Origin of the sequence: Curtobacterium sp. RIT-PI-V, from assembly GCF_025642935.1 — a bacterium.
GTDB lineage: Bacteria > Actinomycetota > Actinomycetes > Actinomycetales > Microbacteriaceae > Curtobacterium.
This window is the reverse complement of sequence record NZ_JANZKM010000002.1, coordinates 1-230,686: the sequence shown is the minus strand read 5'-3', so window position 1 is coordinate 230,686 and position 230,686 is coordinate 1. Positions and strand designations below refer to the sequence as shown.

General features: G+C 71.1%; 205 protein-coding genes, 3 tRNA genes and 2 riboswitches (1 of these 210 cut by a window edge). Of the genes, 127 read left to right on the top strand and 81 right to left on the bottom strand.

Going from position 1 to position 230,686, the window contains the following annotated elements:
• The 4 genes from OGL88_RS03195 to OGL88_RS03180 form a co-directional block, all read right to left on the bottom strand.
• Positions 1-464: the start of a long-chain-fatty-acid--CoA ligase gene (locus OGL88_RS03195; protein WP_263089520.1), read on the bottom strand. Its footprint begins 1,186 nt before the window's first position; the window shows 464 of its 1,650 coding nt (coding positions 1-464); it begins with the start codon at positions 462-464; its stop codon lies beyond the left edge, outside the window.
• 49 nt (positions 465-513) lie between these two features.
• Positions 514-1,110 carry a TetR/AcrR family transcriptional regulator gene (locus OGL88_RS03190; RefSeq protein ID WP_263089519.1) on the bottom strand — a complete coding sequence of 199 codons (597 nt, stop codon included), beginning with the start codon at positions 1,108-1,110 and terminating at the stop codon, positions 514-516.
• A 19-nt stretch (positions 1,111-1,129) separates the two neighbouring features.
• Positions 1,130-1,291, bottom strand: a complete 162-nt coding sequence (locus OGL88_RS03185) for a hypothetical protein (RefSeq protein WP_205464039.1) — start codon at positions 1,289-1,291, stop codon at positions 1,130-1,132.
• An 81-nt stretch (positions 1,292-1,372) separates the two neighbouring features.
• Positions 1,373-1,594 carry a hypothetical protein gene (locus OGL88_RS03180; RefSeq protein WP_205464040.1) on the bottom strand — a complete coding sequence of 74 codons (222 nt, stop codon included), beginning with the start codon at positions 1,592-1,594 and terminating at the stop codon, positions 1,373-1,375.
• A gap of 253 nt (positions 1,595-1,847) precedes the next feature.
• Between OGL88_RS03180 and OGL88_RS03175 the strand changes: the two genes are divergently transcribed.
• Together OGL88_RS03175 and OGL88_RS03170 are read left to right on the top strand one after the other, a co-directional pair.
• Positions 1,848-2,798 (top strand): AraC family transcriptional regulator, encoded by a 951-nt coding sequence (locus tag OGL88_RS03175; protein WP_263089518.1) that lies wholly within the window; start codon positions 1,848-1,850, stop codon positions 2,796-2,798.
• 87 nt (positions 2,799-2,885) lie between these two features.
• Positions 2,886-3,860 (top strand): endonuclease/exonuclease/phosphatase family protein, encoded by a 975-nt coding sequence (locus OGL88_RS03170; RefSeq protein ID WP_263089517.1) that lies wholly within the window; start codon positions 2,886-2,888, stop codon positions 3,858-3,860.
• Between the two features lie 67 nt (positions 3,861-3,927).
• Here OGL88_RS03170 and OGL88_RS03165 read toward each other — a convergent pair whose 3' ends face one another.
• Genes OGL88_RS03165 through xylA form a run of 3 tightly spaced genes read right to left on the bottom strand, consistent with a single transcriptional unit; the run spans position 3,928 to position 7,623 of the window.
• Complete coding sequence (locus tag OGL88_RS03165; RefSeq protein WP_263089516.1) at positions 3,928-4,938, bottom strand: acetylxylan esterase; 1,011 nt, start codon at positions 4,936-4,938, stop codon at positions 3,928-3,930.
• Positions 4,939-4,950: 12 nt separating this feature from the next.
• A complete protein-coding gene (locus OGL88_RS03160) occupies positions 4,951-6,420 on the bottom strand; it encodes a xylulokinase (protein WP_263089515.1) in 1,470 nt (489 codons plus the stop codon).
• A gap of 12 nt (positions 6,421-6,432) precedes the next feature.
• Positions 6,433-7,623 (bottom strand): xylose isomerase, encoded by a 1,191-nt coding sequence (gene xylA / locus OGL88_RS03155; protein WP_263089514.1) that lies wholly within the window; start codon positions 7,621-7,623, stop codon positions 6,433-6,435.
• A 97-nt stretch (positions 7,624-7,720) separates the two neighbouring features.
• Here xylA and OGL88_RS03150 point away from each other — a divergent pair, with 97 nt between their 5' ends.
• The 10 genes from OGL88_RS03150 (at position 7,721) to OGL88_RS03105 (ending at position 19,367) form a co-directional block, all read left to right on the top strand.
• Positions 7,721-8,902, top strand: a complete 1,182-nt coding sequence (locus tag OGL88_RS03150; RefSeq protein WP_263089512.1) for a Gfo/Idh/MocA family protein — start codon at positions 7,721-7,723, stop codon at positions 8,900-8,902.
• Positions 8,899-9,606, top strand: coding sequence for a ThuA domain-containing protein (locus OGL88_RS03145; RefSeq protein WP_263089511.1), 708 nt, complete (start codon positions 8,899-8,901; stop codon positions 9,604-9,606). Before OGL88_RS03150 ends, OGL88_RS03145 begins: the two co-directional genes overlap by 4 nt.
• On the top strand, positions 9,603-10,703 hold the full coding sequence (locus OGL88_RS03140; RefSeq protein WP_263089510.1) for a Gfo/Idh/MocA family protein: 1,101 nt from the start codon (positions 9,603-9,605) through the stop codon (positions 10,701-10,703). Before OGL88_RS03145 ends, OGL88_RS03140 begins: the two co-directional genes overlap by 4 nt.
• 70 nt (positions 10,704-10,773) lie before the next feature.
• Positions 10,774-11,826 (top strand): sugar phosphate isomerase/epimerase family protein, encoded by a 1,053-nt coding sequence (locus OGL88_RS03135; RefSeq protein ID WP_263089509.1) that lies wholly within the window; start codon positions 10,774-10,776, stop codon positions 11,824-11,826.
• Positions 11,827-11,973: 147 nt separating this feature from the next.
• Positions 11,974-13,287, top strand: a complete 1,314-nt coding sequence (locus OGL88_RS03130) for an ROK family transcriptional regulator (protein WP_263089508.1) — start codon at positions 11,974-11,976, stop codon at positions 13,285-13,287.
• A complete protein-coding gene (locus OGL88_RS03125) occupies positions 13,284-14,321 on the top strand; it encodes an NAD(P)-dependent alcohol dehydrogenase (protein ID WP_263089507.1) in 1,038 nt (345 codons plus the stop codon). Before OGL88_RS03130 ends, OGL88_RS03125 begins: the two co-directional genes overlap by 4 nt.
• A 145-nt stretch (positions 14,322-14,466) precedes the next feature.
• Positions 14,467-15,849, top strand: coding sequence for an MFS transporter (locus tag OGL88_RS03120; protein ID WP_263089506.1), 1,383 nt, complete (start codon positions 14,467-14,469; stop codon positions 15,847-15,849).
• A 197-nt stretch (positions 15,850-16,046) separates the two neighbouring features.
• Positions 16,047-17,474 carry a bifunctional UDP-N-acetylglucosamine diphosphorylase/glucosamine-1-phosphate N-acetyltransferase GlmU gene (glmU, locus tag OGL88_RS03115; protein ID WP_263089505.1) on the top strand — a complete coding sequence of 476 codons (1,428 nt, stop codon included), beginning with the start codon at positions 16,047-16,049 and terminating at the stop codon, positions 17,472-17,474.
• A gap of 61 nt (positions 17,475-17,535) precedes the next feature.
• Positions 17,536-18,513 carry a ribose-phosphate diphosphokinase gene (locus tag OGL88_RS03110; RefSeq protein ID WP_111084848.1) on the top strand — a complete coding sequence of 326 codons (978 nt, stop codon included), beginning with the start codon at positions 17,536-17,538 and terminating at the stop codon, positions 18,511-18,513.
• A gap of 74 nt (positions 18,514-18,587) precedes the next feature.
• The gene (locus OGL88_RS03105) at positions 18,588-19,367 is read left to right on the top strand and encodes a putative protein N(5)-glutamine methyltransferase (protein ID WP_263089502.1); all 780 of its coding nucleotides are present in this window, start codon (positions 18,588-18,590) and stop codon (positions 19,365-19,367) included.
• 171 nt (positions 19,368-19,538) lie between these two features.
• On the opposite strand, the gene OGL88_RS03100 is transcribed toward OGL88_RS03105, so the two are convergent.
• Positions 19,539-21,164, bottom strand: coding sequence for a molybdopterin-dependent oxidoreductase (locus OGL88_RS03100; RefSeq protein WP_263089501.1), 1,626 nt, complete (start codon positions 21,162-21,164; stop codon positions 19,539-19,541).
• A gap of 170 nt (positions 21,165-21,334) precedes the next feature.
• Here OGL88_RS03100 and OGL88_RS03095 point away from each other — a divergent pair, with 170 nt between their 5' ends.
• The gene (locus tag OGL88_RS03095; RefSeq protein ID WP_263089500.1) at positions 21,335-21,979 is read left to right on the top strand and encodes a hypothetical protein; all 645 of its coding nucleotides are present in this window, start codon (positions 21,335-21,337) and stop codon (positions 21,977-21,979) included.
• 78 nt (positions 21,980-22,057) lie between these two features.
• Here OGL88_RS03095 and gndA read toward each other — a convergent pair whose 3' ends face one another.
• Positions 22,058-23,515: an NADP-dependent phosphogluconate dehydrogenase gene (gndA, locus tag OGL88_RS03090; protein WP_263089499.1), complete on the bottom strand. Its 1,458-nt coding sequence runs from the start codon at positions 23,513-23,515 to the stop codon at positions 22,058-22,060.
• A gap of 112 nt (positions 23,516-23,627) precedes the next feature.
• On the opposite strand from gndA, the gene OGL88_RS03085 reads away from it, so the two are divergent.
• A complete protein-coding gene (locus tag OGL88_RS03085; RefSeq protein WP_263089498.1) occupies positions 23,628-24,167 on the top strand; it encodes a gluconokinase in 540 nt (179 codons plus the stop codon).
• A 172-nt stretch (positions 24,168-24,339) separates the two neighbouring features.
• Here the strand turns inward: OGL88_RS03085 and OGL88_RS03080 are convergent, their stop codons facing one another.
• The 3 genes from OGL88_RS03080 to OGL88_RS03070 form a co-directional block, all read right to left on the bottom strand.
• The gene (locus OGL88_RS03080; protein ID WP_263089497.1) at positions 24,340-24,939 is read right to left on the bottom strand and encodes a class I SAM-dependent methyltransferase; all 600 of its coding nucleotides are present in this window, start codon (positions 24,937-24,939) and stop codon (positions 24,340-24,342) included.
• Positions 24,940-24,996: 57 nt separating this feature from the next.
• Positions 24,997-26,430 (bottom strand): glucuronate isomerase, encoded by a 1,434-nt coding sequence (gene uxaC, locus OGL88_RS03075; RefSeq protein ID WP_263089496.1) that lies wholly within the window; start codon positions 26,428-26,430, stop codon positions 24,997-24,999.
• Positions 26,431-26,505: 75 nt separating this feature from the next.
• Positions 26,506-27,600, bottom strand: coding sequence for a LacI family DNA-binding transcriptional regulator (locus OGL88_RS03070; RefSeq protein WP_374114417.1), 1,095 nt, complete (start codon positions 27,598-27,600; stop codon positions 26,506-26,508).
• 122 nt (positions 27,601-27,722) lie between these two features.
• Here OGL88_RS03070 and OGL88_RS03065 point away from each other — a divergent pair, with 122 nt between their 5' ends.
• From OGL88_RS03065 to mfd, 13 genes are all read left to right on the top strand, one after another.
• A complete protein-coding gene (locus tag OGL88_RS03065) occupies positions 27,723-29,078 on the top strand; it encodes an ABC transporter substrate-binding protein (protein WP_263089495.1) in 1,356 nt (451 codons plus the stop codon).
• Positions 29,078-30,094, top strand: a complete 1,017-nt coding sequence (locus OGL88_RS03060) for a carbohydrate ABC transporter permease (RefSeq protein ID WP_263089494.1) — start codon at positions 29,078-29,080, stop codon at positions 30,092-30,094. The genes OGL88_RS03065 and OGL88_RS03060 overlap by 1 nt, the downstream gene beginning before the upstream one ends.
• A complete protein-coding gene (locus OGL88_RS03055; protein ID WP_205464057.1) occupies positions 30,091-31,050 on the top strand; it encodes a carbohydrate ABC transporter permease in 960 nt (319 codons plus the stop codon). The genes OGL88_RS03060 and OGL88_RS03055 overlap by 4 nt, the downstream gene beginning before the upstream one ends.
• 85 nt (positions 31,051-31,135) lie before the next feature.
• Positions 31,136-31,975 (top strand): sugar phosphate isomerase/epimerase family protein, encoded by an 840-nt coding sequence (locus OGL88_RS03050; RefSeq protein WP_263089493.1) that lies wholly within the window; start codon positions 31,136-31,138, stop codon positions 31,973-31,975.
• Complete coding sequence (locus OGL88_RS03045) at positions 31,972-33,156, top strand: Gfo/Idh/MocA family oxidoreductase (RefSeq protein WP_205464059.1); 1,185 nt, start codon at positions 31,972-31,974, stop codon at positions 33,154-33,156. Before OGL88_RS03050 ends, OGL88_RS03045 begins: the two co-directional genes overlap by 4 nt.
• Entirely contained in the window at positions 33,153-34,040 is an 888-nt protein-coding gene (locus OGL88_RS03040) for a sugar phosphate isomerase/epimerase family protein (protein WP_263089492.1), read from the top strand. The genes OGL88_RS03045 and OGL88_RS03040 overlap by 4 nt, the downstream gene beginning before the upstream one ends.
• Positions 34,037-35,326, top strand: a complete 1,290-nt coding sequence (locus OGL88_RS03035) for a mannitol dehydrogenase family protein (RefSeq protein ID WP_263089491.1) — start codon at positions 34,037-34,039, stop codon at positions 35,324-35,326. The genes OGL88_RS03040 and OGL88_RS03035 overlap by 4 nt, the downstream gene beginning before the upstream one ends.
• Entirely contained in the window at positions 35,323-36,675 is a 1,353-nt protein-coding gene (gene manD / locus OGL88_RS03030) for a D-mannonate dehydratase ManD (RefSeq protein WP_240347602.1), read from the top strand. Before OGL88_RS03035 ends, manD begins: the two co-directional genes overlap by 4 nt.
• A 16-nt stretch (positions 36,676-36,691) precedes the next feature.
• Positions 36,692-37,603, top strand: coding sequence for a hypothetical protein (locus tag OGL88_RS03025; RefSeq protein ID WP_263089490.1), 912 nt, complete (start codon positions 36,692-36,694; stop codon positions 37,601-37,603).
• A gap of 421 nt (positions 37,604-38,024) precedes the next feature.
• Complete coding sequence (locus OGL88_RS03020) at positions 38,025-39,392, top strand: RbtT/DalT/CsbX family MFS transporter (protein ID WP_263089489.1); 1,368 nt, start codon at positions 38,025-38,027, stop codon at positions 39,390-39,392.
• 199 nt (positions 39,393-39,591) lie between these two features.
• Positions 39,592-40,224, top strand: coding sequence for a 50S ribosomal protein L25/general stress protein Ctc (locus OGL88_RS03015; RefSeq protein WP_205464064.1), 633 nt, complete (start codon positions 39,592-39,594; stop codon positions 40,222-40,224).
• A 30-nt stretch (positions 40,225-40,254) separates the two neighbouring features.
• Positions 40,255-40,839, top strand: a complete 585-nt coding sequence (pth, locus tag OGL88_RS03010) for an aminoacyl-tRNA hydrolase (protein ID WP_263089488.1) — start codon at positions 40,255-40,257, stop codon at positions 40,837-40,839.
• A 70-nt stretch (positions 40,840-40,909) separates the two neighbouring features.
• Positions 40,910-44,518, top strand: coding sequence for a transcription-repair coupling factor (gene mfd / locus OGL88_RS03005; RefSeq protein ID WP_263089487.1), 3,609 nt, complete (start codon positions 40,910-40,912; stop codon positions 44,516-44,518).
• 179 nt (positions 44,519-44,697) lie between these two features.
• Here the strand turns inward: mfd and nhaA are convergent, their stop codons facing one another.
• On the bottom strand, positions 44,698-45,876 hold the full coding sequence (gene nhaA / locus OGL88_RS03000) for a Na+/H+ antiporter NhaA (protein ID WP_263089486.1): 1,179 nt from the start codon (positions 45,874-45,876) through the stop codon (positions 44,698-44,700).
• A gap of 90 nt (positions 45,877-45,966) precedes the next feature.
• Here nhaA and OGL88_RS02995 point away from each other — a divergent pair, with 90 nt between their 5' ends.
• The 10 genes from OGL88_RS02995 (at position 45,967) to OGL88_RS02950 (ending at position 56,809) form a co-directional block, all read left to right on the top strand.
• Complete coding sequence (locus tag OGL88_RS02995) at positions 45,967-46,722, top strand: MazG family protein (protein WP_263089485.1); 756 nt, start codon at positions 45,967-45,969, stop codon at positions 46,720-46,722.
• A gap of 349 nt (positions 46,723-47,071) precedes the next feature.
• Positions 47,072-48,316: a histidine--tRNA ligase gene (hisS, locus tag OGL88_RS02990; RefSeq protein WP_263089484.1), complete on the top strand. Its 1,245-nt coding sequence runs from the start codon at positions 47,072-47,074 to the stop codon at positions 48,314-48,316.
• Positions 48,317-48,412: 96 nt separating this feature from the next.
• Entirely contained in the window at positions 48,413-49,696 is a 1,284-nt protein-coding gene (eno, locus tag OGL88_RS02985; protein WP_131845281.1) for a phosphopyruvate hydratase, read from the top strand.
• Between the two features lie 369 nt (positions 49,697-50,065).
• A complete protein-coding gene (locus OGL88_RS02980; RefSeq protein ID WP_205464067.1) occupies positions 50,066-50,599 on the top strand; it encodes an FtsB family cell division protein in 534 nt (177 codons plus the stop codon).
• 67 nt (positions 50,600-50,666) lie between these two features.
• A complete protein-coding gene (locus OGL88_RS02975) occupies positions 50,667-51,215 on the top strand; it encodes a DUF501 domain-containing protein (RefSeq protein WP_111084823.1) in 549 nt (182 codons plus the stop codon).
• Positions 51,216-51,253: 38 nt separating this feature from the next.
• On the top strand, positions 51,254-52,729 hold the full coding sequence (locus tag OGL88_RS02970; RefSeq protein ID WP_263089483.1) for an NAD(P)/FAD-dependent oxidoreductase: 1,476 nt from the start codon (positions 51,254-51,256) through the stop codon (positions 52,727-52,729).
• Between the two features lie 76 nt (positions 52,730-52,805).
• Positions 52,806-52,882: transfer RNA gene (locus OGL88_RS02965), tRNA-Leu, on the top strand.
• A gap of 210 nt (positions 52,883-53,092) precedes the next feature.
• Positions 53,093-54,616: an HtaA domain-containing protein gene (locus OGL88_RS02960; protein WP_263089482.1), complete on the top strand. Its 1,524-nt coding sequence runs from the start codon at positions 53,093-53,095 to the stop codon at positions 54,614-54,616.
• Positions 54,617-54,789: 173 nt separating this feature from the next.
• Complete coding sequence (locus tag OGL88_RS02955) at positions 54,790-55,473, top strand: class F sortase (RefSeq protein ID WP_205464071.1); 684 nt, start codon at positions 54,790-54,792, stop codon at positions 55,471-55,473.
• A 10-nt stretch (positions 55,474-55,483) separates the two neighbouring features.
• The gene (locus tag OGL88_RS02950; RefSeq protein WP_263089481.1) at positions 55,484-56,809 is read left to right on the top strand and encodes a threonine/serine exporter family protein; all 1,326 of its coding nucleotides are present in this window, start codon (positions 55,484-55,486) and stop codon (positions 56,807-56,809) included.
• 180 nt (positions 56,810-56,989) lie between these two features.
• Here the strand turns inward: OGL88_RS02950 and OGL88_RS02945 are convergent, their stop codons facing one another.
• Both OGL88_RS02945 and OGL88_RS02940 read right to left on the bottom strand, forming a co-directional pair.
• Positions 56,990-58,708, bottom strand: coding sequence for a class I adenylate-forming enzyme family protein (locus tag OGL88_RS02945; protein WP_263089480.1), 1,719 nt, complete (start codon positions 58,706-58,708; stop codon positions 56,990-56,992).
• 92 nt (positions 58,709-58,800) lie between these two features.
• Positions 58,801-61,158, bottom strand: a complete 2,358-nt coding sequence (locus OGL88_RS02940) for an Ig-like domain-containing protein (protein ID WP_263089479.1) — start codon at positions 61,156-61,158, stop codon at positions 58,801-58,803.
• Between the two features lie 233 nt (positions 61,159-61,391).
• On the opposite strand from OGL88_RS02940, the gene OGL88_RS02935 reads away from it, so the two are divergent.
• A complete protein-coding gene (locus OGL88_RS02935; protein WP_111084820.1) occupies positions 61,392-61,973 on the top strand; it encodes a LemA family protein in 582 nt (193 codons plus the stop codon).
• Between the two features lie 19 nt (positions 61,974-61,992).
• On the top strand, positions 61,993-62,895 hold the full coding sequence (locus tag OGL88_RS02930; RefSeq protein WP_263089478.1) for a M48 family metalloprotease: 903 nt from the start codon (positions 61,993-61,995) through the stop codon (positions 62,893-62,895).
• A gap of 7 nt (positions 62,896-62,902) precedes the next feature.
• On the opposite strand, the gene OGL88_RS02925 is transcribed toward OGL88_RS02930, so the two are convergent.
• On the bottom strand, positions 62,903-64,174 hold the full coding sequence (locus OGL88_RS02925; protein WP_263089477.1) for a winged helix-turn-helix domain-containing protein: 1,272 nt from the start codon (positions 64,172-64,174) through the stop codon (positions 62,903-62,905).
• A gap of 92 nt (positions 64,175-64,266) precedes the next feature.
• Here OGL88_RS02925 and OGL88_RS02920 point away from each other — a divergent pair, with 92 nt between their 5' ends.
• On the top strand, positions 64,267-65,517 hold the full coding sequence (locus OGL88_RS02920; protein WP_263089476.1) for an AI-2E family transporter: 1,251 nt from the start codon (positions 64,267-64,269) through the stop codon (positions 65,515-65,517).
• 62 nt (positions 65,518-65,579) lie between these two features.
• Positions 65,580-66,839 (top strand): threonine ammonia-lyase, encoded by a 1,260-nt coding sequence (ilvA, locus tag OGL88_RS02915; protein WP_131845291.1) that lies wholly within the window; start codon positions 65,580-65,582, stop codon positions 66,837-66,839.
• 146 nt (positions 66,840-66,985) lie between these two features.
• Here the strand turns inward: ilvA and greA are convergent, their stop codons facing one another.
• The gene (greA, locus tag OGL88_RS02910) at positions 66,986-67,474 is read right to left on the bottom strand and encodes a transcription elongation factor GreA (protein WP_263089475.1); all 489 of its coding nucleotides are present in this window, start codon (positions 67,472-67,474) and stop codon (positions 66,986-66,988) included.
• A 70-nt stretch (positions 67,475-67,544) separates the two neighbouring features.
• Positions 67,545-68,045 (bottom strand): DUF4307 domain-containing protein, encoded by a 501-nt coding sequence (locus OGL88_RS02905; RefSeq protein ID WP_165918729.1) that lies wholly within the window; start codon positions 68,043-68,045, stop codon positions 67,545-67,547.
• Positions 68,046-68,068: 23 nt separating this feature from the next.
• On the opposite strand from OGL88_RS02905, the gene mca reads away from it, so the two are divergent.
• Both mca and OGL88_RS02895 read left to right on the top strand, forming a co-directional pair.
• A complete protein-coding gene (mca, locus tag OGL88_RS02900; RefSeq protein ID WP_263089474.1) occupies positions 68,069-68,959 on the top strand; it encodes a mycothiol conjugate amidase Mca in 891 nt (296 codons plus the stop codon).
• Complete coding sequence (locus tag OGL88_RS02895) at positions 68,956-69,261, top strand: hypothetical protein (RefSeq protein WP_263089473.1); 306 nt, start codon at positions 68,956-68,958, stop codon at positions 69,259-69,261. Before mca ends, OGL88_RS02895 begins: the two co-directional genes overlap by 4 nt.
• 132 nt (positions 69,262-69,393) lie before the next feature.
• On the opposite strand, the gene trhA is transcribed toward OGL88_RS02895, so the two are convergent.
• Positions 69,394-70,101 carry a PAQR family membrane homeostasis protein TrhA gene (gene trhA / locus OGL88_RS02890; protein WP_111084811.1) on the bottom strand — a complete coding sequence of 236 codons (708 nt, stop codon included), beginning with the start codon at positions 70,099-70,101 and terminating at the stop codon, positions 69,394-69,396.
• Between the two features lie 95 nt (positions 70,102-70,196).
• Between trhA and OGL88_RS02885 the strand changes: the two genes are divergently transcribed.
• The 3 genes from OGL88_RS02885 (at position 70,197) to OGL88_RS02875 (ending at position 74,095) form a co-directional block, all read left to right on the top strand.
• Complete coding sequence (locus tag OGL88_RS02885) at positions 70,197-70,982, top strand: isoprenyl transferase (RefSeq protein WP_173170760.1); 786 nt, start codon at positions 70,197-70,199, stop codon at positions 70,980-70,982.
• 161 nt (positions 70,983-71,143) lie between these two features.
• Entirely contained in the window at positions 71,144-72,253 is a 1,110-nt protein-coding gene (locus OGL88_RS02880) for an aminotransferase class V-fold PLP-dependent enzyme (RefSeq protein WP_263089472.1), read from the top strand.
• A gap of 480 nt (positions 72,254-72,733) precedes the next feature.
• Positions 72,734-74,095 (top strand): PhoH family protein, encoded by a 1,362-nt coding sequence (locus OGL88_RS02875; protein ID WP_181437469.1) that lies wholly within the window; start codon positions 72,734-72,736, stop codon positions 74,093-74,095.
• A gap of 92 nt (positions 74,096-74,187) precedes the next feature.
• Here the strand turns inward: OGL88_RS02875 and OGL88_RS02870 are convergent, their stop codons facing one another.
• From OGL88_RS02870 to OGL88_RS02855, 4 genes are all read right to left on the bottom strand, one after another.
• Positions 74,188-75,591, bottom strand: a complete 1,404-nt coding sequence (locus tag OGL88_RS02870) for a class II fumarate hydratase (RefSeq protein WP_123294166.1) — start codon at positions 75,589-75,591, stop codon at positions 74,188-74,190.
• Positions 75,592-75,753: 162 nt separating this feature from the next.
• A complete protein-coding gene (locus OGL88_RS02865; RefSeq protein WP_111084807.1) occupies positions 75,754-76,368 on the bottom strand; it encodes a carbonic anhydrase in 615 nt (204 codons plus the stop codon).
• A 76-nt stretch (positions 76,369-76,444) separates the two neighbouring features.
• On the bottom strand, positions 76,445-77,080 hold the full coding sequence (locus OGL88_RS02860; protein ID WP_205464082.1) for a DUF4245 domain-containing protein: 636 nt from the start codon (positions 77,078-77,080) through the stop codon (positions 76,445-76,447).
• Positions 77,077-77,322, bottom strand: coding sequence for an exodeoxyribonuclease VII small subunit (locus OGL88_RS02855; RefSeq protein ID WP_111084805.1), 246 nt, complete (start codon positions 77,320-77,322; stop codon positions 77,077-77,079). Before OGL88_RS02855 ends, OGL88_RS02860 begins: the two co-directional genes overlap by 4 nt.
• A gap of 81 nt (positions 77,323-77,403) precedes the next feature.
• Between OGL88_RS02855 and OGL88_RS02850 the strand changes: the two genes are divergently transcribed.
• Entirely contained in the window at positions 77,404-78,159 is a 756-nt protein-coding gene (locus tag OGL88_RS02850; RefSeq protein ID WP_263089471.1) for an alpha/beta hydrolase, read from the top strand.
• 25 nt (positions 78,160-78,184) lie between these two features.
• Here OGL88_RS02850 and xseA read toward each other — a convergent pair whose 3' ends face one another.
• Positions 78,185-79,492, bottom strand: coding sequence for an exodeoxyribonuclease VII large subunit (gene xseA, locus OGL88_RS02845; RefSeq protein WP_263089470.1), 1,308 nt, complete (start codon positions 79,490-79,492; stop codon positions 78,185-78,187).
• A gap of 125 nt (positions 79,493-79,617) precedes the next feature.
• On the opposite strand from xseA, the gene OGL88_RS02840 reads away from it, so the two are divergent.
• Together OGL88_RS02840 and OGL88_RS02835 are read left to right on the top strand one after the other, a co-directional pair.
• Positions 79,618-80,682, top strand: coding sequence for a 4-hydroxy-3-methylbut-2-enyl diphosphate reductase (locus tag OGL88_RS02840; RefSeq protein WP_374114416.1), 1,065 nt, complete (start codon positions 79,618-79,620; stop codon positions 80,680-80,682).
• The gene (locus tag OGL88_RS02835; RefSeq protein WP_263089469.1) at positions 80,679-81,443 is read left to right on the top strand and encodes a DUF6264 family protein; all 765 of its coding nucleotides are present in this window, start codon (positions 80,679-80,681) and stop codon (positions 81,441-81,443) included. Before OGL88_RS02840 ends, OGL88_RS02835 begins: the two co-directional genes overlap by 4 nt.
• 261 nt (positions 81,444-81,704) lie before the next feature.
• On the opposite strand, the gene OGL88_RS02830 is transcribed toward OGL88_RS02835, so the two are convergent.
• Together OGL88_RS02830 and fbaA are read right to left on the bottom strand one after the other, a co-directional pair.
• Positions 81,705-82,964: a M18 family aminopeptidase gene (locus tag OGL88_RS02830; RefSeq protein WP_263089468.1), complete on the bottom strand. Its 1,260-nt coding sequence runs from the start codon at positions 82,962-82,964 to the stop codon at positions 81,705-81,707.
• A 93-nt stretch (positions 82,965-83,057) separates the two neighbouring features.
• Positions 83,058-84,086, bottom strand: a complete 1,029-nt coding sequence (fbaA, locus tag OGL88_RS02825; protein ID WP_263089467.1) for a class II fructose-bisphosphate aldolase — start codon at positions 84,084-84,086, stop codon at positions 83,058-83,060.
• Positions 84,087-84,175: 89 nt separating this feature from the next.
• Here fbaA and glpX point away from each other — a divergent pair, with 89 nt between their 5' ends.
• Positions 84,176-85,165: a class II fructose-bisphosphatase gene (glpX, locus tag OGL88_RS02820; protein WP_123673052.1), complete on the top strand. Its 990-nt coding sequence runs from the start codon at positions 84,176-84,178 to the stop codon at positions 85,163-85,165.
• Positions 85,166-85,389: 224 nt separating this feature from the next.
• Here the strand turns inward: glpX and OGL88_RS02815 are convergent, their stop codons facing one another.
• Positions 85,390-86,661 carry a DNA recombination protein RmuC gene (locus OGL88_RS02815; RefSeq protein WP_214546860.1) on the bottom strand — a complete coding sequence of 424 codons (1,272 nt, stop codon included), beginning with the start codon at positions 86,659-86,661 and terminating at the stop codon, positions 85,390-85,392.
• A gap of 189 nt (positions 86,662-86,850) precedes the next feature.
• Here OGL88_RS02815 and iolC point away from each other — a divergent pair, with 189 nt between their 5' ends.
• The 11 genes from iolC to OGL88_RS02760 all read left to right on the top strand — a co-directional run bounded on the left by iolC (position 86,851) and on the right by OGL88_RS02760 (position 99,142).
• Positions 86,851-87,861: a 5-dehydro-2-deoxygluconokinase gene (gene iolC, locus OGL88_RS02810; RefSeq protein ID WP_263089466.1), complete on the top strand. Its 1,011-nt coding sequence runs from the start codon at positions 86,851-86,853 to the stop codon at positions 87,859-87,861.
• Positions 87,854-88,843 carry a class I fructose-bisphosphate aldolase gene (locus OGL88_RS02805; RefSeq protein ID WP_263089465.1) on the top strand — a complete coding sequence of 330 codons (990 nt, stop codon included), beginning with the start codon at positions 87,854-87,856 and terminating at the stop codon, positions 88,841-88,843. Before iolC ends, OGL88_RS02805 begins: the two co-directional genes overlap by 8 nt.
• On the top strand, positions 88,840-90,348 hold the full coding sequence (locus OGL88_RS02800) for a CoA-acylating methylmalonate-semialdehyde dehydrogenase (protein ID WP_263089464.1): 1,509 nt from the start codon (positions 88,840-88,842) through the stop codon (positions 90,346-90,348). Before OGL88_RS02805 ends, OGL88_RS02800 begins: the two co-directional genes overlap by 4 nt.
• An 8-nt stretch (positions 90,349-90,356) precedes the next feature.
• Entirely contained in the window at positions 90,357-91,289 is a 933-nt protein-coding gene (iolB, locus tag OGL88_RS02795) for a 5-deoxy-glucuronate isomerase (protein ID WP_263089463.1), read from the top strand.
• 35 nt (positions 91,290-91,324) lie between these two features.
• On the top strand, positions 91,325-93,232 hold the full coding sequence (gene iolD, locus OGL88_RS02790) for a 3D-(3,5/4)-trihydroxycyclohexane-1,2-dione acylhydrolase (decyclizing) (RefSeq protein ID WP_263089566.1): 1,908 nt from the start codon (positions 91,325-91,327) through the stop codon (positions 93,230-93,232).
• A 50-nt stretch (positions 93,233-93,282) separates the two neighbouring features.
• On the top strand, positions 93,283-94,209 hold the full coding sequence (locus OGL88_RS02785; RefSeq protein ID WP_205464089.1) for a sugar phosphate isomerase/epimerase family protein: 927 nt from the start codon (positions 93,283-93,285) through the stop codon (positions 94,207-94,209).
• 49 nt (positions 94,210-94,258) lie between these two features.
• The gene (locus OGL88_RS02780) at positions 94,259-95,290 is read left to right on the top strand and encodes a Gfo/Idh/MocA family protein (RefSeq protein ID WP_263089462.1); all 1,032 of its coding nucleotides are present in this window, start codon (positions 94,259-94,261) and stop codon (positions 95,288-95,290) included.
• A 3-nt stretch (positions 95,291-95,293) separates the two neighbouring features.
• Positions 95,294-96,163: a sugar phosphate isomerase/epimerase family protein gene (locus OGL88_RS02775; protein WP_111084937.1), complete on the top strand. Its 870-nt coding sequence runs from the start codon at positions 95,294-95,296 to the stop codon at positions 96,161-96,163.
• The gene (locus tag OGL88_RS02770) at positions 96,160-97,272 is read left to right on the top strand and encodes a transaldolase family protein (protein WP_263089461.1); all 1,113 of its coding nucleotides are present in this window, start codon (positions 96,160-96,162) and stop codon (positions 97,270-97,272) included. The genes OGL88_RS02775 and OGL88_RS02770 overlap by 4 nt, the downstream gene beginning before the upstream one ends.
• A gap of 146 nt (positions 97,273-97,418) precedes the next feature.
• The gene (locus OGL88_RS02765) at positions 97,419-98,612 is read left to right on the top strand and encodes a Gfo/Idh/MocA family protein (protein WP_263089460.1); all 1,194 of its coding nucleotides are present in this window, start codon (positions 97,419-97,421) and stop codon (positions 98,610-98,612) included.
• A 122-nt stretch (positions 98,613-98,734) separates the two neighbouring features.
• Positions 98,735-99,142, top strand: coding sequence for a tautomerase family protein (locus tag OGL88_RS02760; protein WP_123294142.1), 408 nt, complete (start codon positions 98,735-98,737; stop codon positions 99,140-99,142).
• A 148-nt stretch (positions 99,143-99,290) separates the two neighbouring features.
• On the opposite strand, the gene OGL88_RS02755 is transcribed toward OGL88_RS02760, so the two are convergent.
• Together OGL88_RS02755 and OGL88_RS02750 are read right to left on the bottom strand one after the other, a co-directional pair.
• Entirely contained in the window at positions 99,291-100,049 is a 759-nt protein-coding gene (locus OGL88_RS02755) for a GntR family transcriptional regulator (RefSeq protein WP_123294141.1), read from the bottom strand.
• A 105-nt stretch (positions 100,050-100,154) separates the two neighbouring features.
• Positions 100,155-100,793, bottom strand: coding sequence for an exonuclease domain-containing protein (locus OGL88_RS02750; RefSeq protein WP_263089459.1), 639 nt, complete (start codon positions 100,791-100,793; stop codon positions 100,155-100,157).
• Positions 100,794-100,867: 74 nt separating this feature from the next.
• On the opposite strand from OGL88_RS02750, the gene OGL88_RS02745 reads away from it, so the two are divergent.
• Genes OGL88_RS02745 through OGL88_RS02730 form a run of 4 tightly spaced genes read left to right on the top strand, consistent with a single transcriptional unit; the run spans position 100,868 to position 103,581 of the window.
• Entirely contained in the window at positions 100,868-101,425 is a 558-nt protein-coding gene (locus OGL88_RS02745; protein WP_263089458.1) for a hypothetical protein, read from the top strand.
• 9 nt (positions 101,426-101,434) lie between these two features.
• Positions 101,435-101,644, top strand: coding sequence for a hypothetical protein (locus OGL88_RS02740; protein WP_263089457.1), 210 nt, complete (start codon positions 101,435-101,437; stop codon positions 101,642-101,644).
• A gap of 59 nt (positions 101,645-101,703) precedes the next feature.
• Positions 101,704-102,777: a redox-regulated ATPase YchF gene (gene ychF / locus OGL88_RS02735; RefSeq protein ID WP_123313302.1), complete on the top strand. Its 1,074-nt coding sequence runs from the start codon at positions 101,704-101,706 to the stop codon at positions 102,775-102,777.
• A 6-nt stretch (positions 102,778-102,783) separates the two neighbouring features.
• Complete coding sequence (locus OGL88_RS02730; RefSeq protein ID WP_263089456.1) at positions 102,784-103,581, top strand: response regulator; 798 nt, start codon at positions 102,784-102,786, stop codon at positions 103,579-103,581.
• Between the two features lie 12 nt (positions 103,582-103,593).
• Here the strand turns inward: OGL88_RS02730 and OGL88_RS02725 are convergent, their stop codons facing one another.
• Together OGL88_RS02725 and OGL88_RS02720 are read right to left on the bottom strand one after the other, a co-directional pair.
• Positions 103,594-103,860: a HepT-like ribonuclease domain-containing protein gene (locus tag OGL88_RS02725; RefSeq protein ID WP_263089455.1), complete on the bottom strand. Its 267-nt coding sequence runs from the start codon at positions 103,858-103,860 to the stop codon at positions 103,594-103,596.
• Between the two features lie 116 nt (positions 103,861-103,976).
• Complete coding sequence (locus OGL88_RS02720; protein ID WP_263089454.1) at positions 103,977-104,441, bottom strand: helix-turn-helix domain-containing protein; 465 nt, start codon at positions 104,439-104,441, stop codon at positions 103,977-103,979.
• A gap of 101 nt (positions 104,442-104,542) precedes the next feature.
• On the opposite strand from OGL88_RS02720, the gene OGL88_RS02715 reads away from it, so the two are divergent.
• Positions 104,543-105,007 (top strand): phage tail protein, encoded by a 465-nt coding sequence (locus OGL88_RS02715; RefSeq protein ID WP_263089453.1) that lies wholly within the window; start codon positions 104,543-104,545, stop codon positions 105,005-105,007.
• Positions 105,008-105,307: 300 nt separating this feature from the next.
• On the opposite strand, the gene OGL88_RS02710 is transcribed toward OGL88_RS02715, so the two are convergent.
• The gene (locus OGL88_RS02710; RefSeq protein WP_111084949.1) at positions 105,308-105,595 is read right to left on the bottom strand and encodes a hypothetical protein; all 288 of its coding nucleotides are present in this window, start codon (positions 105,593-105,595) and stop codon (positions 105,308-105,310) included.
• Positions 105,596-105,866: 271 nt separating this feature from the next.
• Positions 105,867-106,478 (bottom strand): HD domain-containing protein, encoded by a 612-nt coding sequence (locus tag OGL88_RS02705; protein ID WP_263089452.1) that lies wholly within the window; start codon positions 106,476-106,478, stop codon positions 105,867-105,869.
• Positions 106,479-106,615: 137 nt separating this feature from the next.
• Here OGL88_RS02705 and OGL88_RS02700 point away from each other — a divergent pair, with 137 nt between their 5' ends.
• Positions 106,616-107,425 carry a cohesin domain-containing protein gene (locus tag OGL88_RS02700; RefSeq protein WP_263089451.1) on the top strand — a complete coding sequence of 270 codons (810 nt, stop codon included), beginning with the start codon at positions 106,616-106,618 and terminating at the stop codon, positions 107,423-107,425.
• Positions 107,422-109,350 (top strand): amidase family protein, encoded by a 1,929-nt coding sequence (locus OGL88_RS02695; RefSeq protein ID WP_263089450.1) that lies wholly within the window; start codon positions 107,422-107,424, stop codon positions 109,348-109,350. Before OGL88_RS02700 ends, OGL88_RS02695 begins: the two co-directional genes overlap by 4 nt.
• Before the next feature lie 84 nt (positions 109,351-109,434).
• Here OGL88_RS02695 and OGL88_RS02690 read toward each other — a convergent pair whose 3' ends face one another.
• The gene (locus OGL88_RS02690) at positions 109,435-110,211 is read right to left on the bottom strand and encodes an isocitrate lyase/PEP mutase family protein (RefSeq protein ID WP_263089449.1); all 777 of its coding nucleotides are present in this window, start codon (positions 110,209-110,211) and stop codon (positions 109,435-109,437) included.
• 110 nt (positions 110,212-110,321) lie between these two features.
• Between OGL88_RS02690 and OGL88_RS02685 the strand changes: the two genes are divergently transcribed.
• Positions 110,322-111,509 (top strand): MalY/PatB family protein, encoded by a 1,188-nt coding sequence (locus tag OGL88_RS02685; protein WP_263089448.1) that lies wholly within the window; start codon positions 110,322-110,324, stop codon positions 111,507-111,509.
• 9 nt (positions 111,510-111,518) lie between these two features.
• Here OGL88_RS02685 and OGL88_RS02680 read toward each other — a convergent pair whose 3' ends face one another.
• Positions 111,519-111,704, bottom strand: coding sequence for a hypothetical protein (locus OGL88_RS02680; protein WP_123313312.1), 186 nt, complete (start codon positions 111,702-111,704; stop codon positions 111,519-111,521).
• A gap of 29 nt (positions 111,705-111,733) precedes the next feature.
• The gene (locus tag OGL88_RS02675) at positions 111,734-112,222 is read right to left on the bottom strand and encodes a GNAT family N-acetyltransferase (RefSeq protein WP_263089447.1); all 489 of its coding nucleotides are present in this window, start codon (positions 112,220-112,222) and stop codon (positions 111,734-111,736) included.
• A gap of 68 nt (positions 112,223-112,290) precedes the next feature.
• Between OGL88_RS02675 and OGL88_RS02670 the strand changes: the two genes are divergently transcribed.
• Positions 112,291-113,175: a LysR substrate-binding domain-containing protein gene (locus tag OGL88_RS02670; RefSeq protein WP_263089446.1), complete on the top strand. Its 885-nt coding sequence runs from the start codon at positions 112,291-112,293 to the stop codon at positions 113,173-113,175.
• A gap of 26 nt (positions 113,176-113,201) precedes the next feature.
• On the opposite strand, the gene OGL88_RS02665 is transcribed toward OGL88_RS02670, so the two are convergent.
• The 4 genes from OGL88_RS02665 to OGL88_RS02650 are packed head-to-tail and all read right to left on the bottom strand — an operon-like array spanning position 113,202 to position 115,101.
• A complete protein-coding gene (locus tag OGL88_RS02665) occupies positions 113,202-113,456 on the bottom strand; it encodes a hypothetical protein (RefSeq protein ID WP_111084959.1) in 255 nt (84 codons plus the stop codon).
• Entirely contained in the window at positions 113,453-113,935 is a 483-nt protein-coding gene (locus tag OGL88_RS02660) for an FBP domain-containing protein (protein ID WP_123673093.1), read from the bottom strand. Before OGL88_RS02660 ends, OGL88_RS02665 begins: the two co-directional genes overlap by 4 nt.
• Positions 113,936-113,975: 40 nt before the next feature.
• Positions 113,976-114,713 carry a M48 family metalloprotease gene (locus OGL88_RS17975; RefSeq protein WP_205464118.1) on the bottom strand — a complete coding sequence of 246 codons (738 nt, stop codon included), beginning with the start codon at positions 114,711-114,713 and terminating at the stop codon, positions 113,976-113,978.
• A 13-nt stretch (positions 114,714-114,726) separates the two neighbouring features.
• Positions 114,727-115,101 (bottom strand): BlaI/MecI/CopY family transcriptional regulator, encoded by a 375-nt coding sequence (locus tag OGL88_RS02650; RefSeq protein WP_263089445.1) that lies wholly within the window; start codon positions 115,099-115,101, stop codon positions 114,727-114,729.
• Positions 115,102-115,197: 96 nt separating this feature from the next.
• Positions 115,198-115,368, top strand: a riboswitch (glycine riboswitch).
• Positions 115,369-115,470, top strand: a riboswitch (glycine riboswitch). It begins immediately after the preceding riboswitch.
• 49 nt (positions 115,471-115,519) lie between these two features.
• Between OGL88_RS02650 and gcvT the strand changes: the two genes are divergently transcribed.
• Genes gcvT through gcvP form a run of 3 tightly spaced genes read left to right on the top strand, consistent with a single transcriptional unit; the run spans position 115,520 to position 119,956 of the window.
• Positions 115,520-116,638, top strand: a complete 1,119-nt coding sequence (gene gcvT / locus OGL88_RS02645; protein ID WP_263089444.1) for a glycine cleavage system aminomethyltransferase GcvT — start codon at positions 115,520-115,522, stop codon at positions 116,636-116,638.
• A gap of 4 nt (positions 116,639-116,642) precedes the next feature.
• On the top strand, positions 116,643-117,020 hold the full coding sequence (gene gcvH, locus OGL88_RS02640; protein ID WP_123294121.1) for a glycine cleavage system protein GcvH: 378 nt from the start codon (positions 116,643-116,645) through the stop codon (positions 117,018-117,020).
• On the top strand, positions 117,017-119,956 hold the full coding sequence (gcvP, locus tag OGL88_RS02635) for an aminomethyl-transferring glycine dehydrogenase (protein WP_263089443.1): 2,940 nt from the start codon (positions 117,017-117,019) through the stop codon (positions 119,954-119,956). Before gcvH ends, gcvP begins: the two co-directional genes overlap by 4 nt.
• Before the next feature lie 84 nt (positions 119,957-120,040).
• Here the strand turns inward: gcvP and OGL88_RS17970 are convergent, their stop codons facing one another.
• Positions 120,041-122,029: a S9 family peptidase gene (locus OGL88_RS17970; protein ID WP_263089442.1), complete on the bottom strand. Its 1,989-nt coding sequence runs from the start codon at positions 122,027-122,029 to the stop codon at positions 120,041-120,043.
• Between the two features lie 306 nt (positions 122,030-122,335).
• Between OGL88_RS17970 and OGL88_RS02625 the strand changes: the two genes are divergently transcribed.
• From OGL88_RS02625 to OGL88_RS02605, 5 genes are all read left to right on the top strand, one after another.
• On the top strand, positions 122,336-123,961 hold the full coding sequence (locus OGL88_RS02625; RefSeq protein WP_263089441.1) for a peptide ABC transporter substrate-binding protein: 1,626 nt from the start codon (positions 122,336-122,338) through the stop codon (positions 123,959-123,961).
• A 228-nt stretch (positions 123,962-124,189) separates the two neighbouring features.
• Positions 124,190-125,119: an ABC transporter permease gene (locus OGL88_RS02620; protein ID WP_123313322.1), complete on the top strand. Its 930-nt coding sequence runs from the start codon at positions 124,190-124,192 to the stop codon at positions 125,117-125,119.
• Positions 125,109-126,059, top strand: a complete 951-nt coding sequence (locus OGL88_RS02615; protein ID WP_111084969.1) for an ABC transporter permease — start codon at positions 125,109-125,111, stop codon at positions 126,057-126,059. Before OGL88_RS02620 ends, OGL88_RS02615 begins: the two co-directional genes overlap by 11 nt.
• A complete protein-coding gene (locus tag OGL88_RS02610; protein ID WP_263089440.1) occupies positions 126,056-127,798 on the top strand; it encodes a dipeptide ABC transporter ATP-binding protein in 1,743 nt (580 codons plus the stop codon). The genes OGL88_RS02615 and OGL88_RS02610 overlap by 4 nt, the downstream gene beginning before the upstream one ends.
• A 62-nt stretch (positions 127,799-127,860) precedes the next feature.
• Positions 127,861-128,367 (top strand): PH domain-containing protein, encoded by a 507-nt coding sequence (locus OGL88_RS02605; protein WP_205464121.1) that lies wholly within the window; start codon positions 127,861-127,863, stop codon positions 128,365-128,367.
• A 105-nt stretch (positions 128,368-128,472) separates the two neighbouring features.
• Here OGL88_RS02605 and OGL88_RS02600 read toward each other — a convergent pair whose 3' ends face one another.
• From OGL88_RS02600 to OGL88_RS02590, 3 genes are read right to left on the bottom strand one after another with little or no spacing between them, the layout of a single operon-like run.
• Positions 128,473-130,617 (bottom strand): dipeptide ABC transporter ATP-binding protein, encoded by a 2,145-nt coding sequence (locus OGL88_RS02600; RefSeq protein ID WP_263089439.1) that lies wholly within the window; start codon positions 130,615-130,617, stop codon positions 128,473-128,475.
• The gene (locus tag OGL88_RS02595; protein ID WP_263089438.1) at positions 130,610-131,548 is read right to left on the bottom strand and encodes an ABC transporter permease; all 939 of its coding nucleotides are present in this window, start codon (positions 131,546-131,548) and stop codon (positions 130,610-130,612) included. Before OGL88_RS02595 ends, OGL88_RS02600 begins: the two co-directional genes overlap by 8 nt.
• Positions 131,549-131,551: 3 nt before the next feature.
• Positions 131,552-132,532 carry an ABC transporter permease gene (locus tag OGL88_RS02590; RefSeq protein WP_205464122.1) on the bottom strand — a complete coding sequence of 327 codons (981 nt, stop codon included), beginning with the start codon at positions 132,530-132,532 and terminating at the stop codon, positions 131,552-131,554.
• A 257-nt stretch (positions 132,533-132,789) separates the two neighbouring features.
• Here OGL88_RS02590 and OGL88_RS02585 point away from each other — a divergent pair, with 257 nt between their 5' ends.
• Positions 132,790-134,508, top strand: coding sequence for an ABC transporter family substrate-binding protein (locus OGL88_RS02585; RefSeq protein ID WP_205464123.1), 1,719 nt, complete (start codon positions 132,790-132,792; stop codon positions 134,506-134,508).
• 93 nt (positions 134,509-134,601) lie between these two features.
• Here OGL88_RS02585 and OGL88_RS02580 read toward each other — a convergent pair whose 3' ends face one another.
• The 3 genes from OGL88_RS02580 to OGL88_RS02570 all read right to left on the bottom strand — a co-directional run bounded on the left by OGL88_RS02580 (position 134,602) and on the right by OGL88_RS02570 (position 136,608).
• Positions 134,602-135,153: a PH domain-containing protein gene (locus OGL88_RS02580; protein WP_205464124.1), complete on the bottom strand. Its 552-nt coding sequence runs from the start codon at positions 135,151-135,153 to the stop codon at positions 134,602-134,604.
• 216 nt (positions 135,154-135,369) lie between these two features.
• A complete protein-coding gene (locus OGL88_RS02575; protein WP_263089437.1) occupies positions 135,370-135,849 on the bottom strand; it encodes a peroxiredoxin in 480 nt (159 codons plus the stop codon).
• Positions 135,850-135,858: 9 nt separating this feature from the next.
• Positions 135,859-136,608 carry a CPBP family intramembrane glutamic endopeptidase gene (locus OGL88_RS02570; RefSeq protein ID WP_263089436.1) on the bottom strand — a complete coding sequence of 250 codons (750 nt, stop codon included), beginning with the start codon at positions 136,606-136,608 and terminating at the stop codon, positions 135,859-135,861.
• A gap of 121 nt (positions 136,609-136,729) precedes the next feature.
• Between OGL88_RS02570 and typA the strand changes: the two genes are divergently transcribed.
• From typA to OGL88_RS02535, 7 genes are all read left to right on the top strand, one after another.
• A complete protein-coding gene (gene typA / locus OGL88_RS02565) occupies positions 136,730-138,652 on the top strand; it encodes a translational GTPase TypA (RefSeq protein WP_111084979.1) in 1,923 nt (640 codons plus the stop codon).
• Positions 138,653-138,718: 66 nt separating this feature from the next.
• Entirely contained in the window at positions 138,719-139,912 is a 1,194-nt protein-coding gene (locus tag OGL88_RS02560; protein ID WP_205464127.1) for an amidohydrolase, read from the top strand.
• Positions 139,913-140,119: 207 nt separating this feature from the next.
• Positions 140,120-140,662: a hypothetical protein gene (locus tag OGL88_RS02555; RefSeq protein ID WP_123673112.1), complete on the top strand. Its 543-nt coding sequence runs from the start codon at positions 140,120-140,122 to the stop codon at positions 140,660-140,662.
• Between the two features lie 19 nt (positions 140,663-140,681).
• Entirely contained in the window at positions 140,682-141,872 is a 1,191-nt protein-coding gene (locus tag OGL88_RS02550) for a PIG-L family deacetylase (protein WP_263089435.1), read from the top strand.
• 35 nt (positions 141,873-141,907) lie between these two features.
• Positions 141,908-142,225: a ferredoxin gene (gene fdxA / locus OGL88_RS02545; protein WP_069711637.1), complete on the top strand. Its 318-nt coding sequence runs from the start codon at positions 141,908-141,910 to the stop codon at positions 142,223-142,225.
• 13 nt (positions 142,226-142,238) lie between these two features.
• Positions 142,239-143,357, top strand: a complete 1,119-nt coding sequence (gene dapC, locus OGL88_RS02540; protein WP_263089434.1) for a succinyldiaminopimelate transaminase — start codon at positions 142,239-142,241, stop codon at positions 143,355-143,357.
• A 143-nt stretch (positions 143,358-143,500) separates the two neighbouring features.
• The gene (locus tag OGL88_RS02535; protein WP_123340789.1) at positions 143,501-144,799 is read left to right on the top strand and encodes a citrate synthase; all 1,299 of its coding nucleotides are present in this window, start codon (positions 143,501-143,503) and stop codon (positions 144,797-144,799) included.
• A gap of 36 nt (positions 144,800-144,835) precedes the next feature.
• Here the strand turns inward: OGL88_RS02535 and dapD are convergent, their stop codons facing one another.
• The gene (dapD, locus tag OGL88_RS02530; protein ID WP_263089433.1) at positions 144,836-145,822 is read right to left on the bottom strand and encodes a 2,3,4,5-tetrahydropyridine-2,6-dicarboxylate N-succinyltransferase; all 987 of its coding nucleotides are present in this window, start codon (positions 145,820-145,822) and stop codon (positions 144,836-144,838) included.
• A 131-nt stretch (positions 145,823-145,953) separates the two neighbouring features.
• Here dapD and dapE point away from each other — a divergent pair, with 131 nt between their 5' ends.
• Both dapE and OGL88_RS02520 read left to right on the top strand, forming a co-directional pair.
• Positions 145,954-147,036 carry a succinyl-diaminopimelate desuccinylase gene (gene dapE / locus OGL88_RS02525; RefSeq protein ID WP_111084984.1) on the top strand — a complete coding sequence of 361 codons (1,083 nt, stop codon included), beginning with the start codon at positions 145,954-145,956 and terminating at the stop codon, positions 147,034-147,036.
• Entirely contained in the window at positions 147,021-148,265 is a 1,245-nt protein-coding gene (locus tag OGL88_RS02520; protein WP_205464134.1) for a hypothetical protein, read from the top strand. Before dapE ends, OGL88_RS02520 begins: the two co-directional genes overlap by 16 nt.
• On the opposite strand, the gene OGL88_RS02515 is transcribed toward OGL88_RS02520, so the two are convergent.
• Positions 148,244-149,470 (bottom strand): AI-2E family transporter, encoded by a 1,227-nt coding sequence (locus OGL88_RS02515; RefSeq protein WP_263089432.1) that lies wholly within the window; start codon positions 149,468-149,470, stop codon positions 148,244-148,246. The genes OGL88_RS02520 and OGL88_RS02515 overlap by 22 nt on opposite strands.
• Before the next feature lie 127 nt (positions 149,471-149,597).
• Between OGL88_RS02515 and OGL88_RS02510 the strand changes: the two genes are divergently transcribed.
• Both OGL88_RS02510 and OGL88_RS02505 read left to right on the top strand, forming a co-directional pair.
• Positions 149,598-149,768, top strand: coding sequence for a DUF3117 domain-containing protein (locus OGL88_RS02510; protein ID WP_017887054.1), 171 nt, complete (start codon positions 149,598-149,600; stop codon positions 149,766-149,768).
• A gap of 127 nt (positions 149,769-149,895) precedes the next feature.
• Complete coding sequence (locus OGL88_RS02505; protein ID WP_263089431.1) at positions 149,896-150,624, top strand: AAA family ATPase; 729 nt, start codon at positions 149,896-149,898, stop codon at positions 150,622-150,624.
• A 16-nt stretch (positions 150,625-150,640) separates the two neighbouring features.
• Here OGL88_RS02505 and OGL88_RS02500 read toward each other — a convergent pair whose 3' ends face one another.
• Positions 150,641-151,273, bottom strand: a complete 633-nt coding sequence (locus tag OGL88_RS02500) for an O-methyltransferase (RefSeq protein ID WP_263089430.1) — start codon at positions 151,271-151,273, stop codon at positions 150,641-150,643.
• Between the two features lie 64 nt (positions 151,274-151,337).
• Here OGL88_RS02500 and OGL88_RS02495 point away from each other — a divergent pair, with 64 nt between their 5' ends.
• Positions 151,338-151,712: a twin-arginine translocase TatA/TatE family subunit gene (locus OGL88_RS02495; protein ID WP_205464136.1), complete on the top strand. Its 375-nt coding sequence runs from the start codon at positions 151,338-151,340 to the stop codon at positions 151,710-151,712.
• 80 nt (positions 151,713-151,792) lie between these two features.
• On the opposite strand, the gene OGL88_RS02490 is transcribed toward OGL88_RS02495, so the two are convergent.
• From OGL88_RS02490 to OGL88_RS02470, 5 genes are all read right to left on the bottom strand, one after another.
• Complete coding sequence (locus OGL88_RS02490) at positions 151,793-153,079, bottom strand: carbohydrate-binding protein (RefSeq protein ID WP_263089429.1); 1,287 nt, start codon at positions 153,077-153,079, stop codon at positions 151,793-151,795.
• A 168-nt stretch (positions 153,080-153,247) separates the two neighbouring features.
• Positions 153,248-154,096 carry a class I SAM-dependent methyltransferase gene (locus OGL88_RS02485; protein ID WP_263089428.1) on the bottom strand — a complete coding sequence of 283 codons (849 nt, stop codon included), beginning with the start codon at positions 154,094-154,096 and terminating at the stop codon, positions 153,248-153,250.
• A gap of 10 nt (positions 154,097-154,106) precedes the next feature.
• Positions 154,107-155,312, bottom strand: a complete 1,206-nt coding sequence (locus tag OGL88_RS02480) for an Mrp/NBP35 family ATP-binding protein (RefSeq protein ID WP_276582764.1) — start codon at positions 155,310-155,312, stop codon at positions 154,107-154,109.
• Positions 155,260-155,760, bottom strand: a complete 501-nt coding sequence (locus OGL88_RS02475) for a DUF1003 domain-containing protein (RefSeq protein ID WP_111085044.1) — start codon at positions 155,758-155,760, stop codon at positions 155,260-155,262. The genes OGL88_RS02480 and OGL88_RS02475 overlap by 53 nt, the downstream gene beginning before the upstream one ends.
• Before the next feature lie 52 nt (positions 155,761-155,812).
• Complete coding sequence (locus tag OGL88_RS02470) at positions 155,813-157,132, bottom strand: magnesium transporter MgtE N-terminal domain-containing protein (RefSeq protein WP_111084991.1); 1,320 nt, start codon at positions 157,130-157,132, stop codon at positions 155,813-155,815.
• 83 nt (positions 157,133-157,215) lie between these two features.
• Between OGL88_RS02470 and OGL88_RS02465 the strand changes: the two genes are divergently transcribed.
• The gene (locus OGL88_RS02465) at positions 157,216-158,133 is read left to right on the top strand and encodes a general stress protein (RefSeq protein ID WP_263089426.1); all 918 of its coding nucleotides are present in this window, start codon (positions 157,216-157,218) and stop codon (positions 158,131-158,133) included.
• A 31-nt stretch (positions 158,134-158,164) separates the two neighbouring features.
• Here OGL88_RS02465 and OGL88_RS02460 read toward each other — a convergent pair whose 3' ends face one another.
• Both OGL88_RS02460 and OGL88_RS02455 read right to left on the bottom strand, forming a co-directional pair.
• Positions 158,165-158,653: a GNAT family N-acetyltransferase gene (locus OGL88_RS02460; RefSeq protein ID WP_263089425.1), complete on the bottom strand. Its 489-nt coding sequence runs from the start codon at positions 158,651-158,653 to the stop codon at positions 158,165-158,167.
• Positions 158,654-158,662: 9 nt separating this feature from the next.
• Positions 158,663-160,147, bottom strand: a complete 1,485-nt coding sequence (locus tag OGL88_RS02455) for an aminopeptidase P family protein (RefSeq protein ID WP_263089424.1) — start codon at positions 160,145-160,147, stop codon at positions 158,663-158,665.
• A 69-nt stretch (positions 160,148-160,216) separates the two neighbouring features.
• Here OGL88_RS02455 and OGL88_RS02450 point away from each other — a divergent pair, with 69 nt between their 5' ends.
• The gene (locus OGL88_RS02450) at positions 160,217-161,089 is read left to right on the top strand and encodes a PHP domain-containing protein (protein WP_263089423.1); all 873 of its coding nucleotides are present in this window, start codon (positions 160,217-160,219) and stop codon (positions 161,087-161,089) included.
• Positions 161,090-161,237: 148 nt separating this feature from the next.
• On the opposite strand, the gene OGL88_RS02445 is transcribed toward OGL88_RS02450, so the two are convergent.
• Entirely contained in the window at positions 161,238-162,740 is a 1,503-nt protein-coding gene (locus OGL88_RS02445; RefSeq protein ID WP_263089422.1) for a DEAD/DEAH box helicase, read from the bottom strand.
• Positions 162,741-162,830: 90 nt separating this feature from the next.
• Between OGL88_RS02445 and OGL88_RS02440 the strand changes: the two genes are divergently transcribed.
• Positions 162,831-163,547 (top strand): ferritin-like fold-containing protein, encoded by a 717-nt coding sequence (locus OGL88_RS02440; protein ID WP_235035842.1) that lies wholly within the window; start codon positions 162,831-162,833, stop codon positions 163,545-163,547.
• Here the strand turns inward: OGL88_RS02440 and OGL88_RS02435 are convergent.
• On the bottom strand, positions 163,544-163,840 hold the full coding sequence (locus OGL88_RS02435; protein ID WP_263089421.1) for a hypothetical protein: 297 nt from the start codon (positions 163,838-163,840) through the stop codon (positions 163,544-163,546). The genes OGL88_RS02440 and OGL88_RS02435 overlap by 4 nt on opposite strands.
• Before the next feature lie 4 nt (positions 163,841-163,844).
• Positions 163,845-164,069 (bottom strand): DUF3107 domain-containing protein, encoded by a 225-nt coding sequence (locus tag OGL88_RS02430; RefSeq protein WP_205464140.1) that lies wholly within the window; start codon positions 164,067-164,069, stop codon positions 163,845-163,847.
• Positions 164,070-164,196: 127 nt separating this feature from the next.
• Here OGL88_RS02430 and OGL88_RS02425 point away from each other — a divergent pair, with 127 nt between their 5' ends.
• Both OGL88_RS02425 and OGL88_RS02420 read left to right on the top strand, forming a co-directional pair.
• A complete protein-coding gene (locus tag OGL88_RS02425) occupies positions 164,197-167,352 on the top strand; it encodes a UrvD/REP family ATP-dependent DNA helicase (RefSeq protein WP_263089420.1) in 3,156 nt (1,051 codons plus the stop codon).
• Complete coding sequence (locus OGL88_RS02420; RefSeq protein WP_263089419.1) at positions 167,349-170,675, top strand: ATP-dependent DNA helicase; 3,327 nt, start codon at positions 167,349-167,351, stop codon at positions 170,673-170,675. Before OGL88_RS02425 ends, OGL88_RS02420 begins: the two co-directional genes overlap by 4 nt.
• 216 nt (positions 170,676-170,891) lie before the next feature.
• Here OGL88_RS02420 and OGL88_RS02415 read toward each other — a convergent pair whose 3' ends face one another.
• Positions 170,892-171,890: a phosphotransferase gene (locus tag OGL88_RS02415; protein ID WP_263089418.1), complete on the bottom strand. Its 999-nt coding sequence runs from the start codon at positions 171,888-171,890 to the stop codon at positions 170,892-170,894.
• A gap of 117 nt (positions 171,891-172,007) precedes the next feature.
• On the opposite strand from OGL88_RS02415, the gene nudC reads away from it, so the two are divergent.
• The gene (nudC, locus tag OGL88_RS02410; RefSeq protein ID WP_263089417.1) at positions 172,008-172,943 is read left to right on the top strand and encodes an NAD(+) diphosphatase; all 936 of its coding nucleotides are present in this window, start codon (positions 172,008-172,010) and stop codon (positions 172,941-172,943) included.
• A complete protein-coding gene (locus OGL88_RS02405) occupies positions 172,940-174,736 on the top strand; it encodes an ATP-dependent helicase (protein WP_263089416.1) in 1,797 nt (598 codons plus the stop codon). Before nudC ends, OGL88_RS02405 begins: the two co-directional genes overlap by 4 nt.
• On the opposite strand, the gene OGL88_RS02400 is transcribed toward OGL88_RS02405, so the two are convergent.
• Positions 174,627-175,484, bottom strand: coding sequence for a hypothetical protein (locus tag OGL88_RS02400; RefSeq protein WP_263089415.1), 858 nt, complete (start codon positions 175,482-175,484; stop codon positions 174,627-174,629). The genes OGL88_RS02405 and OGL88_RS02400 overlap by 110 nt on opposite strands.
• Positions 175,485-175,559: 75 nt before the next feature.
• Positions 175,560-176,996, bottom strand: coding sequence for a zinc-dependent metalloprotease (locus OGL88_RS02395; RefSeq protein WP_263089414.1), 1,437 nt, complete (start codon positions 176,994-176,996; stop codon positions 175,560-175,562).
• Between the two features lie 152 nt (positions 176,997-177,148).
• Between OGL88_RS02395 and OGL88_RS17965 the strand changes: the two genes are divergently transcribed.
• The 4 genes from OGL88_RS17965 to OGL88_RS02375 all read left to right on the top strand — a co-directional run bounded on the left by OGL88_RS17965 (position 177,149) and on the right by OGL88_RS02375 (position 182,592).
• Positions 177,149-178,258: a YlbL family protein gene (locus OGL88_RS17965; protein WP_263089413.1), complete on the top strand. Its 1,110-nt coding sequence runs from the start codon at positions 177,149-177,151 to the stop codon at positions 178,256-178,258.
• A gap of 165 nt (positions 178,259-178,423) precedes the next feature.
• Complete coding sequence (locus OGL88_RS02385) at positions 178,424-181,390, top strand: UPF0182 family membrane protein (protein WP_263089412.1); 2,967 nt, start codon at positions 178,424-178,426, stop codon at positions 181,388-181,390.
• 63 nt (positions 181,391-181,453) lie between these two features.
• Positions 181,454-181,530, top strand: a tRNA-Met gene (locus OGL88_RS02380).
• 102 nt (positions 181,531-181,632) lie between these two features.
• Positions 181,633-182,592 carry a carbon-nitrogen hydrolase family protein gene (locus OGL88_RS02375; RefSeq protein WP_263089411.1) on the top strand — a complete coding sequence of 320 codons (960 nt, stop codon included), beginning with the start codon at positions 181,633-181,635 and terminating at the stop codon, positions 182,590-182,592.
• Positions 182,593-182,741: 149 nt separating this feature from the next.
• Here OGL88_RS02375 and OGL88_RS02370 read toward each other — a convergent pair whose 3' ends face one another.
• Positions 182,742-183,944 carry an aminotransferase class I/II-fold pyridoxal phosphate-dependent enzyme gene (locus OGL88_RS02370; RefSeq protein ID WP_263089410.1) on the bottom strand — a complete coding sequence of 401 codons (1,203 nt, stop codon included), beginning with the start codon at positions 183,942-183,944 and terminating at the stop codon, positions 182,742-182,744.
• A gap of 191 nt (positions 183,945-184,135) precedes the next feature.
• On the opposite strand from OGL88_RS02370, the gene OGL88_RS02365 reads away from it, so the two are divergent.
• The 5 genes from OGL88_RS02365 to OGL88_RS02345 all read left to right on the top strand — a co-directional run bounded on the left by OGL88_RS02365 (position 184,136) and on the right by OGL88_RS02345 (position 190,390).
• Positions 184,136-186,142, top strand: coding sequence for a S1C family serine protease (locus OGL88_RS02365; protein WP_263089409.1), 2,007 nt, complete (start codon positions 184,136-184,138; stop codon positions 186,140-186,142).
• Between the two features lie 183 nt (positions 186,143-186,325).
• Positions 186,326-187,369: a glycosyltransferase family 2 protein gene (locus OGL88_RS02360; RefSeq protein WP_123294079.1), complete on the top strand. Its 1,044-nt coding sequence runs from the start codon at positions 186,326-186,328 to the stop codon at positions 187,367-187,369.
• A 4-nt stretch (positions 187,370-187,373) separates the two neighbouring features.
• Positions 187,374-188,195 carry a CDP-alcohol phosphatidyltransferase family protein gene (locus tag OGL88_RS02355; protein WP_263089408.1) on the top strand — a complete coding sequence of 274 codons (822 nt, stop codon included), beginning with the start codon at positions 187,374-187,376 and terminating at the stop codon, positions 188,193-188,195.
• Entirely contained in the window at positions 188,192-189,115 is a 924-nt protein-coding gene (locus tag OGL88_RS02350; protein WP_263089407.1) for a glycosyltransferase family 2 protein, read from the top strand. Before OGL88_RS02355 ends, OGL88_RS02350 begins: the two co-directional genes overlap by 4 nt.
• A 42-nt stretch (positions 189,116-189,157) precedes the next feature.
• Positions 189,158-190,390: a CDP-glycerol glycerophosphotransferase family protein gene (locus OGL88_RS02345; RefSeq protein ID WP_263089406.1), complete on the top strand. Its 1,233-nt coding sequence runs from the start codon at positions 189,158-189,160 to the stop codon at positions 190,388-190,390.
• Positions 190,391-190,407: 17 nt separating this feature from the next.
• Here the strand turns inward: OGL88_RS02345 and OGL88_RS02340 are convergent, their stop codons facing one another.
• The 4 genes from OGL88_RS02340 to OGL88_RS02325 all read right to left on the bottom strand — a co-directional run bounded on the left by OGL88_RS02340 (position 190,408) and on the right by OGL88_RS02325 (position 193,161).
• Positions 190,408-190,710, bottom strand: a complete 303-nt coding sequence (locus OGL88_RS02340) for a hypothetical protein (RefSeq protein WP_111085009.1) — start codon at positions 190,708-190,710, stop codon at positions 190,408-190,410.
• 116 nt (positions 190,711-190,826) lie between these two features.
• On the bottom strand, positions 190,827-191,597 hold the full coding sequence (locus OGL88_RS02335) for an ABC transporter ATP-binding protein (RefSeq protein ID WP_205464143.1): 771 nt from the start codon (positions 191,595-191,597) through the stop codon (positions 190,827-190,829).
• Entirely contained in the window at positions 191,597-192,421 is an 825-nt protein-coding gene (locus tag OGL88_RS02330) for an ABC transporter permease (RefSeq protein WP_374114415.1), read from the bottom strand. The genes OGL88_RS02335 and OGL88_RS02330 overlap by 1 nt, the downstream gene beginning before the upstream one ends.
• Positions 192,422-192,465: 44 nt before the next feature.
• On the bottom strand, positions 192,466-193,161 hold the full coding sequence (locus OGL88_RS02325) for a phosphocholine cytidylyltransferase family protein (RefSeq protein WP_111085011.1): 696 nt from the start codon (positions 193,159-193,161) through the stop codon (positions 192,466-192,468).
• A 298-nt stretch (positions 193,162-193,459) separates the two neighbouring features.
• Here OGL88_RS02325 and OGL88_RS02320 point away from each other — a divergent pair, with 298 nt between their 5' ends.
• The 3 genes from OGL88_RS02320 to OGL88_RS02310 are packed head-to-tail and all read left to right on the top strand — an operon-like array spanning position 193,460 to position 196,640.
• Positions 193,460-194,785, top strand: coding sequence for an ABC transporter ATP-binding protein (locus OGL88_RS02320; RefSeq protein ID WP_263089405.1), 1,326 nt, complete (start codon positions 193,460-193,462; stop codon positions 194,783-194,785).
• A complete protein-coding gene (locus OGL88_RS02315) occupies positions 194,761-196,332 on the top strand; it encodes an ABC transporter permease (protein ID WP_263089404.1) in 1,572 nt (523 codons plus the stop codon). The genes OGL88_RS02320 and OGL88_RS02315 overlap by 25 nt, the downstream gene beginning before the upstream one ends.
• A gap of 47 nt (positions 196,333-196,379) precedes the next feature.
• Positions 196,380-196,640, top strand: a complete 261-nt coding sequence (locus OGL88_RS02310) for a DUF3039 domain-containing protein (protein WP_111033217.1) — start codon at positions 196,380-196,382, stop codon at positions 196,638-196,640.
• Positions 196,641-196,719: 79 nt separating this feature from the next.
• Here the strand turns inward: OGL88_RS02310 and OGL88_RS02305 are convergent, their stop codons facing one another.
• Entirely contained in the window at positions 196,720-197,970 is a 1,251-nt protein-coding gene (locus tag OGL88_RS02305; RefSeq protein WP_374114418.1) for a nicotinate phosphoribosyltransferase, read from the bottom strand.
• 78 nt (positions 197,971-198,048) lie between these two features.
• Here OGL88_RS02305 and murI point away from each other — a divergent pair, with 78 nt between their 5' ends.
• The 3 genes from murI to rdgB all read left to right on the top strand — a co-directional run bounded on the left by murI (position 198,049) and on the right by rdgB (position 200,281).
• Positions 198,049-198,888: a glutamate racemase gene (murI, locus tag OGL88_RS02300; protein WP_263089403.1), complete on the top strand. Its 840-nt coding sequence runs from the start codon at positions 198,049-198,051 to the stop codon at positions 198,886-198,888.
• Positions 198,889-198,962: 74 nt separating this feature from the next.
• The gene (rph, locus tag OGL88_RS02295; protein WP_111085013.1) at positions 198,963-199,694 is read left to right on the top strand and encodes a ribonuclease PH; all 732 of its coding nucleotides are present in this window, start codon (positions 198,963-198,965) and stop codon (positions 199,692-199,694) included.
• Complete coding sequence (gene rdgB, locus OGL88_RS02290) at positions 199,691-200,281, top strand: RdgB/HAM1 family non-canonical purine NTP pyrophosphatase (protein ID WP_123340733.1); 591 nt, start codon at positions 199,691-199,693, stop codon at positions 200,279-200,281. Before rph ends, rdgB begins: the two co-directional genes overlap by 4 nt.
• 76 nt (positions 200,282-200,357) lie before the next feature.
• Here rdgB and OGL88_RS02285 read toward each other — a convergent pair whose 3' ends face one another.
• The 3 genes from OGL88_RS02285 to OGL88_RS02275 form a co-directional block, all read right to left on the bottom strand.
• Positions 200,358-201,059 (bottom strand): DedA family protein, encoded by a 702-nt coding sequence (locus tag OGL88_RS02285; protein WP_205464149.1) that lies wholly within the window; start codon positions 201,057-201,059, stop codon positions 200,358-200,360.
• Between the two features lie 118 nt (positions 201,060-201,177).
• Positions 201,178-201,258: transfer RNA gene (locus OGL88_RS02280), tRNA-Leu, on the bottom strand.
• Positions 201,259-201,415: 157 nt separating this feature from the next.
• Entirely contained in the window at positions 201,416-202,708 is a 1,293-nt protein-coding gene (locus OGL88_RS02275; protein WP_263089402.1) for an MFS transporter, read from the bottom strand.
• Between the two features lie 56 nt (positions 202,709-202,764).
• On the opposite strand from OGL88_RS02275, the gene mnmA reads away from it, so the two are divergent.
• The 11 genes from mnmA to gap all read left to right on the top strand — a co-directional run bounded on the left by mnmA (position 202,765) and on the right by gap (position 217,856).
• Complete coding sequence (mnmA, locus tag OGL88_RS02270) at positions 202,765-203,871, top strand: tRNA 2-thiouridine(34) synthase MnmA (protein WP_263089401.1); 1,107 nt, start codon at positions 202,765-202,767, stop codon at positions 203,869-203,871.
• Between the two features lie 66 nt (positions 203,872-203,937).
• Complete coding sequence (gene ligA, locus OGL88_RS02265) at positions 203,938-206,271, top strand: NAD-dependent DNA ligase LigA (RefSeq protein WP_263089400.1); 2,334 nt, start codon at positions 203,938-203,940, stop codon at positions 206,269-206,271.
• A gap of 182 nt (positions 206,272-206,453) precedes the next feature.
• Positions 206,454-207,821, top strand: a complete 1,368-nt coding sequence (locus OGL88_RS02260) for an alpha/beta hydrolase family protein (RefSeq protein ID WP_263089399.1) — start codon at positions 206,454-206,456, stop codon at positions 207,819-207,821.
• A 201-nt stretch (positions 207,822-208,022) separates the two neighbouring features.
• On the top strand, positions 208,023-210,326 hold the full coding sequence (locus OGL88_RS02255) for a transglycosylase domain-containing protein (RefSeq protein WP_263089398.1): 2,304 nt from the start codon (positions 208,023-208,025) through the stop codon (positions 210,324-210,326).
• 144 nt (positions 210,327-210,470) lie between these two features.
• Positions 210,471-210,770 (top strand): Asp-tRNA(Asn)/Glu-tRNA(Gln) amidotransferase subunit GatC, encoded by a 300-nt coding sequence (gene gatC / locus OGL88_RS02250; protein ID WP_111085021.1) that lies wholly within the window; start codon positions 210,471-210,473, stop codon positions 210,768-210,770.
• The gene (gene gatA, locus OGL88_RS02245) at positions 210,767-212,311 is read left to right on the top strand and encodes an Asp-tRNA(Asn)/Glu-tRNA(Gln) amidotransferase subunit GatA (RefSeq protein ID WP_263089397.1); all 1,545 of its coding nucleotides are present in this window, start codon (positions 210,767-210,769) and stop codon (positions 212,309-212,311) included. Before gatC ends, gatA begins: the two co-directional genes overlap by 4 nt.
• Entirely contained in the window at positions 212,311-213,816 is a 1,506-nt protein-coding gene (gene gatB, locus OGL88_RS02240) for an Asp-tRNA(Asn)/Glu-tRNA(Gln) amidotransferase subunit GatB (protein WP_263089396.1), read from the top strand. Before gatA ends, gatB begins: the two co-directional genes overlap by 1 nt.
• Positions 213,817-213,939: 123 nt before the next feature.
• Positions 213,940-215,019 carry a type III polyketide synthase gene (locus OGL88_RS02235; RefSeq protein ID WP_263089395.1) on the top strand — a complete coding sequence of 360 codons (1,080 nt, stop codon included), beginning with the start codon at positions 213,940-213,942 and terminating at the stop codon, positions 215,017-215,019.
• Positions 215,016-215,738, top strand: coding sequence for a methyltransferase domain-containing protein (locus OGL88_RS02230; protein WP_205464155.1), 723 nt, complete (start codon positions 215,016-215,018; stop codon positions 215,736-215,738). Before OGL88_RS02235 ends, OGL88_RS02230 begins: the two co-directional genes overlap by 4 nt.
• A gap of 51 nt (positions 215,739-215,789) precedes the next feature.
• A complete protein-coding gene (locus tag OGL88_RS02225; protein ID WP_263089394.1) occupies positions 215,790-216,740 on the top strand; it encodes a GlxA family transcriptional regulator in 951 nt (316 codons plus the stop codon).
• A 111-nt stretch (positions 216,741-216,851) separates the two neighbouring features.
• Entirely contained in the window at positions 216,852-217,856 is a 1,005-nt protein-coding gene (gene gap / locus OGL88_RS02220; RefSeq protein ID WP_205464157.1) for a type I glyceraldehyde-3-phosphate dehydrogenase, read from the top strand.
• A gap of 118 nt (positions 217,857-217,974) precedes the next feature.
• Here the strand turns inward: gap and OGL88_RS02215 are convergent, their stop codons facing one another.
• From OGL88_RS02215 to OGL88_RS02185, 7 genes are all read right to left on the bottom strand, one after another.
• Complete coding sequence (locus OGL88_RS02215) at positions 217,975-219,063, bottom strand: N-acetylglucosamine kinase (RefSeq protein WP_263089393.1); 1,089 nt, start codon at positions 219,061-219,063, stop codon at positions 217,975-217,977.
• A complete protein-coding gene (locus OGL88_RS02210; RefSeq protein ID WP_263089392.1) occupies positions 219,051-220,358 on the bottom strand; it encodes a 6-phospho-beta-glucosidase in 1,308 nt (435 codons plus the stop codon). Before OGL88_RS02210 ends, OGL88_RS02215 begins: the two co-directional genes overlap by 13 nt.
• An 8-nt stretch (positions 220,359-220,366) precedes the next feature.
• Positions 220,367-221,257, bottom strand: a complete 891-nt coding sequence (locus tag OGL88_RS02205; RefSeq protein ID WP_263089391.1) for a carbohydrate ABC transporter permease — start codon at positions 221,255-221,257, stop codon at positions 220,367-220,369.
• Positions 221,257-222,297, bottom strand: a complete 1,041-nt coding sequence (locus OGL88_RS02200) for a carbohydrate ABC transporter permease (RefSeq protein ID WP_263089390.1) — start codon at positions 222,295-222,297, stop codon at positions 221,257-221,259. The genes OGL88_RS02205 and OGL88_RS02200 overlap by 1 nt, the downstream gene beginning before the upstream one ends.
• Positions 222,297-223,655, bottom strand: coding sequence for an extracellular solute-binding protein (locus OGL88_RS02195; protein WP_263089389.1), 1,359 nt, complete (start codon positions 223,653-223,655; stop codon positions 222,297-222,299). Before OGL88_RS02195 ends, OGL88_RS02200 begins: the two co-directional genes overlap by 1 nt.
• A 127-nt stretch (positions 223,656-223,782) precedes the next feature.
• Complete coding sequence (locus tag OGL88_RS02190; RefSeq protein ID WP_263089388.1) at positions 223,783-225,024, bottom strand: ROK family transcriptional regulator; 1,242 nt, start codon at positions 225,022-225,024, stop codon at positions 223,783-223,785.
• A 105-nt stretch (positions 225,025-225,129) separates the two neighbouring features.
• Positions 225,130-226,179, bottom strand: coding sequence for a zinc-binding dehydrogenase (locus OGL88_RS02185; RefSeq protein ID WP_263089387.1), 1,050 nt, complete (start codon positions 226,177-226,179; stop codon positions 225,130-225,132).
• 78 nt (positions 226,180-226,257) lie between these two features.
• On the opposite strand from OGL88_RS02185, the gene OGL88_RS02180 reads away from it, so the two are divergent.
• Both OGL88_RS02180 and OGL88_RS02175 read left to right on the top strand, forming a co-directional pair.
• Positions 226,258-227,202 (top strand): DUF3097 domain-containing protein, encoded by a 945-nt coding sequence (locus OGL88_RS02180; protein ID WP_263089386.1) that lies wholly within the window; start codon positions 226,258-226,260, stop codon positions 227,200-227,202.
• A gap of 71 nt (positions 227,203-227,273) precedes the next feature.
• Positions 227,274-227,927: a spermidine/putrescine ABC transporter substrate-binding protein gene (locus OGL88_RS02175; RefSeq protein ID WP_123294054.1), complete on the top strand. Its 654-nt coding sequence runs from the start codon at positions 227,274-227,276 to the stop codon at positions 227,925-227,927.
• Between the two features lie 87 nt (positions 227,928-228,014).
• Here the strand turns inward: OGL88_RS02175 and OGL88_RS02170 are convergent, their stop codons facing one another.
• Positions 228,015-229,028, bottom strand: a complete 1,014-nt coding sequence (locus tag OGL88_RS02170) for a LacI family DNA-binding transcriptional regulator (RefSeq protein WP_263089385.1) — start codon at positions 229,026-229,028, stop codon at positions 228,015-228,017.
• A complete protein-coding gene (locus OGL88_RS02165) occupies positions 229,025-229,447 on the bottom strand; it encodes a DUF3054 domain-containing protein (RefSeq protein ID WP_263089384.1) in 423 nt (140 codons plus the stop codon). Before OGL88_RS02165 ends, OGL88_RS02170 begins: the two co-directional genes overlap by 4 nt.
• Positions 229,448-229,568: 121 nt before the next feature.
• Between OGL88_RS02165 and OGL88_RS02160 the strand changes: the two genes are divergently transcribed.
• Complete coding sequence (locus tag OGL88_RS02160; RefSeq protein ID WP_263089383.1) at positions 229,569-230,519, top strand: hypothetical protein; 951 nt, start codon at positions 229,569-229,571, stop codon at positions 230,517-230,519.
• Positions 230,520-230,686: the final 167 nt, after the last annotated feature.

Here is a 230,686-nt window from a genome sequence, read left to right as displayed (position 1 = left end):
TCGTCGTGGTCGGCCGGTGCGAGGACGGTGATGACGTCGACGCCGGCGAGTTCGGCACCGGCTGCGCCCTCGGCCAGCAGCGGGGCAGCGCAGACGAGCAGCATCGCGCCGCTGTCCTGCAGCAGGTACTCGATCTCGCGCCGCTTGAGCAGCGCGTGCACGGGGACGACGACGGCGCCGAGCGCGAGGGTGGCGTAGTAGACGCGGGCGAAGTCCGCGACGTTCGGCACGAGCATCGCGACGCGCGATCCCTCGGTGACCCCGCGGGCGCGGAGCGCTCCGGCGTAGGCGAGGGTCTCGGACCACAGCTCGGCGTAGGTGGTGCGGTGGTCGCCGACGATCACGGCGACGTCGTCCGGGTACCGCACGGCGGATTCGGCCAGGATCGCGGCGACCGAGGCGGTGGCCCGGGTCGGTCTGGGGGTGCCGTGGTGGGCGGCGGTGGTGGGCTCGGTGCGCGTCATTCCGGTCTCCGTCTTCGGTGACGAGTGGTTCTCCGGATCATACGTGCGGTCAGAACGTCGTGCGCTCCTCGAACACCGACATGATCATGGCCGCTCCGAGCCGCGCGCTCCGGGCGGGCTTCGCCGATCCCTGCACGGCTGACTCGACTCGGGCGCCCTCGACCAGCAGCGACAGGGTCTCGGCGATGTGCGCCGGCATGTCCGCACGGGTGCAGAGCAACGTGAGGTGGCTCTCGACGTCGCGGAAGTGCTCGGCCGCGAGTGCGGCGATCTCCGCGTCCTGCCGCCCGAGCTCGGCGTGTCCGTTGATGAACGCGCAGCCGCGCCACCCCTCGTCCGCGAAGCACTTCTCCAGGTAGCTGAAGATGCCGAGGATCTCGTCACGGGGATCCGCCGAGGTGGTGGCGATGTGGTCCAGTGCCCGACGCCACGCACCGTGCCAGCGTCGCAGGACCGCCACGACGAGCGCCTGCTTGGACGGGTACGCCGCCGTCAGTTCGTCCACGCTCATGCCCGCGTGCGCGGCGACGTCCTCGAAGCGCACCGGGATCACGCCGTGCGCCGTGAAGAGGTCGTCGGCGGCCTTGGATGCGGTGCGCTGCGCGGTCGTCTCGACGGCCGGGGGCGTGAGTGTGAGGAGCGTCATGAGGAAGTGGGGTCGGGGGTCAGGCTGCGAAGAAGTCCGCGTAGGACGGGTCCGCGTGACCCATGTGCGCGCTGAGACGGGCCTGGACGATCTGGTCGAGGTCGGCGGGTGGGGTCAGCCCACGCCGGCGCCACTCGAGGGGGCTCTGTCGGAGCTGTTCGAGCGTGCTCTGGTCAAGCATCGTGGCGTTCCTGTTCTGCGAAGAGTGCGGTCATGTCGATGGCCTGGGTACGGACGTCCTCGAAGGCGTCGCCGTCCCGGATCACGCGGAGAGTCCGATCACGGCGGCTGCGGAAGCGAGGACGCTCACCGAGACGATGCCGGTGGTGACCGCTGCGATCTGCAGGGTGCGCTGACGCTGCGCGTCACGGAGTTCACTGAACGTGCCACGGTGGCGGTTCCGTCGGCTCTGCGCCGAGGCCGCTTCGAAGGCGTACTCGGGGGCGCTGATCGGGTGGACCGGAGCTGCGGTCACGGTGGTCATGTCGTCCTCGTGTTCTCCTGAGCGGCCCGATGCCGCTGGATGAGACGACCGTACGAGCAGGAAGTCCTCGGTGTGCGCAAGGACCGATGACTCGACGGATCGCGGATGTCGGCAGTGGCCCGGCGGTCGAAATCCGGACATCGTCCCGTCGCCGTGCACATCCGGTCCACGCGTCGGCGGGCGCGGGGAGCGCTTCTCGGACAGTGGTGCGGACGGGCGGCCCTGCGTCCGTCACACTGCACTCGGTGAACCGATGACAGACGAACGAGCTCGCGTGCAGGACGACGTCCGGTCCGCCGACGTCGACGAAGCACGCGACTTCCTGGTCGGGGCGTACGACGCCTCCGAGTGGCGCGCCGAGACGACCGCGCAGCCGTTCACCTTCCGGTACTCGGCGGTCGGTGACTCGACGATGACGTTGCGCGCGATCCGGTTCGACGGGCACCTGGACGGCGTCATGACGCCGTCGGACGACTTCGTCGTGCAGTGGATCACCCGGGGCACCGGCTTCATCGGCGAGGGCGACGACCGTCTCGTGAGCGCCGTGGGCCGGCCGCAGCTGTGGCCGCAGGACGGCGCCGCGTTCACGTACCAGGACTACGACCAGCGTCTCGTCCAGATCAACCGGGCATCGCTCGAGGAGGTCGCCGGCGAGCGCGGTGCGGCGTCGGGCGGCGTGCAGCTCGACCACACCGTGCAACCCGACGACCGGGCGGTGACGATGTGGCGGAACACGGTCAAGCTCATCTCGCACACGGTGCTCGATCGGCAGGTCTCACCGCTGTTGCAGGCGGAGATGGGACGGCTGGGGGCGCTGGCGCTGCTCGAGCTGTACCCGGTCGTCTCGGCCACGCTGCCGGACGAACTCCTGCTTCCGCGCAACGCGCACATCCGCCGGGCCGTCGAGTACGTGCACGAGCACGCCCACCTGCCGATCACGAGCACCGACCTGGCCGAGGTGGCCTCCCTGAGCCTGCGTGCTCTGCAGCAGGCGTTCCAGCGGCAGCTCGGGGTGAGCCCGAACGGGTACCTGCGCGGGGTCCGTCTCGACCGGGTGCGCGACGAGCTCCTGCACGCCGACCCGGCGGGGACGAGCATCGCCGACGTCGCCCGGCAGTGGGGGTTCGCCCACGCTGGTCGGTTCTCGGCCGCCTACCTCGAGCGCCACGGCGAGTACCCCCGGGACACGGTGCGGCGGGCCTGACCTCGGTCGGCGCCCGCGGATGCGTCCCTGAGAGCTCCGACACACGATCGGGGGCGTCCTACCACCCCGACACGGCACCGTGAGACCGTGCTGACCCGCCGAGCCGTCGCCCCCGTCGTCGTCTCCGGGGTGGTGGTGCTCGGCAGTGCGTTCGTCTTCGCCCCGTGGCTCGGGATCGCCCGCGCACCGGTGCTCGCGGCGGTGCTGCCCGCACGCGCGGTGGTGTCCGTCTGCGTCGTCGTCGCAGCCGTGGTGCTGATCGTCCTCGGCGTCGCGCGGCGCCGGTCGCGTGTCATGGCCTTCGCGGTCGGTGCCGTGCTCGTCGCCCTCGCGGGAGCCAACGGTGCGGTCCTCGAGACGAGGGGCTTCGACGCCGGTCCGCCGCACGTGGCGGGCGGCCTCCGCGTGTTCGAGTGGAACACGAACGGCGGTCTCGTCGGGCCCACCGCGATCGGGCGCGCAGCCTCGGCGGGCCGTGCCGACGTGGTCGTGCTGCCCGATGCCGGCTCATCCGCCGCCGCCGAGGCCGTCGCCGCCGCGATGGGATCCGGTAGCGGACCGATGCGCGTGTTCGCCGAGCCCGGCGCGCAGGTCGCCGTGCTCGTCCGGGACGACCTCGCCGCGCACGCCACGATGCACCCGGGCATCGACCCCGTGAAGACCCTGGTCGTGTCGGTTCCCGGAGGCCCCGTGATCCTCGCGGTGCACGCACCGCAGCCCCTCCTGCGCGGACTCGCGGGGTGGCGTGCGGACCTCGACTGGGTGCGGCGGCGGTGCGCGGACGATGCCGACGTCATCGTCGCCGGGGACTTCAACGCATCGGTGGACGCGTTCGGTGGCGGCGGACTCGGATCCTGTCAGGACGCCGCGTCGACCGTGCACGCGGCAGGCCTCGGGACCTGGCCCACCTCGGTCGTCCCGGCGCTCGCGATGCCGCTCGACCACACCCTGGTGAGCCCGGCGGCGGGCGCGGTGCGGTCGTGGACGATCGTCAGGACCGAGGACGGGTCAGGAGCTCGGCACCGACCGACCATCACGGTCATCGGTGTGCGGGCCTGGTGAGCCGCTCGCTCGCGCCGCGGTCGGCCGCACCGGTGGGATCGGAGACGGTTCAGGAACGCTGCACGGGTCAGACCACACCCCGTGACCGCAGGAACGCCACCTGGCGTTCCCAGTGCCGGAAGCCGCCGCCCTCGTGCCCGTTGTACGGGTACACCTCGATCTGGCGATCGTCCGGGCCGAGCGCGCCGGTCGACCCGAGCGCGTTGAAGGCGGCGAAGGTCGTGCGCGGCGGCACGACGTCGTCCATCAGGGCCACGGAGAACAGCGCCGGGGCGGTGATGCCGGCGGCGTGGTTCACCCCGTCGAAGTACGCCGCGGTGTCCCAGACGGTCTCGGCCGCGTCGCGGTGGACGGACAGGTAGGTCGCGATCTCCAGGTACGGGCCGCCGACGGCGACGTCCGTGCCGCCCTCCCAGTCGCACAGGAACGCGACGTCGGGCAGCACTGCGGAGATCGGCCCGACGTGGGCCTCGACCAGAGCAGCTGCGGCGATGGCGATGCCGCCGCCCTGGCTGCCACCGGTCAGGGCGATGCGCCCCGGGTCGACACCGGGCAGCGTCCGCACGGCGTCCACCAGGCGGACGGCGTCGGTGTACACCCGGCGGTAGTAGTGGTCCGCGGGGGATCCGATGCCGCTCGTCATCCACCCACTCGCGTGCGGTCCGGAGCCGTGCGGGTCGGGGGTGTCACCGCCGGCCCACCCGCTGCCCTGGCCACGGGTGTCCATGACGACGTGCACGTACCCGGCGAGGGCCCAGTGCACGCGTTCGCCGGGGCGCCCGCGGCCGCCGCCGTAGCCGAGGAACTCGACCACGACGGGCAGCGACGTGTCACGACCGGCCAGCGGTCGCGAGACCCAGGCGCGCACCGGATCGCCGGCGAACCCCGGGAACGTCAGGTCCTCGACGACGAGTCCGGTCACCGGGGTGTCGGCCGGAGCGAGGACAGGAGCCGTCCCCGCTCCGGCCGCCCGGGCCGCGGTGATCGTGTCCGCCCAGAACGCGTCGAAGTCGGCCGGTCGCCGGACCTCGGGTCGGTGCCGACGGAGTTCGTCGAGCGGGAGGTCGGTGCGTGCCATGGGTCTCCTCGGTCAGCGCGCCGCGGCGCGGTACTGCTCGAGCACCTCGGGGTGCGGGTCCGCCGGCACGGTCGTCGTCGCGATGTCCCACGACGGCAGCGCGCCGGTCGACGCCCAGGCTGCCTGACGCGCAGCCCCGGACGCCACGTACTCGCCCGGTTCCGGGATGAGCACGTCGCGTCCGAACACCTGCGCGGCGACGGTCCGGACGGCGTCGTTCCGCGCGGCCCCGCCGATGAGCAGCAGTCGCGACACGGTCACGCCGGTGCCCTCGACCGCGGCGAGTCCGTCGGCCAGGGCACAGAGCATGCCCTCCACCGCGGCGCGCGCCAGGTGCGGTCGGTCGGTCGTACCCGGGGTCATCCCGAGCAGTGACGCGGTCGCGTCCGGCCGGTTGGGCGTGCGCTCGCCGACGAAGTAGGGCACCAGCACGAGGCCGTCGGCCCCGGCCGGCGCCTGCAGCGCCAGCTCGCCGAGCGCGGCGTGGTCCACGCCGAGCAGACCGCCGATCACCTCGAGCACGCGGGCTGCGTTGAGCGTCGTGACGATCGGGAGGCGCGACCCGGTCCCGTCGGCGAAGCCCGCCACGGTCCCGCTCGGGTCCAGGACCTCGGTCGCGGTGACGCCGAAGACGGTCCCGCTGGTCCCCAGGGACACCGCGATGTCCCCGGGGGCGAGCCCGAGGCCGAGCGCCGCACCGGCGTTGTCGCCGAGGCCGGCGCCCACGACCAGTCCGGCCGGCGCGGCCGCGCCGTGCGGCAGCGTGACGTCGACGGCGAGCGTCCCCATCGCCTCGTCGTGGGCGACCACGCGCGGCACGACGACCGTGTCCGCGGTCGGCTCGGCGCCGGCGACGCGCATCGGGCGGCCGAGCGCGAGTTCGAACAGGTCCGGGTCGTACTCCCGGCGCACGGGGTCCCAGTAGGCCGTGCCGCTGGCATCCGAGGCGTCGGTCGCCAGGGCGTCCAGGTCCGGTCCGAGCGGACTCTCGTCGGCCGGGCCGTACCCGCGCAGCCGCCACGACAACCAGTCGTGGGGGAGCGCGACCGCAGCGACGCGGCCGGCGTTGTCCGGCTCGGCGTCGCGGAGCCACCGCAGCTTGGTCCCGGTGAACGATGCCACCGGGACCAGACCCGTCCGGGCGACCCAGGATTCCCGTCCGATCTCCTCGACCATCTGCGCGGCCGCATCCGCACTGCGCACGTCGTTCCAGAGCAGGGCGTCGCGGACCACGCGACCGTCGGCGTCGAGCGCGACCATGCCGTGCTGCTGCCCGGCGATCGCGACGGCGCCGACGTCGGTGAGCCCGCCGGCGTCCGCGACCGCGGTGCCGAGGGCGTCCCACCAGTGGCGGGGGTCGACGGACGTGCCGTCCGGGTGGGCGGCACGTCCCTCACGGACGACGGCACCCGTCGCCGCGTCGCGGATCGTGACCTTGCAGGACTGGGTCGACGAGTCGACGCCGGCGACGAGCTGTGTCATCCCCGCAGCCTGTCAGCGCGCGCCGAGCAGGTGCTCGATGGCGAGCTGCTGCAGTCGGACGAAGCCGAAGCCCTTGCCGCCGAAGTACGCGTCGGCGTCGAAGTCCTCGTAGGCCGAGCGGTCGGACAGGAAGGCGTCGTAGGACTCGCCGTCGTTCAGGGTCGGCGTGCTGAGCTCCCCGACCTTCGAGGCCTCGAGTGCGGCCTGCACCTCGGGGTCGGCGCGGAAGGCCTGCGCACGCTCCTTGAGCAGCAGGTACATGCGCATGTTCGCGGCCGCCGAGTCCCAAACGCCGGTGATGTCCTCGGTGCGGCTCGGCTTGTAGTCGAAGTGGCGCGGGCCGTCGTAGGCCTGGCCGCCCTGCGGCGAACCGTGCTCGAGCAGGTCGACGAGCGAGAACGCGTTCTGCAGGTCGCCGTGGCCGAACACCAGGTCCTGGTCGTACTTGATGCCGCGCTGACCGTTGAGGTCGATGTGGAAGAGCTTGCCCTGGTAGAGCGCCTGGGCGATGCCGGCCGTGAAGTTCAGGCCCGCCATCTGCTCGTGGCCGACCTCGGGGTTGATGCCGAACAGCTCGGGGCGCTCGAGCGTCTCGGTGAAGGCGATCGCGTGGCCGAGGGTCGGCAGGAGGATGTCGCCGCGGGGCTCGTTCGGCTTCGGCTCGATGGCGAAGCGGATGCCGTAGCCCTTGTCGGTGACGTAGTCGGCGAGCAGGTTGACGGCCTCGCGGTAGCGCTCGAGTGCGGCCTGCACGTCCTTCGCGCTGTCGTACTCGGAGCCTTCGCGGCCGCCCCACATCACGAAGGTCGACGCACCGAGCTCGGCGGCGAGGTCGATGTTGCGCAGGACCTTGCGGAGCGCGAAGCGGCGGACCTGCCGGTCGTTGGAGGTGAAGCCGCCGTCCTTGAACACGGGTGCGGAGAACAGGTTCGTCGTCACCATCGGCACGATGAGGCCGGTGGCGTCGAGCGCACCCTTGAGGCGGTCGATCTGCGTCTGCCGTTCGGCGTCGGTCGAGCCGAACGCGAACAGGTCGTCGTCGTGGAAGGTCAGGCCGTAGGCGCCGAGCTCGTCGAGCTTCTCGACCGCCTCGACCACGTCGAGGGCCGGGCGGGTCGGCCCGCCGAAGGGGTCGGAGCCGTTGTAGCCGATGGTCCAGAGACCGAAGGAGAACTTGTCTGCACGGGTGGGCGTCGTTGCCATGGTGGTCACCGTTCGTCGTCGAAACAAAATGTTGCCGCGCCCAACATAAGCGGTAGTGTTGGCTGTGGCAAGGACGTGATCGCAAAGGAGCGAGCGGATGGCACAGGAACGACTGCGGATCGCCATGGTGGGGCACGGCTTCATGGGAGCCGCGCACTCACAGGCATGGCGGACCGCCCCCAGGTTCTTCGACCTCGGGGTCGAACCCGAGATGGCGGTGATCGTCGGGCGCGACCCGGAACGCACCGAGGCCGCTCGCGTGCAGTACGGCTGGCAGTCGGCGTCGACCGACTGGCGCGCCGTCGTGGCCGACCCGGACATCGACGTCGTCGACATCGTGTCGCCCGGGTCGTCGCACGTCGAGATCGCGATCGCCGCGCTCGAGGCCGGCAAGCACGTCCTGTGCGAGAAGCCGCTCGCCAACACCGTCGAACAGGCCGAGGCGATGACCGCCGCTGCCGCAGCCGCCCGGGCGCACGGGGTCCGCGCCATGGTCGGGTTCAGCTACCGCCGGGTGCCGGCCATCGCCCTCGCCCGACAGCTCGTGCAGGACGGCCGGATCGGCACCGTGCGCCAGGTCCGCGCGCTCTACCTGCAGGACTGGCTCGCCGACGCGGACGGCCCGATGACCTGGCGCCTCGACAAGGAGCTCGCCGGTTCCGGTGCGCTCGGCGACATCGGCGCGCACGCGATCGACCTCGTCGAGCACGTCACCGGCGCCGAGCTCACCCGGGTGTCGGGTCTGCTCGAGACCTTCGTGACCGAGCGCCCCCTGCTCGCCGACGGCGTCGGACTCTCCGGCACGGCGTCGAGCGAGCGCGGGCAGGTCACCGTCGACGACGCCGCGTTCTTCACCGCCCGACTCGGCGGCGGTGCGGCCGACGGTGCGATCGGCACGTTCGAGGCCACGCGCTACGCGACCGGCCGGAAGAACGGCCTGACGCTCGAGATCAGCGGGTCCGAGGGAGCGATCCAGTTCGACCTCGAGTCCATGAACGAACTGCGGCTGTACGAGTCGTCGGCACCCGCGGGGGAGCAGGGCTTCCGCCGCATCCTGGTCACCGAACCCGAGCACCCCTACATGGCGGCGTGGTGGCCCACTGGACACCTCATCGGGTACGAACACACCTTCAGCCACCAGGTGAAGGACTTCGTCGACGCGATCGTGGCCGGCACCGACCCGGCGCCCTCGTTCGAGGACGGCCTGCACGTGCAGCGGGTGCTCGACGCCGTCGAACGCAGCGCTGCCGACGGCAGCAGCTGGACGGCGACCTCGTGACCGCCGCCGACGGCACACGTCAGGCCCTCGTCGTCCGCGGGGGCTGGGACGGCCACCAGCCCGTCGAGACCACCGACCTGTTCGTCCCGTTCCTGCGTGACAACGGGTTCGCCGTCCGGGTATCGGACTCGACGGCCGTCTACGCCGACGAGTCCGTCATGGCCGAGGTCGACCTGATCGTGCAGGTCGTCACCATGTCGACCATCGCCGACGACGAGTTCGCCGGGCTGCAGCGCGCGGTCCTGGGCGGCGCCGGACTGGCCGGCTGGCACGGCGGGATCGCGGACGCGTTCCGGAACACCGCCGACTACCTGCACATGGTCGGCGGCCAGTTCGCCCACCACGCCGGCAAGCACCCCGACGAGCGCGTCGGGGAGCAGTCCGACAACTACATCCCGTACACGGTGCACCTCACCGACCTCGGACGATCGCACCCGATCACGCAGGGCATCGAGGACTTCGACCTCGTCACCGAGCAGTACTGGGTGCTGTCCGACGAGTACAACGACGTCCTCGCGACCACCACGCAGGAAGCGCGCGACTTCGACGCCTGGAACCGTCCGGTCACCGCACCGGCGATCTGGACACGGCAGTGGGGTGCTGGCCGCGTGTTCGTCTCCGCGCCCGGGCACCGCCTCGAGGTCGTCGAGTCGCAGCCACTCCGCACCATCATCGAGAGGGGCCTCCTGTGGGCAGCACAATGAACGAACCCGTACTCCGCGTCGGGGTGGTGGGCGTCGGCGTGATCAGCCAGCAGTACTTCGAGCACTTCCCGGCCCTGCCCGGCCTGTCGCTCGTCGCGGTCGCCGACCTCGACGTCGACCGGGCGCAGACGGTCGGCGCCGCACAGGGCGTGCGCGGCACGAGCGTCGACGAGCTGCTCGCGGCCGACGACGTCGACGTGGTGCTCAACCTGACGATCCCCGCCGCCCACGCCGACGTCGCGACCCGGGCGCTCGCCGCGGGCAAGCACGTCTACGGCGAGAAGCCCCTGGCGATGTCCACGGCCGAGGCCGAACCGGTGCTCGAGGCCGCCCGGACCGCGGGCCTGCGGGTCGGCAGCGCCCCGGACACCGTGCTCGGCACCGGCATCCAGACCGCTCGGGACGCCCTCGACGACGGCCTGATCGGCACCCCGGTCGGCGCGGCCGTCGCCTGGAGCGCCCCCGGCCACGAGCTCTGGCACCCGGCACCCGCGTTCTACTACCAGCCCGGTGGCGGCCCGCTGCTCGACATGGGCCCGTACTACCTGACCAGCCTCGTCACCTTCTTCGGACCGGTCGTCCGGGTGAGCGGCAGTGCCACCCGCTCCACCCGCGAGCGGACCGTCGCGACCGGACCGAACGCCGGCACGGCGATCCCGGTCGACATCGACACCCACGTGGTCGCGATCCTCGAGCACGAGAACGGCGTCGTCTCGACCGTCACCGTCTCGTTCGAGGTGTGGGCGACCCGCGCACCGCTCTTCGAGGTGTACGGCACCGCCGGCACCCTCGGCGTCCCGGACCCGAACCGGTTCTCGGACCCGGTGTCGATCGCCACCGCGGACGACCGCGAGTGGCGAGAGCTGCCGGTCTCCGCCGGGTACGCCGACGCCGGTCGCGGGTACGGGCTCGCCGACCTGGCGCACGCGATCGCCACGGACCGTCCGCACCGGGCCTCGGGCGATCTCGCGTTCCACGTGCTCGAGATCATGGAGGCCGTCTCGGCCGCGGCCCGCGACCACGCGGTCGTCGACGTGCACTCGCGCGTCGACCGCCCCGCCGCCGTCCCCGCCGGGTCCGCACCCGGGCCGTGGTGACGGACCTCGACCACAGCACGGACCTCGACCACAGCACCCACCTCGACCACCGCACGGAAGGACGACGACGATGACGACGACGGACGCGAGCGACCAGGCGGAGCCGACCCGGGCCTCCCGGCCGGTCACGCTGTTCACCGGACAGTGGGCCGACCTGCCCTTCGAGGAGGTCGCCCGGCTCGCCGGCGACTGGGGGTACGACGGACTCGAGATCGCCTGCTGGGGCGACCACCTGGACGTCCGGCGCGCCGCGACGGACCCGTCGTACGTCGCCGAGCGCAAGGCGATCCTGGAACGCAACGGACTGCGTGTCTGGACCATCGCGAACCACCTGGTCGGTCAGGCCGTGTGCGACGACCCCATCGACCAGCGGCACGAGGACATCCTGCCGCCGCACGTCTGGGGCGACGGCGAGGCCGAGGGCGTCCGGCAGCGTGCCGCCGAGGAACTCCAGTGGACCGCGCGCGCCGCAGCGGCACTCGGCGCCGACACCGTCACCGGGTTCTCCGGCTCGTCGATCTGGAAGACCGTCGCGGGCTTCCCGCCGGTCCCGCCGAGCATGATCGACGCCGGGTACCAGGACTTCCACGACCGCTGGTCGCCGATCATCGACGTGTTCGAGGAGGTCGGGGTCCGCTTCGCGCTCGAGGTGCACCCGTCCGAGATCGCCTACGACTACTGGACCGCCGAGCGCACCCTCGAGCTCTTCGCGGACCGGCCGGCGTTCGGGTTCAACTTCGACCCCTCGCACTTCGTCTGGCAGGACCTCGACCCCGCTGCGTTCCTGCTCGACTTCGCCGACCGGGTGTACCACGTGCACTGCAAGGAGTCGGTGAAGCAGCTCGACGGGCGCAACGGCCGGCTCGGCTCGCACCTGCCGTGGGGCGACCCGCGCCGCGGCTGGGACTTCGTGACCGCCGGACACGGTGACGTGCCGTGGGAGCGCGTGTTCCGCGTGCTGAACCACATCGGCTACACCGGACCGACCAGCGTCGAGTGGGAGGACGCCGGCATGGACCGCCTCGTCGGAGGACCCGAGGCGCTGGCGTTCGTGCGGCAGCTCGGCACGATCGCGCCGCCGTCGGCCTCGTTCGACGCCGCGTTCTCGCGGTCGCGAGGGTGAGCCGGGGCTGAGCCAGGGCCGAGACTCGGGCTGAGCGACACTTCTCGGACGCTCGAGTGCGAGGACTGTCGCTCAGCGCGAGACTCGGGCACCCATCCACCCGCCCACCCACCGACGCACCCGCCCAACAGACCGACGAGGAGGCCCATGGTCCGGCAACCGACCACGACACCCGGCAACGCCGCGCGCGTCCTCCGCCTGGTCCACGAGGAAGGCCCGGTCACCCGCGCCGAACTCACCCGACGCACCGGCCTGAACCGTTCGACGGTCCTGGCGCTCGTCGGCGAACTCGTCGAGGCCGGACTCGTGCTCGAGGAGATGCCGTCCGCCGGTGCCCCCGGCGTCGGGGTCGGACGGCCGAGCGGTGTCGTGCGTGCGTCCGGCGACGTGCTCGCCGCAGCCGTCACGGTCGAGATCGACGCGGTCGGGGTGACCCTCGTCGCCCTCGACGGCACCGTGCGCGACCGACTCGTCGAGCCGCAGGCCACCGTACCGACGGCAGAACGGGCGATCGATGCGGTCGAACGGATCTTCGGCGTCCTGAGCACCCGGACCGCCGCGCGGGCGAGGACAGCCCCAGGCGCCCGGATCGTCGGCGTCGGCGTCGCCGTCCCCGGCATCGTGCGCGTCGAGGACGGCACCGTCCGCAACGCCCCGCACCTCGGCTGGCGCGACGAACCGCTCGCGGTGCCGCTCGCTGCACGTCTCGGCCTGCCCGTCCGGGCTGCGAACGACGCCAACCTCGGTGCCTGGGCCGAACGCCTGTACGGCAGCGCCCGCGGAGTCGACGCCCTCGTGTACCTGAACGGCGGCGCGAGCGGCATCGGCGGCGGGATCGTCAGCGCCGGGCGGCCCTTCAGCGGCGCCGACGGGTACGCGGGGGAACTCGGCCACACCTTCGTGGCGGCGAACGGCATCCGGTGCCACTGCGGCGCCGTCGGGTGCCTCGAGACCGAGGCGTCGCGGTCGGCGCTCACCGACGTCACCGGGACACCGCCCGACGACCTCGACGCGCTCGCCGCAGCGCTCGCCGAGCACCGGCCCGAGGTCGAGCGGGTGGTCGACCGTCAGGTGACGGCCCTCGCCACCGCGCTCCGCAACGCGATCCACACCGTCAACCCCGAGGTCGTGGTGCTCGGCGGGTTCCTCAGCACGTTGCTCGGACACGTCGGGGACCGCGTCGAGAACGACGTCCGGGCGCAGACGATGGCCGCCATGACCGACCGGCTGCGCGTCGTGCCGGCAGCCCTCGGGCGGGACGTCCTGCTCCGCGGCGCCGCCGAACTCGGGTTCCGCGACCTGCTGCGCGACCCGACGGCGGCCCGGCTCGTCCCGAGGCCCGCTCCAGCCGACTCCACGACCACCCACACGCCCGACCGCTCCACCACCCACACGCCCGACCGCTCCACCACCCACACGTCCGACCGCGACGACGCGGCCGAGGAAGCGAGAACCCCATGACCTCCATCCAGCGCCAGCGCACCAGCGTGCTGCTCGGGACCCAGGACCTGACCGTCGAGGACCGCCCGGTCCCGGAGGTCGACCCGGGCGACGTGCTCGTCCGGGTCGCCGCCGTCGGGGTGTGCGGCTCCGACGTGCACTACTACCGCCACGGCCGCATCGGGGACTTCGTCGTCGAGGAGCCCCTCGTCCTCGGTCACGAGCTGTCCGGCACGATCACCGCCGTCGGCGCTGACGTCGACCCCGCCCGCGTCGGCGAGCGCGTCGCCGTCGAACCGCAGCGCCCGTGCCACCGGTGCGCGCAGTGCCTGGCCGGCCGCTACAACCTCTGCCCGCACATGCGCTTCTACGCGACGCCGCCGGTCGACGGGGCCTTCGCCGAGTTCGTCACGATCGAGGCCGAGTTCGCCCACGTCCTGCCCGACTCCGTCTCGTTCGAGGCCGGCGCCCTGCTCGAACCACTGTCCGTCGGGATCGCCGCGGTCCGCAAGGCCGGCATCGTCCCCGGCTCTTCGGTGCTCATCGCCGGCGCCGGTCCGATCGGGATCATCTGCGCCCAGGCCGCGCGGGCCTTCGGCGCCACCCGGATCGTCATCAGCGACCTGGTCCCCGAGCGCCGGGAGCGCGCGGTGCACTACGGCGCCACCGAGGTCGTCGACCCGACCGTGGTGTCCGTCGCCTCGGACATCGCCCCGGTCGACGCGTTCATCGACGCCAGTGGTGCTCCCCGTGCCGTGTCCGACGGCATCAAGGCCGTCGGACCGGCCGGCGCCGCGGTGCTCGTCGGGCTCGGCAACTCCGAGATGACCCTGCCCGTCGAGCACATCCAGAACCTCGAGGTCACGGTCACCGGCATCTTCCGCTACACCGGCACGTGGCCCGTCGCGATCGGCCTGGTCGCGTCCGGGCAGATCGACCTCGACTCGCTCGTGACGGGTCGGTTCGGCCTCGACGAGGTCCGCGAGGCACTCGAGAGCGACACCGACCCGGAGTCCCTCAAGTCGGTCGTCTACCCCGGCGGCGTCCCCGCCTGAGCCGACGTGCGCGACGCGCGCCGGGTCCTGGACACCGCACAGGGCGGACGGGAGGCCCGTGGCCAGGCCGCCACGGGCCTCCCATCCGGCACGTGACCCGGAACGGGGCCACCGGTGCGTCACCGGGACGCGCTACGGTTCGCGCATGACCGCTTCACCGGCCGCCGTCGTGCCGCAGCGCACCGACCGGCGCGCGCTCGTGTCCTGGGCGCTGTGGGACTGGGGGTCCGCGGCGTTCAACGCCGTCGTCACCACGTTCGTGTTCAGCACGTACCTGGCCAGCCGGGCGTTCGTCGACCCGGCGAAGGTGTCCGACACCTCCGCCGCGGGCACGGCGTTGGTGGAACGTGAACTCGCTCACAACGCCGCGGTGGTCTCCACGGCACTGACGATCGCCGGCATCGTCGTCGCGCTCGTGGCACCTGCGATCGGGCGCCTGGCGGACTCGTCCGGGCACCGCCGCCGGTCCGTGCTCATCGCCACGATCGGCATCGTGCTGTCCATCGGCGGCATGGTCTTCGTCGCGCCGAGCCAGCCGTACCTCGTGCTCGGGGCCGCGCTGCTCGGCATCGGGACGGTCGCGTACGAGATCGCGAGCGTGGGCTACAACGCCATGATCGGGCAGGTCGCATCGGGGGAGCGCACCGGACGGGTGTCCGCGATCGGGTGGGCCGCCGGGTACTTCGGCGGGATCGTGCTGCTCGTGCTGCTGCTCGTGCTCTGCATCCAGGACTTCCGCGGCGACGGCGTCGTCGGCGGACTGCTGCAGCTGCCGGCCACCGTCGCGACCGGGCAGTGGGACGTCCGCGTCGCGATCGGCATCGCTGCCGTGTGGCTCGCGGTCAGCTCGATCCCGCTCTTCATCGTCGTGCCCGAGGCCGCGCCCGACCACCGGCACACCGGCGGTGTGTTCGGCGCGTACCGCGACCTGGGCCGGGACATCGCCCGGCTCTGGCGCGAGCGGCGGAACGTGCTCGCGTTCCTGGTCGCCAGCGCGGTGTTCCGCGACGGTGTGGGCGCGGTGTTCACCTTCGGCGGGATCATCGCGGCGCAGGTGTTCGGCTTCAGCGCCTCGCAGGTCATCCTGTTCGCCATCGCCGCGAACGTCGTCGCCGGCGTCGCCACCTTCGTGTCCGGACGGCTCGACGACCGCTTCGGCTCGCGCGCGCTCATCATGGTGTCGCTGATCGGACTCGCTGCCTGCGGGCTCGGCGTGCTGGCGGTCGGTACTCGGACGGAGTGGTTCTGGGTGCTCGGGCTGACCCTGGCGCTGTTCGTCGGGCCCGTGCAGTCGTCGTCGCGGGCGTACCTGGCGCGGCTGGCGACCCCCGGCCGCGAGGGCGAGCTCTTCGGCCTCTACGCCACCACCGGCCGGGCGGCGTCGTTCCTGGCGCCGGCGCTGTTCGGTGTCGCGGTGACGGTCGGCGGCTCGACGCGCTTCGGGATCCTCGGGATCGTGGTGGTGCTCGTCGTGGGGCTGGTGCTCATGGCGTTCGTGAAGCCCGAGCCGCGGGCGTTCCGCGCGTAGGTGTGTGGGTGTAGCTGTGTGGGTGTAGCTGGTCGTTTCGGGCGTAGCTGGTCGTTCGTTCCGGCCAGGTATGCCCGATCCCGCTTTCCATCCCGAGGTTGATGGGAAGGAACGTCACCGGTGCGGTTGTGCGCACGGTTCTGCACAGGGCCGCGGTTCCACCGGACTCCGCAGTGCGGGTGCGCCAGGATGGACCCATGACCGACCAGCGCATCGCCGTCGTCGTCCTCGCCGCCGGGCAGGGCACGCGCATGAAGTCGTCCACCCCCAAGGTGCTGCACCGGCTCGCCGGGCTGCCGCTCATCGCGCACGTCCTGCGGACGGCGTCGTCCCTCGGGCCGGAGCACGTGGCCGTGGTCGTGCGGCACGAGCGTGACCTGGTCGCAGCGGAGATCACCGAGCGTGCGCCCGACGCCATCATCGTCGACCAGGACGACGTCCCCGGTACCGGCCGCGCGGTCGAGGTCGCGGTCCAGGCGCTCCCCGCCGACTTCGACGGAGCCGTCGTGGTGCTCTCCGGCGACGTCCCGTTGCTCGACGCGGCGTCGCTCCGCCTGCTCGTCGACGCCCACGCCGGCGGGGGGAACGGTGCGACCTTCGTCAGCGCGATCGCCCCCGACCCGACCGGCCTCGGACGGATCGTGCGGGATGCTGACGGCGCGTTCGTCGGCGTCGTCGAGCACAAGGACGCGACAGCCGAACAGCTGGCCATCGCCGAGGCGAACGCGGGCATCTACGCGTTCGACGTCACGCGTCTCCGGGCTGTCCTGCCGTCGCTCACCACGGCGAACGCGCAAGGCGAGAAGTACATCACCGACGCCCCTGCGCTGATCAGTGCGCGAGGCGGGCGCATCGATGTGGTCACCCTGACGGACCCGTGGCTCGTCGCCGGCATCAACGACCGCGCGCAGCTGTCCGACGCCGCCCGCGAGCTCAACGCCCGCATCGTCCGCCGGCACCAGCTCGCCGGCGTCACCGTGCAGGACCCGGCCACCACCTGGATCGACCTCGACGTCTCGATCGAACCGGATGCCGAGGTCCTGCCCGGCACCCAGCTCCTCGGCGCGACCGCCATCGCCGCCGGTGCCGTCGTCGGGCCGGACACCACGCTGCGCGACACCGAGGTCGGTGCCGGCGCGACGGTGAACCGGGTCGACGCCACCCTCGCCGTGATCGGTGACGGAGCGTCGGTGGGGCCGTTCGCGTACCTGCGTCCGGGCACGATCCTGGGCGACCAGGGCAAGATCGGCACCTTCGTCGAGACGAAGAACGCGAAGATCGGGCGCGGCAGCAAGGTCCCGCACCTGTCGTACATCGGCGACGCCGAGGTGGGCGAGGACTCGAACATCGGTGCGAACACGATCACCGCGAACTACGACGGCGTGCACAAGCACCGCACCGAGGTCGGCTCGCACGTTCGTACAGGCTCGCACAACGTGTTCGTCGCCCCGGTTAGGATTGGTGACGGTGCGTACACGGGTGCCGGAACGACGGTCCGCAAGGACGTCCCGGCCGGATCGCTCGCGATCAGCTACGCCCCACAGCGCAACACCGACGGATGGGTCGAGGAACACCGACCCGGCACACCGGCGGCCGAGGCTGCTCGGCACGCGAACGGCGAATAGATCCTGGCGACCACCGGTCGTCGACATCGACCCCACGCGGGTCAGGGAGTGAGCACCGCACTTGTCCGGAATCAAGACAACCGGCCAGAAACGACTCGTCCTCGTCTCGGGGCGAGCACACCCGGCGCTCTCCGCCGAGATCGCAGAGGAACTCGGTGTCGACCTGGTCCCCACCGATGCCCGGACCTTCGCGAACGGTGAGCTGTACGTCCGGTTCGACGAGTCGGTCCGCGGGTGCGACGCGTTCGTCATCCAGTCGCACACGGCGCCGATCAACGAGTGGCTCATGGAGCAGCTCATCATCGTCGACGCGCTGAAGCGGGCCTCGGCCAAGCGCATCACCGTCGTCGCGCCGTTCTACCCGTACGCCCGTCAGGACAAGAAGGGCCGCGGCCGCGAGCCGATCTCGGCCCGCCTCGTCGCCGACCTGTTCAAGGCCGCCGGCGCGCACCGCATCATGAGCGTCGACCTGCACGCCGCCCAGATCCAGGGCTTCTTCGACGGCCCCGTCGACCACCTCTTCGCCATGCCGGTGCTGCTCGAGCACTTCCGCGAGATCCTCGACCCGTCGATGCTGACGGTCGTGTCGCCCGACATGGGCCGCGTCCGCGTCGCCGACATCTGGTCCGAGAAGCTCGGCGCGCCCCTCGCCATCATCCACAAGCGTCGCGACCCGCTGGTCCCGAACCAGGTCACGGTCCACGAGATCGTCGGCGACGTCTCCGGCCGCTGGTGCCTGCTCGTCGACGACCTGATCGACACCGGGCGCACGATCGCCAAGGCAGCTGAGGCGCTGAAGGAGGCCGGCGCGATCGGCGTCGTCGTCGCCGCGACCCACGCCGTGTTCTCCGACCCGGCCACCGAGCTGCTGCAGAGCGAGTTCATCGACCGCGTCGTCGTCACCGACACCCTGCCGGTGCCCGTCGAGAAGCGCTGGGACCGCCTCGAGATCCTCCCGATCGCCCCGCTCCTGGCCCGCGCCATCCACGAGGTCTTCGACGACGGCTCCGTCACGTCGATGTTCGACGGCGCAGCGTAGCGGAGCCGTCGAACCATGGGCACAGCCGACGGCGCCTCACCGTCTCGTCGACGTGACGTGTCTGCGGAACGTTGGTGACCCATCCCGCGCGTGACGCCCTCGCGGCTCGGCTCCGGGCCGCGGGGAGCGTCTTCGCCGAGGACGAAGCCGACCTCCTGCTCGAAGCAGGCGCCGGTGACCCCGTCCGGCTGCGTTCCCTGCTCCAGCGTCGCCTCGGCGGGGAGCCGCTCGAGTACGTCCTCGGCTGGGCCGCCTTCGACGGACACCGCATCCGGGTGACCCCCGGGGTGTTCGTCCCGCGTGCCCGGACCGCTGTCGTCGTCGAGCAGGCTGCCCGTCGGTTGCAGCGCTACGACCGCGTGGTCGACCTGTGCTGCGGTGCCGGAGCGATCTCGGTGGCGTTGTTCGGCCGGGTCGGCGCACTCGACCTCGTGGCGACGGACATCGACCCGGACGCCGTCGACGTCGCGGCCGAGAACATCGGCGACCGCGGGATCGTCGTCGCCGGTGACCTGTTCTCGCCGCTGCCGGACCGGTTCCGCGGCGCCGTCGACGTCATCGCGGTGAACGCCCCCTACGTCCCGACGGCGTCGATCGCGCTCATGCCGGTCGAAGCGCGGGAGCACGAGCACCGCGTCGCCCTCGACGGTGGGGCGGACGGCCTCGACCTGCACCGGCGGATCGCCGCGGGAGCGGGGGAGTGGCTGCGCCCGGGTGGTTCGGTCGTGATCGAGGTGTCCGTGGCGCAGGCGGATGTCTCGGTTGCGGCGTTCCTGGCCGCCGGGTTCACTGCTGTCGTCGAGCAGGACGACGAGGTCGACGGCACCTGCGTCGTCGCGACGCTCCCCGCCTGACCCGCACGAGTTCGGCCGGCGTCTGGTTCGCCGACCGGTCGCGACATGCCGCTCACTTTCGCCGAGGTCGCACAGACGGCCGTTTCCAGCGCTCGACATGCCGAGATCTCGGAACCTCGGCGATCAGCAGACGGCGTGCCGCGCGGCCCCGACCCGACCCCGACGCCCGCGCTACTTCGCGTCGACCGTGACCGACGCCCAGCCCGAGGCCCCGTTCGGCGCGGGCGGCCGCTCGACGCTCGTCTGCACCTCGCCGTCGGCGCTCACCGCGCGGACCTCGATCCGGTGCGACCCCGCGGTCGGCGTCCAGCGCAGCACCCACTGGCGCCAGGTGTCCGCAGACGCCGACTCGGCGAGTTCTGCCTGCTGCCACGCACCCGAGCCGACCCGGACCTGCACGGCCTTCACCCCGGTGTGCGGCTGCCAGGCGACCCCGGCGATGGCGACCTGCTCGCCGACGGTCACGCTCGTCCCGTTCCGCGGGGTGTCGATGCGCGACTCGAGCTTCACGGGCCCGCGTTCCGACCATCCGCGCGGCGTCCAGTACCCCTGCGCATCGGCGAAGCGCGTGACCTCCATCTCGGTCACCCACTTCGTCGCCGACACGTACCCGAACAGCCCGGGCACGACCATCCGTGCCGGGAACCCGTGCTCGGTGGGCAGCGGTTCGCCGTTCATGCCGATGGCGAGCAGTGCCTCGGTGCCCTCGTCCTGCAGGACGTCCAACGGCGTGCCTGCGGTGAACCCGTCGATGCTGCGGGACAGCACCATGTCGGCGTCCCCGGTCGGCTTCGCGCGGGCCAGCAGCTCCCGGATCGGGTACCCGAGCCAGAGCGCGTTCCCGATCAGGTCGCCGCCGACCTCGTTGGACACGCAGCTCAGAGTGGCCATGTGCTCTTCCAGCGGCAGGGCCAGCAGCTCGTCCCACGTGAGCGTCACCTCGTTCTCGACGGCGCCGTGGATGCGCAAGCTCCAGTCGGCCGGGTCGATCGAGGGGACGCGCAGCGCGGTGTCGATCCGGTAGAAGTCGGCGTTCGGCGTGACGTACGGCGTGATCCCGTCGACGTCGAGCGAGGCGCCGCCCGGCACGGCCGGTGCGGGCGTCGCCGCCACGGGCAGGCGCACGGCTCGTCGGGCAGCGGCGACCGCCTGCATCGCGGACGACCCCACCCGGGAGGCAGTGCCCACCACGATCGCGACCGTTGCGGTCGCGACGCCCCAGACCAGGAACGCGCGGCGCTCGGTCGAGGCCGGTCGCGGTGACGCCGACGGGACGGCCGCTGCGGCCTCCCAGCGCCGGAGCCGGCGGAGCAGCAGCCGCAGGGTGATCACGGCGGCTGCCACACCGAACACGGTGGGAGCGCCGTCGAACGTGCCGCTGCCGGAACGGGTGCTCACCGCGATGAGTGCGAGCACGCCGCCGACGGCGAAGACGAGTGCCCCGAAGGGCGGCCGGGCGCGCTCGAGGACCCCGGCCCCGGCGCTGATCGCGGCGACGATGACGGTCATGAGCGCGAAGAGTGCGACCTTGTCGCCGGTGCCGAACAGGGCGACCATCAGGTTCTTGGCCCCGGCCGGTGCGAGGTCGATCACCGCTGATCCGACGGCCACCAACGGGCTGCCGGCACCACCGAGGAGCAGCGCCCCGAACTCGGCGATCCCGAGGAAGGCGGCGGCGGCCACGAGACCGACGGCCGCTGCGAGGACCGCGGGCCGGCGGAGCGGGGCTCCGGCCGGACGTTCGTCCGTCGATGGGTCGTCCGGCGTCGGGACGTCCGTGGTGCGTTCGGTGGTCACCGCCCGAGCGTAGGTCGCCCGGCCGCTCGTCGGCTGTGCGTGCGGTTCCCCGGTCGTTCACCGACCCCGGCCAGCACCTGCCGATCGGGTCGTGCGAGGATCGGGGTGTGCCGAGGCGTCCAGATCCCGTTCCGCGCCCCGGCCGCGCCCGCCGATCCGACCGCACACCGATGTCCGCTGCACAGCGCCTGTCCACGCTGCGGTGGGTGATCGTGGGTATCTGGGCGGCACTCCTCACCGCACGGATCATCGTGGTCGGGGCGGCGCCCGACGTCGACCTGTCCTGGTTCGGGATCGTCGAGTTCGGTGCGATCGCGCTGGGTGTCACGGTCATCGTGGTCGCGGTCGTCCGTGCCGCTGCGGTGCGACGCCGGCACGCTGACGAGGCCCTCGCGCTCGCCATCCGCCGCATCGACCCCACGGTCTGGCTCGTGCCGGCGGCTCCGACGACCGAACTGCGCGACGCGATCGCCGAGGTCCGGCCGGAGGTGAGCCTCGGTGCCCGCGTGACCTGGGCGTTCGGGGCGACCGAGGCCTCCCTGTGGGAACTCGACGACCGCAAGGCCACGCGGTTGCTCGTGATCCGGTGGAGCAGGGTGGTGCACGTCGGGATCGAGGACGTCCGCGGCGACGGTGACCGCGCCGATGCCCGTCGGGCGTGCGCGGTCGCGATCCACTACGTCCGGCCGGACGACACCCCGGCGGTCGCGACCTTTTTCGTCCGGACGGCTCCGGGCTCCCGTCGGTTGCTCGGCCGCGGGCAGCGGCTGGACCGGCTCGTCGCCGACCTCGCGCGCGAGCGCATCGTCGCCTGAACCGAGCACACAGCGGTCGGACGTGGGAAGGGCCCCGCCGATCGGCAGGGCCCTTCGAGGGTGCGGTCGTGCCGCGGTCTAGTGGGTGGACGGTTCCTGGTCGACCTCGCGACGGTCGTCGTCGGACCACAGCGTGTGGAAGGTGCCGTCCTTGTCGATGCGCTGGTAGGTGTGCGCACCGAAGAAGTCGCGCTGCCCCTGGATGAGCGAGGCGGGCAGCCGCTCGGACGCGAGCGAGTCGAAGTACGACAGCGCCGACGAGAAGCCCGGTGCGGGGATCCCCGACGCGGCGGCGATCCCGACGATGCGGCGCCAGGCGGCTTCGCCCTCCTGCACGGCGTTCGCGAAGTACGGGTCGACGAGCAGTGACTCGAGCTCCGGGTTCTTGTCGTACGCCTCGACGATGCGGTTGAGGAACTGGGCGCGGATGATGCAGCCACCCCGCCAGATCTTCGCCACGTTGCCGAGGTTGATGTCCCAGCCGTACTCCTTGGCACCGGCGATGATGAGGTCGAAGCCCTGCGCGTAGGCGACGACCTTCGAGGCGTAGAGCGCCGCCCGGACGTCGTCCTCGAAGCCGTCGGGGACCTCGGCGATGTCGGGCCGGTCCGGGAACGCCTTCTGCACCGCGGCACGCTGCGACGGCTTCGACGACACCGCGCGGGCGAACACCGCTTCGCCGATGCCGGAGACCGGGATGCCGAGCCCGACCGCGTTCTGCACGGTCCAGACGCCGGTGCCCTTGGAGCCGGCTTCGTCGCGGATGACGTCGACGAGGGGATTGCCGGAGTCGGCGTCGCGCTGCTTCAGGACCTCGACCGTGATCTCGATCAGGTAGGACTCGAGGTCGCCGCCGTTCCACTCCTGGAACACCTTGACCAGGTCCTCGACGGAGAGCCCGCCGACTCTGCGGAGCAGGTCGTAGGACTCGGCGATGAGCTGCATGTCGGCGTACTCGATGCCGTTGTGCACCATCTTCACGAAGTGGCCGGCGCCGTCGGTGCCGATGTGGGTCACACAGGGCTCGCCCTCGGCGACCGCTGCGATCGACTTCAGGATGGGCCCGAGCGTCTCCCATGCCTCGGCGGAGCCGCCGGGCATGATCGACGGGCCCTTGAGCGCGCCCTCTTCACCACCGGAGATACCGGTGCCGACGAAGTTGAGACCCTTCTCGCGCAGGTCGTGCTCACGCCGGATCGTGTCGTGGAAGTTGGCGTTGCCGCCGTCGACGATGATGTCGCCTTCCTCGAACTTCTCGGTGAGCTGCGAGATCACGGCGTCGGTGCCCTTGCCGGCCTGCACCATGATGATGGCGGTGCGCGGCTTGGACAGCGAGGCGACGAAGTCGTCGATCGACTCGGACGCGATGAAGCCGGCGTCACCGTGCTCCTTGATGAGTTCTTCGGTGCGGGCGTAGGTGCGGTTGTACACCGCGACCGTGTTGCCCTCACGCGACGCGAGGTTGCGCGCGAGGTTCGACCCCATCACCGCCAGACCGACCACGCCGATGTTCGCCTGTCCTTTGTTGTCTGCCACGAAGGTCTCCTTTGTCCTGACGTTCGCCACCAACCTACGGTCCGCGGCTCGGGATCGCACGGGTGTTACGGCAACTGGGGATGACTGTCCACCCCGTCAATACTGTGGAGGGATGACCGACACCGCTGTCCTCCCACCCGTCCTCGTCATGGGCGTCTCCGGTTCCGGCAAGTCCACGATCGGGCAGGCGCTCGCCGACGCCCTCGCCGAGCAGGGCCAGCCGGCCGTGTTCGTCGACGCCGACGACCTGCACCCGGCCGCGAACAAGGAGAAGATGCGGCAGGGCATCCCGCTCACCGACGACGACCGGTGGCCGTGGCTCGACGCCTGCGCCGCGCGCATCGCCGCGGTCGAGGCGTCCGGAAGCCGCTGCGTGATGGCCAACTCGGCCCTCAAGCGCGTCTACCGCGACCGGCTCCGGCAGTCGGCGCCCGGCCTCGTCATCGCGTTCCTGGACGGCTCGCACGACCTCATCGCCGAGCGGCAGGCGCACCGGCACCACGAGTACATGCCGTCGTCGCTGCTCGACTCCCAGTTCGCGACGCTCGAACGGCCGCAGCCCGATGAGGCTGCCGTCGACGTCTCCATCGACGGGCCGGTCGACGACACGGTGCGGGACATCGTGGCTGCGCTCGTCGTCACCTCCGCCTGAACTGCTCGCGCGCCGCACGGTGCAACTCCGGTCGGCCCGTGCGACATTGATCGCTCCGTGCCGCGCGGCAACCCAGCACGGAACCGCCCACCTCGCGCCGGGCGACGATCCTCGCACCGTGCAGACGGGTTCGCGGGACACCCCGGCTGGGAGGCACGGCCGACGGGATCCGTCAGCGGCGCACCGCGCTGATCGCCCCGTGCGGTCGGTGCTCGGGCGCTGACCGGGTGTGGACGTCCACCACGTCGAAGCCCGCTCCGTCCAGCCGCGCTGCCAGGGACGCGACCGGCCAGCGGTACGCGGTGACGACCGCGTGGTCGAAGGCCTCGACCGCGGGGCCCTCGAAGAACCCGAGCAGGAGCCCACCGCCGGGGGCGAGCACCCGCCGGAACTCGTCCAGTGGCACGCCGACCCGCGAGGGTTCGTGGTGGATCACCGAGTACCAGGCGAGGACGCCGCCGACGCTGCCGTCCGCGAGCGGCAGCGCATCGATCGATCCGTCCCGGAAGTCGACCGAGGCAGTGTGCGTCTGCCGTGCGTGCTCGACGAACTCCGGCACGGCGTCGATCCCGATGACCCGGTACCCGTTCCGAGCGAGGTGCGCCGTCCAGTGACCGGGGCCGCACCCGGCGTCGACCAGCAGATCTCGGCGTCCCGCTGCCCAGGCGTCGACGAGCGCGCGGTCGTCGGGGTGGACGGCGTCCATCGATCCGAGCACTGCCGTGTACTCCGCAGCGCGAGCGCCGTAGGCAGCCGTCACCCGCTCGGTCATGCGCCCGACCGTACCGCCTCGGCTGGTTCACCTCGCACCACGCGGCACCCCGCACCCCTACAGCTTGAACGTCGCCCGTGGGATGTCGGACACGATGCGCCGCGCGGTGCGGACGGCGTCCTCCTCGGAGATCTCGTGCGTGACGACGAGCGACGCCAGGTACGCCGCGTCCGCTCGCCGCGCCATGTCGTGCCGCGCGGGGATGGAGCAGTACGCCCGGGTGTCGTCGATGAACCCGGAGGTCTTCGTGAACGACGCCGAGTCGGTGATCGCGGAGCGGTAGCGGCCGATCGCCGCCGGGGTGTCGATGAACCACCACGGAGCTCCGGCGTACACGGCGGGGTAGAAGCCGGCGAGGGGGCCGATCTCGCGCGAGAAGACGGTCTCGTCGACGGTGAACAGCACGAGGTGAAAGCCCGGAGCGGTGCCGAACGACTCCAGGAGCGGCCGCAGCGGCGTGGTGAAGGACCCGACGGCGGGCAGATCGTGGCCGGTGTCCGGGCCGAAGCGTTCGAGCGTCGGTGCGTGGTGGTTCCGGATGACGCCGGGGTGCAGCTGCATGACGAGGCCGTCCTCGACGCTCATCTCGGCCCAGCGGTAGAGCATGTCGTGCCGGTACGCGGTGGCGTCGGCTGTCGAGACGTCGCCGCGGAGCGCCGCTGCGTGGATGCGCTCACGGTCGGTGACGGACAGGGGCGTGGACCCGGCGTCGAGCACCCCGGTGTCCGTGGCGGTCGCGCCGTGCTCGATGAAGTACTGGCGACGTGCGCGCAGTGCTGCCAACAGTCCTGCGTGGGTGCCCGTGTCGATGCCGGCGGCCTCGCCGACGGACGCGACCACGGGCCTCCAGTCCGGCCGCGACGGGTCGAACACTGCGTCCGCGCGGAACGTGGGGACCACCCGGCCGGTGAACGCGGGGTCGGCGGCGAGCTGCGCGTGCGCGGCGAGGTCGTCGGCGGGACCGTCGGTGGTGGCGAGGACCTCGATACCGAAGGTGTCGAACAGCGCGCGCGGGCGGAAGGCGGGCGAAGCCAGCAGACCGGCGATGTGGTCGTACTGGGCGTCGGCGTTCGCCGCCGACGGCTGCTCCGTCAGTCCGAAGACGTCGTGCAGCTCGGTCTCGAACCAGTAGCGGACGGGGGTGCCGAGGAAGTCGTCCCAGTGGTCCGCCAGGTTCCGCCAGATGGCGCGACCGGGAGGCACGGGGCTGGTCCCCGACAGGTCGGCGCGTCCCAGCGCGGCCAGGTCCACCCCGTTCGCGTGCAGCAACCGGAGCACGTAGTGGTCGGGCGTGATGAGCAGCGACGCGGGGTCGCTGAACGGCTGGTCGGCGGCGATGAGCGCCGCATCGACGTGTCCGTGCGGGGAGATGATCGGTGCGTCCTTGACCGCGTCGTAGACGGTCCGCGCCACCTGACGTGCACCGGGGTCGGCGGGCAGCAGCCGGTCGGGGTGCGGGGCGAGACGGGTGGCGGTGCTGGTCTGGGTCATCATCGACTCCTTCGAGAACGGTACGGACGGCGGGGCGCGGCGGGGGCCGGCGGGTGCAGCGGGCGTGCGCGAGCGTCAGGCGGGCGCTGGACCCGTCGACTCCCGGACGGTCAGGTGGGTGGGCAGTGCGACGGCGCCGGTCATGTGCTCACCGGGCAGCTCGTCGGCGGGGATCGCACCGAGCCGGCCGAGCAGCATCCGGATCGCGACCCGGCCGGCGCGTTCGATCGGCGAGGTCATGGTGGTGAGCGGCGGGTTGCAGAAGTCGGCACCGAAGATGTCGTCGCAGCCGACGATGCTCATGTCCTCGGGGACGCGGACGCCCCGTTCCCGCAGCCGTGCGAGCATGCCGATCGCGATCAGGTCGTTGAAGGCGATGCAGGCGGTGGCCCCGGCGTGCACGGCGGCGTCGGCGGCTGCGGCGCCGGAGTCGACGAACGGCGCGTGCGGCCCGATGCGGGCGACGCGGACCCCGAGGCGCTTCGCGACGCGCACGAGCGCCTTCCACCGGCGTTCGTTCGACCACGAACTGTCCGGACCGGCGACGTAGAGCACGTCGCGGTGGCCCAGGGAGACGAGGTGCTGCACGGCCTGCTCGACGCCGCCGGGGGTGTCGATGAGCACCGAGGGCACCCCGGCGGGGCGACGGTTGACGACGACCAGGGGGATCCGCTCGGCGAACCGGGCGATCTGGGCGTCGGACAGGCGCGAGGCGGTGAGGACGACGCCGTCGGCCTTCGCGCCGATCGAGCTCAGGGTGGCGAGTTCGGCATCGGCGGACTCCTCGGTGTCGACGAGCAACTGCGTCCACCCGGCGCCGGCGAGCTGGTGCTGCGTGCCACGGATGACGTCGAAGTAGAACGGGTTCGTGATGTCGGAGACGAGCACGGCGACGGCCCGGGTGCGGCCGGACGTCAGGGCGCGTGCCTGCGAGTTGGCGACGTAGCCGAGTTCGCGGGCCGCTCGTTGGATGCGCTCCTGCGTGGTGTGGTTCACGCGGTCGGGCAGCGAGAGTGCGCGGGACACGGTCGACGGGGCCACGCCGGTCGCGTCGGCGATGTCCCGGATGGTCACGCGCCGGGCGGCGCTGAAACCGGTGCCGGCGCTCGCGTCGGCGTCGGTGCCGAAGCCGCCGCCGGCACCGGAGACGTCGATGTCTGTGTCGCTCACGAGGCCGAACGTATTCGCGTCTGGCAACAAGTGGCAACCGGTTGCCGGATGTTGCCAACGGCGGAACAGTGGTGCCACCGGGCAGCGCCGCCCGGAGGAGGTCTCGAGGAGGAAGCCCCCGGATGAACAGAACACGGCTGAAGCCCCGCACCCTCGTCGGTGCCGTCGCGGTGATCGCCCTCGCCGCTCTCTCCCTGCAGGGCTGCGCCGTCGTGAACGGCAGCGGTGACGACCCGAACACCCTCCGCGTGATGATGGGCGCGGACACCACGTACCCCAAGGAGCGCAAGCAGTGGCAGCAGGACACCGCTGCCGAGTTCAAGCGCACCACCGGTGCGGACATCCAGTGGGAGACCTACTCGTCCGCACAGGAGGAACTGACCGCGATCCAGACCAGCGTCATCTCCGGCCAGGGCCCTGACGTCTACGCCATCGGCACCACGTTCACCCCGACCGCCTACGCCACCGGTGCCTTCGTCGAGATGGGATCGAAGGAGTGGAAGGCCATCGGCGGCAAGGACCAGTTCGACCCGGCCTCGTTCGGCATCTCGGGTCCGAGCGACTCGAAGCAGATCGGGATCCCGTTCGCCAGCCGTCCGTTCGTGATGGCGGTCAACAAGGACCTCCTCGAGAAGGCCGGCATCACCGACATGCCGACCACGTGGGACGAGCTGACCGAGGACGCGAAGGCCACCACCAGCGGTGACGTGCACGGCATGGCGATCGCCTACGCCGACGGCTTCGACCCGTGGAAGTTCGTGTGGGGCATGGCGCAGAACGCCGGCAACACCATCGTCGACGGCTCCGAGGCCGAGATCGACAGCGATGCCGTCGAGAACGCGTACCGGACCTACTTCGACTGGGTCACGAAGGACGGCGTCGTCGACAAGGCCGCGATCGGCTGGAACAACGCGCAGGCCCTGGCCCAGTTCACCGAGGGCAAGGCCGCGTTCTTCCCGATGACGACCACCACCGCGATCAACTCGTTCAAGGACACGAAGGTCGACGGCAAGTACGAGTTCGCCCTGCTCCCCACCGTCCCGCCGGGTGCGAGCGAACGCCCCGCCGACGGCATCGAGGCCGCGAGCATCCTGTCCGGCGACAACTGGGTGGTGGCCGACTACGGCACCAAGCAGCAGCTGTCCTTCGACTTCGTCAAGCAGCTCAGCGCACCGAAGGCGCAGCTCGAGTACTACGACCTGTTCGGCAACCTGCCGACCAACGCGTCCGCCGCCGCTGACCTGGCGGCAGACAACCCCCAACTCAAGCCGATCATCGACGCGGGCCGCCTGTCGAAGCCCACCGCCTTCACCGGCGCCTGGTCCGACATCCAGCTCGCCCTGGTCGACGTGGTCGTGCAGTCGATCCCGTCGCTCAAGAGCGGCGAGGTCACCGACGACCAGCTCCGCAAGCGTCTGCAGGACGCCCAGAAGGACGCCCAGTCCACCCTCGACCGTCAGAAGAACGGAGGTCTGTGATGACCAGCACCCAGACCAGACCGCCACAGCGCACGGAGCAGACGGTCCGCCCGCACGGCACGACGCCGCTGTACAAGAAGGAGCGTCCGCTCTGGATGCTCATCCCCGGCGGCGTCCTCATGCTCGCCGTCATCGTGGTGCCGCTCCTGGTGGGCTTCTTCATCGCGATGCTCGACCTGGACCAGTACACGCTGCGGCAGTGGTTCAGCGCCCCGTTCGTCGGCTTCGCGAACTTCACCGAGGCCTTCACGAACTCGCCCCTGCTCCACTCGATCTGGATCTCGGTGTCGCTGTCCGTCCTGGTCACCGCGGTCACCGTCCCGATCGGCGTCGCTGCGGCGATCTCCACGCAGAACCGGTTCCCGGGGCGCGGCCTCGTCCGGTCGATCTACCTGATCCCGTACGTGCTGCCCGCGTTCGTCGTCGGCACGTTCTTCCGCACGATGCTGCAGCCGCAGGGCGTCGTGAACTCGATCCTGCACACCGACGTGCTCTGGCTGAACGGCTCCGCGTCCTACTGGGCGCTGACCGGCGTGATGATCTGGACGAGCTGGCCGTTCGTCTACCTGCTGTCGCTCGCCGGACTGCAGGCCGTGGACAACGAGGTGCACGAGGCCGCCGCGCTCGACGGGGTGACCTGGTGGGCGAAGCTGCGCTACATCATCTTCCCGTACCTGCGCGGGCCGCTCAGCCTGGCGGTGATCATCGCGATCCTGCACAACATCAACAACTTCACCCTGCCGTTCGTGCTGTTCGGCATCCCGCTGCCGTCGAGCGTCGAGGTCATGCCCGTCCTGACCTACATCGCGAGCTTCCAGTCGTTCCGCTTCGGCCTGTCAGCGGCCATGGCGATCTGCTCGCTCGTGATCGTCGCCATCCCGCTGTTCGTCTACCTGCGAGCCGTCAAGCTCGACACCGGTGACGACGCGGGCCCCAACCGGAAGCAGCGCCGCGCCGACCGCGCCACGCTCGCCGCCGCCCCGACCGCCGCCGACATCGACGGAGCACGCGCATGAGCACACCGAGCTCGACCTTCAGCACCCGCACCCGCCCCACCGCGACGCTCACCGAGAGCATCACGACCGGAGACCGCAGGCAGCCCCACAAACGCCCCTACGACACCGACGTCACCCGGCTCCTGCCCCGCTGGCTGCTCATCGTGGTGATCGCGATCATCATCGCGTTCATCGCCGTCCCGGTCCTGTACATCCTGTTCGGCTCGGTGAACTCGGACGTCGCGGTCGCCCGCGGCGAGTACTTCCCGTCCGAGTTCACCCTGTCGAACTACGTCGAGATCTGGTCGACGGTCGCCCTCGGCGAGGGGCTGGTCAACTCGATGCTCACCGCCGGTGCGGTCGCCATCGCGAGCGCCGCGCTCGCCGTGTCCACCGCGTACGTGTTGGTCCGGTTCCGGTTCCTCGGCCGCCTGACCATCCTGCGCGGGCTCCTCGCGCTGCAGTCGATCCCCGGCACGCTCCTGCTGCTGCCCGTGTTCGTGGTGTTCTCGAACATCGCCAGTGCCACCGGCGTGCAGATCATCGGCACCCGCTGGGGTCTGTTCGTCACCTACCTGACGTTCGCCCTGCCGTTCTCGACCTGGGTGATGGTCACCTACCTGCGTGGTCTGCCCAAGGAACTCGAGGAGGCCGCCCGCATCGACGGCGCCTCGAGCACGAAGATCCTGACGAAGATCGTCCTGCCGCTGTCGTGGCCCGGCATCGTCGTCTCGGCGATCTTCGCCTTCCTGCTCGGCTGGAACGACGTCCTGTTCTCCACGATCATGACGACCCCGAACACCCGGACGGTGGCCGTCGTCCTGCAGGTGCTCGGCACGGCGCAGGAAGGCGGTGCGGTCCCGATCTACGGCCAGATGATGGCCGCGTCGATCGTCTGCGCCGTGCCGGTCGTCGCCCTGTACCTCATCTTCCAGCGCTACCTGGTGGGCGGTCTGACGGCCGGCTCCGTCAAGTGAGCGCGGCAGTCACCGCAACCCAGAACCGGACTGGAGGCCCGTGGCGGCCCCGCCACGCGCCTCCCGTCCGACACGAAAGGACACCATGACCGACCAGCCCACGTGGGAACTCTCCGGCTTCGGCGACGAGATCGACGCCGACCCCGTCGTCCAGGTCGCGGTCCTGCAGGCGCTCGGCGCGAGCGCCATCGAGGTCCGCAGCGCCTGGGGCGTGAACGTCGTCGACCTCGACGAGGACCAGCTCGCCGGACTCCACCGCCTGCTCGAGGAGCGCGGACAGACCGTGTCCGCCATCGCCTCGCCGATCGGCAAGGTCTCCGTCGACGAGCCCGTCGAGCACGAGGTCGGACGGCTCGGTCGCGCGATCGCCGCCGCGCACGCCCTCGGCACCACGAACATCCGGATCTTCTCGTTCTACTTCGAGGGCCGGCAGCCGGAGGACGTCCGCGACGACGTCCTCGTCCGGATGCGCGCCCTGGCCGACCTCGCCGAGCGCGAGGGCGTGACCCTGCTGCACGAGAACGAGAAGGACATCTTCGGCGACGTCCCCTCCCGCGTGCTCGACATCGTCGAGAGCGTCGGGTCGCCGGCGCTCCGACTGGCCTGGGACAACGCGAACTACGTGCAGTGCGGCGTCAAGCCGTTCACCGACGGGTGGGCGCAGCTCGAGCCCTACGTCGACTACCTGCAGGTCAAGGACGCCCTGGCCGCCGACTCGTCGGTGGTCCCCGCGGGTGAGGGCGACGGCGAACTGCTGCAGACCCTCACCGCGCTGCGCGACGCCGGGTACTCCGGCTACGCCTCGCTCGAGCCGCACCTCAGCGACTTCACCTCCCTCGGCGGGTTCTCCGGCCCCGCGGCCTTCGGTCGCGCCGGTCGTGCCCTCCGCACCCTCACCGACCAGATCGGAGTCACCCTGCGATGACCACCCCACTGAAGCTGGCAGTCGTCGGCGCCGGCGTCATCGGACGCCACCACGCCACGGTCGCCGTCCACCACCCGGACCTGCAGGTCGTCGCCCTCGTCGACGCGATCCCCGCCGCCGCCACGAGCGCCGCCGACGAGATCGAGGCGATGGGCGTCGCCCGCCCCATCACGACGGCCACCATCGAGGAGGCGATCGCGCAGACCGACATCGACGTCGTCGCGATCTGCTCGCCCTCCGGCATGCACGTCCAGCTCGCCGAGGCCGCCCTGGCCGCCGGCAAGCACGTCGTCATCGAGAAGCCCCTCGACACCACGATGCCCCGGGCCCGGCAGATCGCCGCGCTCGCGGCATCGGCCCGCGACCGAGGACTCGTCACGAGCGTCATCAGCCAGCACCGCTTCGACCCGGCCTCGGCCGCCGTCGCCGCAGCCGCCCACGACGGCGGGTTCGGCACCGTGACCTCCGGCCTGGCGAGCGTCGCCTGGTACCGGTCGCAGGGCTACTACGACTCCGGCGACTGGCGCGGCACCTGGGCGCTCGACGGTGGTGGCGCCGTGATGAACCAGGGCGTGCACACCGTCGACCTGCTCGTCTGGGCACTCGGCCGTCCGGTCGAGATCTCGGCACAGACCGGGCTGCTCGCGCACGACCGCATCGAGGTCGAGGACACCGCCGTCGCCACCGTCCGGTTCGCCGGCGGCGCGCTCGGCGTCATCCACTGCACGACCGCCGCGTACCCGGGCCTCTCCGCCCGCTACGCCGTGTACGGCACGCACGGGTCCGCGATCGTCGACGACGACCGCTTGGCCTACTTCCACATCGCACCCGACGCCGCGACGCTCGAGTCCGCCTCGACCACCTCGAACGCCTCGGCGGTCGCGGGAGCGGTCGACCAGAAGGACGAGGTCGTCCCGCCGGAGCACGTCGTCGGCGGGCCGGCCGAGCCCGACCACTTCGCCGCGGGGCACGGCCGGCAGTACACCGACATCGTGGCCGCGATCCGCGAGGGCCGTGCGCCCGGCGTGACCGTCGACGCGGCCCTCGTGTCGCTCGCCGTCGTGCGCGGGCTGTACGTCAGCGCGACGCTCGGGCAGCCCGTCCGGATCGACGACGTGATCGAGGGCAAGTACGACGATGTGGTGCCCGTGGTGGGCGCCCACGAAGGAGCATCCCGATGAAGTTCTCCGTGTTCACCGCCTCGACCCCCGACTGGACCCCGTCGCAGGCCGCCTCGACGCTGGCCGAGCAGGGCTGGGACGGCGTCGAGTGGCGCATCGTCGACGACCGCCCCGCGGACGGCACCGTCGTGCCCGCCGGTCGCTCGTTCTGGGCCGGCAACAACTCCACGTGGCAGTTCACCGGCATCCAGGACCAGGTCGGCGAGATCGCGCGGATCACCGACGCCGCCGGCCTCGAGTACTCCGGCATCGGCGGGTACCAGCAGGCGTCGGACCACGAGGGCGTCGAGACGATGCTCCGCGTCACGAGCGAGCTCGGCGCCCGCCAGGTCCGGATCTCGATGCCGGTGTACCGGCAGGAGAAGGAACGCACCGGCGAGACGTACGGGCAGGTCTTCGACCGCACCCGTGCCGACCTCGAGTGGGCGGTGACCCGGGCGACCGAGCTCGGCGTGAAGGCGCTCGTCGAGCTGCACCACATGACGATCACGCCCTCGGCCTCGGCGGCGCTGCGGCTCGTCGATGGCCTCGACCCGGAGCACATCGGCGTCATCCACGACCTCGGCAACCTGGTCATCGAGGGGCAGGAGGACCACCTCGCCGCGTTCGAGCTCCTCGGCCCGTACCTCGCGCACGCCCACGTGAAGAACGCCCGCTGGGTCGACACCGGCGACACCCGCGCCGACGGCAGCACGATCTGGCAGAACGAGTGGGCGCCGCTGCGCACCGGGCAGGCGTCCGTCTCCGAGTACCTCGACGCCCTCCGCCAGGTCGGCTACGACGGCTGGGTCACCATCGAGGACTTCTCCACCGACCTGCCGCTCGAGGCCCGCACCGCCGACAACCTGGCGTACCTGCGGTCCCTCGTCCCGGTGTCGGCATGACCGATCGCCGACCGGGCATCGTCCACCTGGGGGTGGGGGCGTTCGCGCGTGCCCACCTCGCCTGGTACACCGCCCACTCCGCGGGGGAGCCGTGGGGCATCACCGCCTTCACCGGCCGCTCGCCCGCGGCGGCGGACGCCCTCACCGCACAGGACTGCCGCTACACGCTGGTCACGCGTGCAGCGACCGGCGACGACGCCGAGGTGGTCGACACGATCATGGCCGCCCACCCGGGCAGCGACGACACGGCCTGGAGGCACGTGGTCGCGTCCCCGGAGACCACCATCGTCACGCTGACGGTCACCGAGCAGGGCTACCGGTCCGGTTCCGACGTCCCCGCCCGGTTGGTCGCGGGGCTCGACGCCCGGCGCAGGGCCGGCGGCGGCCGCATCGCACTGGTCAGCCTCGACAACCTGACGCACAACGGTGCGGTGCTGCGCGAGGCCGTGCTGGGTGCCGCCACCGACCCCGCACTGCGCGCGTGGATCGAGGCGACCGTCTCGTTCCCGTCGTCGATGGTCGACCGGATCACCCCCGCGACCACCGACGCCGACGTCGAGGGCCTCGCCGCCCTGCCGGGAGCGCTCGCCGGCGACCGGGCGCCCGTCGTCACCGAGCCGTTCGCGGAGTGGGTGCTCGAGGACGCCTTCGACGGGATCGACCGCCCCGCGTGGGACACCGCCGGCGTGCGCATCGTCGACGACGTCACCCCGTACGAGCAGCGGAAGCTCTGGCTGCTCAATGGCTCGCACTCGCTGCTCGCGTACCTCGGGCTCCAGCGCGGGCACGAGACCGTCGCCGCGGCCATGGACGACCCGGTGTGCCGTGCCGCCGTCGAGCAGCTGTGGGACGAGGCAGCCCGCGAACTGCCGCTGCCGTCCGACGAGGTCGCCGCCGCCCGCACTGCCCTGGAGGACCGGTTCGCGAACCCGCGCATCCGGCACACCCTGCGGCAGATCGCCTCCGGTGGATCGCAGAAGCTGCCCGTCCGGGTCGTCGACGTCGTGCGGCACCGCCTCGAGCGTGAGCCGTCCGCCGGCATCGGTCCCGGCGCCGCGACCGCGATCGCCGCGTGGTGGCTCCACGTCACGACGCAGCCCGACCTCGTGGACGACGACGGAGCCCCCGGGGCAGACTCGGACGTGCACGACGTGCTGCGCGTCATCGCCCCCGACCTCGACACCACCGACGTGGTCGACGCGATCACCGCGGCGGCCGACGACATCCGGGCGGCGAGCACTGCCGCACGCACCACCACCAGCACCGACGAAGGAGTCCACGCATGACCGACACCACCACGAACCCCGCGGCCCCGGTGCCGGGCGCCGCCGACACCGGTGCGGCGACCGGGCACACCTCCGGGCGTCCGGACACGTGGGCGTCGGCCGACCGCGGCCAGCTCATCGAGCGCGCCGAGGTCATCGTCACCAGCCCGAACCGGAACTTCGTGACGCTGAAGATCACGACCGCCGACGGCGTCACGGGCCTCGGTGACGCGACGCTGAACGGCCGCGAGCTCGGCGTCGCCGCGTACCTGTCCGAGCACGTCGTGCCGCTGCTGATCGGCCGCGACGCCAGCCGCATCGAGGACGCCTGGCAGTTCCTGTACCGCTCGTCGTACTGGCGCCGCGGCCCCGTCACGATGGCGGCGATCGCGTCCGTCGACATGGCGCTCTGGGACATCAAGGCCAAGGTCGCCGGCATGCCGCTCTACCAGCTGCTCGGCGGCGCCTCGCGCACCGGGCTGATGGCGTACGGGCACGCCTCGGGCAAGGAACTCCCGGAGCTGTTCGACTCGATCCGCGAGCACCAGGAGGAGGGCTACCGCTCGATCCGCGTGCAGACCGGCGTCCCCGGCCTCGAGAGCATCTACGGCATCGCCTCGAACAAGACCACCGAGGGCAACGAGGGCGTCCGGTACGACTTCGAGCCCGCACAGCGCGGGGCCTTCCCCGCCATGGAGGACTGGGACACCCGCGCCTACCTGCGCCACGTGCCCACCGTGTTCGAGGCCGTCCGGAGCGAGTTCGGGCCCGAACTGCCGCTGCTGCACGACGGCCACCACCGGATGACCCCGCTGCAGGCCGCGAAGCTCGGCAAGTCGCTCGAGCCGTACGACCTGTTCTGGCTCGAGGACTGCACCCCGGCCGAGAACCAGGAGGCGCTCAAGCTCGTCCGGCAGCACACCACGACGCCGCTCGCGATCGGCGAGGTCTTCAACACGATCTGGGACTTCAAGGACATCATCCGCGACCAGCTCATCGACTACGTCCGCGGAGCCGTCACGCACATGGGCGGCATCTCCCCGCTCAAGAAGACGATGGACTACGCCGCGATGTACCAGATCAAGTCCGGGTTCCACGGGCCGACCGACATCTCGCCCGTCGGCCTGGCAGCCCAGATGCACCTCGGGATGGCGATCCACAACTTCGGCATCCAGGAGTACATGCAGCACGGGCCGCAGACGAACCAGGTGTTCCAGCAGACCTTCACCTTCACGGACGGCTACCTGCACCCCGGTGACGAGCCCGGCCTCGGGGTCAGCCTCGACGTCGACGAGGCCGGCAAGTACCCCTACGAGCAGGCCTACCTGCCGTTCAACCGTCTGGCCGACGGCACCGTCCACGACTGGTAGCGGGCAAGCTGGTGGCATGGAGTTCGCGGACGTCGCCAAGGAGCTACTGCTCGTCGCGCCGGGGGACTTCGTCGCCGAGCGCACGGCCCGCCAGCGCGCGGTCCGGAAGGACGACCGCGACCTGGCGGCGGCGATCGGGAAGCTCCGGAAGCCCGCACCGGCAGCGTGGGTCGTGGACCTGCTCGCGCACGACGGCGCCCTCGACGACGCGGTCGACCTCGGCCCCGCGCTGTGCAAGGCCCAGGCGGACGCCGACCCCGCTGCGATCCGGACGCTCCGACAGCAGCGCTCCGAGGTGATCGAGGCGTTGGCGCAGGCCGGCGCCGACCTCGCCTCGGACGCCGGACACCCCGCGACGCCCGCCGTGCTCGACCAGGTGCGCGCGACCATCGAGGCCGCGATGGCCGACCCGTACGCCGGAGCCGCCGTGCGCTCGGGGCTGCTCGTGGCACCGCTGGAGAGCGTGGGGTTCGACGCGGTCGACCTGGACGGGGTGCTCGCGGATCCGGACGCGGTGCCGGACGCCTGGTCCGGCAGTGATGCCCCACCCATCCCGATCACCGAGGCGAGGGGCGCGCGGAAGGCGAGCCGTGCCTCCCGGTCGACGGAGACCGCACCACAGGACCGACCGGAGCCGGACGCCCAGCCGGAGCCGAAGCGTGACCCGGCCGCTGAGCGGAAGGCCGCGCGCCAGGCGGAGACCGCTGCCCGGAGCGAGTCGCGGGACGCCGACGCCGCACTCGACGCGGCGGAGTCGGAGCTCGAGACGGCCGAGGAACGCCGGGCCGACCTGCAGCGCGAGCTCGAGCGGGCGGCGGCGACGATCGAGGAACTCGAACGCGCTCGCGACGCCGCCGAGGTCACGAGCAACGACGCCCGCGAGCTGCTGGCGGCCGCGCAGGAGCACCGGCGCAGCCTCGGTCGCTGATCCTCGCGGAGCGTTCTTTCCCATCACGCGCGCGATGGAAGGTCGAATCGGGCGTCCTCGGCCGAAAGGAACGACCACCTACGCCCGGAACGACCAACTACGCCCGGAACGACCCACTACGCCCGGAACGACCTCCTCCGCCCGAGACGACCGCCGATCGTTACACAACAGTTGTCGTTCTTGACGAGCGGCGTTGGAGCGGTCTAACGTCGGTCACCATGCTTCGGGCCGGCGATGGTCCGCCGGGATCCGTCTCCGCACCAGCACGGGGCGCCCCGGGTACAGGACTCGCATCATCGCCGACGCCCCGACCGCCCGCAGCCACTGCGCGGGCGGTCGGGTGCGTGGCGCGCGGCGCACCCCGGAGACATGCCGCGATGCCGGGTCGAGCACTCCGGGGCCCCTCCAGGAGAGACGACACATGTCGGAACCCCGCACCAACCGCACCACGACCCTGACCCCGCCGAACGGCGTGACGACTGCTCCACCCACGGCCGCACCACCGGCCGCCGAGCGCGAGGGCTTCATCGCCCGCCTCGGCATCCCGCACCCGCTGCGCTGGGGCTTCCTCGGTGTCCTCGTCTTCATGACGGGCGACGGCATCGAGTCGAACTTCATCGCTCCGCACATCGCCGCGGCCCTCGGCTCGGGCGGCACGGACAGCGCCGCGATGGTCATCGGCATCTACGGCGTCGCCGTCCTGGTGGCGTCCTACTTCGCCGGCGTGCTCTCCGAGCTGTGGGGCCCGCGTCGCGTCATGACGATCGGCGCCGTCCTCTGGGTGGTGTTCCAGGTCGCGTTCCTCGCGGCGCTGCCCACCGGGTCGGTCGGCCTCATCGCCCTGACGTACTTCCTCCGTGGACTCGGGTTCCCGCTGTTCGCCTTCTCGTTCCTCTGCTGGGTGAACCACACCGTTGCGCGCGACCGGAACGCCACGGCCGTCGGCTGGTTCTACGTCGTCTTCACCGGTGGCCTGCCGACGCTCGGATCGCTCATCGCGATCGGCAGCATCCCCGCGTTCGGCGGCGGCCACGCGGGTGAGACGTGGTCGATGGCCCTGTCGCTCGTGCTGGTCGTGGCCGGCTGGGTGATCGTCCGGTTCGGCGTGCACGAGCGGACCGGGCTCGGCCGCATCGCCCCGCGCTCGCACTCCGCCGCACGGGTCATCGCCAGCGGCATCGAGGTCTGCATCACCCGCCCCAAGGTCCTGCTCGCCGTCGTCATCCGGCTCGTCAACACGGCACCAGAGTTCGGCATGTTCGTGATCATGCCCGCGATCATCGGCACCGAGCTCGGGTGGGGCCAGTCGAAGTGGCTCACGATGACGGTGATCGTCTACGCCGGCAACATCCTGTTCAACGCCTTCTTCGGCGCACTCGGCGACCGCATCGGCTGGATCCGCACCGTCAAGTGGTTCGGCATCGGCGCCTCGGCGATCGGACTGCTGGCCTGGTGGTACGTCCCGCACCTGGTGCCGGCCGGTTCCGAGTGGGGCTTCTGGCTCGCCACCGCCGCGGGCACGGTGTTCGGCATCATGCTCGCCGGGTTCACGCCCATGGGCGCGATCGTCCCCGCGTTCGCCGGCGAGGAGCGCCGCGGTGCCGCGATGGCCATGTACGCCACGGCAGCCGGCGGTGCGACCTTCCTCGGCAACGCCGTGGTCAGCGCCGTCCTGCCGTGGGGTGGGCCCGGTGGTGTGGTCTGGACGTTCGTCGGCCTCTACGTCCTCGCCTTCGTGGTGCTGTCGTTCCTCAAGGTGCCGAAGGAGGCGGTGGCCGCCGGGCACTGAGGCACGACACGCCCGACGGGTGCTGGTAGAGTGGGTGATTGACTTCGGCGAGGGCCGCGACAGCGGCCGTGATCGACGCGGTGGGAGACCCGGCCCAGCCCAGGGAACGTTCCTCACGCGTGCACGCGTTCGAGTTGCAACACCACAGACCCCCACGATGCCGGACCGCCGGTGTCGACCCCCGAGACCAGGAGGCACCATGGCCGACTACACGAAGCTCGCAGCGGACGTCCGCACCAAGTTCGGCAAGGGTGCAGCGCGCAAGCTCCGCGCCGCCGACAAGATCCCCGCGGTGGTCTACGGCCACGGCACCGAGCCGAAGCACATCTCGCTGCCCGGTCACGAGACCATGCTGCTCGTCCGTACCGCCAACGCGGTCGTCGACCTCGACATCGAGGGTGCGGCGCAGCTCGCCCTCGTCAAGGACGTCCAGCGTGACCCGGTGCGTCAGATCATCGAGCACATCGACCTCGTGGTCCTGCGCCGCGGCGAGAAGGTCACGGTCGACGTGCCCGTCGTCGTCGAGGGCGAGTCCTTCTCCGGCACGATCCACGTGCAGGACCTGAACACCGTCTCCCTGCTGGTCCTCGCGACCGACATCCCGGAGCACGTCGTCGTCGACGTCGAAGGCCTCGAGGACGGCAAGCAGATCACGGCCGCCGAGCTGACCCTCCCCGAGGGCGCCGAGCTCGAGACCGACGGCGAGGCGCTCGTCGTACAGATCGTCACCCCGCGTGGCACCGCCGACGACGACGCTGCGGACGAGGCCTCGGCCGAGGCCGGTGCCGAAGCCGGTGCCGAGGGCGGCTCCGAGCCGGTCGACTCCGAGTAACACCCCCTTCGAAGGCATCTGGTCGACGCTGTGGCGGATCGAACGCTGGTCGTGGTCGGACTCGGGAACCCCGGGCCCGACTACGCCGGCAACCGTCACAACGTCGGCCAGATGGTCCTCGACGAACTCGCCGCCCGCATGGGTGCGCGGTTCAAGAAGCACAAGACGCCGAACCAGGTCGCCGAGGGGCGCCTGGTGCCCGGCGGTCCGCGCCTGGTGCTGGCGAAGCCGGGCTCGTTCATGAACACCTCGGGCGGACCGGTCTCGTCGGTCCTCGGGTTCTACAGCGCCACCCCGGCCGACCTCGTCGTCGTGCACGACGAGCTCGACCTGCCGTTCGACTCCGTCCGCCTCAAGGGCAGCGGGGGTCACGGCGGCCACAACGGGCTGCGCGACATCATCAAGGCCACCGGCACGAACGAGTTCACGCGCGTGCGGGTCGGCATCGGTCGTCCGCCCGGTCGTCAGGACCCCGCCGACTACGTGCTGCGTGACTTCTCCGCAGCCGAGAAGAAGTCGCTGCCCATCCTGCTGGCCGACGCCGCGGACGCGGTCGAGGCGATCGCCGAGGTCGGACTCGTCGCCGCGCAGCAGCGGGTACACGCACCGTCCTGACCGGGCCGCCCGTGTTCGCCCGTCGCGCACCACGCGGGCGGTGTCAGTGGGGGCCGGTACCATCTCCTGAGTGACGATCTCGGGCATCATCCCTGCGCTCTCGCGCGCCTCCGCGTTCGATCGCGTGCTCCGCGCTGCGCCTCGTGACGCCGACTTCTCGGTCGTCGACGGCCTGCGGGTCCCGCTGCTCGGAGCACTGATCGCCGAGCGGAACGGGCCGCAGTGCGTGCTCGTGATCACGGCGACGGGGCGCGAGGCCGAAGCCGTCCGCGACGCCCTCGGCAGCTACGTCCCCGACGCCGACGTCCTCGAGTTCCCGGCGTGGGAGACCCTGCCGCACGAGCGGCTCAGCCCCAGTGCCCAGACCGTCGGCACCCGCATCGCGACCCTGCGCCGACTCGCGTCGTGGTCCGCTGCCGACGCCGCCGACCGCCGCACCACCATCGTCGTGGCGAGCGTCCGCGCCGCGCTGCAGCCGATCGCCGCCAACCTGACCTCGCTCGCGCCGGTCGTGCTGCGCACCGACTCGCGCGGCAACGACCTGGCCGCCATCGCCGCGAAGCTCGTCGACATGGCCTACGCCCGCGTCGACCTCGTCACGCGGCGCGGTGAGTTCGCCGTCCGCGGCGGCATCCTCGACGTCTTCCCGCCCACCGCGGACCACCCCGTCCGCGTCGACTTCTTCGGCGACGAGATCGAGGCCGTCAAGGCGTTCTCGGTCGCCGACCAGCGCACGACCGAGGACGACCTCGGCTCGGTCGAACTCACGGCCTCACGCGAACTCCTGCTGAGCGACGACGTCCGGCAGCGGGCGCGCGAGATGCTCCACGAGTTCCCGAACCTGTCGCAGATGCTCGCGAAGATCGCCGAGGGGATCCCGGTCGAGGGCATGGAGTCCCTCGCTCCCGCGCTCGTGCAGGACCTCGTCCCGATGACCTCGTACCTGCCCGACGACGCCACCATCGCGTTGTTCTCGCCCGAGCGGGTGAACGGTCGCGCGAACAGCCTGGCCGAGACGAACACCGAGTTCCTGCAGGCCGCGTGGAGCGCCGCGGTCGCCGGGGCCCAGGCACCGATCGACCTCGACGCCGGCAACTTCCTGACGGTGCAGCAGCTCAAGAACACCCGTGGGCAGCGCACCTGGTGGACGGTGTCACCGTTCGACTCCGGTCTCGACGAGGGCGACACCGCGCGCGTGCTCACCGACGCCGAAGCAGCAGCCGAGGCGGGGGAGTACATCCGCGTCCGTGCCGAGGCGGTGCCGAGCTTCGCTGGCAGCGCCGACGGCGCGATCGCGCACGTCAAGGCGCTCACCGATGACGGGTGGGCGGTCGTGGTGACCGCCCAGGGTCAGGGGCTGGTCGAGCGGGCGGTGCAGGTCCTCGCCGACGCCGGGGTCGCAGCCCGTGCCGAAGCCCTGCCCGCGCCTCCCGAACCGGGTGTCGCCATCGTCACGACGGCCACCGTCGAGCACGGCTTCGCCATCCCGGATCCGCGCATCGTCGTGCTCAGCGAAGCGGAGTTCTACGGCCGCAGCGTCCAGCAGGGCGCGCGCACCGTCAAGAAGCTGGCCAGCCGTCGCAAGAACGTGGTCGATCCGCTGCAGCTCAAGCCGGGCGACGTCGTCGTGCACGCGACCCACGGCATCGGCAAGTTCGTCGAGCTCGTCAGCCGCGAGGTCAGCTCCGGCGGCCGCAACGCGGTGAAGACGCAGCGCGAGTACCTCGTGCTCGAGTACGCGCCGTCGAAGCGGAACTACCCCGGCGACAAGCTCTTCGTGCCGACCGACCAGCTCGACCAGCTCTCGCGGTACGTCGGTGGCGAGTCCCCGACCCTGTCGAAGATGGGCGGTTCGGACTGGTCCGCCGCCAAGTCGAAGGCCCGCAAGGCCGTCCGCGACATCGCCGTCGACCTGGTGAAGCTGTACTCGGCGCGGATGGCGTCGAAGGGGCACGCGTTCGGCCCGGACACCCCGTGGCAGCGCGAGCTGGAAGAGGCGTTCCCGTTCGCCGAGACGGCCGACCAGCTCACCACCATCGACGAGATCAAGCGCGACATGGAGCGGCCGATCCCGATGGACCGCCTGCTGTCCGGCGACGTCGGCTACGGCAAGACCGAGGTCGCGATCCGTGCCGCGTTCAAGGCAGTGCAGGACGGCAAGCAGGTCGTCATGCTCGTGCCGACGACGCTGCTCGTCCGCCAGCACATGGAGACGTTCCAGGAGCGCTTCGCCGGGTTCCCCGTGCACCTGCGCGCCCTGAGTCGGTTCCAGTCCGAGAAGGAGTCGAAGGAGACCATCGCCAGGCTCGCCGACGGCACCGTCGACATCGTCATCGCGACCCACCGGATCCTGTCGCAGGGCATCACCTTCAAGGACGTCGGACTCGTCATCATCGACGAGGAGCAGCGGTTCGGTGTCGAGCACAAGGACCAGCTGAAGAAGTTCAAGACGAACGTCGACGTCCTGGCGATGTCGGCGACCCCGATCCCGCGCTCGCTCGAGATGGCGGTCACGGGGATCCGCGAGATGTCGACCCTCGCCACCCCGCCCGAGGACCGCCACCCCATCCTGACGTTCGTGGGGCCGCAGTCGGACCTTCAGGTGGCCGCAGCGATCCGCCGCGAGCTGCTGCGCGAGGGTCAGGTGTTCTACGTGCACAACCGTGTGCGGGACATCCAGGGCGTCGCCGCGCACCTTGCCGAGATCGTGCCAGACGCCCGCATCGCCGTGGCACACGGACAGATGTCCGAGAGCACCCTCGAGCAGGTCATGGTCGACTTCTGGGAGCGCCGGTTCGACGTCCTCGTGTCGACGACGATCATCGAGACCGGCCTCGACATCGCGAACGCGAACACGCTCATCATCGACAAGGCCGACAAGTACGGGCTGTCGCAGCTCCACCAGCTGCGCGGTCGTGTCGGCCGAGGGCGCGAGCGCGGGTACGCGTACTTCCTGTACGACTCCGAGAAGCCCCTGTCCGAGACCGCACAGGACCGCCTCGAGACCATCGCGGCGAACAACGAGCTCGGCGCGGGCATGCAGGTCGCCATGAAGGACCTGGAGATCCGCGGCGCCGGCAACCTGCTCGGTGGCGAGCAGTCCGGGCACATCGCGGGCGTCGGGTTCGACCTGTACCTCCGGATGATCGGCGAAGCCGTCTCGCAGTTCCGCGGTGACGTGGCCGAGGGGCAGACCGAGCTGCGGCTCGAGATCCCGGTCGACGCCCACATCCCCGAGGACTACGTCGAGTCCGAGCGGCTCCGGCTCGAGGCGTACCAGAAGCTGTCGGCGGCCTCGGCCCCGACGGCGCAGCGGGACGCCATCGACATGGTGCTCGACGAGCTCACCGACCGCTACGGGCAGCCGCCGCAGGCCGTGCAGACGCTGGTCGAGGTCTCCCGCCTGCGTCGCATGGCGCAGCAGGTCGGGCTGTCCGACGTGGTCGTCATGGGGTCGAACCTGCGCGTGGCGGGCAAGGAGCTCGCCGACTCGTCGCAGGTGCGGCTCAAGCGGATGTTCCCGGACGCGAAGTGGTTCCCGCAGCAGAACGCGGCGAGCATCCCGATGCCGCGGCCGCACGACCAGGCGCTGCCGGACGACGCCCTGATCCAGTGGGTGGAGAGCATCCTCACCGCCGTGTACGGCGCGACGACGCCGGCGGAGGCCCCGGCCGCGTAGGGGGCGGTGTGGTCGCGAGCGGCGACGGACAGGAGGCACGGTGCGGGCTGGCACCGTGCCTCCCGTCCGCACGTGGGCGCGTCCACCGCACGCACGCTGTTCGCGACGGTCCACGCGACGATCGACGCGTGGATCGTCGCAAGCGTGGTGCGCGCCCGGGCCCCCGGGCCCGCGCCCCGCTACTCGGTCGCCTCGGCCTCGGACAGCTCGCGCCGCCCGCGGTACGCCCGCGCCCGCAGCGTGACCACGATCGCCGACGCGACGATCGCGATGCCGGAGCCGACGAGCACGGCGAGCACGCCCTCGTCGAGGACCTCTTCGTTCCGGGCGAACGCGAGCTCGTTCATGAGCAGCGAGACCGTGAACCCGATCCCACCGAGCACCCCGACGGTGATGATCGAGAACAACGACAACGATGACCGCCCCGGTGAGCGGAAGAGTCGTGTGGCGACGACGCCGAACAGCGTGATGCCGATGACCTTGCCGACCGGCAGCGCGATGACGACCGCCCAGAACGTGGGGGAGAGCTCGCCGATGCCGACGGCGGGGATGACCACCGCGGCGGAGACGAACGCGAACACCGGCAGCACGATCGCGTTCGACCACGGCTCGACGTGCTCGTGCAGGGTGTGGCCCGGACGCCGGGGCAGGACGAGTCCGAGCCCGACGCCGGCGATCGTGGCGTGCACGCCGGAGTGGAAGACGAGCCACCAGGTGACGAGCCCGACGACGATCATCGCCACGATGAGCAGCGTCTGCCCGTTGCGCCCTGGGCGGAGCATCCGGCCGAGCAGCCAGAACGCCGCGAGCGTGACGACGGCACCGGCGAGGGCCAGGAAGTCGGTGTCGTGCGCGAACACGACGGCGATGATGATGATGGCGATGAGGTCGTCGAGCACCGCGAGTGCGAGCAGGAACACCCGGATCCCGCTCGGCAGCCCGCGACCGAACATCGCCAGGACACCGAGGGCGAACGCGATGTCGGTCGCCGTCGGGATCGGCCAGCCGTGCGTGTACGGGGTACCCGCGGTCACCAGCAGGAACACCCCGGCCGGCACCAGCACGCCGCCGACCGCCGCGATCGCCGGCACGATCGCGGTCTTCGGGTTCGACAGCTCACCGTCGACGAGCTCCTGCTTCAGCTCGATCGCCACGAGCAGGAAGAAGACCGCCAGCAGACCGTCACTGACCCAGTGCGCGATCGACAGGTCGAGGCCGACTGCGCCCAGGGGCGGATGCGCGTCGAGCAGTTGTTCGAGGCCGGGGCCGACGGGCGAGTTCGCGACGACCAGGCCGAGCACGGCGGCGGTCAGGAGCGCGACGGCGCTGAAACGGGGGGAACGGACGAGGGACGACATGGATCTCCGTCTCGAGGGGTCGGGTGGTTGTCCGTCGACCAGACTTCCCGACACACCACCGCCAGCATACGTGGGTGAGACGATGGCGCGATGACCGCCGTACCGGACCTCGTGACCGTCGTCGACCGCCTGCTCGCCGAGGACGGAGGCTGCGTCTGGAACCGTGCGCAGACCCACGCCACGCTCGCGCGGTACGCGGTCGAGGAGTCCTACGAACTCGTCGACGCCATCGACGACGGCGACCCGGACGACGTCCGCGAGGAGCTCGGCGACGTCCTGTACCAAGTCGTCCTGCACGCCGGGATCGCCGAACGCGCGGGGCAGTTCACCCTCGAGGACGTCGCCGCCGAGGTCCGCGACAAGATGGTCCGTCGGCACCCGCACGTGTTCGGCGACGAGACCGCGGACACCGTCGACGACGTGGTCCGGGTGTGGCGCGCGGCGAAGGCAGCGGAGAAGTCGGCCCGGACGAGCGCCCTCGACGGCGTCCCGCGCGCGATGCCGCCGCTGGAGCGAGCCGTCAAGCTGCTGGAGCGCCTGGAGGAGCACGGTGCGGCCGTCGCGGCCGTCGCGTCGGTCGTGGCCGCCGACCGGGAGGCCCGCGGCACGTCCGCCACGTCGGCTGCGGCACCCGGGGCGGGGACCGCTCGGGCCTCGGTCGGGTCGCCGGCACCGGCACCGGAACCGGCACCGGCACCGGCCGATGGTGCGGGGGCGGTGGACCCGGCGTGGGGGATCGCGATGCTGGAAGAGGTCGCCGGAGCGGTGCGGGACGGGATCGACCCGGTCGCGAGTCTCCGTGCTGCGGTCGCTGCGCTCGAGGAAGCCGGCCGCGCCGCGGAGTGAGTGTGCCGGGAGTCGCGGAGTGCGTGCGCGGGGAGTCGCGGAGTGCATGCGCGGGGAGCCGCCGCGTCGTGCGTGCGCGGGGAGCCGTCGCGTGCGTGCGTGCGCGGGAGAAGAGAAGGGCGCCCTCCTAACCCGAAAAAGGAGGGCGCCCGTGAGCGGGTGGGCACACCCCCAGGGAGAGGTGTGCACGCAGAACCCGCTCGAGTCGCGGGGCACACTGCAGCACGGTGCCCACGCGATCGGTCCGGAGAGTGGATCAGGCACGCTCCGAACCGAGGTACTGAATGCAGTATGCCAGTAGAGCGCATGCCGCGCAACTCGTTGATGCGCATCTGCCAGACTTGACGCCATGGCGACGACCGTGACGGCACCCCGTGGCATGCGCGACTTCCTCCCCGCGGACAAGGCCCGACGCGAGCACGTGCTCGGTGTCGTCCGCGACGTCTACTCCCGCCACGGGTTCGACGAGATCGAGACGCCCGTGGTCGAGGACGCTGCACGGCTGCACTCCGGGCTCGGCGGCGACAACGAGAAGCTGGCGTTCGCGGTCATGAAGCGCGGGCTCAGCACCGAGGACCTGCAGTCGGCCCAGGCGCCGCTCGACCTCGCCGACCTCGGCCTCCGGTTCGACCTGACCGTGCCGCTCGCCCGCTTCTACGCCTCGCACCGTGCCGAGCTGCCCTCGGTGTTCCGGTCGGTGCAGATCGCGCCGGTCTGGCGCGCCGAGCGTCCGCAGAAGGGGCGCTACCGCCAGTTCGTGCAGTGCGACATCGACATCCTGGGGGAGCCCGGGCAGCTGGCCGAGATCGAGCTGATCCGTGCGACGACCGCAGCGCTCGACGCGCTCGGGGTGACCGGCACCACGATCCGCATCAACGACCGGCGGATCCTGCTGACCCTGCTGGCGTCGTGGGGCATCGCGGAGCCGACGGCCGCCGACCGCGCGCTCATCACGATCGACAAGCTCGACAAGATCGGCCCGGACGGCGTGGCCGCCGAGCTCCGCAGCACCGTCGGACAGGAGCTGCCGGGGCTCGAGGACACCATCCGTGCGCTCGAGACCGCGGACTGGACCACGGTCGACGGGGCTGCGTGGCTCGACGCCGAGGCGTTCTCCGACCTGCTGCGTCTGCGGGAAGCGCTGCCCGGGGTCGACCTGCGCTTCGACCCGACGCTCGTGCGCGGCATGGGCTACTACACCGGCACGATCTTCGAGGTCGCGCACCCCGACTTCGGCTACAGCCTGGGCGGCGGCGGTCGGTACGACGGCATGATCGGTCGGTTCCTCGGGCAGGACGTCCCCGCGGTCGGCTTCTCGCTGGGCTTCGAGCGCCTGGTCGACCTCGTGACACTCCCGGAGTCCGCCGAGTCGGACGCCGTGGTGCTCGTGTACGACAAGGACGTCGACCCGGTCCGGCTCGCGGCCCTCAAGACCGAGGCGCTCGGGTCGCACCGGCGCGTGCGGCTCGAACGACGCACCAAGAACACGAAGAACCTGCTCGCCGGTCTTGCTGCACAGGGGTTCTCCGCCTTCGCGACCGTCGGCACCGACACGACGTCCCTCGAGGGTGTGGAGTTCCGCCCGCTCGACTGAGTCGTCCACACCGGGCGTCACGGTCGACGTCGTGTTCACCTCGGCTCGCTAGGATCGGTCCCGCAAACACCACAACCAATGTGTAGGGAGTACCCCGTGGCCCTGATCGATGCCGTAGGCGCACGCGAAGTCCTCGATTCCCGAGGCAACCCGACGGTCGAGGTCGAGGTCCTCCTCGACGACGGCGTCGTGTCCCGCGCGCTCGTCCCCTCCGGTGCCTCCACCGGCGCGTTCGAGGCGTACGAACTCCGTGACGGCGATGCCTCGCGCTACGGCGGCAAGGGCGTGCTCAAGGCCGTCGACGCCGTCCTCGACGAGATCGGCCCGGCGCTCGAGGGCTTCGATGCCACCGACCAGCGCCTCGTCGACGCTGCGCTCATCGAGCTCGACGGAACCGAGAACAAGTCCCGCCTCGGCGCGAACTCGATCCTCGGTGCCTCGCTCGCCGTGGCCCGTGCCGCCGCAGACTCGGCCGACCTGCCGCTGTTCCGCTACCTCGGCGGCCCGAACGCGCACACGCTGCCCGTTCCGCTGATGAACGTCGTCAACGGCGGTGCCCACGCGGACACCAACGTCGACATCCAGGAGTTCTTCCTCGTGCCCTACGGCGCCGAGTCGTTCTCCGAGGCGCTCCGTTGGGGCGTCGAGACCTACCACGCCCTCAAGGGCGAGCTGAAGAAGCAGGGCCTCGCGACCGGCCTCGGCGACGAGGGCGGCTTCGCGCCGGAGCTCGCGTCGAACCGTGCGGCGCTCGACTTCCTGCTGACCGCGATCGAGAAGGCCGGCTACACCCCGGGCAAGGACATCGCCGTCGGCCTCGACGTCGCGTCCACCGAGTTCTTCCATGACGGCAAGTACTCGTTCGAGGGCAAGCAGCTCTCGAGCCAGGAGTTCACCGCGTACTTCGCCGACCTCGTCGCGAACTACCCGCTCGTCACGATCGAGGACCCGCTGGCCGAGGACGACTGGGAAGGCTGGTCGCATCTGACCGCCGAGCTCGGCGACAAGGTCCAGATCGTCGGCGACGACCTGTTCGTCACCAACCCGAAGCGTCTGCAGCGGGGCATCGACGAGAAGGCCGCGAACTCGATCCTGGTGAAGGTCAACCAGATCGGCACGCTCACCGAGACCCTCGACGCGGTCTCGCTCGCGCACCGTCACGGCCTCACCTCGATCCTGTCGCACCGCTCCGGTGAGACCGAGGACACCACGATCGCGGACATCGCGGTCGCGGTCGACGGTGGTCAGATCAAGACCGGCGCCCCGGCCCGCTCGGACCGCGTCGCGAAGTACAACCAGCTGCTCCGCATCGAGGAAGAGCTCGGCGACGCCGCGGTGTACGCCGGCCGCTCAGCCTTCCCGCGCGCCAAGTCGCTGTAACCAGCCCGGCCAGCAGTACCGGCACCACCGAGACGCCGTCCTCTCCCGAGAGGACGGCGTCTCGTCGTGTGCGGGGCCTCGGCGAGTCGCTGCAAGGCCACCGAACGGCTCCGTGCCGGGGTCAGGACCTGCCGCGCGTGCTGCGTCGAGTGGTCACAAGTCGTCGGCTGGCCCAGGCTTGGCCGACAGGACGTGACCGCCGGACGCACGCTGGGCGGTGTGTCGTGACCACTCCGTGTGCAGTCCGGACGGTGCGGACTGAAGCCGCGCCTCCCGGCAGCATCGAGCGGACGACGTGAGTCGCTGAGAGGCCACCGAACGGCCGCGCGCCGGGCGCTCCCACCGCGTCGGTCGGGTTATCGTCGGGACGTGCCCAGCCAGAAGCCCCGCGTCCGCCGCGTCCCCGTGGCGATGCCCGACGGCAGCACGTCGGCGCAGCCGTGGTACCGCTCGATCCACTTCTCCGGGTTCAGCCTGCTGATGCTCGCGATCATCGTGCTGTTCGTCGTGGTGCTCGCACCGTCACTCCGCACGCTCATCCAGCAGCAGGAGCAGATCGCTCAGCAGCAGCGTGAGGTCGCGAGCCAGAAGGCCGACGTCACGCAGAAGAAGAAGGACGTCGCCCGCTGGGACGACCCCGCGTACATCGAGGCGCAGGCGCGCGACCGCCTGCTCTACGTGTACCCGGGTGAGGAGAGCTACCTCGTGATGGGGGCCGAGGACCGTTCGGCCGAGACCACGCCGACCACGGACTCCGGCACGCCCGTCAGCACGAAGGTCCAGACGCCGAAGGTGGACTGGGTGCAGGCGATGCTGTCCTCGGTGCTGCAGTCCGGGCTCACCGACGAGACCGCCGCGGACCTCGTGGCCCCGGACGTCTCGGGGACCGGCGAGAGCAAGTAGCCCCGAGCCGGACCCGTCCGGCACGACGGTGCGCGGGGCACCGGGTCTCCGGTAGGCTCACGTTCCCGTGACGACCCCTCCCTTCGACCCGCCCTCCGACCGCGACGTCCAGGTCGTGTCGGCGCAGCTCGGCCGACCGGCACGCGACGTCATCGGGATCGCGGCACGGTGCGTCTGTGGCAACCCCACGGTCGTCTCCACGAAGCCCCGACTGTCGAACGGCACCCCGTTCCCGACGTTCTACTACCTGTGCCACCCCGCGGCCACCGCCGCGGTCAGTACCCTCGAGGCCAACCAGGTGATGCCGGAGCTGGCAGCACTCCTCGAGGACGACACCACCGCGGCCGCGTACCTCGCGGCCCACGAGTCCTACCTGGCCGATCGCGAGTCGATCGAGCACGTCGACGAGATCGTCGGCATCAGCGCCGGTGGCATGCCCACCCGTGTGAAGTGCCTGCACGCCCTCGTCGGTCACGCCCTCGCCGCCGGACCCGGCGTCAACCCCATCGGCGACCTCGCGCTCGAGCGCGCGGACTGGTCGCCCTCCCGGTGTGAGTGCCGGGCGTATGATGACGGTGCAGACGCTGGAGTCGGGGCGGGTGGCGGCGAAGTCTGACTCGACTCCGAAACCCCCATCCAAGGAGATCATCCCCCGTGCCCAAGATCCTCGTCGTCGGCGGCGGTTACGCCGGTTTCTACACCGCATGGAAGCTCGAGAAGCACCTTCGCCAGGGCGAAGCCGAGGTCGTCATGGTGGACCCGCTGCCGTACATGACGTACCAGCCGTTCCTGCCCGAGGTCGCCGCCGGTTCGATCGAGCCGCGCCACGCGGTCGTCTCGCACCGCCGCCACCTCAAGAACACCCGCGTCGTCACAGCGAAGGTCACCAAGGTCGACCACGCGACGAAGACCGCCACGATCACCCCGGCCGAGGGCGAGGCGTGGGAGGAGTCCTACGACCAGATCGTCATGACCGCCGGCGCGGTGTCCCGCACGTTCCCGATCCCGGGTGTGGCTGACGAGGCCATCGGTCTCAAGACGATCGAGGAAGCCGCGGCGATCCGCGACAAGATCCTCACGAACTTCCACAAGGCGGCGAACCTGCCGGCCGGTCCTGAGCGTGACCGTCTGCTGACCGTCGTCGTCGTCGGTGGTGGCTTCGCCGGCATCGAGGTCTTCGCCGAGCTCCGCTCCTTCGTCACCGACCTGCTGAAGAGCTACCCGCAGCTCTCCTTCGACGAGACGCGCTTCCACCTGGTCGAGGCGATGGGCCGCATCATGCCGGAGGTGTCGCTCGAGACCTCGCACTGGGTGCTCAAGAACCTGGCGCAGCGCGGTGCGAACGTGCACCTCGAGACCCAGCTGGCCTCGGCCGTCGGTGGCGTCTGCGAGCTCAAGACGAGCGACGGCGCGATCGAGAAGATCGAGTCCGACCTCATCATCTGGACCGCCGGTGTCATGGCGAACCCGATGGTCAAGGGCACCGACTTCCCGCTCGAGCAGCGCGGTCGCATCCGCGTGCAGCCCGACCTGCGCGTCGTCGACGACAACGGCGTGATCGCGGACGCATGGGCCTGTGGCGACGTCGCAGCCGTTCCGGACCTCACCGGTGGTGGCGTCGGCGGCTTCTGCGTGCCGAACGCCCAGCACGCCGTCCGTCAGGCGAAGCAGCTCGCGAAGAACCTGGTCGCGACCATCCGTGGCGAGGCCACGACCGACTACAAGCACGAGAACCTCGGCGCCGTCGCGGGCCTCGGTCTCGGCATCGGCGTGTTCCAGTCCGGCAAGTTCGCCATGAAGGGCTTCCTGGCGTGGGGCGCGCACCGCGGCTACCACGGCATGGCGATGCCGTCGTGGGAGCGCAAGTGGCGCGTCATCGGCGACTGGGTCGGTGGCTTCTTCCTGGGCCGCGACATCGCGTCGCTCGACGACCGTGAGACCCCGCGCGCTGCGTTCGAGGCCTTCGCGTCCCGTCCGAAGCCCGCGGCCGAGGCCCCGGCAGCTCCGGCTGCTGCTCAGGCCCCGGCGGAGGGTCAGCCCGCCGGCGCCGCTGGCCCGGCGTACGGCGAGCCCGCCAAGGACGTCTCGAACGAGGCCGAGCCCGTGAAGGCCCCGGCCGACGCCAAGTAGTCCCAGCAGCAGTCCACGAGAGGCGGTCACCCTTCGGGGTGGCCGCCTCTCGCGCATCGGTAGGCTGTTGCGGCCCGCCCCCGTGGCCCAATCGGTAGAGGCATGCGACTTAAAATCGCCGAGTTGTGGGTTCGAGTCCCACCGGGGGTACCACCGCGCGGCTCGCAAAAGCGACATCGTGCCGCCAACTGTTCGCGGCACACTGTCGCCCTGGCGGGTACGACGGCGCATCTGTGCGCACATCTGTCGCTTTGACGCGTGCGAACCGCCCCCCGCTCGAACCGGTCCGGTGGATATCAGCTTAGGGTTGCCTAACCTAACTCCTGTCCATATGCTCAGTGGGTTAGGTAAGGCTACCCAAACTTGGAGACCACCCGAATGCACCTGTCCTCTCCTCGCGCCCGGCGTCTGGCCGCCGGCGCGACCGCCGTCGCCCTCGGCGCGACGATCGCCGCAGCCGCCGCGCTCGGCGCCGCCCCCGCGAACGCCGCCTCCGCCGACGTCACCGACGCGTCGCTGTCCTGGAGCCTCAGCAACGAGGCCAACGCCGGCGCCTACTTCGGCGGCTGCAACTTCCTGTCCGCCGGGGTCGCCGGCAACTCGGGTGCCTCGGCTCCGTGGACCGCGACCAACCCGTCGCCCGGCTACGCCGCTTCGGCCGGCAACGTCTCGATCGCCTACCCGAAGACCGCGGGCGGCACCTCGACCCCGACCTTCGCCACGAAGTGCCAGACCGGCGACGGCGCCACGGTCCGCCCGGGCACCACGACCGCCGGGGTCCTGACGCTCGCCGCGGGGACCGGCACCGTCGACGCCGCTGGCGGCACCGCGGACATCGCGTGGGACGGCGGCTTCACGGTCGCGTTCTACGGCGGCCTGACCTACTGGTCCGCCGAGGACCCGGAACTGCACGTCGCAGCGGACGGCACGGGTGAGCTCACCGCCACGGTCTCGGGCTACGCGGCCTCGCGCGACGGGGGCAGCTGGGCGCCGCTGACGCCGCGCACGGTGCACCTCGCCACCCTCACCGACGTCGACGTCACGAGCTCGGGCATCACCGTGAGCCCGGACTGGCAGGGCGTCGAGCCCGCGTCGGCGACGAGCCTGAACAAGACGAACGCCGACTGGGGTTCGTGGCCGGCGGACTTCGTCGACTTCCAGAACGAGACCGGTCAGAGCTCGTACTGGTACACGTCCGGCGCGAACGACGCCGCGGCCAAGAAGCCGCAGCCGATCTCCATCGCCTACACGGCGGCCGAGGCACCCACGCCCGAACCGACCACCCCGGTGACGCCGGAGCCGACGACCGAGCCGAGCGAGCCCGGCACCCCGGAGCCGACGACCGAGCCGAGCGAGCCCGGTACGCCGGAGCCGACGACCGTGCCGAGCGAGCCCGGCACCCCTGAGCCCACGACCGACCCGACCACCCCGGCCCCGTCGATCAGCACCGGTGGCACCACCACCTTCACGGTCGGCGACTCGGTGCCGCTGCGTGCCGAGGGCCTGCCGGCAGCGACGGAGTACTCGATCGTCCTGCACAGCGACCCCGTCGTCCTCGGCACGGTGACCACGGACGCCGACGGCGCCTTCGCGATCTCGGTCGTGATCCCCGCGGAGACCCCGGCCGGCGCACACACCATCGCGGTGGAGTCCTCGGACGGCACCGCCGTGGTCTCGCTCGCCATCACGGTCTCCGCTGACGGCACCGTCGTCGTCGACCCGGTCGACACCACCACGGCCGTCACCACCGGCGCAGCCGTGAACACCGGAGGCACCGTCTCCGGCACCTCGGCCCTGCCGTGGATCGGGCTGTCGGCCGTCGGCGTCGTCGCCCTCGGCTCGGTCGCGTTCATCGCGTACCGCCGCCGCGTCACCCAGCAGGACTGACGCACCGGGATCCGCGGGTCGGTCGACCCCGCCACGCGGATCCCGGCACCCAGGTGTCGGACTGGGCCCACGCCGCCGGTTCCGGAGCGACGCGCCAGCGGCGCTCCGGCCGTGCCGGTGGGGGGAGGCGCGTCTCCCGTCCGACACGTCCGTCACCACCCACGGAACCCATCGTGACCACCCCACGCACCACGCCCCGCAGGCGGCGGCCCCGCCGTCGCGGCACCGCGCTGCTCTGGACGATCGCCGTGCTCGCCGCGGCGGCCCTCGTCGTCGGCGTGGTCGGTGTGGTCACGGCGACCACCGGAGCGGCCTCGCCGACGGCGATCACCGGCACGTCGCTCGACGGCAAGCAGGTCACGCTCGACCCGGGCGAGTCGGGGACGGCGGCTTCCGCGTCGAACGCCGTCGCCGACACCGGCGTCCAGCTCGTGGTGCCGTCGGTCGGGCTCGACGTGCCGCTCGGCGAACTGGACGCCGTCGACGGGCAGATCACGCCGCCGGGGTTCAGCGAGGCGTACCGGGTCCGCAACCTGGGGGTACCGCTGGCGGACCGCGCCGACGGCACCGTGTTCGTCGTCATGCACTCGCTGCGGAACGGTGCGATCGGCCCGGGCAACCTGCTCATCGACATCGACGGGCAACGCTCCGAGGTCGCGGTCGGCAGCAGCGTCCGGATCGGCGACGCGCGGTGGACGGTGACCGGTTCCGAGCGGATCACGAAGGCGACCGTGGCCGCCGATGCCGACGTCTGGGCGGACGAGCCCGGCCGGCTCCTGCTCATCACGTGCCTGCAGCGGCCGGACGGCTCCGCCTCGGTCGACAACGTGGTCATCGAGGCCACGCTCGATCGCTAACATCGCCTGCGTGGTCGGACTCGGAAGCGCACTCGCGAACCTGCAGAACGCCCTCCGTCGGCCCGAGGCCCACGTCGAGGTCGTCGACGGCGAGACCGTTCCGGTCGGCATGCTCCTCGGCACGCTCGGTGCGCTGCTGCTCGACGCGGGCAGCTCCGTCACCGACGTCCGCTCGGCGCTCGAGAAGGCCCGCGACGCCGCCGGAGTCGGTCCGACCCTGGCGATCGGGGTGCTGCCGGCGCTCGTGATGGTGAGCGAGGTCTCGACCGGTGCGGCGACGATCGTGAACGCCGAGGGCGTCGAGCTGTCGTCGCGACAGGCTGCACGGGCGAACCGGGTCGTGCTCGGGTTGGAGAGCGGCTCCATCGCCCTCGCCGAGATCCCCGCACGGGTCCGGGCCATCCGTGCCGGCACCGTCCCGCCGCCCGCACTGCCGTGGATCCTCGGCAACGCGCTGACCTCCGCCGGGCTCGCGGTCGTCTTCCGGTGCCCGTGGTGGGCGATCCTGCTCGCGCTCCTGGTCGGTGCGCTCGTCGGGGTCATCGGCCTGCTGCTCCGGCGCTTCCGCGAGGCCGTCGCGATCATCCCGTTCCTGGCCGCCTTCGTGTCGACGGCCATCGTCGGACTCGTCGCCGCGGGTGCCGGGTTCGAGCAGGTCCCGCTGTTCGCCGTCTGCGCCCCGGTGGCGGTGTTCGTCCCCGGTGCCCTCATCACCAACGCCCTGCTCGAGCTGACCGCCGCCGACATCGTGACCGGGTCCTCGCGGCTGGTCCAGGGGCTCATCATGCTCGGCTTCATGGCGGCCGGCATCGCCTCGGGCAGCGCGCTGACCGGGCTGCACGTCGACCCGTCCTCAGCGGCGCTCGTCGGCGAGGTCGCCGGCGTCGGCACGGACCTCGCCGGGTGGGAGTCCGTGCCGTCCTACTGGGTGTCGTGGGTCGCCGTGGTGGTCCTGGCGGTCGGCCTCGGCCTGGTGTTCCGCTCGGGCTGGCGGCTGACGCTCGTGTCGGTGGCGGTCATGGTCACCGCCTACGCCCTGGTGAGCGGGACGACGCCGGTGTGGGGGAGCGTCGTCGCGACCGGTGCGACGGCGGCGCTGCTGTTCGTCGCGACCCGGTTGCTCGAGCGGCTCGTGCCGGCGATCCCGGCGACGGTGTCGTTCTTCCCGGCGTTCCTGCTGCTCGTCCCCGGGACCGTCGGGCTGGTGGCGGTGGCCACGTTCGACGCCGAGTCCCTCGCGACACCCCTGGCGACCTTCGTCAGCCTGTGCATCGGGACGAAGATCGGCGGGCTGCTGCCGGGCCTGTTCGCCCGGAACGCGCCGAGCCACTCGTAGCGCCGGGTGACCGGGGGAGTACCTGGCCGGATCGGGCGTACCTGGTCGGAAGTCTCGACCAGGTACGCCCGATCCCGCAAAGCACCGCGCGCGGGGTGGGCGCGACCGACGGCCGGACGGCAGGTGCGGGGCGGGGCCGCCACGGGCCTCCCGTCCGACGCCGCGCACGTGCCGGGCCCGCTACGGCTCGAGTAGTCGGCCCGCCGCCTGGTCCTCCGCTGCCGTCGCCTTGGCGAGGTAGTGCACCTTCTTGCCCGTCGCGTTGTAGGGCAGCTCGTCGACGAACCGGTACCGCCGCGGCCGCTTGTAGCGCGCGAGCCCCGGGTGCGAGCTCGTCCACTCCTCGAGCACGGCGGCGGCTGCGGCGTCGTCGTCCGGCAGCCGTCCCGCGGTACGGACCACGTACGCCGTGACGACCTCGCCCCAGCGCTCGTCCGGGATCCCGACGACGATCGAGTCGGCGACGCCCGGGTGCTCCTGCAGGGCGGCCTCGACCTGGACGGGGTGCACGTTCTCGCCGCCGGAGATGATCATGTCGTCCTTGCGGCCGACGATCGTCACGCGTTCGTGCTCGTCCCACGTCGCGAGGTCGCCGGGGTAGAACCAGCCGTTCGCGAACTTCTCCGCCTCGAGCCCCGGGTTGCGGTACGAGTAGCCGGACTTCACGGTCCGGACCGCGAACTCGCCGATCTCGGAGCCGTCCTTCGGCACGGTGTCGCTCGGGTCGGCCAGGCGGTCCTCGTACACGCGCACCACAGCGACGTCGTCGTCCGTCGATGCACGGCCGGTGGAGCCGGCGCCGTCGGGGAAGTCCTCGGGACGCAGGAACGTGTTCCAGAAGGTCTCGGTCGTGCCGTAGCCGTTGAAGATCCGCGGGGACAGGAGCTCCTGGTAGCGGAGTGCGGCGGCGCGGTCGAGCGGTGCACCCATCGTGACGATGCCGTGCAGCGACGACAGGTCGCGGGGCCGCCCCTCCTGCGCGTTCGCGAGCTGCACCAGGTTCGGCGGCGCACCGATCAGGAACGTCAGCCGCTCGGACTCGACCAGGTCGAGCACCCGCTCGGCGTCGAAGTGCCGCAGGGTGGTGAGCTCGGCGCCGACGTAGAACACCGGGTTCGGGCCACCCGAGTACAGGCCGCCACGGTGGAACAGCGGCGACATGTTGAGCGTCTTGTCGAAGGGGCTGAGCGGGAAGTGCATCACGACGTCGTGGGCGCTGAGCACCTCGACCAGGCTCGGCAGGGGCACCGGCTTCGGTCGCCCCGTGGTGCCGGAGGTGTAGAGCCGAGTGGTCTCGTCGTAGGTGCTGCGGGGTTCGGTCGCGGCGAGTTCGGCGGGCGTGACGGGGTCGGCGGCGAGGAGTGCGGTGAACGCGACGCGCGCGTCGTGTGCTGCGTGGTCGTCGTGCGCGTCGCGGTCCTGGTGCGCGGCATGGTCGTCGCCACCGACGACGACGATGTGGTCGGGACGGTGCGGCGCGGTCTCGAGCGCTCGGGCGATGTCGTCGCCGCGCGCGGCGTCGTGCACCAGCACCACCGGCGCGGAGTCCTCGACGATGAAGGCAACCTCGTCGGGCGCGAGCCGGAAGTTCGTCGGCGAGAACACCGCGCCGATGCGGTGGCACGCCAGGTAGAGCATCGCGAACTCCGGCGAGTTGAACAGCTCGACCATCACGACCGAACCGCGACCGACTCCGTGCCGGACGAGCCAGCCGCCGATGTGGTCGACGACGTCCCCGAGTTCCGCGTAGGTCCACGACCGACCCGTGTCCGGGTCACGCAGCGCGGGCCGGTCCGCGAAGCGGTGGGTGTTCCGCGCGAAGCCGTTCGCGTACGTGTAGCTGCCCTCGAACACCTCGCGGAACCGCGTCGGGTCGTAGTCGGATCGGGTCTCGGTCATCATCGCTCCCTGGGGCGGTCGAACGGCGCGTCACGCACCGATCGTCACTGTATCCGCCGCGCGGGGACGGCGGACGGGAGGCCCGGTGCGGGTCAGACGGCGGTGTCCGGTCGCGTGGTGCGCGCCCAGAACCAGGCCCCGATCGCGCCCGCCACGCAGGTCGCGCCGACCGCGACGAGCAACACCGGCGACGCGTGGGTCCCCGAGGGACCCGAGTAGACCGCGGCGGTGAGCGCGACCGCGACGACCGCCAGTGCCACGTACCGGCCACGCGAGGCCGCGAGGAGCGCACTGCCGGCGGAACCCGCGAAGGGCAGCAGCGTCGCCACGACGGCACCGACCCCGCCGACGCACAGGGTGATGGCGAACTCCGACGTCACCGCGGACCAGAAGCCCCCGCCCGCAGTCAGGCTGTGGAGCACCCACCCCGCGGTCGCGAGTCCGAGCAGCGCGACCGTCCGCCAGGTCGCGTTCCGGGCACCGGCAGCGATCCCGGAGCCGAGGCGCAGTGCGGCGGTGTCCAGGTCGGGGCGTGCCGACGGCACGAGCACCACCCCGACGATCAGGGCCGGGGAGAGGTCTGCGGCCCGCGTGATCCCGCACGCCACGAGCGCCGCGAGCACCAGCCACGGGGACACCCGGAAGCCCACCGCACGGTGGTCGGGCCCCGCTGCCCACCGGGTCACGAGCACCACGGCTGCCGTGAGCACCGCGGTGCCGAGCAGCACGGCGATGGCGAGGCGGACGTAGCGGGCCTCGAGCGAGACGCCCACGCCGAGCAGCGTGCACAGCGCGGCGACGGTCACTGCGACCGTGATCGACACCCACGTCGGCAGCACGTCGTCGGACCCGGAGCGGTCCGAGCGCGAGCGGTTCCGCCCGAGCAGTCCGGCGAAGGGGGAGCGGATGCGCCCGCGGGCAGCGGCGGCGACGAGCGCGAGGGGCGCGGCGATCAGCAGGAGGAACCCAGCGGCGACGGCCGTGGCGATCAGGACGGTCCGCCACGAGAACGCGGCCTGGATCGTCGGAACGGTGCGGTCGTAGGCGGTCGCGGCGGTCCAGTCGCCCGCGGGGCCCGACCAGTCGATGTGGCTGCCGCCGGAGCCCGCGGCCCCGGGGGTGCTCGTGCCGGTCGGCTCGGTGCCGTCACCGGGCGCTGCCGCTGATCCCGGTCCGTCGTCGCCGGTGCCGCCTGCGTTCCCGGTTCCGGTGCCGGCCGGGGTCCCCGTGTCGCCGGGGCTCTGGCCGTCACCAGGTGCGGTCGTGGTGCCGTTGGTGCCGGTGCCGTTGGTCGGCGCGTCCCCGCCGGTGCCGGGGGTGCCGTTCGGCGTGCCCGAGGTCGACCACGCCGTGACCTGCACGGCGGCCGACGACCGCGAGTAGTTGCCGGCGGCGTCGTGCTGCGTCGCGGTGAGGTCGTGTGCACCGGCCCGCAACTGCGAACCCGCGGTGGAACAGGACCAGGAATCGTTCGCAGCGACCTCGGCCCGGCAGACGGGTGCGCGGTCGACGTAGACGGTCACGTCGGCTCCGGGCTCGCCGGTGCCGCGGACGACCGTGGCGCGCGGACCGACGCGGTCGCCGTCGTCCGGTGAAGTGATCCGCGGGGCTGCCGGCGCGGTGCGGTCGACCGTGATGCGGACCGGGGCCGAGGACGCGCTGCGCAGGTCGGAGCGGTAGCCGCGCGCGGTGCTCGCGGTCTGCGACGCGGTCACCGTGACGGTCGCGTCGGACCGCAGCACGAGCGAGGTCGTCCACCGCCCGTCCGGACCGACCGGCGCGGACTGCTGCGTCGACGAGCCGGAGACCGACAGCACCACGGTGGAACCGGGGAAGCCCGTGCCGGAGAGCGCGCCGCTGGTGGGGTGGTCGGACGCGACGGTCGGCGGCACGATGACGTCGGACGCCGGGGCGCTCGCGGGCGGCTGGCTCGGTGCGGTGACGTCCCGCACCGTGAAGACCTGCTGCGGACCCGACCGCACCGTACCGAGGCACGCCCACGAACCGTTCGCCTGCACCTGGGCCGAGCACCCGGCCGAGCCGGTCGTCGCGGGCCCCGCGACGCCGACGACGTGCCCCGGGGTGCCGGTGCCGTGGAACCGGGCGGTGCTGCTCGTCACGTCCCCCGGGTCGGCGATGGTCGGTGCGACGGGCGGTCGCCCGGTGGACGCGGGCGGGGGCGTGGGAGTTCCGGGGCGGCCGCTGCTCGGCGGTCCCACGAGTTCGCTCGGTGCGGGGGTCGCGGTGCTGGCAGCACTGACGCGTTCGGTGCTCGCGGTGGTCGACTGCTCTGGGCTCGCGGCACCGGCGAACGCGGGTCCGGCTGCCGCCGCCAGCAGCGCCGCGGCGAGGACCGCGGTGGCCGAGGCGAGCGCGACGAACCGGGTACGACGACGGGGGCCGTCGCCCCCGACGGCCCGGTCGTCCACGTTGTCCCCTCGCGTGCTCACCGTCTCCATCCCACGTGATGTGGGCCGCTGGGTCAATACACCTCGCGGATGATGTCCCGCATCCGGTCGTCTTTCCCCCCCCCCGCAGTCCGAACGCCCGGTGTGCGGGACTCGGGAATCGCCCGTGAACCCTGACGGTCGACGCGAGCACTGCGGACGCGTCGGTAGACTTCACGACGGCCGTTCAGGCCACGCAGCACCGCGGATCCGAACGCGAGAAGGAGCACCCACGCATGGACACCGGACTCGTCACGACGCTGATCGTCGTCGGAGTGGTGGTGGTGATCCTGGTCATCATCGGGATCTACCTCTGGGTGACGTACAACTCGCTCGTCACGCTCAAGGTCCGCGTGGACGAGGCCTGGAGCGACATCTCGGTGCAGCTGAAGCGGCGTGCCGACCTGATCCCGACCATCGTCGACACGGTCAAGGGGTACGCCACGCACGAGAAGGCCGTCTTCGACGACGTCACCAAGGCGCGCTCCGAGACCCTGACGGCCGGTGACGCCGGCACGGCCTCCGCGGCCGAGGGGCACATGCAGAAGGCGCTGAAGAGCGTGTTCGCGGTCGCCGAGGGGTACCCGCAGCTGCAGTCGAGCCAGAACTTCCTGCAGCTGCAGACGGAGCTCGTCGACACCGAGGACAAGATCCAGTCCGCCCGGCGCTTCTACAACGGCGGCGTGCGCGAGCTGAACACGAAGATCCGGGTCTTCCCGAACTCCACGTTCGCCAAGCGACGGGGCTTCGCCGAGGCGACGTTCTTCGAGACCGCCGAACCGGCAGCCATCGCCGAGCCGCCGCGCGTCCAGTTCTGACCCCAGCCTCGCAGCTGCCGTGTACAGCGCCATCGCGCGGAACAAGCGCAACACCGTCGTCATCGTCCTGGTCTTCCTGCTGATCATCGGCGCGCTCGGGTTCCTGGGCGGCTACCTTGCCGGGAACGTCTCGATCGGCGTCATCGTGCTCGCGGTCGCCCTGGGCTACGCGGTGCTGCAGTACTTCTTCGCCGCTCGGCAGGCGACCGCCATCGCCGGTGGCATCGAGATCGACCGCACCTCCGAACCACGGCTCTGGCGGACGGTCGAGAACCTCGCGATCTCGACCGGCATGCCGATGCCCCGGGTCTACGTCATCCAGGACCCGTCGCCGAACGCCTTCGCCACCGGGCGCGACCCGGAGCACGCCGTGGTCGCGGCGACGACCGGGCTGCTGCAGATCATGGACGACCAGGAGCTCCAGGGAGTGATGGCCCACGAACTCGGGCACGTCCGCAACTACGACATCCGGGTGTCGACGATGGTGTTCGGGCTGGTGGTCGCCGTCGGCCTGATCGCCGACGTGCTCCTGCGCATCTCGATCTTCAGCGGCCTGTCCGGCGGTCGGAACCGCAACTCGGACAACGGCGGCGGCACGAACCCGGTGCTGCTCATCGCCGGCATCGTGGCCGTCGTCGTGGCGCCGATCGCCGCGGCGGGCGTGCAGGCCGCGGTGTCCCGGCAGCGCGAGTACCTCGCCGACGCCACCGGTGCGATGACGACCCGCCACCCCGAAGGCCTCGCCCGGGCGCTCGAGAAGCTCGGCGCGTACGGCCGACCGATGCAGACGCAGAACTCGTCGATGGCCCACCTGTGGATCGCCGACCCGATGCGCCCCGGTGTGATGGACCGGCTGTTCTCGACGCACCCGCCGCTGCCGGACCGCATCGCACGGTTGCGGGCGAACGCCGACCGTTTCTGACGCCCGGTCAGGCCTCGACGGCGTCGAGTTGCTCCGTGGGTTCCGGGGCATCGGCGTCGTCGACGGCTTCGTGCGGGACCAGCGAGAGGCCGAGCGCCCCGGCGACCGCGGCCGCAGCCGTGCCCCGATCGGTGACCTCGACCTCGTCGAGTCCCTGCCAGGCGGCGGTGCGTCGGAGCGTCTCGGCCAGCCGCTCGGCATCGAGGTGCTCGCCGGGTTCCTGCCACGCGGTCCGGACCCGCAGCACGCCGCGCTGCCGATCGCTCTTCAGGTCGACCCGGCCGACGAGGCGGTCGTCCTGCAGCACGGGCAGCACGTAGTACCCGAACACCCGCTTCGGCGCCGGTGTGTAGATCTCGATCCGGTAGTGGAACCCGTACATCCGCTCCGCCCGCCGGCGGAACCACACGACCGGGTCGAACGGGCTGAGCACTGCGTCGGCGGTCAGCTGTCGGGGCACCCGGGCATCGGGATGGAGCCAGGCCCGCTCACCCCAGCCCTCGACCCGCACGGGCAGGAGCTCGCCGGCAGCGGTGAGCTCCGCGATGGCGCCGGCGGTGTCGTCCGATCGCAGTCGGTAGTAGTCGGCGATGTCCGCCCGGGTGCCGACGCCGAGGGCGCGGGTGGCGTGCCGGACGAGTTCGAGCACTGCGGCAGCGCGCGGTGGGGCCGTCTCGAGGAATCCGGCCGGCAGGACCTGCTCGGGCAGGGCGTACACGCGCTCGAAGCCCGACCGTCCGGCGCTCACGGCCTCGCCCCAACGGAACATCTGCTCGAGCCCGAGTTTCACGTCGCTCCAGCCCCACCACGGTCCCCGGCGCACGTTCGACTCGTGCTCGACCGCGCTGGCCCGCATCGGCCCCTCGGCACGCAGGAGCGCGTGCAGCTCGCGTCGGACCCCGGCGGTGCGGGTGACGCCGTCGATCCGGGTCGGACCGGCGTCGCGCTCCCGCAGGGCGTCCATCCGCCAGCGGAACAGCCGCAGGTCGTCGCGCGGGATGAGAGCGGCCTCGTGCGCCCAGTACTCGGTGTAGGGCCCGGACCGGCCGAGGGTCAGACGGTCGAGCGTGGACCGGTCGTACGCCCCCAGCCGTGCGAAGAGCGGCAGGTAGTGGCTGCGCTCGAACACGTTCACCGAGTCGATCTGCAGCAGCCCGAGTCGGGCGAACGCTGCGTTCACCGCACGCGTCGAGACGTCCGTCGCCGGTGGCCGACCGAACCCCTGCGCGGCGAGGGCGACGCGGCGGGCTTCGGCGGCGGAGAGCGAGGACCTGACCATGCGGCGACGCTACCGAACCCCGCCGACAGCGCGGCGACGGAACGTATGCCGTATCTGGAACGCGACGCCGAGCGCATCGATAGGATCGGCCCATGGCCTGGGGAAAGAAGACACCGCACACGGATCCCGTCGTCGTCGATGACGCGGTGCCGCCCGGCATGCGGATCGCCGGTGCGTGGTCGTGGCGGATCCTCGTCGTGGTCGGCGTCGTCGCCGTGGTCATCTACCTGGTGACGCTCTTCAGCGAGATCCTCATCCCGTTCCTCATCGGCATCGTGGTCGCCGCGCTCCTGGTCCCGCTGTCGAACTGGATGCAGCGCCACCACGTGCCGAAGTGGGTCGCCGTCATCGTCAGTCTCGTCGGGGGGCTCGCCGCCGTCGGGGCGCTCATCTGGCTCGTCGTCGACCAGATCGCCGCCGCCTACCCGTCGCTCCGTGACCGCACGCTGTCGCAGTACGACAACATCCGCGACTTCGTCCTCAGCTCCGGGCTCGGCATCAGCCAGAAGGACCTCAACTCCTACCTCAACCAGGCGACCGACTGGCTGCAGAGCAACTCCGGCTCGATCCTGTCCGGGGTGGCCAGCGCGGGGTCGTCGCTGACGCACATCCTCACGGGCCTGTTCATCGTCATCTTCACGGTGATCTTCCTGCTCATCGACGGCAAGAACGTCTGGCGCTGGACGGTCCGGCTCTTCCCGAAGAACGCCCGCAGCGCGATCGACGGCGCGGGTGTCGCCGGTTGGACGACGTTGACGAGCTTCATCCGGGTGCAGATCTTCGTCGCGTTCGTCGACGCCGTCGGCATCGGCATCGGCGCCGCGATCCTGCAGCTGCCCCTCGTCGTGCCGATCGCCGTGTTCGTCTTCCTCGGGTCGTTCATCCCGGTCGTCGGTGCGATCGTCACCGGGTTCCTGGCGGTCTTCGTCGCCCTGGTGTTCAACGGCTGGGTGGCGGCGGTCTGGATGCTCGTCGTCATCCTCATCGTCCAGCAGGTCGAGGGACACATCCTGCAGCCGCTCGTCATGGGCAGCGCCGTCAAGGTGCACCCGCTCGCCGTCGTCCTCGGGGTCACTGCGGCGTCGGGGCTCGCGGGCATCGCGGGCGCGTTCTTCGCCGTCCCGCTCATCGCCACCGTCAACTCCATGGTCACGACCATCTCGAGCGGCCGGTGGAAGACGATGGACTCCGACCACGTGCGCGAGGCCAAGCAGGACGCGCACGACGAGAACGTCCGGAGCAAGCGCCGGCGCAAGATCCTCAAGTTGCGCAAGCGCCGTGGCGACGTCCCGAAGCCGGGCACCGACGAGCAGCCGACCGCGGTCAAGGGAACGGCAGGCTGACGCTGGACGATCCCTCGTGTCACGGGTTCGCCGCGGACGCCCGGAGCGACGATGATGGGGGAGTGACCGACACCAGCGCCTCCCAGCACACGCTCGCCGCGATCCCCACCCTCGCGGACATCGAGACGGCGCGGGAGACCATCTCGGGCGTCGCGCGCGTCACCCCGATGGAGACCTCGCAGTTCCTGGCCGAACTGCTCGGGTCGCCCGTGCACCTGAAGTGCGAGAACCTGCAGCGCACCGGTGCCTACAAGGTCCGCGGCGCGTACAACCGCCTGTCGACCCTGTCCGAGGAACAGCGCGCCAAGGGCGTCGTCGCGGCCAGCGCCGGCAACCACGCCCAGGGCGTCGCCCTGGCCGCCCGCGAGCTCGGCATCCCGGCGACGATCTTCACCCCGGTCGGCGTCGCGCTGCCGAAGCTGCAGGCCACCCGCCACTACGGCGCCGAGGTCGTCCTGCGGGGCCACTCGGTGGAAGAAGCCCTGAGCGCCGCCAAGGACTTCGCCGCGCACACCGGAGCGGTCTTCATCCCGCCGTTCGACCACCCCGCCGTCATCGCCGGCCAGGGGACCCTCGGCCTCGAGATCATCGACCAGGTACCCGACGTGGACACCGTCGTCGTGCCGATCGGCGGCGGCGGGGTCATCTCCGGCATCGCCCTCGCCGTCAAGGGCATGGCCGAGCGGCTCGGACGACCGATCAAGGTCATCGGGGTGCAGGCCGAGAACGCCGCTGCCTACCCGTCGTCGATCCGCGCCGGCGAGCCCGTCACGATCACGACGACACCGACGATCGCCGACGGCATCGCGGTCGCCCGCCCCGGCGACCTGAACTTCCCGATCATCCGCGACCTGGTCGACGACATCGTCACGGTCTCCGACGACGACACCGCCCGCGCCCTGCTCGTGCTGCTCGAGCGCGCGAAGCTCGTGGTCGAGGCCGCCGGCGCCGTCGGCGTCGCCGCGATCATGTCGGGCGCCGTCCGCGACACCGGGCGCACCGTCGTGCTGCTGAGCGGCGGCAACATCGACCCGCTCATGATGGAGCGCGTGATCACCCGCGGTCTGGTCGCCGCGTCGCGCTACATCGGCATCCGCATCATGCTGCCGGACCGTCCGGGCCAGCTCGCCCGGGTCGCCCAGGTGATCTCGGACGCCGGCGCGAACGTGGTCGAGGTCCTGCACACCCGCCACGGACAGGGCCTGGTCATCAACGAGGTGGCGCTCGACCTGTCGATCGAGGCGCGCGGCCCCGAGCACGCGCAGGAGGTCATCCAGCGCCTGCACGAGGTCGGCTTCCGCCCGGAGCTCCTCGAGCACTAGTCCTGCGACGATCCACGAGTCCTTCGACGCGTGTCCCGTCGCATCCGTGGTGCGCCCCGGCGGGCGGGGCCGTGGACGCGACCGACAGACGGACAGGAGGCCCGTGGCGGTGTCGCCCCGGGCCTCCTGTCCGTCTGTGGTGCTGCCTACGGCTCGTAGCGCTCGATCTTGACGACCTCGACCGCGATCTCCTTGCCGTTCGGCGCCGTGTAGGTGGCCGTGTCGCCGGCCTTGAGGCCGACGATCGCCGCGCCGACGGGGCTGACCGGGCTGTAGACCGTCAGGTCGGAGCCCTCGGCGACGATCTCGCGGCTGCCGACCAGGAACGTCGACTCGTCGCCCGCGATGACCGCGGTGACGACGGTGCCGGGCTCGACCGTGCCGTCGAAGACGGCTTCGCTGACGGTCGCGTGCTTGAGGAGGTTCGTGAGGACGCGGATGCGCGCCTCGATCTTGCCCTGCTCGTCCTTGGCGGCGTGGTAGCCGCCGTTCTCCTTGAGGTCGCCCTCTTCGCGAGCGGCTTCGATGCGGCGCGCGATCTCGGCACGGCCCTCGCCGCTCAGCTCGTCGAGCTCCGCCTGGAGACGGTCGTGCGCCTCCTGGGTCAGCCAGGTGACCTGCGTGTCGTTGCTCATCTTCTGTCCCTTCGACCATGAAAAACGAGACCGGCCGAGTGGTCGGTCTCGAGAGGCGAATCAGGACAGTCTAGGGAATCCAGCAGTCGTGGATCAAGCCGGTGACGCCACGGGTCGTGGTCGTCACCTCGGTGCTGACACTGCGGGTGCGCTGCTCGGACGGGGCGAGGGTGATCTCCTTCCAGCCCACGATCGAGTAGCTCTTGTCGAGGACCTGGACGGCGCACTTCGCCCGGACGCCCGGATCGACGGAGACCTGCGAGTGCACGACCGTGCTGTGCTGGGAGAGGACCTCGTACCCCACGACGTCGTCGGTCAGGCCGCGGTCGGACTGGTCGAGACCCGCCCAGATCACCCAGGCGGCGAAGACCACGACCACGGCGATGGCGGCGGTGATCGCGACGGCCTTGCTGCGGCGCGCGCGGGCCGGGGTGCGGCCGTAGCGGTCGTCGAGGGTGGCGGTGTGGTGCTGTTCGGACAGTTCGGGGCTCCCGGGGTGATTATCCTGATCCCAGGGTAGTTCACGCGTCGCTGTGCACTTCCCGTCCCCGCTCGTCCTCCGCTCGCCCACGCTCACCCACGTGAGGAAGTCCCGTGCCGTACCGCTTGCTGGCCGTCCACGCCCACCCCGACGACGAGTCGAGCAAGGGGGCGGCGACCGCGGCGAAGTACGTGGCCGAAGGGCACGAGGTGTTGGTCGTGTCCTGCACCGGGGGCGAGGCCGGCGACATCCTCAACGACCAGCTCGGCGAGCCCGCGACGAGCCGCGCGCACCGCGACATGGCCGGGTACCGCCGCGGTGAGATGGCCGCCGCGCAGGCAGCGCTCGGCATCGCCCACCTGTGGCTCGGCTACCACGACTCCGGGCTGCCCGACGCCGAGAAGGGCGAGACCGTCCGACCCGGCACGTTCTCGACCGTGCCGCTCGAGTACAGCACCGAGGCGCTCGTCCGGGTGATCCGCCGGTTCCGTCCGCACGTGCTCGTCACCTACGACGAGAACGGCGGCTACCCGCACCCCGACCACATCCGCACGCACGAGGTGTCCGTCGCCGCGTGGAGCGCCGCGGCCGACCCCGCTGCGTACCCCGCGGCCGGCGAACCGTGGTCGATCGCGAAACTCTACTACGAGCGCACGATGAACCCGCGCCGCTTCCGGACGATCTTCGAGGCGCTGCAGGACCGCGACCCGGACAGCCCCGCGATCGAGCAGCTGCGCGAATGGGTCGAGCGGTTCGCCGACCGGCCCGACCTCGCCACCACGCACGTCGACGTGCACGAGTACTTCGACCAGCGCGATGCCGCGCTCCGTGCCCATGCCAGCCAGGTGGCTCCGGACAGTGCGTTCTTCTACTGGCCGAACGACCTCCTGGCCACGGTGTGGCCGACCGAGGACTACCAGCTCGTGGAGGCCCGCGTGCCGACCGAGCTCCCGGAGACCGATCTGTTCGCCGGGATCCCTGCCGACAAGGAACCGACCCCGTGAGCTCCATCGCGGCGGCACTCGCCGCCACCCCCAGTCCCAGCCCCAGCGTCGTGCCGGACGTGAACGTCACCCCCGGTGTCGTCGGGTTCATCGCCATCGCGCTCGTGGCCGTCGCGACGATCGTCCTGGTCGTCGACATGACCCGGCGCATCCGGCGGACGCGCTACCGGTCGGAGATCCGCGAGCGTCTCGAGGCAGAGGCGAACGGCACCGCGGTCGACGGTCCGGCGACGGACGAGTCGGAGCGCCGTGCGGCCGAGGACGGCCGAGCCGACGTCGGGGAGGACACCGAACGCGGTTGACGCGCACCCGCGCGCCGGCCGGATCCGGGCGTACCTGGTCGGATCGGGCGTACCTGGTCGGAAGTTTCGGGTGACTACGCCCGGAACGACCAGGCATCGCAAGCGTTCTGGGAAGGAACGTGCGACGGACGGTCAGCGCACCGGGTCCAGGGCGACGATGAGCACGCCGACCCACTGCGCGCCGAAGGCCACGACCGTCAGGGCGTGGAACACCTCGTGGAAGCCGAACTGGGTGGGCACCGGGTTCGGCCGCTTGAAGCCGTAGACCAGCGCGCCGACGATGTAGGCGACCCCGCCGGACAGGATGAGCACCGTCATCGGGACGCTCGCCGCGAAGAACTGCGGCAGCAGCCCGAGCGCCGCGCACCCGAGCACCAGGTAGATCGGCACGTAGAGCCACCGGGGCGCGTTGATCCACAGCACCCGGAACGCGATGCCGAGGGCGGCGCCGGACCACATCACCCAGAGCACGACCACCATCAGGGTGTGCGGCAGGGCGCAGATCGCGATCGGCGTGTAGGTGCCGGCGATGAGCAGCAGGATGTTCGTGTGGTCGATGCGCTTGAGCACCGCCTTGACGGTCGGCCCCCACGGGAACCGGTGGTACGTCGCGGAGACCCCGAACATGGCCAGCGACGTCGCCATGAACACCGCGCTGCCGACCTTCGCCGCGGTGCTGTCGGCCAGGGCGATGAGGACGATCCCCATCGCGATGGCGAACGGGAACGCACCGAGGTGGATCCAGCCGCGCCAGGCGGGGCGGGTGTCCTCCGTGGTCGTCGCGGCTTCTTCGGTGAACGGGACGTGGGGGAGGGTGGCGGTCTCGTGCTCGTCCTGCATGTGCCGACTGTAAGCCCCGCGCCCGAACGGATGCCACGAGTCCTGGGGGAGCCGCACTCGGGACGCTCCGACCGACGGTGCACTACGCTCGGTGCGTGACCGGCAGGGTGGGATGGGCAGGACGAGGGATCCTCTACCGCGCCTACCAGAGCCGCATCCGCCGCCAGATCGAGGGCAGCGCGAAGCCGAAGCACGTCGCCATGATCGTCGACGGCAACCGTCGGTGGGCGAAGCAGCTCGGGCTCGAGTCCGCCGCGCACGGTCACCGCGCCGGCGCCGCGAAGATCCCCGAGTTCCTGACCTGGTGCGACGAGCTCGGCATCGAGGTCGTGACGCTCTACCTGCTCTCCGCCGACAACCTAACCGGTCGTGCCGGAGCGGAACTCAGTGAGCTCGTCGGGATCATCGGCGACCTGGCCGGGGTGCTCGCGGACACCACGGACTGGCGCGTCCAGCACGTCGGGTCGAACGAGGGCCTGCCCGACTCGCTCGTGTCCGCGCTCGCGCAGGCCGAGGAGCGCACCGCCGGCCGCACCGGACTCCACATCAACCTGGCCGTCGGGTACGGCGGACGCCGCGAGATCGCCGACGCCATGCGCAGCATCGTGGAGTCGCACGGCGCGGGTGGCGGCACGATCGACACCCTGGCCGAGGTCCTGACCCCCGAGCTTATCGGCGACCACCTGTACACGCAGGGCCAGCCCGACCCCGACCTGGTGATCCGGACCTCGGGCGAGCAGCGACTGTCCGACTTCATGCTCTGGCAGAGCGCGCACAGCGAGTTCTACTTCGTCGAGGCGCTCTACCCCGACCTGCGCGAGGTCGACTTCCTGCGCGCCGTCCGCGACTTCGGGCTCCGGTCGCGACGCTTCGGCGGCTGAGGCGGCTGAGGCGGCTGAGGCGGCTGAGGCGGCTGAGCCGGCTGCCCCCGGGACCCGACTGACGCTGACGAGCTGGCTGGCCAGGTCCCGCGTCGCGTCGGCCGCGGCAGCCCCGTCCCAGTAGGCTCTCAGGGTTCGACACTGTGAAAGGTGCACCCCCTGTGAACATCGACGAGTACGCCGCCGGCTTCTCCGAGGACCCCGGCTACCTCGACCACGCTGCGTTCGGCCCCGTGCAGACCGCCGTGCTCGAGGAGCAGCGCGTGCTCGGCACGATCCAGGAGCACATGCGCTTCGGCGCCATGGAGACCCTCGACGAGCAGGACGCCCGCGTCCGAACGGTCGCCGCCCGCTTGGTCGGTCGCCGCGAGGACCAGGTCGTCTCGCAGACCGCGACGACGCCCGGCCTGCTCCACACCGCCTTCGGACTGACCGGCGGCGTGCTGGTGTCGGCCGACGAGTACCCCTCGCTGCCGCTCGCACTGGCGAGCGCCGCCTCGGCGACCGGCGGCCGCGTCCAGCCGGTCGTCATCGAGTCCGGTGCCGGGTGGATGACGCCCTCGCTCATCCAGGAGCGCCTGACCGACGACGTGGCGGCCGTGGCGGTGTCGCTGGTCGACTGGCGCACGGGCTACCTGGCCGACCTCGCCGGCATCCGCGAGGTCATCGGCGACCGCCTGCTGATCCTCGACGCGATCCAGGGCTTCGGCGTCGTCGACGCCCCGTACGAGATCGCGGACGTCGTCGCGACCGGCGGCCAGAAGTGGCTGCACGCCGGCTGGGGCACGGGCTTCACCGCCTTCAGTGACCGTGCCCTGAACCGCCTGCGTCCGGCCCTGTCCGGCCCGCACGGCACCACCGGCTGGCCCGTGGACGTCCCCGCCGTCCGCCCGGGTGCCGCCGGGTACCAGATGACCCGCATCGACCCCATCGCGCAGGCGCGTCTCGCGGTGTCGCTGGACCGGCTGACCGCCGTCGGTGTCGCCGCCGTGCAGGAGCGCGTCACCGAGCGCGTCGAGCGCGTGTTCGCGATCGCGGACGAGTTCGGGCTCGAGGTCGAGTCCAGCCGCGACCCGCGCGAGCGCGCCGGCATCGTCGTGCTGCGGCCGGCCGAGGGGCGCCTGACCGCGCTGTCCGCGGCGCTGCACAACCACGGCGTGACCGCGACGACGCGGCTCGGCGTCGCGCGGGTGTCGGTGTTCGCCTCGACGACGGACGAGACGCTGGACATGTTCCGGGACGCCTGCGTCTCGTACGCCACGCTGCAGTAGCGCGCGCCCGCCGGACGGGAGGCGCGGGGCGGCGCCGCCACGGGCCTCCCCTCCGTCGAGTGGTCACGACCTGTCGGCTCGCGCGGTCGCAGCCGACAGCTGGTGACCACTCGACGCCGTCCCGCGCGACGAGTCGCGACCAGCGGGCAGCCTGGAGGCGCGGTATCAGGCTGCCACGGGCCTCCCGTCCGCCACCCGCGAGCGGTCACGACGCACCGCGCACGTCCGCCGACTGGTCGCCGTCTGTCGGGCGGCACGTCCGCAGCCGACAGCTCGTGACCGGTCGACTGCCGGTGTCACGTTGTTCACGTGACCGTAACGCCGGAAACCGCGTGTCGCTGGCGGGGTGTCGGAGGGCGGACGTACGTTGTCCCCATCGGGCACCGCGCCCGATCGAAGCGGCCACAGTCGGTGCTTCGGGACCCGCTCCACGGCCGCGTTCGAGGACATGGACCGGGCTGCTCGCGGCCCGGGGATGGAGTGGTCGTGACCTCTCAGAACGTCTCTCGCGGAACCCAGCACCAGCACACCGCGGACTCGTCCACATCGGTCGCCCAGCGCACGTACGTGCTCGACACATCGGTGCTCCTCAGCGATCCGCGGGCGTTGTTCCGCTTCGCCGAGCACGCGGTGGTCCTGCCCGTGGTGGTCGTCAGCGAACTCGAGTCGAAGCGCAACGACCCGGAGATCGGGTACTTCGCGCGGCAGGCCCTGCGGCTGCTGGACGAGATGCGCATCGAACACGAACGGCTCGACTTCCCGATCGCGCTCGGTGACGGCGGTTCCTTCCGCGTCGAGCTGAACCACTCCAACCAGTCCGTCCTGCCGTCCGGGCTGCAGCTCGGCGACAACGACTCCCGCATCCTCGCCGTCGCCTCGAACCTGCAGAACGACGGGCTCGACGTGGTGGTCGTGTCGAAGGACCTGCCCCTGCGCGTCAAGGCGTCGTCGATCGGCATGGCGGCCGAGGAGTACCGCGCCGAGCTCGCCGTCGACTCCGGCTACACCGGCATCGCCGACCTGCAGGTGTCCGGCGAGCAGATGGCCGACCTGTACGAGAAGGAAGAGATCCGCTCCGTCCAGCTCGACGGCGTGCCGGTCAACACCGGTGTCGTCATCCACTCCGAGCGCGGTTCGGCCCTCGGTCGCGTGCACACCGCCGGTTCCGTCGCCCTGGTCCGCGGCGACCGTGAGGTCTTCGGGCTCCGCGGCCGGTCCGCCGAGCAGCGGCTCGCGATCGACGCCCTGCTCGACTCCGAGATCGGCATCGTGTCCCTGGGTGGCAGCGCCGGTACGGGCAAGTCCGCGTTGGCCCTGTGCGCCGGGCTCGAAGCGGTCCTCGAACGACAGCAGCACAAGAAGATCATGGTGTTCCGGCCGCTGTACGCCGTGGGTGGCCAGGACCTCGGGTTCCTGCCGGGCGACGCCGGCGAGAAGATGAACCCCTGGGCGCAGGCGGTCTACGACACCCTCGGCTCGGTGGTGTCCGACAACGTCCTCGACGAGGTCGTCGAACGCGGCCTGATCGAGGTCCTGCCGCTCACGCACATCCGCGGTCGGTCCCTGCACGACGCGTTCGTGATCGTGGACGAGGCCCAGTCGCTCGAACGGAACGTGCTGCTCACGATGCTCTCCCGCATCGGGCAGAACTCCCGCGTGGTGCTCACCCACGACGTCGCGCAGCGCGACAACCTCCGGGTCGGACGGCACGACGGCATCGCGAGCGTCATCGAGCGGCTGAAGGGCCACCCGCTGTTCGCCCACGTCACACTGACCCGGTCGGAGCGCTCCGCGATCGCCGCCCTCGTGACGGACCTGCTGGACTCGCCCGACCTGGTCTAGGTCCGTCGGCCGAGACTCGGCCTGAGCGACAGTTCTCGCGCGCACCGGCGCGAGGACTGTCGCTCACCGCGAGACTTGCCCGCGTCAGAAGCTCAGTTCGGGTGGGTCATGGACAGGACATCCAGTGCCGCGTCGAGCTGCTCCTCGGTGACCTCGCCACGCTCGACGTGTCCGAGCGCCACGACGGCCTGGCGGACGGTGATGCCCTCGGCGACGGCGTACTTCGCGACCTTCGCGGCGGCCTCGTAGCCGATGACCCGGTTGAGCGGGGTGACGATCGACGGCGACGACTCGGCGAAGGCCCGGGCTCGCTCGAGGTTCGCCTGCAGCCCGTCGATGGTCTTGTCGGCCAGCACCCGCGAGCTGTTCGCCAGCAGGCGGATCGACTCGAGCAGTGCCGTGCCCATGACCGGGATCGCGACGTTGAGCTCGAACGCACCGGACGCACCTGCCCAGGCGATGGTGGCGTCGTTGCCGATGACCCGCGCGCCCACCATCAGGGTCGCCTCGGGGATGACCGGGTTGACCTTGCCGGGCATGATCGACGAGCCCGGCTGCAGGTCGGGGATGTGCAGTTCGCCGAGCCCGGTGTTCGGGCCCGACCCCATCCAGCGCAGGTCGTTGTTGATCTTCGTCAGGCTGACCGCGAGCACCTTGAGGGCCCCGGAGGCCTCGACCAGTGCGTCGCGCGCGCCCTGGGCCTCGAAGTGGTCGACGGCCTCGGTGATCGGCAGGTCGGTGTCGCTCGCGAGCTGGGCGATGACCCGCTGCGGGAAGCCCTTCGGGGTGTTGATGCCGGTGCCGACGGCGGTGCCGCCGAGCGGGACCTCGGCGACGCGGGGGAGCGTCGCGGTGACCCGCTCGATGCCCAGGCGGATCTGGCGTGCGTAGCCGCCGAACTCCTGGCCGAGGGTGACCGGGGTGGCGTCCATGAGGTGCGTGCGGCCGGACTTCACGGCGTCGGCCCACAGCGTCGCCTTGGCCTCGAGGGACTCGGCGAGGTGCTCGAGCGCGGGGACGAGCGAGCGCAGCAGGGCTTCGGTGACGGCGACGTGCACCGAGGTCGGGAACACGTCGTTCGACGACTGCGAGGCGTTGACGTGGTCGTTCGGGTGCACCGCGGTGCCGCCGATGTCCGACGCCAGCGTGGCCAGGACCTCGTTCATGTTCATGTTCGACGAGGTGCCGCTGCCGGTCTGGTACACGTCGACCGGGAACTGGTCGTGGTGCTGCCCGCCGATGATCAGGTCTGCGGCGCCGGCGATGGCGTCGGCGACGGCGGGTTCGACGATGCCGAGCTCGCCGTTCACGATCGCCGCGGCGCGCTTGATGCGGGCGAGCGCCACGATCTGGGCCGACTCGAGCCCGGTGCCCGAGATGGGGAAGTTCTCGACCGCGCGCTGGGTCTGGGCGCGGTACAACGCCGACTTCGGCACCCGCACCTCGCCCATGGTGTCGTGCTCGATGCGGAACTCGGTCTCGGTGGTGTCGGTCACGTCGTCGTGGTCCTTCCTGGGGTGCTGGCCGGACGCGGTCGCGTCGGGGGACTGCGCCGCCGCACGAGGTCTCCGTGGGTCACGGAACCGGCGCCGGGCGTCTCGTTCGACTGTACCGGTGCGACGGATGTGGGACGTGTGGGTGCGGCGCCGAGGGGGGCGTCAGGCGTTGCCGACCACCGTGTCGATGGTGACCTCGCCCGTGCCGAGGTCGTAGGTCGCGCCGACGACGGCCAGCCGGCCCTCGGCGATCGCGTCGGAGACGGCACCGGAGCGCTCGAGCACCTGGCGGAGCGTGGCCTCGAGGTGGGCGGCGCCGATCGCCTCCTGCGGGAGCTCGGCGTCGGTGGCACGGACCTTCTCGACGCTCGGGGCGATGGCGTCGACCAGGGCCTGCAGGTGCGGCGCGGGGACCGGCTCACCCGAGCGGGCGGCAGCGACGGCACCGCACCGGGTGTGGCGCAGGACGACGACGAGCGGAGTGCCCAGCGCGACGACCGCGAACTCGATCGACCCGAGCACGACGTCGTCGACGATCTGCCCGGCGTTGCGGATGGCGAAGAGGTCACCGATGCCCGCATCGAACACGTGCTCGAACGGCACGCGCGAGTCGGAGCAGCCGAGGACGGTCGCGAACGGCGCCTGCGAGCCCTGGAGCTCGGTGCGGCGGTCGGGGTCCGTGCGACCCATGCGGCGCTTGTCGGCGGCGAAGCGGGCGTTGCCGTCGACCAGCAGGCGCAGGGCGTCGGACGGGGTGGAGGCGGCGCGGTCGGGCATGGGGCTCCTCGGATCGGGTCGGATCAGGTCGAGTGGTCGGGCTGCGGGGTGTCCGGCAGGATCCGTCCGGCGGTCGCTACTGCGAGAACTGCTTGGTCACGGCCGTGGCCACGGTGCGGTACGACGAGTCGTCGGCGGTGCCGGAGAGCACGATCGTGTTGGTGCCGAACGTCGACACGAGCGAGTACGCGTGGTTGCCGGCGTCGGAGCCCTCGGCCCGTCGGTCGTAGACGGTCCACTTCGTGCCGTCGATGACGCGCGTGCCGGTCGACGGTCGCTGGTCGAGCTGGTTCGACACCCACGAGCCGTTGGCGGCCACGCCCTGCTGCAGGCTGAGGTACTGCTTGTCCGGCGTCACGAACCCGACGGTCCAGACGTCGACGTCGTCCGAGGTCTTGTCGGAGAAGTCGGCCCGGTTCGACGTGAAGCCACTCGGCAGGTCGGGGGCGGCGAGGGTGATGTCACCGACGTGGGCGTCGGCCGCGATCTGCTGGTAGTCGACGGTGCGGTCGACCGTGGTGTTCGGCCGCACGACCACGGCGACGAGGAACAGCACGATGCCGAGCGACGCGATCAGCGCGATCACGAGGTTGAAGGCCGTCTGGTGCTGGCGGCGAGCGGTGCGTGCGGCGTCCTTGCGCGCCCAGGTCTCCTCTGCCGTCTCGGGGCGGCCGAGCTCGGCGACGATCGGGCGACCGTTCGCGTCGGTCATCGGGCGGAGCCGTCCTCGGCGCTGCTGGCCGCACGGGCCGCGTCGAGCCGGGCCCGGGCTCCGACGAGCCACTCTTCGCAGCGGGCGGCCAGGGCTTCGCCGCGCTCCCAGAGCGACAGCGAGCGCTCGAGGGTCGCGGAGCCCTGTTCGAGCTCGCTCACGACGCGCACGAGTTCGTCGCGGGCTGCTTCGTAGCTCAGCGACTGGACGTCGGTCTGCTCGGGTTCCTGCTGGGATGGCACGACTCGATCCTACCGAGCGTCCACCGACTGACCGACGTGCCCGCTGCGCCTGGGGAGAACACCGGCCGGTAGGGTCGCGCCATGACGGATCTCCCCGAGGGCGTGGACTGGTACCCGGCACCGCACGGAACGAGCGCGGATCGCGACGGGCTGCCGGACCGCCCCTCGCTCGCGGTCGTCCTGCCCGGGGGCGGGTACGGCATGCACGCTCCGCACGAGGGTGAGGGGTACGCCCGCTGGCTGAACGGGATCGGTGTCGACGCGGTCGTCTTCGCGTACCCGCTCGCCCCGCACCGCCACCCGGACGCCGTGGTGGCGACCCGAGCGCTCGTCCGCGACCTGCGTGCCGGACGCTGGGCGGGCCTCCCGTCCGATCCGCGGATCGTCGTGATCGGTTCGTCGGCAGGCGGGCACCTGGCGGCCCTCGTGTCGAACGCACCGACGCCGGCCGAGCGCGCCGTGTCGGACGTCGACGACCGACCCGACCTGACGGTGCTCTGCTACCCGGTGACGTCGATGACGGACCACCCGCACGTCGGCAGCGCCGACAACCTGCTCGGACCGGGCGCGAGCGTCCGCGAGCGGTCCGCGGTCGACGCGGACCTGCTCGTCGACGACCGGATTCCGCCGACCTTCCTGTGGCACACGGCCGAGGACGAGCACGTACCGGTGACGCACTCGCTGTCCTACGCACACGCGCTGGCGCGGCACGGGGTGCCGTTCGACCTGCACGTGTTCGAGCGCGGGGTGCACGGCATCGGGCTCGCCGAGGGTCTCGGGCCGGCCGAGGCGTGGAGCACACTGGCGACGGCCTGGCTGCGCGACCGCGGCTGGTGAGCAGACCGTCGGCGACCCCGACGTGTCAGGCGGCCTGACCCGAGCCGGCGGGACCCGACCCGGCGGGACCCGACCCGGCCGAACCCGACCCGGCCGAACCCGCACCGTCCGGACCCGGTCCGTCCGGCTCGAGCGTCCCGGTCGCCGTCCCCGCGCCGAGCGTGACGTGTACCGGCGTCTGCCCGGTCAGGTCGTCGGACGACCGCACCACGCCGCCGTCGGCCCGCTGCACGATCGCGTAGCCGCGGCGCAGGGTGTCGCGCGGGGACAGCGCACGGAGCCTGGCGGTCAGGTGCCCGACCTCGGAGTGGCCCCGCTCGAGCCGACGGTCGAGCAGCTCCCGCGATCGGGAGAGGTCGCGGGCGACCTCTTCCGCACGGGTGTCGACGAGCCACGCCGTGGACGCGAGCGCCGGGCGCGACCGGAGCGCGGCGATCCGGTCGGCCTCGACCGCGAGCGTCTGCGACAACCGCAGGCCGATGCGGGCACGGGCCTGCCGGACGTTCGCGAGCTCTTCCGCGACGTCGGGCACGACGCGCTTGGCGGCGTCGGTGGGGGTGGAGGCGCGGAGGTCCGCGACCTCGTCGAGGATGGGACGGTCCGCCTCGTGCCCGATGGCCGACACGATCGGGGTGCTCGCCGCTGCTGCTGCGCGGACGAGCCCTTCGTCGCTGAAGCCGAGCAGGTTCTGGAAGTCGCCGCCGCCACGGGCGATGATGATGACGTCCACCGTCGGGTCGGCGTCGAGCTCGAGGATCGCCGCCGTGACCTCGCCCACGGTGCGCTCGCCCTGCACCGCGGTGTGGACGGTGCGGAACTCGACCTGCGGCCACCGGAGCTGCGCGTTGCGCTTGACGTCCTTCTCGGCGTCGGAGTCCTTGCCCGTGATCAGGCCGATGCGGTGCGGCAGGAACGGCAGCCGCTTCTTGCGTGCGGGGTCGAACAGTCCCTCTTCACCCAGGGTGCGGCGCAGGCGTTCGAGCCGTTCGAGCAGGTCCCCGAGGCCGACGTGCTTCATCTCGACGACCTGCATGGTGAGCGAGCCGCCCTTGACCCAGTAGTTCGGCTTGACGGCCGCGACGACCCGGTCGCCCTGCTTGATGTCCGCCGGCACCCGGGACCGCACGCTCGACCAGATCGAGAACGACACCGTCGCATCGACCTCGACGTCCTTGAGCTTGCCGTAGACGTTGCCGCCCGCGACGTTCCACTGCGTGATCTCGCCCTCGATCCACGCGGTGCCGAGCCGGTCGATCCAGTCGCGGAGCTTCGCGCCGAGGAGCGCGACCGGCCACGGGTTGTCGGCCGTCGGCGGGCCCTGTTCGATCGCCATGTCGCTCCTTCTCGTGCGGGACGTCCATCGTGCCCGACACCGGTGACAGCGGGCGCGCGGTGGGTTCTCCACCGACGGTGCCCGCGCCCAGGTCGCGTGCGTCCCGCTCACCTATCATCGGGGACGTGACGATCACCAACGGCCACACGGTCCCGCTCGCCCCTCCGCGTGTGCACGCGGCGCGTGGGCGACTGCGTGACGAGCCGGTCGCCGGTCCGAAGAAGGTGCTGCTCGCGGCACCACGCGGCTACTGCGCCGGGGTGGACCGAGCGGTGGTCGCGGTCGAGAAGGCGCTCGAGCAGTACGGCGAGCCCGTCTACGTCCGCAAGCAGATCGTCCACAACGTCCACGTCGTGTCGACCCTCGAGCAGCGCGGCGCGGTCTTCGTCGACGACGTCGCCGAGGTCCCGCGCGGGTCACACGTCGTCTTCAGCGCCCACGGCGTCTCACCGGCCGTCGTGGCAGGGGCTGCCGACCGCGACCTGCACGCCATCGACGCCACCTGCCCCCTGGTCACCAAGGTCCACCGCGAGGCCACCCGCTTCGCGAAGGCCGAGCGCACCATCATCCTCATCGGGCACACCGGCCACGAAGAGGTCGAGGGCACCATGGGCCACGCCCCCGACCGCACGATCCTCGTCAACGGACCGGACGACGTCGCCGCGCTCGACGTCCGCGACCCCGACAACCTGGTCTGGCTGTCGCAGACCACGCTGAGCGTCGACGAGACGATGGAGACCGTCCGCCTGCTGCGCGAGAAGTACCCCACGATCGCGAACCCGCCGTCGGACGACATCTGCTACGCCACCCAGAACCGCCAGGTCGCGATCAAGAAGGTCGCACCGGGCACCGACCTGGTGATCGTGGTCGGCTCCGCGAACTCGTCGAACAGCGTCCGTCTGGTCGAGGTCGCCCTGGAGCACGGGGCGAAGGCCGCGCACCGCGTCGACTACGCCGAGGATATCCGCCAGGAGTGGCTCGACGGCGTCGCCACCGTCGGTGTCACGAGCGGTGCGTCCGTCCCCGAAGAGCTCGTCGCCGAGGTCCTCGAACAACTCGCCGACGCCGGGTACGGCGCCGTGGAAGAAGTCGTGACCGCACACGAAGACCTGATGTTCTCGCTCCCCAAGGAGCTCCGCACCGACGCGTCGGGCAACCCGACGCGCGCGCTCGGCGGGCGTCGGGCATGAGCGGCGCGGACGGCTGGGGCTCGGTGCCGCAGCGTGAGCCGGGTCACGTTGACGACACGGCGGCAGCCGGCCAGGAGGCCCGGGGCACGTCCCCGACGACGGCCGCCGGTGCCGTCAGCGGCCGGGTCCACGGCCGACCCGCCCCCGCGTACGGCGAGTACGCGCCCGAGGGATGGGTCAACCCGGTCCTGGTCGAACAGGAACGACAGGAGCGCGAGCAGCAGGAGCGCGACCGCCGCCAGCAGGCGGCGAGCCAGGCCGGGCAGGACGGCGCGACCGCGTACCGGTCCGGTGCCGGTGCGCCGACCGGCACCGCGCCTCCGGGCCGACCCGGCGCAGCCGGCGACCCCACCACGGGCGGGCCGCAGCGTTCCGCGTCGACGAGCCGGTTCGGACGCACGCCCGCCGACTTCGTCCTGACGGTCGGGCTGCTCGCCTTCGGACTCATCTCCGTGGTGCAGTCCCTCGCGGTGACCAACGTCGCGTCGACGGTGCGTCGGACCCTCGAGACGCAGTACACGGCGCTGAACGACCCGAGTGCACTGAGCGGTGCCGCGGTCATCGGAGCGATCACGAACGTCGTGGTCTTCGCGCTCGTGGCGTGGTGGTCGATCCGCCGGCTCCGCGCACGCAAGCGCACGTTCTGGGTACCGATCGTCGGCGCGGTCGTGGCGACGTTCGTGAGCACCATCGCGTTCGTCGTCGTGGTGTTCCAGGACCCGCAGTTCGTCGAGTTCATGATGCGCCAGGCCGGAGCCTGACCGCCTGACCGCCGGGGTGCTCGCGGCGCCGGGGTGCTCGCGGCGCCGGTATCCGCGCGTCGAGTGGTCGCAACACCCCGCGGCCCCGCCGTCGAGCGGTCACGAAGTGTCGTCCGGCACCGGCGTGACCGACAGTTCGTGACCACTCGGTGCTGCGCGCGCGGGGAGTCGTGACCACCCCGGCCCGTGGACGCCGGCCCGTGGACGCCGGCCCGCGGACGCCGGCCAGGGCTCAGCCGGTCCGCGGACGCCGGCCAGGGCTCAGCCGGCCAGGAAGGCGGCAACGGCGCCGTGCAGTGAGGCCAGGTCCTCGACGTGCACGAGCTCGCGGACCGAGTGCATCGACAGCAGCCCGACGCCGATGTCGATCGTCGGGATCCCGAGCCGGGTCGCCGCGATCGGGCCGATGGTCGAGCCACCGGGGATCGTGTTCACGTTGACGAACGGCTGCCACGGCACCCCGGCCGTGTCGCACGCGGCGGCCCAGACGGCCTCTCCCTTGGCCTCGGTCATGTAGCGCTGGTTCGCGCTGATCTTCAGCAGCGGACCGGCACCGGGGCGCGGACGGTTCGTCGGGTCGTGCTTCTCCGGCTGGTTCGGGTGCACCAGGTGGCCGGCGTCGCTCGACAGCAGCCACGAGGCGCGGAACGCCCGGGCGGCCTCGGAGCGGGTGGCGCCGAGGCCCTCCTGCACGCGGCCGAGGACGTCCTCGAGGAACGGGCCACCGGCACCGGACGGGGTCGAGGAACCGATCTCCTCGTGGTCGAACGCCGCGAACACGGGGATGTGGTCGCCGTCGACCGGGGCGTCCACGATGCCGCGGAGTCCGGCGTGCACGCTGGTCAGGTTGTCCATCCGGCCCGACGCCAGGAACTCGCGTTCGATACCGATGCGGGCGGGGGCCTGGGTGTCGGCGAGGAAGAGGTCCCACGACACGGCATCGTCTCCGAGCCGAGCGCGCAACCACTCCACGGCCGAGGTCCCGCCGGCGTCGCCGTCCACGCCGACGATCGGCAGCGTGTGGCGCTGGCGGTCGATCTCCTTGCCGTCGTTCACCCCGCGGTCGAGGTGGATCGCGAGGTTCGGGATGCGGGCGACGGCGTCGGTGCTGACGAGCCGCACGCTGCCGTCGGCGTCGATGACCCGGCCGGCGATGCGCAGGTCGCGGTCGAACCACGTGGACAGGAGCGCGCCGCCGTAGACCTCGACGTTCAGCTGCTCCCACCCGCCGGTGCGGACCCCGGGGTTCGGCTTGATGCGGAACCCGGGGGAGTCGGTGTGTGCGCCGAGGATCCGGAACGGGGTCGTCGCCGTCGCACCCTCCGGCAGTCGCCACGCGATGACCGCACCGTCGCGGACGACGACGTACGCACCGGGTCCGGTGGGCCAGGCGTCGAGCTCGGACAGCTCGGTGAACCCGGCTGCGACGAGGCGGTCGCGCGCTGCCGCTGCCGCGTGGAACGCGGTGGGCGACTCGGTGACGAACTGGGCGAACTCGGAGGCGATGGCGTCGACGGTCACCTGCCCATCGTGGCATGCGGTGGAGTCGACCGGATGCAGAACGGGGCACGTCCGTCGGACGCGCCCCGTTCCTCCTGGCAGTCGCCCCCGGTGTCAGCCCTGGGTGTGACCGGCGGAGCCGAGCACCTTCGCGGCCTCGCCCACGCGAGCCGCCATGGCGGACTCGGCGACCTTGCCCCAAGCGCGGGGGTCGTACTGCTTCTTGTTGCCGACCTCGCCGTCGATCTTCAGGACGCCCTCGTAGTTCCGGAACATCGAGTCGGCGATCGAGCGCGTGAACGCGTACTGCGTGTCCGTGTCGATGTTCATCTTGATGACGCCGTTGCGGACGGCCTCGTGGATCTCGTCGTCGGTCGAGCCGGAGCCGCCGTGGAAGACGAGGTCGAGCGGGTTCTCGCCCGTGCCGTGCTTGGCTGCGACCGAGGCCTGGATCTCGCCGAGGAGCTCGGGGCGGAGCTTGACGCCCCCCGGCTTGTAGACACCGTGCACGTTGCCGAAGGTGAGCGCGGCGATCCAACGACCCTTGTCGCCGAGGCCGAGCGCGTCGACGACCTTCTCGACGTCGTTCGGAGTCGTGTAGAGCGCGTCGTTCGTGCCCTCGTGCTCGACGCCGTCCTCTTCGCCGCCGACGACGCCGATCTCGACCTCGAGGATCGCGTTGATGTTCCGCGTCTTCTCGATCATGGTCTTCGCGATCTCGATGTTCTCGTCGAGCGGCACGGCCGAGCCGTCCCACATGTGCGACTGGAAGATCGGGTTGCGGCCGGCGCGGACCTCTTCCTCGCTCGCCGCGATGAGCGGCAGGACGAAGCCGTCGAGGGCGTCCTTCGGGCAGTGGTCGGTGTGCAGCGCGACCGTGATGTCGTAGTTCTTCGCGACTTCGTGGGCGAACTTCGCCATCGCGAGGGCACCGGCGGCGCGGTTCTTGACCGTCTGGCCGGCGAAGTAGTCGGCACCGCCCGTCGTCACCTGGAGGATGCCGTCCGAGCCGGACTCCTGCAGGCCCTGGAGGACCGCGTTGATGGTCTGCGACGAGGACACGTTGACCGCGGGGTACGCGAACTTGCCCGCCTTCGCGCGTTCGATCATCTCGGCGTACTGTTCCGGCGTTGCGATGGGCACGTGGATCTCCTTCGACTTCGGTGATGTCCCCGCCGATCGTAGTCAGCCGGACTGGAGTGTGACTCGACGGCGGTCGGTAAGCTCGGGTCGTGACTCCCTCTACGGAAACCGGCTCCCTGTTCCTCCAGCCCGACCGCAACCTGGCCCTCGAGCTCGTGCGTGCGACGGAGGCCGCCGCGATCCGTGCGCAGCCGTGGGTCGGGCGCGGCGAGAAGAACCTCGCCGACGGCGCCGCGGTGGACGCGATGCGCAAGTTCCTCGGCACCGTGAACTTCGACGGCGTCGTCGTCATCGGTGAGGGCGAGAAGGACAACGCCCCGATGCTCTACAACGGCGAGCACGTCGGCAACGGCCACGGCCCGGCCTGCGACATCGCGGTCGACCCGATCGACGGCACCTCGCTCACCGCCGCCGGCCGCCAGAACGCCATCTCCGTCATGGCCGTCTCGGACCGCGGCTCGATGTACGACCCGTCCGCCGTGTTCTACATGGACAAGATCGCCGCCGGGCCCGAGGGCCGCGGGGTCCTGGACCTCGAGAAGCCGATCGGTGACAACATCCGTGCGCTGGCGAAGGCCAAGGGCAAGGACCTCGAGGACATGGTCGTGGCCGTGCTCGACCGTCCCCGCCACGACGAGCTGATCCGCGCGATCCGTGCGACCGGTGCCGGCACGCGTCTGCTGCTCGACGGTGACGTCGCCGGTGGCATCGCCGCGGCCCTGCCCGGCTCGACGATCGACATGTGCGTCGGCGTCGGTGGCACCCCCGAGGGCATCATCACGGCGTGCGCGATCAAGGCGCTCGGTGGCGTGATCCTCGGCAAGCTCCAGCCGAAGGACGACGAGGAGCGCGAGCGCGCCATCGCCGCAGGGCACGACCTGGACAAGGTCCTCGACCAGGACGACCTGGTCACGGGCGACAACACGTTCTTCGTCGCCACCGGAGTCACCGACGGCGTGCTGGTCGACGGTGTCCGCCGCTCACGCGGCGTCATCCACACCGACTCGCTCGTACTGCGGTCGCGGTCGAACACCATCCGCCGGATCCAGGCGGACCACCGTGCGGAGAAGTGGTTCTGATCCGCTGACGCGTCGCGCGGCGGTTCGCCCGCCGGGGCCGGGTGAGTCGCGGTTCGGACTGACTCCGCCCAACCACAAGCCGCCCGAACCGCGCAAACGCCTGGTTCGGACGGCTTTTGGTTGTGCGGCGCGCGCCGCGCGGCGCGTCGTCCGCGCGGCTCGCGCGCCTCGCGCGCCTCGTGCCGCGTGCCGCGCGTGCCGCGCGTGCCGCGCGCGGCCCCGCGTCAGTCGGCGTCGTGCACGTCGGACACGCCGACGAGCTCCGGCGCCGTCAGCAACCGCGGCTCGTCCTCGATCGACGCCGGGTCCGCGATCACCTTCGACTCGTCGAGCAACGACAACCGACGGGCGCTCGGCAGCACCTGCCGCTCGAGCGACCCCACGAACCGGTTGTAGTCGACGACGGAGCCTCGGATCGAACGACCGAGCTTGTCGACGTGCCCCGCCATCGTGGACAGCCGCCCGTAGAGCTCGCGCGAGACGCGGAAGAGCTCGTGCGCCTCTTGCGAGACGACGTCCTGTTGCCACGAGAAGGCCACCGTCTTCAGCACGGACCACAGGGTCACGGGTGAGGCGAGGGCGATGCGCTTGCGGAAGGCGTGGTCGAGCAGGCCTGGGTCGGCGGCGAGGGCGCTCGAGATGAGCGACTCGGACGGGATGAAGGCGACGGTGAGCTCGGGGGAGGCGTCGTACCCGGTCCAGTACTCGCGCGCGGCCAGGGCATCGACGTGCGCGCGGAGCGCCTTGACGTGCTGTCCGATGAGCGCCTCGCGGCGAGCACCTTCAGCGCCGGTGGCGGTCGCTGGGATCTCGGCGGCCTGCAGGTAGGCGCTGAACGGCACCTTGGCGTCGACGGCGATGGTCTTGCCGCCGGGCAGGTGCACGACCATGTCGGGTCGGGCGGTGCCGGCCGAGGTGGTGACCGAGGACTGCACGTCGAAGTCGACCCGTTCGAGCAAACCGGCGGCCTCGACCACGTTGCGGAGCTGCGTCTCGCCCCACACCCCGCGGGTGCTGTTCGACGACAGGGCGCTGGCCAGGGTGTCGGCCGTGGCGCGCAGGCGTTCCTCGGACTCGGCGGCCGACCGGAGCTGCGCGGACAGGGCGCCGTACTGCTCGCTGCGGGACTGCTCGAGTTCGGCGATCTTCGTGCGCATGACGTCGAGGGTCTGCGCGACGGGGCTGAGGGCGGAGAGCACCTTCGACTCGTTCTGGTTCCGGGCCGAGTCGGCGCCGTGCATGCGCTGCACGAGGTGCTCGAGCTCGGCCGAGCGCCGTTCGAGGGAGTCGACCTGTCGGCGGTACTGGGCGTCCTGCGCGTCGAGGCGTTCCTCGGCGTCGCGGCGGACCTCGTCGAGCCGCGTGCGGAGCGCTTCGGCGCTCGCGCGCGACGCGGCGGCGTCGACGCCGGCGCGCGACCGCGCGAGCGACCAGGCGACGACCGCACCGACGGCGATGCCGATCACGAGACCGATGACCAGGGCGAGGATCTGCATGTCGTGACCCTGGCAGGACCCACCGACACCGGGCCTCCCGGCCCACCGACACCGGGCCTCCCGGCACACCGACGCGCCCACGGGCCCGGCGGGATCAGCCCCGAAAACCATGTCATGACATTAGGGCAAACACGGTGTACAGTCGTGAACGTCCGCCGATGAAGCCGCACGGAAGGTCCACCACGTCGCATGACGAACCACGCTCCCCACGCCTACGACGTGATCACGATGGGACGCGTCAGCGTCGACATCTACCCGCAGCAGACCGGCCCGCTCGAAGACGTCACGACGTTTTCGAAGTCCGTCGGCGGCAGCGCGACCAACGTCGCCATCGCCGCAGCGCGCCACGGGGCCGACGCCGCGGTCATCACCCGCACCGGCAACGACCCCTTCGGCCGGTACATCGCCCGCACGCTGCCGGAGTTCGGCGTCGCGAACGCCTTCGTCGAGACGGTCGAGGGGCTGAACACCCCCGTCGCGTTCTGCGAGATCTTCCCGCCGGACGACTTCCCGCTCTACTTCTACCGGGCCCCGAAGGCACCGGACCTGATGATCACGGCGAAGTCCCTGCCGCTGCACGAGATCGAGCGCGCGAAGATCTTCTGGACCACGGTGACCGGCCTGAGCGAGGAGCCGAGCCGGCAAGCACACCACGTCGCGTACGAAGCACGCACAGCCGCGCAGAACAGCACGAAGACGCACACCGTGTTGGACCTGGACTACCGCTCGATGTTCTGGTCGAGTCCCGAGGCCGCGACGCGCGAGGTCGCCGTCGCCCTCGAGCACGCCACGGTCGCCGTCGGCAACCGCGAGGAGTGCGAGGTCGCCGTCGGTGAGACCGACCCGGTCCGCGCTGCCGACGCCCTGCTCGAGCGCGGCGTCGAGATCGCCATCGTCAAGCAGGGCCCCAAGGGCGTGCTGGCGAAGACCCGCGACGAGTTCGTCGAGTTCCGGCCGCACCACATCGACGTCGTCAACGGGCTCGGCTCGGGCGACGGCTTCGGCGGCGCGCTGACCCACGGCCTGCTGCAGGGCTGGGGCCTCGAGCGGATCCTCGCCTTCTGCAACGCCGCCGGCGCCATCGTCGCGACCCGGTTCGAGTGCTCGACGGCGATGCCGACGAGCGACGAGATCGAGCAGTTCCTGACCGACAACCCCGCCGAGGGAACGACGCACACCGAGGAGAAGACCCATGCCTGAGCTCAGCCCCGCTGACTTCCAGCGCCTCCGGGACATCCGCGCCGGACAGCCCGAACTGGTGCGGTCCGTGCTCGACGCTCGGCACAGGCGCTCCCTGCTCGCCGACGACGGCAAGCTCTTCATCGTCGCCGCCGACCACCCGGCACGCGGCGCCCTGGCGGTCCGGAACGACGAGTCCGCGATGGCCGACCGCTACGACCTGCTCGAGCGGCTCGTCACGGCGCTCGGTCGCCCCGGCGTCGACGGGGTGCTCGGCACCCCCGACATCCTCGAGGACCTGGCACTGCTCGGCGCCCTCGACGGCAAGGTCGTCGTCGGGTCGATGAACCGCGGCGGGCTGCGCGGGGCGACGTTCGAGATGGACGACCGCTACACGGCGTACTCGGCGCAGGCCATCAAGGACTCCGGACTCGACTTCGCCAAGCTCCTGGTGCGCATCGCGCTCGAGGACGCGGGCACGGCCCCGACGCTCGAGGCCACGGCCCGCGCCGTCAGCGAGGCCGCCGCGCTCCAACTGCCGATCATGCTCGAGCCGTTCATGTCCGCATGGCAGGACGGCCGGGTCGTGAACGACCTGACCGCCGACGCCGTCATCACCTCGATGGCGATCGCCGCGGGCCTGGGGGAGTCCAGCGCCTACAGCTGGTTGAAGATCCCGGTCGTCGACGACATGGAGCGGGTGATGGCCGCGACGACGCTGCCGACGCTCCTGCTCGGTGGCGACCCGGCTTCGCGCCCGCTCGAGACCTACGCGAAGTGGGCCGACGCCCTCGCACTCCCCGGCGTGCGCGGTCTGGTCGTCGGCCGCACCCTGCTCTACCCGCCGGACGGCGACGTCGCCGCCGCGGTCGACGTGGCCGCCGGTCTCGTCCACAGCCAGGAGGCCCGGGGCGGGTTCTCCACAGATGCTCACGACCCAGCCGCTCGGCTCGCGGGCGCCACCACCATGGACTCGTCCATCTCGGAAGGAAGCAACGCATGACGCTCACCGACACCACCACCACCGTCGGGCACTGGATCGGCGGGGCACGCGTCCCGTCGTCGTCGGGGCGGACGGCGCCGGTGTACGACCCGGCCCTGGGCGTCGCGACGAAGCAGGTCGCCCTGGCGAACGAGGACGAGATCCAGGCCGCCATCGCGAGCGCCAAGGCGGCGTTCCCGGCGTGGAGCAACCTGTCGCTCACCAAGCGCCAGCAGATCCTGTTCTCGTTCCGCGAGATCCTGAACCGCGACAAGGGCGAGCTCGCCGAGATCATCACGAGCGAGCACGGCAAGGTCATCGACGACGCCCTGGGTGAGATCGCCCGCGGGCAGGAGGTCGTGGAACTCGCGACGAACATCCCGAGCCTGCTCAAGGGCGAGTTCAGCGACCAGGTGAGCACCGGCATCGACGTGTACTCGATCCGGCAGCCGCTCGGCGTCGTGGGCATCATCAGCCCCTTCAACTTCCCGGCGATGGTGCCGCTGTGGTTCCTGCCGATCGCGATCGCTGCGGGCAACACCGTCGTGCTGAAGCCGTCCGAGAAGGACCCGAGCGCCGCCATCTGGCTCGCCGAGAAGTTCTCCGAGGCCGGTCTGCCCGACGGCGTCTTCAACGTCCTGAACGGCGACAAGCTCTCGGTCGACGGCCTGCTCACGAGCCCCGACGTCGAGTCGATCTCGTTCGTCGGTTCCACGCCGATCGCGCAGTACGTCTACGAGACCGGCACGAAGCACGGCAAGCGCGTGCAGGCCCTGGGCGGCGCGAAGAACCACATGCTGGTGCTGCCGGACGCCGACCTCGACCTGGTCGCGGACAACGCCATCAACGCGGGCTTCGGCTCCGCCGGCGAGCGCTGCATGGCGATCTCGGTCGTCGTCGCCGTCGAGCCGGTGGCCGACGAGCTCATCCAGAAGATCAAGGACCGCGCGGCCACCCTGCGCATCGGCGACGGTCGTCGCGGATGCGACATGGGCCCGCTCGTCACGAAGCAGCACCGTGACAAGGTCGCCTCGTACATCGAGGTCGCAGAGCAGGACGGTGCGGTGGTTGTGGTGGACGGCCGCACCGTCCGACCCGACGGCGACGAGAACGGCTTCTGGCTGGGCCCGACGCTGATCGACCAGGTCCCCACCACGAGCCGCGTCTACACCGAGGAGATCTTCGGCCCGGTGCTGAGCGTCGTCCGCGTCGCCACGTACGAAGAGGGCCTCGAGCTCATCAACAGCGGTGCGTACGGCAACGGGACCGCCATCTTCACCAACGACGGCGGCGCCGCCCGTCGCTTCCAGCGCGACGTGCAGGTCGGCATGATCGGCATCAACGTCCCCATCCCCGTGCCGGTCGCGTACTTCTCGTTCGGCGGCTGGAAGAACTCGCTGTTCGGTGACCACAAGGCGTACGGCGCCGACGGCGTGAGCTTCTTCACCCGCCAGAAGGCGATCACGAGCCGCTGGCTCGACCCGTCGCACGGCGGCATCAACCTCGGCTTCCCGTCGAACAACTGAGCCGCAGCATGGCGAACGAACAGCACGAGCACGACCAGTGGTTCATCCCGAAGGGGAGCCGGCCGGAGGCCGGCTGGACCGACGTCGTCGACGGCCGCATCGCAGGATGGGCGCACACCGGGCTCCGGACCGGCACCCTGACGGACGGTGACCCGACCGGTACGCGCGAGTTGCGCCTCCCGGCCGACGCTGTGGAACGCATCGTCGTGCCGCTCGCCGGGTCGTTCCACGTGACCTACGCAGGCGCCGCCGGTGACGGCGAGCAGGCCCTGCAGGGGCGCGCGAGTGTCTTCGAGGGCCCCACCGACGTCCTGTACCTGGGGTCCGGCACCGCGGCGACGATCACCGGCGCAGGCCGGTTCGCGGTCGCCGAGGCGCCCACCGACACCGTCAAGCCGACCACCTACGTGGCCCGGCAGGACGTGCCGGTGGAGCTCCGCGGTGCCGGGCAGTCGAGCCGGCAGGTGCACAACTTCGGCACCCCGGCGGCCCTCGACGCGGACAAGTTCATCGTGTGCGAGGTGATCACGCCGGCCGGCAACTGGTCGTCGTACCCGCCGCACAAGCACGACACGAACGTGCCGGGCGAGGAGTCGAACCTCGAGGAGATCTACTACTACGAGTCCGCGGTCGCACGCGGACTCTCCGCTCCGGCCACCGCCGACCCCTTCGCGCTGCACCGGACGTACGCCTCGGACGATCGTCCGATCGACGAGTTCCGTCAGGTGCGCACCGGCGACGTCGCGCTGGTGCCGCACGGCTGGCACGGTCCCGCCGTCGCCGCTCCGGGCTACGACATGTACTACCTCAACGTGATGGCCGGGCCCGACCCGGAGCGCGTCTGGAACATCACCGACGACCCGGCCCACGGCTGGGTCCGCCAGGCATGGGCGAGCGAGCAGCTCGACCCGCGCCTGCCCTACGAGAAGGAGTCCGCGTGACCACCACCACGCGCGAAGCCGGCGCGACGCGCCGGATGACCGTCGGCCAGGCACTCGTCGAGTTCCTGGCGAACCAGTGGACCGTCGACGGCGACGTCCGCGAACGCACCATCCCGGGAATCTTCGGCATCTTCGGGCACGGCAACGTCGCCGGCGTCGGACAGGCCATCAAGCAGCTCCACGTCGAGCAGCCCGGCCTGCTGCCGTACCACCAGGCGCGCAACGAGCAGGCGATGGTGCACGAGGCCGTCGGTTTCGCCCGCATGCACCGCCGCCGTGCGACCTTCGCGGCGACGGCGTCGGTCGGCCCGGGCGCTGCGAACATGCTCACCGCTGCCGCACTCGCGACGACGAACCGCCTGCCCGCACTGCTGCTGCCGTCGGACACGTTCGCGACGCGGACCACCGACCCGGTGCTCCAGCAGATCGAGCTGCCGCACGACACCTCGATCCAGGTGACGGACGCGTTCCGTCCGCTGTCGCGCTACTTCGACCGCGTCGAGCGCCCCGAGCAGCTGTTCTCGATCGCGCTCGCCGCGATGCGGGTGCTCACCGACCCGGCCGAGACCGGTGCCGTGACGATCGCCCTGCCCGAGGACGTGCAGGCCGAGGAGTTCGACGTCCCCGTCGCGTTCCTGCAGCCGCGCGAGTGGCACATCCGTCGGCCGCTGCCCGAGCACGGGCCGCTGGCGCGTGCGGTCGCAGCGATCCGGGGCGCGCAGCGTCCGGTGATCGTCGCGGGCGGTGGCGTGCTGTACTCCGGCGCGGAACACGAGCTCGCTGCCTTCGTCGAGGCCACCGGTATCCCGGTCGGCACCTCGCAGGCCGGCGGCGGCTCGCTCGTCTGGGACCACCCGCAGTACCTCGGTGGCATCGGTGCGACCGGCACGGCCGCCGCCAACGCGGTCGCCGCGCAGGCGGACGTCGTGATCGGGATCGGCACGCGCTACAGCGACTTCACGACCGCGTCGCGGACCGCGTTCCAGAACCCGGACGTCGCGTTCGTGAACGTCAACGTGGCCGCGTTCGACGCGTACAAGCACGGTTCGCAGCTGCCGCTCATCGCGGATGCCCGGGAGGCCCTGGTCGCGCTGACCGCGTCGCTCGCGTCGTCCGGATCGTCACCTGCAGAGCCCGCGTTCGTCGTCGACGCCGCCTACGCTGCGGAGATCGCGTCGCTGAAGGCGGCGTGGGACGCAGCCGTCGACGGCGCGTTCGCGCCGTCCGGCGCGGACCTGCCCGGTCAGCCGGAGATCATCGGCGCCGTGCAGTCGGTGTCCGACCCGCGCGACGTCGTCATCCAGGCGGCCGGCTCGCTGCCCGGCGACCTGCACAAGCTCTGGCGCGTGCAGGACGCCCTCGGCTACCACGTCGAGTACGCCTTCTCGTGCATGGGTTACGAGATCGCCGGCGGCATCGGCGTCCGTCGCGGCGCCCCGGACCGCGACGCGATCGTCATGGTCGGCGACGGCAGCTACCTCATGCTGCACACCGAGCTCGTCACCGCCGTGGCCGAGGGCATCAAGATCATCGTCGTGCTCATCCAGAACCACGGGTACGCGTCGATCGGGCACCTGTCCGAGACCGTCGGGTCCGAGCGCTACGGCACGAAGTACCGCTACCTGGACGAGACGCAGTCGTTCGACAACGGCGACCCGCTGCCGGTCGACCTCGCGGCGAACGCGCGGTCGTACGGCGTCGACGTGATCGAGGTCCAGCCCGGCCCGGACAGCATCGAGGACCTGAAGGCCGCGGTGCGCCAGGCGAAGGCGAACGACCACACCACCCTCGTGCACATCAACTCGGACCCGCTGGTCTACGCCCCCGAGGGCGACGGCTGGTGGGACGTGCCGGTGGCGCAGACCTCGACGCTGTCGAGCACGCAGACCGCCCGCGCCGAGTACGAGCAGCAGGTCGCCGCCCAGCGCCCGCTGCTCGGCTGAGCACCACCGTCCACCACACACACCACACGCAGAGAGCAGACGACGACGTCATGACCGACACCGCCACCGCCACCGACGCCATCCGGATCGGCACCGCCCCCGACTCGTGGGGCGTCTGGTTCCCCGACGACCCCGGCCAGGTGCCGTGGAAGCGCTTCCTCGACGAGGCGGCCGCCGCCGGGTACGAGTGGATCGAGCTCGGACCGTACGGCTACCTGCCGACCGATCCGTCGCAGCTGTCGGACGAGCTCGAGTCGCGCGGGCTGAAGCTGTCCGCCGGAACGGTGTTCACCGGGTTCCACAAGGGCGAGGACCAGTTCCAGCGCGCCTGGGACCAGGCCGTGGCGGTCGCGGGTCTGGCGGCGAAGCTCGGCGCCCAGCACCTCGTGACGATCCCGGACCTGTGGCGCTCGGACGCCACGGAAGAGGTCCTCGAGTCGCGCACCCTGACCGACGAGCAGTGGGACCGCCTCGGCAAGGGGCACGACCAGCTCGGCAAGGCGCTGCTCGAGGAGTACGGCGTCCACCAGCAGTTCCACACGCACGCGGACAGCCACGTCGGCACCTACAAGGAGACCGTGCGGTTCCTGTCGGAGACGGATCCGGCCTACACGAACCTCTGCCTCGACACCGGCCACTTCGCGTACTACGGCGGCGACAACCTCAAGCTCATCGCCGCGCACCCGGAGCGCATCGGCTACCTGCACCTCAAGCAGGTCGACACCGACCTGCTGTTCGACGTGCTGAAGAACGACGTGCCGTTCGCCACCGCCGTGTCGCAGGGGATCATGACCGAGCCGCCGCACGGTACCCCCGAGCTCGCCCCGATCATCGAGGCCGTCGCGAAGATCAACCCGGACGTCTTCGGCATCGTCGAGCAGGACATGTACGGCTGCTCGGTCGACGCCCCCGGCCCGATCGCGGAGCGCACCTTCCAGCACATCTTCGGATCCACGTCCGCTGCCCGCGTGTCCTGACCAGCCCAGCAGCCGTCCACGCAGCGTCATCTACCCCAGGAGCACCGCCATGAGCACCACTGACAACCTCCGCGTCGCCGTCGTCGGCGCGGGCGCCATGGGCAGCGACCACATCCGTCGCATCACCTCGACCATTGCCGGCGCCGACGTCGTCGCGATCGTCGACCCCGACACCGGCCGCGCGACCGCGGCCGCGGCGAAGGCGCCCGGCGCGATCACCGCAGCGTCGTTCGAGGAGGCACTCGACGCGACCTCGATCGACGCCGTCATCGTCGCGACGCCCGGTTTCCTGCACGAGCCGGTCCTGGTGCCGGCGATCGAGCGCGGTCTCGCGGTCCTGTGCGAGAAGCCGCTGACGACCTCGGCCGAGGACTCGTTGCGGATCGTCGAGCTCGAGCAGGCGACGTCGGACCGCCCGAAGATCCAGGTCGGCTTCATGCGCCGATTCGACAAGGGCTACCAGGAGCTGCGCGCGCTGCGCGAGTCCGGGGCCAACGGCGCCCTGCTCGCGCTGCACCACGCGCACCGCAACCCGACCACGCCGCCGAACTTCAGCGAGTCGATGCTCATCCACGACTCGGTGATCCACGAGATCGACATCATCCCGTTCATCACGGGCGAGGCGATCACGAGCGTCGAGGTCAAGAAGCCGCGCAAGAACTCGCTCGCGCCGGCCGACCTGCCCGAGCCGCAGTTCGTGCTGTTCACCACCGAGTCCGGCACCATGGCGATCGTCGAGATCAACGTGAACGCCCAGTTCGGCTACCAGGTCACGACCGACGCGGTGTTCGAGTCCGGGGTCGCGTACATCGGCCGCGAGACCTCGCTCAACCTCGTGTCGCAGGGCGTCTCCGGGCAGGGCGTCACCCCGTCGTTCGTCGAGCGCTTCGGTGCCGCGTACGACGAAGAGGTGCAGCGCTGGGTCGACGCGGCGCGCACCGGTGGCATCGACGGCCCGAGCGCCTGGGACGGGTACACCGCCTCGGTCGTCGCCGAGGTCGCCGTGCGAGCGCAGCAGTCCGGTGCGCTCGAGCCGATCACGTACGCCACCGCGAAGCCCGCGTTCTACGAGACGGCCTGATCGATGCCGAAGATCGCACTCGACCCCACGCCGTACCACCACGACCTGTCGCTGCTGGAGTTCCCGCAGAAGGTCGCCGACCTCGGCTACGAGTACCTGCAGCTCACCCCGCACAAGGACTTCATCCCCTTCTACCGGCACCCCACGGCCGACGACGACCTCGTCGACGCGTTCGCCGCGGCGTGCACGACGGCCGGGGTCCAGGTCGCGTCGGTCCTACCCGTCCTGCGCTGGGCCGGCCCGGACAAGGAGGCGCGCGAGGCCGCCGTCAAGAAGTGGAAGCGGGTCATCGAGATCACGAAGCGCCTCGGCGTGGACACGATCAACACGGAGTTCTCCGGCCGCCCCGAGCGCGCCGAGGAGTCCGAGGACCAGTTCCACTGGGCGATGGAGGAGCTCCTGCCGATCATCGAGGACTCCGGCATCCGGGTGCTCATCGATCCGCACCCCGACGACTTCGTCGAGGACGGGCTCGAGGCGCTCCGGGTGATCCGCGGGCTGAACTCGAAGAGCATCGGCTTCGTCTACGTCGCCTGCCACACGTTCCACTACGGCGGGAACATGGACGAGATCATCGACGCTGCGGGCGACTCGCTGCAGCTCGTGCACGTCGCCGACGCCTACGACCACCACCGGTCGCACGGCCTCCGCTACATCACCAACCCGCCCGGCAACCCGGTCCGCGTGCACCAGCACCTGCCGGTCGGGCAGGCGGACGTCGACTTCGACGCCTTCTGGGCTGCTCTCGACCGGGTCGGCTTCACGGCACGCGAGGACACCGTCGCGGTGTCGAGCGTCTTCGCCGAGGACGAGAACGCCGACCAGGTCTCGCGCTTCCAGCTCGACACGATCAAGAAGGGACTCACACGATGACCGACACCCTCTCGTCACCGGCGATCACCGACGCCGACGTCCGACCCGTCACGCTGCAGGCCGCGTCGCAGACCGTGACCGCCCTGTGGAACGACTCCGCCGACCCGCGCGAACTGTCCACCGCGATCCACGAGTACGGCGCCGTCGGGGCGACCTGCAACCCGGTGATCGCGTACACCTGCATCAAGCAGGACCCGGAGACCTGGGTGCCGCGCATCCGCGAGATCGCCGCGGAACACCCGACGGCGGGGGAGTCCTGGATCGGTTGGAAGGCCGTCGAGGAGCTCTCCGTCGCGGCGGCCGGGCAGCTGCTGCCCGCGTTCGAGGCATCAGGGGGCCGCAACGGTCGCCTGTCGATGCAGACCGACCCGCGCTTCCACCGCGACGCCGATGCCCTGGTCGAGCAGGCCGTGCGGTTCTCGCAGCTCGCCCCGAACATCATCGTGAAGATCCCCGCCACCAAGGTCGGCATCGCCGCGATCGAGGAGGCCGCCTACCGCGGGGTCTCGATCAACGCGACGGTGTCCTTCACGGTGCCGCAGGTCGTCGCCGTCGGTGAGGCCATCGAGCGTGCGCTCGACCGTCGTGCCGCCGACGGGCTGCCCGACCAGGAGTTCGGCCACGTCGTCACGCTGATGGCCGGCCGGTTCGACGACTGGCTGAAGACCGTCGTCAAGCGGGACCACGTCATGGTCGACCCCGGCATCCTCGAGTGGGCCGGTGTCGCCGCGGTGAAGAACGCCTACCGCGTCTTCCAGGAGCGCGGGTTCCGCTCGCGCGTGCTGGTCGCCGCGTTCCGCAACGCACTGCAGTGGTCGGAGTTCCAGGGCGGTGACCTGGTGGTGTCGCCGCCGTTCCAGTGGACGAAGGACATCAACGACAACGCGTTCCCGTTCCGTCCGCACGCCATCGACGACGAGGTCCCCGTGCACGTCATCGAGGCGCTCCGGGCCGCGACGCCGGAGTTCGCCCGCGGCTACGACGTGGACGGCATGACGATCGACGAGTTCGACCGGTTCGGGGCCACGGTGACGACGCTGCGCCAGTTCCTCGACGCCGACGCGCAGCTCGACGCCCTGGTGCGGGACATCATCTTCCCGCCGAACTGAGCCGAGCGACTTCGTGAGCAGACGACGTCGGGTCGCCCCAGGTGACCCGACGTCTTCTGCTCACAGCATTTGTACTGACAAACCACGAGCGATCCCGTACGATGGTTGGCGCGCTCCAATCGGCGCCCACGAACGAAGGAGTTCCCATGGACAGCATCGGCGTCGGCCTCGTCTCGGTCGGCTGGATGGGGCGGCTGCACTCCCGCGCCTACCGCGCCCTGCCCGATCACTTCCCCGAGCTCGGCGTGCAGCCGCGGCTCGTCGTCGCCGCGGACCCGATCGAGGCCGCACGCGACCAGGCCGTGACCCGCCTGGGCTACGAGCGGGCGGTCGCCGACTACCACGAGGTCCTGGCCGACCCGGCCGTCGACGTCGTCTCGATCTGCTCGCCGAACTTCCTGCACCGCGAGATGGCGGTCGCCGCTGCCGAGGCCGGTAAGCCGTTCTGGATCGAGAAGCCGATGGGCCGCTACGCCAGCGACTCCCGGCAGATCCACGAGGCCGTCCAGCGCGCGGGTGTCATCACGAGCGTCGGGTTCAACTACCGGCACGCCCCGGCGATCGAGCGCGCCCGCGAACTCGTCCGCAGCGGCCGCCTCGGCCGCATCACGAACGTGCGGGGCTCACTGCTCGCCGACTACTCGTCCGACCCTGCGGCGCCGCTGACCTGGCGCTTCGAGCGGGAGCGTGCCGGCTCGGGCGTGCTCGGCGACCTGCTCTCGCACGGCCTCGACCTGGCGCAGTACGTCGTCGGTCGGATCGCCAGCGTGAGCGCGCTCGCCGAGACGTTCATCCAGGAGCGTCCGAAGCCGGCCGCGGGCATCGTCGACCGGAGCGCCGCCGCCACCGGCGAACTCGGCCGCGTCGAGAACGAGGACTACGCAGCCCTGCTCTTCCGCTTCGAGGACGGCGCCGTCGGCACCATGGACTCGAGCCGCGTCATGCGGGGACCGCACGCCGAGTACACGCTCGAGATCTACGGCGCCAAGGGTTCGGTGCGGTGGGACTTCCAGCGGCTCAACGAGCTCGAGGTGTACCTCGACGGCCAAGAGGTCGACGGCTACGCCACGCACTACGTCGCCGCGGGTGACGGTGAGTTCGCGCGCTTCCAGCCCGGCGCCGGCACGGCCATGGGCTACGACGACCTGAAGACCATCGAGGCCGCCCAGTTCGTCGCGAGCGTCCGCCGCGGGGAGCAGCTCGCCCCGTCCGTCGCCGACGGCCTGGCCGCTGCGTCGATCGTCGAGGCGGCGGAGGCGTCCCTCGCCGACGGCGCGTGGCACGACGTCGCGCGCGTCGACGGGCCGCTCACCTACGCGGCGGCGACTCCCGTGCTCTAGGCGGTCGCGGACGACGGACAGGAGGCGCGGTGCCAGCTGGCACCGCGCCTCCAGTCCGTCTGTTGCCGGGTCTCGATCCATGTTAGTTTGTCAGGACAAAGTCCCGAACTGCAGGAGGCACCATGCCGCTCGTCCGTATCGACCTCGCCACCGGCCGCACGCCGCAGGCGGTGCGCGCCATCGCCGACGCGATCCACCAGGCCATCGTCGACGTGTACGCGATCCCCGTGCGCGACCGGTTCCAGGTGATCACCGAACACCCGGCGCAGCAGATCATCGCCGAGGACGCCGGCCTGGGGTTCGAGCGCACCGAGGGCGTCGTCGTGATCCAGGTCTTCACGCAGCGCGGGCGCACCGACGAGGCGAAGACGACGCTGTACGCGGCCATCCACGACGCCCTGGCGGCGATCGGTGTCGCGTCCGAGGACGTCTTCATCGGCTACGTCGAGAACGGCCCGCAGGACTGGTCGTTCGGCTTCGGTCGCGCCCAGTACGTGACCGGCGAGCTCGGCGTGCCCGCGCCGGCCTGAGTGCCCGCGCCAGCCCGCCCGTCCCGTCCGTCCGCCCCGAGGTTCCGAAATCTCGGCATCTCGAGGCGTTCGGCGGCCATCCGTGGAACCTCGGCGTCACGCGTGCGGCAGTTCGTGGAACCTCGACGTCAGGCGGACAGCGAGCCGCCTACTTGTCGACGAGGGTGACCTCGAACGAGTAGCGGTCGGGGCGGTAGCAGTGCACGCCGTACTCGACCGCGCGGCCCGAGGCGTCGTACGCGGTGCGGCTCATGGTGAGCACGGGGTCGCCGTCCTCGATCTCGAGCAGACCGGCCTCTTCGTCGGTGACCGCGCGGGCACCGATCCGCTGCTTCGCCACCCGCATGGTCACTCCACGGCCCCGGAGCAGCTGGTAGAGCCCGTGGTCCTGCAGGTCCTGGTCGGTGATCTCGAGGAACTCCGGCGGCAGGTAGTTCTCGAGGATCGCCATCGGGACGTCCTCGGCGAACCGCACGCGGCGGATGTGCGCCACGATCGTGCCGGGCTCGATGCTCAGAGCTGCGGCGACCTCGTCCGAGGCAGGGACGTCGTTGCGCTCGAGGAGCTTCGTCGCCGGTGCCTGTGACCCCTGCGCCAGATCGTCGTACAGGCTCGTGAGCTCGACCTTGCGGGTCACCGGGCCGTGCACGACCTGTGTGCCGATGCCGCGGCGGCGGACGAGCAGTCCCTTGTCGACGAGGTCCTGGATCGCCCGGCGGATCGTCGGGCGGGACAGCCCGAGGCGCTCGCCGAGCGCGATCTCGTTCTCGAGACGGGCGCCGGGAGGCATCACACCGGAGCGGATCGACTCCTCGATGCGCGAGGCCACCTGGAAGTAGAGGGGCATGGGACCCGACCGGTCCAGGTCCATGAACAGGTCGGACGGCAGCTGGCCTTCGTTGGTCATCGCGGTCCTTCACACGTGCGGAGATGCCGGCGTCGGTGCCGACGGCATTGTCGTGACAATACCACCGGGAATGTGGCACCCCGGCCGCGCGCAGCGGGCGTTGCGTCAGTCGGCGAACACCATCGGACGGTTCGACAGCCGCGGCTGCGGCGTCGAGGCCTTGGGCTTCTCGGCACGGGCCCGGACCGGGGCGATCGTCACGCGGGTCGCCGCGCCCAGGGCCTCGACCGTGTCGGTGCCGTGGTGGCCCGCAGCGTGGATGACGATGGCGGCACACGCCTCGGCATCGGCGGCGGCGTCGTGGTGCCGGAAGCCCTCGAACCCGGCGGCCATGGCGGCGACCGGCAGTCGGTAGGAGTCGAGCGTGTAGGTCTTGCGGGCCACCGCGAGCGAGCACATCGAGTGGTGCTCGGCGAGGTCGATGCCGGTGGCCGAACACCCACCGGCGATGACGCCCATGTCGAACCGGGCGTTGTGCGCCACCAGGACGTCGCCCTCGGCGAAGGCCACGAGGTCGGGGTACTGCTGCTCCCACGTCTTCGCTCGGACAACGTCCTCGGCGACGATCCCGTGGATCCGGGTGTTCCACTCGAGGAACGCGTCGTGTCCGAACGGCGGGCGGATGAACCACGACGCCCGGTCGACGACCCGGCCGGCGCGGACCTTGACGAGTCCGACGGAGCACGCACTGGCGGGCGAGCTGTTCGCGGTCTCGAAGTCGATCGCGGTGAAGTTCAACGGCACGGTCCCGATCGTCGCACGGGGCGCCGACATCCCCCTCCGTTCCCGTCGGCGTTGCGTGTGGCTACCCTCAGCGCATGGGGAACGATGCCGACCGCCGTCCGCTCGTCCTGGTGCTCGCCGGTGCCGGCTACGGGCAGCAGGCGCCGCTGCTCTGGTGGACGAGCGAGATCGCCGCCGCGGCCGGGTGCGAGGTCGTCCCGCCACGCTGGCATGTCGACGACGCTGCCGGTGTCGATCCGGTCGGGTTCGTCGAGACCGCTGTCGCCTCGGCGCTGGGGGACCGGCTGCCCGACCTCGTCGTCGCGAAGTCGTTCGGCTGCTTCGCCCTGCCCTGGGCGCTCCGCAACGACGTCCCCGGGGTCTGGCTGACGCCGGTCCTCACCCACGACGACGTCGCGGCAGCGCTCGCCCGCGCGACCGACGCGCACGACGCGATCGGGGGTGGAGACGACACCATGTGGCGGCCGGAACGCGCGTCGGGGACCAGGGCGCGCCTCCGGACCGTCGCCGGTACCGACCACTCGCTGCAGGTGCCGGGCGACTGGCGGCGATCGCAGCGGCTGCAGGCCGATGTCTTCGACGTCGTCGAGCGGCGCATCACGGCCCTACGGCGCCGGATGCCGACGGACTAGGTTCGGCGCATGGGGGAACCGCAGGACATGGACGAGCTGCTGGCACAGGCGGAGCGCGTCGACGCAGCGCCGCACACCGCACGGCGTGCCGTCGCGTTGGCCGCCGCACTCCTCGCGGCCGGTGCCGCCGTCGCGATCGTGGCCACCGGATCGGCCCGTGGCCTCCTCGCCGCGATCCTGTGGCTGATCACGCTGGGCGGGTCGCCACCGCTGGACTGACGGACGGACTGGAGGCCCGGGTCGGCTCCGGCGGGCCGCCGCCGGTAGGCTCTTCTTCCGTGGCTCTCACCATCGGAATCGTCGGTCTCCCGAACGTCGGCAAGTCGACCCTGTTCAACGCCCTGACCAAGAACCAGGTCCTCGCCGCGAACTACCCGTTCGCGACGATCGAGCCGAACGTCGGGGTGGTTAACCTGCCCGACTCGCGGCTCGACCAGCTCGCCGAGCTCTTCCACTCGGAGAAGACCGTGCCCGCGCCGGTATCGTTCGTCGACATCGCCGGCATCGTCAAGGGTGCGAGCGAGGGTGAGGGGCTCGGCAACAAGTTCCTCGCCAACATCCGCGAGGCCGACGCCATCGCGCAGGTCGTCCGTGGCTTCACCGACGACGACGTCGTGCACGTCGCCAACAAGGTGTCCCCGAAGGACGACCTCGAGGTCATCAACACCGAGCTGATCCTCGCCGACATGGAGACGATCGACAAGGCGCTTCCGCGGTACGAGAAGACCGTGAAGCTCAAGCAGGCCGAGCCGATCGTGCTCGAGACGGCTCGCGAGGCCCGTGCCGCGCTCGAGCAGGGCACCCTGCTGTCCGCGACGAAGATCGACCTCGCGCCGATCGCCGAGCTCGGACTCCTGTCCGCCAAGCCCTTCATCTTCGTGTTCAACGTCGACGAGGCGATCCTGACCGACGACGCCCGCAAGGCCGAGCTGGCTGCCCTCGTCGCACCCGCCCAGGCTGTGTTCCTCGACGCCCAGGTCGAGTCGGAGCTCATCGACCTCGACCCCGCCGACGCCGCCGAGCTGCTCGAGTCGACCGGGCAGACCGAGTCCGGACTCGACCAGCTCGCCCGCATCGGGTTCGACACCCTCGGCCTGCAGACCTACCTGACGGCCGGTCCGAAGGAAGCCCGTGCGTGGACGATCGGCAAGGGGTGGAAGGCACCCCAGGCTGCCGGCGTCATCCACACCGACTTCGAGAAGGGCTTCATCAAGGCCGAGGTCATCTCGTTCGACGACCTGGTCGAGACCGGCTCCATCGCCGAGGCCCGCGCTGCCGGCAAGGCCCGGATCGAGGGCAAGGACTACGTCATGCAGGACGGCGACGTGGTGGAGTTCCGCTTCAACAACTGAGTCATCGTGAGCAGGGGGGACCTCATGAAAATTGACGATCGTGCTTCGGAAGCTGAAGCGGAGCCAGAGGCGAGGGTACGACGCCGTATCGCCGTGACTCTGTGGGTCGTTGGCGTCGTTGCTATCGCTGCATTCTTGGCATCGTTCTGGGTCACGTTTTGGGCGGACGCAGGCCTCACTCCGTTTGGGGTCCTCGGCTTCGTGGTCACTGCCTTCGGCGTGGCACTCGCTGCGGGCATCTACGTTCTACAGAAGCAAGCGAGCGCTACGGAGGCACGTATCCAGCGGGCGAGGCACCGCCGGCTCGAACGTCAGCTGGCTGCGGTTGAGCAGGCGCTCAACGACGCCCAGGAGAGCAGGACCGGAGAACGGCTGAGCGCGTCGCAGTCTGCTCAGGCGGGCGAGATCCTGACAGAGCTGCGAAACGTTCGACCAGGTCTTGTCCTCTGGGTCGACGATAATCCGGACTGGGTGCGCAACGAGCGGCGGGTGCTCGACGGCGTCGGGAACCGATCTGTCCTCGTTCGGAGTACTGAGGAAGCTGTCGACTTACTCGATGCTGAGAACAGGTTCGACCTGGTCATCACGGACATGCAGCGACGCGACGAGTTGCGTGCCGGCTACGACCTCTTGGAAGCGATACGCCTGCGGACCGAGTCGCTTCCTGTCGTTCTGTATTCGAGCTCCGATGACCCGGATCATCGCAGACAATGGCTGATGGCAGGAGGAACCGAGTCGACTTACGAGCCGCTGGGGCTCTTCGACGCCATAGCGCAAGCGCTCGATCGCCCAGCATTCATTTGACCCGCCGTGCCCTCAGCCGACGAGGGTGAGGATCACCGCGGGGATGCGGTGCTCGATCGCGTCCCAGACGATCTCCTTCCGCGCCCCGCGGTAGTCGTGCGAGAGGATGTTCCGGGTCTTCCGGACGGCGGCGAGGGACAGGTCGGACGGCAACCGCGCTTCGCGGTCCTCCGGGATACGTCCGAGCAGATCGTCGAAGTGGATGATCACTGCCTCGGCCGCCCGGTACGTGAGACTCCGCGCAGCGTCGAACTCATCGCGACCGTGTTCGACGATCATGGAGCACTCCGCGAGTAAGTCGAGGAAGCTGGCCTGCAATGACTGCCAACGCTCCCGGACGGCGCCGTCGGGGTCGCCGTCGGCGCGGGGGCGTGGCGTGAACCGGTGTTCGGGTGTCACAGCGGCACGGCCTCTTCGAGGACGTGAGCAAAGTGCGCGTCGTCCTCGAGGTCGTCGGTGAGGATGTCGACGTCGAAGCCGGTGATGGCCTCGACCTCGTGAGCGAAGCCGCCGAGGTCAAACAGCGATGTGGCAGGGGTCAGATGCACGAGCAGGTCGATGTCGCTGCGCTCGGTGTCCTGACCACGGACCGCGGACCCGAAGACGCGAACGTTCTCGAGGTGGAAGCGCTTCGCCTCCTCGAGGATCGCATCTGCGTACACCGTGAGAGGGATGCTCGGGCGCGTGTGTGCCGCGCTGAGGATCCGCCGCAGTGACTCCGGGCGCGGCTGCTTCCGTCCGCTCTCGTAGGCGGAGATGGTCGGCTGCTGCATGCCAGCAGCGGCGGCGAGACTGGTCTGCGAGAGCCCCAGGTCTTCACGGGCAGCGCGGATGAGTTCCGCAGCACGCTCGATCCGCATGTCGACCTCCTGTATAGCCCCCGACTATAGACCGAAGACGCTCGCACGGGGAAGGGAGCGGTGGACTAGATTCGGCTCGTCTGAGCGCCCGAGGAGGCCCCATGTCGTACGTCGTCGACTTCGTGAACGTGTCCACGGTGGGTCTCGAGTCCTCGCCGGTTGCCGATGCACTCGCCGGGCTCCGGGCCAACGAGGCGCGGTACTTCGCGAACAAGTACGACCACGTGTTCACCACGCACGCCGCGGCGGACGTGCCCGACCTGGTCGCCTACGTGCGGCGGGTGCTCGAGGAGGAGCGCGGCCTGGTCATCGCTTCACCACCGCTCGAAGCCACGGAAGCGCTCGTCGACGGCGTGCGATGGACGTACGTGTTCTACGAGTCCGGTCTCGCGATCAACGTGCTCTACACGCTCGAGCCGGGTGGCAAGCGTGCGGTCGGCTTCAAGCTCTCCGACGGCATGGAGGTGCCCGAGGAGCTCGCCGACAAGTTCAAGTTCGCGCGTCAGAAATCGAAGCTCGCCGGCACGATCCGCGGCTCGTTCTTCGTCGTGAAGGGCGATTACTGACGTCGTGAGATGCCCCGGCATATGGAATGTTTGGGCTGGCGGCCAACAATGATCGACCCTGGTCACCATGACGGCGACTCTGGTGAAGACTGCGGTGATGCACGGCCTGTACGTCGGGTTCACGGGGGACAGCTCCCGAGCGCGGGCAATGCGATTGCTGCTCAACGAGAAACGGGCCGCAGCGAGTCAGGATGCGCCGGGCGAGCGCGGCACAGCGGCGTCGACCACGGCGGAGCAGCCCACGCACGACGAAGCGCCGCCGGGGAGCCCGGCGGCGCTTCGCGTTCGTACTGGTGGAGCCTAGGCCGCGAGGGCCATGTCGCCTGCGTGCACGGACTGTGCCTGCAGCAGGGTGCGGCTGGCCTCGCCGGCCCAGGAGCGGCCCGGGACGGTCCAGCCGGCCTCGCCGACGGCGTCCAGACGGGTGCCACGGGTGACGAAGGTCTGCAGGTCGTCGGCCGCGATGCGGACGAGGTACTCGCGCTGCGAGCGGTCGTCACGCACGGGGAACTCGGCGATGCGGTCGGGGGTGATCGTCGGGGCCGCGAGTGCGGTCCCGAACACGGTGATTCGTTCGTTGCTGGTCATGGTGCTGTACTTCCTGGTCATTCGGCGCCAGGGCGACTCGGTGTCGGCGGACGTCTCAGTCCGGCGCGACGCATCGAGTGCGGGGCGCGCACGTCGAGTTTCAACGTGCTGCTGATCCGTTCGGATCGAGCGGGGGTCTCGCTTGGAATGCGACTCGGGTGAGTCGGTATCGAGACGTTGGTGTGCGCGAGTCAGATGGGTTCGCTGCAGTGCACCAAAGAAACACTATACGGGCCCGATGCGGAGAAGTCCAGCAAACCAGCAGATCCGATCAGGACGCCAGGAACGCGTCCCATCGCGAGCCACCTGCAGCCACGTTGCCGGAGCCGTCGAGTCGTGCAGCGGCGGAGGCCGGCTTGCGCGAAGCCTGCGCGTGGATCAGTTCGGCGAACGCGCCGGAGAACCCGAGGCGGGGCAGTGCGGTGGCGACGGCGTGCAGGTCGTCGGTGGACCACCGCGAGAACCCGGCGCCGGAGACGTCGAGCGAGGTGGCGACCTCGAGCAGGTGCCCCTCCACGTCCATCGCGGGGTCGACGGAGGTCCACATGTGCCGCTCGATGACCTCACCGACGCGTCGAGCACGCGCGGCGTCCCACCCGGCGCCGAGGGCGAAGACGGAGCCCACGGCGCCGCCGGCGTCTTCGAAGGGCACGGCGTGGGCGTCGAACGACGGTGTCACGCCGAGGTCGTGCAGCATCGTGGCGACGAAGAGCAGTTCGCGATCCGGCTCGAGGTCGACGGTCGGGGCGAGCAGGACCGCCCACGCCCACGAGCGCAGGCAGTGGTTCACCAGCGCGGGGGAGGACCAGGTGCGGACGACGTCCAACGCCCGTGCGGCGACGGGGGAGGGCGGGGTGAGCAGGGCTTCGACGTCGAGCGGCATGGCACGACAGTAGCGGTGCGACGGAGCCGTAACGGCGCGGAAACGTGCCGGGCCCGAGCCGGAAACAGCGCACCGTTAGCTTTCGGATCACTGAGTACCCGCTCAGCACCCGACCTCCTCCCGAAGGACCTGCACCCATGCAGCACCGCCTCCGGCTGCGCCCCCGCGCGACGATCGTGTCCTCGACACTCGTCGCCGCCGGGGCGATCGGCCTCGCCGCCCTGACCGCCTCGCCGGCCCAGGCAGCACCGACCGCGACGACCGCCACCATCGACGCCCCCTCCACCGCGACCGTCGGCACTGCGTTCGACGTGGACCTGACGATCCCGGCGACGACCGACGTCTACGCGTACCAGATCACGCTCGACGCCGACGCGGACTCCCTGGCGTACGTCGACGACAGCGTCACCGGTCCCGACGGCGGCTTCGACAGCGTCGAGCAGGACGGCGACGCCCTGACGATCGTGCACACCCGCCTCGGGAGCTCCCCGGCACTCAGCGGCGACCTCGCTGCCTCGATCGGCCTGACGCCGACCGCACCGGGCAGCGTCGACCTGGCGGTCACGAGCATCACGCTCGTCGGATCCGACGGCACCTCGACGACCCTCACCGACCCGGCGAGCACCTCGATCTCGATCGCCGCAGCGGCGACGGCCACGCCGACGCCCACCGGGACGCCCACGCCCACGCCGGGAGCCACCGCCACGGCCGACCCGGGCACCGGCGCGGGCGACCCCGACCCGGCGACCACCTCCGGCCCGACCAGCGGCGCCACCGCCGTGGCCGCAGCGGGTGGCGACCGTCCGGCCGGCGGCGAACTCGCCTGGACCGGTGCCGACGTCGCACCGTGGATCGCCGCGTCCCTGGCCCTCCTCGCCGCCGGCGGGACCCTGATCACCCTGCGTGCGCGCCGTGCCCGCCGCGAGCGCACCGGAGCAGCCGAATGACCGCCACCAAGCCGGACGCCAGCAAGCGGGCCGCCACCAAGCCGGACGCCAGCAAGCGGGCCGCCACCAAGCCGGACGCCAGCACGAAGCACGCCCGGAAGCGCACCGCCGTCGCCGGCGCCTCGCTCATCGCCCTCGTCGGCACCGTCCTCGCCGCGACCCCCGCGATCACGGCCGCAGCGGCACCGGCAGCCGTGGACGCCAGCCCCGCAGTGATGCTCGCGCCGTACTACACCGACCTCGACCTGACCGGCGACGACCAGGTCACGAAGGCCGACCTCGCGGTGCTCACCGAGCACCTCGGCACGACGAGCGCCAGTGCCGACTGGGCGACGGTCAGCGCCGCGGACACCGACGCCGACGGCACGATCACCGTGGCGGACCTCGCCGCGCTGTCCCAGCGGATGATCTACGATGACGGCCCGTTCACCCTCGTCGAGGCGTCCACCATCGACATGCAGGCCGCGATGAACGCCGGGGTCACCACCTCGGTCGCCATCACGCAGGACTACCTCGACCGGATCGCCGCGTACGACCGCACGAAGGTCGACTCCGCGTCGACCGGCCGCGCGCTCAACTCGATCGTCACGACGAACGCCGAGGCTCTCGCCGCGGCGAAGACGGCGGATGCCGAGCGTGCCGAGCACGGCATGACGAGCATGCTGCTGGGCGTGCCGATCGCGGTGAAGGACAACTACGACACCAAGGACATGCCGACCACCGGTGGCTGCGGCTGCTGGGACGACAACCAGACCGACACCGACGCCACCATGGTCGCCGGGCTGCGCGGTGCCGGTGCGGTGATCCTCGCCAAGGCCAGCCTCGACGAGTTCGCCTACGGCTTCGTCTCGGAGTTCTCGTCGAACCAGCCCGCCGGTTCGTCGCTCCTCGTCGCCAGCCCGTACAACACGGCGCAGACCGCCGGAGGCTCCAGCGGTGGCACCGGTGCGGCGATCGCGGCGAACCTCGCCGGCATCGGGTTCGGCACCGACACCGGTGGCTCGATCCGCATCCCGTCGACGTACAACCAGCTGGTCGGCATCCGCCCGACCGTCGGTCTGGCCAGCCGCGACGGCATCATCCCGCTCGCACTGTCGCAGGACACCGGCGGGCCCATCGCCCGCTCGGTGACCGACGCGGCCGTCGCGCTCGACGCCGTCACCGGCGTGGACGCGGCCGACCCCGTCACGAGCGCGCAGTCCGGCAAGGTGCCGACCTCGTACACGTCGTCGCTCGACGCGGACTCGCTCGAGGGCGCCCGCATCGGGTACGTCACGAGCATGGTCGGCACGAACGCCACCACCAAGCGCCTGTTCGACGCGTCCGTCGCGAAGCTCGAGGCCGCCGGCGCGACCGTCGTCCCGATCACCGCGACGACGGCGTTCAACCGGGTCCTGTCCGAGGGCAGCGGCAGCACGAACGAGTTCAAGCACGACCTGGACGAGTACGTCGCGAAGCACCTCGACCCCGATGTGACCGCCCGGTCGCTGCAGGGCATCCTGGCCTCGGGCGAGTACGTGCCGAGCCGCAAGTCGACCTACGAGTCCCGCGACCTGATCACCGACGCGCAGTACCAGGCGTGGGCCGGGCCGACGGGGTCGCACACGACGCAGCTCGCCACGGGCAAGCAGCTCGTCACCCAGATGCTCGACGACCAGGACCTCGACTCGCTCATCTACCCGTCGGGCACGCCCTACGGCACGCAGTCGACGAACATGCGTCTCAGCCCGAACACCGGCATGCCGGCGATCACCGTCCCGATGGGGCAGGCGACCGCGGCCGACGGCACGATCACCGGCGCCGGCGTGAACCTCGAGTTCCTCGGCCGCTCGTTCGACGAGAGCACGCTGATCGGCCTCGGCTACGCCTTCGAGCAGGAGACGAAGGCGCGCACCACGCCCGCGCTGTACCCGGCGCTCGGCTGAGCTGAGCGGGTCGCGCGACGCGACCGAAAGAAAGACGGGAGGCCCGGTGCCAGCTGGCACCGGGCCTCCCGTCCGTCCGCTCCGTCAGTTCAGGGTCGGGGTATCCTCCGGCACGACGCCGTCGGCGTAGAGGTCGGTCGCCAGGTCGCGGAGCGCCCGCAGCGCGACGCGCTGCGTGAGCGGCCCGTACGAGATGCGGGCGACGCCGAGTGCCTCGTACTCCGCGGCAGGCAGGGCTCCCGGCAGGCCGATGACCGACAGCTTGCCGCGGCCGAGGCCGGCGACGAGCTGCTCGACGACGTCGCGCTGGATCGCGCCGGGCACGAAGACGAGCGCGGCGCCGTTGTCGAGGAACGCCTTGCCGCGCGCGATGGCGTCCGCGATGCTCTCGTCGAGCGGACGGTCGCCGCCGCGGGCGATCGCGTCGGTGCGGGCGTTCAGCTGGAAGTCGACGCCCTCGGCCTGGGCGGCGCCGGTGATCGCGGCGACCCGGGCGACGGCCTCGTCGAAGGGGCGCAGGCGGTCCTCGACGTTGGCGCCGACGATGCCGGAACCGATCGCTCGGCGGATGGTCTCGGCCGGGTCCTCGTACCCGTCGTCGAGGTCCGCGGTGACCGGCAGGTCGGTCGCGGCGGCCACGATCGCGGCGCCCGACAGCGCGAGGTCGAGGGGCATCCCGCCGTCGTCGTACCCGTACGACGCGGCGATCGAGTGCCCGGCGGTGGCGATCGCCTTCGTGCCGGGCAGGTCGCTGACGACCTTCGCGGTGATCGCGTCCCACACGTTCACGACGCGGAGGATCTCCGGGGCTTCGTGCAGCTGCTTGAGGGTGGTGGCCTTGTCGGCGGTGCTCGTGCTCATGGGACCGACAGTAGGCGGGGCGACGCCCCGCGTCCCAGGGTGCGCGGAAGACGACGCTGGATGACAGGCGGGCTCGCGCCGGGCCTCCCGGTCGGTGCATGCTGGGACGCATGGCGAGCGACGAGCAGGACCCGGTCGGCACGCTCCGCGGGGTCCGGACCAGCATCAAGTGGACGCGGTACGCGCCCGACGTGCTGCCCCTGTTCGTCGCCGAGATGGACCACGACGTCGCGCCGGAGATCCGGCAGGCCCTGATCGAGCGCGTGTCGCAGTCGGACCTCGGTTACCTGGACGGACCGGGGCCACTCGCGCCCGCGTTCGCGCAGTTCGCCCTCGACCGCTGGGGCTGGGAGATCGACCCGTCCCGGATCCACCTGGCCACCGACGTCAGCGTCGGCATCGTCGAGTCGTTGCGACTCGCGCTGCCCGACGGCGGCCGCGTCGCGATCACGCCGCCGGTGTACCCGCCGTTCTTCGAGCTCGTCGACGAGGCCCGATGTCAGGTGGAAGAGGTGCCGCTGCTCGAGCAGTGGGGGCAGTACCGGCTCGACCTCGAGGGACTCGAGCGGGCCTTCGCCAGCGGGGTCGGCGTCTTCCTGCTCTGCAACCCGCACAACCCCGTCGGCCTCGTGCACGACCGGGCTGACCTGCTCGCGATCGCCGAACTCGCGGCGAAGTACGACGTCCTCGTCATCAGCGACGAGATCCACGCACCCCTGACCCACCCCGGCGTGCAGTTCACCCCGTTCGCGGCCGTCGCCGAGCCCGTCGGAGCCCGCAGCGTGTGCGTGACCTCGGCGAGCAAGGGGTGGAACCTCGCGGGCGTGAAGTGCTCGATCATCGTCGCCGGTGACCAGCGGACCGCCGCGCTCCTCGACACCCTGTGGGAGGAGGTCGCCTGCCGGACGAGCATCCTCGGGCTGCACGCGAACCTCGCCGCGTTCACCGTCGGGACCACGTGGCTCGACGACGTGGTGTCCCGGATCGTGGCCAACGACCGGCTGCTCGCGAAGCTCCTCGCCGAGCACCTGCCCGGGGTCGTCTACACGCGGCCCCGAGCCGGGTACCTGGCGTGGCTCGACTTCCGGGGGATCGGGCTCGGCGACGACCCGGCCGTGCCACTGCGGGAGAACGCCTACGTCGCGCTGAACTCGGGGCTCGGGTTCGGGAGCGAGGGGCGTGGGTTCGTCCGCCTCAACCTGGCGTGCTCACCGGAGACGCTGCGCGAAGCCGTGTTGCGCATCGCCTCGGCGTACCCGTCGAGTGCGCAGGAGGGGCTGGTCTGGCACGTCGCGTGAGCGCCCGGGTCAGTCGATGTACTGGTTGCGCCCGACGACGCGGATCTGCAGGTCGTCGGTGCGGTCCATCGCCAGGATCTCCCGGGCGACGAAGCCGACGGCCGGCCAGCGGTCGACCTCGGTCACCATGAAGCCGTCGATGAACACCTGCCACGCGCCACGCTCACGGACCGCCTGCACCTCGTACGTCGCCATGTCGCGAGCGTACCGAAACGGCGCTGCCTTCAGCGCAGTTCGAGCGTCATGTGCACGTCGGCGCGGACGTACGGGCTCGGCACGAGCTCGTCGTCGCGCAGGTGCCGGAAGCCGAACGCCTCGTACAGGTGCACGGCGCTGGCCAGCTGCGCGTTGCTCTCGAGGTCGACCCGCTGCGCACCGAGCTCCCGGGCGCGGTCGAGTGCAGTGGCGATGAGCTTCCGTCCGGTGCCGTGCCCCTGGTGGCCCGGAGCGACGGCCATCTTCACGAGCTCGAACACCCCCGGCGTCGTCGGGACGATGCCGATGCACCCGATCACCTGGTCGTCGAGTCGTGCGACGAACACGGCGCCGCCGGGCTCGACGACGTGACCGACGGGGTCGCCGAGGAACTTGCGGTCCTCGTCCTCGAGCGCGAAGAACTGCGTGATCCAGGCCTCGTTGAGGACGCGGAACGCCTCGGCGTCGGCGGGGGTGGCGAGGTCGGCGATGGTGACGGTGGAGGTCGCTTCGGGCATGCGTCCATCCTCCGATCCCGATGAGGTCGCGTCCAATACTCGTTCGCTTCGATCGATAGGCTGCGTGCATGGATCGGGATCCGGACGTCGACCTCCGTCAGCTTCGCGCGTTCCTGGCCGTGGCGGACGAACTGCACTTCGGGCGCGCTGCAGAGCGCCTCCGCATCGCACAGCCCGCGCTGTCCCAGCAGATCCGCCGCACGGAACGCGAACTCGGCGTCGACCTGTTCGTCCGCACGAGCCGCAGCGTCGCCCTCACCGCCGCCGGCCGGGTGCTGCGGGGGCGTGCGCGGTCGTTGCTCGGGCAGGTGCGCCGCGACCTCGACGAGACGGTCCGGGTCGGGCGGGGCGAGGCCGGCCGGCTCGACGTCGGGTTCGTCGTCTCCGCGCTGCCCCTCGGGCCGATCGAGCGGGTGCAGGCGTTCCGCGAGCGGTACCCGATGGTCCGTGTGGACCTGACCGAGGGCTACTCGTCGACGCTCCTCGCCCGCATCGTGCGAGGCGAGCTGGACCTGGCCGTCGTGCGCGACCCGGATCCGGACCCCGCCGTGCGGCTGCTGCCGTTCCGGACCGAGGCGTTCGTCGCGGCGGTCCCGCGCGGACACCGGCTTGCGGACCGGACGGCGATCCGAGGGCCCGAGCTCGTGGACGAGCCCTTCGTGTTCTTCCCGGCCGTGGCCGGTTCACTCGCGACCGAGCGGAACCTCGCTCCGGTCACCGCCGGTGGTCGACGGCCCGCGGTCGTGCAGGAGGCCACGACCTGGGCCACCGTCCTGCACCTGGTGGGTGCGGGACTCGGCGTGACCGTCGCTCCGGAGAGCGCCGCGCTCGCCGCACCGGACACCGTCGTCCTGCTGCCGCTGACCGACAGTGATCACCGCAGCGAGCTGTCGTGGGCGATGCGCGCCGACGACGACCGCGAGATCCTGCGGAACTTCGTCGAAGCCGACTGAGCGACGCCCAGCGGGAAGCGCTCCGCTCAGCCGAGCGCGAGGACCGGCGCCCGGTGGTCGCCGAGCTCGTCGACGTGCCACGGCCGTGCACCCCGCAGGGTCAGCCCGAGCTGCACGAGCACGAACCCGACGTGGGGTTCGACGTCGGGGTCCCACGGCCCTTCGACCCCGAGGCCGAACGCACCGAGTTCGTCGTCGGCCTCGTCACGCAGGGTGAGGCGCCAGCGGCCGTCACCGAGTTCCTCGACCACGGCCCAGCGGGCGGTGCCGAAGCGGCTCACGCCGACTTCATGATGTCCGCGGTGAAGTTCTGCACGCGCTGCAGCAGCGAGGCGCCGCGCATCGCGATGGTCGCCGGCGGGTTGAGGTGCGGGGGCGCGGTGCGGATGAGCATCGAGCACCCGAGGTCCTCGCAGATGTAGGTGCCGATGGTGTTGCCGTTGCGTCCGGCCTCGCCCGCACGGGGCGCCGAGAACAGCCGCACCTGCGTCGCCGGCTGCGGGGAGTGGCAGAACGAGCACATCGCGGCGATGCCGGCGCGGAGGGACCCGCCCGCGGACCGGACGATGATGCCCACGGGGCGGTCGTCGATCCAGGACACGATGTACCCGCGGCGGGCGGCCTGCGGGTCGCGCCAGCCCAGGAACTCGCGCTCGTCCCAGAGCATCTCGTGCAGGCCGGGGATCGGCAGCTGCTCGAGCTCGTCGGGGGTGGCGTTGACGAACGAGGATCGGATGTCGGCTTCGGTCAGTGGCTTCACGGTCCGATCACCATATGCCTCGCCTCCGACACGTGGTGCGTCAGGACAGCCTGGAGGCCCGGATCGCCCCGAGCGCGCTGCTCTCGTCCGCCACCAGGACGGCCCGGCGCAGGGCGTCGCGTCCGACGCGTCGGGCTGCGGCGTCGTCGGCGGCGAACTCCACGAGGACGCGCGTCGAGCGCGCCATGGCGCGCGCACCGGGCACCCACGGGACCGCACGCTCGATCGATTCCGCGACCGCGACCGCCGCCGCGTGGTGCTGGGTCAGGTGGGCGCGTTCGTGGGCGACCACGGCCTCCAGTTCGTCCGTCCGCAACCGGTCTGCCAAGCCGGTGCTGACCAGCACACCGCCGCTCCGTCCGGGCACCGCGCAGGCCAGGGCGTGTTCGGCGTCGACGACGGCCACCGGGGTGCCGTCGATCTCGCGGTGCGGCGCGACGCCGGAGCGCATGGCCTGGCGGACGGCCTCGTGCTCGGGTCCGGGGCGGACGCGGACGGCGACGACGAACGCGATGACCGCGAGCAGTGCGACACCGACGTTGAAGCCGTGCGTGGGGGAACCGTCCCCGCCGAGGAGCTCGCTCAGCGGGCGGTCGGCGAGCACGACGAGCGCGATGCCGGCGACGAAGCCGACGACGCCGAGCAGCACCGCGAGCGACCAGCACACCAGTGCGGTGCGCGGCCGGTCGATGGTCCAGGCGGACCGGGTCAGCACCCTCGGGGCGAACACGACCACCAGCAGGGCGAGGACGATGAGCGCGATGCCGGCGACGACCACGGAGCGGCCCCGGTCAGGAACGTGCGCGGGCGTCGAGGGCGCGGCGGAGGGCTTCGAGGTCGTCGGAGGCGAGCGAGCCGGTGAACTGCAGCAACGCTGCTTCACGGTCGGCCGAGGCGGCGAGCGCACTCGACATGAGGGACGCGGTCTGTTCGTCGCGGCTGTGCACGGCGCGGAAGCTCAGCGGGGCGTCGTCGTGCTCCTGCCGCTCCACCTGGCCCTTGCGGCCGAGCCGGTCGAGGACGGTGAGCACCGTGGTCAGCGCCGGCCGGGGCTCCTGGAACGCATCGAGCACCTGCCGTGCGGTGAGGCCGTCGGTCACGGAGCGGAGCGCGTCGAGCACCGCTTGCTCGAGCTGCCCCCTGGGGCGTGATCGCTGTCCGGCCATCCCCGCATTCTACGAGATGTCGAAGGCCGGCACACGACACACGTTCGTAACGCGGTCTCGGTATGCTCGGCGCGGACAACTGAACACACCGGCCGCTCATCCGTCGCGGGAGACGCCGTGCAGAGCTCACGGGTACATCGTGCCCTCGGGTACATCGTGCCCTCGGGTACATCGTGCCCTCGGGCGCACCGCGCCCTCGGGCGCACGCACGGCACCGAAGGAGCAAACCCCCCGTCAATCTCTCAGGTCCCACACCGCAGCGGACAGGCCACTCTGAAAAGCAGACGCTCAGTCGTCTCGCCCACGGTGAAAGCCGCCGGACCTCACGGGCCGCGGTGAAACTCTCAGGCCCATGACAGAGGGGGAGTTCCACCCGGCGATCGTCGCCGGGTCCTGCTGATGCCAGGAGAACTCCGCCATGAGTCCGACGCCACTGCGTTCGTCCCCGCTCGAACCCGCGCACGAAGCCGCCGGTGCGACCTTCACCGACTTCGCCGGGTACCGCATGCCCGTGCGCTACTCGTCCGACCTCGCCGAGCACCACGCGGTGCGCCAGTCGGCCGGGGTCTTCGACCTGTCGCACATGGCCGAGATCGGCGTCACCGGTCCGGACGCCGTCGCGTTCCTCGACCACGCGCTCGCCGGGTCGTTCGGTGCGATGCCGCTCGGCCGCGCGAAGTACTCCCTGCTGCTGGCCGAGGACGGCGGGATCCTCGACGACCTCGTCGTGTACCGCACCGACGACGACGTGTTCCTCGTCGTCGCGAACGCGTCGAACCGCGAGGTCGCCGTCGCCGCGCTGTCCGCGCGCACCGACGGCTTCGACGTCGCGGTGTCGGACGACTCGGACAGCACCGCACTCGTCGCGATCCAGGGCCCCGCGGCCGCCGGCACGCTCGACGCCCTCGTCGTCGCCGACCGCCTGCAGCCGGAGAGCCCGCTCGACGACCTCGGCTACTACCGCGCCCTGCACGCCGTGTTCGACGGCTCCGAGGTGCTCGTCGCCCGCACCGGGTACACCGGTGAGGACGGCTTCGAGCTGTACAGCGCACCCGAGGTCGCCCCGGCGATCTGGGACGCGCTGCTCGAGGCCGGCGCCGACCGCGGTGTCGTCCCCGCCGGGCTCGCGGCGCGCGACACCCTGCGGCTCGAGGCCGGCATGCCCCTGTACGGACACGAGCTCGGCACCGACGTGCGCCCCGCCCAGGCAGGCCTCGGCCGCGTGGTCGCGAAGACCGGTGACTTCGTCGGCGCTGCCGGTGTCGCGCCGTCGGACGACGCCCGCGTGCTCGTCGGGCTCGTCACCGAGGGCCGCCGCGCCCCGCGTGCCGGCTACGACGTGGTGCACGACGGCACGGTCGTCGGCACCGTCACCTCGGGTGCCCTCTCGCCGACGCTCGGCCACCCGGTCGCGATGGCCTTCGTGGACCCGGCGCTCGCCACCGAGGGACAAGTCCTGCACATCGACGTCCGCGGAACGGCCATCCCCAGCACCGTCACCGCGTTCCCCTTCTACCGCCGTCCTCAGAAAGGCTGATCCCGTGAGCGACCAGACCGCACTCCAGTACACCGCCGACCACGAGTGGCTCCTCGTCGAGGGCGACACCGTCACCGTCGGCATCACCGACCACGCCGCCGAGCAACTCGGTGACGTCGTCTACGTCGAGCTCCCCGCCGTCGGCACCGCCACCACCGCGGGCGAGCAGATCGGCGAGATCGAGTCCACGAAGAGCGTCGGCGAGCTCTTCGCGCCGATCGAGGGCGAGGTCGTCGCGGTCAACGACGCCGTGGTCGACGCCCCCGACACGGTCAACCAGGACCCGTTCGGCACCGGCTGGCTCGTGAAGATCAAGGTCGACGGCACCTCGTTCCCCGAGGACCTGATGGACCACGACGCGTACCGGGCGTCCATCGCATGACCGGCCCCGACGACCAGCAGGGGTTCCAGAACCTGCAGACCTCGTTCGCCGACCGCCACATCGGCACCACCCCGGCCGACCAGCAGACGATGCTCGACACCGTCGGCCGGCCGTCGCTCGACGCCCTGGTCCGCGCCGCGATCCCGGAGTCGATCCACGCGGCACCCGTCACCGACTCGGTGATCCCTGCCGCCGTCGGCGAGACCGAGGCGCTCGCCGAACTCCGGGCCAAGGCCGGACGCAACACCGTTCGCCGCGCCATGATCGGGCTCGGGTACCACGGCACCCACACCCCCGCCGTGATCCAGCGGAACGTGCTCGAGAACCCGAGCTGGTACACGGCCTACACGCCGTACCAGCCGGAGATCTCCCAGGGCCGGCTCGAGGCGCTCATCAACTTCCAGACGATGGTCTCCGACCTGACGGGCATGGCCACCGCCGGCGCCTCGATGCTCGACGAGGGCACCGCCGTGGTCGAGGGCATGCTCCTCGCCCGCCGCGCGTCCAAGGTGAAGGGCGACGCGTTCCTCGTCGACGACGACCTGCTGCCGCAGACCCGCGCGCTGCTCGACCACCGTGCGGACGCCGTCGGCATCACGCTGCGTGCGTTCGACCCCGTCGCCGGGCCGACCGACGAGCAGCTCGACGGCGCCTTCGGCGTGATCGTGCAGTACCCCGGTGCCTCCGGCCGGATCGTCGACCCGTCGTCGATCATCGAGCGCGTCCACGCCGGTGGCGGCATCGCCGTCGTCGCGGCCGACCTGCTCGCCACGACCCTGCTCGCCAGCCCCGGTGACCTGGGTGCCGACGTCGCCGTGGGGACGAGCCAGCGCTTCGGCGTCCCGCTCGGCTTCGGCGGCCCGCACGCCGGCTACCTCGCCGTGCGCGCCGGGCTCGAACGCCAGCTGCCCGGTCGCCTGGTCGGGGTCTCCTTCGACGCCGACGGGGCGATGGCCTACCGCCTCAGCCTGCAGACCCGCGAGCAGCACATCCGCCGCGAGAAGGCGACGAGCAACATCTGCACCGCGCAGGTCCTGCTCGCCGTGATGGCCTCGATGTACGCCGTCTACCACGGGCCCGAGGGGCTGCGCTTCATCGCGGACCGGGTCGCCCGGACGACGTCGGCGCTCGCCGCGGTCGCCCGTGGCGCCGGGCTCGAGGTCGTGCACGACGCCTTCTTCGACACGCTCACCCTGCGGGCCACGGGTCGCGCCGGGGCGGTCGTCGCCGCGGCACAGGACGCCGACTTCCTGCTGCACCAGGTGGACGAGGACGTGTTCCAGCTCTCCGTCGACGAGACGACCACGCCCGACGACGTCACCCGACTGGCGGGCGTGTTCGGGGCCGTGGACGTAACCGTCCCTGCGACCGAGGCAGCCGTCCGTGACGCGGCCGCGGGCCTCCCGGCCGGTCTGGTGCGCACGAGTGAGTACCTGACGCACCCCGTCTTCAGCGCACACCGCAGCGAGACCCGCATGATGCGGTACCTCAAGCACCTGGCGGACAAGGACTACGCGCTCGACCGCGGCATGATCCCGCTCGGCAGCTGCACGATGAAGCTCAACGCGGCGACCGAGATGGCCGCGGTGACGTGGCCGGAGTTCGCGAACATCCACCCGTTCGCGCCGCGCGGCGACGTCGAGGGCTACCTCGACATGATCGGTGACCTGGAGTCCTGGCTGGCCGAGGTCACCGGGTACGACACCGTGTCCCTGCAGCCCAACGCGGGCAGCCAGGGCGAGCTCGCCGGACTCCTCGCGATCCGCGGCTACCACCTGGCGAACGGCGGCACCGAGCGCACCGTCTGCCTGATCCCGTCGAGCGCGCACGGCACGAACGCGGCCTCGGCGGTCCTCGCCGGCATGAAGGTCGTCGTGGTCGCCTGCGACGAGAACGGCAACGTCGACCTCGAGGACCTCCGCGCGAAGACGGAACAGCACGCCGACACGCTCGCGGCGCTGATGATCACGTACCCGTCGACCCACGGCGTGTACGAGCACGACATCCGCGAGATCTGCGACGCCGTGCACGACGCCGGCGGCCAGGTCTACGTCGACGGCGCGAACCTCAACGCCCTGCTCGGCCACGCCCGCTTCGGCGACTTCGGCGGCGACGTCTCGCACCTCAACCTGCACAAGACCTTCTGCATCCCGCACGGCGGCGGCGGACCCGGTGTCGGTCCGGTCGCGGCGAAGGCACACCTGGCGCCGTACCTGCCGGGGCACCCGTTCGCCCAGCAGGCCGACCGACGGCCCGGATCGACCGCGGCCGAGGCCGACGACCGCCTGGCGCACGCCGGCGGGCCGGTCAGCGCGGCACCGTACGGCAGCCCGAGCATCCTGCCCATCACGTGGACCTACGTCCGGATGATGGGGCTCGAGGGCCTCACCCGCGCGACCGAGGCAGCCGTGCTCGGGGCGAACTACATCGCGGCCCGACTGCGCGACGCGTTCCCGGTGCTCTACACGGGCGAGGACGGCCTCGTGGCGCACGAGTGCATCCTCGATCTGCGTCCGCTGCGCGACACCACCGGCATCACCGTGGACGACGTCGCGAAGCGCCTGGTCGACTACGGCTTCCACGCCCCGACCATGTCGTTCCCGGTCGCCGGCACCCTGATGGTCGAGCCGACCGAGAGCGAGGACCTGGCCGAGCTCGACCGCTTCGTCGACGCGATGCTCGCCATCCGTGCCGAGGCCTCGGCGGTGGAGCGCGGGGAGTGGCCGGCGGACGACAACCCGCTCGTGCACGCCCCGCACACGGCGTCGTCGGTGATCTCGGGGGAGTGGGCGCACGCCTACACCCGCGAACAGGCCGTCTACCCGTTGCCGGGCATCAGCGGCCGCAAGTACTGGCCGCCGGTCCGCCGGATCGACCAGGCCTACGGCGACCGCAACCTGGTGTGCGCGTGCCCGCCGGTGGAGGCGTTCGCGTAGCGACCCGCGTCCTCGACGCACCACCGAGATGACGGGAGGCCCGTGGCGGACCCGCCACGGGCCTCCCGTCCGTCGTCAGCCCGGTCAGGCGACCGGCGTGACGGGCAGGTGCTCCGCCCACCACGCGAGGACGTGCTCGAACCGCTGCACACGGTGCCACGGCGTGCCGGAGCGGGAGAGCTCGTGGCCCTCGCCCGGGAACACGAGGAACGACGCGTCGACCCCCGCGCGCCGGAGGGCCACGAACTGGCGCTGCCCCTGCTCGATCGGGCAGCGCCAGTCCGCTTCCGAGTGCGCGACCATGAACGGGATGGTGACCTGCGCGGCGTACGTCAGCGGGCTCCGGCGTCGCTGCTCCTCGGGGTCGGCACCGACGTAGGCGTCGGCGAAGTACCAACCGATGTCCGAGCTGCCCGCGAACGAGTCCCACGCGTTCACGGCGCGCTCGCTCCACGCGGCGACGAACCGCTCGCCGTGGTGCGCGGCGACCCAGCTCGTCATGAACCCGCCGTAGGAGCCACCCATGATGCCGACGCGTGCCGCGTCGAGGTCCGGGCGCTCGAGCGCTGCGTCGAGCAGAGCGAGCACGTCGTCGACGTCGACGGTGCCCATCGCCCCGATGACCGCGCGGCCGTGGTCGAGGCCGTACCCGCCGGATCCGCGCGGATTGCCGATGACGACGGCGTACCCGGCACTGGCGTACACCTGCGCCTCGTCGAAGAACGCCCAGGTGTCCTGGCCGAACGGTCCGCCGTGCACGACGCGGAGGACGGGGTGCGGCCCCTCGCCCTCGGGCAGGACGACCCAGCCGTGCACCGGGGTGCCGTCGGGAGCGGTGCCGGTGAGCTCCTCGATGCGGCGGACCCCGGGGGCCGATGCCTCGGACCGGAGCGGCGCCGCGTAGTCGGTGACGACCGAGGGGACGGCGTCCTCGGATGCGGTCAGGTCGACCACGTGCACCTCGCCGGGCGAGTCCGTCGTGGCAGCCGTGGCGACCAGGACGTCCCCGTCGACGTCGAAGCCCGAGACGACCAGACGGCCCCCGAGGACGACCCCGAGTTCGTCGAGCCGAAGCGGAGCCGTCGTGCCGGTGGGGACACGACGGACGCTGACGGTGCCACGGTCGAGCACCGTCACGAGGACGTCGTCGCGGTGGAACACCGGCGTGCCGGTGACGTCGACGGTTTCACGGGCGGTGAGCCGTACCGGATCGGAGCCGTCCGCCGCGACCCAGAGTCCTTCGGGTTCGCCGACCAGCTGCCCGTCGCGGTGCGACGCCCCGACGTAGTGGACGGTACGGTCCGGGGCGATCGCGATCGAGCTGACCGAGCCCTCGGTCCGGATCGCCAGCGCCATCGTGCCGTCGGACGCGTCGACGCGGTACAGGTCGTCGTCGTGGGTCTCACGCTCGCCGAGGTCCCGCGGGGCGACGACGAGGAGCGCGCTGCCGTCCGGGTACCAGGCCGGCGCGGAGACCGAGCAGGGCGCGCTCGTGAGCGGGGAGTCCACCGGTGCCGCTGCGGGGTCGGTGACGTCGACGACCACGATCTGCTGCGGCTTGTCGAGCAGGTACCCCGTGCCGTCGACGTGGAAGTCGAGCCGGGACACGAGCCGCGGCGCCTCGGCGTCCGCTGCCGGACGACGGTCGCCGCCGGGGACCTCGGAGCCGTAGCGTCCGGGTTCGGGGAAACGTGCGGCCACGGCGACGCGTGTCGAGTCGGGCGACCAGACCGGGGTGCCGGCGCCGAGCGGCAGGGCGGTGACGACGCGGGCCTCGCCGCCGTGCACCGGCGCCACGGCGAGTTGCGGGTGTGCGACGCCGTGGTCGTCCTGGACGGACCGGAGGAAGGCGAGCGAGCGACCGTCGGGGGACAGGGCTGGCGACGAGTCGCGGTCGCCGGACGTCCAGCGGACCGCGCCCTCGGTGGTCACACGTTCGATGGTGCTCTGGTACGCGTCCTGCTCGAGGTCCGGACGGGAGACCGCGACGAAGGCCGCTCCGCCATCCCCGGGATCGCCGCTGACGGTGGGGGAGGAGGGGACGTGGAGATGGGGGATGTCGTTCGCGAGCACGTGTTCACGGTACGGCTGGTGCGGCACGGATGCCCGGGTCCTGAGGCGGCCTCGGAACAGGTCTTCCTTGCACAGAACTGTGTCGCAGTGCAACGAATTTCATGCAGATGCAACAAAAGCGCGAGGGCGTTCGGCGAGCGCGCGAATCTTGCATCCTCTCGCAAGGATCGTGCAAGTTGGTTACCGGCTTGTAACCGTTCGCTCCAGGGTTTGGAGGCTGCTGTCCACCTTGCCTACAGTGCAGATGTCAAACGCGCCCGGGCGACACCGCTGTGCCCTTGCGCGTCCCATGCACCAGGAGGAACCTTGATCAAGAAGCGCGCCGGGCTTTCCGCCCTCGCCGTGCTCGGGGCCACAGCACTCGCCCTGACCGCCTGCTCCAGCAACAGCTCCGACGGGGGTGGCTCGGGCTCGGCGAACGCGTCCGGGATCGTCACCACCAACGGCAGCGAACCCCAGAACCCGCTGATCCCGTCGAACACCACCGAGACCGGTGGCGGCAAGATCATCGACTCGCTCTTCGAAGGCCTCGTCTCGTACGACGCCGACGGCAAGCCGGTCAACGAGGTCGCCAAGAGCATCGACACCGATGACTCGAAGACCTTCGACATCACGCTGAACACGAACTACACGTTCACGAACGGCGAGAAGGTCACCGCGGAGTCCTTCACCAAGGCCTGGAACTGGGCCGCGCAGAAGTCGAACGCCCAGGGCGCCAGCTACTTCTTCGAGAACATCGAGGGCTACGACGCCGACAAGGACTCGGAGCTCACGGGCCTCAAGGTCGTCGACGACGACGAGTTCACCGTCACGCTGAAGTCGGCCCAGTCGGACTTCCCGCTGTCGCTCGGCTACTCGGCGTTCGTGCCGCTGCCGTCCTCGTTCTACGACGACACCAAGGCGTTCGGTGAGAACCCGATCGGCAACGGTCCGTACAAGCTCGACGGCAAGAAGGCCTGGACGCACAACCAGTCCATCAAGCTCGTCACCAACAAGGACTACGAGGGCAAGCGCAAGCCGAAGAACGGTGGTCTGACGATCACGTTCTACGCCTCGCAGGACACCGCGTACTCCGACGCGCAGGGCGGCAACCTCGACGTCCTCGACGCCGTGCCGGACAGCGCCTTCAAGACGTACAAGTCGGACTTCCCGGACTCGAACGTCAACCAGCCGGCCGCCATCTTCCAGGCGATCTACCTGCCGTACTACCTCGACCACTGGAAGGGCGAGGAAGGCGCGCTGCGTCGCGAGGCCGTCTCGATGGCCATCAACCGCAAGCAGATCACCGACAAGATCTTCGACGGCACGCGCACCCCGGCGAAGGACTTCACGTCGCCGGTCATCGCGGGCTGGAACGACGACCTCGAGGGCTCCGACGTCCTGGACTACAACGAGTCCGAGGCGAAGAAGCTGTGGGCCGAGGCCGACAAGATCTCGAAGTACGACGACACCCTCACCATCACGTACAACGCCGACGGTGGGCACGAGGCGTGGGTGACCGCGGTCACGAACTCGATCTCGAACACGCTCGGCATCAAGGCCGAGGGCAACGCGATCCCGACGTTCCAGGAGGCCCTCGACCTCCAGACGAACGACAAGCTCACGGGCGGCAGCCGCACCGGTTGGCAGGCCGACTACCCGTCGCTGTACAACTTCCTCGGCCCGACCATGGGTGAGGGCTCGTCGAACAACTACTCGCGGTACGACTCCAAGGAGTACAACGAGCTGCTCGCCGAGGGCCGTTCGGCCGCCACGGTCGAAGAGGGCAACAAGGCCTTCGACCAGGCCCAGGAGCTCCTGTTCAAGGACCTCCCGGAGATCCCGCTCTGGTACTCGAACGTCACCGGTGTCTGGAACGCCGACAACGTGTCCAACGTGAAGTTCGGTTGGAACTCGGTGCCGCTGTACTACGACATCGAGGTCAAGAAGTAACACCGCTCTCCTCGAGAGCACCGCGTGGGCAGGTATCCTGCCTCGCGACCACCGGACGGGGGTTCGGGGACCACAACGGTCCCCGAACCCCCGTACCACGGCGGCAACACCTTCCCCCACCACATCGGGCGCCGCCGCCCGAACCGGACATCCGTGCCGACCCTCGGAACGTCCACCCCTCACCACAATGAACCTGATCGACATCGCTCCGGACCGGGCAGGGATCTGATGCTCTGGTACCTCGGCAAGCGCCTCCTGCAACTCATCCCCGTGTTCTTCGGGGCCACGTTCCTCATCTACTTCATGGTGTTCTCGCTGCCCGGCGACCCCATCGCAGCGCTGTTCGGCGACCGCCAGCCGTCGCCGCAGGTCATCGAGACCCTGCGCCAGCAGTACAACCTGGACAAGCCGTTCATCGTCCAGTACCTGCTCTGGATCGGCGGCGTGTTCCGCGGCGACCTCGGCGTGACCTACTCCGGTCTGCCGGTCAGCCAGCAGCTCGCCTCCGCGTTCCCGATCACCGCTCGTCTCGCGATCCTCGCGCTCGTGTTCGAGGCCGTCGCCGGCATCGTCGTCGGTGTCATCGCGGGTCTGCGCAAGGGCAAGCTGTTCGACGCCACCGCGCTCGTCGTCTCGCTGCTGCTCATCTCGGTGCCGACCTTCGTCGTCGGGTTCGTGCTGCAGTACGTGTTCGGCATCAAGCTCGGGTTGTTCCGGGTCACGGTGTCCGGGCAAGCGCCGTGGGACGAACTGGTCCTGCCGGCGATCGTCCTGGCGTCCGTGTCGTTCGCCTACATCGTGCGGCTCACCCGTGCGAGCGTGGCCGAGAACACCACGGCGGACTTCGTGCGCACCGCCACCGCCAAGGGCCTGCCCCGACGTCGTGTGGTCGGCGTCCACATCTTCCGGAACTCGCTCATCCCCGTGGTGACCTACCTGGGTGTCGACATCGGCAACCTGATGGTCGGTGCGATCGTCACCGAGGGCATCTTCAACATCAACGGTGTCGGCGGCACGGTGTTCCGCGCCGTCAAGCTCGGCGAGGGCCCGACGGTGGTCTCCTTCGTCGCCGTGATGGTCATCATCTTCATGCTCGCCAACCTCCTGGTGGACCTGCTCTACGCCGTCCTGGACCCGAGGATCCGCTATGCCAAGTAACGCCGCACCCCGCTCGGCGACGCACTTCGTCGCCCCGCTCGAGGAAACGCCCCTGCAGGCGATCGACCAGGTCAACGAGGACGAGAAGACCCGTTCCCTCTGGACCGACGCCTGGGAGTCCATGCGGACCCGCCCGACGTTCTGGATCTCCTCGATCCTGATCCTGCTGATCATCGTCGTCGCGGTCTTCCCGGGGCTCTTCGCCCACGTCGACCCGCGTGCGTCGAACCTCGACAACAGCGACGGCGGACCCGAGGCCGGGCACATCCTCGGCTTCACGCGTCAGGGCTCCGACGTCTACGCCCGCGTGATCTGGGGCGCCCAGAACTCGCTCATCGTCGGCATCGTCGCGACCGTCCTGGTGTCGCTCGTCGGCATCGTGATCGGTGCGCTGGCCGGGTTCTACGGCGGCTGGCTCGACACGATCGTGTCCCGCATCGGTGACATCTTCTTCTCGATCCCCACCGTCCTCGGTGCGATCGTGATCATGTCGGTCATCCCGGCGCGGAACGCGATCACCGTCGCGCTCGTGCTCGCCGCGTTCGCCTGGCCGCAGATCGCCCGCATCATGCGCGGTGCCGTCCTGAGCGCCAAGCAGGCGGACTACGTCATGGCGTCGGCGGCCCTGGGCGTCAGCCGGTTCAAGACGCTCGTGCGCCACGTCATCCCGAACTCGCTGGCTCCGGTCATCGTGGTCGCGACCGTCTCGCTCGGCACGTTCATCGTGGCCGAGGCGACCCTGTCGTTCCTCGGCATCGGACTGCCGCCGTCGGCCCTCAGCTGGGGTCTCGACATCGGTACGGCACAGACCTCGATCCGCACCAACCCGTCGACGATCTTCTGGCCGTCGGCCGCGCTGTCCATCACCGTGCTCGCGTTCCTGCTCCTCGGTGACGTGGTGCGCGACGCGCTCGACCCGAAGGCGAGGGCCCGCCGATGAGCGAGACGCTGACCAACCCCACCGGCCGACGCACCAACGCCGACGGCGCCCCGCTGCTCGAGATCCGCGACCTGCAGGTCGGCTTCAAGACGCAGTCCGGTCTCGTGCAGGCCGTGCGCAGCGTCGACCTCACCCTCGAGCAGGGTGAGCGTCTGGCCATCGTCGGCGAGTCCGGCTCCGGCAAGTCCACGAGCGCCCAGGCCATCATCAAGCTGCTGCCCGGCACCGGCCAGGTCACCGGCGGGTCGATCAAGTTCAACGGGCGCGAGCTCGTCGGGCTGAGCGACAAGGAGATGTCCGAGATCCGCGGGAAGGAGATCGGCTACGTCCCGCAGGACCCGATGTCGAACCTCAACCCGCTGTGGTCGATCGGTTTCCAGGTCGAGGAGGCGATCCGTGCGAACGGCATGGCCACCGGCAAGAAGGCCGTCCGCGACCGCGCGATCGAGGTCCTGAAGGAAGCGGGCCTCGGCGACGCCGCGAACCGCCTCAAGCAGTACCCGCACGAGTTCTCCGGCGGCATGCGGCAGCGCGTGCTCATCGGCATCGGTCTGTCGAGCCGCCCGCAGCTGCTCATCGCCGACGAGCCGACGAGCGCGCTCGACGTCACCGTCCAGCGCGTCATCCTCGACCACCTCGAGAGCCTGACCCGCGACTTCGGCACCTCGGTGCTGTTCATCACGCACGACCTCGGCCTCGCGGCTGAGCGCGCCGAGAAGCTCGTCGTGATGTACAAGGGCCAGGTCGTCGAGGCCGGTCCCTCGAAGGAGATCCTGGCCAACCCGCAGCACCCGTACACGCAGCGCCTGGTCGCCGCGGCGCCCTCGCTTGCGAGCCGTCGCATCCAGTCGAAGGTGCAGCACGAGCGCATCGAGATCGCCGACGCCGGCAGCGACGACGCCGAGCTCATCGCCCGGGCGCAGGAGCGCGAGCACCGCCCGGCCGAGGACCTCATCGTGGTGAAGAACCTCGAGAAGATCTACAAGCTGCGTGGCAAGAGCCTCGCCACCCGCGAGCTCAAGGCCGTCGACGACGTGTCGTTCGCGATCCCGAAGGGCACCACCACGGCGCTCGTCGGCGAGTCCGGTTCGGGCAAGTCGACCGTCGCCAAGCTGGTGCTGCAGCTCGAGAGCATCTCGAGCGGCACCGTGCAGTTCGACGGCATCGACATCGGCGCGCTGAAGGGCAAGGACCTCTTCGACTTCCGCCGCCGCGTGCAGCCGGTGTTCCAGGACCCGTACGGCTCCCTGGACCCGATGTACAACGTCGGGAACACGATCGCCGAGCCGCTCGCCACGCACAAGGTGGGCGACAAGGCATCGCGTCGGGCCCGCGTGCTCGAGCTGCTCGACCAGGTCGCGCTGCCGAAGTCGATGGTCAACCGCTACCCGAACGAGCTCTCGGGTGGGCAGCGGCAGCGCATCGCCGTCGCCCGCGCGCTCGCGCTCAAGCCGGAGGTCATCGTCCTCGACGAGGCCGTCTCCGCGCTCGACGTGCTCGTGCAGGGGCAGATCCTCGACCTGCTGACGGAGCTGCAGACCGAACTCGGCCTGACCTACCTGTTCATCACGCACGACCTGGCGGTCGTCCGCCTGGTCGCGGACAACGTGTGCGTCATGCGCCAGGGCAAGATCGTCGAGAAGGCGACGACCGACGAGGTCTTCGCCGCCCCGAAGGAGCAGTACACGAAGGACCTCCTGGCCGCCATCCCCGGCGCCGGGTTCGAGTTCGGACGCTGATCCTGCTGGACACGAACGAGGCCGGACGTCCCGTCGTCCTCCGCGCTGGTCGCGGAGGCGCCGTGGCGGCCGGCCTCGTCGCCGTCCTCGGCCTCTTCCTGCTGGTCGACGCGGCGGTGCGCGGCAGCTGGATCGTGGTGCTCGACGCCGTCGGACCGATCGCCGTGCTCGTCTGGGTCCTGTGGGTGCTCACGTACCGCCCGTGCATCCGCATCGACGACACGGCCGTCACCGTCGTCAACCCGCTCCGCCGTACCGTGGTGCCGTGGCACGCGGTCGCCGACGTCAAGCTCCGCTGGCAGATCGTCATCGAGACGGTCGCCGGGCGTCGCGTGCAGTGCTGGGGCGGTCCGTCGCTGCCCCGGCCGAAGCCCGCCCGGCGCGGTGAGCGTGCCGTGCTGCGCCAGCCGGACGAGATGACCGTGCTGCTCGACCGGTGGGCGGAGCAGCGTGCCGTCGCCGGTGACGGCGACGCCGTGCGCGGCTGGGACCGACCTGCCGTCGTCGTCGGCGCGGTCGCGCTGACGCTCCTCGTGGTCTCGCTGCTGAGCCTGTCGCTGGGCGGCTGACGCGGCTCGCGATCGCGACCACAAGACGGACGGGAGGCCCGGCGCAGGACGTGCGCCGGGCCTCCCGTCCGTCTGCTGGTCACCTCCACCACGTGACCCGCGTCGTCAGACGACCGCGCCGACCCGCTCGGTGAGCAGGTGCTCCTGGTCGGTCTGGATGCACGCGACGCCGCGGCCGTGCACGTCCTGCAGGCGCGGGTCCACGGTGCGGCACTGCTCCTGCCGGCCCTCGTCGAGGAGCTGGTAGAGCGGGCAGCGGGTGCGGAACCGGCAGCCGTCGATGCGCTCCGTGGGCGAGGGCAGGTCGCCGTCGAGCAGGATCCGACCGCGGGCGGCCTCGGCGGACGGGTCCGGCACCGGTACTGCCGACAGCAGCGCGCGCGTGTACGGGTGCTGCGGGTCGGAGAACACCTTGTCGCCGTCGCCGTACTCGACGATTCGGCCGAGGTACATGACCGCGACGTCGTCCGCGATGTGCCGGACGACGGACAGGTCGTGGGCGACGAAGAGGTACGACAGGCCGAGACGGTGCTTCAGGTCCTCGAGCAGGTTGATCACGCCGGCCTGCACCGAGACGTCGAGCGCCGAGACCGGCTCGTCGAGCACCAGGATCTTCGGCTCGACGATGAGCGCACGGGCGATGCCGATGCGCTGCCGCTGGCCGCCGGAGAACTCGTGCGGGTACCGGTCGATGTAGCTCGGCTCGAGCCCGACGAGCTCGAGGACCTCGCGGACCCGGCGGCGGATCTCGTCTTTCGCGACGCCGTGCACCGTCAGCGGTTCACCGATCACCGAACCGATGTCGAGCCGGGGGTCGATCGACGCCATCGGGTCCTGGAACACGACCTGGATGTCGCGGCGGATCGCCAGGCGGTCCTTCTTCGACAGTGACGCGGTGTCGACGCCGTTCACCCGGATGGTGCCCTGCTGCGCGCCGGCGAGCTCGAGGATCTCCATGATCGTGGTGGTCTTGCCGCAGCCGGACTCTCCGACCAACCCGAGCACCTGCCCGCGCTTGAGCGTCAGGGAGATGCCGTCGACCGCGTGCACCTCGCCGATCTGCCGGCGGAAGAGCGCGCCCTTGGTGAGCGGGAACGTCTTGACGACGTCGGTGAGCTCGAGGACGACGTCGTCGCCGTGGTCGACCGCCGCCTCGGGGATGTCCTCGGGGCGGGGGAAGATCTCCGACCGCTCGAGGGTGCCCGCGGCGATCTCGTCGCGACGGATGCACGCGGCGGTGTGGTCGGCGAGCAGCGTGCCGTTGCCGATCGTCGGGACGGTCCCGGTCAGGACCGGGTTGTCGCCGCTCTGCGGGACGGTCGGCTCGACCAGCGCGGGTTCGCCGTCGCGGCAGGCGTCGATCACGGCGGGGCAGCGGTCGGCGAACGGGCAGCCGGTCGGCTTCTGCGTGAGCAGGGGCGGGCGGCCCTCGAGCGGGACGAGCCGTTCGGTGCGGGCCGCGGTCATGTTCGGCATCGAGCGGAGGAGCCCGATCGTGTACGGCATGACGGGCTCGCGGAAGAGCGGCTCGACCGGAGCCGTCTCGACGATGCGGCCCGCGTACATCACGGCGACGCGGTCCGCGTTGCCGGCCACGACACCGAGGTCGTGCGTGATGAGGACCACGGCGGCGCCGGTCATGTCCTTCGCCGTCTGCAGCACGTCGAGGATCTGCGCCTGGATCGTGACGTCGAGCGCGGTGGTCGGCTCGTCGGCGATGATCAGCTTCGGGTCGTTCGCGATGGCGATGGCGATCATCGCGCGCTGCCGCATGCCGCCCGAGAACTCGTGCGGGAACGCGTCGAGGCGCCGAGCGGGGTTCGGGATGCCGACGACGCGCAGCAGCTCCTCGGCGCGGGTGCGGGCGGCGTGCTGGGTGAGGGAGCGGTCGTGCAGTCGCAGCCCCTCGATGATCTGCTGGCCGATCGTGTACACGGGCGTCAGGGCGGACAGCGGGTCCTGGAACACCATCGCGATGTCGCCGCCGCGCAGGCGGGACATCTCGCGGTCGTTCTTGCCGAGCAGTTCCTGGCCGTCGAAGCGGATGCTGCCCTCGACGTGGGCGGACGACGGGAGCAGACCCATCACGGCCATCGAGGACACCGACTTGCCGGAGCCGGACTCGCCGACGATCCCGAGGAACTCGCCGGGGGCCACCGTGTAGTCGACCCCGCGAACGGCGTAGACGGGCTTGGTCTTCGGGTTGAACGTGACCGACAGGTCGGACACGGTCAGCAGCGGCTCAGTCACGGTTGGCTCCGGAGGTGGGGTCGATGGCGTCGCGCAGGGCGTCGCCGAGCAGGCTGGTCGAGAGCACGGTCGCGACGAGGGTCGCGGCGGGCAGGACGAACAGCCACGGGCGGGTGACGGCGGACTGGCTGCCGGCGGCGAGCAGGGTGCCGAGCGAGACGTCGGGGATCTGGATGCCGAAGCCGAAGAAGCTCAGCGAGCTCTCCGCCAGGATCGCGGCCCCGACGCCGAGCGTCGCGTCGATGATGAGCAGGGACGCCACGTTCGGCAGGATGTGCCGTCGGATGATCGTGAACGCCGGGACGCCCATGAAGCGGGCGGCCTTGACGTAGTCGCGTTCGCGCAGGGACATCGTCTGGCCGCGGATGACGCGCGCCATCACCATCCAGCTGAACACCGCGAGGCCGACGATGAGCGCCACCCACGTCAGGTTCTTGAACACCGGGCTGAGGAGCACGAGCGCGTAGAACGAGGGGATCACGAGCAGCAGGTCGATGACCCACACGAGCACGCGGTCCACGGTGCCGCCGAAGTAGCCGGCGATCGCACCGACGATACCGGCGATCAGCGTCGCGGCCGGACCGGCGATGAGGCCGATGAGCAGCGACTTCTGCAGGCCGACGAGCGTCTGCGCGTAGATGTCCTGGCCGATGTCGTTCGTGCCGAACCAGTGCGCGGCGCTGGGCGGCATGCCGAACGCCAGGCCGTCGGAGTCGACGGCGTTCCAGTGGTACAGGTGCGGGCCGACGAAGGCCCACAGCAGGATGAGCAGCAGGGCGCCGCCACCGATGCGGGCACGCCAGGTGCCGAACACCTTGCGCCAGAGCGGCGTCCGGCCGCCCTTGACCTCGATGACGTGCGCCGGCGTGCCGGCGCTGCCGTCACCGGGGTCACCGGCGGTGGTCGTGGTCGTGGGGTCGAGAACAGACACGGGTCACACCCTCACTCGCGGGTCGAGCGCGGCGTAGAGCAGGTCCGCGAGGGTTCCTGCGATGAGCACGAGGATCGCCGTGAAGAGGATCGTGCCCGAGGCCGCGTTGATGTCGTTGTTGGTGATGCCCTGGACGAAGTACTCGCCCATGCCGTGCCAGCTGAAGACCAGCTCGGTGATGCTCGCGCCGGTCAGGATCAGCCCGAACGAGTACGCGAAGAACGTCGACATCGGGATGAGGGCGACGCGGACGCCGTGGCGCATGATGGCCGATCCGCGCGTCCGGCCCTTCGACCGCGCGGTGCGGATGAAGTCGTTCGACAGCACGTCGAGCATCGCGGATCGCTGGTACCGCGAGTACGTGGCGACGGCGCCGATGGTCAGCGAGATCGTGGGTAACAACAGGTGGATCAGCCGGTCGCCGAGCACCGGGAAGAACCCGTTCACCCCCGGCGTGTACTCACCCGTGAACCGGATCACCTGGGTGCCGAGCCCCTGGTTCATCGCGGTCGCGAGGATCATCAGGACGACCGCGATGACGAACGTCGGGGTGGCGAGCACGGCGAACGACAGGTACGTCGAGACCTGGTCCGACGTGCGGTACTGGCGGACGGCGTTCCACACGCCGAGCAGCACCCCGAGGATCGCGCCGAGCAGCGTGCCGATGACCAGCAAGCGCAGGCTCGTGCCGGAGCGGGCGACGATGTCGGCCGTGACCTCGGTGCCGCGGGTGCTCATGCCGAGCGACCCGTGCGTGACGAGGTTCGACCACCAGGTCCACGTCCGGACGATGAGCGGGGTGTCCGGATCGGCACCGAGCTTCTGCAGGGACGCGTCGATCGTGCCCTGCGGCACGGCCGGGTTGCGGCCCAGGAACCGGGCAGCCGGGTTCAGCGTGCTGCTGGCGAGGATGTAACCGAGGGTCGTCGCGACGATCGTCAGGACGATGTAGTTGACGATCCGCTTTGCGATGAAGGCAAGCATGTACTGGGACCTCGTGGGGTGCGGCCATCCGTCCGGACGGCGTTGTCGGTGGCGACAGGTTAGCCGCTCGCGGCGGAGGGATGGGACTTGGCGTTGTGACGCTATGCAACATTCGTTACGAGCATGTTTCGATTCCCCACACCAACCCTTGTGGAGCCTTCGGATGTGACTAGGGTTCTCAACCAACAGGCGTGGCGGCGGGGGTCGTCGCGTTCCAGCGCGAACTGCGCGAACCACAACGAAAGGGAATCCTCGCCATGCGAAAGAGGATCAAGGGCATCGCCGTGCTGGCCACCGCTGCGGCCGCGGCCGTCGTGCTGGCCGGCTGCTCCGGCGGTGGGCAGGCGGGCAACAGCAGCTCCGCAGTCGCCGAGTCGTCGCTGAAGTCGACCGGCTGGACCGTCGCGGACCGCGCGGACGTCAAGGACGGCGGGTCGATCACCCTGCCGATCGACTCCGCTCCGGCCAACTGGCAGCTCGCCAACCTGGACTCCGGGACGGTGGACGACACCACGATCTCGCAGACCTACCTGCCGGGCTTCATCCAGTTCAAGGAGAACGGCGAGTGGGAGGCGAACAAGGACTACGCGACCTCGGTCGAGCTGACCAAGGACTCGCCCCAGACCGTCGAGATCAAGATCAACCCGAAGGCCGTGTGGTCTGACGGCACCCCGATCAGCGCGAAGGACGTCATCGCGAACTGGAAGGCGCTGAACGGCACGAACAAGGCGTTCGCGCCCCTCGCCACCAACGTGTGGGAGGACGTCGACTCGGTCAAGCAGGGCTCGGACGAGCGGGACGTCATCATGACGTTCTCGAAGACCAACGCCGACTGGGCGAGCGTCCTCGGCGCCATCTACCCGTACTGGGCTGTCGACACCCCCGACCACTTCAACACCGCCTGGGCCAAGGGCCCGTACGCCGCTGACGGCAAGACCTACGTCTCCGGTGGCCCGTACATCCTGAAGTCCTTCGACGCCAACGGCGGCGTCGTCACGTTCGAGAAGAACTCGAAGTGGTGGGGCGACGAGGGCAAGCTCGACACCATCGTCTTCAAGACGGTCTCGCGCGACGGCGTCGCGCAGGCCTACGGCAACAAGGAGCTCGACGCGTTCAACCTGAACGGCAGCGCCGACAACCTCAAGACGGCGAACTCGCGCTCCGACTCGAAGATCGAGCGCTCGCTCGGCACCACGCAGCGGCAGATCACGCTGAACGGCACCTCGGACGTCTTCAAGGACCAGGACGTGCGCCAGGCGTTCGCCCAGGCGATCAACCGCAAGGTCCTCGCCCAGGCGATCCTGTCGCCGGTGAAGAGCCCGGGCGACGTGCTCAACAACCTCGTCTACCTGCCCGGTCAGGAGGGGTACAAGGACGACGTGTCGAGCGTCTACGGCTACAGCACGGACAAGGCGAAGTCGAAGCTCGAGGACGCCGGCTGGAAGATCGGGTCGGACGGCTACGCGACCAAGGGCGGCAAGGAACTCGACGTCCGCTTCGTGATCCCGTCGGACAACCCGAACTCGGCGAACATCGCGCAGCTCGTGCAGCAGCAGACGAAGCTCGCCGGCTTCAAGGTGACCATCGACACCGTGCCGACCGACGACTTCTTCACGAAGTACATCACCACCGACGGCCGTGACTTCGACGCCACGTACTTCGCGTGGCAGGGCACGCCGTTCCCGATCTCGTCGCTCAAGTCGATCTACTACCCCGCCGACGCCGGCCAGAACTACACCGGTGTGACGGACGACTCGCTCGGCGCGGCATGGGACAAGGCGAACGCCGAGCTCGACCCCGACGCCCGCATCAAGGACGCGCAGGCGATCGACAAGAAGATCGTCGCCGTCGCCGGCACCATCCCGCTGTTCGCCGAGCCGTACGCCTGGGGTGTGCGCAAGGACCTCGTGAACTACGGGCCCGCGCAGTTCCAGCAGTCCTCGGTCAAGTGGCAGGACGTGGGCTACACCAAGTAGTCCCGCGGTCGCACGACCCACGACGACACCCTCGACGTCGCACGACGTCGGGGGTGTCGTTCTGCGTCGGCGGGCGAGTGGACGTCGGGCACGCTAGAGCCGGGCCGCCGCGAGTGACGCCGCGATCCCGAGGACGACGAACGCCAGGACCGTCCACCCGTGCACCCGGTGGGTGATCGGCGCCGCCGTCACGGTCGCGGGCGGCGGGCCGTCCTGCGGAGCCGAGGCGGGCACGAAGGTCAGCATCCGCGCGGCCGCAGCGTCGACGTCGAGGTGATCCGGGCCTCCCGGTCGGCCCTGCACCCGCGCGGTGAGCCGCGCGGTCGGGCGCGTCGCGATCCAGACGCGGCGGACGCCCTCGCTCGTGACGACCTCGATGCCGTACTTCGTCCGCACCTCGGTGACGCGCGACCACGTGTAGGTGCTGGTGCGGCGGACGTCCACGATCCGCAGGTGCTCGGGCGTCAGCTCGATGCGCGGACGCCAGAGCGCGGCCCATGCCACGAACGCGATGCAGATGCTCGGGACGGGGACGAGCCACGGGGTGCTGCCACCGAGCAGTGCCAGGGGGACGAGCGCCACCGCGACGACCCAGAGGACGACGGCGAGACGACGGAGACCCGGGGCGACGATGGTGGTGTGCACCGGACGAGGTTACGAGATGCCTCCCCGGAGACGCCCGGGGAGCGGGTGTGACACACCAGCGCGTATCTCCGGACGACCCGATTCCCCGGGGAGGCAGATCCTGCGTGGACCTCTCGTGCCGACAATGGTCGTCGCCCCCAGTTCGGGTGTCAATACCCCACCGCGACGGATTCCGGGATTGCCCACGCCGGGAACGGCGGGAGCCGCGGTATCGGGCTACGAGACGAGCAGTTCGATCTGTTCACGGATGGTCTCGGCCGTCGGGAACCGGAGACCGACCAGGCCGACGTGCCGCCACCGCACGACCCCGTCGGGACCGATCACGAACACCGACCGACGCAGTCCGATCCCCGGCGCACGCACGCCGTAGTCGCGGATCACCGAGCCGGCCGTGTCGCTCAGCAGGGGGAACGTGAGCGAGGAGCCGCGCGCGAAGGTCTCGTGCGAGTCGAGGGCCTGCGGGCTGACGCCCCACACCACGGCGCCGAGGTCGTCGAACTCGTCGAGTTCCGCCTGGTAGCTGCAGAGCTGCGCGGTGCAGACGGCCGTCGCGTCGCCGGGGTAGAAGGCGAGCACCACGGTCCGGCCGATCTCCGCCGACAGGTCGTACTCGTCGTCGGTGCGGACCCCGTCGCGGACGACCATGCCCTGCAGGGTGAACGTCGGCGCGGACTCGCCGACCTCGGGGATGCTCATGTGCTCACGCTACGAGAACAACCCGGGGAAGGCGTTCGCGACCCAGGGGTAACCGATGAACACCGCGGCGTCCAGCAGGCAGTGCGTGATGATCAGGGGCATCAGGCGGCCCCACTTCGTGTAGACCCAGCCGAACACGATGCCCATCACGGCGTTGCCGACGAACGCGCCGAAGCCCTGGTACAGGTGGTAGCTCCCGCGCAGCAGTGCCGTCGACAGGATCACCTGCCACCGACCCCACCCGAGGTCACCGAGCCGGGCGTAGAGGTACCCGATCACGATCACCTCCTCCTGCAGGCCGGAGCGGATCGCGGACAGCAGCAGGACCGGCACCGTCCACCAGTAGGAGTTCAGGGCAGCGGGGTCCACGTTCACCGTGATGCCGAGGGCGCGCCCGGCGAAGTACAGGGCGAGCCCCGGGATCCCGATGCAGAGCGCGATGAGCGCCGGACCACCGAGGTCGGGCTTCACCCGGAACCGGTCGATGCCGAGCCGGGACAGGTGCGGGCGGGACGTGCTCCACAGCAGGAAGCAGACGAGCGCGACCGGCGCCAGGTCCACCGCGATGCCGAGCAGCTGGCGGGCCAGGTCGACGTACTGCACCGTCGTCGACGACGTGTTGAGCGCCGTCGACTGCTCACCGAGCGGGGTCGTCTGCGACAGATCGTCGATGATCTGCAGGATCGAGTACAGCGCGCTGGCACCGAGCGACAGGAGCAGCACGATCGTGATCTCGACCCACGTTCGCCGTCGGCTCATGCGGAGTACTCCTGTCGGTTGCGAACTACCGGTAGACTGGCGTGTCGGGCGTTCTGCCCACGGGTGCGGTGCTGTCAAATCACTGGCCCGACACTCTCCCAGAAATTGAAGGATGTCCTGTATGGCGCTCGCCACCCGGTCCGACCTGCGCAACGTCGCCATCGTGGCACACGTCGACCACGGCAAGACCACCCTCGTCGACGCGATGCTCACGCAGACCAACTCGTTCGACGCCCACTTCGAGGGCGAAGACCGCATGATGGACTCGAACGACCTCGAGCGCGAGAAGGGCATCACGATCCTCGCGAAGAACACGTCGGTGCTCTACAACGGCAAGCACGCGACCGAGTTCGGCGCGGACGGCCCCATCACCATCAACGTGATCGACACCCCGGGTCACGCCGACTTCGGTGGAGAGGTCGAGCGAGGCCTCTCCATGGTCGACGGCGTCGTGCTGCTCGTCGACGCGTCCGAGGGCCCGCTGCCCCAGACGCGCTTCGTGCTCCGCAAGGCGCTCGCCGCCAAGCTCCCGGTGATCCTGCTCGTCAACAAGACGGACCGCCCCGACTCCCGCATCGACGAGGTCGTCTCCGAGTCGCAGGACCTGCTCCTCGGCCTGGCGTCCGACCTGTCGGACGAGGTCGACGACCTCGACCTCGACGCGATCCTCGACGTCCCCGTGGTCTACGCCTCGGGTCGTGCCGGTGCCGCGTCGCGCAACAAGCCGGCCGATGGCTCGCTGCCCGACAACGACGACCTCGAGCCGCTGTTCGAAGCGATCCTGCAGCACGTCCCCGCGCCGAAGTACGACGACCAGCACCCGCTGCAGGCCCACGTCACCAACCTCGACGCGTCGCCGTTCCTCGGTCGTCTCGCGCTGCTGCGCATCTTCCACGGCACGATGAAGAAGGGCCAGACGGTCGCGTGGGTCAAGCACGACGGCACCGTCGTGAACGCCCGCATCACCGAGCTCCTCATCACCAAGGCCCTCGAGCGCTACCCGGCCGAGTCGGCGGGCCCCGGTGACATCGTCGCCGTCGCCGGCTTCGACACGATCACCATCGGTGAGACGCTGACCGACCCCGAGGACGTCCGCCCGCTGCCGACCATCACGGTCGACGACCCGGCGATCTCGATGACGATCGGCACGAACACCAGCCCGCTCGTCGGCAAGGTCAAGGGCCACAAGCTGACCGCCCGCATGGTCAAGGAACGCCTCGACCGCGAGCTCATCGGCAACGTCTCGCTCAAGGTCCTCGACATCGGTCGCCCCGATGCCTGGGAGGTCCAGGGCCGTGGTGAGCTCGCGCTCGCCATCCTGGTCGAGCAGATGCGTCGTGAGGGCTTCGAGCTCACCGTCGGCAAGCCGCAGGTCGTCACGAAGCGTGACGAGAACGGCAAGCTGCAGGAGCCGTACGAGCACATGACGATCGACACGCCGGAGGAGTACCTCGGCGCGATCACGCAGCTCATGGCCGCTCGCAAGGGCCGCATGGAGAACATGACGAACCACGGCACCGGCTGGGTGCGCATGGAGTTCATCGTCCCGTCGCGCGGCCTGATCGGCTTCCGCACGTCGTTCCTGACCGAGACCCGCGGTACCGGCATCGCCAACGCGATCTCGCACGGCTACGACGAGTGGGCCGGCCCGATCCAGACCCGCATCAACGGCTCGATCGTGTCCGACCGTTCGGGTGTCGTCACGCCGTTCGCCATCACGAACCTGCAGGAGCGGATGACGTTCTTCGTCAACCCCACCGAGGAGGTCTACGAGGGCATGGTCATCGGCGAGAACTCGCGCGCCGACGACATGGACGTCAACATCACGAAGGAGAAGAAGCTCACGAACATGCGTTCGGCGAACGCCGACTCCTTCGAGTCGATGACGCCGTCGCGCCAGCTCTCCCTCGAGGAGTGCCTGGAGTTCGCGCGCGAGGACGAGTGCGTCGAGGTCACCCCGGCCGTCGTCCGCATCCGCAAGGTCGAGCTCGACGCGCAGGCCCGCCAGCGCTCGTACGCCCGCCTGAAGCGTCAGGACGCGTAAGCACGAAGCGACGCGTCGCGTCAGCAAGAGCACGACCTGAGGAGGTCGGGGGTTACGGTGGATGCCGTGACCCTCGACCTCCTCTCGCTGTACCAGGACCTGCACGCCCACCCCGAGCTCGGTTTCCAGGAGCACCGCACTGCGGGCATCGTGGCCGACCGGCTCGCCGAGTTCGGTGGCATCGAGGTGACCACCGGCGTCGGTGGCACCGGTGTCGTCGGCGTCCTGTCGAACGGCGAGGGCCCGGTCGTGTGGCTCCGCGCCGACATGGACGGCCTGCCGGTCCAGGAGCGCACGGGTCTGCCCTACGCCAGCCAGCACCGCGGCACCGACGAGGACGGCAACGACGTCCCGACGATGCACGCCTGCGGCCACGACATCCACGTCACCTGGCTGCTCGGCACGCTCGAGCGCCTCGTCGCCACCAGGGACCAGTGGAGCGGCACGGTGGTCGGCGTCTTCCAGCCGGCGGAGGAGGTCATCTCCGGCGCCCGCGCCATGGTCGAGGACGGCCTGGTCGACCGGTTCCCGAAGCCCGACGTCGTGCTCGGGCAGCACTCCGCTCCGGCCCCGGTCGGCATCGTCGCGATCGGCTCCGGCCCGGTGATGGCGTCCAGTGACCGGCTCACGGTGACCTTCAACGGTCGCGGTGCGCACGGCTCCGCGCCGCAGGCATCCCTCGACCCGGTCGTCACCGCGGCGTCCGCCGTCGTCCGGCTGCAGACCGTCGTCTCGCGCGAGGTCTCGCCGAGCGACGCCGGTGTCGTCACCGTCGGCAGCTTCCACGCCGGCACCCGCGCCAACATCATCCCCGACCAGGCCGTCATCGAGATCTCGACGCGTGCCCGCAACGAGGAGACCCGTGCACGGATCATCGCGTCGATCGAGCGGATCGTCCGTGCCGAGAGCGACGCCGGTGGCCTGCCCGAGCCGACGATCGTGCGGTCGCCCGGTGCCGAGGTGACCGTGAACGACGCGGAGTCCGCAGCCCGGGTGCTCGCGGCCGTCAGCGCCGCCGTGCCGGGTGCGCGCGAGCTGGAGATCGGGCTCGCGATGGCGTCGGAGGACGTCGGGCAGCTCGCGACGGCGGCGGGCGTCCCGCTCGTCTACTGGTTCACGGGGATCACCGACCCGGAGCTGTTCCGCCGTGGCGAGGACATCCCGAGCAACCACTCGCCGTTCTACGCGCCGCAGGCCGAGACCGCGATCCCGGTGGGCGTCGACGCCCTGGTGGCCGCGACGCGCGCCTACGTCGCCTGACGCTTCCTTCCCATTGCGCGGGCGGTGGGAAGCGGGAACGGGCGTACCTGGTCGGAACGAAGGACCAGGTACGCCCGATTCGGCCAGGTACGCGCGAGGCGGACGGGAGGCCCGGGGCGGCCCCGCCGCGCGGGTGACCGTCCCGGGGACAGGACGTTCACAGCCAACTCGCGCCGTGCCTCCCGGCTCACCCGTTACCGTCGGCGCATGCGTTCCCTCCGTACCCCGCTGATCGCCGCCGTCGCAGCCGGCATCGCCCTGGCCGGACTCACCGGCTGCTCGTCCGACTCCGTGAAGCAGGCGACGGACCTCGGGTCCTCGGTGGCCTCGACGGTCGCGGACGGCGTCGCGGGCATCGACGGCAAGGCGATCCAGGACGGCATGTCCTCCGTCGCGGGCGGCATCGACGGGGCGCTCGACACGGCGCTCAAGGGTGCCAACGTGACCTCCGACGGCAAGGTGCCCGACGGGTTCCCGTCATCCGACGTGCCGCTGGTGGACGGCACGGTGCTCGGCGGGGGAGCGGGACCGAACGGCTCCGGGTGGGTCGTGCAGGTGCGTGCCGGGTCGGTCGACGACTTCGCCTCCGCCGCGCAGCAGCTCGCCGACGCCGGCTACACCGAGTCGGCGAAGCGCGCCGACTCGTCGAGTGCGTTCGGGATGTTCCGCAGCGACGGGTACCGCGTCGTGCTCACGTTCTCGGACGGCGACGACGGCGTCACCGCGACCTACATCGTCACGGCCCGCTAGTCCCGTACCCTTGGGGGCGATGTCGAAGGCCTCCTTCACGCGCCCCGAGCGCGTCCTGTTCGTGCACGCCCACCCCGACGACGAGACCCTGTCGTCCGGTGGGACGATCGCGACCCTGCTCGAGCTCGGCGCCGAGGTCACCGTGTTGACGGCGACCCGCGGTGAGCGCGGCGAGATGCTCACCGAGCGGCTCGCCCCCCTGGCCGGCGATGCGCAGCGTGTCGCCGCGCACCGCGAGACCGAGATCGACGCGGCGCTCGCGGCCCTCGGCGGCCCGGCGCACCTGTGGCTCGGCGGGCGCGGTGCGCGACCCACCGACCTGCCGGAACGCCGGTACGTCGACTCCGGCATGCAGTGGGGGCCCGACGGCCGGGCGACCGCCGCCGACGACGCCCCCGTCGACTCGCTGACCGCCGCCGACCTGGCGGAGGTCGTCGACGACGTCCGTGCCGCGATCCGTTCCACCGGTGCGGACGCGGTCGTGAGCTACGCCGACGACGGCGGGTACGGACACCCCGACCACGTGCGCGTGCACCACGCCGCCCGGTACGCGGCCCGGGCGGAAGAGGTCGCGTTCTCGATGATCGTCGCCCCGGACGACGCAGAGGCCGACGTCACCGTCGACGTCCTGCCGGTGCGGGCGAAGGTGCGTGCCGCGGTCGAGCAGTACCGCTCGCAGGTCACCGTCGACCCGGTCGACCCCGCCGCCCCGACCGCGCTGTCGTGGGTGATGCCGCACGGCGTCCGCGAGCACGCCCCCGCGGTCGAGGCCTTCCGGCACGACGCCGCCCCGCAGCCCCCGGCGCCGCAGACCTACGCCGAGATGTCCGGCCAGGGCAAGGTCGCCGCGGTCGCCGTCGCGCTCGTGCTCGGGCTCGTCACCGGCGGTCTCGGCACCGTGACGCACCAGCAGACCATCGGCGCCGCCGCGTTCCCGATCGGCATGGTGATCACCACGCTGCTCGTGGTCGGGCTGACCGTGGGCATCCGATTGCTCTACCGGTCGCGGGCGATGGTCGCCGCGATCGGCATCGGCATCCTCGTCGCCACGCAGGTGCTCGTCTCCGTCGGTGGCCAGGGCTCCCCGCTCGTGCTGGCGAACGCGGCCGGGTACGTGTGGACGTTCGCCCCCGCCGTCATCGCCGCCCTGGTGCTCGCGTGGCCGGACCTGTCGGGGCTGCGGTCCCGGACGGCCCCGGGCCGCGAGTAGACTCGAACCCGCTCGTCGAAGGGAGCACCCGAACCGTGACCTACGTGATCGCCCAGCCCTGTGTCGACGTCAAGGACCGTGCCTGCATCGACGAATGCCCCGTCGACTGCATCTACGAGGGCGACCGCTCGCTGTACATCCACCCCGACGAGTGCGTCGACTGCGGTGCGTGCGAGCCGGTGTGCCCGGTCGAGGCCATCTACTACGAGGACGACCTGCCCGACGAGTGGGCCGACTACTACAAGGCCAACGTCGAGTTCTTCCAGGAAGTCGGCTCGCCCGGTGGCGCTGCGAAGGTCGGCGTGATCCACAAGGACCACCCGGTCGTCATGGCCGAACCGCCCCGCGGCTGAGCCGGACACGCACGTGGCGCTCGACCTGCCCGACTTCCCCTGGGACCACCTCGTCCCGTTCAAGCAACGTGCGGCGGAGTACGAGGGCGGCATCGTCGACCTGAGCGTCGGTTCGCCCGTCGACCCCACCCCCGAGGTCGTCCGACGCGCCCTCGCCGACGCCACCGACGCGCACGCCTACCCGATGGTGGCCGGTACCCCGGCTCTGCGGCAGGCCATCGCCGACTGGTACGGCCGACGGCACGGGGTGCAGCTGACCGAGGCGCACACCCTGCCGACGATCGGGTCGAAGGAGTTCATCGCCGGCCTGGCGCTCTGGCTCGGCATCGGCGCCGGCGACACCGTGGTGTTCCCGGCCGCTGCGTACCCCACCTACGAGCTCGGCGCGGCCCTGGTCGGCGCGGACGCCTTCGCCTCGGACGACCCGGCAGCGTGGCCGACGACGACGAAGCTGGTGTGGCTGAACTCGCCCGGCAACCCCGACGGCCGCGTGCTCTCGATCGACGACCTGCGCGTCGCGGTCGCCCGTGCCCGAGAACTCGGCGCCGTCATCGTCGGTGACGAGTGCTACGCCGAGCTCGGCTGGGACCCGGAGTACGCGACCACCCCGACCCCCACGATCCTCGACCCCCGCGTCGTCGGCGACTCGGTGGACGGTGTGCTCAGCGTGTACTCGCTGTCGAAGCAGTCGAACCTGGCCGGGTACCGCGCGGCGTTCGTCGCCGGTGACGCCCGGATCCTCGCCGACGTCCTCGCGGTCCGGAAGCACGCGGGGCTCATGCCGCCGCTGCCGGTGCAGGAAGCGATGATCGTCGCACTCGCGGACCAGACCCACGTGCAGCAGCAGAAGGCCCGCTACCGGGCACGCCGGAACATGCTCCGACGGGCACTCGAGGACGCCGGCTTCCGCGTCGACCACAGCGAGGCCGGCCTGTACCTCTGGGCGACCCGTGGTGAGCCCGCGCTCGACACGGTGTCGTGGTTGGCCGACCGCGGGATCCTCGTCGCACCGGGCACGTTCTACGGCACGGCGGGCGGGGAGCACGTCCGGGTGGCCCTCACCGCGACCGACGAACGCATCGCCGCGGCGGCCCAGCGGCTGGCCAGCAGCCGTCGGCTCTGCACCGCGTAGCCCGCAGCGCAATCGGGGGTTCCCACCAAGTCGTGACCTCCGAGGTGTGCACGAGCGACAGACGCCGCGATTAGGCTGTCATCGTGACTGACACTGCCAACGACGCTCAGAAGACGGCCACACCGCCCACGACGCCCGTGCCCGTGAGTCCCGCCGCCGAACAGACGGGCGAGACCGCGACGCTGACGTACCCGGGCGGCAGCGCGGAGTTCCCGATCCTGCCGAGCGTCGACGGCGCGTCGACCATGGACATCTCGACGTTCAAGAAGCAGACCGGGATGAACACGCTCGACTACGGGTTCGTGAACACCGGCTCGACCAAGAGCGCGATCACCTACATCGACGGCGACGAGGGCATCCTGCGGTACCGCGGGTACCCGATCGACCAGGTCGCGTCGAACTGCACCTTCCTCGAGGTCGCGTGGCTCCTGATCTACGGCGAGCTGCCCGACGAGTCCGAACTCGCCGACTTCGACGCCCGCATCCGTCGGCACACCCTGCTGCACGAGGACCTCCGGCGCCTGTTCGACGCGCTCCCGCACTCCGCGCACCCGATGTCCGTGCTGTCCAGTGCCGTCAGCGCCCTGTCCACGTACTACGAGGACGACATGGACGTCGACGACCCGGAGAAGGTCGAGCTGCAGACCGTGCGGCTGCTCGCCAAGCTGCCGGTGATCGCCGCGTACGCGCACAAGAAGTCCATCGGGCAGGCGTTCCTGTACCCGGACAACGGGCTGTCGTTCGTCGACAACTTCCTGCGCCTGAACTTCGGCACCATGGCCGAGACGTACCAGCCGAACCCGGTGCTGTCGAAGGCCCTCGACCGGCTCCTCATCCTGCACGAGGACCACGAGCAGAACGCCTCCACCGCGACGGTCCGCCTGGTCGGCTCGACGAAGGCGAACATGTTCGCCTCGATCTCGGCCGGCATCAACGCCCTGTACGGGCCGCTGCACGGCGGCGCGAACGAGGCCGTGCTCGAGATGCTGCAGCAGATCAAGGACTCCGGCGAGCCCGTGCAGCGCTTCGTCGAGCGGGTGAAGAACAAGGAGCGCGGCGTGAAGCTCATGGGCTTCGGACACCGCGTCTACAAGAACTACGACCCCCGCGCGAAGCTCGTCAAGGAGTCGGCGGACGAGGTCCTCGAGTCCCTCGGCGTACAGGACGACCTGCTCGACATCGCGAAGGAGCTCGAGCAGATCGCGCTGAGCGACCAGTACTTCATCGACCGCAAGCTCTACCCGAACGTCGACTTCTACACGGGCATCATCTACAAGGCGATGGGCTTCCCGCCACGCATGTTCACGGTGCTGTTCGCGATCGGCCGCCTGCCCGGCTGGATCGCGCAGTGGCGCGAGCTGAACAACGACCCGCTCAACAAGATCGGCCGCCCGCAGCAGCTCTACGTGGGTGCCCCGAAGCGGGATCTCCCCGCGCGCTGACGGAAGCGCTGACGCACGCCCCCGGGGGTGTCCGGCCTACGCGTGGAGCGCGGTGTTGAGCTGGATGCCCTCGCCCTTGCGCTGCAGCGCCTCGACCGCGCCGGACAGGCTGTTGCGCCGGAACAGGACGTTCGGGGTGCCGGACAGCTCGGCGGCCTTGACGGTCTTCGGCGTGCCGTCCGGGTTCGCTGCGGCGCCGACCAGGACGACCTTCGTGCCGGCCGTGACGTACAGGCCGGCCTCGATGACGGAGTCGTCGCCGAGGGAGATGCCGAGACCCGCGTTCGCCCCGAGCAGCGCGCGCTCGCCCAGGGAGACCCGGTGCGTGCCGCCGCCGGAGAGCGTGCCCATGATGGACGCGCCACCGCCGATGTCGGTGCCGTTGCCGACGATGACGCCCTGCGAGACGCGGCCCTCGATCATGGCGTCGCCGAGGGTGCCGGCGTTGAAGTTCACGAAGCCCTCGTGCATGACGGTCGTGCCCGGCGCCAGGTGCGCACCGAGACGGACGCGGTTGGCGTCACCGATGCGGACGCGGTCCGGCACGACGTAGTCGACCAGCCGCGGGAACTTGTCGATCGCGTGCACGGCGATGCCCGCCCGCTGCAGCGACGGGCGCAGGCGGGTCAGGGACTCCGGGTGGACCGGCCCCGCGTTCGTCCACGCGACGATCGGCAGGTACCCGAAGACACCGTCGAGGTTGATGGTGTTCGGCCGGACGTGCAGGTGGCTCAGCAGGTGCAGGCGCAGGTACGCGTCCTCGGTGCTGGTCGGGGCGGCGTCGATGGTGACCTCGGTGGTGACGGCCTCGATCCGGACCTCGCGGCGGGGGTCGTCGCCGACGTGCGCCTGCAGTTCTGCAGGGAACACCGCGTCGGTGGGCAGCGGGCCGAGGTGGGTCTCCGGGTACCAGGTGTCGAGCGTCGTGCCGTCGGCGGCGATCGTCGCGAGGCCGTGGCCCCAGGCGTGCGTCGGGCGATCGGCGGTGGCGGTCGGGTCGGTGGCAGCGGTCGTGTCGGTCACCGCACCAGGGTACCGACGCACTGGACGGGAGCACCGGACCGACCGGACGGACGCTGCGGAACCGCACCGTGCCTCCCGGCCGCCGTGCCGTGGGCCAGCGCGACGGGGGCGACGGCAGATAAGGTGACCGCATGCCGGAGCAGCTCGACCTCACCGCCTCGTCCATCGACATCACCCGTGCCATCTGCGACATCGAATCGGTGTCGGGGAACGAGCAGGCCCTCGCCGACGCGATCGAGGCGGTGCTCGCACCGCTGCCGCACCTCGAGGTGATCCGCGACGGCGACGCGATCGTCGCCCGCACGAACCTCGGCCGCGACCGTCGTGTCGTCATCGCCGGGCACATCGACACCGTGCCGCTCAACGACAACCTGCCGACCGAGTTCCGCACCACCGAGGACGGCACCGAGATCCTGTGGGGTCGCGGCACGGTCGACATGAAGGCGGGCTGTGCAGTGCAGCTCAAGCTCGCGTACGACCTGGTCGAACCCTCGGTCGACGTCACGTGGGTCTGGTACGACCACGAAGAGGTCAGCGACCTGCTGAACGGCCTCGGCCGTCTCGCCCGGACCCGGCCGGAACTGCTGGCCGCCGACTTCGCCATCCTGGGGGAACCGTCCGGCGCGCAGATCGAGGGTGGCTGCAACGGCAACCTCCGCGCCGAGATCCGCACGTTCGGCAAGCGCTCGCACAGCGCCCGCAGCTGGATCGGCGACAACGCGATCCACAAGACGGCACCGATCCTCGCCACGCTGGCCGCCTACGAGCCCCGCACCGTCACGGTCGACGGGCTCGAGTACCGCGAGGGCCTCAACGCCGTCGGGATCAGCGGCGGCATCGCGGGCAACATCATCCCGGACGAGGCGATGGTGCACGTGAACTACCGCTTCGCGCCGTCGCGTTCGGCAGACGAGGCCGTGGCCCACATCCGCGAGCTCTTCGACGGCTACGACGTGACCATCGTCGACCTCGCCGCCGGTGCCCGCCCCGGCCTTGACGCCCCACTCGCGCAGGACTTCGTGTCGGCGGTCGGTGGCCCGGAGCCCCGCCCCAAGTACGGCTGGACCGACGTCGCGCGCTTCTCGGCGCTCGGTGTGCCGGCGGTCAACTACGGCCCGGGTGAACCCGTCTTCGCCCACCACGACGACGAGCAGGTCCCGGTCGCGCAGATCACCGCGGTCGAGGCCGGCCTCCGTCGGTGGCTGACGGCCTGACGACGGCCGGGGCCACCCGGCCGACCCCTGCACGCACCCGCTGGCGCGCCCGATACCGGGTGGTGCCGTGGTGGGTCCGCATCACGGTCGTCTACGTGCTCGCCCGGTTCGTCACCGGACTGATGATGCAGGCCTTCGCGAGCGTGCAGGCGGCGAACTCGTTCACCGTCCAGCACCCGGCGTACCTGTCGTTCGCGTCCATCTGGGACGGCGCGTGGTACCGCGTGATCGCAACCGGTGGCTACCCGTCGACCCTGCCCGTCGACGCCGCAGGGCACGTGACCGAGAACGCGTGGGCCTTCATGCCCGCGTACCCGTTCCTGGTGCGCGGTCTCATGCTGCTCACCGGCGCGTCGTTCGAGCTCGTCGCGGTGACGGTCTCGCTGCTCGCCGGGCTCGGCGCTGCGCTCGTGTTCCGGCGCCTGATGGGGCGCTTCCTCGACCCCGCGCGGGCGACCTTCGCCACGGTGCTGTTCTGCGTCGCGCCCGTGTCGGCGATGTTCCAGGTGGCGTACGCCGAGTCGATGGGCCTGTTCCTGCTGCTGGTCGCGCTGCTGCTCATGGTCGACCGGCGGTGGTGGACGATGCTGCCCGTCGTGCTGCTGCTCGGCATGACCCGGCCGACCGGGCTCGCGTTCGCGCTGCTCGTCGTGCTGTTCGTCGGCGCGTGGGCGATCCGGCCCGCGTGGGTGCGGTCGTCGGAGCCGCTCACCCTGCGCCGGCTCGTGCCGCCCGCCGTGGTCGCGGTCGTGTCCGGACTGGTCGGCCTGGCGTGGCCGGCGATCGCCTGGGCCGTCACCGGGGTGCCCAAGGCCTACACCGACACCGAGCTCGCCTGGCGGTCGTCCTACGTCGGGTGGCAGGAGCTCGTGCCGTTCGCGCCGTGGATCCAGGGCTTCGGGTGGTGGTTCCACCAGCCGGCCGGCGGGATCCTGCTGGCCGTCGTGGTCGTCGGCTTCGCGGCGTTCGTCTGCATGCCCGCGGCACGACGGATCGGGATCGAGCTGCGGCTCTGGGGCATCGCCTACGTCGTGTACCTGCTCGCCGTGTTCTTCCCGCAGTCGAGCACCTGGCGGATCCTGGTGCCGATCGCGCCGCTGCTCGGCATCGTGGCGCTGCCGCGGTCCCGCGTCTACCGGGTGGCCGTCGTGGTGGCGTTCGTCGGGCTGCAGTGGGTCTGGCTGTACTACTGCTGGTGGATCGACGGCTACGACTGGACCCCGCCGTGATCGGCACGGCGCTCACGCGCCTGCGCGCGGGCCAGGAGCCGTGCGGCGGGACCGCTCCGCTCGCGCTTCGGCACCGTCGCTGACATCGGCTCCGGGTCACCCGGCCGCCAGTTCGCCGCCGCCACGACCATCGCGTTGACGGTGGCGATGAACGGCACCGCGAAGAACGCACCGACGACGCCCGCGATCGTCGTGCCCGCGGTCACCCCGAGGACGACTCCGAGCGGGTGCACCTTCACCGCTGTCCCGGTCAGGAACGGGTGCAGGACGTGGCTCTCGAGCTGCTGCACGACCACCACGATGCCGAGCATCACGAGCGCCGGCACCCAGCCGTTGAAGACCAGGGCGATGAGCACCGCGACCGCACCGGCGACGATCGCCCCGACGACGGGGACGAAGGCGCCGAAGAACACGATGACGCCGATCGGGATCGCCAGCGGGATCTGCAGGGCGAGCGCGCCGATGGTCACACCGAGTGCATCGGTGACGGCGACCACCAGCTGGACGCGGATGAAGCTCGTCAGGGTCTTCCAGCCGGCGTGCCCGGCGACGTCGATGCGAGCACGTGCCCGGCGCGGGAAGAGCCGGACGACCCATCCCCAGATGCGCGGGCCGTCGATGAGCACGAACAGCGTCGTGAACACGATGATGAACAGGCCCTCGAGCACGTGCACGGCGCCGGTGCCGGCGGCCTGGAACCCGGACAGGATCGTCGCGGCGTGCGCCTGCAGGTAGTCGAAGCCGTTCGACACCCATCCGTCGACGTCCTTCGCCGTGATCCCGAACGGCTCGCTGTCGAGCAGGGTCCGCAGGGACTGCACGCTGTGGTGGAGTCGGCGTTCGAGCGACGGCAGGTCGGACCGCACCTGCTCGGTGACGAGCAGCGCCAGCCCACCGAGCGCCAGGACCAGCGCCACCAGGCTCGACAGCACTGCCGTCCACTTCGGCCACCGGTGCCGCTGCAGGAACGACGACATCGGCATGAGCAGTGCGCAGACCAGCAGCGCGATGAGGAACGGCACCACGATGTCCTGCAGCAGCACGACCAGGGCCACCAGGACGGCGAGACCCGCGCCCACGACGAGGATGCGCCAGGTGAACGCCGCGCCGATCCGCAGGCCGGCGGGTACCGCGTCGTCGGACCGACCGGTCCGCTCGGATCGTCCGCTGGGGGACTGACGGCGCATGGAGCGGATGTTCGGCATCCGCCAAGGTTACGAACGGAACCCGCGAAGAACCGCCGATCCGACACCCCCAACCTGGGCGGTTTCGCAGTTGCCCCATCAATACGAGATAATGAGCGGGCATGTACTGCACGAAAGGGGACATCTGATGGCAGCCATGAAGCCGAGGACCGGTGACGGGCCGATGGAGGCTGTTAAGGAGGGTCGACTCATCATCGTGCGGGTTCCGCTCGAAGGAGGAGGCCGCCTGGTCGTCTCGGTCAACGATGCCGAGGCCAAGGAACTCCATGACGCACTCGCTGAGGTCGTCTCGGCCTAGTAGTCGAAAGCACCAGAACGACGGGCCCGGAGCGTGTACGCGCCGGGCCCGTCGTCTGCGTCCGGGGAGCCGCGCCGTCGGCGTAGGCGCCCGTCGCGTTGTCGGTCGGGTCCGGCAGGATGGGCTCGTGCCGAGGACCCACATGCCGATCCGCCGCGTCGAGGAGTACCGCGACCCTGACCCGATGCCACGCGACGTGTGGCCTGCGACGCTGCCCCCGGTGCGGCAGCTGCTCGACGAGGGACTGGACCTCGACCCGGTGACGGTGTTCGTCGGCGACAACGGTGTCGGCAAGTCCACCCTGATCGAGGCGATCGCGCTCCGGTTCGGCATGTCACCCGAGGGTGGCTCCACCCTGGCGAACCACTCGACGCGTCCGTCCGAGTCGTCGCTGTGGGAGCACATCGTCCTCCGCCGCGACTTCGGTGCGCCCCGCGGTGGGTTCTTCCTGCGCGCCGAGACCATGCACGGCTTCTTCACCTACCTCGAGGACCACCCCAACCGCTCCCGCCCCGAGCCGGTGTTCCACGAGCGCAGCCACGGTGAGTCGTTCCTCGACTTCGTGATCGACCGCGCGCAGTGGCCGGGGCTCTGGATCCTCGACGAACCCGAGTCGGCGCTGTCCTTCTCCGGGTGTCTGACGCTCATCGCGCTCCTGCGGTCGATCGTCGACAGCGGGGTCGGGCAGGTCGTGCTCTCGACGCACTCACCGGTCCTGGCGGCGTTCCCCGGCGCGACGATCCACGAGGTCGGCGAGTGGGGGTTCCGACGAACCGTGTGGGAGGACCTCGACCTGGTGCGCAACCAGCGGTCGTTCCTCGAGTCCCCGGAGCGGTACCTGCGGCACCTCGAGTGACCGACAGGGGACGCCGCTACGCGGTGACCTTCGTCAGCTGCAGCAGCCCGTCGCCGGCCGGCGAGAGCGCACTGCGCACCGCACCCGACGTCGACACCTCGGTCAGCAGCAGCCGGAAGTCGGTCGTCGCCCGGTCGCGCTTGACCGGGTCGGCGACACGTCCGCGCCACAGGGCGTGCGGCACCAGGACGGTGCCGCCGAGGCGCGCGAGCCGCAGCCCGTGCTCGACGTACTCGATGACGTGCTCAGGGTCGGCGTCCACCAGGACGACGTCGTACGACGCTTCGTTCATCCGGGGGAGCACCTGGTTCGCGCGGCCCGGGATGAGCCGGATCCGAGCGGGGGCGGTGCCGGCGCTGATGTAGGCGTCGCGGGCGAACTGCTGGTGGTCGACCTCGACGTCGATCGTGGTCAGGGTCGCGTCCGGCGCGCCGCCGAGCAGGTACAGCCCGGAGACTCCCAGGCCCGTCCCGATCTCGATGATGCTCGTGGCTCGGGAGGCTGCGGCGATCACGCCGATCTGCGCGCCGATCGCGGGCGAGATCGCCTCGACACCGAGTTCCAGGGAGTGCTCACGAGCGCGGGCGATCACCTCGGACTCCGAGACGATGTCCTCGGCGAACTTCCAGTTCGACTCTTTCTCTGACACGCACACTCCGTTCGGTTGACAACTCTAGGGGTGCATCGGAGCCGTACGGGTTAGGCTCGCTCACGTGAACATCCCGCTCGACAAGATCCTGATCATCGGGATCATTGCCGTGCTCTTGCTCGGGCCGCAGCGTCTGCCGATGTACGCCCAGAAGTTGGCCGAGTTCGTGAAGGCCGTCCGCCGGTTCGCCGACACCGCGAAGGAGCGGATGCGCGACGAGATGGGCCCCGAGTTCGATGACATCGAGTGGCAGAAGCTCGACCCGCGGCAGTACGACCCCCGCCGGATCATCCGCGATGCACTCCTCGACTCCGGCAGCGCCAGCAGCGCCGCCGCGGTCCAGACCGCGCAGGTGACTGCGTCCAGGGTGCGCGCGACGGCTCCCGTCGTGCCGCTGGCCGCGGGAGAAGCGCCACCCTTCGACGCGGAAGCGACCTGACGCCCGTCACGTGACCACGAGACGGACGGGAGGCCCGGTGCCAGCTGGCACCGGGCCTCCCGTGTTCGGTGTGGTGACGACTACTTCAGGTCGGCGAGGAAGCGATCCGTCCAGGCGAGTGCCGGTGCGCTCGGGACGGAACTGCAGGTGGACGACGCCGTGGTCGAGGCGCAGGGCGTGTCCCGGTCGAGCGACCAGTAGTGGATCCCGGCGAGGCCGTTCGCCTTCGCGTAGGCGGACAGGGTGTCGACGTCGGCGAGGGTGAAGACCTCGTCGGTGGTGTCGTTGACGCCGATCATCGGGGTGACCTCGATCTTCGACGACGCGATGCCGTACGTGTGCTGCAGGTTCGTGACGGCCTGGATCGAGGACTTGCCCATCTGGCAGGTGGAGCCGGAGAGCACGCAGTTCGCGGCGGTCGCGCGACCGAAGTCCATCGTCATCAGGTTGATCGTGTAGTTCGTCAGGGTCGACGCCTTGATCGCCTTCACGGTGGCGTCGCCGGTGCCGTTCAGCCCGCCGTACGAGCCGTCGCTGGCGGCCAGGGTCGCGAGCGTGAACGAGAAGCGCATGCCCGGGTACTTCGCCTGGGCGAGGGCTGCGGCGCTGACCAGGTTCTGCACGTCCGCGGCGGACTGGCCGCTCTCGATGTCGAAGTCCACGCCGATCATGTGCGGGGTCGCGTACCGGGCGATGAAGCTCTGCAGTGCGGCGCCCGAGCACTTGAACGAACCGGCGGCTCCACCGGTGCTGACGATGTAGTTCACCCCGGCGGCATCGAGCTTCGGGATGTTGGCGTTCGCGAAGGCATCCGCCGCGACGCCGCCCCAGTTCTCGCTGCCGCACGTGCCGGTCGCGAAGGCGAGGGTGATGGCCTTGAGGCCGGGCTCGCGGGTGGACACCAGGCTGTTGCTCGCCCCGACCACCGGGATGCGGGTGCCGGTGACCGCGGTGTTCATGACGTTCGTGTTCCAGTCGAGGTTCACGGTGATGTCCTTGTACGGGCTGAACACCAGTCCGCTGGCCGTGCCGCCGCTCCCGCCCGTCCCGGGGGTCGTCGTCCCCCCACCGGGAGGAGTGGTGCCGCCGCCCGTGCCGGAGCAGGCACCGGTCGACGTCCACGGCTGGCCGCTGCCCGTCGCCCCGGAGTGCGTCGCCGGGTCGTCGCCCTGCGTCCACCAGTTCGCGGTGTAGTTCGATCCGTTCTCGCTGACGGTGGCACCGCCGGAGTACGCGGTGCCGGCGGTCCACGCGGTCGCGCACGACGGTGTCGCGGCGATGGCCGGTGCTGCGGCGAGTGATCCCCCGGCGATCACTGCGGCGACGGTGGCCACGAGGCCGATCCGTACTCGGGTGTTCTGGTTCACACGGTTCTCCTGTCCTCGGCCGGACGGCGTCGTCCGGCGGGTGGAGCCCAGGCGGTCACATTCCGCAAGGGCATTGTGCAATGCCCTTGCATAATGCTCCGGGGTGGAACGACCTGTCCATGAACGAACGTACAGCTGTGCGCCGAACGGACGGCAGGACGCCCGTCGTCAGTCGCGGGTGGCGACGACCGTGTACGTCAGGGGGACCCGGTCGCGGTCGGCGTCGGGCCACGCCCACGAGCCGTCACCGGTGTCCTCCATGCGAGGACTGAAGCGCCAGGGCAGGGTGCGCCCCTCGTCCAGGCGGCGGAGTCGGAGTCCGGCGTCGAGCAGGGCGTTCACGATCTCGGACAGCGGGTGCGGCCACTCGAACGTGCGGGTGTTCGCCACGGTGCCGTCGCCCGCGTAGGTTCCGGCGTCGTCCCACTGCTGCGCGGTGCCGTCCGGGAAGTACCGGTACCGGGTGACGAGTTCGTCGGCGGTCTCGTCGAGGGCGTAGAGCGCGGGGTGGCCGTCGCGGATGAAGAACACCCCGCCCGGGCGCAGCAGGCCGGCGACCTGCGCTGCCCAGCGGTCCAGGTCGGGGAGCCAGCAGATCGTGCCGATGCTCGTGTAGACGACGTCGAAGTCGCCGGTGACCGCAGCGCGCGCATCGAGCACGTCGGTCTCCACCCAGGTGACGTCGAGTCCGAGCCGCGTCGCGAGGCCGGCGGCGGAGGCGAGCGCCGCGGGGGAGAAGTCGACACCGGTCAGTCGGGCGCCCTCTCGGGCGAGCGACACGGTGTCGGTGCCGATGTGGCACTGCAGGTGGCAGACGTCGAGGCCGGCGAGCGTGCCGTTCAGCAGCCACGGTGTCAACACCGGCAGGTCGTCGCGCACGACGTCGGAGCGGTGCGCCGGGTCGGACAGTTCGTCGACGGCGTAGGCGCCCTCGTGGATGGGGACCCGGTCGTCCCAGTTCGCCCGGTTCGTGTCGCGGGCGCGGTCCCAGTCGACGCTGACGTGATCCATGCTCATGCTGACGAGCCTAGGACAGCGACAGACCCAGCTTCCGTCCGGCCAGTCCGCGCCCCATCGTCGTGATGCCGTCAGCGATCGCGGCGAGTGCGACGGCTGCGGGGTCCTCCGGCGCGCCGAGCACGACCGGCAGGCCGGTGTCCCCGCCCTCGCGGAGCGGCACGGACAGCGGCACGCTGCCGAGCACCGGCACGGCGGCGTCCTGCCCGCGGGACAGCCGTGCGGCGGTCTCGGCGCCACCGCCCTCGCCGAACAGGTGCAGGACCGAGCCGTCGGGCTGCACGAGCCCGGCCATGTTCTCGATGACCCCGATCACCCGCTGGCCGGTCTGCCGTGCGACGATCCCGCTGCGCTCGGCGACGTCGGCCGCAGCGGCCTGGGGGGTGGTGACGACCAAGACCTCGGCGTGCGGGAGGAGCTGGCCGACCGAGATCGCGACGTCACCGGTACCGGGCGGCAGGTCGAGCAGGAGCACGTCCAGGTCGCCGAAGAACACGTCGGTCAGGAACTGGTTCACGGTGCGGTGCAGCATCGGGCCGCGCCAGGACACCGCGGTGGAGGCGTCGTCGACGAACATGCCGATCGACACGACCTTCACGTCGTGGGCGACGGGCGGCAGGATCATGCTGTCCACCCGGGTCGGACGCGGCGCGACGCCGTGCTCGTCGGTCAGGCCCATCAGTCCGGGGATGCTGAAGCCGTGGACGTCCACGTCGACGATCCCGACCCGCAGGCCGCGGCGGGCGAGCGCGACGGCGAGGTTGGCGGTGACCGTCGACTTGCCGACACCGCCCTTGCCGCTCGTGACGGCGATCACCCGGGTGAGCGAGTCCGCCGTGAACTGGACGCCGTTCGGCCGGCCGGCCCGCAGCCGTTCGGTCAGCGCGGCACGCGTCGCGGGGGCCATCACCGACACGTCGACGTCGACCGACGACACCCCGTCCACGGAACCGGCGGCGACGCGCACGTCGCGCTCGATGGTGTCGGCGGCGGGGCACCCCACGATCGTGAGCTGCAGGTCGACGCGCACCGCGCCTCCTTGCTGCACGTCGACACCACGGATCATGTCGAGCTCCGTGACGGGCCGACGGATCTCGGGGTCGATCACGCGGCCGAGCGCAGCGAGGACCGCCGTGCCCAGCTGCTCGTCGGCGGGGGCCGCGTCAGCCACGGGTGGAGCTGCCGGGCTCGTTCGCGTAGCCGGCGTCGTCGGCATCGCGCCGGTCGAGTTCCTCGAGCAGGGACCGCAGCTCGGCACGGATGAAGTCCTTGGACGCCATGTCGCGCATCGCCAGCCGGAGCGCGACGACCTCGCGCGCCAGGTACTCGGTGTCCGCCAGGTTGCGCTCCGCACGCTGCCGGTCCTGCTCGAACTGCACGCGGTCGCGGTCGTCCTGCCGGTTCTGCGCGAGCAGGATGAGCGGGGCGGCGTACGAGGCCTGCAGCGACAGCACCAGGGTCAGCGCGGTGAAGCCGATCGCGGCGGAGTCGAACTGCCACGGCTTCGGCGCGAGGGTGTTGTACCCCATCCAGACCACGCAGAACAGGGTGAGGCCGATGAGGAACCACGGCGTGCCCATGCCCCGCGCGATGCCCTCGGTCGCGCGACCGAACGTGTCACCGCGTCCGCCGCGGCGGCGGGTCGGGAGCACGCGCGTGCGCATGCCCTTGGGGGAGTCGAGGCGGACGTCGGAGCGCTCGCGATCACGACGGTTCTCATCCGTTCGGGCCACGGGTGGTCCTCCTTCCCGTCGTCACGGGTGTCTTGCGCGGGCGTTGGCGTGGAAGCGGTGAGGGTTCCCCCTCGCCCTGACTTCGCCAGTCGTCCGGCAGGACGTGGTCGAGGACATCGTCGATCGTCACCACCCCGACGAGGCGGTGGGCGTCGTCGACCACGGGGACGGACAGCAGGTTGTAGGTCGCCATCACGCGGGTGACCTCGGCGGCGCTCGCGTCGACCCGGACCGGTTCGGTCTGCTGGTCGATGAGCGTGCCGAGCCGTTCGTTCGGCGGGTAGCGGAGCATGCGCTGGAAGTGCACCAGCCCCAGGAACCGACCGGTCGGCGGCTCGTACGGCGGCAGCGTGACGCACACCGCGGCGCCGAGCACCGGCGCGAGGTCGTGGCGGCGGACGAGTGCGAGCCCCTCGGCGACGGTCGCGTCGGCGGAGACGATGACGGGCTCGGTGGTCATCAGACCACCGGCGGTGTCCGGCTCGTACTCCAGGAGCATGCGGACGTCCTGCGCCTCCTCCGGCTCCATGAGCTGCAGGAGCGCCTCGCTCCGTTCGTCGGAGAACTGCGCGAGGACGTCGGCGGCGTCGTCCGGCTGCATCTGGTCGAGCACGTCGGCCGCACGGGAGTCCTCGAGCCGCGACAGGATCTCGACGCGCTCCTGGTCGGGCATCTCCTCGAGCACGTCGGCCAGTCGGTCGTCGGGGAGCTCTTCGGCGACCTCGAACCGGCGTTCCTCCGGCAGGTCGAGCAGCGTGCTCGCCAGGTCGGCGGGTACCAGGTCGGAGTACGCGGCGATGACGTGCTCGGCGGACTGGGCCTCGCCGGGGAGCTCGTCCTCGGTGACCTCGTTCCACGTCGCGAACGTCGTCGGGCCCTTGCCGAACGGCGACGGGGTGGTCTTCGGCTTGCGGAGGAAGAGCTGCGCGACCTCCCAGTCGCCCTGCCCACGGTCCTCGATCGCGACGTCCTCGATGGTGGCGCGGATCCGCTGGTTCTTGATGAGCACCTTGCGACCGAGCATCTCGGCGATCACCCGGACCTCGCCGCCGCGCTGCTCGAAGCGGCGCATGTTGACGAGCCCGGTGGTGATGACCTGGCCGGCACCGATCGAGGTGATGCGGCCGACGCTGACGAAGATGCGGCGCTTGCCCGGTACCTCGACGATCAACCCCACGACGTGCGGGGGATCGGCCCGGCGGTAGACCACCAGGACGTCCCGGACCTTGCCCACGCGGTCGCCCGCGGGGTCGAAGACGGAGCACCCGGCGAGGCGGGCGACGAAGACCTTCGTGGCGCTCACCCGACCCAGCGTAGTCGGTTGCGTGCTGGCGCTTCCCCGGCGGTGCACGTGCGATTGCAAGGTGCGCGGTGAATGATGGCTGTGTGAGCAATCAGAGTCCCTTCGCCGGCAGGACCGCCCAGGCCTTCCCGACGCTGCCCAAGGGCGACGTCCTCGGCACGTACGACAGCTACCCCGATGCGCAGCGCGTCGTCGCGAAGCTCGCCGACGCCGACTTCCCGGTCAACCAGCTCTCGATCGTGGGCAACGACCTGAAGACCGTCGAGCGCGTCACCGGCAAGATGACCTACGGCCGTGCAGCCATCGCCGGAGCACTGTCCGGTCTCTGGCTCGGCATCTTCTTCGGCATCGTGCTCACCCTGTTCTCGCCGAGCGCCGGCGGCCTGATCCTCGCCGCCGCGATCATCGGCGCCGCGTTCGGCATGCTCTACGGCATCGTCTCGTTCGCGATCACCAAGCGGCAGCGCGACTTCACGAGCGTCCACCAGGTGCTCGCCACGAACTACCAGATCGTCGTCAACCCGCAGCTGACCGGTCAGGCGCAGCGGATCCTCGGCGAGCACGGCGCGACGCCGTCCACGCACTGGAACGAGCAGCCCCAGCAGGGCGCTCCAGGAGCGCCCGTGCAGGGACAGCAGCCGTGGCGTCCCGCCCCGCCGCAGCAGTCGCCGTACGGCGGACACGCCACACCCCACCAGCAGCCGGGAGGCCCGCAGCAGCCCGGCACGTCGGCCCCCGGCGGGCAGGCGGATGCGCCCACGGCCCCGCCGCGCTACGGCACCAACGACGGGCCCCGGTACGGGGAGAACGCGGACCCGGCCGCCGCCGCCCCCGCGGACCGTCCGACCTCGGGTGGGCCGGCGATCCCCGAGCGTCGTCCGCAGGACCCGCCGCAGTACGGCGAGCGGGTGCCCGGTGCGACGCCGCCGGCACCGGCTGCCCCGCCGTCGCCGTCGACTGAGTCGTCTCAGTCGTCTCCGAAGGGTGACGAGCGCGCCTGACGCCTGCGTGCTCGGGGCCGATGTGCTCGGGCTACAGCACCTTCGAGTAGCAGATCGACAGCGGGGCGCCGACGTACGGGCCGAAGTTGGCGATGCGCGTGAAGCCCTCGCGCTCGTAGAACCCGACGGCGCGCTTCTGCTCGTTCCCGGTCTCGAGCACGAGCGCCGGTGACCCGAGGTCGAGCGCGGCCTCTTCGAGCCGGCGCAGCAGCGCGGCCGCCACACCCGAGCCGCGGGACTCCGGCCGGACGTACATGCGCTTGATCTCGGTGATGCCGTCGGCGACGACCCGCAGCCCGCCGCACGCCAACGGCGTGCCGGCCTGGTCGCGCGCCACGAAGAACACCGCGATGGAGTCGGCCGTCGGCTTCTCGCCGGGTTCGGTGTCGCCGCCGTAGGCACGGTCGATCTCCAGGCGCTGTGCGGCTCGGAGTCGCTGCGCATCGGGGGAGTCGAAGTGCTCGACCTCGATCGAGAACTGCGGCGTGCGGGAGTCGGTGGAGGCGTCGGGCGTCGTCACCCGCTCAGGCTAGCGGCCGGAGCGGGCGATCCACCCCTCCACTTCCGAGGGGGTCCGGGGGATGCCGATCGACAGGTTCTCGGCGCCGTCCGCGGTGACCAGGATGTCGTCCTCGATCCGGACGCCGATGCCGCGGAACTCCTCGGGCACCGTCAGGTCGTCCTGCTGGAAGTACAGACCGGGCTCGATCGTGAACACCATGCCGGGCTGCACGACGCCGTCGATGTACATCTCGCGACGGGCCTTCGCGCAGTCGTGCACGTCGAGGCCGAGGTGGTGGCTCGTGCCGTGCACCATGTAGCGGCGGTGGAACTGGTTGTCCGGCTCGAGCGACTCTTCTGCCGAGACGGGCAGGAAGCCCCACTCGGCGGTCTTGCGGGCGATGACCTCCATCGCCGTGGCGTGCACCTGGCGGAACGTGATGCCCGGCTTGACGATCGCGAACGCGGCGTCCGCCGCTTCGAGCACGGCGTCGTAGACCATGCGCTGCACGGGGGAGAACGTGCCGCTGACCGGCAGCGTGCGGGTGATGTCGGCCGTGTAGAACGTGTCGACCTCGACCCCGGCGTCGATGAGGATCAGGTCGCCCGGCTGCACGGCGCCGTCGTTCCGGGTCCAGTGCAGGATGCAGGCGTGGTGGCCGGAGGCGGCGATGGTGTCGTACCCGACCGTGTTGCCGTCGGCACGAGCCCGGCGGTTGAAGGTGCCCTCGACGATGCGCTCGCCCCGGGGGTGTGCCAGGACGGCGTCGAAGTCGGCGATCACGTCGTCGAAGCCGTGCTTGGTGGCGTCGACGGCCTTGCGGAGCTCACTGACCTCGTACGCGTCCTTCACCAGGCGCTGCTCGGACAGGTCGCGGGCGAGGACGTCGTCGGTCGCCGGTGCGTCGTCGGTCTCCGGTGCGCCGCCGACGGCCCTGCCGAGTCGTGCGTCGAGGGTGCGGGTCAGGTCGTCGTCGGCCTCGCGCACGAGCAGTGCCGAGGCGTCGAGCCCGTCGGCGACGTCCGGGAAGGCACCGAGGTCGGCCGTGGCCAGCCCGAGGTCGGCAGCGACGGCGTCGAGCGAGGGACGCGGGCCGACCCAGAACTCGCCGATCTCGGGGTTCGCGTAGAACTCTTCCGAATCACGACCGGCCGTGGCACGGAAGTAGAGCGTGGCGTCGTGCCCGGAGCCGTTCGGCGTCATCACGAGGACGGAGCCGACGACGGTGTCGGTGCCCCATCCGGTCAGGTGAGCGAACGTGGAGTGCGGGCGGAACGGGTAGTCGCAGTCGTTCGAGCGGACCTTGGCCTGCCCGGCGGGGACGACGATCGTGCGGCCCGGGTGCAGCTCGGAGATGCGGGCACGACGCTCGGCGGCGAAGGCGGCCTGTTCGCGGGGCTCGGGGATCGTCTGCTCGCGGTCGGCCCACTGCGACCCGATGAAGTCCTTGAAGGTCGAGGACCCGGGGGTCGTGGAACGGTTGCTCGTCGCGCGGGGAGTCGTGTCGGCCATGCCCCCATCATCGCACCGCGCTGCACCGGCGTCCTGTGCGGCCCCTCACCTGTGGATAGCATTGTCGACGTGCCCGACCCGTTCATCGACCTGCACGCGCACTCGAGTGTCTCCGACGGCACCGAGCAACCCGCGGAGCTCGTCCGAGCGGCCGCGGCCGCCGGCCTGGACGCCGTCGCGCTCACCGACCACGACACGACCGCCGGCTGGGCCGACGCGTCCGGGTCCGCGCGCGAGCTGCCACTGACGCTCCTGCCGGGTCTCGAGCTCAGCACGCGCATCGGCTTCCGCAGCGTGCACGTCCTCGGCTACCTGGTCGATCCGCACGACCCGGGCCTGGTCGAGGAGACCGACCGCATCCGCTCCGGCCGCCTCTCCCGCGCGCACCGCATGGTCGACCGCATCGGCGAGGACCACCCGATCACCTGGGCCGACGTGCTGGCGCAGGCGAGTCCCGGGGCCACCATCGGCCGCCCGCACATCGCCGACGCGCTCGTCGCGCGGGGCCTCGAGTCCGACCGGAGCGCGGCCTTCCGCGGCATCCTGCACCCGGCGTCCGGCTACTACGAACCGCACGAGGCGCCGTCGCCCCTACGCGGCGTCGAACTCATCCGACAGGCGGGCGGTGTGCCGGTCATCGCGCACCCGGCGGCCTCGTCGCGGGGCATCGTCATCGACGAGCCGATGCTCCGCGACCTCGTCGACGCCGGGCTCGGCGGGCTCGAGGTCGACCACCGCGAGAACCTCGCGCACGGCAAGCGCACCCTGCTCGACTGGGCATCGCGCTACGGTCTGTTCGTCACCGGTTCGAGCGACTACCACGGCACGGGCAAGCCGAACCGGCTCGGCGAGCACCGGACGGCGCGGGCCGCGTTCGACGCCATCCTGTCCGAGGCCACCGGCAGCGCGCCCGTGGTCGGCCCCGGTTCGCGCCTGTCCTGACCCGAGGGCCGTCACCACCAGCCCGAGACTCACGTTCAGCGACAGTTCTCGTGTCCGCGGACGCGAGGAATGTCGCTCAGCCCGAGTCTCGGGGTGGGGACGACGAAGGGCCCGTCGCGTCAGCGACGGACCCTTCGGTCTGGAGGCGCTACTCGCCGTCCGACGAACCCTGCGGTGCCGAGGCGGTCGCCGAGGCATCGCCGGTGCCGGCCCCGCGACGGCGGCGACGACGGCGACGCTTCGCGGCGCCGTCGGTGGTCCCGCCCTCGGTGGCCGACGTGTCGTCGGCGGGCGCGGAGGTCGGAGCCGCGGACTCGGTGGCGGGAGCCTGCGAGGCGGGCTGCTCAGAGCCTCCTGACCGGGTGCGACTGCGCGACCGCGAGCGCGACGCGTCACGCGGACCGGAGGCCGGACGGTCGCTGCTGCGCTTCTCGGCGGGGGCGCCGGCCGACGCGGCGTGCGACGAGGCACCGGGCAGACGGCCCTTGGTGCCCTTCGGGATGTCGAGCTCCTCGAACAGGTGCGGCGACGACGAGTAGGTCTCGACGGGCTCGGGGATGCCGAACTCGAGGGCCTTGTCGATCAGCGTCCACTTGTGCAGGTCGTCCCAGTCGACGAACGTGACCGCGATGCCGGTCTTGCCGGCACGGCCGGTGCGGCCGGCGCGGTGCAGGTACGTGTCCGGGTCGTCCGGGATCGTGTGGTTGATGACGTGCGTGACGTCGTCCACGTCGATGCCGCGGGCGGCGACGTCGGTGGCGATGAGCACGTCGCGCTTGCCGGCCTTGAAGGCGGCCATCGCGCGCTCGCGCTGCTCCTGGTTGAGGTCGCCGTGCACCGCTGCGGCGTTGAACCCGCGGTCCTTGAGCTCCTCGACCAGCTTCGCCGCCGCACGCTTGGTGCGCGTGAAGATCACGGTCTTGCCGCGGCCCTCGGCCTGGAGGATGCGGGCGATGACCTCGTCCTTGTCCAGGGAGTGCGCGCGGTAGATGAGGTGCTTGATGTTGGCCTGCATGAGGCCCTCGTCCGGGTCGGTCGCCCGGATGTGCACCGGACGGCTCATGAACCGGCGGGCGAGGGCGACGATCGGCGCGGGCATCGTGGCCGAGAACAGCATCGTGTGCCGCACCTCGGGGATGGCCTGGAAGATGCGCTCGATGTCCGACAGGAAGCCCAGGTCGAGCATGCGGTCGGCCTCGTCGAGGACGACTTCCTGCACGTGGGACAGGTCGAGGAGTCGCTGGCGCTGCAGGTCGATGAGGCGCCCGGGCGTGCCGACGACGATCTGGGCGCCGGCCTTGAGCTGCTCGATCTGGCCCTCGTACGCCTTGCCGCCGTAGATCGCCGCGATGGTGGTCGGACGGTTCGAGGTGGCGACCTCGAGGTCCTCGGTCACCTGGACCGCGAGTTCACGGGTCGGGACGACGACGAGGGCCTTGACACCGGGGGCCGGGTCGGCACCGAGTCGCTGGATGAGGGGGAGGCCGAACCCGAAGGTCTTGCCCGTACCGGTCTTGGCCTGGCCGATGATGTCCTGGCCGGTGAGGGCGAGCGGGATCGTCTGCTGCTGGATCGGGAAGGGCTCGAGGATGCCCTTGCCCGCGAGCGCGTCGACGATGTCCTGCTCGATGGAGAGGTCTGCGAAAGTCAAAGAATCACCTTAGTTCTGGTGGAAGTCCGGGCCAGTCTACCGATGGGCGGGTGGAGCGGGGCGCGAGGCGGTTCCCGCTATGCTCTCCGGGTGGTGTCGTGGTGGAACCGGAAGCGCGCGGCGCAGCTCGCAGCAGCGTGGCTCGCGTCGCGGAACCCGCGGAACGCAAGCCAGGTCAAGCGTCTGGCGCTCGACGACGTCACCCCCGAGCTCGACGTCTACCTGGGGCAGGCCGCGTACCTGCAGCTCTCCGTCTACGAGACGATGGGCCGTGCCGGTGCCTCGGCGCCGACCCTGTCCGGCCGCCTGGTGACCGGTGTGCTCGCGACGACGGCGCTCGACCGGCACCGCACGATCGTCGCCGAGATCGAACGGAACGGTTCGGACCCGGCGGAGCTCATGGCGCCGCACCGCGAGGCGATCGACCGGTTCCTCGAGCGCACCAGCGGCGCCGACTGGTACGAGTCGATGCTCACCGGTTACGTCACGGCAGGCATCCTGAACGACCTGTTCGGCAACCTGCTGCGGTCGCTGCCGAACGACGTGCGGCAGCGCTTGCGCTCCGTGTTCGACGCGCGTGAGGAACCCGCGGTCGTCGAGGAACTGACCGCCCGGATCGAGGACGATCCCGAGGTCGGCTCGCGCCTGGCGATGTGGGGCCGGCGCCTGGTCGGGGACACGCTGCTCGTGGCACGGTCGGCGCTGGCGTCGCACGCGCGCGAGGACCAGGAGCGGCTCGAGCCGGTCTGGACCGAACTGATCGCGGCGCACACCCGGCGGATGGACGCACTCGGCCTGACGGCCTAGGCCCCGCGGGCCTTGAGTCGTTCGTAGTACTCGACGTCGCTCTTGTCGCGACGCGTCCCGAGCAGCCACTCGACGACGAGGGCGACGACGCCCGCGCCGACCAGGGACACGACCCAGATCCAGGTGGCGTCGTACCGCCACCCGGCCCAGGTCAGTGCCTCCCACAGCACGGCAGCGGCGATGCCGCCCACGGCGGGCCCGATCAGGACGCCACGACTGGCGCGCCACGGCAGGACCACGTGCGCGATCCCACCGATGATCAGGCCGCCGAGGACGGCGAAGAGCAGTTCCACGTCGTCAGGCGACGAAGCCGATGCGGCGTGCCTCTTCCGCGCCGACCTCGACGTACGCCAGGGCGGCGACCGGAACGATGAAGCGACGGCCCTTGTCGTCCTGGAGCGACAGGTGCGTCGCCTTCGACGCGAGGGCCTCAGACACGGCCTTCTCGATCTCGTCGGCGGTCTGGGCGGTCTCGAACGCGATCTCGCGCGGGCTGTTGATGATGCCGATCTTGATGTCCACGAGCACAGCGTATCCGAGCGGTCCCGGAGGACATCGGACGTTCGCCGCGGGCGCACTCGGCGGCCCGGGTACGCGCCGCGCCCGCGCCGAGCCGGGTGGTGTCGGCGGTCGTGGGTACCGTACGAGCGTGCCGCAGACCACGCTGACGCCAGCCCCCGCAGACGTCGGCGTCGCACGCGCCCTGGTCGACGACCCGTCCCAGACCGCCGTGCTCGCGCTGCCCGACGGCCGGCACGCGGCGGTCATCGGCGCCCCCGGCACGGGCAAGACGACCACGCTCGCCCGGCTCGTCGCCGACCGGTTGCGCCGACCGGGCGCGATCAGCCCCGACGGGCACGCCACCGTGCTCGCGCTGACCTCGTCGCGGACCGCTGCGACCGCCCTGCGTGACCGCCTCGCCGCTGCCGTCGACCGCGTGGTGCCCGGGGCGCTCGCCCGGACCGTGAACTCGTTGGCCTTCCAGATCGTCGCGCACGCCGCCGCGGTCCAGGGACAGGAAGCGCCCACGCTGCTGACCGGTGGCGAGCAGGACCGCATCATCGCCGACCTGCTCGCCGGCCACGAGCTGGATGGCACTGGTCCGGACTGGCCCGAACCGATCACCGCGGTGGTGCGCGAGCGCGCCGGATTCCGGACCGCGCTGCGCGACGTCATGATGCGTGCGGTCGCGGCGGGCGTCGAGCCCGAGGACATGCGCGAGCTCGGGGACGAGGGCGGTCGACCCGAGTGGCGGGCGGTCGGTGACTTCGTCGACGAGTACCGGGCCTCGGTCACCGCGTTCCGCGCGACCAGCCTCGACTCCGGCGAGCTCGTCGCGTTTGCCACCGCGGCCGTGCTGCGCGGTGAGCTGCCCGCGAGCATCGCAGCCCTCGGACTCATCGTGGTCGACGACACCCAGGAACTCGTCGAGGGCGAGGTGGCACTGCTCGGTGCGCTCGCCCGGTCCGGCGTGCAGGTCGTGGCGTTCGGCGACCCGGACATCGCCGCCTCGGCGTTCCGCGGAGCCGAGCCGGACGTGCTCGGGCGCCTGGCCGTGCGACTCGGCGTGGACCGGGTCGACGAACTCTTCCTCGGCACCGTGCACCGGTACCCCGCGCCGATCCGGTCGCTGGTCTCGGGGATCACGGGGCGCATCGGCACGGCAGCGGCCGGTCGGCAGCGCGCCGCGACGGCGAGCGACGAGGACGCCCGAGCAGACGCCGTCGTGCACCTCGAGGCGGCGAGCCGCTCGGCGCTGCTCGTGGCCGTCGCGCGGAGGCTCCGGGAGCACCGCCTGCTCGATGGTGTGCCGTGGCACCGGATGGCCGTCGTCACCCGCAGCGGTGCCGCGATCCCCGAGCTCGTCCGTGCGCTCTCGGTGGCCGAGGTCCCCGCGACCGCCGGTGCCGCGCCCGTCCGCCCCCGTGACGACTCGGCGGCGCGGGCGCTGCTCGACGCCGCGGCGGTCGCCCTCGGGGTCCTGCCCCTCGACGCCGCCCTGGCCACGGCGTTCGCCACCGGGCCGCTCGGCGGGCTCGACACCCTGGCGATGCGCCGGCTGCGGCTCGCCCTGCGGCGTGAAGAGCTGGCCGGCGACGGCACCCGCACGGCCGACGAGCTCCTGATCGACGCGCTCGGTGCCCCGGAGCGTCTGGCCACGGTCGACGCCGGCTTCGCCAGACGGGCGACCCGACTCGCACGCAGCCTGGTGCAGGCACACGCCGACGCCGAGGCCGGATCGAGCATCGAGGAGATCCTCTGGGGCCTGTGGGAGCGCAGCGGCCTCGCGAAGTCGTGGGGCGGGCAGTCCGCGGCCGGCGGGGTCGGAGCCGGCGAAGCCGACCGGCACCTCGACGCCGTCGTCGGCCTGTTCACCGCCGCCAAGCGGTTCGTCGAACGCACCCCGGACGCCCCGGCCCGGGTGTTCGTCGACGACCTGCTCGGCGCCGACCTACCCGAGGACTCCATCGGACCCGACCGCACCGCCGGCCGGGTGCGGGTGCTCACCCCCTCGGCGACGATCGGACTCGAGTGCGACGTCGTCGTGGTGCTCGGACTGCAGGACGGCGTGTGGCCGAACACCCGGGTGCGCGGCATTCTGCTCGACCCGGACGGGCTGGTCCGCGCGGCTTCCGGGGCCGAGCGTTCGCCGATCGACGACCGCGCCGCTGTGGTCGCCGACGAACTCCGCCTGTTCGCCCGCGCCGTCTCCCGCGCGACCACGCAGGTCGTGATCGGCACCGTCGCCAACGACGACGAGTCCCCGTCGCCGTTCGTCCGCCTGGTGCCGGTGCCGCCGGACCGGCAGCCGACCGTGCACCCGCTGTCCCTGCGCGGCCTGGCCGGGTCCCTGCGGCGGCGCGTGGTGCTCTCCGGCGACCACGAGGCCGCCTCGGCGCTCGCCCGACTGGCCGAGGCCGAGGTCCCCGGGGCCGCTCCGGACGACTGGTACGGCCTCGCCGAGCCCACCACCGACGAGCCTCTGGTCGACCTCGACGCCGACCCGGCCACAGAGGTCGAGGGCGGCGAACCCGTCGCCCCGACGGTGTCCGTCTCGCCGTCGCGCATCGGCACGTTCGAGGAGTGCCCCGTGCACTGGTTCGTGCAGACCTTCGGCGGCGGTGCACCGAGTCCTGCGATGGGGATCGGCACGATCGTGCACGAGGCCATGGAGCACGCGACCGAGATCGACGTCGAGTCGCTGTGGGAGCGGGTCGAGGCCCGGTGGGACGAACTGACCTTCGAGTCGCCGTGGGTGGCCGATCGGGAGCGCGCACGCACCCGCCGCATGATCGAGGGGCTCAGTGACTACCTGCGGACCTTCGCGGGCGCCGGCCGCCGGTTGCTCGGCGCCGAGACCTCGTTCGCCCTGGTCACCGGCCCCGCCCGGATGCGCGGCAGCATCGACCGCATCGAGGTCGACCCCGAGGGCCGCGTCAGCGTCGTGGACCTGAAGACCGGACGCTCGATGCCGAGCGAGAAGAACGACATGCCGGAGCACCCGCAGCTCGGCGCGTACCAGCTGGCGATCGAGGACGGCGCGGTCGAGGGCGTGCCCGCCGGCTCGGCCATGACGGACGCCCGACTGGTCTTCGTGCAGAACCCCCGCGGCGGGCGGGCCTACTCGGAGCGCACCCAGCACGCGTTCGACGCCGAGGCGCGCGACGCCTACCGGGAGCGCCTGCACGGAGTCGCGCGCGGCATGGCCGGACGGACCTTCCTGGCGAACGTGGACGACCACTGCGAGAAGGCCCGGACCGGCGTCGAGTGCCGCATCCACGTGGTCTCGGAGGTGACCTGGTGACCGAAACGACCGACACGACGGACACGACGAGCACGACGGACACGACGAGCACGACGGACACGACGGGCACGACGGGCACGACGGACACGACGGACACGACTGCCGCGCCCGGACCCGCCGCGCCCGCGATCCGGCACGGGGCCGACGCCATCGCCGACGCCCTCGGCCGCCCGCGTCCGACCGCACAGCAGCGCGCCGTCATCGAGTCCCCGCTCGCCCCCGCCCTCGTCGTCGCCGGAGCCGGCAGCGGCAAGACCGAGACGATGGCGTCGCGGGTGGTCTGGTTGCTCGCGAACGGCATGGTCCGCCCCGACGAGGTCCTCGGTCTGACCTTCACGCGCAAGGCCGCCGGCGAGCTCTCGGTGCGCATCAACGACCGCATCCGTGCGCTCGAGGACGTCGGCCTGATCACCCCGGGCGACGCCTTCGAAGCGCCAACGGTCTCGACCTACAACGCGTTCGCCAACGCCGTCTTCCGCGAGAACGCCCTGCTCGTCGGGCGCGACGGCGAATCCCAGGTCCTGACCGAACCGTCCGCCTGGCAGCTCGCCCGCCGCGTCGTGGTGGCCGCGCGTGACGACCGACTGGCCGGACTCGACCGCGACGTCGACACCCTCACCGCGGTCGTCGTGGCGCTCGCGGGCGCCACGTCCGAGCACCTCGTCGAACCGGAGGACCTCCGCCGCTTCGCCGTCGAGTTCTCCGACCTGCTCGAACTGCCCGGCAACCGGGGCAAGCCCTACAAGGCGATCACCGACGCCGTCGCCGCGATCGGTGCACTGGAACCCCTGGCCGACCTGGTCGCGGAGTTCCGGCGGCAGAAGGTCGACCGCGGCTTCGTCGAGTTCTCCGACCAGATCGCGCTGGCGCTCGCCGCGGCCGAGTCCGCGCCGCGGGTGGTCACGGACCTGCGGCAGCGGTTCGGCGTCGTGCTGCTCGACGAGTACCAGGACACCTCGGTGGTGCAGACCCGGTTCCTCGCCCGGCTGTTCCGCGGGCACTCGGTGATGGCCGTGGGCGACCCGCACCAGTCGATCTACGGGTTCCGCGGTGCGAGCGCCGCGAACCTCGCACGCTTCCCGCACGACTTCGGCGGCACCGATCCGGGTGCGGTCCGGCCCGTGACGTTCGCGCTGTCGACGAGCTGGCGGAACCCGGTCGACGTCCTCGCGGGGGCGAACGCGATCGTGGCACCGCTGTCCGAGGCGTCCGAGGTCGACGTCGAGCGCCTGTCACCACGACCCGGTGCGGACGCCGGGACGGTCCGGGTGGAGTTCCCGGAGACCCTGCCGGAAGAGGCCGACGCGGTCGCCGCGTGGTTCCAGGACCACCGGAAGCGGAACCCGACCGGGTCGATGGCCCTGCTGCTCCGCGCCCGCAAGGACCTGGCGTCGTTCACCGCGGCGCTCGGAGCGCGCGCGGTGCCCTTCCACGTGCTCGGCACCGGCGGCCTGCTCCAGCGCCCCGAGATCGTGGACCTGGTCGCCTGCCTGCGGGTGCTGCACGACCCGGCTGCCGGCAACGACCTCATCCGGTTGCTCGCGGGCGCCCGGTGGCGGGTGGGCGCAGCGGACGTCGTCGCCCTGCACCACCTCGCGCGGTGGCTGTTCCAGCGCGACCACACCCAGCAGCGGCTCGACGACGAACTGACGGCGGCGTTCCGCGCCTCGGTGGCTGCGGGGGAGCACGGTTCGATCGTCGACGCCCTGGACTTCGTGGCCACCGCGCCGGACGAGCACGGCGCGCTCGAGGGCATCACACCCGCCGGCCGCAGCCGGATGCGTGCGCTCGGCGCGCAGCTCGCGATGCTGCGGTCGCGGGCCGGCAGCGACCTGGTCGACTTCGTGACGCTCGTGGTGCAGGAGATGCGGCTCGACATCGAGGTCGCGGCGCACGAGCAGGGCAGCGGGGCGTACCTGGACGCCTTCATCGACGAGCTCGCCGGGTTCGTCTCCACTGACGACCGCGCCGACCTCGGCTCGTTCCTGGGCTGGATCGACGCCGCCGCCCGTCGTGACGACATGGGCCCGCGCTCCGAGGAACCCGAAGCCGGCACGGTCCAGATCCTGACGATCCACGGGTCGAAGGGCCTCGAGTGGGACGCCGTCGCGGTGCCGCGCATGGTCGAGGGCGGGTTGCCCGCCCGGCCACAGGAAGGTTCGTCCGGGTGGCTCGGCTTCGGCCGTCTGCCGTACGAGTTCCGCGGGGACGGCGCCGAGCTGCCGAGCCTGGCGTGGCGCGGGCAGGAGACCCAGAAGGACGTCACGACCGCGATCGACGCCTTCAAGGAGCAGGTGAAGGCCCGCAACGAGGACGAGGAACGCCGACTCACGTACGTCGCGTTGACCCGTGCCCGGCACGACCTGCTCGTGTCCGGTTCGTTCTGGGCCGGCGGCGTGCGCCCCACCGAGCCGAGTCGGTACCTGCACGACCTGGTCGAGGCCGGGGTCGTCGACGGCACCGCGATCCCGGAGAGCACCGTGCACGACGAGAACCCCCTCGGCGAGGACGGCGCCCAGCAGCTCTGGCCGCACGTGCCGTTCGGGCAGCGGGCGCCTCGTGTGCTGGCGGCGGCCGAGCGGGTGCGGAACGCCAACCCCGGTGCCTCCGGCCGGTACGCGGCCGACATCGACCTGCTGCTCGCCGAACGACTAGCGACCCGGAACGCGAAGCATGCGGTCGTGGTCCCGCACCGCGTGCCGGCCTCCGGCTTCAAGGACTACCTGACCGAGCCGGACAAGGTGGCCGAACGCCTGCGTCGGCCGATGCCGGAGCGTCCGTACCGAGCGACCCGGCTCGGCACGCTCTTCCACCAGTGGGTGGAGCAGCGTGCCCGCACGGGCGGGTCGCTCGAGACCCTCGACGTGTGGGGCGACGAGCTCGACCTCGACGCCGACGACCTGCTCGACGCCTCGCCCGACGCCGTGGTCACGGACGACGACGCCCGACGGCTGGCGGACTTCCAGGCCACCTTCGCCCGCTCACGGTGGGCCGGCCGCACGCCGGTGGAGGTCGAGCGGGAGATCCACATCCCGTTCCTCGGGCACAGCGTCGTCTGCAAGCTCGACGCCGTCTACGAGATCGACGGGCGTGCCGAGGTCGTCGACTGGAAGACGGGCAAGGCGCCGTCCGGTGCCGACGACCTGGCGCGACGGACGCTGCAGCTCGCCCTCTACCGGGTGGCGTACGCCGAGTTCACCGGTCGACCGCTCGACCAGGTGGATGCCGTGTTCTACTTCGTCGCGGACGACCTCGAGGTGCGTCCGACCGAGCTGCTGGACCGTGCCGGACTCGAGCGCGCCTGGACGGCTGCGATCGGCTGACGGACCCTCGGGCCACCGAACCGCCGGGTCGCCGGGTCGCGGCTGGTCGGCGACGTACCGCCCGGCAGACGTGACCGCTCGGCGGAGCGCCCCGCGCCCGTCCGGCGACGCACTGGAGGCCCGGTGCCGGTCCGCCGGACCGGCACCGGGCCTCCAGGCGTTCGCGGACACCGCTTCTCAGGCGACCGACGTCGGCCGCTCGACCGACACGTGGGGTCAGCCGTGTCGGCGTTCGGTCGACGACAGCAACTGCTCGACCTCGCCGATCTCCATCGTCTCGGGGGACACCGACTGCAGCGGCTCCGCGCTCGGCGCGTGCACCGCGTCGACCAGCCGGTGCATCATCGCGACCGCGTCGTCGACGACCTCGGTGCTCTTCGCCTGCACGCCGTGCAACAGCCAGTGCGCCGTCTCGAGTTCGTGGTGCACGCGGGCGCGCTGCGCGAGCTGGCGGTCGCGGCCGCCGCCGTTCGCCTCGTAGGCGCTGAGGACGGTGTCGAAGGCGTCGCGTCGACCGGCGAGCACCCACGCGAGGTCCTTCGCCGGGTCGCCGAGTCGGAGCTCGCCCCAGTCGAGGACCCCACTGACGGCATCGCCGTCGACGAGCAGCACGCCGGTGCCGATCGAACCGTGCACGACGGTGGGGGTGAACTGCCACAGCTGCTGGTCGCGCGCGGCACCCTCCCACCGTTCGACCAGGGCGGCGGGCACGAGCTTGGTGGCGACGGCGCGGTCCATCACGGACACGGCGGAGCGCAGCACCTCGAACGGGGTGAGCGACGGCAGGCCGGCGTCCGAGACGAAGCTCGTCGGCAGCTGGTGGATCGCGGCGAGGGCGCGGCCGACGCTCGTGGCGAGTTCGGGGCGCTCGGCGAACGACGCGAGCGTCGGGTGCGCGCCCGGCAGCCGGGTGGTGACGATGGCGCGGGTCGATCCGATCGGCGCCTGACCGCGGTACTCGGCCACACCGAACGGGAGGCGCGTGCGGATCCCGGCGCTCAGCGCACGGATCGCGACGAGGTCGGCCGACTGTCGGGCTTCCGCCCGCTGGTTCCGGGGACGTCGGATGACCGTCTCGGCGCCGTCGGCGTCGCGGAGGAGAGCCGACTCGTAGTCGCCGGCCGCGGCCGAGCCGAGCGTGCGCGTGCCCGTGACGACGAGACCGGGCACGGCCGTCGTCGCCAACGCGGCTAGAGTGAACTGGGATCCCGCCATGCCCCTCAGGGTAGGTGCGTGACGCCTGCACCGGTGCACGCCACGCTGTTCCCGAAGCCTTCCCAGCACGCCTTGCCCGCAGGCCCCGCCTGCACCCGAACCGAGGAGCCCTCTGCCGTGACCGTCGAGTTCGCCTCCCGGCTCCCGCTGTCCCGAAACGAACTCGACCGCGACGCCGAGTTCCGCACGACGCCGGACCTCGACCGGGTCCTGCGCGAGGACTCCGCGACCCGGTACCTGCCGGTGCACGGCTCGGAGATGCTCCGGAACGCCGACGGCACCCTGCGGTTCGTGACCGCGGCCGACGTGCCCGACGGCACCGTGACGCTGTACCTCGGCCGCGCGGTGTCCGACGCTGCCGACGCCCCCGCCGGCACCCGCTTCGTCGCGGCCCTCGTCGACGACGCCACCGCGTCGGCCATCGAACCGTTCGACGACGCGTGGGAGAGCCTGCGCATGTTCGGCACCGAGCTGTCCCCGCGCGACCAGGGCCTGGCGGTCGAGGCCGTGGCGATGGCGAACTGGCACGCCGTCCACGGTTTCTCGCCCCGCACCGGGTCCGCGACCGACGTCGTCACCGGCGGCTGGGTGCGCCGTGACCCCGAAGGACACGAGCACTTCCCGCGCACCGACGCCGCGATCATCGTCGGTGTCGTCGACGCCGACGACCGCATCCTGCTCGGCTCGAACGCCGCGTGGGACGCCGACCGCTACTCGCTGCTCGCCGGGTTCGTCGAACCGGGGGAGTCGCTCGAGGACGCCGTCCGCCGCGAGGTCTTCGAGGAGTCCGGCGTGCACGTCGAGGAGCCCGAGTACCTCGGCTCGCAGCCGTGGCCGTTCCCCGCGTCGCTGATGGTCGGCTTCCGTGCCCGCGCGGTGGACGGCGACCCGTCGACCGCGCGGCCCGACGGCGTCGAGATCCTCGACGTGCGCTGGTTCTCGCGCGAGGACATCCGGGACCGTGCGGGGGACACCCTGCTGCTGCCTGGTCGGACCTCGATCGCCCGCGCCATCATCGAGGAGTGGTACGGCGGGCCGCTGGACCTGCCGTGAGCAGCGTTGGTCGTGGGCCGGTGCCGGCTGGCGCTGGTCCGGGCGGTTCGGTCGGGTCGGCCGGTCCGGCCGAGGTCCGTCCGCCGTCGCCCGATGAGCTCCTCGCCGCCCTCGACACCGAGCAGCGCACGGTCGCCCGGACCCTGCTCGGCCCCGTCGCGGTCCTGGCGGGCGCCGGCACCGGCAAGACCCGTGCGATCACCCACCGCATCGCCTACGGGGTCGCGACCGGCACCTACGCGCCGAACCACGTCCTCGCGCTGACGTTCACCACCCGCGCCGCAGGGGAGCTGCGGTCGCGGCTCCGCTCGCTCGGCGCCGGCACGGTGCAGGCGCGCACCTTCCACGCCGCGGCGATGGCGCAGCTCAGCTACTTCTGGCCGGACACCGTCGGGGGGCACGCACCGAAGATCGTCGAGTCCAAGGGCCGGATGATCGCGCACGCCGCGGACACCGTCGGCATGTCGGTCGACACCCCGGTGCTGCGCGACCTGGCCGCCGAGGTCGAGTGGCGCAAGGTGCAGATGCTCTCGCTCGAGGAGTACGAGGCCGCCGCCGCCGAACGCGTGATGCCGCGCGACACCTCGCCGCGCCGGGTGATCGACCTGATGAAGGCCTACGAGCGCCTGAAGGACGACCGTCGGCAGCTCGACTTCGAGGACGTCCTGCTCGCCACGCTCGGCATGGTCGAGTCGGAGCCGCGGGTCGCGTCCTACGTGCGGCAGCAGTACCGGTTCTTCGTCGTCGACGAGTACCAGGACGTCTCGCCCGTGCAGCACGACCTGCTGCGCGCTTGGCTCGGCGGCCGCGACGACCTGTGCGTCGTCGGCGATGCCAGTCAGACGATCTACTCGTTCGCCGGCGCCTCGAGCGACTACCTGCTCGGCTTCGGCTCGGAGTTCCCCCGCGGCTCGGTCGTGCGACTCGAGCGGAACTACCGCTCCACCCGCGAGGTCGTGCACGCTGCCAACGCCCTGATGCGCGGGCAACCTGGCGCGCTCGACCTGGTCGCCCAGACGGAAGAGCCCGGCCCCGACCCCGTCGTGGTGCCGTGCGTGCACGACGGCGACGAGGCGCAGACCATCGCCCGACGGATCGCGGAACTCGTCGCCGGCGGGGCGTCGTACGGCGACTGCGCGGTGCTGTTCCGCGTCGGCGCCCAGTCCGCGGCCCTCGAATCCGCGCTCGGACGCAACGGCATCCCCTACCGGGTGCAGGGCGGCACGCGCTTCTTCAACCGGCCCGAGGTGAAGCTCGCCGTGCACCACATGCGCGGCGAGGCGATCCGGCAGACCGACGACGAACTGACGCGCCGTGTCCGCCTCGTGCTGCAGGTCAGCGGGTGGACGTCGACCGCCCCCGAGGGCACCGGCGCCGTCCGCGACCAGTGGGAAGCCCTGCAGGCGATCATGGGCCTCGCCGAGGACGCCCCCGCCGGCACGACCATGCAGCAGTTCACCCAGGACCTGGTGGACCGTGCCGCGACCCACCACGAGCCCGAGGTCGACGCCGTCACCCTGGCGACCCTGCACTCGTCCAAGGGGCTCGAGTGGCCGAACGTGGTCATCGCCGGTGCGGCCGAGGGACTCCTGCCGATCTCGCACGCCATCACCGACACCGAGGTCGACGAGGAACGGCGCCTGTTCTACGTCGGCCTGACCCGTGCGCGGCGGACCGTGACGATCACGTGGTCGAGACAGGGTTCCACGCGTGGGGGAGCCCGCGCTCCGAGTCGGTTCCTGGCAGCGCTCGGCACGCGCACCGCGGATGGAGCGGCACCGACCACCGGCTGACGGCCAGGTCGTCGCGGTCGAACACCACCTGGTCCGGGTCGGCACGTTGCGACCGGAGCGGCAGGCGCTGCACGAGCAGCCGGGTGGCGGCCGCGGCCACCGCGGCGGACCGCCACGGTGACAGCGGCGCCGGTGGTCGTCCCCACAGCTGCGACGCGATCGCCGGCCACGCCGGGTCGTCGTCCACGCGTGCGAACTCCGCGCACTGGAGGCACGGGCCGGCTCCCGGGACCACGAACGGGCCGAGGCGGATGCGGCCGTCGCCCACCACGACGGCCAGGTGCGGCACGCCCCTGCGGGTCCAGGCGGCGCGGAGCGCCGGGTCGACGACGTGGTCGGCGACCACCACGGCGAGTCGGGGCTCGTGCTCCGGCAGGTCGACGGGGCCGCCCCGCCGCGACGAGGTCCGCGCGACGGTCACGCCCTCGCCGGAAAGGTGCGCCGCGATCGTGTCAGCCAGCACGCCGGACCCGTGCACCTCGACCCGCTCGAGCGGTTCGGGCAGGACGTCGATCACCGCGGGGGACGCCGCACCGAGCACCCGCGCGGCGACGTCCGGTGGGCAGCCCGAGGTGACGGCGAGGCCGCTCAGCGCCTCGCGCCCCGTCTCACGCCGGAGTGCGCTGAGGAACCGTTCCTCGCCCGTGGTCGGGACGTCGACGACGGCACGAGGCGGATCGACCCCGAGCTGCACCGTCGTCGGGTCGCGCCAGACGAACTCGAGTGTCGGATCGATGCGGATGCCCATGACCCCACGGTGCCCGACTCGGGGGCACGCGTGGGGCCGGGTGGTGGATCTGTGGAGAACTCGGCGGCGCTGGACTCAGCGGGGCTGGTCGCCGGGGCGGTCCTCGTCCGTGCCGCTCTCGTCGGTGCCCGTTCCGTCGGTGCCCGGGGCGCCGTCGTCGATCCGACCGGACTCGTCCTCGTGCGGACGGGCGCCGGTGGCGTCGTTGAGGAGGTCCTCGAGCGCCTTGTCGAACGCGTCGTCCTCCTCCGTCTGCGCGGGGTTCCGCAGGCGGGCGACCAGGGCGTCCGGCGCGTCGACGTCCTCGGACGTGGGGACCAGGTCGAAGTGCGACCAGAGCGCGTCACGCTGCTCGGCACCGAGTTCGTCCGTCACCCGCTGCCACATCGCGGCGGCCTCGCGCAGACGGCGGGGTCGGAGTTCGAGGCCGACGAGCGTCGCGAACGCGGACTCGGCGGGTCCTCCGGCTGCCCGGCGACGGCGGACCATCTCGGCGATGGCGCCGCTCTTCGGCAGCCGGACGGTGGCGGCGGCGGTCACCGTGTCGACCCAGCCCTCGACGAGCGCGAGCATGGTCTCGAGTCGTGCCAGCGCGGTGTCCTGGTCGGGCGTGCGCGGCGGGATGAGCGCACCCGAGGCGAGCGCGTCGCGCAGCTGCTCCTGGTTGGTCGGGTCGATGTCCGCGGCGAGCTCCTCGACGCGGTCGAAGGGGATGTGGATGCCCCGGGCGTAGTCCGTGATCGACGAGATGATGTGCAGTCGCAGCCACCGTGCCGAGCGGAAGAGCCGTGCGTGGGCGAGTTCGCGGACCGCCAGGTAGATGCGGACCTCGTCCTCGGAGACGTCGAGTCCCTCGGCGAACTCGGCCACGTTCTGCGGCAGGAGTGCAGCGACCTGCTCGTCCAGCAGCGGGACACCGACGTCGCCGCCGGACACCACCTCCTTCGACAGCTGACCGACGACCTGGCCGAGCTGGATGGCGAAGAGGGCACCGCCGACACCGCGCATCGCCTTCGAGACGTCGCCGAGCATCGCCTTGAGTTCTTCCGGAGCACGCTGGTCGATGGCCTCGGTCAGGGCATCGGCGATGCTGAAGGCCACGGGCTCGGCGATCTGGGTCCACACCGGAACCGTCGCCTTCGCCCACTGCTCCCGCGTGTACAGGCTCGGGGTGGCGGTGAGCTCGGCCACGGTCGTGACCTCGTCCAACCAGAGGGCGGCGACCTGGAACGCCTGGTCGGCCGCCTGCGAGGCCACCGGGTCGACGGCGTGGCCGCCTTCACGGGCGATCGCGGTGGCGCGCTCGGCGGTCGCGGAGAAGTCGATGCCGTCGCCGCCGGACTGCGCGGCACGCTGCAGCTGACTCATCAGGTTCGCGACGAAGGCCGGGTCGTTCGGCAGGCCGGCTGCACCGGCGAGCTGCGACGGGTCGATCTGGCCCTCGCCCGAGAGCAGCTTGCGCAGCATCTCCTGGAAGTCGTCGTCCGGCCCCGGCTGTGGTTCATCAGGCATGCCGACTACGCTAATCGCTGCTCACGGGGCCGCACCTGGGATGCCCCCGTGGGAACGCCCGAACCGCTGCGCCGAGGGCGAACAGTCCCGCCGCACGGCGCGGACGACCGCCCCGCCGTCAGGCCCGGCGACCGCCCCTGGAAGGACCCCGCGTGACCCTCTTCACCCCCGCGCCCCGTCGTCGTTCGCGTGCCAGGACCGTCGGGTGGGCGTTCGTGATCGGTGCCGTCGTGCTGGGGATCCTGGCGAGCGTGCTGCCGAGCCCGTACCTGATCGAGGTCCCCGGACCGGTCTACAACACCATCGGGACCCAGAAGCAGGGGACGGGCAAGGACGCGAAGGACGTCAAGCTCATCCAGGTGTCCGGGCACGAGACCTACCCCACCGCCGGAGCGCTCGACATGCTGACGGTCGGCATCCAGGGCGACGCGACGAACCGTCCGTCGTGGACCAGCGTCGTCCGGGCGATCTTCACGAAGTCCGAGGCCGTGATCCCGGTCGAGGCGATCTACCCGACCGGCACCACGACCGAGCAGGTGAACCAGCAGGACTCCGCCGACATGCAGGCGTCGCAGCAGTCCGCCGTGGCCGCAGCACTCATCCAGCAGGGCAACGACCTGCCGACGGAGCTCGAGGTCGGCACGGTGCAGAAGGGTTCGGCTGCCGACCTCCCGATCGAGAAGGGCGACGTCATCACGGCCTTCGACGGCACCTCGCTCACGACGAACGCCGACGCCACCTCGCTGCGGGAGCTCGTCGCGAAGCACGGTACGTCGACCCCGGCCACCGTCACCATCGAGCGCGACGGCGCGACGAAGGACGTCCGGGTGACCCCGCGCGACGAGCAGGGCACCGCGCTCCTGGGCGTCGGCGTCACGGAGAAGTACGACTTCCCGTTCGACGTCTCGATCAAGCTGCAGGACGTCGGCGGCCCCTCGGCCGGCATGATGTTCGCGCTCGGGATCATCGACGAGATCACGCCCGGCAAGCTCAACGGCGGCAAGCACGTCGCGGGGACGGGCACGATCACCGCCGACGGCGAGGTCGGAGCCATCGGCGGCATCCGGCAGAAGCTCTACGGAGCGCGGGAAGCGGGGGCGACGGTGTTCCTCGCCCCGGCCGACAACTGTGACGAGGTCGTCGGGCACGTGCCGGACGGGCTCGACGTCTACAAGGTGTCGACGCTCGACCAGGCCGTCACCGACCTGCAGACCATCGCCGACGGGAAGAGCACCGCCGAGCTCGCTCGCTGCGGTTCCTGACCGGGTTCCTGAGTCCTCGCACAGTTTCACAGTCCGCCCGGTCCAATAGGATCAGTGCACTGACGGCCCGCCGCGAGCCGGGCCCGCCGGTCCGACACGTCTGGAGCACATCAAGTGACGACAACCTCGTCCACCTCGGGGCGGCGTTCGCCGCGAGTCCCGATCGTGGTCACGATCATCGTGCTGGCCGCACTGGTGATCGGCTTCTTCATCTTCGCCAGCCTGTACACCGACTACGCGTGGTTCGCGCAGCTCGGGTTCCAGCAGGTCCTCACGACGCGGTGGATCGCAGGGACCCTGATGTTCCTCGCGGGCTTCCTGGGCATGGCGGTGCCCGTCTTCCTGAGCATCGGGCTGGCCTTCCGGTACCGCCCGGTCTACGCGAAGCTCAACTCGCAGCTGGACCGGTACCAGCAGGTCATCGAACCGCTGCGCCGCGCAGTCATGATCGGCATCCCGGTGGTGCTCGGCATCTTCGCCGGGCTGTCGACCTCGGGGCGCTGGAGCATGGTGCTCGAGTACTTCAACCGGACCCCGTTCGGCAAGACGGACCCGCAGTTCGGCCTGGACATCGGCTTCTACGTCTTCGAACTGCCGTTCTGGCGCTCGATCGTGGCGTACTCGTCGGCCGTGGTGCTGATCGCGGGGCTCGCCGCCCTCGCTGCCTGCTACCTGTACGGCGCGCTGCGCTTCGGGGGACGTGAAGTCCGGATCTCCCGTGCCGCGCGCATCCAGCTCGCCGTCACCGCCGCGCTCTACATCGCGCTGCAGGCGGTCAGCCTGTGGCTCGACCAGTACGCGGCGCTCACCAAGTCGAACTCGCTCATCACCGGCGCGCAGTACACCGAGGTCAACGCGGTCATCCCGGGTCGCGAGATCATGGCGGGCATCGCGGCGATCGTGGCGATCCTGTTCATCGTCACCGCGGTCATCGGCCGCTGGCGCATCTCGATCGTCGGCACCGGCCTGTTGCTCGTCGCCGCGATCGTCATCGGGGGCGTCTACCCCTGGATCGTCCAGCGCCTGCAGGTCAAGCCCTCGGAGCGTACCTACGAGTCCGCGTACATCGAGCGGAACATCAAGGCCACGCGTGACGCCTACGGTGTCTCCGACGTCAAGGAACAGAACTACGACGCCACGACCGAGGCCAGCTCCGGCGCCCTCGCGCAGGACGCCCAGACGACGGCGAACATCCGCCTCATCGACCCGAAGATCGTCTCCGACACCTTCAGCCAGCTGCAGCAGTACCGGCAGTACTACCAGTTCCCGGACGAGCTCGACGTCGACCGGTACGACGTCAAGGGCGAGACCGAGGACACCGTCATCGCGGTGCGTGACATCGACCTCGACGGCCTGAGCTCCGCCGCGAACACCCAGTACAACCGGGCGTTCGTGTACACCCACGGCTACGGCGTGACCGCGGCCTTCGGCAACCAGCGCGCGAGCGACGGCAAGCCGGTCTTCCTCGAGTCGGGCATCCCCTCGAACGGTGCGCTGGGTGACTTCCAGCAGCGCGTGTACTTCGGCGAGACCTCGCCGGCGTACTCGATCGTCGGCGCGCCGAAGGGTTCGAAGGACGTCGAGCTCGACTACCCGTCCGGATCCGACGACGACAACGGCGGCAACGCCACCACGACGTACTCCGGCGACGGCGGACCGAGCGTGGGCAACTTCTTCAACCGACTCGTCTACGCGGCGAAGTTCCAGTCGGAGCAGGTCCTGCTGTCGGACGCGGTCAACAAGGACTCGCAGATCCTCTACGACCGCGACCCGATCACGCGTGTCCAGAAGGTCGCTCCGTACCTGACGGTCGACAGCGACGCCTACCCGGCGATCGTCGACCACCGCATCCAGTGGGTCGTCGACGGCTACACGACGAGCGACGCCTACCCGTACTCGCAGAGCCAGAGCCTGTCGGACAGCATCGCCGGTTCGGAGTCCTCGGCGTACCGCACCGACCAGGTGAACTACATCCGCAACTCGGTGAAGGCCACGGTCGACGCCTACACGGGCAAGGTGACCCTCTACGCGTGGGACACCAAGGACCCGGTGCTGAAGACGTGGGAGAAGATCTTCCCGACGTCGGTGAAGTCGGTGTCGAGCATGAGCGCCGAGCTGCTGGACCACGTCCGGTACCCGACGGACCTGTTCAAGGTGCAGCGGTCGATCCTCGGCACGTACCACGTGACGAACGCGAACTCGTTCTACTCGGGTGACGACGCGTGGAACACGCCACAGGAACCCACCACCACGGGGTCGACCGACACGGATGCGAGCGCCGCCGACACGTCGACGACCACGAACGCCCTGGGCGCGCAGACGACGACGACCGCGAGCAAGGCGAACCTGCAGGATCCGTACTACCTGACGATGAAGGTGCCGGGGCAGGAGACCGCGTACAACCTGTACACGACCTACATCCCTCAGCAATCCGCCGGTGCGAACAACCGCAACGTGCTGACGGGGTACCTGGCCGCCGACTCCGACGCGGGAGGTGCGGGCAAGGGCAAGAAGGCGTCGGGCTACGGCAAGCTCACGTTGCTGACGATGCCGAAGACCGACAACATCCCGGGCCCGGCGCAGGTGCAGAACCTGTTCAACTCGGACACCACGGTGTCGCAGGAGCTGAACATCCTGAAGCGCGGCAACTCGACGGTGAAGCAGGGCAACCTGCTCACCCTGCCGGTCGGCGGCGGCTTCCTGTACGTGCAGCCCGTGTACGTCCAGTCGACGTCGAGCGGTTCGTACCCGCTGCTGCAGAAGGTGCTCGTCGCGTTCGGCGACAAGATCGCGTTCGAGGACACCCTCGACGAGGCGCTCAACTCGCTGTTCGGCGGTGATTCGGGTGCTGCTGCCGGAGACTCCGATGCCAGTGGTTCGGGGAGCGACTCCGGTTCGGGCTCGTCCGACGCCGGCTCCGGCTCCGATTCGGGTTCCGGTTCGACCGGTGGCTCGTCCGGCTCGGGCACCGTCGACAACGACGCGCTCCAGAAGGCGCTGTCCGACGCGAAGGCCGCACTGCAGGACCGTCAGGACGCCTACGCCGACAACGATCTGGTGGCCGCTGCCGAGGCCGACAAGCGCCTGCAGGACGCGATCGAGGCCGCGACCGCAGCCGAAGACGGCAGCTGACACGCCGTGGCGGGGCACACGATTTGTGCCCCGCCACGACCGTGTGTAGGCTATTCAACGTGCCGCGGGGTGGAGCAGTTCGGTAGCTCGCTGGGCTCATAACCCAGAGGTCGTAGGTTCAAATCCTGCCCCCGCAACCAAGCGTCACAGGAAAGCCCCGGTCCGAATGGACCGGGGCTTTCCTCGTTCGTGGACCTGTTCCAGCACGCGTGCGTTCCGGAGCCCGCCGGTACGCTCGGCGAATGGGCACCCTCACGATCGCCGCCGCGCAGTTCGCTCCCGTGGACGACCCGGAAGCCAACCTCGAGACCGTCCGGACCGCCGCAGCCGACGCAGCGGCGCGGGGAGCGGCCCTGCTCGTCACGCCGGAGTACTCGTCGTACTTCACCGCCGACATCGACGACCGGTTCGTCGCCGCAGCGCAACCGCTGGACGGCCCGTTCGTCTCCGGGCTCCGCGACATCGCCCGCGACACCGGGGTCGCGCTCGTCGTCGGGATCGCCGAGACGACCGACGCCGAGACGACCGACGCCGAGATGACCGGCGCCGTGACGACCGGCGCCGAGACGACCGGCGCCGTGACGACCGGCGCCGTGACGACCGGCGCCGCGACGACCGGCGCCGCGCCGGCGGACGTACCCACGCGCTTCCGCAACACCCTGGTCGCGGTGCTCCCCACCGGTGAGCTCGCGGCGACCTACCGGAAGGTGCACCTCTACGACGCGTTCGGGTCACGGGAGTCCGACCGCATCGAGTCCGGCGACCCGGAGCAGCTGCCGGTCTTCGAGTTCGAAGGCCTCCGGATCGGGCTCGAGACCTGCTACGACCTGCGCTTCCCCGAGGTCACCCGCCGGCTGGCTGCACCCGAGCACGGTGCGGCCGACGTCGTCGTGCTGCCGGCCGAGTGGGTGCGTGGCCCCGGCAAGGAGCACCACTGGCGGACCCTGCTCACCGCGCGGGCGATCGAGAACACCGTGTGGGTCGTCGGTGTCGGCCAGACGCCGCCGATCGGCATCGGCGCCTCGGTGGTGCTCGACCCCTCCGGTGTCGCCGTGGCGTCGGCCGGCTCCTCGCCCGGCACGCTCGTCGCGACCGTCGACACCGCCGTGACCGACGCGGTCCGGCAGGTCAACCCGTCGCTGGCACTCCGCCGGTACGACGTCGCGCTGCGCGCCCAGCCAGGAGGCACGGCTCGCCCCTGACAGGCGCGTTCCGTCCCATCGCGGTCGCCCTGCAATGCCACAACGCGCGTGGAGGGCAGGAACATCCGGCCTCCCACGCGCGGGACGTCCTCCCACAGGCGGGACGTCCTCCCGTGCGCGGAACGTCCTCCCACGGGCGGACCGTCTCGCTACGCGCCAGAGCCCAACTGTGCCAGGCGGTCGGCGGCGTCCGCGAGGACGGAGCGGCGCTTGCAGAACGCGAAGCGCACGAGGGACCGGTAGCCCGCGGCGTGGTCCGGCCGAACGAAGGCCGACACTGGCACGCCGACGACCCCGGCCAGGGCGGGCAGCTCCAGACAGAAGGCCCGTGCGTCGTCGTACCCGAGCGGCGCGGAGTCAGCGATCACGAAGTACCCGCCGTCCGGCCGCATGACGTCGAAGCCCGCTGACCGGAGCCCCGAGGCGAGCAGTTCGTGCTTGGCGGCGAGTTCGGCGGCGATCCCGGCGAAGACGGCGTCGGGCAACCGCAGCCCGACGGCGACGGCCGGCTGGAACGGTGCGCCGTTGACGAAGGTCAGGTACTGCTTCACCGTCGTGATCGCGTCGACGAGCGTCGGGGGAGCAGTGAGCCAGCCGATCTTCCAACCGGTGGTGCTAAAGGTCTTGCCGGCGCTCGAGATCGAGACCGTGCGCTCGGCGGCTCCGGGCAGTGTCGCGATCGGCGTGTGCGGGACGGTGAACGTCAGGTGCTCGTAGACCTCGTCGGTGACGATGAGGGCGTCGTACCGCGTCGCGAGCTCCACGATCGTGCGCAGGACCTGGTCGGGCAGGACCCGGCCGGTCGGGTTGTGCGGCGTGTTGACGAGCACGACGCGGGTGCGGTCGGTGAACGCGGCGCGCAGGGTGTCCTCGTCCGGCAGGAAGTCCGGAGCGGTGAGGGGCACGGTGACGTGGGTGCCGCCGGCGAGCCGGACGAGCGCACCGTAGGCGTCGTAGAACGGTTCGAACGTGATGACCTCGTCGCCCGGTTCGACCAGGGCGAGGAGCGTCGCGGCGAGTGCTTCGGTGGCGCCGGCGGTGACCAGGACCTGTCGGTCGGGGTCGACCCCGAGGCCGTACCACCGCTGCTGGTGTTCGGCCACGGCGGTGCGGAGGTCGGCTGTCCCGCGTCCGGGCGGGTACTGGTTGACGCCGTCCCTGATGGCGCGGACGGCGGCCTCGAGCACCTCGGTGGGGCCGTCCTGGTCGGGGAAGCCCTGCCCGAGGTTGATCGCGCCGGTGCTCGCGGCGAGGGCGCTCATCTCGGCGAAGACGGTGGGCGCCGGGACGCCGTCGGGTCCCAGGAGCATCGCTCCCTCGGCTGCTCGCAACCAGGGTCCTGCCTGCCGCATGTGGTTCCCTCCGGTGACGGCGACGACGTGTCGCGCTGAACGGACCCCAACCTAGCTGGCCGTCCGACGGCGATCCGGGGACGGACCCACAGCCCACGCATAAGATCGGCAGAGGATGCTTCCAGCGTCGCCAGAAGCACCGCTCAGGTGGTTGCGACAGACTGCACGAGCTTGAAAGGAGCACGTCCAGCATGACCGACACCACGCCCAACGGGCAGGGCGACGACCGCCGTCCGGACGATGCGGCATCGCCTGCCGCCAGTGAGGACGCCGCCGCAGCGGCCACGAAGGGGAACACGTCGATGCCGAACGACTCCGAGCAGTTCAACGACGCCGAGCGGTCCGACGACGCCGCGCAGCACACGGCTCCGTCCGACGACGCCACGAACGCCGACCACACCGACGTGATCCCGTCGGCGACCGACCACCCCACGGACCGCTACACGGCTCCGTACCCCACGCTCTCGGGCGACCAGCAGCGCGATGCCGGCCAGCAGCCGGCCGGGTACGGCCAGCAGACCTCGCCGTACGGGCAGGCGGCCCAGTACGGCCAGCAGCCCGCGGCCGACCAGACGAGCGGGCACGGCCAGGCCCAGCCGAGCCAGTACGGACAGTCCCAGCAGTCCCCGTACGGCCAGCAGTCCCCGTACGGCCAGCAAAGCCAGTACGGCCAGAACCAGCCGAACCAGCAGTCCCAGTACGGGCAGGGCCAGTACGGCCAGCAGGGCCAGTACGGCCAGCAGAGCCAGTACGGCCAGAACCAGCAGCCGCAGTACGGCCAGCAGCCGACCGCGGGCCAGCCGCGGTACGGCGAGTACGCCCAGCCGGCATCTGCTGCTGCCCCCGCGTCCTCGTCGGAGTACGCGACGGCGTCGGCACAGGCGCCGCAGTCCGCCACGAGCGCCTTCGGCGACGTGGACGGCGCGAACCAGCGCAACGGCCACTACTTCGCCGACGGGACAGCGGGTGCAGCGGCCACCACGACCACCACCCGCTCCGGTCGCAGCAAGCTCGTCCTCCCGATCATCGCCGGACTGGTCGTCGCGGGTCTGGTCGGCGGCGGCGCCGGGTGGCTCGCCGGGTCGTCGCAGGGCGGCACCGTCACGTCGTCGTCCGGTTCGTCGCAGGGCGGCAACCTCACGGTCAACGACTACGACTCCGCGACCGTCGTCACCGCGGTCGCTGCTCAGGCGACGCCGTCGGTCGTGACGATCAACGTGTCGTCCAGCAACGAGGCCGGCACCGGTTCGGGCGTCGTGATGAGCAAGGACGGCTACATCGTCACGAACACCCACGTGGTGACGCTCGACGGCGACAGCTCGAACGGTTCGATCACCGTGACGACCTCGAACGGCAAGATCTACGAGGGCAAGCTCATCGGCACCGACCCGACGGTCGACCTCGCAGTCATCAAGATCGACGCGACCGACCTCAAGCCGATGGAGTTCGCGGACTCCACGAAGCTCAACGTCGGTGACACCGCGGTCGCGATCGGTGCGCCCCTGGGTCTGTCGAACACGGTCACGGACGGCATCGTCTCGACCCTGAACCGCAGCATCCAGGTCACGTCGAGCGCTCCCAGCGAGGGTGGCGACTCCAACGAGGGCGGCAACGGCGGCAGCGGCCCGTTCGACTTCTGGGGCAACGGCGACAACGGCAGCAGTTCGTCCGCGAACACGACGGTCTCGCTGCCCGTCATCCAGACCGACGCGTCGATCAACCCGGGCAACTCCGGTGGCGCCCTGCTCGACGCGAAGGGCAAGCTGATCGGCATCAACGTGGCCATCGCCTCGGCTGGCAGCTCGTCGTCGTCGGACTCGGCGGCCGGCAGCATCGGCGTCGGCTTCTCGATCCCGTCGAACCTGGTGAAGCGCGTCGCGAACGAGATCAAGGACAAGGGCTCGGCCACGCACGGCCTGCTCGGTGCCACCGTCGGCGACGCCTCGGAGAACGCGAGCGCGACCCAGATGGGTGCGCTCATCAAGTCGGTCTCGTCCGGCGGTGCGGCGGCCAAGGCCGGTCTGCAGAAGGGCGACGTCGTCACGAAGATCGGTTCGGCGACCGTCTCGGACGCCACCGACCTGACGGCGCAGGTCCGCTACTTCGCGGGTGGCGCATCGACGACGATCAGCTACCTCCGGAACGGCCAGACCCGCGAGGCGGACGTGACCCTGGGCACGTACGACAGCAAGGGCTGACGCCACCACGGACACGACGGGAGGCCCGGTGCACGACGTGCGCCGGGCCTCCCGTCCGTCGGCGGGTCGCGTCGCGGGCGCCCCGCAGGTTCCGGGTTCGGGTCTTGATAGGCTCATGGTCGCTCTGCGGGGCGGCACCGCCCCGGTGCGTCCCGTGCACCCAGCCAGCACCCCGAGGTACGCATGCAGACAGACGGACAGCCCCTGCCGGGCGTCTCGTACGTGATGCCCGTGCTCAACGAGGTCACCGAGGTCCGCGCTGCGGTCGCCAGCCTGCTCGACCAGGACTACACCGGCGTGTTCGAGGTCATCCTCGCGCTCGGCCCCTCGATCGACGGTACGAACGAACTCGTGGCCGAGATGAGCGCGGCCGACCCACGCATCCGGGCGATCGACAACCCGGTCGGTTCCACGCCGGCCGGACTGAACGTCGCGATCACGGCGTCGGTGCACCCCGTGGTGGTCCGCGTCGACGCGCACTCGGTGCTGCCCCCGGACTACACGCGCATCGCGGTCCGCACCCTGCTCGAGTCCGGTGCGGACAACGTCGGCGGCATCATGCGCGCCGAGGGCCGTAGCCCGTTCGAGCGGGCCGTCGCGTTGGCGTACGGCAGCCGCGTCGGACTCGGCGGCACCCCGCACCACGTCGGTGGGACCGCCGGCCCCGCAGAGACCGCGTACCTCGGCGTCTTCCGTCGCGACCGCCTGTTCGAGGTCGGCCTGTTCGACGAGGGCATCAAGCGCGGTCAGGACTGGGAACTCAACCGGCGTCTGCGCCAGACCGGCGGCACGGTGTGGTTCACGCCCGAGCTGGTCGTCACCTACCGCCCGCGGCCGAGCCTGAAGCGCCTGGTGCGGCAGTTCGTCGCGACCGGGTTGTGGCGCGGCGAGCTCGCCCGTCGGTTCCCCGCGAACAACGGCCTGCGGTACTTCGTGCCGCCCGCGATGGTCGCCGCCATGGCCGTCGGGATCCTGGCCGGCGTCGTCGGTGTCGTCGGTGCGGCCCTCGGCAGCCCGGTCGCCTGGGCGCTGCTCGGGTTCGCCGTGCCCGCCGTGTACCTGCTCTTCGTCGTCCTCGGGTCGGTCGCCGTCGCGCGCCGGTCCGGGGTGGCGACCTTCCTCTGGCTGCTCGTGGTGCTGCCCTGCATCCACGTGGGATGGGGGCTCGGTTTCATCATCGGGTTCCTCACCCGCACCTCTGAGCTGACCACCCACACCGGACGGTGACCCCATGACCGACCACGCCACCCACGGCCGCGGCTCCGCACGCCCGACGTCGATCGCCGAGTTGCGTGCCGTCGCCCAGCCGGACGAGGTCCGCGCCCGCGCCAACGCCGAGCACTGGACGGCTTCGCTGTACCTGCGCGACGTCTCGCCCTACCTGACCTGGGTGCTGCTGAAGACCCGCGTCAGCGCCAACCAGGTGACCGGCTTGATGATCCTGGTCGGGTGGAGCATCGCCGCGGCCCTGCTCATCCCCGGCATCTGGGGCGCAGCGCTCGCCCTGGTGCTCGGACAGCTGCAGATGCTCGTGGACTGCTGCGACGGCGAGGTCGCACGGTGGCGTGGCACCCGCTCGCCCGCCGGGGTGTTCCTGGACAAGGTCGGGCACTACACGACCGAGGGACTGATCCCGGTCGCGCTGGGCAGCCGAGCCGCCACCTGGCCGATCCACGGCGCCGACTGGATGTGGACCACGATCGGCTGCGCACTCGGTCTGGTCATCGTGCTCAACAAGGCCCTCAACGACATGGTGCACGTCGCCCGGGCGAACGCGGGACTCGACAAACTCGTCGACCGACGCGACGCCTCGACCGCGCCGTCCGGCCGGAAGCTCGCCTCGCTCCGCCGCCTGGCCCGGTTCCTGCCGTTCCACCGCCTGTACCACTCGGTCGAGCTCAGCATGCTCGCGTTCCTGTTCGCGCTCATCGGACTGGCGATCGGCGACACGCTCGCCAGCCGGATCCTGGTCGGCGCGCTGCTGCCCCTGGCGGTGCTGGCGACCGTCGGGCACTTCCTGGCGATCATCGCGTCCAAGCGGGTCAAGGCATGACCGACGACGCGGTGACCCCGAGCACCGTTCGTCGCCACGCGGTCGCGCACCCGCAGCGACCGCGCGTCGCCGTCGTGAGCCTGTCGCAGGGCACCCGGCCCGACGACCTGCGCCGCGGGCTCGACAGCGTGCTCGCGCAGCAGGGCGTCGAACTCGACGTGGTCTGCGTCGGCAACGGCTGGGAGCCGACCGGCCTGCCGGAAGGGGTGCGGACGCTGGCGCTGCCGGAGAACCTCGGGATCCCGGCTGGCCGCAACGCCGGTGCCGCGGTCGTCGACGGGGACTACGTGTTCTTCCTGGACGACGACGCCTCGATCCCCTCGGTGACGTTTCTGCAGGACGCCGTCGGCCGCTTCGAACGCGACCCCTCGCTCGGACTGCTCCAGCCGCGCGTGGTCGACCCGACCGGTGCCGCCAATCCGCGGCGCTGGGTCCCGCGCATCCGCAAGGGCGAGCCAGACCACTCGTCGCCGGTGTTCTCGGTGTGGGAGGGCGCCGTCGTGCTGCCGATGGACGTGTACCGGGTCGTCGGGGGATGGGGCGCGAAGTACTTCTACGCGCACGAGGGCATCGAACTCGCGTGGCGCGTGTGGGACGCCGGTCGACGTGCCTGGTACGCCGGCGACCTGGTCGCCCACCACCCGGCCATCGACCCGGCGCGGCACACCGAGTACTACCGCCTGAACGCCCGCAACCGGGTGTGGCTGGCCCGACGGAACCTGCCGGCACCGCTCCGGCCGCTCTACGTCGGCTCGTGGGCCGCGATCCAGGTCGCGCGCTGGTGGCGGCACCCGCGACGCCTGGCGACCTGGTTCGCCGGGATCCGCGAGGGATGGACCACCGACTGCGGGCCGACCCGACCGATGAGCTGGCTGACCGTCGCACGGATGACGCTCGCCGGGCGCCCGCCCGTCGTCTGACCGCCCCGAACCACACCGCCACCGCAGAACGGGAGACAGTCCATGCCGATCACCAGTGACGTGCGGACCGCCGTGCGCCTGGCCCAGCGCCTGCTCGCCTCGCGCCGGAGTCGCCGGGCGCTCGCCCGTCGCCTGCCGTCGGTGCCGGTGCCGGCGCCCGGCACGGTCGAGATCGCGGTGTACTTCGCCGACGGCCCCGTGAACATGTACCAGGTGCGCCAGTGGTACGCGCCGCTGGCCGAACTGGCGAAGACGCACCCGGTCGCGATCATCGCGCGCAGCCCGGGCACCATGACCACGCTCATCGACGAGTCGCCGGTCCCCGCGGTGTACGCCCGTCAGGTCGTCGACCTGGAGCAGTTCGTCGAGACCCAGGCGCCGAAGGTGGTGCTGTACGTCAACCAGAACGCCCGCAACTTCCAGATGATGCGGTACGGGCGCATGTGGCACGTCTTCGTCAACCACGGCGAGAGCGACAAGATGTACATGACGACGAACCAGTTCAAGGCGTACGACTACGCGTTGATCGCCGGGGACGCCGCGCGTGGCCGGCTCGCCGAGGCGCTGTGGGACTACGACCTCGACGCCAGGACCATCGCGATCGGCCGTCCCCAGGCCGATCACTTCGCCGGCGCGGCACCGTACCCCGCCGACGAGCGCACCGTCGTGCTGTACGCACCGACGTGGGAGGGCGACCGCGGCGCCGCTGCGTACGGCTCGATCGCGTCCCACGGCACCACCATCGCCGAGCAGGTGCTCGCGTCGCCCCGGCACCGCCTGGTGTACCGACCGCACCCGCGGAGCGGCGTGCTGGACCCGGCGTACCGTGCTGCGCACGAGCGGATCGTCGCGGCGATCACGGCGGCGAACGCGGCCGACCCCACCGCGCACCACGTGCACGACGAGGGCGGGGAGCTCGGTTGGCAGCTGGCCGACGCCGACGTGGCGATCACCGACATCAGCGCGATGATCTACGACCGCCTGGCGGTCGGGAAGCCCCTGATCGTGACTCGCCCGGTGTCGCCGGAGGCGGACGTGGACGAGCGGGGCTACCTGAGCGACGCCAACTGGCTGACCGCGGCCGACGCACCGTCGGTGCTCGCGCGGATCGACGCCGCCGTGGGGGACGCCGCCGAGCTCGCCAAGCTGCAGCAGTGGGTTGCGCGCTACTTCGGCGACACCACGCCCGGTGCCGCGACGGCCCGGTTCCACGCCGCCGTCGAGTGGCTGCTGGAGCGCTGGCGCACCGTCGCTGCCGAGCGCGGCGAACGCTGAGCCCCGGCCGGACACGGTCACGGGTGCAGCCCCTGACCGACCAGTGACATCCGCCACACGTACTCGGAGCGGTCCGGGCGGCGCCAGCGGACGATCACGACGCCGGTGTCCTGCGGATCCGCGCCGAACACGGCGACGGACAGACGTCGACCCGGTTCGAGCCGGTGCACTGCCAACGGCGGGCTGTAGCCGTTGCCGAGGTGGGTGAGGGTCAGCCCGTCGACCGGTTCGTCCCCGGTGTTGACGAGGTCGTACCGGCGCGGGGCCTGCGAGCGGTCGATGGTGAACGGGACGGCGTACGCGGGTGCTGGGTGGTGCATGGGGGGAACGCTAGGGGGAGGGTCCGACGGTGGGGCCCCGGCGCAGCACCGGGGAACCCGTCGCTGTGGAGGGGACACCGTGGTGCCCTGGTTGTGGAGGGGGAGTACCCGACCGGTCAGACGCCGTAGTCGGCGGAGTACTGCGCCAGCGCTTCCTCGATGGTGCCGTCGAGCTGCAGCCGGCCCTTGTCGAGGTACAGACCGCGGTCGCAGAAGCGGCGCAGGTCCTTGTCGCTGTGGGACACGAAGAAGAGCGTCCGCCCGCCGGCCAGGAGCTCCTCGATCCGCTTGTAGCACTTCTCGCGGAAGGCCTTGTCGCCGACGGCGAGGACCTCGTCCACCAGGATGACGGGCTCGTCGAGCCGCGAGATGACCGCGAACGCGATGCGCACCTTCATGCCGCTCGACAGGTGCTTGTACGGGGTGTCGACGAAATCCGCGATCTCGGCGAAGTCGATGATCTCGTCGAAGGCGGCACGGATCTCGGCGCGCGACATGCCGTGCAGGCCGGCGGTGAGGTAGACGTTGTCGCGGACGGACAGGTCGCCGACGAACCCACCGGTGATCTCGATGAGCGGCGCGACACCGGCCCCGACGTCGATCCGGCCCTCGTCCGGCAGCATCACCTGGGCCACGAGTTTCAGGAGCGTGGACTTGCCCTGACCGTTGCGACCGACGACGCCGATCGCCTCGCCCGGACGGACGTCGAACGACACGTTGCGGAGCGCCCAGAACTCGTCGGCACGCTTGCGGCGGCCGCGTCCGGCGAAGAGGTCCTTGAAGTTGCGGCTCGCACGTCGGTTGCGCTTGAAGCAGATGCCGGCGTCGCGCACGGAGATCACCGGTGCGATGGTCTCGGTGCGTCGGGTCTGGTCGGTGGCGGTCATCACAGCTCCTTCAGCACGCGGTGCTCGCTGCGTCGGAACACCGCGAAGCCGATCGCCAGGACGATGCCCGTGATGACCACCGACGCCCCGACCTCGAACCAGTCGAGCTGACTCGGGAAGAACGCGGCACGGTACATCCCGAAGATGCCGGTGAGCGGGTTGACCGCGGCGATCGGTCGCAGGGCGTCGGGCAGCGCGTGCGTGCCGTAGATGATCGGCGATGCGTAGAACAGGAAGCGCAGGACGAGCTTGGTCGCACGCTCGAGGTCGCGGAAGAAGACGACGAGCGGCGCGACGATCAGGCCGAGGCCGTACACCAGCGCGCACTGCAGCACGATCGCCAGCGGGAAGAAGACCACCTGCCAGTGCAGGTGCGCACCCGTCGCGATCGCGAACGCCGCCAGCACCGGCAGGCTCAGCAGGAACTCGATGCCCTTCGACGCGTCGATCCGCGCGACCCAGATGGTGCGGGGGATCGTCGTCGAGCGGATGAGCTTCGACTCCTTGATGAACGCCCGTGTGGAGTCCGAGACGCCCCCGGTGAACCACATCCACGGCAGCAGCGCGGAGAGCAGGAAGACGATGTACGGGTCTTCACCGACCGAGCCGCGGTGGAACACCTGGGTGAAGACGAACCAGTAGATCGCCGACATCACGAGCGGGTCGAGGATCGACCAGACGTACCCGAGCGCCGACGTCGAGTACCGGACGCGGAGATCGCGGACGGTCAGCAGCCAGAGGGCATGACGATAGCGCCGACCGGCGCTCCGGGTCGCCGCTGGTGCGGCAGCCGTGGGCACGGTCGGCGCGCTCGCTGTGGTCACGGTTTCCCTTCGGGCGGAACCGCCGAAGGGGTCCTGACGGAGGTTCAGGCGAACAGGTTGTTCGCGCGCTCGAGGTCCTCGGCGAAGTCGATCTCGACCGCGTACAGGTCCGAGATGTCGATCGGGGACCAGCGTAGCCCGTCCTCGGCGATGGCAGCTTCGATGCCGCCCTCGAAGTACTCCTGGTCGTCGACGCGACCGAGCTGGCGGATGAGGGCCTGCTTGTCGTTCGCCGACACGTAGTTGATGCCGACGGCTTCGCCGAGCCCGCCGACGACCTGCTTGGAGAGCTTGTGGATGAAGCCCTCGGCGTCGACGGTGTACTTGACCTCTTCGTCGGAGACCTTGTCGGTGTTGACGCTGACGAACGAGTGGTCCTCGTCGATCATGTCGGCCGCACGGACGAGCGCCATCGGGTCGAAGACCACGTCGCCGTTCATCCAGAGGACACCGCTCTTGCCGGTCGCCTTGAGGGCGCGCAGCAGGCTCTTCGAGGTGTTGGTGGAGTCGTAGGACTCGTTGTAGACGAAGGACGCGTCGGGGAAGGCCTCGACGATGTGCTCCGACTTGTAGCCGACGACGATCGTCACGCGGGCGCTCGAACCGAACGCGGCGCGGATGTTGTCGAACTGCTGCTGCATGATGGTGCGGCCGTCACTGAGCTCCGTGAGCGGCTTCGGCAGGCTGCGGCCGAGCCGGCTGCCCATCCCCGCTGCGAGGATCACGATCTGCGTGGTCATGCTGGTCCCTTCTGGTGTCCGCCCGCGCGCCCTGGGGCACGGGCGGGCCTCGTCGAGTCTGCTCGCGGAACGTCCGAGTTCGCCGAGAACCGGACGCCGAGGGCCACGGGGGCCGGCTGCTGCGCGGTGTCGGAGAGCCCGCCGGAGCAGGTTTCCAAGTGGTGAACACTCCTTCGTGCCCTGGTGAATGATACGGAAACACCCGCTCAAGGGGTAGATCTGCCGCGCTTCGTACTCATTTCGTGACACTGGAGCGGGCGGTTCCCCGCTGTCCGGAGAGCGTTGGTACGGTTGGGCGATGGCCGCCAGAGCAGAGAACGAGGACGTGTACGCCACGACCGACGCTGCCTGGATGACCGAAGCGAGTGACACCGACGAGCAGGACGCCGACGAGCGTGCCGCGGATCGGGTGGACGCCGCGGCGGGGGACGACGCCGACGACGACGACATGGGGGATCCGGATGCGCGCGACGCCTCCGTTGATGACGAGATGACCGACGACACCACGGCCGCCGACACCACGGCCGCCGACACCGATCCGGTCACCGAGCCGCAGTCGGACGCAGCGCCCGGTACCGCAGCGCGTGCCGCGGCAGCGGCCCCGACGACGACCACCGGCGCCCGACCTGCCAAGCCCCGCACGACGAAGCAACGCACCAAGCGACCGGCGACGGCCGCCGGCGCGACCGGCACCGTGCCTCCCGGCTCCGCGGCGAGCGACGCGACGTCCGCGACGGACGCGACCGCGCATACGGCGCAGGGCGGACCGGAGACCGACGCACCGGAGACCGACACCGCGTCCAGCCCCGCCGCGAAGAAGCGTGCTCCTCGGGCCACCGCGTCCAAGGCCCCGCAGAAGCTGCAGCCCGTCGTGCTCGCCGCGGACGGCCTCGTCAAGCGGTACGGGCAGACCCTCGCCGTCGACGAGGTCGACCTCGAGATCCGCCAGGGCTCGATCTTCGGCGTGGTCGGCCCCAACGGCGCCGGCAAGACGACCACCCTGTCGATGATCACCGGCCTGCTGCGTCCCGACGCCGGGTCCGTCACGGTCCTGGACCACGACGTCTGGGCCGACCCCACGGCCGCCAAGCGCAGCCTCGGCGTGCTGCCGGACCGCCTGCGGCTGTTCGATCGCCTCACCGGTGCGCAGCTGCTCTACTACTCGGCCACCCTGCGCGGTCTCGACGGTGCCACGGCCCGTGAGCGCAGCACCGACCTGGCCGAGGCGTTCGGGCTCGGCGAGGCGCTCGGTCGCCAGGTCGCCGACTACTCGGTGGGCATGGCGAAGAAGATCGCCCTGGCCGCCACGCTCATCCACTCGCCGCGGGTCCTCGTGCTCGACGAACCGTTCGAGTCGGTCGACCCCGTGAGCGCTGCGACCATCACCGACATCCTGCGCCGCTACACGCGCGGCGGTGGCACCGTCGTGCTCTCCAGCCACTCCATGGAGCTCGTGCAGCGCACCTGCGACTCCGTCGCCATCATCGTCGGCGGCAAGGTCCTCGCCTCGGGGACCATGGCCCAGGTGCGCGGTCGCAAGAGCCTCGAGGACAAGTTCGTCGAACTCGCGGGCGGCCGCGTCGTGGCAGAGAGCATGGAATGGTTGCACAGCTTCTCCGGCTGAGGGCCGACCTGCTCGCGGGCGAGGTCCGCGGCAGCGCCCGCCGGTCCGTGCTCGTCGTGCTCGGCAGCCTCGTCGGGCTCCTCGCCGCCGTGTTCGTCGCGACGCAGACGGTCGCGCTGCGCTCCGCCGACCCCGACACGGCCCGCGCGGTCACCGTGCCGGTCGGCACGCTCATCGCGTTCGCGTTCACCGTCGTCCCGCTCGTCGTCGGACGGAGCGACCAGCTCGACCCGCGGCGCTTCGCGGTGTTCGGCATCGGCCGTCGAGGGCTCGCGATCGGCCTGGTCGTCGCCGGGCTGATCGGCGTCCCGGTGATCGGGGTCGTCGTCGTGGCCGTCGCCCAGTCGGTCGCCTGGGCGCGTGACGCCGGTACCGGTGTGCTCGCGGTGATCGGCGGCCTGCTCGCGATCGCCACCTGCGCGCTGCTGGTCCGCGTGTGCTGCACCGTCGGCTCGCGGCTGATCGGTCCGCACCGGTCCCGCGACGCCGGGTGGCTCGTCGCGCTCGTGATCATCGTGCTCGCGATCCCGGCGGTCTCGCTGCTGCTCCGCGTCGACTGGCTCGACCCCGAGGGCACCGAGATGCAGCGCGTCGCGGACGTCGCGGGGTGGACGCCGTGGGGCGCCGCCTGGGCCGTGCCCGCCGAGGTCGCCAGCGGCCACGCCGGCACCGGGTTCCTCAAGCTGCTCGTCGCGATCGCCGTCGTCGCCCTGCTGACCTGGGCGTGGTGGGCGCTCGTCGGTCGGGCGCTCGACACCGTCGACGGTCGCACCCGGACCCGGCGCTACCAGGGGCTCGGCTGGTTCGACCGGCTCGGCTCGACCCCGGTCGCCGCCGTCGCCGCCCGCGCCCTGACCTACTGGGTGCGCGACCCGCGGTACCGCACCTCGTACCTGATCATCCTGTTCGTCCCGCTCGTCGTCATCCCGCTCGGGGTCGCCGGGGTGCCGTGGCACTGGACCGCGCTCGTGCCGTTGCCGCTGATGGCGCTGATCGCCGGGTTCCTGCCGCACAACGACGTCTCGTACGACAACACCGCGGTGTGGCTGCACGTCGCCTCCGGGGCTCCCGGGTGGAGCGACCGTCTCGGCCGTGTCGTCCCGGTGCTCGTCGTCGGTGCGCCGGCGATCGTGGCCGGCTCGGCGGTGTCCGCCTGGTTGTTCGACGACTGGACGGTGTTCCCGCTGCTGATCGGCGTGAGCGCCAGCGCCCTGCTGTCCGGACTCGGGCTGTCGAGCGTCGTGTCCGTCCTGCTGCCCTACCCGACCGTGCGGCCGGGGGACCACCCGTTCCAGCAGCCACAGGCCGCGGGGGTGACGGCGACGGTCGCGCAGTCGATGATGGTGATCGGCATCGTGCTCTGCACCGTCCCGGCGGCGTGGCTCGCGGTGCTGGCCTTCGTCCGCGGCGCCGAGCCGTGGTCGATGCTGACGCTCGCGGTGGGCATCGGGGTCGGCGTGGTCGTGCTCGTCATCGGGATCTTCGCGGGCGGGCGGCTGTTCGACCGGCGCGGCCCGGACCTGCTGGCCGCGGCGCAGCGCAACTAGCGTTCCGGAACGAGCGCAACGCGCGCAGACCGTCGTACCCTGGACCCATGAGCATGACGGAACCAGGCGGCGGCCTCGACGTGATGGACCGGGAGCTCGAGAAGCTCCTCGAAGACGAAGCGATCGAACCCGGCGACCACGAGCGGTTCTCGCACTACGTCAAGAAGGACAAGATCCTGCAGTCCGCCCTGTCCGGCAAGCCGGTCAAGGCGCTGTGCGGCAAGAAGTGGATCCCGGGCCGCGACCCGGAGAAGTTCCCGGTGTGCCCGGACTGCAAGGCCATCTACGAGAAGATGAAGTCCGAGTAGCAGCGACCCCAGGACGGACGGGAGGCCCGTGGCGACGCCGCCACGGGCCTCCCGTCCGTCGTCTGCGTCCGCAGACCGCTCAGATCACCAGGGTGGGGATCGCGGGGTCGCCGCGACCGATGCGCGCGGCGTCCGCCGGCAGCTCGGCCTTCGCCCGCTGGTGGTGCGCTCGCGCGGCCTCGACGCCCTGCGCTCCGAGGAACGCCGGATCGACCACGCCGCCGGTAACCACGGGCACGAGCAGGGGGCGCTCGTCGGGGCCGACCTGTCCGGCGGTGAGCACGACCTCGGCCGTGGCGACACCGTTGCGCAGACGTCGGCCGGCTTCCTTGCGGCCACCGATCGAGGCCTTGTCCGCCGACTTCTTCGCGACGGCGACCCAGTCGTCGCCGTCGGCGGACCGGTGTGCCACGAGCTTGAAGACCATGCCGGCGGCCGGGTGTCCGGAGCCGGAGACCACCGAGGTGCCGACGCCGTACGAGTCGACCGGGGCCGCACGGAGGGCCGCGATCGTGTACTCGTCCAGGTCGTTCGTGACCGTGATCTTCGTGTCGGTCGCGCCGAGCCGGTCGAGCTGCGCCCGGACGGCCGCGACGACCGAGGGCAGGTCGCCGCTGTCGATGCGGACACCGCCGAGCTTGCCGTCGGTCAGTCGGACGGCGGTCTCGACGGCCTGCTCGATGTCGTAGGTGTCGACGAGCAACGTCGTGCCGTTGCCGAGGGCGTCGAGCTGCGACCGGAACGCCTCTTCCTCGGAGTCGTGCAGCAGGGTGAACGCGTGCGCCGCGGTGCCCATCGTCGGGATGCCCCAGGTGCGGCCTGCCTCGAGGTTGCTCGTCGCGCCGAAGCCGGCGATGTACGCGGCCCGTGCTGCGGCGACGGCGTTCCACTCGCCGGTGCGGCGGGAGCCCATCTCGGCGAGCGGACGACCGTCGGCAGCGGAGACCATGCGCGCGGCGGCCGAGGCGATGGCGGAGTCGGCGTTGAAGACCGACAGGGCGAGCGTCTCGAGCACGACGGCCTCGGCGAACGTGCCCTCGATCTGCAGGATCGGGGAGTTGGGGAAGTAGACCTCGCCCTCGCGGTAGGCCCGGACGTCCCCGGTGAACCGGTAGTCGGCGAGGAACGCCGCGGTGCCCTCGTCGATGACCCCGCGGTCGCGCAGGAACCCGATCTCGTCGTCGCCGAAGCGGAAGTCGCCGAGGGCGGTCAGGAACCGGCCGAGGCCGGCCGCGACGCCGTAGCGACGACCGTCGGGCAGGCGCCGGGCGAACACCTCGAAGACGCACCGCCGGTGGGCGGTGCCGTCCTTCAGGGCCGCGTCGACCATGGTGAGTTCGTACTGGTCCGTCAGGAGCGCGCTGGTCACCTCCCCGACACTACTGCGAGCGTCGGTACGCTGGTCACCGTGACGGATGCACCGATCGGAGTCTTCGACAGCGGGGTCGGCGGGCTCACGGTGGCCCGCGCGATCATCGACCAACTGCCGCGCGAGAGCATCCGGTACGTCGGCGACACCGTGCACTCGCCGTACGGCCCGAAGCCCATCGCCGACGTCCGCCGCTACGCGCTCGAGGTCATGGACGACCTGGTCGAACTCGGCGTCAAGGCCCTCGTCATCGCCTGCAACACCGCGTCATCGGCCGTGCTCCGCGACGCCCGCGAACGGTACGAGCAGGCGTACGGCATCCCGGTGGTCGAGGTCATCCAACCCGCTGCCCGCGCCGCCGTGAAGCAGACCCGGACCGGGCGCATCGGCGTCATCGGCACGGTCGGCACCATCACCTCGCGCGCCTACGAGGACGCCTTCGCGGTCGCCTCGGACGTCACCCTGACCCTGGCGGCGTGCCCGCGGTTCGTCGAGTTCGTCGAGGCGGGGGACACCTCGTCGCCGCAGCTGCGCGAGGTCGCCGCCGGGTACCTCGACCCGATCCGCGCCGCCGACGTCGACACCCTCGTGCTCGGCTGCACCCACTACCCGCTGATGTCCGCGGCCATCCAGTACGTGATGGGCCCGGACGTCACCCTGGTGTCGAGTGCCGAGGAGACCGCCAACGACGTGTACCGGCGGCTCGTCGAGCACGGCCTCGAACGCACCTCCACCACCGCCCCGACGTACTCGTTCGAGTCGACCGGCGACGACGAGGACGGGTTCCTGCGGCTCGCCCGCCGGTTCCTCGGCCCCGAGATCGTCCGCGTCGGCCACCTCGAGACCGGCGCCATCACGCTGCCCCGTAGGCGGGCCTGAGCGGCGACCAGCCGCCAGCCGCCGCCCGCTCCGATGACCCGCACCGCGCCTCCAGGCCGGACCGAAAGGACACCATGACCACCCGCATCGACGGCCGCCAGGCCGAGGAACACCGTCCCGTCACCATCGAGCGGGGGTGGAGCACGCAGGCCGAGGGCAGCGCGCTCATCTCGTTCGGCAACACCAAGGTGCTCTGCACCGCCTCGTTCACGAACGGCGTGCCCCGTTGGCTCGCCGGCAAGGGCACCGGCTGGGTCACCGCCGAGTACTCGATGCTGCCGCGGTCGACGAACGAGCGCATGCAGCGCGAGTCGATCAAGGGCAAGGTCGGTGGCCGCACGCACGAGATCTCCCGGCTGATCGGGCGTTCGCTCCGTGCCGTGGTCGACACGAAGGCCCTCGGCGAGAACACCCTGGTCATCGACTGCGACGTGCTGCAGGCCGACGGCGGCACCCGCACAGCGTCGATCACGGGCGCCTACGTGGCGATGGTCGACGCGATCGAGTGGGGCCGCGGCAAGGGCTTCATCGGCAAGAAGGCCACCCCGCTCACAGACAGCGTGCAGGCGATCTCGGTCGGCATCGTCACGGGCGAGCCGATGCTCGACCTGGCGTACACCGAGGACTCCGCCGCCGACACCGACATGAACATCGTCACGACCGGGTCGGGCAAGTTCATCGAGGTGCAGGGGACCGCCGAGCACGCGCCGTTCGACCGCGACGAGCTGAACGTCCTGCTCGACCTGGGCCTGGCCGGCAACCAGTCGCTCGCGGCGATCCAGAAGACCGTGCTGGGGCTCGCGTGACCGGCACCGTCGTCCTCGCCACCCACAACCAGGGCAAGGTCGTCGAGCTCCGCGAGATCCTCGGGTCGGCGCTGGGCGAGGGTGTCGAGCTCGTCGGGTACGACGGCCCCGAGCCGGTCGAGGACGGTGACACCTACGCCGCGAACGCCCTGATCAAGGCCCGTGCCGCGGTCGCCCACACCGGGCTGCCGGCGCTCGCCGACGACTCCGGCATCGCGGTCGACGCGCTCGACGGCGCCCCAGGCATCCACTCGGCGCGGTACGCGGGCACCCGGTCGGACGCCGACAACATCGCGCTGCTGCTGCAGAACCTGGACGGCGTCGTGGAGCGGACCGCTGCCTTCGTGTGCGCGGCCGCGTTCGTCACGCCCGACGGGTTCGAGCACGTGGTCGAGGCGGTGTGGAACGGCGAGGTGCTGACCGCGCCGGTCGGCGACGGCGGACACGGCTACGACCCGGTGTTCCGGCCGGACGACGCCGACCGCTCGTCGGCCGAGCTCACCCGCGACGAGAAGAACGCCCTCTCGCACCGCAGCAAGGCGTTCCGGGGCATCGCGCCGGTCGTGCGGGAGCACTTCGGACTCTGAACCGCCCACCCGCGACGAGGACAGGCCCACACCGAACGGTGTGGGCCTGTCGCGTCCGGTCCGGCGACAGCGACAGCTACAGCTGCGGGTCGACGGCCGTCGACTCGGCCTGGTGCTCGTGCTTCTTCGCCTTGCGGGCGTTCCGGATGTAGGTCAGCGCCATCGGCACGACGGTCACCACGACGGCAGCGAGCAGGATGATGTCGATGTACTCGCGCACGATGTGGGCGACGAACGGGATGTGCCCGATGAAGTACCCGAGGAACGTCACGCCGACGCCCCAGACGACAGCGCCGATCGCGTTGTAGAGCGAGTACTTCTTGTAGTCCATGCGGCCGACGCCGGCGGCGATCGGCGCGAAGGTGCGGACGACCGGCACGAAGCGCGCCAGGATCACCGCGAGCGGGCCGAACCGGTGGAAGAACGCGTTGGTCCGCTCGACGTTCGCCTTGGAGAACAGACCGCTCTCCTTGCGCTCGAAGATCGGCGGACCGGCCTTCTTGCCGATGTAGTAGCCGAGCTCTCCGCCGAGGAACGCCGCCGCGCCGATCATCAGGGCCGCGACCCAGATCGGGATGCCGCCGATCTCGCCGCCGCGGTCGAACGCGAACAGGCCGGTGATGACGAGCAGGCTGTCGCCCGGGAAGATGAAGCCGATCAGCAGACCGGTCTCGGCGAAGACGATCGCACAGACGACGAGCACGGCGACTGCCCCGAAGTGGTCGAGGATGTACTGCGGATCCAGCCATGGGATCAGGGCGAGTGCGACGGAGTGCATGTCTCTTCCGGTCGTGCAGATGCGGTGACGGGAGGGTCACCCGCACGACGAGGGTACCGTCCGCGCGTGACCGGAACGTCCCTCGGTGGTATGAGATGCGCGAGCACGCAACGGTCGGTGCGGAAGGAGGGACTCGAACCCTCACGCCTGGGGCACAGGAACCTAAATCCTGCGTGTCTACCGATTCCACCACTCCCGCGAGCAGCGGCAGTCTACCGAGCGGTCCCTGGTCGGCGGACGTCGGCGGACGTCGCTGGTGCGAGGTTGATCACTCCGTGCGGCGCAGAAAGCGCGCACGGAGTGATCAACCTCGCACGGAGTCGTGGGGGACGGCGGCGCGCGGTGCGCAGCGCGCGTCAGCGCAGCGCGCGCGGCAGGTACCGCGGCACGTACCGCAGCAGCACGCCGGCACCGATCAGGCCGAGCACGCCCATCACACCGCTGGCCACCGCGATCGTCGCGACGGCAGTCACCCCGGAGATCACGAGCGGTGCCGCTGCCGACCCGAAGTCGCCGGTGAACCGCCAGGCTCCGAGGAACGGCGCCGGGTCGTCGCGCGGAGCCAGGTCGGCGCCGAGCGTCATGAGGATGCCGGAGCCGACGCCGTTGGCGAGCGACATCCCCATCGCGATCCCGACGAACCAGCCGACCCGCGCGTCGAGGTGCCCGCTCCAGGCGAGCAGGAAGTAGCTGATGCTCAGCCCGAGCATGCAGGGGAGTGCACTCGCCAACCGCCCCCAGCGGTCCATGATCTGGCCGCTCGTGTAGAACAGCGCGAAGTCGACGGCACCGGCGATGCCGATGATCAGAGCCGCCGTCGAGTCGTCCAACCCGACACTGACCGCCCACAGCGGCAGGATCACCTGGCGTCCGGCACGCATCGCGCCGATGAGCGCGGCACCGCTCCCGAGCCGCAGCAGCACGGCCCGGTTCGTGCGCAACGTCCGGAAGAGGCCGTGCGCCTCCTTGCCGACGAAGACCGCGCCGGTGTCGGTGGACGGCTCGGTCACGCCGGTCGCGTCCGACCCAGACCGGGAGGCCCGTGGCGGCATCCGCAGACCGCGCGCGCCCGTCGCGGGGTCGCGCAGCACCAGGAGCACGGTCGCCGCCGCCAGGCAGCACACGACGTGGATCCAGAACGCACTGGCGGTGGTGCCCGTCAGGTGGATAACACCGGCGGCGAGGAACGGCCCGACGAAGTACCCGAAGCGGAACACCCCGCCCAGACTCGACAGCGCCCGGGCACGGATGCGGACCGGGATCGCGGTCGTCATGTAGGCGTGCCGTGCCAGGGCGAACACCGCGGTCGAGACACCGACCAGGAACACCCCGAGCGCCAGCGCCCATGCGTTCGCCGCGGTCGTGCAGACGACGAGGCCGCCGACCGACACCAGGGCGGCGCCGATCATCGCGTTCCGCTCGCCGATCCGCGCCACGACGATGCCCGACGGTACGTCGCCGATGAGTTCGCCGACCAGGATGAGCGACGCGACGAAGCCCGCGAACGCCAGGGTCGCGCCGAGGGAGTCCGCGGCGATCGGGATGATCGGGATGATCGCGCCCTCGCCGATGGCGAAGAGCGCCGCGGGCAAGAACCCGGACAACAGGACGGACCGGAAGTCGAATGAGTCGTTCCCCGTCGTGGCCATCGCTCGACCAACGGTACGCCAGCGGTAGGGGTTCGTCGGCGGGTTACCCTGGAGGCATGCGTGTTCTGGCGGCGATGAGCGGTGGGGTCGACTCGGCGGTGGCTGCTGCCCGGGCGGTCGACGCCGGGCACGACGTGGTCGGCGTGCACCTGGCGTTGAGCCGGATGCCGGGCACGCTCCGCACCGGCAGCCGCGGGTGCTGCACGATCGAGGACTCGATGGACGCCCAGCGCGCCGCGTCCGCCCTCGGCATCCCCTACTACGTGTGGGACTTCTCGGCCCGGTTCAAGGAGGACGTGGTCGATGACTTCGTCGCCGAGTACCAGGCCGGCCGCACGCCGAACCCCTGCATGCGGTGCAACGAGCGCATCAAGTTCGCCGCCCTGCTCGAGAAGGCACTCGCCCTGGGGTTCGACGCCGTCGCGACGGGGCACTACGCCTCGATCGTCACCGGTCCGGACGGCTCCCGTGAACTGCACCGGTCGGCCGCGTGGGCGAAGGACCAGTCCTACGTGCTCGGGGTCCTGACCGCCGAGCAGCTGCAGCACGCGATGTTCCCGCTCGGGGAGACCCCGTCGAAGGACGAGGTCCGGGCCGAGGCCGCCGAGCGTGGGCTGACGGTCGCGCAGAAGCCCGACTCCTACGACATCTGCTTCATCCCCGACGGCGACACCCGCGGCTGGCTCGCCGACCGCGTCGGCAGCGAGACCGGCGACGTCGTCGAGCGCGACGGCACCGTGGTCGGTTCCCACGACGGCGCGCACGGCTACACGGTCGGGCAGCGCCGCGGCCTGTCGCTCGGGCGCCCCGCCGCCGACGGCAAGCCCCGGTTCGTGCTCGAGATCCGCCCGAAGGACAACACCGTCGTGGTCGGCCCGAAGGAGGCCCTGGCCGTGTCGTCGATGTCGGGCTCCCGCTTCACCTGGGCCGGCACGGCACCGGCCGACCCGCAGACGCCGTTCGCCTGCGACGTGCAGATCCGGGCGCACGCCGACCCGGTGCCGGCGACCGCGCGGGTGCAGGACGACGTGCTCGTGATCGACGTCGACGAGCCACTGCACGAGGTCGCCCCCGGCCAGACGGCCGTGGTCTACGTCGGCACCCGGGTGCTCGGACAGTGCACGATCGACAGCACCGTCAGCGCCGTCCCCGTCGGCGCCTGAGACCGCCGCTCCCGGGCGGTGGGTCCGCTGCACGCGCCGTCGGTGGCACACGGTAGAACTGATGGCATGAGCGAGACCGACGCCACGTTCGAGACCATCGACCCCGACGGGCTCGACGCCGCCCAGGCCGGGCGCGAGGTCGACCGGCTGCGGGCCCGCATCAACGAGCTGCGGCAGGCGTACTACCAGGGCGACAACGGATCACCGGAAGCCGATGCCGACTACGACGTCCTGGTCCGCCGGCTCGATGCGATCGAGCAGCGGTTCCCGGAACTCCTGACCGAGGACAGCCCGACCCAGACCGTCGGCGGGCAGGCGCAGACCACGCAGTTCGCACCGGTCGAGCACGCCGAGCGGATGCTCTCGCTCGACAACGTGTTCAGCCCGGACGAGCTGACCGAGTGGGCCGTCAAGGTGCAGCGCGACGCCGGTTCCGAGCGCGTCCGGTTCCTGACCGAGCTGAAGATCGACGGCCTCGCGATCAACCTGCGCTACGAGCACGGCCGGTTGGTGTCGGCGGCGACCCGTGGTGACGGTGTCGTGGGCGAGGACGTCACCGGCAACGTCCGGACCATGGGTACGATCCCGGACCGGCTGTCGGGGACGGGCCACCCGCCCCTGGTCGAGGTCCGCGGCGAGATCTTCTTCCCGGTCGCCGAGTTCGACGAGCTCAACGCGAACCAGCGCGAGGCGGGGGAACGGGTCTTCGCCAACCCGCGCAACGCCGCCGCCGGGTCCCTCCGGCAGAAGGAAGAGGGCAAGTCCGAGGCGAAGCGCGCGCTCATGGTGGACCGGCTCCGGCGCTTGCGGATGCTGGTGCACGGCATCGGCGCGTGGCCCGTGCGCGAGCTCGAGCAGGAGACCGACGTCCGCTCGCAGTCCGAGGTGTACGAGCTGCTCGAGACCTGGGGTCTGCCGACGAGCAGCCACTACCGGGTCTTCGACACCATCGACGAGGTGAACGCCTTCGTCCGCTCGACGGGTGACCGCCGTGCCTCGGTCGAGCACCAGATCGACGGCGTCGTCGTCAAGGTCGACGACCTCGCCCTGCACGAGGAACTCGGCTCGACGTCACGGGCACCCCGGTGGGCGATCGCGTACAAGTACCCGCCGGAAGAGGTCCACACCAAGCTCGTCGACATCGTCGTCAGCGTCGGGCGGACCGGGCGTGCGACCCCGTTCGCGGTGATGGCCCCTGCCGAGGTCGCCGGGTCGGTCGTCCGCCAGGCCACCCTGCACAACCAGCAGGTGGTCAAGGCCAAGGGCGTCCTGATCGGCGACACCGTCGTGCTGCGGAAGGCCGGCGACGTCATCCCCGAGGTCCTGGGGCCGGTCGTCGACCTGCGCGACGGCACGGAGCGCGAGTTCGTGATGCCGACCCACTGCCCGGAGTGCGGCACCGAGCTCGCCCCCGCGAAGGAAGGCGACATCGACCTCCGTTGCCCGAACGCGAAGAGCTGCCCCGCGCAGGTCCGCGGTCGTGTCGAGCACATCGCATCGCGCGGCTCGCTCGACATCGAGGGCCTCGGCGAGGTCGCAGCCGCAGCGCTCACGCAGCCGCTGCACCCGGAGACCCCGCCGCTCGTGACCGAGGCCGGGCTGTTCGACCTGACGATGCAGGACATCGTCCCGATCGAGGTGATCGTCCGCGACGCCGAGACCGGCATGGAGAAGGTCGACGACGCCGGTTCCCCGAAGCGCGTGACCCCGTTCAGTCGCGCGCGCAAGAAGACCGACCCGCCGTTCGACGCCGACGCCCGCGGGGCCGACTACACCGGCGAGCCGAGCCGCTACCCGTCGAAGAACGCGTTCGAGATGCTCGCGAACATCGACGCGGCCAAGACGAAGCCACTCTGGCGCATCATGGTCGGGCTGAGCATCCGCCACGTCGGACCGGTCGCGGCGCGCGCGCTCGCGAACCACTTCGGGTCGCTCGACCGGATCCGCAGCGCCTCGCGCGAGGAACTCGCGGCGGTCGACGGGGTCGGCGGGATCATCGCCGATGCGCTGTTCGCGTGGTTCGAGGTCGACTGGCACCGCGAGATCATCGACCGCTGGACGACGGCGGGCGTGCAGTTCACCACCCCGGACCACCCCGGGCCCGGGGGCGCGGAGGCCGAGGGCGGTGTCCTGACCGGCGTCACGGTCGTGGCGACCGGGTCGCTCGAGGGGTACACGCGCGAGGGTGCGCTCGAGGCCATCATCACCGCCGGCGGCAAGGCTGCGTCGAGCGTGAGCAAGAAGACGGACTTCGTGGCAGCGGGCCCCGGAGCCGGGTCGAAGCTCACGAAGGCGGAGCAACTGGGGCTCCGGATCATCGACGCCGAGCAGTTCCACCTGCTCGTGACCGAGGGGCCGAGTGCGCTCCCCGAGCCGGAGGTCCCTGCGTCCGAGGGCTGACGCCGGGCGGCAAGCACACCGGCGACGTGGCCGCACACCGCGGCGCGCCGTCCGACGCACCCAGTTCGGGGGACAAGTTGCATCGCGCATGACCGATCCTCGGGCATTCTCCTTACACTCGACAGAGCATCACCCGTCGTCTGCAGGGAGACGGTGGGACGGCCTTCCAGGGGGAGACCCGATTGCTGCTCATCGCCGCGGCTCTGCTCACCGCCTCGATGCACTCGCTCGGAGTGGTCGAGGCCCCCGTCGCGCCTCCGACCCATGCCGCCTCGGCCACCGTCACGGTCGCGCTCGTCTCCGAGCGCCACACGGTGCCCCAGCCGGTCATGACCGGGGGACAGATCGACGTCGACACCGTCGCCGACGCACATGGTCGGGCGTTCCTCGACGACCTCGCGGTCCTCGGTGCCGCTGACCTGCGCCGCGCCGCCGACGACGCGCGGGTCGTGGCGACCGCGCAGGACGACCCACCCGCGGCGGCCGTCGTCGCGCAGTGGTGGGCGGGACTCGGCGCCGACGAACAGGGCACGCTCCTGGTCCACGCGCCGTCGATCATCGGCAACCTCGAGGGCGTGCCGTACGCCGCGCGCGACCGCGCGAACCGGTCGACCCTGACCACCGGACTCGCCGACCCCGACACCGGTGCCGCGCACGCCGCGATGCTCGGACAGGTGCGGGACTCGCTGCGGCGCGAACCCGGTGACCCGCAGCGGTTCCTCATCACGCTCGACACCCGGGCGGCGGGCCGAGCGGCGATCAGCATCGGTGACCTCGACACCGCGGCGGACGTCACCGTCATCGTCCCCGGGATGTTCTTCACCGTGACCGGGCAGATGGCCGACTTCACGAACACCGCCAACGACCTCGCGAGCGAGCAGGCGACCCTCGCCCCGCTGGCCGCCGGTGGCTCCGGCGACGGGACGGGCGTCGCCGTCGTGGCGTGGATGGGCTACCGCACGCCCGACCTGTCGAACATCATGTCGCTCAGCCTTGCCGACTCCGGGGCGCAGCGACTCGAGCGCACCGTCGACGGCCTGCGGCAGATCCGCGACGGCGACCAGCCCCGGCTGAACATCGTGGCGCACTCCTACGGGTCGACGACGGCGCTCATGGCGCTCGCCTCCGGACGGATGAGCGCCGACACCCTCACCGTGCTCGGGTCTCCGGGCAGTGACGTCCGGTCGGCGGCGGACCTGGACGTCGCCTCGGACGAGGTGTTCGTCGGTGTCGCGCACAGCGATCCGATCGCGGGGTCCGGGTACTACGGCACGGACCCGGGCGGTTCGGCGTTCGGTGCCACCGTGATGAACCTGGCCGGTGGTGCCGACGCACTGGCCGCCGGGGAGCTGTTCCGCCGTCCGGTCGGGCACAACGACTACCTCAAGCCGGGCACCGCATCGTTGCACGACGTCGCCCTGATCGGGATCGGCCGTGGTGACCTCGTGCGCGAGCAGGTCCGACGCGGCAGCACCGGTGACGACGGTGTCGTCGGTGCGTCGGTGGACATGTACCTGGTCCGTCCGCAGGACCTGCAGCCGCGCGACTGACGGGGTGACGCCCCGGGCGTGACCGGATCGTGACCGGCGGCCGACGTGCCGGGGCCGCACCGGGCCTCCCGGCCGGATCCGCGACCCAGCGCGGATCGCGACCAGCGACAGGTGTTGCCTGAACGGCAACCTGAGCGACGGCGCAGCCTCAGTCGCTTCCACGGCAGAACCAGTACAGCCCGCCTCCCTACGGTTCGGGGCATGCGTGTGGTGCGATGGCCTGGTGCTCTCCTGATGTTCGTGGTGATGTCCGTGCTCGCCGGCATGCTCGTCGCCGTCGCGGTGACGCCCGCGGTCGCCGTCGCGGGTGAGGGCACCTCGGGTGCGGTCGCGTTCTTCGAGGACCTGCCGAGCTACCTCGACGTGCAGACGCCGCAGCAGGTGTCGTCGGTGTACGCGACGAAGGGCGGCAAGCAGGTCAAGATCGCGTCGTTCTACGCCGAGAACCGGACGAACGTCACGGCCGACCAGATGGCGGACACGCTCAAGCAGGCCGCCATCGACACCGAGGACCCCCGCTACTACGACGAGGGCGGCATCGACGTCCTCGGCACGCTGCGCGGAGTCGCCGCGACCGTCGTCGGCGGCGACGTCCAGGGCGGATCGAGCATCACGCAGCAGTACGTCAAGAACGTCCTCGTGCAGCAGTGCGAGGAGCTCACCGGCAAGGACCAGGCCGCCACGGCGAAGAAGGTGGAGGCCTGCTACGAGGACGCGGCCGGCGTCACCCCGCAGCGGAAGCTGCAGGAGATGCGGTACGCGATCGCCGTGAACAAGAAGTACTCGAAGGACGACGTCCTGACCGGGTACCTGAACATCGTCGGGCTCGGCGGTCGGGTGTACGGCGCCGAGGCCGGTGCCGAGTACTACTTCGGCGTGCACGCGAAGGACCTGTCGCTCGTGCAGTCGGCCACGCTCGTGGCGATCCTCAACAACCCCTCGAACCTGCGCATCGACGTGCCGAGCGACAAGGACAACGGGAAGGCGAACGGCTACGCGCTCACGAAGGAGCGACGTGACTACGTGCTCCGCCGCATGCAGGCGCACGGGTCGATCACCAAGGCCGAGATGACGAAGGCCATCGCGACCCCGGTCACGCCGAAGATCACCGAGACCGCGAACGGCTGCTCGACCGCGGCGACGAACTACGACGCCGGCTACTTCTGCGACTACGTCCGCGACCAGGTGCTGCAGGACCCGGCGTTCGGCAAGACCGCCGCGGCGCGCATCGCGACGCTCGACACCAAGGGCCTGCAGATCCAAACCTCGCTCGACCTCGACCTGCAGGGCCAGGCGCAGACCGCACTGTCGACCTACGTGCCGGCCACGATGGCGGGCGTCGACGTCGGCGGCTCCAACGTCACCGTCGAGCCCGGCACCGGGCGCATCATGTCGATGGTGCAGAACACGTCGTACACGCAGGGCGACAACGCCGCAGCCGGGTCGACCGCGGTGGACTACAGCGCGGACTCCGGCTACGGCAACTCCGGAGGGTTCCAGACCGGCTCCACCTACAAGGTGTTCACGCTGGCCGAATGGCTCGCGACCGGCCACACGCTCTCCGAATCGGTGTCGACCACCGAGCACACGTTCCAGAACTCGGAGTTCACGAACTCCTGCCAGAACGTCAGCGGCGGGACGTGGCCGGTCGCGAACGCCGAGTCCGTGCCGGCGTCGATGACCGTTCAGGCCGCCACCGTCGAGTCGATCAACACGGCCTTCGGCGCGATGGGCAAGCAGCTCGACCTCTGCAAGATCGCGCAGCTCGCGCAGTCGATGGGGATCCACCGCGCCGACGGCGGTGCCCTCGGGCAGACCCCCTCGTCGATCCTCGGGGTCAACGAGCTGTCGCCGATCGACCTGGCCGAGGCGTACGCGGGCTTCGCGAACGGCGGCGTCGTCTGCACGCCGACCGCGATCGACTCGGTCACCGAGTCGGACGGCACGAAGATCACCCCGACGCCGTCGTCCTGCACGCAGGGTGTCTCGGCGGACGTCGCCGGCACCGTCGACTACGCGTTGCAGGGCGTGCTGTCGGGTTCCGGCACGGCGGCCAGCGCGAACCCCGGCGACAGCGTGCCGAAGTTCGCGAAGACCGGCACCACCGACGGCGACGTGCAGAACTGGCTCGTCGCGTCGTCGACGAAGTACACGAACGCCACCTGGATCGGCAACGTGCAGGGGAACGTGAGCCTGGCGAACTGGCCGTTCCTGCAGGGGACCACCGGGTACAGCGCGAAGTTCGGGGTCGGGAAGTCGATGATGGCGTACCTCGACCAGACGGTCGGCGGGGACGCCCTGCCCACGCCGAGCCAGGCGATGATCGGGCAGGCGAGCCACTCGTCGCAGTCGTCGCAGTCGCAGTCCTCGGCGTCGTCGGGATCCGGTGCGTCGCAGGCCGACCAGTCGACGCCGGCCCAGACGGCTGCTCCCTCCGCACCGGCGGCACCGGCGGCTCCCGCCGCCACGGCCGCTCCGGCAGCGGGCGACCAGAACGGGAAGTGACTGCTCGGTCCACGCCGTCCGGAGGCCCGTCACCGGTCCGCCGGACCGGTGACGGGCCTCCGGGCAGCCGTCCACGGCCGCGCCTGCGCGGACGACCGCAGCCAATAGACTGTCGGACGTCCACGAACCGATCGACGGAGCACCATGCCTGACATCACGAGCGAGCAGGTCGCGCACCTGGCGAACCTCGCACGTATCGCACTCACGCCCGACGAGATCGAGAAGCTGACCGGGGAGCTGTCGCACATCGTCGAGAGCGTCGCCAAGGTCGCCGAGGTCGCGACCGACGACGTCCCGCTGACGAGCCACCCCGTGCCGCTCGGCAACGTCACCCGACCCGACGTCGTCGGCCAGACGCTGACGCAGGAGCAGGCGCTCTCCGGAGCGCCGGACTCCGACGGCGAACGGTTCCGAGTGACCGCCATCCTGGGAGAAGAACAGTGACCGACATCACGCGGATGAGCGCCGCGGCGCTCGCCGACGCCCTCGTGGCGCGCGACGTCTCGAGCGTCGAGGCCACGCAGGCCCACCTCGACCGCATCGCCGCCGTCGACGGCGACGTGCACGCCTTCCTGCACGTCAACCAGAACGCCATCGCCGTCGCGAAGTCGATCGACTCGCGTCGCTCGGCAGGCGACGACCTCGGGCCCCTCGCCGGTGTCCCGATCGCGATCAAGGACGTCCTGTGCACGCAGGACATGCCGACCACCTCGGGCTCGAAGATCCTCGAAGGGTGGATGCCGCCGTACGACGCCACCCCGGTCGCGAAGCTCCGCGCCGCTGGTCTCGTGCCGCTCGGCAAGACCAACATGGACGAGTTCGCGATGGGCTCGACCACCGAGTTCTCGGCGTACGGACCGACCCACAACCCGTGGGACCTCGACCGCATCCCCGGCGGGTCCGGCGGTGGCTCGGCCGCTGCCGTCGCCGCGCACGAGGCCCCCATCGCCCTCGGCTCCGACACCGGTGGCTCGATCCGTCAGCCCGGCGCCGTCACCGGCACCGTCGGTGTGAAGCCGACCTACGGTGGGGTCAGCCGCTACGGCGCGATCGCCCTGGCGTCCAGCCTCGACCAGATCGGACCGGTCGCCCGCACCGTCCTCGACGCCGCGCTCCTGCACGACGTCATCGGCGGGCACGACCCGCGCGACTCCACCTCGATCCCCGACGTCTGGCCCTCGATGGCCGCCGCCGCCCGCGAAGGACTGCAGGCGGACACGCTGCGCGGCCTGCGCGTCGGCGTGGTCAAGGAACTCGCCGGGGGCGACGGCTTCCAGGCCGGGGTCACCCAGCGCTTCCAGGAGACCGTCGCCCTGCTCGAGTCGGCCGGTGCGGTCGTCGTCGAGATCGACGCCCCGTCCTTCGCCTACGCGATCAGCGCCTACTACCTGATCCTGCCGGCCGAGGCCTCGTCGAACCTGGCGAAGTTCGACTCGGTGCGCTTCGGCCTGCGCGTCACGCCGGAGAACGGTGCGACGGTCGAGGACGTCATGGCCGCCACGCGCGAAGCCGGGTTCGGTCCCGAGGTGAAGCGTCGCATCATCCTCGGCACCTACGCCCTGAGCGCCGGCTACTACGACGCCTACTACGGCTCGGCGCAGAAGGTCCGCACGCTCGTGCAGCGCGACTTCCAGGCCGCGTTCGACCAGGTCGACCTGCTCATCAGCCCCTCGGCCCCGACGACCGCGTTCCCGATCGGTGAGCGCATCGACGACCCGCTCGCGATGTACCTCAACGACCTCACCACGATCCCGGCGAACCTGGCGGGCGTGCCCGGCATGAGCATCCCGAACGGCCTCGCACCCGAGGACGGGCTGCCCGTCGGCGTCCAGCTGATGGCCCCGCAGCGCGAGGACGCCCGCCTGTACCGCTACGGTGCGGCGCTCGAGCGTCTGCTCGAACAGCAGTGGGGAGCCCCGCTCATCGACCGGATCCCGGACCTCGACCAGAGCCAGCAGTCGGCTGCGCAGGAAGGTGTGATCTGATGGCGCAGAAGGACGCGCTGATGGACTTCGACGAAGCACTGGAGCGCTACGAGCCGGTGCTCGGCTTCGAGGTGCACGTCGAACTCGCGACGAAGACCAAGATGTTCTCGGACGCGCCGAACTTCTTCGGTGGCGAGCCGAACACGAACGTGACGCCGGTCGACCTCGGGCTGCCCGGGTCGCTGCCCGTCGTCAACGCGCAGGCCGTCCGGTACTCGATCCAGCTCGGGCTCGCGCTCGGCTGCTCCATCGCCGAGTCGTCGCGGTTCGCCCGGAAGAACTACTTCTACCCGGACAACCCCAAGAACTACCAGGTCTCGCAGTTCGACGAGCCCATCGCGTTCGAGGGCGAGGTCGAGGTCGAACTGGCCGACGGCACGATCTTCAACGTCCCGATCGAGCGCGCCCACATGGAAGAGGACGCCGGCAAGCTGACGCACGTCGGTGGTGCCACCGGCCGCATCCAGGGCGCCGAGTACTCGCTCGTCGACTACAACCGCGCCGGTGTGCCGCTCGTCGAGATCGTCACGAAGCCGATCTTCGGTGCCGAGCACCGTGCCCCCGAGCTCGGTGCCGCGTACGTGCAGGTCATCCGCGACCTCGTGCGCGCACTCGGTGTCTCCGAGGCCCGCATGGAGCGCGGCAACCTGCGCTGCGACGCCAACATCTCCCTCCGCCCCCGCGGCCAGGAGAAGCTCGGCACCCGCACCGAGACGAAGAACGTCAACTCGTTCCGTGCCGTCGAGCGTGCGATCCGCTACGAGATCCAGCGCCAGGCCGCGATCCTGGCCGACGGCGGCTCGATCACGCAGGAGACCCGCCACTGGCACGAGGACACCGGCCGCACTTCGGCCGGCCGTCCGAAGTCGGACGCCGACGACTACCGCTACTTCCCCGAGCCCGACCTGCTGCCGGTCGTGCCGGACCCCGCGGTCGTCGAGGAGCTCCGTGCGTCCCTGCCCGAGGCCCCGGTGGCTCGCCGCCGTCGCCTCAAGGGCGAGTGGGGCTTCGCCGACCTGGAGTTCCAGGACGTCGTGAACGGCGGGCTGCTCGACCAGGTCGAGGGCACCGTCGCCGCCGGAGCCGCGCCGCAGGCAGCCCGCAAGTGGTGGACCGGCGAGATCAGCCGTGTCGCGAACGCGCAGGACGCCGAGCCCGGGGACCTCGTGTCGTCGCAGCACGTCGCCGAGGTCATCGCCCTCGTCGAGTCCGGGGACCTGACCGACCGCCTGGCCCGCCAGGTGCTCGAGGGCGTCATCGCCGGCGAGGGCTCGCCGGCCCAGGTCGTCGAGGCCCGTGGGCTCAAGGTCGTGTCCGACGACTCGGCGCTCACCGCCGCGGTCGACGAGGCACTCGCGGCGCAGCCGGACGTGCTCGCGAAGATCAAGGACGGCAAGGTCCAGGCCGCCGGCGCCATCATCGGTGCCGTCATGAAGGCCATGAAGGGCCAGGCGGACGCCGCCCGCGTTCGCGAGCTCGTGCTGGAGCGCGCGCAGCAGGCGTAGACGAGTTCCGACGACGGACGGATGGCGCGGTGCCAGCTGGCACCGCGCCTCCCGTCCGTCCGTGGTCGCGTTCGAGATCGTCGAATCTGGGGACGCGTCAGCGACCCGGTGACAGGATGAGTCGTGTCCGCAACGATCCGCGCCATCGGAACCGCCGTCCCGGAGACGACGCTCGAGCAGGCTGCCGTGCGAGACCTCTTCGCTGCGCAGCCCGAGCTCGGTCGTCTCGGCCGGCGGCTCGTCCCCGCAGCCTTCGACGCCTCGGCGGTCGAGCACCGGCACACGGTGCTGGCCGAACTCGACCGGAGCCGTCCAGCGGGCGCGTTCCGTGACACGGACGGCGCGCTGCACTCACCCTCGACGGGTACCCGCAACGACCGCTACCGCGAGCTCGCACCGACGCTGTTCGTCGACGCCGCGCGTGACGCGCTCGTCCGCGCAGACGTGGACGCGGCCTCGGTCACGCACGTCGTCACGGTGTCGTGCACCGGGTTCACACAGCCCGGGCCGGACCTGGACATCGTGACCACGCTCGGGTTGCCACGCTCCGTGTTCCGGCACCACATCGGGTTCATGGGGTGCTGCGCTGCCTTCCCGGCGCTCCGGATCGCGGCCGCGTTCGCCGAGGCCGACCCGGACGCCGTCGTGTTGGTCGTCTGCGCCGAGCTCTGCACCCTGCACGTCCGCGCGAGCGACGACCCTGACCAGATCGTCGCGAACAGCGTCTTCGGGGACGGCGCCGCCGCCGTCGTGGTCACCGCCGACGGCCCCGGTCTGCGCCTCGACGCATTCGCCACCGCCGTCGTGCCCGAGAGCGCCGGCGAGATGGCGTGGAACATCGGCGACGAGGGCTTCGAGATGGTCCTGAGCACCGCGGTCCCCAAGCTCGTCGGCAGCAGCGTCGCCGATGCCGTCGCGTCGCTGCTCGACGGACCCGCCGCCGACGTGCCGGTGTGGGCCGTGCACCCCGGTGGGCGTGCGATCCTCGACCGCACGCAGCAGGCGCTCGGCCTGCCGGACGCGGCGATCGCGGCGAGCCGGACGGTACTGCGCGACCACGGGAACATGTCGAGCGTGACCGTGCTGTTCGTGCTCCGCGAGGCCCTCGACGCCGTGATCCCGGACGGTGCTGCCGTCGTGGCGCTCGCCTTCGGCCCCGGTCTCACGGTCGAGAGTGCGCGACTGACCGTGGTGCGCACGTGAGCCGTCCCGACGGCGGCTCCACGGGCCTCCCGGTCCTCGACCTGCGCACGCGCGCAGTCGACCTGACCGAACTCATGGACGACCCGGACTGCGACCCGCACGCGCTCGCGCGGACCTTCCGGCGCTTCGCGCTCGTCAACGCCCTGGTGAGCGGCTGGCGTTCGGCGTGGCGGACCCACGTCGTGCCGGCCCTGCCGGTGAACGGCCGTGCCCGGGTCCTCGACCTCGGGTGCGGCGGCGGCGACCTGGCCCGGGCCGTCGTGCGGTGGGCGGCGAGCGACGGGTTCGACGTCGAGGTCGTCGGGGTCGACCCGGACCCGCGGGCGATCGACGCGGCGAACCGACGGGCGCCGCGGGGTGTCACCTTCCGGCAGCAGTCGAGCGGTGACCTGGTGACGGCGGGCGAGCGCTTCGACGTCGTGGTGTCGAACCACGTCCTGCACCACCTGGGCGACGACGAGCGGAACGGGTTCCTGGCGGACTCGGAGGCGCTCGCGTCGGGCCGCAGCGTGCACTCGGACATCCGTCGGTCACGCGAGGCCTACCGGGCCTACGCGCTGGCGTCGCCGCTGGTGTCCGCGGGGACCTTCGTCCGGGTCGACGGCCTGCGGTCGATCCGCCGGGCCTTCACCCTGGCGGAGCTGCGGGACACGCTGCCGATCGGGTGGCGAGCGGAACGGGCATCGCCGCACCGGGTGCTGGCCGTCCGCGACGCCTGACGGTCAGGGCACTCCGCGAGCCGGGCGGTCGCGTCCGCTAGCGTCGTCGGCATGGCTGCGTCCCCACTGCACCGCGTCGCAGTCCTGGTGCTCGACGGTGCGAAACCGCTCGACGTCGGGATCCCAGCGCAGGTGTTCTCGAACCGGCCGAGCATGCCCTACGAGGTGCGGGTGTGCGGCCCCCGGGTCGGTCGGATCACCGGCGGCGACGGCTTGGCCTACGCGGTCGACCACGGGCTGGAGGCACTGGACTGGGCGGAGACCGTCTTCGTGCCCGGCTACCGCCGCCCGTCGGACTCGGCGCCGCCCGCCGACGTCGTCGCGGCACTCGCGCGGGCGCACGACCGCGGCGTCCGCATCGCGGCGATCTCCACCGGCGCGTTCGCGCTCGCGGCAGCCGGGCTGCTCGACGGCCGCCGCGCGACGACGCACTGGCACTACACGCGGGTGCTCCGCGAGCGGTACCCCGAGGTGGACGTCGACGAGGACGTGCTGTTCGTCGACGCCGGCTCGGTGCTGACCAGCGCCGGTGCCGCGAGCGGGATCGACCTCTGCCTGCACATCGTCCGACAGGACCACGGCGTGGCGCTGTCGAACCACGTCGCCCGACGGCTCGTCAGCGCCCCGTACCGCAGCGGCGGCCAGGCGCAGTACGTGCCGCGGAGCGTGCCGGAACCGCTCGGCGACGTGTTCTCCGACACCCGGGAGTGGGCGCTCCGGCACCTCGCCGAGCCGCTCACACTCGAAGCGCTCGCGCGGAACGCCACGGTGTCGACCCGGACGTTCTCACGCCGGTTCGTGGAGGACACCGGGTACACGCCGATGCAGTGGGTGCTGCGGGCGCGCGTCGACCTCGCCCGGGAGCTCCTGGAGCAGTCGGACCTCGGCGTCGACCAGGTGGCCGAGCGAGCGGGCCTCGGTTCCGACGCGAACCTGCGGACGCACTTCCGGCGGATCCTCGGGACCTCGCCCACCGAGTACCGACGGACGTTCCAGGACTGACCGCGCCGTCGCGGCGGTGGTGGCGACATCCTTTCGGACGCTGGCTTCCCTGCCACTGGAGCCGTGCCTCCCGGCCCGTGAGCATGGACCACGGAACGAAAGGAACCCCACATGACCCGCATCGCCATCAACGGCTTCGGCCGTATCGGCCGCAACACGCTCCGCGCCCTGCTCGCACGGGGCGGTGACGACCTCGAGGTCGTCGCCGTGAACGACCTGACCGCACCCGACACGCTCGCGCACCTGTTCCGCTACGACTCGGCGCTCGGGCCGTTCGACGGCACCGTCGAGGTCGACGGCGACACGCTCGTCATCGACGGGCGCCGCGTCCGCGTGCTCGCGTCGACGTCGCCGGCGGACCTGCCCTGGGCTGAACTCGGCGTCGAGGTCGTCCTCGAGTCCACCGGACGCTTCACCGCGCGCGACGCGGCAGCCGGCCACCTGACCGCAGGCGCCCGACGGGTCCTGATCAGTGCGCCGGCCACCGGAGCGGACGCCACCATCGCGTACGGCGTGAACTCGGACACGTTCGACCCGAACGTGCACACGGTGATCTCGAACGCGTCCTGCACGACCAACGCGCTCGCACCCCTGGCGTCGGTGCTCGACGACCTGGCGGGGATCGAACACGGGTTCATGACCACCGTGCACGCGTACACGCAGGAGCAGAACCTGCAGGACGGGCCGCACCGCGACCTGCGTCGGGCCCGCGCTGCCGGCGTGAACATCGTGCCGACGACGACCGGGGCGGCCAAGGCCATCGGGCTGGTGCTGCCCCGCCTGGAGGGCAAGCTGTCCGGCGACGCCATCCGCGTGCCGGTGCCCGTCGGGTCGATCGTCGAGCTGAACACCGTCGTCTCGCGGGACGTGACCGTGGACGAGGTGAACGAGGCCTACCGCGCCGCGGCTGCCGGCCGGCTCGCCGGGGTCCTGGCGTTCACGGTGGACCCGCTCGTGTCGACGGACATCACCGGGCGGCCGGAGTCGAGCATCTTCGACTCGCTGCTCACCCGCGTGGACGAGGGCCGGCACGTGAAGGTCGTCGCCTGGTACGACAACGAGTGGGGCTTCTCGAACCGCGTGGTCGACACGCTCGGGATGCTGGCGCGCGCGTAGGCCGCGGGCCGAGGGCCGAGGGCCGCGGCCCGCGAGACTCGGCCCGAGCGACAGTTCTCGCGCTCTGGAGCGCGAACCGTGTCGCTCAGGCCGAGTCTCGGGTGACGTCAGCAGCGCGTCAGCGGATCAGCGCCGTCGTGCTCGCGAAGGCCCGGGAGCGCACGGCCTCGCGGTACCGCTCGAGCGCCGCATCGTCGGCACCGACCGACTCCAGCGCCGCGAGCCCCGCGCCGAGCACCGGGGGATCGGTGACCCAGGTCGGCACCGCTCCGGGGACCCGGGCAGCGAGCCCGTCGACGACACCGTCCACGAGCAACGGGTGCCGAGCAGCGAGCACCCCGCCGCCGAGCACGACGGGCACCGGCTCGGCCGCGGAACCACCGAGCCCCAACCGCTCGAGCGCGACCGCGGCGAGCAGGACGATCTCCTCCGCCTGCCGCCCCACGACGCTCCGGGCCACCACGTCGCCGGCTCCGGCCACGTCGAACAGCACGGGGCAGAGCCGGTTGAACACGCGCTGGTCGAGGCGGCCGAAGTGGATGGCCTCGGTGACCTCGCGGACGCTGCGGAGACCGACCGCCGCCGGCACCGCGTCGACCAGCGCCGTCGCCGGACCGCGACCGTCGTCGGCCCGCGCCGCGTGCCAGAGCGCCCGGTTGCCGAGCCACGCGCCGCCACCCCAGTCGCCGGAGACGTCCCCGATGGCCGGGAACCGTGCGGTCGTGCCGTCGGCCCGCACCGCGAGGGCGTTGATCCCGGTGCCGCACACCACGGCCGCGGCGTCGGGGGACAGGGTGCCGGCCCGCAGCAGCGCGAACAGGTCGTTGTCCAGGACGTGCGGTTCGCCGCCGTCCTCGGCCCAGTGCGCGAGGGCCGCGGTCGCCGCGACGAGCTCGTCGTGCAGGTCGAGCCCGGCCAGGTACACGTGCGTGGTGCGGATGCGGCGGTCGCCCAGCTCGCCCACCACCCGCGCACGGACGTCGTCGAGGATCGGGCCGGCGAGGTCCCAGCCCCGCGTCTGCGGGTTCGACCCCGGACCGCGCGCGTGGCCGACGATGGTCCCGTCGAGCGCGATCGCGACGACGTCGGTCTTGCTCCCGCCCCCGTCGACGGCGAGCACGACGTCGGTCGCGTCCGGTGGGACCGGCGCGGGCGGACGGGAGGCTCGGGCCGGGCCCGCCTCGCCGGTCCGGCTCAGCCCGCCCACGTCACGTGCTCCGATCGCGCCCACGGGATGTGTTCCGTGTTCGCGGCCAGGAGCAGGTCGGTGAGCTGCTCCGCCTTGTCGACCTGCCCCACGAGCGGGTGGGCCCACATCGCACGGAGCACCCGGTCGCGGCCGCCGTGCACCGCGGCGTCGAGGGCGAGCCGCTCGTACCCGGCGACGTGCGACACGAGACCGACCATGTCCGGGTCGAGCGGGGAGACCGGCAACGGTGTGATCGCCTGGCGGGTGACGCGCGACGGCACCTCGATGACGTGGTCGTCGGGCAGGAACGGGAACGTGCCGTCGTTCCGCACGTTGAGGACCTGCACGTCGCCGCGGTCGCCGAGGATCGAGGACAGCACGTCGATCGCCGCCTCGGAGTAGTAGGCGCCGCCGCGCTGCTCGAGTTCGGCGGGCTTCGTCACGACCGATTCGTCGGCGTACTTCGCGAGCAGGGCCCGTTCGGTCTCCATGACGGCCTCGGCACGGGTGGGTTCGTGCAGCTGCTCCTGCAGCACGATGTCGTGCGAGTAGAAGTACCGCAGGTAGTACGAGGGGATCGCGTGCTGCAGACGGAGGAGGTCCGGGTGCATGTGCACGCTCTCCGCCGTCCGGCCGAGGGCACCGTCCGACTCGGCGAGCAGGTCCGCCATCACGTCGCGCTCGACGCCGTCCGCGCCCGTGACGTGCACGCCGCGCTCCCACGTCAGGTGGTTCAGGCCGACGTGGTCGAGCCGGACGTGGTCGGGGGCGACGCCGAACTCCTTCGCGAAGCGGCGCTGGAACCCGATCGCGACGTTGCACAGGCCGACGGCGCGGTGCCCGGCCTCGAGCAGGGCGCGGGTGACGATGCCGACGGGGTTCGTGAAGTCGACGATCCAGGCGTCCGGCTTGGCGTGCTTCCGGACGAGTTCGGCGTACTCCAGGACCACGGGCACGGTGCGGAGCGCCTTCGCGAACCCGCCCGGACCGGTGGTCTCCTGCCCGATGCAGCATGCTTCGTGCGGCCACGTCTCGTCCTGCTGCCGTGCGGCCTGCCCGCCGATGCGGAGCTGGAACATGACGGCGTCGGCGTCGGTGACCCCGGCGACGACGTCGTCGGTGACGTGGATCGTGCCGGGGTGCCCGGCGTGCGCGAACATCCGCTTGGCGACGCCGCCGACGAGTTCGCGGCGCACCGGGTCGGGGTCGACGAGCCAGAGCTCGTCGATGGGGAGCTGGTCGCGGAGCCGGGCGAAGCCGTCCACGAGTTCGGGGGTGTAGGTGGATCCGCCACCGACGACTGTGAGTTTCACTGGAGCTGCTATCCCTTCACGCCGGTGAGCGCGATGCCCTCGACGAATGCCTTCTGTGCGAAGAAGAAGATGATGACGACGGGGACCATGACGACGACGGTCATCGCCATCGTCATCGACCAGTCGGTGCCGTGCTGTCCGCGGAACGTGGCGAGCCCGTACGCCACCGGCCAGGCGGCCTGGTTCTCGGACGCGTACAGGAGCGGGCCGTAGTAGTCGTTCCACGAGTGGAAGAACATGAAGATCGCCGCCGACGCGATGCCCGGGCGGGCCATCGGGACGACCACCCGCCAGAGCACGCCCCACTCGCTGCAGCCGTCCATGCGGGCGGCGTCGCCGTACTCCTTCGGGATGGTCATGAAGAACTGGCGGAGCAGGAAGATGCTGAACGCGTCGCCGAGCAGGTTCGGCAGGATGAGCGGCCACAGGGTGCCGGTCAGGTGCAGGTGCGACCACATCACGTAGACCGGCACCGCGGTGACCTGCGGGGGCAGGAGCATCGCGACGATGATCACCGTGAAGATCAGGTTCGCTCCCCGGAACTCGATCTGGGCGAGCGCGTAGGCCGCAGGCACCGAGCTGATGAGCATGAACGCGGTGGCGAGGACGGCGTACATCGACGAGTTGCCGAACCACTGCGTGAGCGGCAGCTCGGTGAACACCCGCGCGTAGTTCGAGAAGTCGAACGGCCGGGGCACGATCGACGCCGTGAGTGCCTGGTTGCTCGACATCAGCGACGTCAGGACCACGAACACGATCGGGGCGACGGTGAGGACGCCGAGGGCCACCAGGGCGGCGTGCTCGGCGATCCACACGAGCGTGCGACCACGCGGCCTGCCGGTGCGGGGCGCTGGACCCCGTGGCGCCCGGGCGAGCGGGGACTGGGACACAGCGGTCATCAGGACTCCTCCGGCCGGAACACACTGATCCGGCGCATCGTGAAGACGAGCACCACCGCGGTGATCACGAACAGGACCACGGCCATGGCGGACGCGTAGCCGAACTGGAAGTTCGCGAACCCGTGCTGGTAGAGCAGCTCGGTGTACGTGAGCAGCGAGGTACCCGGGTAGCCGAGCTGGGCGGCGGTCCCGCCGCCGATCGTCGCCTTGCCGCTCGCGACGCCCGAGGCGACGGCCGCCTCGGTGAAGTACTGCAGCGCGGCGATCACCCCCGTCACGGCGGCGAACCCGATCACCGGGGCGATCGTCGGCAGGGTGATGTGCCGGATCTGCTGGACGCCGTTCGCACCGTCGAGCGACGCGGCCTCGTACAGGTCGCGCGGCACGTCGAGCAGCGACGCCAGGAAGATGATCATGATGTCGCCCATCACCCAGACGCCCAGGATCACCAGCGAGGGCTTCGACCACGCCGGGTCGTTGAACCACAGCGGGCCGTCGATGCCGAAGACCCGGAGGATCTGGTTCACCGGCCCGGTGCCCGGGTTGAAGAGGAACACGAACGCCACGACGCTCGCGACCGGCGGGACGAGGGCGGGCAGGTAGAACAGCGTCCGCCAGAAGCCGGTGGCCGTCTTGGCCCGGCTGAGCAGCCCGGCGACCAGGAGTCCGCACACGATCCGCACCGGCACCAGGATGACGACGAACCACAGCGTGTTCACGACCGCCGGCCCGATCTGCGGGTCCTGGGTGAACAGGAACTTGTAGTTCAGCAGCCCGACGAACTCGGGCTCCTGCAGCTGGTTGTAGCGCGTGAACGAGTAGAAGATCGACGCGATGAGCGGGTAGACGAAGAAGACCACGAGGCCCGCCAGGGCCGGCGCGAGCATCGTCAGGGCGACGAGGCGGCGCCGGGACTCTGCGGAGCGGGGCCGACGTCGCGGAGCCGTCGGGGGCACCGGACCGGACCCCGTCGGGTCCGTGGGCCGGGCGGCGCGGGCGAGCCGCGCCTCCCGGCCGGTCGTCTTGGTGGTGATGCTCATCACGGACCAGCCAGCTGGTTCGCGTTGTCGATGTCGGAGTCCAGCTTCTTCAGCTTGGCGTCGAGGTCGCCGCCGTTCTGCTGGTAGGCCTGCCAGAACTTCGTGAAGGTGCCGATGTAGGCAGCACCGTCCGCGGTGCCGGGCGAGGTCATCGTGTCCTTGTCGCCCGCGACGTCGACGAAGGTCTTGTAGTTCTCGTCGACCTCGAGGTCGGGGGACTCCAGCGCCGAGGTGAGCGTCGGGATGTTCTTCAGGCCGTTGCCCATCGTGACCTGCGCGTCGGTGTTCGTCGACAGGTACTTCAGCAGCGCCCACGACAGCTCGGGGTTCTTGGACCCCTTCGCGATGCCCGCGACGTTGCCCGCGATGTACGTCGAGCCGTAGTTGCCGAGGCCGTCCATCACCGGGGTCGGGGAGGTGCCGTAGTCCAGGTCCGGCTTTTGGTCCTTGAGGAACGCCGTCCGGTACTCGCCGTCGATCTGCATCGCGACCTGACCGGTCTGGAACGCGTTGTCGGCCGCGAACTCCTGCCCGAGGCCGGACGTGAAGGCCTTGAGCTTGTCGTAGCCGATCTCGTCGACGAAGCCCTTCTGCCAGGTGATGAGCTTCTTCCACGCGTCGGACGTGCCGATCACGCTGTTGCCGTCCTTGTCGAGCCAAGAACCGTCGACCATCGGCGCCCAGTGCTCGGGGGAGTTCTCGTAGAAGTCGATGAGCGGGTTGAAGCCGAGCTGCTTGATGGAGCCGTCGGCGTTGTACGTCGTCAGCTTCAGCGCGTCGGTCTTCAGCTCGTCCAGGGTCTTCGGCGGGGTCGTGATGCCCGCCTTCTCGAGCAGCGGCTTGTTGTACATGAGCGCGCTGACGTCGGCGAGGGCCGGCAGGGTGCAGCGCGTGCCCTTGTACTGCGTGTACGACTGCACGGCCTTCGGGATGTCGGACAGGTCGACCTTGTCGCGCTCGATGTACGGCGACAGGTCGCGGAAGGCACCCGAGGAGCAGAAGCTGCCGACGATGGCGGTCGAGTACGACAGGCCCACGTCGATGTTCTGGCCGGACGAGATCGCCTTCTGCAGCTTCTCGTCGTCCTGACCGGCGTGGATGTCGACGGTGACGTCGGGATTGGCCTTCTCGAAGCCCTCGACGGCGGTCTTCACGACGCCGGCTTCACGGCCGGTGAAGAAGTGCCACAGGGACACGGTGCCCTTGAGCTCCTTCGGGGCGCTCTTCTCGATCGAGTCGGCGCTGCTGCCGGAGCTGCAGCCGGCGACGACGAGGGCTCCGACGGCGGCGACGGCCGTGGCGGTGGCGATGCGGCGGAACACCCGGCGGCGCGGGGCGTTCGGTTCGGGGAGGGACAAGGCGGTACTCGCTCTCTGGTCTCGCTCCGGCGCGCCGAGGATTCCGGGCGTTGCCCGTTTCCGGGCGCGACGAAGAGCCCTGTGACAGGGCTGGGTGATGGTGCCTCGAGTGGTGCGGGTGGAACGTTCAGGGGCGCTCGACGGGGTCCGGCGTCGGGGCATCGTCGCTGATGCGCTCGAGCCGGTCCGCGAGCGCGGTGCGGACGACGTCGATGAGGACGTGCCGCGCACCGTGCAGGACGGGGGTGTCGGGGACGCCGGGCGCGACCACGGCGGTGGACCAGCGTGAGCGGGTCCGGAGCCAGGCGGTCACGGCGGCGGCCAGGGCGGGGCCACCGGCGATCCCGGTCGGGCCGTGCAGGACGACCGTCTCGGGATCGGCCACCGCGAGGGCGGGGAGCACGTTGTGCCCGACGCGCTCGCCGAGGGCGACGGTGAAGGGGTGCTGCTCGGGCAGGCCGGGCAGTTGCGGGAGCACCTGGCGCCAGTCGGCTGCGGTGCCGTCCGGGGCCGTGATCCCGTGCTCGGCGGCCAGGGCGATGATCGCGGGCTCGGAGATGAGGTCCGCGACGATCGTGGCCGTCGGGTCGATGGAGCGTGCGTCGGCGGGCACGCTGAGGTAGCCGATCTCACCCGCGGCACCGGAGGCGCCCGTGTGCAGGTGACCGTGCAGGTCGAGGGCCATGCCGAGGCCCTCGGCCATCCAGAAGAGCGCGAACGATCCGGGTGCTCGACCGGCCCCCATGTTGCGTTCGGCGATGGCGGCGAGGTTGGCGTCGTTCTCGACGACGACGTGGACGCCGAGCTCGGCGGAGAGGGTCGTGCTGACCTGCTCGCGGGGCCAGCCGGGTAGCCCGTCGGTGAAGATGAGGGTGTCGGTGGCGTGGTCGACACTCGCCTGCACGCCCACCGCGACGGCGGTGACGAGCTCGGGGTCCACACCGGCCGCGGCGGCTGCGCGGGAGATCGCTGCGGCCACGATGTCCGACCCGGGTGAGCGCACCTCGGCCTCGGACATCCGGTGCGTGGCGACCGGGAACGTGCGACCGGCGGCGTCCACCACGGTCGACCGGACGTCGACGAGCTGGACGTCCACCGCGACACCGAGGTCGCGGTCGGTGATCGCTTCGTACACGACGGCGCTCGGCCCGCGGCGCCCGGCCTGTGTGTCCGTGCCCGCTTGGCGGATGAGTGCAGCCGACTCGAGCCGGCGGATGATCTCGGCCGCGGTGGGCTTGCTGAGACCGGTGCGCTGCGCGATCTCGTTGCGGGTGAGCGGGCCGTCGTCGAGCAGGAGCTCGAGCGCCGCGCGGTCGTTCAGGACGCGCAGCAGACCGGGCTGGCCGGGGGTGCGTCCTCGTGTGGTCATGTCGAGGACTGTAACGGACAACCTTCTTTACTGAAAGGTTTGTTTACCGATTCGAAACACGCGTTCTGCTGCGCGAAACGCGCCGGCCCGACGGAGGCCCGGCGCCTACGGTCGCAGCAGCACCTTGATCGCACGACGCTCGTCCATCGCCCGGTACGCTTCGGCGGCGTCGTCGAGCGGCAGCTCCAGGTCGAACACGCGCCCCGGGTCGATCGCTCCGGACAGCACGTCGGGCAGCAGCTCCGGGATGTACTTCCGTGCCGGCGCCATGCCGCCCGCGACCGCGATGTTCGTGTCGAAGAGGTAGCGCGTACCGATCGTCGGCACGCCGTGCGGGACTCCGACGAAGCCGAGGTTGCCGCCTGCGCGGACCGAGTGCAGCGCCTGGTCCATGCTCTCCTCGGTGCCCACGGCCTCCACCGCGCAGTCGGCCAGGTCGCCGCCGAGCAGCTCGCGGATCGCCGCGACACCGTCCGCACCGCGCTCGGACACGATGTCCGTCGCGCCGAACTCGCGCGCCAGCGCCTGGCGATCGGCGTGCCGGCTCATGGCGATGATGCGCTCGGCGCCGAGTCGCTTCGACGCGAGCACGGCGGACAGGCCGACCGCGCCGTCGCCGACCACCACGACCGTCTTGCCCGGACCGACCGCCGCCGACACCGCGGCGTGGTGTCCGGTGGAGAACACGTCGGAGAGAGTCAGCAGCGACGGCACGAGTGCCGGGTCGACGGGGCCGGGCACCGCGACCAGGGTCGTCGACGCGTCCGGGATGCGGACGTACTCGGCCTGCGCGCCGCCGACCGGGTCGCCGTACGCGTCCTTCCCGCCGAAGCCGGACAGGTGGTCGCAGCCGCTGGTCATCCCGTGGCGGCAGGCCTGGCAGGTGCCGTCGTTCATGGTGAAGGGGGAGATGACGAAGTCGCCCTCGTGCAGGTCGGTGACCGCGTCGCCGACCGCGACGACCTCGCCGACGAGTTCGTGCCCGATCGGCCGGGGCTCCTTCGTCTTCGTGACGCCGCGGTAGGGCCACAGGTCCGAGCCGCACACGCACGCGGCGACGACCTTGACGACGACGTCCTTCGGAGTGAGGACCGAGGGGCGGTCGCGCTCCTCGACGCGGATGTCGTTCGGGGCGTGGATGATCGCTGCGCGCACGGGAGGCCTTCCGTCGAGATGGTGGGTGTCGGCGCGGTCGACGTCGTCCGGGCCGATGTCGACAGTACCCTCGTGCGGGTGGACGACGACCGGTACGGCGGGGACGTGCTCTCGGGAGACTGGCGCTCCCGCGGGGTGAAGAAGGTGCGGCAGGTGCCGCTCGAACGCGACATGGTGCTCGAGGACCCGGACTCCGGGTGGGCCGGTGCCGTCGTCGGGCTCGAGGCGGGCAACATCGCGCTCGAGGACTGGAAGGGCCGCACCCGTTCCTTCCCCTTCACCGGGCAGTTCCTGCTCGAGGGCGAGCTCGTGACGCTGGGGCGGCCGCAGGCGCCGGTCGGCCGGTCTGCCGCAGCCGCTGCCGGCTCGCCGGGTTCGCTGGGTTCCGTTCACTCGGACTGGAGGCCCGGGGCCGCGCCCGCCGTGCGGCAGACGTCCGACGGTGGTCGCCTCCGCACCGCATCCGGATCGTTCGCGGTGGAGTCGCAGCGTGCCCGGGTGGCCCTGCCCTCCCGGATCATGGTCGAGGGCAAGCACGATGCCGAGCTCGTCGAGAAGGTCTGGGGAGCCGACCTCCGTGTCGAGGGCGTCGTCGTCGAGGAGCTCTCCGGCGTCGACAACCTCGCTTCGGTGCTCGATGAGTTCCAGCCCTCGCGAGACCGTCGTGTCGGCGTGCTCGTCGACCACCTGGTGCCCGGGTCGAAGGAGTCCCGTTTCGCCGAGGCTGTGATGCGTGGCAAGTGGGGCGCGCACGTGCTCGTCGTCGGGCACCCGTTCGTCGACGTCTGGCAGTCCGTGAAGCCCGCCCGCGTCGGACTGCAGGCGTGGCCGACGATCCCGCGGTCGATCGAGTGGAAGAAGGGGATCTGCCAGGCGCTCGGATGGCCGAACGCCGAGCAGGCCGACATCGCGCGGGCATGGCAACGGATCCTCGGGCAGGTGCGCACCTTCGCCGACCTCGAGCCGCAGCTGCTCGGCCGTGTCGAGGAGCTCATCGACTTCGTGACGGAACCCAAGGCCTGAGAACCCGGCCGTTCTGGGGCGGCGAGCGGAATGAGCGGGTGATCCGCGCCTCCGCTCCGTATCGTTGGGGCATGGACGGCATCGACGGACGCGTGCGCAGTGCTGTCGACGTCTGGCTGCGCTGGCTGCCGCGCTGGCAGATCGGGACCGCGCGCCCGCGCACCCGCATCTGCCGGAAGTGCACCGGGTCCCCGATCGCGAGTGCCGCCGGCTTCGGGCAGGACGTCCCGCACGCCGTCCAGCACGCGCTGATCGGCCGGATCTCGACCATCGTCGAGGACGCCGTCGACGACTACACCGCCAAGAACCTGCCGCTGCTGCAGCGCGAGCTCGAGCGGGCCGCGGCGCGCAAGCGGCACGCCGGGTACCAGCCGGCGGAGGGGTTGTCGCCCGAGTTCCAGGGCCTCGACGTCGATCCCGAGCCCTCGCCCGGTTCACCGTTCCTCTTCACGCTCGGGGAGCTGGCGGGGACGGGCGCGGGGGAGCAGACCCCGAGGGAGCCGCTGTCCGACGAGGCCAAGGCGGCGCTCCGGCACGAGATCGAGCTGTCCGACGAGTGTGCTCGTTCGACCGGTACGGCGGTGTGCCTGGCGCTCATCGACCACCGGCCGCGCATCGCCGAGGCGGTGGAGCGCCTGGTCGAACCGCAGATCGAGGCACTCGTGTCCGACATGTTCCGCGGGTTCGACGGTCCGGATGAGGGGCCGCGCAGCGGGCTGTTCTGACGAGCTTCGCTCGGTGCGAGGTTGATCACTCCGTGCGCGCTTGTTGCGCTGCACCGAGTGGCCAACCTCGCACCGAGAAGGTCCCGGTCAGCGGGGGAGCAGCGTGCGGCCGGGCACGACCGTGCCCCGGAGTGAGCGGTGCTCGACGGCCCGCGTCGGGTCGTCGATCCGGCCGATGACGAGGTCTATCGCCTCGCGGCCGATCCGCTCGATCGGCTGCTCGAGTGTCGTGAACCCGATCCAGTCGCTCGCGAGGGGGTACACACCGTCGAACCCGGTGACCGACAGATCGTGCGGGACCCGGACACCACGGCGGGAGAGTGCCTCGCACACGTCGAGCATGAGCCGGTCCGTCGGGCACATCACCGCGGTCACATCCGATTCGTGCATCGCGTCGACCAGGTCGGCAGCGAGGTCGTCCGGTGGCCGCACGAAGCTGGCATCGATGTCGATGACCCGGACGCCACGCGCTCGGAGCCGTTCGACCATCGCCGTCGAGCGGGCGTGCTGTGTGATCGCGTTGTCGAGCGGGACGGTGAGCACCACGACTGCGCGGTGACCGGCATCGGCGACGGCGTCGGCGATCGTCGCGCCACCGTCCACCTCGTCGCAGTACACGCTGGACAATGCCGGGTGGAGTTCGGGTCGACCTGCGACCACGGTGGCGATGCGCGGGGCGAACTCGGCGATGTCGGCGGACGGCATCAGGCCGCTGCAGACCACGAGGCCGTCCACCCGCATCGACACGAGTGCGGCGAGCGCGGACTTCTCGTCCTCGACACGGCCGACACCCGTGGTGGTGACGACGCGGTAGCCGAGCTCCGATGCGCGGCGCTCCATCACGGCGTGCAGTGCGGTGTAGACCATCGACGACGCGTCGCGGACGAGCATGCCGATGGTGTGCGTCCGACCGCTGACGAGCCCGCGAGCCATGGCGTTGGCGACGTACCCGAGTTCGGCTGCTGCGCGTTCGACGCGCTCACGGGTCTCGTCCGAGAACCGCCCCGTGCCCGAGAGGACCCGGCTCACCGCCGACTTCGAGACGCCCGCACGTGCGGCGACGTCGAGGATGGTCGGCTGGGACCCGCGGCCACCGCTCACGCGTCGGACGCTGCGGTGTCTCGTCCGGACCGCGACGCGGTGAAGCGCAGCACCCCGCGGGCGATCGCGCGCCATCCGAGCAGGAACACCCCGAGCACGATCGTGGCGACGATGACGAAGGAGATCGGCAGCGGGTTGCCGTCGACGTCGCCCTGGCCGGTGGCGACCCGGATCGCCATGCCGACGAACACCGTGAGGATCCAGACGACGACGCCGGTCGGCCAGAAGCGCAGCGGCCGGGCCCAGGCTCCGCTCGTCACGTACCCGATCGCCCAGCCCGCCAGGAACGGGTACGCGGTGATCCAGAGTGCCAGCGCCGTGTTGGCTTCACCGTGCGACGAACGCCCGATAAGTGCGAAGACGACGATGAGCACGACGTCGATGACCGCTGCGAGCCAACCCCAGGTGCGTGTGTTCACCCGGACAGTCTCGCAGCCCGGACGGCTCCGGCCTCTCCACAGGCGGGCGTCGCCCTCGTCTTGTCCACAGGACGGCCGCCGCCCCAACCGCTCTCGTCCCCCGACGATCACCATCGTCGGGGTGGACCGTCAGATCGCCCTCGCCCCGCTCCCCGCCGTCACCGTCCTCCGGACCTCGGCGCACCATCCAGCCGAGTCCGAGGTGATCAGGAGGCGGGCGGACGCGCAGGAGCTCGCCCGCATCGGGCGAGGGATGTTCGTCGACGCTGCCGCTTGGGCAGCCCTCCGGCCGGCGGAACAGCACCTGGTCCGTATCGGTGCGTCCGCCGATCGCATCGGACCCGATCAGGTCGTCTCACACGTCTCGGCGGCAGTCGTGCTCGGCGTGCCGACGGTGTCGCCGCCGCCCGATCGAGTGCACGTGACCTCGGTCGGGAGTGATCGGCGGACCACGAATGCTTCCTTCGTCGTCCACGCCGACCTCGACCCGGTACCGGACCCGAACAGGATCAGCACGCCGGAAGGCCTGCAGCTGAGCGGACCTGTTCGGATAGCTGCAGACGTGGCCCTCACGGTGCCGTTCATCGACGCCGTCGTGGCGCTCGACGACCTGCTCCGTCGGGGTGTTCCCCGAGCAGCCGTGCGCGACACGATCGCGCGGCGTGGCCCCAAGAGTCGCCGTCGGGCGCTCCGTGCGGTGGACTTCGCCGACTCCGCGTCGGACTCGCCGGGTGAGTCGATCGCGCGAACCCGGTTCGATCAGTTCGGAACGGAGGAGCCCGTGCTGCAGCACCGTTTCAGGTCGTCCGGGCAACCGGACATCGTGGTGGACTTCTGGTTCCCCTCGGCCGGCGTCGTGGTCGAGTTCGACGGCGAGGCGAAGTACCGCGACCCGACGATGCGGAACGGGCGTTCGGCGGAGGACGTGGTCGTCGCTGAGAAGTACCGGGAGGACCGGCTGCGGTCCATGCCCGGCGTTCGGCACGTCGTGCGGTTGCGATGGGCTGATCTCTGGGACGAGGCGACGTTGCGCGCGAAGCTGCGGCGGGCAGGTGTCCGGATGCGACGCTGAGCGCCGAGCGCCCCGTGCGAGGTTCGCCACTCGGTGCGAGGTTGTTGCGGCGCACGGGGTGATCAACCTCGCACCAGAGCGAAGCGCGACCACGCACCCCGGAGTTCACCCGGCGGCGACGCCCGCGGCACCCGGCGTTCACCCGGTAGCGCCACACTCGACCTCGG

Excerpts from the sequence above, each read along its gene's own strand:
- OGL88_RS03190 (WP_263089519.1), bottom strand. The coding sequence starts at position 1,110 with ATGACGCTCCTCACACTCACGCCCCCGGCCGTCGAGACGACCGCGCAG.
- OGL88_RS03185 (WP_205464039.1), bottom strand. The coding sequence starts at position 1,291 with ATGCTTGACCAGAGCACGCTCGAACAGCTCCGACAGAGCCCCCTCGAG.
- OGL88_RS03180 (WP_205464040.1), bottom strand. The coding sequence starts at position 1,594 with ATGACCACCGTGACCGCAGCTCCGGTCCACCCGATCAGCGCCCCCGAG.
- OGL88_RS03175 (WP_263089518.1), top strand. The coding sequence starts at position 1,848 with ATGACAGACGAACGAGCTCGCGTGCAGGACGACGTCCGGTCCGCCGAC.
- OGL88_RS03165 (WP_263089516.1), bottom strand. The coding sequence starts at position 4,938 with ATGGCACGCACCGACCTCCCGCTCGACGAACTCCGTCGGCACCGACCC.
- OGL88_RS03160 (WP_263089515.1), bottom strand. The coding sequence starts at position 6,420 with ATGACACAGCTCGTCGCCGGCGTCGACTCGTCGACCCAGTCCTGCAAG.
- xylA (WP_263089514.1), bottom strand. The coding sequence starts at position 7,623 with ATGGCAACGACGCCCACCCGTGCAGACAAGTTCTCCTTCGGTCTCTGG.
- OGL88_RS03150 (WP_263089512.1), top strand. The coding sequence starts at position 7,721 with ATGGCACAGGAACGACTGCGGATCGCCATGGTGGGGCACGGCTTCATG.
- OGL88_RS03140 (WP_263089510.1), top strand. The coding sequence starts at position 9,603 with ATGAACGAACCCGTACTCCGCGTCGGGGTGGTGGGCGTCGGCGTGATC.
- OGL88_RS03135 (WP_263089509.1), top strand. The coding sequence starts at position 10,774 with ATGACGACGACGGACGCGAGCGACCAGGCGGAGCCGACCCGGGCCTCC.
- OGL88_RS03130 (WP_263089508.1), top strand. The coding sequence starts at position 11,974 with ATGGTCCGGCAACCGACCACGACACCCGGCAACGCCGCGCGCGTCCTC.
- OGL88_RS03125 (WP_263089507.1), top strand. The coding sequence starts at position 13,284 with ATGACCTCCATCCAGCGCCAGCGCACCAGCGTGCTGCTCGGGACCCAG.
- OGL88_RS03120 (WP_263089506.1), top strand. The coding sequence starts at position 14,467 with ATGACCGCTTCACCGGCCGCCGTCGTGCCGCAGCGCACCGACCGGCGC.
- glmU (WP_263089505.1), top strand. The coding sequence starts at position 16,047 with ATGACCGACCAGCGCATCGCCGTCGTCGTCCTCGCCGCCGGGCAGGGC.
- OGL88_RS03095 (WP_263089500.1), top strand. The coding sequence starts at position 21,335 with ATGTCCGCTGCACAGCGCCTGTCCACGCTGCGGTGGGTGATCGTGGGT.
- OGL88_RS03085 (WP_263089498.1), top strand. The coding sequence starts at position 23,628 with ATGACCGACACCGCTGTCCTCCCACCCGTCCTCGTCATGGGCGTCTCC.
- OGL88_RS03080 (WP_263089497.1), bottom strand. The coding sequence starts at position 24,939 with ATGACCGAGCGGGTGACGGCTGCCTACGGCGCTCGCGCTGCGGAGTAC.
- uxaC (WP_263089496.1), bottom strand. The coding sequence starts at position 26,430 with ATGACCCAGACCAGCACCGCCACCCGTCTCGCCCCGCACCCCGACCGG.
- OGL88_RS03065 (WP_263089495.1), top strand. The coding sequence starts at position 27,723 with ATGAACAGAACACGGCTGAAGCCCCGCACCCTCGTCGGTGCCGTCGCG.
- OGL88_RS03060 (WP_263089494.1), top strand. The coding sequence starts at position 29,078 with ATGACCAGCACCCAGACCAGACCGCCACAGCGCACGGAGCAGACGGTC.
- OGL88_RS03055 (WP_205464057.1), top strand. The coding sequence starts at position 30,091 with ATGAGCACACCGAGCTCGACCTTCAGCACCCGCACCCGCCCCACCGCG.
- OGL88_RS03050 (WP_263089493.1), top strand. The coding sequence starts at position 31,136 with ATGACCGACCAGCCCACGTGGGAACTCTCCGGCTTCGGCGACGAGATC.
- OGL88_RS03045 (WP_205464059.1), top strand. The coding sequence starts at position 31,972 with ATGACCACCCCACTGAAGCTGGCAGTCGTCGGCGCCGGCGTCATCGGA.
- OGL88_RS03040 (WP_263089492.1), top strand. The coding sequence starts at position 33,153 with ATGAAGTTCTCCGTGTTCACCGCCTCGACCCCCGACTGGACCCCGTCG.
- OGL88_RS03035 (WP_263089491.1), top strand. The coding sequence starts at position 34,037 with ATGACCGATCGCCGACCGGGCATCGTCCACCTGGGGGTGGGGGCGTTC.
- manD (WP_240347602.1), top strand. The coding sequence starts at position 35,323 with ATGACCGACACCACCACGAACCCCGCGGCCCCGGTGCCGGGCGCCGCC.
- OGL88_RS03025 (WP_263089490.1), top strand. The coding sequence starts at position 36,692 with ATGGAGTTCGCGGACGTCGCCAAGGAGCTACTGCTCGTCGCGCCGGGG.
- OGL88_RS03020 (WP_263089489.1), top strand. The coding sequence starts at position 38,025 with ATGTCGGAACCCCGCACCAACCGCACCACGACCCTGACCCCGCCGAAC.
- OGL88_RS03015 (WP_205464064.1), top strand. The coding sequence starts at position 39,592 with ATGGCCGACTACACGAAGCTCGCAGCGGACGTCCGCACCAAGTTCGGC.
- nhaA (WP_263089486.1), bottom strand. The coding sequence starts at position 45,876 with ATGTCGTCCCTCGTCCGTTCCCCCCGTTTCAGCGCCGTCGCGCTCCTG.
- OGL88_RS02995 (WP_263089485.1), top strand. The coding sequence starts at position 45,967 with ATGACCGCCGTACCGGACCTCGTGACCGTCGTCGACCGCCTGCTCGCC.
- hisS (WP_263089484.1), top strand. The coding sequence starts at position 47,072 with ATGGCGACGACCGTGACGGCACCCCGTGGCATGCGCGACTTCCTCCCC.
- OGL88_RS02945 (WP_263089480.1), bottom strand. The coding sequence starts at position 58,708 with ATGACCGAGACCCGATCCGACTACGACCCGACGCGGTTCCGCGAGGTG.
- OGL88_RS02935 (WP_111084820.1), top strand. The coding sequence starts at position 61,392 with ATGGACACCGGACTCGTCACGACGCTGATCGTCGTCGGAGTGGTGGTG.
- OGL88_RS02925 (WP_263089477.1), bottom strand. The coding sequence starts at position 64,174 with ATGGTCAGGTCCTCGCTCTCCGCCGCCGAAGCCCGCCGCGTCGCCCTC.
- OGL88_RS02920 (WP_263089476.1), top strand. The coding sequence starts at position 64,267 with ATGGCCTGGGGAAAGAAGACACCGCACACGGATCCCGTCGTCGTCGAT.
- greA (WP_263089475.1), bottom strand. The coding sequence starts at position 67,474 with ATGAGCAACGACACGCAGGTCACCTGGCTGACCCAGGAGGCGCACGAC.
- trhA (WP_111084811.1), bottom strand. The coding sequence starts at position 70,101 with ATGCAGGACGAGCACGAGACCGCCACCCTCCCCCACGTCCCGTTCACC.
- OGL88_RS02865 (WP_111084807.1), bottom strand. The coding sequence starts at position 76,368 with ATGCCCGACCGCGCCGCCTCCACCCCGTCCGACGCCCTGCGCCTGCTG.
- OGL88_RS02860 (WP_205464082.1), bottom strand. The coding sequence starts at position 77,080 with ATGACCGACGCGAACGGTCGCCCGATCGTCGCCGAGCTCGGCCGCCCC.
- OGL88_RS02850 (WP_263089471.1), top strand. The coding sequence starts at position 77,404 with ATGACGGATCTCCCCGAGGGCGTGGACTGGTACCCGGCACCGCACGGA.
- xseA (WP_263089470.1), bottom strand. The coding sequence starts at position 79,492 with ATGGCGATCGAACAGGGCCCGCCGACGGCCGACAACCCGTGGCCGGTC.
- OGL88_RS02835 (WP_263089469.1), top strand. The coding sequence starts at position 80,679 with ATGAGCGGCGCGGACGGCTGGGGCTCGGTGCCGCAGCGTGAGCCGGGT.
- OGL88_RS02815 (WP_214546860.1), bottom strand. The coding sequence starts at position 86,661 with ATGCAGATCCTCGCCCTGGTCATCGGTCTCGTGATCGGCATCGCCGTC.
- iolC (WP_263089466.1), top strand. The coding sequence starts at position 86,851 with ATGACGAACCACGCTCCCCACGCCTACGACGTGATCACGATGGGACGC.
- OGL88_RS02805 (WP_263089465.1), top strand. The coding sequence starts at position 87,854 with ATGCCTGAGCTCAGCCCCGCTGACTTCCAGCGCCTCCGGGACATCCGC.
- OGL88_RS02800 (WP_263089464.1), top strand. The coding sequence starts at position 88,840 with ATGACGCTCACCGACACCACCACCACCGTCGGGCACTGGATCGGCGGG.
- iolB (WP_263089463.1), top strand. The coding sequence starts at position 90,357 with ATGGCGAACGAACAGCACGAGCACGACCAGTGGTTCATCCCGAAGGGG.
- iolD (WP_263089566.1), top strand. The coding sequence starts at position 91,325 with ATGACCGTCGGCCAGGCACTCGTCGAGTTCCTGGCGAACCAGTGGACC.
- OGL88_RS02785 (WP_205464089.1), top strand. The coding sequence starts at position 93,283 with ATGACCGACACCGCCACCGCCACCGACGCCATCCGGATCGGCACCGCC.
- OGL88_RS02780 (WP_263089462.1), top strand. The coding sequence starts at position 94,259 with ATGAGCACCACTGACAACCTCCGCGTCGCCGTCGTCGGCGCGGGCGCC.
- OGL88_RS02775 (WP_111084937.1), top strand. The coding sequence starts at position 95,294 with ATGCCGAAGATCGCACTCGACCCCACGCCGTACCACCACGACCTGTCG.
- OGL88_RS02770 (WP_263089461.1), top strand. The coding sequence starts at position 96,160 with ATGACCGACACCCTCTCGTCACCGGCGATCACCGACGCCGACGTCCGA.
- OGL88_RS02765 (WP_263089460.1), top strand. The coding sequence starts at position 97,419 with ATGGACAGCATCGGCGTCGGCCTCGTCTCGGTCGGCTGGATGGGGCGG.
- OGL88_RS02760 (WP_123294142.1), top strand. The coding sequence starts at position 98,735 with ATGCCGCTCGTCCGTATCGACCTCGCCACCGGCCGCACGCCGCAGGCG.
- OGL88_RS02755 (WP_123294141.1), bottom strand. The coding sequence starts at position 100,049 with ATGACCAACGAAGGCCAGCTGCCGTCCGACCTGTTCATGGACCTGGAC.
- OGL88_RS02745 (WP_263089458.1), top strand. The coding sequence starts at position 100,868 with ATGGGGAACGATGCCGACCGCCGTCCGCTCGTCCTGGTGCTCGCCGGT.
- OGL88_RS02740 (WP_263089457.1), top strand. The coding sequence starts at position 101,435 with ATGGGGGAACCGCAGGACATGGACGAGCTGCTGGCACAGGCGGAGCGC.
- OGL88_RS02725 (WP_263089455.1), bottom strand. The coding sequence starts at position 103,860 with ATGATCGTCGAACACGGTCGCGATGAGTTCGACGCTGCGCGGAGTCTC.
- OGL88_RS02720 (WP_263089454.1), bottom strand. The coding sequence starts at position 104,441 with ATGCGGATCGAGCGTGCTGCGGAACTCATCCGCGCTGCCCGTGAAGAC.
- OGL88_RS02715 (WP_263089453.1), top strand. The coding sequence starts at position 104,543 with ATGTCGTACGTCGTCGACTTCGTGAACGTGTCCACGGTGGGTCTCGAG.
- OGL88_RS02710 (WP_111084949.1), bottom strand. The coding sequence starts at position 105,595 with ATGACCAGCAACGAACGAATCACCGTGTTCGGGACCGCACTCGCGGCC.
- OGL88_RS02705 (WP_263089452.1), bottom strand. The coding sequence starts at position 106,478 with ATGCCGCTCGACGTCGAAGCCCTGCTCACCCCGCCCTCCCCCGTCGCC.
- OGL88_RS02700 (WP_263089451.1), top strand. The coding sequence starts at position 106,616 with ATGCAGCACCGCCTCCGGCTGCGCCCCCGCGCGACGATCGTGTCCTCG.
- OGL88_RS02695 (WP_263089450.1), top strand. The coding sequence starts at position 107,422 with ATGACCGCCACCAAGCCGGACGCCAGCAAGCGGGCCGCCACCAAGCCG.
- OGL88_RS02690 (WP_263089449.1), bottom strand. The coding sequence starts at position 110,211 with ATGAGCACGAGCACCGCCGACAAGGCCACCACCCTCAAGCAGCTGCAC.
- OGL88_RS02685 (WP_263089448.1), top strand. The coding sequence starts at position 110,322 with ATGGCGAGCGACGAGCAGGACCCGGTCGGCACGCTCCGCGGGGTCCGG.
- OGL88_RS02680 (WP_123313312.1), bottom strand. The coding sequence starts at position 111,704 with ATGGCGACGTACGAGGTGCAGGCGGTCCGTGAGCGTGGCGCGTGGCAG.
- OGL88_RS02675 (WP_263089447.1), bottom strand. The coding sequence starts at position 112,222 with ATGCCCGAAGCGACCTCCACCGTCACCATCGCCGACCTCGCCACCCCC.
- OGL88_RS02670 (WP_263089446.1), top strand. The coding sequence starts at position 112,291 with ATGGATCGGGATCCGGACGTCGACCTCCGTCAGCTTCGCGCGTTCCTG.
- OGL88_RS02650 (WP_263089445.1), bottom strand. The coding sequence starts at position 115,101 with ATGGCCGGACAGCGATCACGCCCCAGGGGGCAGCTCGAGCAAGCGGTG.
- gcvT (WP_263089444.1), top strand. The coding sequence starts at position 115,520 with ATGAGTCCGACGCCACTGCGTTCGTCCCCGCTCGAACCCGCGCACGAA.
- gcvP (WP_263089443.1), top strand. The coding sequence starts at position 117,017 with ATGACCGGCCCCGACGACCAGCAGGGGTTCCAGAACCTGCAGACCTCG.
- OGL88_RS02620 (WP_123313322.1), top strand. The coding sequence starts at position 124,190 with ATGCTCTGGTACCTCGGCAAGCGCCTCCTGCAACTCATCCCCGTGTTC.
- OGL88_RS02615 (WP_111084969.1), top strand. The coding sequence starts at position 125,109 with ATGCCAAGTAACGCCGCACCCCGCTCGGCGACGCACTTCGTCGCCCCG.
- OGL88_RS02610 (WP_263089440.1), top strand. The coding sequence starts at position 126,056 with ATGAGCGAGACGCTGACCAACCCCACCGGCCGACGCACCAACGCCGAC.
- OGL88_RS02590 (WP_205464122.1), bottom strand. The coding sequence starts at position 132,532 with ATGCTTGCCTTCATCGCAAAGCGGATCGTCAACTACATCGTCCTGACG.
- OGL88_RS02585 (WP_205464123.1), top strand. The coding sequence starts at position 132,790 with ATGCGAAAGAGGATCAAGGGCATCGCCGTGCTGGCCACCGCTGCGGCC.
- OGL88_RS02575 (WP_263089437.1), bottom strand. The coding sequence starts at position 135,849 with ATGAGCATCCCCGAGGTCGGCGAGTCCGCGCCGACGTTCACCCTGCAG.
- OGL88_RS02570 (WP_263089436.1), bottom strand. The coding sequence starts at position 136,608 with ATGAGCCGACGGCGAACGTGGGTCGAGATCACGATCGTGCTGCTCCTG.
- typA (WP_111084979.1), top strand. The coding sequence starts at position 136,730 with ATGGCGCTCGCCACCCGGTCCGACCTGCGCAACGTCGCCATCGTGGCA.
- OGL88_RS02555 (WP_123673112.1), top strand. The coding sequence starts at position 140,120 with ATGCGTTCCCTCCGTACCCCGCTGATCGCCGCCGTCGCAGCCGGCATC.
- OGL88_RS02550 (WP_263089435.1), top strand. The coding sequence starts at position 140,682 with ATGTCGAAGGCCTCCTTCACGCGCCCCGAGCGCGTCCTGTTCGTGCAC.
- dapE (WP_111084984.1), top strand. The coding sequence starts at position 145,954 with ATGCCGGAGCAGCTCGACCTCACCGCCTCGTCCATCGACATCACCCGT.
- OGL88_RS02515 (WP_263089432.1), bottom strand. The coding sequence starts at position 149,470 with ATGCCGAACATCCGCTCCATGCGCCGTCAGTCCCCCAGCGGACGATCC.
- OGL88_RS02510 (WP_017887054.1), top strand. The coding sequence starts at position 149,598 with ATGGCAGCCATGAAGCCGAGGACCGGTGACGGGCCGATGGAGGCTGTT.
- OGL88_RS02485 (WP_263089428.1), bottom strand. The coding sequence starts at position 154,096 with ATGAGCATGGATCACGTCAGCGTCGACTGGGACCGCGCCCGCGACACG.
- OGL88_RS02480 (WP_276582764.1), bottom strand. The coding sequence starts at position 155,312 with ATGCCGACGACGCCGGCTACGCGAACGAGCCCGGCAGCTCCACCCGTG.
- OGL88_RS02475 (WP_111085044.1), bottom strand. The coding sequence starts at position 155,760 with ATGCGCACGCGCGTGCTCCCGACCCGCCGCCGCGGCGGACGCGGTGAC.
- OGL88_RS02455 (WP_263089424.1), bottom strand. The coding sequence starts at position 160,147 with ATGGCCGACACGACTCCCCGCGCGACGAGCAACCGTTCCACGACCCCC.
- OGL88_RS02415 (WP_263089418.1), bottom strand. The coding sequence starts at position 171,890 with ATGGCGGGATCCCAGTTCACTCTAGCCGCGTTGGCGACGACGGCCGTG.
- OGL88_RS02400 (WP_263089415.1), bottom strand. The coding sequence starts at position 175,484 with ATGGGCATCCGCATCGATCCGACACTCGAGTTCGTCTGGCGCGACCCG.
- OGL88_RS02395 (WP_263089414.1), bottom strand. The coding sequence starts at position 176,996 with ATGCCTGATGAACCACAGCCGGGGCCGGACGACGACTTCCAGGAGATG.
- OGL88_RS02375 (WP_263089411.1), top strand. The coding sequence starts at position 181,633 with ATGGGCACCCTCACGATCGCCGCCGCGCAGTTCGCTCCCGTGGACGAC.
- OGL88_RS02370 (WP_263089410.1), bottom strand. The coding sequence starts at position 183,944 with ATGCGGCAGGCAGGACCCTGGTTGCGAGCAGCCGAGGGAGCGATGCTC.
- OGL88_RS02365 (WP_263089409.1), top strand. The coding sequence starts at position 184,136 with ATGACCGACACCACGCCCAACGGGCAGGGCGACGACCGCCGTCCGGAC.
- OGL88_RS02360 (WP_123294079.1), top strand. The coding sequence starts at position 186,326 with ATGCAGACAGACGGACAGCCCCTGCCGGGCGTCTCGTACGTGATGCCC.
- OGL88_RS02355 (WP_263089408.1), top strand. The coding sequence starts at position 187,374 with ATGACCGACCACGCCACCCACGGCCGCGGCTCCGCACGCCCGACGTCG.
- OGL88_RS02350 (WP_263089407.1), top strand. The coding sequence starts at position 188,192 with ATGACCGACGACGCGGTGACCCCGAGCACCGTTCGTCGCCACGCGGTC.
- OGL88_RS02345 (WP_263089406.1), top strand. The coding sequence starts at position 189,158 with ATGCCGATCACCAGTGACGTGCGGACCGCCGTGCGCCTGGCCCAGCGC.
- OGL88_RS02340 (WP_111085009.1), bottom strand. The coding sequence starts at position 190,710 with ATGCACCACCCAGCACCCGCGTACGCCGTCCCGTTCACCATCGACCGC.
- OGL88_RS02335 (WP_205464143.1), bottom strand. The coding sequence starts at position 191,597 with ATGACCGCCACCGACCAGACCCGACGCACCGAGACCATCGCACCGGTG.
- OGL88_RS02325 (WP_111085011.1), bottom strand. The coding sequence starts at position 193,161 with ATGACCACGCAGATCGTGATCCTCGCAGCGGGGATGGGCAGCCGGCTC.
- OGL88_RS02320 (WP_263089405.1), top strand. The coding sequence starts at position 193,460 with ATGGCCGCCAGAGCAGAGAACGAGGACGTGTACGCCACGACCGACGCT.
- OGL88_RS02315 (WP_263089404.1), top strand. The coding sequence starts at position 194,761 with ATGGTTGCACAGCTTCTCCGGCTGAGGGCCGACCTGCTCGCGGGCGAG.
- OGL88_RS02310 (WP_111033217.1), top strand. The coding sequence starts at position 196,380 with ATGAGCATGACGGAACCAGGCGGCGGCCTCGACGTGATGGACCGGGAG.
- OGL88_RS02305 (WP_374114418.1), bottom strand. The coding sequence starts at position 197,970 with ATGGTCGACGCGGCCCTGAAGGACGGCACCGCCCACCGGCGGTGCGTC.
- rph (WP_111085013.1), top strand. The coding sequence starts at position 198,963 with ATGACCACCCGCATCGACGGCCGCCAGGCCGAGGAACACCGTCCCGTC.
- OGL88_RS02285 (WP_205464149.1), bottom strand. The coding sequence starts at position 201,059 with ATGCACTCCGTCGCACTCGCCCTGATCCCATGGCTGGATCCGCAGTAC.
- OGL88_RS02275 (WP_263089402.1), bottom strand. The coding sequence starts at position 202,708 with ATGGCCACGACGGGGAACGACTCATTCGACTTCCGGTCCGTCCTGTTG.
- mnmA (WP_263089401.1), top strand. The coding sequence starts at position 202,765 with ATGCGTGTTCTGGCGGCGATGAGCGGTGGGGTCGACTCGGCGGTGGCT.
- ligA (WP_263089400.1), top strand. The coding sequence starts at position 203,938 with ATGAGCGAGACCGACGCCACGTTCGAGACCATCGACCCCGACGGGCTC.
- OGL88_RS02255 (WP_263089398.1), top strand. The coding sequence starts at position 208,023 with ATGCGTGTGGTGCGATGGCCTGGTGCTCTCCTGATGTTCGTGGTGATG.
- gatC (WP_111085021.1), top strand. The coding sequence starts at position 210,471 with ATGCCTGACATCACGAGCGAGCAGGTCGCGCACCTGGCGAACCTCGCA.
- gatB (WP_263089396.1), top strand. The coding sequence starts at position 212,311 with ATGGCGCAGAAGGACGCGCTGATGGACTTCGACGAAGCACTGGAGCGC.
- OGL88_RS02225 (WP_263089394.1), top strand. The coding sequence starts at position 215,790 with ATGGCTGCGTCCCCACTGCACCGCGTCGCAGTCCTGGTGCTCGACGGT.
- gap (WP_205464157.1), top strand. The coding sequence starts at position 216,852 with ATGACCCGCATCGCCATCAACGGCTTCGGCCGTATCGGCCGCAACACG.
- OGL88_RS02205 (WP_263089391.1), bottom strand. The coding sequence starts at position 221,257 with ATGACCGCTGTGTCCCAGTCCCCGCTCGCCCGGGCGCCACGGGGTCCA.
- OGL88_RS02200 (WP_263089390.1), bottom strand. The coding sequence starts at position 222,297 with ATGAGCATCACCACCAAGACGACCGGCCGGGAGGCGCGGCTCGCCCGC.
- OGL88_RS02190 (WP_263089388.1), bottom strand. The coding sequence starts at position 225,024 with ATGACCACACGAGGACGCACCCCCGGCCAGCCCGGTCTGCTGCGCGTC.
- OGL88_RS02175 (WP_123294054.1), top strand. The coding sequence starts at position 227,274 with ATGGACGGCATCGACGGACGCGTGCGCAGTGCTGTCGACGTCTGGCTG.